The sequence below is a fragment of the Streptosporangium saharense genome (genome assembly GCF_014203715.1).
GTDB lineage: Bacteria > Actinomycetota > Actinomycetes > Streptosporangiales > Streptosporangiaceae > Streptosporangium > Streptosporangium saharense.
The window spans coordinates 344,525-532,091 of the sequence record NZ_JACHJP010000003.1 but is presented as its reverse complement, the minus strand read 5'-3'; the positions used below and the strand labels follow the sequence as shown (position 1 = coordinate 532,091).

172 protein-coding genes, 1 pseudogene, 1 CRISPR repeat array and 1 riboswitch (1 of these 175 only partly in view) are annotated in these 187,567 nt (G+C 72.0%); of the genes and pseudogenes, 78 read left to right on the top strand and 95 right to left on the bottom strand.

All coding sequences use genetic code 11. The features are described from left to right. Positions 1-21: 21 nt before the first annotated feature. The 5 genes from FHS44_RS18405 to FHS44_RS18385 all read left to right on the top strand — a co-directional run bounded on the left by FHS44_RS18405 (position 22) and on the right by FHS44_RS18385 (position 5,844). Entirely contained in the window at positions 22-156 is a 135-nt protein-coding gene (locus FHS44_RS18405; RefSeq protein ID WP_184716188.1) for a SapB/AmfS family lanthipeptide, read from the top strand. A 67-nt stretch (positions 157-223) separates the two neighbouring features. Beyond that, on the top strand, positions 224-358 hold the full coding sequence (locus tag FHS44_RS18400; RefSeq protein WP_184716188.1) for a SapB/AmfS family lanthipeptide: 135 nt from the start codon (positions 224-226) through the stop codon (positions 356-358). Between the two features lie 79 nt (positions 359-437). Beyond that, positions 438-2,135 (top strand): ABC transporter ATP-binding protein, encoded by a 1,698-nt coding sequence (locus tag FHS44_RS18395; RefSeq protein WP_184716186.1) that lies wholly within the window; start codon positions 438-440, stop codon positions 2,133-2,135. Further along, a complete protein-coding gene (locus tag FHS44_RS18390; RefSeq protein ID WP_312863708.1) occupies positions 2,132-3,835 on the top strand; it encodes an ATP-binding cassette domain-containing protein in 1,704 nt (567 codons plus the stop codon). The genes FHS44_RS18395 and FHS44_RS18390 overlap by 4 nt, the downstream gene beginning before the upstream one ends. Next, entirely contained in the window at positions 3,832-5,844 is a 2,013-nt protein-coding gene (locus FHS44_RS18385; RefSeq protein WP_184716184.1) for a prolyl oligopeptidase family serine peptidase, read from the top strand. Before FHS44_RS18390 ends, FHS44_RS18385 begins: the two co-directional genes overlap by 4 nt. Here FHS44_RS18385 and FHS44_RS18380 read toward each other — a convergent pair. Next, positions 5,833-6,489 (bottom strand): response regulator transcription factor, encoded by a 657-nt coding sequence (locus tag FHS44_RS18380; RefSeq protein WP_184716182.1) that lies wholly within the window; start codon positions 6,487-6,489, stop codon positions 5,833-5,835. The two genes, FHS44_RS18385 and FHS44_RS18380, sit on opposite strands and share 12 nt — an antisense overlap. A 518-nt stretch (positions 6,490-7,007) precedes the next feature. Here FHS44_RS18380 and FHS44_RS18375 point away from each other — a divergent pair. From FHS44_RS18375 to FHS44_RS18360, 4 genes are all read left to right on the top strand, one after another. Beyond that, positions 7,008-8,225: a hypothetical protein gene (locus FHS44_RS18375; RefSeq protein WP_184716180.1), complete on the top strand. Its 1,218-nt coding sequence runs from the start codon at positions 7,008-7,010 to the stop codon at positions 8,223-8,225. After that, entirely contained in the window at positions 8,215-9,402 is a 1,188-nt protein-coding gene (locus FHS44_RS40195; RefSeq protein ID WP_221460937.1) for a hypothetical protein, read from the top strand. The genes FHS44_RS18375 and FHS44_RS40195 overlap by 11 nt, the downstream gene beginning before the upstream one ends. Before the next feature lie 23 nt (positions 9,403-9,425). Continuing rightward, the gene (locus FHS44_RS18365) at positions 9,426-12,491 is read left to right on the top strand and encodes a coiled-coil domain-containing protein (RefSeq protein ID WP_312863706.1); all 3,066 of its coding nucleotides are present in this window, start codon (positions 9,426-9,428) and stop codon (positions 12,489-12,491) included. 72 nt (positions 12,492-12,563) lie between these two features. Next, positions 12,564-13,910, top strand: coding sequence for a threonine/serine exporter family protein (locus tag FHS44_RS18360; RefSeq protein WP_184716178.1), 1,347 nt, complete (start codon positions 12,564-12,566; stop codon positions 13,908-13,910). A 5-nt stretch (positions 13,911-13,915) separates the two neighbouring features. On the opposite strand, the gene FHS44_RS18355 is transcribed toward FHS44_RS18360, so the two are convergent. Further along, complete coding sequence (locus FHS44_RS18355) at positions 13,916-14,827, bottom strand: hypothetical protein (RefSeq protein WP_184716176.1); 912 nt, start codon at positions 14,825-14,827, stop codon at positions 13,916-13,918. A gap of 4 nt (positions 14,828-14,831) precedes the next feature. After that, entirely contained in the window at positions 14,832-15,179 is a 348-nt protein-coding gene (locus tag FHS44_RS18350; RefSeq protein WP_184716174.1) for a hypothetical protein, read from the bottom strand. A gap of 164 nt (positions 15,180-15,343) precedes the next feature. Between FHS44_RS18350 and FHS44_RS18345 the strand changes: the two genes are divergently transcribed. Both FHS44_RS18345 and FHS44_RS18340 read left to right on the top strand, forming a co-directional pair. Next, positions 15,344-17,155 carry a WD40 repeat domain-containing protein gene (locus FHS44_RS18345; protein ID WP_221460936.1) on the top strand — a complete coding sequence of 604 codons (1,812 nt, stop codon included), beginning with the start codon at positions 15,344-15,346 and terminating at the stop codon, positions 17,153-17,155. A gap of 31 nt (positions 17,156-17,186) precedes the next feature. Beyond that, positions 17,187-20,630: a CHAT domain-containing protein gene (locus FHS44_RS18340; RefSeq protein ID WP_184716172.1), complete on the top strand. Its 3,444-nt coding sequence runs from the start codon at positions 17,187-17,189 to the stop codon at positions 20,628-20,630. 12 nt (positions 20,631-20,642) lie between these two features. Here the strand turns inward: FHS44_RS18340 and FHS44_RS18335 are convergent, their stop codons facing one another. From FHS44_RS18335 to FHS44_RS18325, 3 genes are all read right to left on the bottom strand, one after another. Beyond that, positions 20,643-21,218 (bottom strand): TetR/AcrR family transcriptional regulator, encoded by a 576-nt coding sequence (locus FHS44_RS18335; protein ID WP_312863705.1) that lies wholly within the window; start codon positions 21,216-21,218, stop codon positions 20,643-20,645. Between the two features lie 81 nt (positions 21,219-21,299). Then, positions 21,300-25,115, bottom strand: a complete 3,816-nt coding sequence (locus tag FHS44_RS18330; protein WP_184716170.1) for an AAA family ATPase — start codon at positions 25,113-25,115, stop codon at positions 21,300-21,302. Then, positions 25,116-26,261: an exonuclease SbcCD subunit D gene (locus FHS44_RS18325; RefSeq protein ID WP_184716168.1), complete on the bottom strand. Its 1,146-nt coding sequence runs from the start codon at positions 26,259-26,261 to the stop codon at positions 25,116-25,118. It abuts the gene before it with no gap. Positions 26,262-26,418: 157 nt separating this feature from the next. On the opposite strand from FHS44_RS18325, the gene FHS44_RS18320 reads away from it, so the two are divergent. Both FHS44_RS18320 and FHS44_RS18315 read left to right on the top strand, forming a co-directional pair. Then, entirely contained in the window at positions 26,419-27,909 is a 1,491-nt protein-coding gene (locus tag FHS44_RS18320) for an alpha/beta hydrolase family protein (RefSeq protein ID WP_184716166.1), read from the top strand. 241 nt (positions 27,910-28,150) lie between these two features. After that, positions 28,151-29,617 (top strand): LCP family protein, encoded by a 1,467-nt coding sequence (locus tag FHS44_RS18315; protein ID WP_312863704.1) that lies wholly within the window; start codon positions 28,151-28,153, stop codon positions 29,615-29,617. 9 nt (positions 29,618-29,626) lie between these two features. Here FHS44_RS18315 and FHS44_RS18310 read toward each other — a convergent pair whose 3' ends face one another. Further along, positions 29,627-30,631 carry an enolase C-terminal domain-like protein gene (locus tag FHS44_RS18310; protein WP_184716162.1) on the bottom strand — a complete coding sequence of 335 codons (1,005 nt, stop codon included), beginning with the start codon at positions 30,629-30,631 and terminating at the stop codon, positions 29,627-29,629. Between the two features lie 166 nt (positions 30,632-30,797). Next, the gene (locus FHS44_RS18305) at positions 30,798-32,153 is read right to left on the bottom strand and encodes an MFS transporter (protein WP_184716160.1); all 1,356 of its coding nucleotides are present in this window, start codon (positions 32,151-32,153) and stop codon (positions 30,798-30,800) included. A 123-nt stretch (positions 32,154-32,276) separates the two neighbouring features. Between FHS44_RS18305 and FHS44_RS18300 the strand changes: the two genes are divergently transcribed. Both FHS44_RS18300 and FHS44_RS18295 read left to right on the top strand, forming a co-directional pair. Then, entirely contained in the window at positions 32,277-32,906 is a 630-nt protein-coding gene (locus FHS44_RS18300) for a TetR family transcriptional regulator C-terminal domain-containing protein (protein WP_184716158.1), read from the top strand. Between the two features lies 1 nt (position 32,907). Beyond that, positions 32,908-33,348, top strand: a complete 441-nt coding sequence (locus tag FHS44_RS18295) for an acyl-CoA thioesterase (RefSeq protein ID WP_184716156.1) — start codon at positions 32,908-32,910, stop codon at positions 33,346-33,348. A 43-nt stretch (positions 33,349-33,391) separates the two neighbouring features. Here FHS44_RS18295 and FHS44_RS18290 read toward each other — a convergent pair whose 3' ends face one another. From FHS44_RS18290 to FHS44_RS18270, 5 genes are all read right to left on the bottom strand, one after another. Further along, positions 33,392-34,552: a VWA domain-containing protein gene (locus FHS44_RS18290; protein WP_184716154.1), complete on the bottom strand. Its 1,161-nt coding sequence runs from the start codon at positions 34,550-34,552 to the stop codon at positions 33,392-33,394. Further along, positions 34,549-36,789 (bottom strand): DUF5682 family protein, encoded by a 2,241-nt coding sequence (locus FHS44_RS18285; RefSeq protein WP_184716152.1) that lies wholly within the window; start codon positions 36,787-36,789, stop codon positions 34,549-34,551. Before FHS44_RS18285 ends, FHS44_RS18290 begins: the two co-directional genes overlap by 4 nt. Before the next feature lie 72 nt (positions 36,790-36,861). Then, positions 36,862-37,929, bottom strand: coding sequence for an ATP-binding protein (locus FHS44_RS18280; protein WP_184716150.1), 1,068 nt, complete (start codon positions 37,927-37,929; stop codon positions 36,862-36,864). After that, entirely contained in the window at positions 37,926-39,323 is a 1,398-nt protein-coding gene (locus FHS44_RS18275) for a DUF5691 domain-containing protein (RefSeq protein WP_184716148.1), read from the bottom strand. The genes FHS44_RS18280 and FHS44_RS18275 overlap by 4 nt, the downstream gene beginning before the upstream one ends. After that, the gene (locus tag FHS44_RS18270; protein ID WP_184716146.1) at positions 39,320-40,657 is read right to left on the bottom strand and encodes an SWIM zinc finger family protein; all 1,338 of its coding nucleotides are present in this window, start codon (positions 40,655-40,657) and stop codon (positions 39,320-39,322) included. Before FHS44_RS18270 ends, FHS44_RS18275 begins: the two co-directional genes overlap by 4 nt. Positions 40,658-40,769: 112 nt before the next feature. Here FHS44_RS18270 and FHS44_RS18265 point away from each other — a divergent pair, with 112 nt between their 5' ends. From FHS44_RS18265 to FHS44_RS18255, 3 genes are all read left to right on the top strand, one after another. Beyond that, positions 40,770-42,008 carry an IS701 family transposase gene (locus FHS44_RS18265; RefSeq protein WP_184716144.1) on the top strand — a complete coding sequence of 413 codons (1,239 nt, stop codon included), beginning with the start codon at positions 40,770-40,772 and terminating at the stop codon, positions 42,006-42,008. A 216-nt stretch (positions 42,009-42,224) separates the two neighbouring features. Then, on the top strand, positions 42,225-42,653 hold the full coding sequence (locus tag FHS44_RS18260) for a cupin domain-containing protein (protein WP_184716142.1): 429 nt from the start codon (positions 42,225-42,227) through the stop codon (positions 42,651-42,653). Between the two features lie 51 nt (positions 42,654-42,704). Continuing rightward, positions 42,705-44,246 (top strand): aldehyde dehydrogenase family protein, encoded by a 1,542-nt coding sequence (locus tag FHS44_RS18255; protein ID WP_184716140.1) that lies wholly within the window; start codon positions 42,705-42,707, stop codon positions 44,244-44,246. A gap of 482 nt (positions 44,247-44,728) precedes the next feature. Here FHS44_RS18255 and FHS44_RS18250 read toward each other — a convergent pair whose 3' ends face one another. Then, positions 44,729-45,166 (bottom strand): hypothetical protein, encoded by a 438-nt coding sequence (locus FHS44_RS18250; protein WP_184716138.1) that lies wholly within the window; start codon positions 45,164-45,166, stop codon positions 44,729-44,731. A gap of 188 nt (positions 45,167-45,354) precedes the next feature. On the opposite strand from FHS44_RS18250, the gene FHS44_RS18245 reads away from it, so the two are divergent. Beyond that, positions 45,355-46,164, top strand: coding sequence for a class I SAM-dependent methyltransferase (locus FHS44_RS18245; protein WP_184716136.1), 810 nt, complete (start codon positions 45,355-45,357; stop codon positions 46,162-46,164). A 24-nt stretch (positions 46,165-46,188) separates the two neighbouring features. Here FHS44_RS18245 and FHS44_RS18240 read toward each other — a convergent pair whose 3' ends face one another. Both FHS44_RS18240 and FHS44_RS18235 read right to left on the bottom strand, forming a co-directional pair. Beyond that, complete coding sequence (locus FHS44_RS18240; protein WP_312863703.1) at positions 46,189-47,475, bottom strand: M14 family metallopeptidase; 1,287 nt, start codon at positions 47,473-47,475, stop codon at positions 46,189-46,191. Positions 47,476-47,572: 97 nt separating this feature from the next. Beyond that, on the bottom strand, positions 47,573-47,980 hold the full coding sequence (locus tag FHS44_RS18235) for an ATP-binding protein (RefSeq protein WP_184716134.1): 408 nt from the start codon (positions 47,978-47,980) through the stop codon (positions 47,573-47,575). 149 nt (positions 47,981-48,129) lie between these two features. On the opposite strand from FHS44_RS18235, the gene FHS44_RS18230 reads away from it, so the two are divergent. The 3 genes from FHS44_RS18230 (at position 48,130) to FHS44_RS18220 (ending at position 50,715) form a co-directional block, all read left to right on the top strand. Beyond that, positions 48,130-48,996 carry a helix-turn-helix domain-containing protein gene (locus FHS44_RS18230; RefSeq protein ID WP_184716132.1) on the top strand — a complete coding sequence of 289 codons (867 nt, stop codon included), beginning with the start codon at positions 48,130-48,132 and terminating at the stop codon, positions 48,994-48,996. Between the two features lie 24 nt (positions 48,997-49,020). Continuing rightward, entirely contained in the window at positions 49,021-49,251 is a 231-nt protein-coding gene (locus FHS44_RS18225; protein ID WP_184716130.1) for a DUF397 domain-containing protein, read from the top strand. A gap of 387 nt (positions 49,252-49,638) precedes the next feature. Continuing rightward, positions 49,639-50,715: a glycosyltransferase family 4 protein gene (locus FHS44_RS18220; protein WP_184716128.1), complete on the top strand. Its 1,077-nt coding sequence runs from the start codon at positions 49,639-49,641 to the stop codon at positions 50,713-50,715. Here FHS44_RS18220 and FHS44_RS18215 read toward each other — a convergent pair. Continuing rightward, positions 50,687-50,983 (bottom strand): hypothetical protein, encoded by a 297-nt coding sequence (locus FHS44_RS18215; RefSeq protein ID WP_184716126.1) that lies wholly within the window; start codon positions 50,981-50,983, stop codon positions 50,687-50,689. The genes FHS44_RS18220 and FHS44_RS18215 overlap by 29 nt on opposite strands. Before the next feature lie 122 nt (positions 50,984-51,105). After that, complete coding sequence (locus tag FHS44_RS18210) at positions 51,106-52,263, bottom strand: PQQ-dependent sugar dehydrogenase (RefSeq protein WP_184716125.1); 1,158 nt, start codon at positions 52,261-52,263, stop codon at positions 51,106-51,108. Positions 52,264-52,323: 60 nt separating this feature from the next. On the opposite strand from FHS44_RS18210, the gene FHS44_RS18205 reads away from it, so the two are divergent. Next, a complete protein-coding gene (locus tag FHS44_RS18205) occupies positions 52,324-53,076 on the top strand; it encodes an SDR family NAD(P)-dependent oxidoreductase (protein ID WP_184716122.1) in 753 nt (250 codons plus the stop codon). Positions 53,077-53,146: 70 nt separating this feature from the next. Here FHS44_RS18205 and FHS44_RS18200 read toward each other — a convergent pair whose 3' ends face one another. Beyond that, entirely contained in the window at positions 53,147-54,367 is a 1,221-nt protein-coding gene (locus tag FHS44_RS18200) for an ABC transporter ATP-binding protein (protein ID WP_184716121.1), read from the bottom strand. A gap of 176 nt (positions 54,368-54,543) precedes the next feature. On the opposite strand from FHS44_RS18200, the gene FHS44_RS18195 reads away from it, so the two are divergent. Beyond that, on the top strand, positions 54,544-55,542 hold the full coding sequence (locus tag FHS44_RS18195; protein ID WP_184716120.1) for a LacI family DNA-binding transcriptional regulator: 999 nt from the start codon (positions 54,544-54,546) through the stop codon (positions 55,540-55,542). Here FHS44_RS18195 and FHS44_RS18190 read toward each other — a convergent pair. Next, a complete protein-coding gene (locus FHS44_RS18190) occupies positions 55,514-55,999 on the bottom strand; it encodes a glutathione peroxidase (RefSeq protein ID WP_184716119.1) in 486 nt (161 codons plus the stop codon). The genes FHS44_RS18195 and FHS44_RS18190 overlap by 29 nt on opposite strands. A gap of 342 nt (positions 56,000-56,341) precedes the next feature. Here FHS44_RS18190 and FHS44_RS18185 point away from each other — a divergent pair. Together FHS44_RS18185 and FHS44_RS18180 are read left to right on the top strand one after the other, a co-directional pair. Further along, positions 56,342-56,632: pseudogene (locus tag FHS44_RS18185) on the top strand (aggregation-promoting factor C-terminal-like domain-containing protein); the annotation flags it as partial. Between the two features lie 323 nt (positions 56,633-56,955). Then, positions 56,956-57,573, top strand: coding sequence for an aggregation-promoting factor C-terminal-like domain-containing protein (locus FHS44_RS18180; protein ID WP_246435613.1), 618 nt, complete (start codon positions 56,956-56,958; stop codon positions 57,571-57,573). 82 nt (positions 57,574-57,655) lie between these two features. Here FHS44_RS18180 and FHS44_RS18175 read toward each other — a convergent pair whose 3' ends face one another. The 5 genes from FHS44_RS18175 to FHS44_RS18155 form a co-directional block, all read right to left on the bottom strand. Further along, positions 57,656-58,414 (bottom strand): rhomboid-like protein, encoded by a 759-nt coding sequence (locus FHS44_RS18175; RefSeq protein WP_184716117.1) that lies wholly within the window; start codon positions 58,412-58,414, stop codon positions 57,656-57,658. Between the two features lie 59 nt (positions 58,415-58,473). Then, complete coding sequence (locus tag FHS44_RS18170; protein ID WP_184716116.1) at positions 58,474-59,196, bottom strand: hypothetical protein; 723 nt, start codon at positions 59,194-59,196, stop codon at positions 58,474-58,476. Between the two features lie 89 nt (positions 59,197-59,285). Then, entirely contained in the window at positions 59,286-59,609 is a 324-nt protein-coding gene (locus tag FHS44_RS18165) for a DUF202 domain-containing protein (RefSeq protein ID WP_184716114.1), read from the bottom strand. Next, positions 59,606-59,947 carry a YidH family protein gene (locus FHS44_RS18160; RefSeq protein ID WP_184716112.1) on the bottom strand — a complete coding sequence of 114 codons (342 nt, stop codon included), beginning with the start codon at positions 59,945-59,947 and terminating at the stop codon, positions 59,606-59,608. The genes FHS44_RS18165 and FHS44_RS18160 overlap by 4 nt, the downstream gene beginning before the upstream one ends. An 89-nt stretch (positions 59,948-60,036) precedes the next feature. Then, complete coding sequence (locus FHS44_RS18155) at positions 60,037-60,438, bottom strand: DUF8711 family protein (protein ID WP_184716110.1); 402 nt, start codon at positions 60,436-60,438, stop codon at positions 60,037-60,039. A gap of 188 nt (positions 60,439-60,626) precedes the next feature. Here FHS44_RS18155 and FHS44_RS18150 point away from each other — a divergent pair, with 188 nt between their 5' ends. After that, positions 60,627-60,884 carry a ubiquitin carboxyl-terminal hydrolase 14 gene (locus FHS44_RS18150; protein WP_184716108.1) on the top strand — a complete coding sequence of 86 codons (258 nt, stop codon included), beginning with the start codon at positions 60,627-60,629 and terminating at the stop codon, positions 60,882-60,884. A 9-nt stretch (positions 60,885-60,893) separates the two neighbouring features. Here FHS44_RS18150 and FHS44_RS18145 read toward each other — a convergent pair whose 3' ends face one another. Together FHS44_RS18145 and FHS44_RS18140 are read right to left on the bottom strand one after the other, a co-directional pair. Then, positions 60,894-62,477, bottom strand: a complete 1,584-nt coding sequence (locus tag FHS44_RS18145) for a Na+/H+ antiporter (RefSeq protein WP_184716106.1) — start codon at positions 62,475-62,477, stop codon at positions 60,894-60,896. 62 nt (positions 62,478-62,539) lie between these two features. Then, the gene (locus FHS44_RS18140) at positions 62,540-63,787 is read right to left on the bottom strand and encodes a hypothetical protein (RefSeq protein WP_184716104.1); all 1,248 of its coding nucleotides are present in this window, start codon (positions 63,785-63,787) and stop codon (positions 62,540-62,542) included. 266 nt (positions 63,788-64,053) lie between these two features. On the opposite strand from FHS44_RS18140, the gene FHS44_RS18135 reads away from it, so the two are divergent. Next, positions 64,054-66,093, top strand: coding sequence for an ATP-dependent DNA helicase (locus FHS44_RS18135; protein WP_376771602.1), 2,040 nt, complete (start codon positions 64,054-64,056; stop codon positions 66,091-66,093). Here FHS44_RS18135 and FHS44_RS18130 read toward each other — a convergent pair. The 12 genes from FHS44_RS18130 to bar all read right to left on the bottom strand — a co-directional run bounded on the left by FHS44_RS18130 (position 66,090) and on the right by bar (position 78,160). Beyond that, on the bottom strand, positions 66,090-66,854 hold the full coding sequence (locus FHS44_RS18130) for an SGNH/GDSL hydrolase family protein (RefSeq protein ID WP_184716102.1): 765 nt from the start codon (positions 66,852-66,854) through the stop codon (positions 66,090-66,092). The two genes, FHS44_RS18135 and FHS44_RS18130, sit on opposite strands and share 4 nt — an antisense overlap. Then, positions 66,854-67,285: a type II 3-dehydroquinate dehydratase gene (gene aroQ, locus FHS44_RS18125; RefSeq protein WP_184716101.1), complete on the bottom strand. Its 432-nt coding sequence runs from the start codon at positions 67,283-67,285 to the stop codon at positions 66,854-66,856. The genes FHS44_RS18130 and aroQ overlap by 1 nt, the downstream gene beginning before the upstream one ends. A gap of 22 nt (positions 67,286-67,307) precedes the next feature. Further along, a complete protein-coding gene (aroB, locus tag FHS44_RS18120; RefSeq protein ID WP_184716100.1) occupies positions 67,308-68,384 on the bottom strand; it encodes a 3-dehydroquinate synthase in 1,077 nt (358 codons plus the stop codon). Continuing rightward, a complete protein-coding gene (locus tag FHS44_RS18115; RefSeq protein ID WP_184716099.1) occupies positions 68,381-68,884 on the bottom strand; it encodes a shikimate kinase in 504 nt (167 codons plus the stop codon). Before FHS44_RS18115 ends, aroB begins: the two co-directional genes overlap by 4 nt. A 22-nt stretch (positions 68,885-68,906) precedes the next feature. After that, positions 68,907-70,085: a chorismate synthase gene (gene aroC, locus FHS44_RS18110; RefSeq protein ID WP_221460933.1), complete on the bottom strand. Its 1,179-nt coding sequence runs from the start codon at positions 70,083-70,085 to the stop codon at positions 68,907-68,909. An 84-nt stretch (positions 70,086-70,169) separates the two neighbouring features. Continuing rightward, positions 70,170-70,898, bottom strand: coding sequence for a prepilin peptidase (locus FHS44_RS18105; protein WP_184716098.1), 729 nt, complete (start codon positions 70,896-70,898; stop codon positions 70,170-70,172). Positions 70,899-70,931: 33 nt separating this feature from the next. Then, positions 70,932-71,486 carry an SseB family protein gene (locus tag FHS44_RS18100; protein ID WP_184716097.1) on the bottom strand — a complete coding sequence of 185 codons (555 nt, stop codon included), beginning with the start codon at positions 71,484-71,486 and terminating at the stop codon, positions 70,932-70,934. A gap of 32 nt (positions 71,487-71,518) precedes the next feature. Beyond that, entirely contained in the window at positions 71,519-72,079 is a 561-nt protein-coding gene (locus tag FHS44_RS18095; protein WP_184716096.1) for an OmpA family protein, read from the bottom strand. Then, positions 72,063-72,668 carry a hypothetical protein gene (locus FHS44_RS18090; protein ID WP_184716094.1) on the bottom strand — a complete coding sequence of 202 codons (606 nt, stop codon included), beginning with the start codon at positions 72,666-72,668 and terminating at the stop codon, positions 72,063-72,065. The genes FHS44_RS18095 and FHS44_RS18090 overlap by 17 nt, the downstream gene beginning before the upstream one ends. Positions 72,669-72,749: 81 nt before the next feature. After that, positions 72,750-75,542, bottom strand: a complete 2,793-nt coding sequence (locus FHS44_RS18085) for an AfsR/SARP family transcriptional regulator (RefSeq protein ID WP_312863702.1) — start codon at positions 75,540-75,542, stop codon at positions 72,750-72,752. Between the two features lie 17 nt (positions 75,543-75,559). Beyond that, positions 75,560-77,029, bottom strand: a complete 1,470-nt coding sequence (locus FHS44_RS18080) for a serine/threonine-protein kinase (protein ID WP_184716090.1) — start codon at positions 77,027-77,029, stop codon at positions 75,560-75,562. A 39-nt stretch (positions 77,030-77,068) separates the two neighbouring features. Continuing rightward, positions 77,069-78,160 (bottom strand): barbiturase, encoded by a 1,092-nt coding sequence (gene bar / locus FHS44_RS18075; RefSeq protein ID WP_184716088.1) that lies wholly within the window; start codon positions 78,158-78,160, stop codon positions 77,069-77,071. Positions 78,161-78,812: 652 nt separating this feature from the next. Between bar and FHS44_RS18070 the strand changes: the two genes are divergently transcribed. The 3 genes from FHS44_RS18070 (at position 78,813) to FHS44_RS18060 (ending at position 83,177) form a co-directional block, all read left to right on the top strand. Then, positions 78,813-80,162, top strand: coding sequence for a glycosyltransferase family 2 protein (locus FHS44_RS18070; protein ID WP_312863701.1), 1,350 nt, complete (start codon positions 78,813-78,815; stop codon positions 80,160-80,162). 100 nt (positions 80,163-80,262) lie between these two features. Beyond that, entirely contained in the window at positions 80,263-82,296 is a 2,034-nt protein-coding gene (locus FHS44_RS18065; protein WP_184716084.1) for an acyltransferase family protein, read from the top strand. After that, positions 82,293-83,177: a glycoside hydrolase family 16 protein gene (locus FHS44_RS18060; RefSeq protein WP_184716082.1), complete on the top strand. Its 885-nt coding sequence runs from the start codon at positions 82,293-82,295 to the stop codon at positions 83,175-83,177. The genes FHS44_RS18065 and FHS44_RS18060 overlap by 4 nt, the downstream gene beginning before the upstream one ends. Here FHS44_RS18060 and FHS44_RS18055 read toward each other — a convergent pair. Then, positions 83,160-83,885, bottom strand: coding sequence for a thioesterase II family protein (locus FHS44_RS18055; protein ID WP_184716080.1), 726 nt, complete (start codon positions 83,883-83,885; stop codon positions 83,160-83,162). The two genes, FHS44_RS18060 and FHS44_RS18055, sit on opposite strands and share 18 nt — an antisense overlap. A 295-nt stretch (positions 83,886-84,180) precedes the next feature. On the opposite strand from FHS44_RS18055, the gene FHS44_RS18050 reads away from it, so the two are divergent. Further along, a complete protein-coding gene (locus FHS44_RS18050; protein ID WP_184716078.1) occupies positions 84,181-85,122 on the top strand; it encodes a cation diffusion facilitator family transporter in 942 nt (313 codons plus the stop codon). 6 nt (positions 85,123-85,128) lie between these two features. Here the strand turns inward: FHS44_RS18050 and FHS44_RS18045 are convergent, their stop codons facing one another. Continuing rightward, a complete protein-coding gene (locus FHS44_RS18045) occupies positions 85,129-85,686 on the bottom strand; it encodes a TetR/AcrR family transcriptional regulator (RefSeq protein ID WP_184716076.1) in 558 nt (185 codons plus the stop codon). A gap of 81 nt (positions 85,687-85,767) precedes the next feature. Here FHS44_RS18045 and FHS44_RS18040 point away from each other — a divergent pair, with 81 nt between their 5' ends. Beyond that, on the top strand, positions 85,768-87,318 hold the full coding sequence (locus FHS44_RS18040) for an MDR family MFS transporter (RefSeq protein WP_184716074.1): 1,551 nt from the start codon (positions 85,768-85,770) through the stop codon (positions 87,316-87,318). A 72-nt stretch (positions 87,319-87,390) separates the two neighbouring features. Here the strand turns inward: FHS44_RS18040 and ahpD are convergent, their stop codons facing one another. After that, positions 87,391-87,927, bottom strand: coding sequence for an alkylhydroperoxidase, AhpD family (gene ahpD / locus FHS44_RS18035; RefSeq protein WP_184716072.1), 537 nt, complete (start codon positions 87,925-87,927; stop codon positions 87,391-87,393). Continuing rightward, positions 87,927-88,481, bottom strand: a complete 555-nt coding sequence (locus FHS44_RS18030; protein ID WP_184716070.1) for a peroxiredoxin — start codon at positions 88,479-88,481, stop codon at positions 87,927-87,929. The genes ahpD and FHS44_RS18030 overlap by 1 nt, the downstream gene beginning before the upstream one ends. 96 nt (positions 88,482-88,577) lie before the next feature. On the opposite strand from FHS44_RS18030, the gene FHS44_RS18025 reads away from it, so the two are divergent. Next, the gene (locus FHS44_RS18025) at positions 88,578-89,522 is read left to right on the top strand and encodes a LysR substrate-binding domain-containing protein (RefSeq protein WP_184716068.1); all 945 of its coding nucleotides are present in this window, start codon (positions 88,578-88,580) and stop codon (positions 89,520-89,522) included. Here FHS44_RS18025 and FHS44_RS18020 read toward each other — a convergent pair. Next, positions 89,506-90,678 carry a pyridoxal phosphate-dependent aminotransferase gene (locus FHS44_RS18020; protein WP_184716066.1) on the bottom strand — a complete coding sequence of 391 codons (1,173 nt, stop codon included), beginning with the start codon at positions 90,676-90,678 and terminating at the stop codon, positions 89,506-89,508. The genes FHS44_RS18025 and FHS44_RS18020 overlap by 17 nt on opposite strands. 129 nt (positions 90,679-90,807) lie before the next feature. On the opposite strand from FHS44_RS18020, the gene FHS44_RS18015 reads away from it, so the two are divergent. Genes FHS44_RS18015 through FHS44_RS18000 form a run of 4 tightly spaced genes read left to right on the top strand, consistent with a single transcriptional unit; the run spans position 90,808 to position 93,475 of the window. Further along, a complete protein-coding gene (locus tag FHS44_RS18015; RefSeq protein WP_312863700.1) occupies positions 90,808-91,770 on the top strand; it encodes a DUF418 domain-containing protein in 963 nt (320 codons plus the stop codon). Further along, positions 91,767-92,570 carry a carbon-nitrogen hydrolase family protein gene (locus FHS44_RS18010; RefSeq protein ID WP_184716062.1) on the top strand — a complete coding sequence of 268 codons (804 nt, stop codon included), beginning with the start codon at positions 91,767-91,769 and terminating at the stop codon, positions 92,568-92,570. Before FHS44_RS18015 ends, FHS44_RS18010 begins: the two co-directional genes overlap by 4 nt. Before the next feature lie 9 nt (positions 92,571-92,579). After that, positions 92,580-93,041, top strand: a complete 462-nt coding sequence (locus FHS44_RS18005; protein ID WP_312863699.1) for a hypothetical protein — start codon at positions 92,580-92,582, stop codon at positions 93,039-93,041. Then, entirely contained in the window at positions 93,038-93,475 is a 438-nt protein-coding gene (locus FHS44_RS18000) for a hypothetical protein (RefSeq protein ID WP_184716061.1), read from the top strand. The genes FHS44_RS18005 and FHS44_RS18000 overlap by 4 nt, the downstream gene beginning before the upstream one ends. A 4-nt stretch (positions 93,476-93,479) precedes the next feature. Here FHS44_RS18000 and FHS44_RS17995 read toward each other — a convergent pair whose 3' ends face one another. Together FHS44_RS17995 and FHS44_RS17990 are read right to left on the bottom strand one after the other, a co-directional pair. Beyond that, on the bottom strand, positions 93,480-94,976 hold the full coding sequence (locus tag FHS44_RS17995) for a carboxyl transferase domain-containing protein (protein WP_184716059.1): 1,497 nt from the start codon (positions 94,974-94,976) through the stop codon (positions 93,480-93,482). Positions 94,977-95,022: 46 nt separating this feature from the next. Continuing rightward, on the bottom strand, positions 95,023-96,180 hold the full coding sequence (locus FHS44_RS17990) for a CaiB/BaiF CoA transferase family protein (RefSeq protein WP_184716057.1): 1,158 nt from the start codon (positions 96,178-96,180) through the stop codon (positions 95,023-95,025). 132 nt (positions 96,181-96,312) lie between these two features. On the opposite strand from FHS44_RS17990, the gene FHS44_RS17985 reads away from it, so the two are divergent. Further along, positions 96,313-96,897: a uridine kinase family protein gene (locus FHS44_RS17985; protein ID WP_184716056.1), complete on the top strand. Its 585-nt coding sequence runs from the start codon at positions 96,313-96,315 to the stop codon at positions 96,895-96,897. Here FHS44_RS17985 and FHS44_RS17980 read toward each other — a convergent pair. Continuing rightward, positions 96,882-98,927, bottom strand: coding sequence for a hypothetical protein (locus FHS44_RS17980; RefSeq protein WP_184716054.1), 2,046 nt, complete (start codon positions 98,925-98,927; stop codon positions 96,882-96,884). The two genes, FHS44_RS17985 and FHS44_RS17980, sit on opposite strands and share 16 nt — an antisense overlap. A 98-nt stretch (positions 98,928-99,025) precedes the next feature. Next, complete coding sequence (locus FHS44_RS17975) at positions 99,026-99,679, bottom strand: histidine phosphatase family protein (RefSeq protein ID WP_184716052.1); 654 nt, start codon at positions 99,677-99,679, stop codon at positions 99,026-99,028. 59 nt (positions 99,680-99,738) lie between these two features. Here FHS44_RS17975 and FHS44_RS17970 point away from each other — a divergent pair, with 59 nt between their 5' ends. After that, complete coding sequence (locus tag FHS44_RS17970; protein WP_184716050.1) at positions 99,739-100,107, top strand: cupin domain-containing protein; 369 nt, start codon at positions 99,739-99,741, stop codon at positions 100,105-100,107. Positions 100,108-100,133: 26 nt separating this feature from the next. Here the strand turns inward: FHS44_RS17970 and FHS44_RS17965 are convergent, their stop codons facing one another. Continuing rightward, a complete protein-coding gene (locus FHS44_RS17965; protein WP_184716047.1) occupies positions 100,134-100,592 on the bottom strand; it encodes a hypothetical protein in 459 nt (152 codons plus the stop codon). Positions 100,593-100,740: 148 nt separating this feature from the next. Between FHS44_RS17965 and FHS44_RS17960 the strand changes: the two genes are divergently transcribed. Beyond that, on the top strand, positions 100,741-101,373 hold the full coding sequence (locus FHS44_RS17960) for a thymidine kinase (RefSeq protein WP_312863698.1): 633 nt from the start codon (positions 100,741-100,743) through the stop codon (positions 101,371-101,373). Here the strand turns inward: FHS44_RS17960 and FHS44_RS17955 are convergent. The 10 genes from FHS44_RS17955 to FHS44_RS17910 all read right to left on the bottom strand — a co-directional run bounded on the left by FHS44_RS17955 (position 101,366) and on the right by FHS44_RS17910 (position 111,034). Continuing rightward, positions 101,366-102,025 carry a DsbA family oxidoreductase gene (locus FHS44_RS17955; RefSeq protein WP_184716046.1) on the bottom strand — a complete coding sequence of 220 codons (660 nt, stop codon included), beginning with the start codon at positions 102,023-102,025 and terminating at the stop codon, positions 101,366-101,368. The two genes, FHS44_RS17960 and FHS44_RS17955, sit on opposite strands and share 8 nt — an antisense overlap. Before the next feature lie 45 nt (positions 102,026-102,070). Continuing rightward, positions 102,071-102,973, bottom strand: a complete 903-nt coding sequence (locus FHS44_RS17950) for a hypothetical protein (protein WP_184716043.1) — start codon at positions 102,971-102,973, stop codon at positions 102,071-102,073. 46 nt (positions 102,974-103,019) lie between these two features. Continuing rightward, the gene (gene mnhG, locus FHS44_RS17945) at positions 103,020-103,349 is read right to left on the bottom strand and encodes a monovalent cation/H(+) antiporter subunit G (protein WP_184716041.1); all 330 of its coding nucleotides are present in this window, start codon (positions 103,347-103,349) and stop codon (positions 103,020-103,022) included. Continuing rightward, entirely contained in the window at positions 103,346-103,606 is a 261-nt protein-coding gene (locus tag FHS44_RS17940; RefSeq protein ID WP_184716039.1) for a monovalent cation/H+ antiporter complex subunit F, read from the bottom strand. The genes mnhG and FHS44_RS17940 overlap by 4 nt, the downstream gene beginning before the upstream one ends. Then, the gene (locus FHS44_RS17935) at positions 103,603-104,157 is read right to left on the bottom strand and encodes a Na+/H+ antiporter subunit E (protein WP_184716037.1); all 555 of its coding nucleotides are present in this window, start codon (positions 104,155-104,157) and stop codon (positions 103,603-103,605) included. Before FHS44_RS17935 ends, FHS44_RS17940 begins: the two co-directional genes overlap by 4 nt. Beyond that, positions 104,154-105,746, bottom strand: a complete 1,593-nt coding sequence (locus tag FHS44_RS17930) for a Na+/H+ antiporter subunit D (RefSeq protein WP_184716036.1) — start codon at positions 105,744-105,746, stop codon at positions 104,154-104,156. The genes FHS44_RS17935 and FHS44_RS17930 overlap by 4 nt, the downstream gene beginning before the upstream one ends. After that, positions 105,746-106,453: a Na(+)/H(+) antiporter subunit C gene (locus FHS44_RS17925; protein ID WP_184716034.1), complete on the bottom strand. Its 708-nt coding sequence runs from the start codon at positions 106,451-106,453 to the stop codon at positions 105,746-105,748. The genes FHS44_RS17930 and FHS44_RS17925 overlap by 1 nt, the downstream gene beginning before the upstream one ends. Beyond that, positions 106,450-109,212, bottom strand: a complete 2,763-nt coding sequence (locus FHS44_RS17920; protein WP_184716629.1) for a Na+/H+ antiporter subunit A — start codon at positions 109,210-109,212, stop codon at positions 106,450-106,452. The genes FHS44_RS17925 and FHS44_RS17920 overlap by 4 nt, the downstream gene beginning before the upstream one ends. A gap of 230 nt (positions 109,213-109,442) precedes the next feature. Next, positions 109,443-110,069 (bottom strand): SRPBCC family protein, encoded by a 627-nt coding sequence (locus tag FHS44_RS17915; protein ID WP_184716032.1) that lies wholly within the window; start codon positions 110,067-110,069, stop codon positions 109,443-109,445. 17 nt (positions 110,070-110,086) lie between these two features. Continuing rightward, on the bottom strand, positions 110,087-111,034 hold the full coding sequence (locus tag FHS44_RS17910) for a fatty acid desaturase family protein (RefSeq protein WP_246435669.1): 948 nt from the start codon (positions 111,032-111,034) through the stop codon (positions 110,087-110,089). A 283-nt stretch (positions 111,035-111,317) separates the two neighbouring features. Here FHS44_RS17910 and FHS44_RS17905 point away from each other — a divergent pair, with 283 nt between their 5' ends. The 3 genes from FHS44_RS17905 to cydB all read left to right on the top strand — a co-directional run bounded on the left by FHS44_RS17905 (position 111,318) and on the right by cydB (position 114,941). Next, a complete protein-coding gene (locus FHS44_RS17905) occupies positions 111,318-112,172 on the top strand; it encodes a polysaccharide deacetylase family protein (RefSeq protein WP_184716030.1) in 855 nt (284 codons plus the stop codon). Positions 112,173-112,561: 389 nt separating this feature from the next. Next, the gene (locus tag FHS44_RS17900) at positions 112,562-113,989 is read left to right on the top strand and encodes a cytochrome ubiquinol oxidase subunit I (protein WP_184716028.1); all 1,428 of its coding nucleotides are present in this window, start codon (positions 112,562-112,564) and stop codon (positions 113,987-113,989) included. A gap of 10 nt (positions 113,990-113,999) precedes the next feature. Continuing rightward, positions 114,000-114,941 (top strand): cytochrome d ubiquinol oxidase subunit II, encoded by a 942-nt coding sequence (gene cydB, locus FHS44_RS17895; RefSeq protein ID WP_184716027.1) that lies wholly within the window; start codon positions 114,000-114,002, stop codon positions 114,939-114,941. Positions 114,942-115,164: 223 nt separating this feature from the next. On the opposite strand, the gene metG is transcribed toward cydB, so the two are convergent. Further along, positions 115,165-116,721 carry a methionine--tRNA ligase gene (metG, locus tag FHS44_RS17890; protein ID WP_184716025.1) on the bottom strand — a complete coding sequence of 519 codons (1,557 nt, stop codon included), beginning with the start codon at positions 116,719-116,721 and terminating at the stop codon, positions 115,165-115,167. Between the two features lie 271 nt (positions 116,722-116,992). Between metG and FHS44_RS17885 the strand changes: the two genes are divergently transcribed. Then, positions 116,993-117,334, top strand: coding sequence for a helix-turn-helix domain-containing protein (locus tag FHS44_RS17885; RefSeq protein WP_221460929.1), 342 nt, complete (start codon positions 116,993-116,995; stop codon positions 117,332-117,334). A 28-nt stretch (positions 117,335-117,362) separates the two neighbouring features. Here FHS44_RS17885 and FHS44_RS17880 read toward each other — a convergent pair whose 3' ends face one another. The 5 genes from FHS44_RS17880 to FHS44_RS17860 form a co-directional block, all read right to left on the bottom strand. Continuing rightward, on the bottom strand, positions 117,363-117,554 hold the full coding sequence (locus FHS44_RS17880) for a BldC family transcriptional regulator (RefSeq protein ID WP_184716023.1): 192 nt from the start codon (positions 117,552-117,554) through the stop codon (positions 117,363-117,365). An 11-nt stretch (positions 117,555-117,565) separates the two neighbouring features. Then, entirely contained in the window at positions 117,566-117,805 is a 240-nt protein-coding gene (locus FHS44_RS17875; protein WP_184716020.1) for a hypothetical protein, read from the bottom strand. A gap of 307 nt (positions 117,806-118,112) precedes the next feature. Then, a complete protein-coding gene (locus tag FHS44_RS17870; RefSeq protein WP_184716018.1) occupies positions 118,113-118,451 on the bottom strand; it encodes a hypothetical protein in 339 nt (112 codons plus the stop codon). Next, complete coding sequence (locus tag FHS44_RS17865; protein ID WP_184716016.1) at positions 118,448-118,786, bottom strand: hypothetical protein; 339 nt, start codon at positions 118,784-118,786, stop codon at positions 118,448-118,450. The genes FHS44_RS17870 and FHS44_RS17865 overlap by 4 nt, the downstream gene beginning before the upstream one ends. Continuing rightward, on the bottom strand, positions 118,783-119,010 hold the full coding sequence (locus tag FHS44_RS17860) for a hypothetical protein (protein ID WP_184716014.1): 228 nt from the start codon (positions 119,008-119,010) through the stop codon (positions 118,783-118,785). Before FHS44_RS17860 ends, FHS44_RS17865 begins: the two co-directional genes overlap by 4 nt. 255 nt (positions 119,011-119,265) lie before the next feature. On the opposite strand from FHS44_RS17860, the gene FHS44_RS17855 reads away from it, so the two are divergent. The 4 genes from FHS44_RS17855 to FHS44_RS17840 all read left to right on the top strand — a co-directional run bounded on the left by FHS44_RS17855 (position 119,266) and on the right by FHS44_RS17840 (position 121,108). Further along, entirely contained in the window at positions 119,266-119,556 is a 291-nt protein-coding gene (locus FHS44_RS17855) for a winged helix-turn-helix domain-containing protein (protein ID WP_184716012.1), read from the top strand. A 165-nt stretch (positions 119,557-119,721) separates the two neighbouring features. After that, complete coding sequence (locus FHS44_RS17850; RefSeq protein ID WP_312863696.1) at positions 119,722-120,573, top strand: helix-turn-helix domain-containing protein; 852 nt, start codon at positions 119,722-119,724, stop codon at positions 120,571-120,573. 9 nt (positions 120,574-120,582) lie between these two features. Continuing rightward, positions 120,583-120,786: a DUF397 domain-containing protein gene (locus FHS44_RS17845; RefSeq protein WP_184716008.1), complete on the top strand. Its 204-nt coding sequence runs from the start codon at positions 120,583-120,585 to the stop codon at positions 120,784-120,786. Positions 120,787-120,898: 112 nt separating this feature from the next. Continuing rightward, positions 120,899-121,108: a DUF397 domain-containing protein gene (locus FHS44_RS17840; protein WP_184716006.1), complete on the top strand. Its 210-nt coding sequence runs from the start codon at positions 120,899-120,901 to the stop codon at positions 121,106-121,108. A gap of 22 nt (positions 121,109-121,130) precedes the next feature. Here the strand turns inward: FHS44_RS17840 and FHS44_RS17835 are convergent, their stop codons facing one another. From FHS44_RS17835 to FHS44_RS17810, 6 genes are all read right to left on the bottom strand, one after another. After that, positions 121,131-121,682 carry a GNAT family N-acetyltransferase gene (locus FHS44_RS17835; protein ID WP_184716004.1) on the bottom strand — a complete coding sequence of 184 codons (552 nt, stop codon included), beginning with the start codon at positions 121,680-121,682 and terminating at the stop codon, positions 121,131-121,133. A gap of 253 nt (positions 121,683-121,935) precedes the next feature. Further along, positions 121,936-122,357: direct repeats of the CRISPR family, unit length 29 nt; unit sequence GTCGCTCATCACCCTGAAGGGTTCGCAAC. Between the two features lie 56 nt (positions 122,358-122,413). Next, a complete protein-coding gene (locus FHS44_RS17830; protein ID WP_184716002.1) occupies positions 122,414-122,623 on the bottom strand; it encodes a hypothetical protein in 210 nt (69 codons plus the stop codon). A 154-nt stretch (positions 122,624-122,777) separates the two neighbouring features. Then, the gene (gene cutA / locus FHS44_RS17825) at positions 122,778-125,171 is read right to left on the bottom strand and encodes an aerobic carbon-monoxide dehydrogenase large subunit (protein ID WP_184716000.1); all 2,394 of its coding nucleotides are present in this window, start codon (positions 125,169-125,171) and stop codon (positions 122,778-122,780) included. Continuing rightward, complete coding sequence (locus FHS44_RS17820) at positions 125,168-125,650, bottom strand: (2Fe-2S)-binding protein (protein ID WP_184715998.1); 483 nt, start codon at positions 125,648-125,650, stop codon at positions 125,168-125,170. Before FHS44_RS17820 ends, cutA begins: the two co-directional genes overlap by 4 nt. After that, a complete protein-coding gene (locus FHS44_RS17815) occupies positions 125,647-126,516 on the bottom strand; it encodes an FAD binding domain-containing protein (RefSeq protein WP_184715996.1) in 870 nt (289 codons plus the stop codon). The genes FHS44_RS17820 and FHS44_RS17815 overlap by 4 nt, the downstream gene beginning before the upstream one ends. After that, positions 126,513-127,913 (bottom strand): uracil-xanthine permease family protein, encoded by a 1,401-nt coding sequence (locus tag FHS44_RS17810; RefSeq protein WP_376771601.1) that lies wholly within the window; start codon positions 127,911-127,913, stop codon positions 126,513-126,515. The genes FHS44_RS17815 and FHS44_RS17810 overlap by 4 nt, the downstream gene beginning before the upstream one ends. A gap of 197 nt (positions 127,914-128,110) precedes the next feature. Here FHS44_RS17810 and FHS44_RS17805 point away from each other — a divergent pair, with 197 nt between their 5' ends. Further along, positions 128,111-130,468 carry a terpene synthase family protein gene (locus FHS44_RS17805; RefSeq protein WP_184715994.1) on the top strand — a complete coding sequence of 786 codons (2,358 nt, stop codon included), beginning with the start codon at positions 128,111-128,113 and terminating at the stop codon, positions 130,466-130,468. A gap of 3 nt (positions 130,469-130,471) precedes the next feature. Here FHS44_RS17805 and FHS44_RS17800 read toward each other — a convergent pair whose 3' ends face one another. Both FHS44_RS17800 and FHS44_RS17795 read right to left on the bottom strand, forming a co-directional pair. Then, a complete protein-coding gene (locus FHS44_RS17800) occupies positions 130,472-130,693 on the bottom strand; it encodes an RNA-binding S4 domain-containing protein (RefSeq protein WP_184715992.1) in 222 nt (73 codons plus the stop codon). Positions 130,694-130,703: 10 nt separating this feature from the next. Beyond that, positions 130,704-132,272 carry a PucR family transcriptional regulator gene (locus tag FHS44_RS17795; protein WP_184715990.1) on the bottom strand — a complete coding sequence of 523 codons (1,569 nt, stop codon included), beginning with the start codon at positions 132,270-132,272 and terminating at the stop codon, positions 130,704-130,706. Between the two features lie 268 nt (positions 132,273-132,540). Here FHS44_RS17795 and FHS44_RS17790 point away from each other — a divergent pair, with 268 nt between their 5' ends. From FHS44_RS17790 to FHS44_RS17770, 5 genes are all read left to right on the top strand, one after another. Then, positions 132,541-133,386 carry an oxamate carbamoyltransferase subunit AllH family protein gene (locus FHS44_RS17790; protein ID WP_312863695.1) on the top strand — a complete coding sequence of 282 codons (846 nt, stop codon included), beginning with the start codon at positions 132,541-132,543 and terminating at the stop codon, positions 133,384-133,386. Beyond that, on the top strand, positions 133,383-134,774 hold the full coding sequence (locus tag FHS44_RS17785; protein ID WP_221460928.1) for an AllF/FdrA family protein: 1,392 nt from the start codon (positions 133,383-133,385) through the stop codon (positions 134,772-134,774). Before FHS44_RS17790 ends, FHS44_RS17785 begins: the two co-directional genes overlap by 4 nt. Beyond that, positions 134,771-136,195, top strand: a complete 1,425-nt coding sequence (locus FHS44_RS17780) for a YlbE family protein (protein WP_312863694.1) — start codon at positions 134,771-134,773, stop codon at positions 136,193-136,195. The genes FHS44_RS17785 and FHS44_RS17780 overlap by 4 nt, the downstream gene beginning before the upstream one ends. Positions 136,196-136,251: 56 nt before the next feature. Continuing rightward, complete coding sequence (locus FHS44_RS41025) at positions 136,252-138,153, top strand: serine/threonine-protein kinase (RefSeq protein ID WP_246435612.1); 1,902 nt, start codon at positions 136,252-136,254, stop codon at positions 138,151-138,153. Between the two features lie 127 nt (positions 138,154-138,280). Beyond that, a complete protein-coding gene (locus FHS44_RS17770; protein ID WP_312863693.1) occupies positions 138,281-139,483 on the top strand; it encodes an MFS transporter in 1,203 nt (400 codons plus the stop codon). Here the strand turns inward: FHS44_RS17770 and FHS44_RS17765 are convergent. The 3 genes from FHS44_RS17765 to FHS44_RS17755 all read right to left on the bottom strand — a co-directional run bounded on the left by FHS44_RS17765 (position 139,465) and on the right by FHS44_RS17755 (position 144,309). Then, positions 139,465-141,063 (bottom strand): bifunctional 3'-5' exonuclease/DNA polymerase, encoded by a 1,599-nt coding sequence (locus FHS44_RS17765; RefSeq protein ID WP_184715984.1) that lies wholly within the window; start codon positions 141,061-141,063, stop codon positions 139,465-139,467. The genes FHS44_RS17770 and FHS44_RS17765 overlap by 19 nt on opposite strands. A gap of 47 nt (positions 141,064-141,110) precedes the next feature. Continuing rightward, a complete protein-coding gene (locus FHS44_RS17760; RefSeq protein WP_184715982.1) occupies positions 141,111-142,628 on the bottom strand; it encodes a metallophosphoesterase family protein in 1,518 nt (505 codons plus the stop codon). 112 nt (positions 142,629-142,740) lie between these two features. Then, positions 142,741-144,309: an FAD-binding oxidoreductase gene (locus FHS44_RS17755; RefSeq protein ID WP_184716619.1), complete on the bottom strand. Its 1,569-nt coding sequence runs from the start codon at positions 144,307-144,309 to the stop codon at positions 142,741-142,743. A gap of 46 nt (positions 144,310-144,355) precedes the next feature. Between FHS44_RS17755 and FHS44_RS17750 the strand changes: the two genes are divergently transcribed. The 4 genes from FHS44_RS17750 (at position 144,356) to FHS44_RS17735 (ending at position 148,127) form a co-directional block, all read left to right on the top strand. Then, positions 144,356-144,916, top strand: a complete 561-nt coding sequence (locus tag FHS44_RS17750) for a TetR/AcrR family transcriptional regulator (protein ID WP_184715980.1) — start codon at positions 144,356-144,358, stop codon at positions 144,914-144,916. Continuing rightward, the gene (locus FHS44_RS17745; RefSeq protein ID WP_184715978.1) at positions 144,913-146,412 is read left to right on the top strand and encodes a glycerol-3-phosphate dehydrogenase/oxidase; all 1,500 of its coding nucleotides are present in this window, start codon (positions 144,913-144,915) and stop codon (positions 146,410-146,412) included. Before FHS44_RS17750 ends, FHS44_RS17745 begins: the two co-directional genes overlap by 4 nt. Positions 146,413-146,794: 382 nt before the next feature. Continuing rightward, positions 146,795-147,709 carry a ferredoxin family protein gene (locus FHS44_RS17740; RefSeq protein WP_184715976.1) on the top strand — a complete coding sequence of 305 codons (915 nt, stop codon included), beginning with the start codon at positions 146,795-146,797 and terminating at the stop codon, positions 147,707-147,709. A gap of 103 nt (positions 147,710-147,812) precedes the next feature. Further along, positions 147,813-148,127, top strand: coding sequence for a WhiB family transcriptional regulator (locus FHS44_RS17735; protein WP_012893126.1), 315 nt, complete (start codon positions 147,813-147,815; stop codon positions 148,125-148,127). A gap of 84 nt (positions 148,128-148,211) precedes the next feature. Here FHS44_RS17735 and FHS44_RS17730 read toward each other — a convergent pair whose 3' ends face one another. The 6 genes from FHS44_RS17730 to FHS44_RS17705 all read right to left on the bottom strand — a co-directional run bounded on the left by FHS44_RS17730 (position 148,212) and on the right by FHS44_RS17705 (position 153,243). Further along, complete coding sequence (locus tag FHS44_RS17730) at positions 148,212-148,457, bottom strand: hypothetical protein (protein WP_184715974.1); 246 nt, start codon at positions 148,455-148,457, stop codon at positions 148,212-148,214. Positions 148,458-148,509: 52 nt separating this feature from the next. After that, positions 148,510-148,866, bottom strand: a complete 357-nt coding sequence (locus FHS44_RS17725) for a hypothetical protein (RefSeq protein ID WP_184715972.1) — start codon at positions 148,864-148,866, stop codon at positions 148,510-148,512. Positions 148,867-149,024: 158 nt separating this feature from the next. Beyond that, complete coding sequence (gene rsgA / locus FHS44_RS17720; protein ID WP_184715970.1) at positions 149,025-150,143, bottom strand: ribosome small subunit-dependent GTPase A; 1,119 nt, start codon at positions 150,141-150,143, stop codon at positions 149,025-149,027. A gap of 271 nt (positions 150,144-150,414) precedes the next feature. After that, a complete protein-coding gene (gene glyA / locus FHS44_RS17715; protein WP_184715968.1) occupies positions 150,415-151,671 on the bottom strand; it encodes a serine hydroxymethyltransferase in 1,257 nt (418 codons plus the stop codon). Between the two features lie 33 nt (positions 151,672-151,704). Beyond that, positions 151,705-151,785, bottom strand: a riboswitch (ZMP/ZTP riboswitch). Between the two features lie 18 nt (positions 151,786-151,803). Further along, positions 151,804-152,769: a YihY/virulence factor BrkB family protein gene (locus FHS44_RS17710; protein WP_184715966.1), complete on the bottom strand. Its 966-nt coding sequence runs from the start codon at positions 152,767-152,769 to the stop codon at positions 151,804-151,806. 75 nt (positions 152,770-152,844) lie between these two features. Beyond that, positions 152,845-153,243 carry a YccF domain-containing protein gene (locus tag FHS44_RS17705; protein ID WP_184715963.1) on the bottom strand — a complete coding sequence of 133 codons (399 nt, stop codon included), beginning with the start codon at positions 153,241-153,243 and terminating at the stop codon, positions 152,845-152,847. A gap of 622 nt (positions 153,244-153,865) precedes the next feature. On the opposite strand from FHS44_RS17705, the gene FHS44_RS17700 reads away from it, so the two are divergent. The 3 genes from FHS44_RS17700 to FHS44_RS17690 all read left to right on the top strand — a co-directional run bounded on the left by FHS44_RS17700 (position 153,866) and on the right by FHS44_RS17690 (position 157,218). After that, positions 153,866-155,548, top strand: coding sequence for a nitrite/sulfite reductase (locus FHS44_RS17700; RefSeq protein ID WP_184715962.1), 1,683 nt, complete (start codon positions 153,866-153,868; stop codon positions 155,546-155,548). Between the two features lie 174 nt (positions 155,549-155,722). Next, positions 155,723-156,451 carry a phosphoadenylyl-sulfate reductase gene (locus FHS44_RS17695; RefSeq protein WP_184715960.1) on the top strand — a complete coding sequence of 243 codons (729 nt, stop codon included), beginning with the start codon at positions 155,723-155,725 and terminating at the stop codon, positions 156,449-156,451. Then, the gene (locus FHS44_RS17690) at positions 156,448-157,218 is read left to right on the top strand and encodes a sirohydrochlorin chelatase (RefSeq protein WP_184715958.1); all 771 of its coding nucleotides are present in this window, start codon (positions 156,448-156,450) and stop codon (positions 157,216-157,218) included. The genes FHS44_RS17695 and FHS44_RS17690 overlap by 4 nt, the downstream gene beginning before the upstream one ends. On the opposite strand, the gene FHS44_RS17685 is transcribed toward FHS44_RS17690, so the two are convergent. Both FHS44_RS17685 and FHS44_RS17680 read right to left on the bottom strand, forming a co-directional pair. Then, on the bottom strand, positions 157,204-157,407 hold the full coding sequence (locus tag FHS44_RS17685; RefSeq protein ID WP_184715956.1) for a hypothetical protein: 204 nt from the start codon (positions 157,405-157,407) through the stop codon (positions 157,204-157,206). The two genes, FHS44_RS17690 and FHS44_RS17685, sit on opposite strands and share 15 nt — an antisense overlap. 75 nt (positions 157,408-157,482) lie before the next feature. Next, entirely contained in the window at positions 157,483-158,202 is a 720-nt protein-coding gene (locus FHS44_RS17680) for a DUF1707 SHOCT-like domain-containing protein (RefSeq protein ID WP_184715954.1), read from the bottom strand. Positions 158,203-158,298: 96 nt separating this feature from the next. Here FHS44_RS17680 and FHS44_RS17675 point away from each other — a divergent pair, with 96 nt between their 5' ends. After that, entirely contained in the window at positions 158,299-159,747 is a 1,449-nt protein-coding gene (locus FHS44_RS17675; protein ID WP_184715952.1) for an ankyrin repeat domain-containing protein, read from the top strand. Positions 159,748-159,760: 13 nt separating this feature from the next. Further along, positions 159,761-161,383 (top strand): isovaleryl-CoA dehydrogenase, encoded by a 1,623-nt coding sequence (locus FHS44_RS17670; protein ID WP_221460927.1) that lies wholly within the window; start codon positions 159,761-159,763, stop codon positions 161,381-161,383. On the opposite strand, the gene FHS44_RS17665 is transcribed toward FHS44_RS17670, so the two are convergent. Continuing rightward, a complete protein-coding gene (locus tag FHS44_RS17665; protein ID WP_184715948.1) occupies positions 161,376-161,975 on the bottom strand; it encodes a hypothetical protein in 600 nt (199 codons plus the stop codon). The two genes, FHS44_RS17670 and FHS44_RS17665, sit on opposite strands and share 8 nt — an antisense overlap. Positions 161,976-162,170: 195 nt before the next feature. Between FHS44_RS17665 and FHS44_RS17660 the strand changes: the two genes are divergently transcribed. Next, positions 162,171-162,722 carry a hypothetical protein gene (locus FHS44_RS17660; protein WP_184715946.1) on the top strand — a complete coding sequence of 184 codons (552 nt, stop codon included), beginning with the start codon at positions 162,171-162,173 and terminating at the stop codon, positions 162,720-162,722. 57 nt (positions 162,723-162,779) lie between these two features. On the opposite strand, the gene FHS44_RS17655 is transcribed toward FHS44_RS17660, so the two are convergent. Together FHS44_RS17655 and FHS44_RS17650 are read right to left on the bottom strand one after the other, a co-directional pair. Beyond that, a complete protein-coding gene (locus FHS44_RS17655; RefSeq protein ID WP_184715944.1) occupies positions 162,780-163,877 on the bottom strand; it encodes a hypothetical protein in 1,098 nt (365 codons plus the stop codon). Beyond that, complete coding sequence (locus tag FHS44_RS17650; RefSeq protein ID WP_184715941.1) at positions 163,874-164,407, bottom strand: RNA polymerase sigma factor; 534 nt, start codon at positions 164,405-164,407, stop codon at positions 163,874-163,876. Before FHS44_RS17650 ends, FHS44_RS17655 begins: the two co-directional genes overlap by 4 nt. 198 nt (positions 164,408-164,605) lie before the next feature. On the opposite strand from FHS44_RS17650, the gene FHS44_RS17645 reads away from it, so the two are divergent. Beyond that, a complete protein-coding gene (locus tag FHS44_RS17645) occupies positions 164,606-165,034 on the top strand; it encodes an OsmC family protein (RefSeq protein ID WP_184715940.1) in 429 nt (142 codons plus the stop codon). 286 nt (positions 165,035-165,320) lie between these two features. Then, positions 165,321-167,423: a glycogen debranching protein GlgX gene (gene glgX, locus FHS44_RS17640; RefSeq protein WP_184715938.1), complete on the top strand. Its 2,103-nt coding sequence runs from the start codon at positions 165,321-165,323 to the stop codon at positions 167,421-167,423. Here glgX and FHS44_RS17635 read toward each other — a convergent pair. Then, positions 167,420-167,839: a hypothetical protein gene (locus FHS44_RS17635; protein ID WP_246435611.1), complete on the bottom strand. Its 420-nt coding sequence runs from the start codon at positions 167,837-167,839 to the stop codon at positions 167,420-167,422. The two genes, glgX and FHS44_RS17635, sit on opposite strands and share 4 nt — an antisense overlap. Before the next feature lie 85 nt (positions 167,840-167,924). Between FHS44_RS17635 and FHS44_RS17630 the strand changes: the two genes are divergently transcribed. Then, positions 167,925-168,647 (top strand): pyrimidine reductase family protein, encoded by a 723-nt coding sequence (locus FHS44_RS17630; protein ID WP_184715935.1) that lies wholly within the window; start codon positions 167,925-167,927, stop codon positions 168,645-168,647. Between the two features lie 41 nt (positions 168,648-168,688). Next, a complete protein-coding gene (locus tag FHS44_RS17625) occupies positions 168,689-169,726 on the top strand; it encodes an ATP-dependent DNA ligase (protein WP_184715933.1) in 1,038 nt (345 codons plus the stop codon). On the opposite strand, the gene ligD is transcribed toward FHS44_RS17625, so the two are convergent. Beyond that, complete coding sequence (gene ligD, locus FHS44_RS17620) at positions 169,723-170,721, bottom strand: non-homologous end-joining DNA ligase (RefSeq protein WP_184715931.1); 999 nt, start codon at positions 170,719-170,721, stop codon at positions 169,723-169,725. The two genes, FHS44_RS17625 and ligD, sit on opposite strands and share 4 nt — an antisense overlap. 371 nt (positions 170,722-171,092) lie before the next feature. Between ligD and msrB the strand changes: the two genes are divergently transcribed. Continuing rightward, on the top strand, positions 171,093-171,494 hold the full coding sequence (gene msrB / locus FHS44_RS17615) for a peptide-methionine (R)-S-oxide reductase MsrB (RefSeq protein WP_184715929.1): 402 nt from the start codon (positions 171,093-171,095) through the stop codon (positions 171,492-171,494). 333 nt (positions 171,495-171,827) lie between these two features. Here msrB and FHS44_RS17610 read toward each other — a convergent pair whose 3' ends face one another. The 3 genes from FHS44_RS17610 to hemG all read right to left on the bottom strand — a co-directional run bounded on the left by FHS44_RS17610 (position 171,828) and on the right by hemG (position 174,587). Next, positions 171,828-172,403 carry a hypothetical protein gene (locus tag FHS44_RS17610; RefSeq protein ID WP_184715927.1) on the bottom strand — a complete coding sequence of 192 codons (576 nt, stop codon included), beginning with the start codon at positions 172,401-172,403 and terminating at the stop codon, positions 171,828-171,830. Between the two features lie 40 nt (positions 172,404-172,443). Beyond that, positions 172,444-173,085, bottom strand: a complete 642-nt coding sequence (gene hemQ, locus FHS44_RS17605) for a hydrogen peroxide-dependent heme synthase (RefSeq protein ID WP_184716615.1) — start codon at positions 173,083-173,085, stop codon at positions 172,444-172,446. 62 nt (positions 173,086-173,147) lie between these two features. Then, positions 173,148-174,587 (bottom strand): protoporphyrinogen oxidase, encoded by a 1,440-nt coding sequence (gene hemG / locus FHS44_RS17600; RefSeq protein ID WP_184715925.1) that lies wholly within the window; start codon positions 174,585-174,587, stop codon positions 173,148-173,150. Positions 174,588-174,717: 130 nt separating this feature from the next. Between hemG and FHS44_RS17595 the strand changes: the two genes are divergently transcribed. Further along, on the top strand, positions 174,718-175,638 hold the full coding sequence (locus FHS44_RS17595) for a DUF4349 domain-containing protein (protein ID WP_184715923.1): 921 nt from the start codon (positions 174,718-174,720) through the stop codon (positions 175,636-175,638). A gap of 4 nt (positions 175,639-175,642) precedes the next feature. Here the strand turns inward: FHS44_RS17595 and hemE are convergent, their stop codons facing one another. Beyond that, the gene (gene hemE, locus FHS44_RS17590; protein ID WP_184715921.1) at positions 175,643-176,680 is read right to left on the bottom strand and encodes a uroporphyrinogen decarboxylase; all 1,038 of its coding nucleotides are present in this window, start codon (positions 176,678-176,680) and stop codon (positions 175,643-175,645) included. A 626-nt stretch (positions 176,681-177,306) separates the two neighbouring features. Between hemE and FHS44_RS17585 the strand changes: the two genes are divergently transcribed. Beyond that, a complete protein-coding gene (locus FHS44_RS17585) occupies positions 177,307-177,903 on the top strand; it encodes a DUF3000 domain-containing protein (RefSeq protein WP_184715919.1) in 597 nt (198 codons plus the stop codon). Beyond that, positions 177,900-179,126, top strand: coding sequence for a ribonuclease D (locus tag FHS44_RS17580; protein WP_184715917.1), 1,227 nt, complete (start codon positions 177,900-177,902; stop codon positions 179,124-179,126). Before FHS44_RS17585 ends, FHS44_RS17580 begins: the two co-directional genes overlap by 4 nt. A gap of 14 nt (positions 179,127-179,140) precedes the next feature. Here the strand turns inward: FHS44_RS17580 and FHS44_RS17575 are convergent, their stop codons facing one another. Together FHS44_RS17575 and FHS44_RS17570 are read right to left on the bottom strand one after the other, a co-directional pair. Continuing rightward, positions 179,141-180,895 carry an ABC transporter ATP-binding protein gene (locus FHS44_RS17575; protein ID WP_184715916.1) on the bottom strand — a complete coding sequence of 585 codons (1,755 nt, stop codon included), beginning with the start codon at positions 180,893-180,895 and terminating at the stop codon, positions 179,141-179,143. Next, the gene (locus tag FHS44_RS17570) at positions 180,892-182,793 is read right to left on the bottom strand and encodes an ABC transporter transmembrane domain-containing protein (protein WP_221460926.1); all 1,902 of its coding nucleotides are present in this window, start codon (positions 182,791-182,793) and stop codon (positions 180,892-180,894) included. The genes FHS44_RS17575 and FHS44_RS17570 overlap by 4 nt, the downstream gene beginning before the upstream one ends. 91 nt (positions 182,794-182,884) lie before the next feature. Between FHS44_RS17570 and FHS44_RS17565 the strand changes: the two genes are divergently transcribed. The 5 genes from FHS44_RS17565 to FHS44_RS17545 all read left to right on the top strand — a co-directional run. Continuing rightward, on the top strand, positions 182,885-183,733 hold the full coding sequence (locus tag FHS44_RS17565) for a helix-turn-helix domain-containing protein (RefSeq protein ID WP_221460925.1): 849 nt from the start codon (positions 182,885-182,887) through the stop codon (positions 183,731-183,733). 110 nt (positions 183,734-183,843) lie between these two features. Continuing rightward, entirely contained in the window at positions 183,844-184,824 is a 981-nt protein-coding gene (locus FHS44_RS17560; RefSeq protein ID WP_184715912.1) for an ABC transporter substrate-binding protein, read from the top strand. A gap of 5 nt (positions 184,825-184,829) precedes the next feature. Beyond that, positions 184,830-185,852 (top strand): ABC transporter substrate-binding protein, encoded by a 1,023-nt coding sequence (locus FHS44_RS17555; RefSeq protein ID WP_184716611.1) that lies wholly within the window; start codon positions 184,830-184,832, stop codon positions 185,850-185,852. 30 nt (positions 185,853-185,882) lie between these two features. Further along, on the top strand, positions 185,883-186,773 hold the full coding sequence (locus FHS44_RS17550) for a siderophore-interacting protein (protein WP_184715910.1): 891 nt from the start codon (positions 185,883-185,885) through the stop codon (positions 186,771-186,773). Continuing rightward, positions 186,770-187,567, top strand: the 5' portion of a protein-coding gene (locus FHS44_RS17545) for an iron chelate uptake ABC transporter family permease subunit (protein ID WP_184715908.1). Its footprint extends 240 nt past the window's final position; only the first 798 of its 1,038 coding nucleotides appear in the window; its start codon is at positions 186,770-186,772; its stop codon lies off the right edge, out of view. Before FHS44_RS17550 ends, FHS44_RS17545 begins: the two co-directional genes overlap by 4 nt.

The window sequence follows — 187,567 nt, the reverse complement described above, 5'->3', positions numbered from 1 at the left end:
CACCAGAAGTGGAGCAACACCATGGTTCTTCTCGACCTGCAGACCCTGGAGACCCCCGGCGGCGGCCACGGCGGTGGCGGCGGCGGCAGCACGCTGACCGTGCTCGGCTGCGAGTCCCACACGCCCAGCAACCTCAGCCTGGTCCTGTGCCACTGAGCCTCTCCTGAGGCCCCCTGTTCTCCCCCAGCTTTTCCAGCACAACTCCCAGAAGTGGAGCAACACCATGGTTCTTCTCGACCTGCAGACCCTGGAGACCCCCGGCGGCGGCCACGGCGGTGGCGGCGGCGGCAGCACGCTGACCGTCCTGGGCTGTGAGTCCCACACGCCGAGCAACCTCAGCCTGGTTCTCTGCCACTAGTAAGCGGATGCCCGGGACGGCCGGCGACGGCAGCCGTCCCGGGCATCGCCCTTTTCCAGGAGTCGCCGAAGGAGGAGCGGTGCGGACGGCGGATCGGCTGGTCGTGCGGACGCTGAGACACAGCGGTCCCTGGCTGTACGTGCTGGTGTTCACCTCCCTCGCGGGCTCCCTCGGCGAGCTCGCGCTCCCCTACGTCCTGGGCAGAACCGTCGACACCCTCGTCGCGGCCGGGCCCGCGAGCCGTACCTGGCTGGTGACCTGCGGGTCCGTCGTGGTCCTGATCGCGCTGTGCGACATCCTCGGCGTCTGGGCGGCCGGGGGCGGCGGCGCGCGGGCCACCCGGTGGCTGCGCCTGCGGATCCTGCGGCACGTGCTCGGGGTAGGCCCCGCGATGACCCGCCGTTTCCCCGAGGGCGACCTGGTCACCCGGATGGGCGTCAACGCCGACGAGACCGGGCGGGGGCCCGAGTCGATCGTCACCGGGGCGGCGCTGCTCGTTCCCACCCTGGGCGGCCTGGTCGCGCTCGTCCTCATCGACGTCTGGCTTGCCCTGACCCTGGTCGCCGGTCTGGTCCTCATCGCGCTCGTCCTGCGGGCCTTCCTCAGCACGACCACCTCGCTCGCCGGTGACTACCAGCGGACGCAGGCCGACATCGCCGCGCGCCTGGTCGACGCCCTCTCCGGGGCGCGCACGATCGCCGCGGCGGGCACCGAGGAGCGGGAACGCGCCCGGGTGCTCGACGCCCTGCCCCGGCTGCGCGCGCACGCCATGGACATGTGGCGGACCAACGCCCAGGCGGGGGTCAGGGCGGGCGCCGTGGTGCCGCTGCTTGAGGTGGCCGTGCTCGGCGTCGGCGGGCTCCGGCTGGCCGCGGGCGACCTCACCGCGGGAGAGCTGTACGCCGCCGCCCGCTACGTCGTGCTCGGCGCCGGGCTCGGCGCGGCGCTCGGCCACGTCGCCCGCCTGGCCAGGGCGCGCGCCGCGGCGGGACGCCTCGCGGAGCTGACCGAGGTGCCCGTGACCGCCCACGGCGGCCTGCCGCTGCCCGAGGGCCCCGGCACCCTGGAGCTGCGCGGCGTCAGCGCGGGTGTGCTCAGCGGGATCGACCTGGTCGTCCCCGGCGGCTCCTCGGTCGCCGTCGTCGGCAGGTCGGGAGCGGGCAAGTCCCGGCTCGCCGCCCTCGCGGGACGGCTTGCCGACCCCGAGGCGGGACGGGTCAGCCTGGACGGGGTGCCGCTGCCCGACCTTTCCGCCGAGGCGCTCGGCGCCGCCGTCGGCTACGCCTTCGAACGCCCGGTCCTGCCCGGGGAGACGATCTCCGACGCCATCGGCCTGGGAGTCGCCGACGCGGACGACCGCGAGAGCACGGTGCGCGCCGCCGCCCGCGCCGCGTGCGCCGACGGCTTCGTGCGCAGACTTCCGCTCGGGTACGGCACGCCGCTGCGCGAGGCCCCGATGTCCGGCGGGGAACGGCAGCGCCTCGGCCTGGCCAGGGCCTTCGCGCACGGCCGCCGCCTGCTCGTCCTCGACGACGCCACATCAAGCCTGGATACCGTCACGGAACGACAGGTCAGCCGGGCGCTGGCGGGCGAGCTGCGGGGCCGTACCCGGCTGATCGTGGCGCACCGGGCCGCGACCGCCGCCGCCGCCGACCTGGTCGTCTGGCTTGAGGAGGGACGGATGCGCGCCTGCGACACGCACGCCAGGCTGTGGCGGGACCCCGCCTACCGGGCGGTCTTCCAGGCCCAGGAGACCGTGCGGGCGGGCACGTCGTGAGGGCCGTGGGGGGCGGTCCCGTCCGCGGGGCGCTGCTGCGTGAGCCCCGCCTGCTGCTGAGGCTCTGCGCCTGGTCTGTGGCCGAGACCGCGCCCGCCCTCCTGGTCGGGCTGGCCGTGGCCAGGGCGATCGACGACGGTTTCGCCGCGGGCCGGGTCTGGACCGGTTTCGCGTGGCTCGCCGTACTCGGCGGGGCATGGCTGGTCGCGGCGGTCGGCGCGCGTCAGGTCGTGCTGACCGTCGGCGCGATCGTCGAGCCGTTCCGTGAGGATCTGCTCGGTCACGTCGTCGGCGGCGCGCTGCGCCGTTCGGCCGCGACGGGCAACGGTCCCGGGACCGCGGCGGTCGCCAGGGCCAACCTCCAGGTCGAGCTGGCCAGGGACGCCCTGGCCTCGGTCATCACGGTCGTCAGGTCCTTCGCCTTCACCGTGGTGAGCGTCATGCTCGGTCTGGGCGCCCTGGCCCCCGAGGTGCTCGTGCTGGTGCTGCCGCCGTTCGTCGCGGGCCTGTGCCTGTTCCTGGTGTCGCTGCCCGCGCTCGCCAGGCGGCAGCGGGAGTTCATCCTCACCGACGAGCGCACCGCGGAGTCGCTGGCCGACATGGCGGGCGCGCTGCGCGACATCACCGCCTGCCGCGCGGAGCGGCGGGTCGCCGACGACCTCGGCCGCCAGGTGCGGCTGCAGGAACGCGCAGGACGCGCCCTCGCCGGGGTGACCGCGCTGCGCACCGCCTCGCTCGCCGTCGGGGGCTGGCTGCCGGTGCTGCTGATCCTGGTGGGCACCCCCTGGCTGGTGCGCGGCGGCGCCGGGGCCGGGGTGATCCTCGGCGCCCTGGTCTACGTCACCCAGTCGCTGGCCCCGGCGCTGGGCAACCTGGTGCAGGGGCTCGGGATGAGCGGCGTCAAGCTGCGGGTCTCGCTTGAACGCGTCCTGCGTCACGGCGCCCCGCCCCTGCCCGCGGTGGAACGGCGCACCCCCGAGGACGCCGGGGTACGGCTGCGCGGCGTGCGTTTCGCCTACGGCCCGCACGCCGAGCCGGTGATCTCCGGCCTCGACCTGTCGATCGGGGACGGCGACCACGTCGCGGTCGTCGGGCCCAGCGGCATCGGCAAGTCGACGCTGGCCGCGCTCGTCACCGGGGTGCTGACGCCGGACGCCGGGGAGGTCCTGGTCGGGGGCGTCCCCGCCGAGCTGCTCGACCCGGCGAGCCGGGTGCTGATCCCCCAGGAGGCCTACGTCTTCCGTGGCACGCTGCTGGAGAACCTGACCTACCTCGCCGAGGCACCGGCGGAGGCCGTCGAGGAGGCGGTGGCCGCGGTCGGGCTGACCGCCCTGGTCACGCGGCTCGGCGGCTGCTCGGCCGAGGTCGACCCGGGGCTGCTCTCACCCGGTGAGCGGCAGCTTGTCGCCCTGGCCCGCGCCTACCTGAGCCCGGCCCGGCTGGTGATCCTCGACGAGGCGACCTGCCACCTGGACCCGGCGGCCGAGGCCGTCGCGGAGGAGGCCTTCGCCCGCAGGGGCGGCACGCTGCTGGTCGTGGCCCACCGGCTGACCTCGGCGAGACGGGCCGGGCGCATCCTCGTCATGGACGGCACCGACGTCCGGCTGGGGACCCATGACGAACTGCTCGCCTCGTGCCCGCCGTACGCGGAACTGGCGGGGCACTGGAACCCCGCGGAGACCCAGGAGCTCGTCCCATGATCTATCCGCCCGCCGAGCGGGAACCGGTCGTCGACGTTCTGTTCGGGCGGGCCGTACCCGATCCGTATCGCTGGCTTGAGGACGGGGACGACCCGAGGACGCGTGACTGGCTCGCCGCGCAGGACGGGCTGTGGCGCGAGCACGCCGCCACGCTTCCCGGGCGCGACGGGTGGCACGCCAGGGTGGCGGCGCTGACCGGGGCGGGGACGGCCGGGACGCCGATGTGGCGTGGCGGGCGGCGTTTCCTCCTGCGTCGCACGGCCGAGCAGGAGCACGCCGTACTGCACGTCGCGGGTCTGGGAGAGGACGAGAGGGCGCTGGTCGATCCCGGGGCGCTCGATCCCGCCGGGCTGGTCACGCTCGACCACTGGCAGCCGGACGCCGAGGGCCGGTCGCTGGCCTTCCAGCTTTCCAGGAGCGGTGACGAGCACTCGCACCTGTACGTCGCGGACGTCACGACCGGTGAGGTCCTGGACGGGCCGATCGACCGCTGCCGCTACTCGCCGGTGGCGTGGCTGCCCGACGGGAAGTCCTTCTTCTACGTGCGCGGGCGCCGGGTCTGCCTGCACCGGCTCGGCACCCCCGCCGACGACGACGTCGTGGTCCGCGCCGAGGAGCGGTCCTACGGCCTGGGGATCAGCGCGGACGGGCGCTGGCTCACGATCTCCGCGGCCCGTCCCGGCGGCAACGACCTGTGGCTGGCCGACCTGGCCGCCTCGCCCCCGGAACGGCCCGCGCTGCGGCCGGTCCAGGAGGGGACGGACGCGGTGACGGTCGCCGGGGTCGGCCCCGACGGCCGCCTGTACCTGCTGACCACCCGGGACGCGCCCCGGGGCCGCCTGTGCGTCGCCGACCCCGCGCGCCCCTCGCCCGAGGACTGGAGCGAACTGGTCGGCCCCGACCCCGAGGCCGTGATCGGGGACTTCACGGTCGCCGAGGGAGCCGGGGGGCCGGTGCTGCTGGTCGGCTGGACCCGCCACGCGACCGGCGAGATCAGCGTCCACGACCCGGCGACCGGTGGGCGGCTCGGCCTGGTCCCGCTGCCCGGTCTCGGCTCCGTCGGACGGATGTCCACCCGCCCCGAGGGGGGACCCGAGGTCTGGTTCACCTACACCGACGGCCTCACCCCGGTCGGCGTGCACCGCTACGACGCCCGGACGGGACGGACCACGCTCTGGGAGGCGGCTCCCGGTGCCGTCGAGGTGCCCTCGGTCGCGTCACACCGGCTGGTCTGCGTCTCCGCCGACGGCACCCCGGTGCGGATGCTCGTGCTCGCCCGCCCCGGCTCGGGTCCCCGGCCCACCGTCCTGTACGGCTACGGCGGATTCGGACGTCCGCTGGCGCCGTCGTACTCCAGCTACGTGCTGCCCTGGGTGGAGGCGGGCGGGGTCTTCGCGTTCGTCCAGGCCCGGGGCGGCGGCGAGGAAGGAGCCGACTGGCACAGGGCGGGCATGCTCGGCGCCAAGCAGAACACCTTCGACGACGTCGTGGCGGCGGCCGAACACCTCGTCGCCGAGGGCTGGACCACCCCGGAGCGACTGGGCGTGTGCGGGGAGTCGAACGGGGGCCTGCTGGCCGGCGCGGTGCTGACGCAGCGTCCCGACCTGTTCGCCGCCGTGGTCTGCTCGGCCCCGCTGCTCGACATGGTCCGCTACGAACGCTGGGGTCTCGGTCCCGCCTGGCGGGGCGAGTACGGCTCGGCCGACGACCCCGAGCAGCTCGGCTGGCTGCTGGGCTACTCCCCCTACCACCGGGTCGTGGCGGGGACGGACTATCCGGCGACGCTGCTGACCACCTTCGGCGGCGACACCCGGGTCGATCCGCTGCACGCCCGCAAGATGTGCGCTGCCCTGCAGTGGGCGACCTCGGGGGACGGACCGGTCGTGCTGCGCCACGAGGACGGCGTCGGTCACGGGGCCAGATCGGCAAGCCGGTCGGTTGACCTGGCCGCCGACATGCTGGCCTTCCTGGCCCGGCACACCGGTCTCACCCGTGGTTCAGGCGCGTGACCGGTAGCGGATCAGGCCGATCCGCCTGACGTCCTCCGGCCACAGCCAGCCCGCCTCCTGGGCGATCGTGACCGCCTCGACCCTGGTCCTGGCCCCCATCTTGGCGAGGATCCGCGACAGGTAGTTTCGGACCGTTCCTCCGGAGAGGAAGAGCCGCTTGGCGATCTCGTTGACCGGCTCCCCCTCCGCCGCGACCTTGAGCACCTCCAGCTCGCGGGCGGTGAGGGGGTTCTCCCTCGCGTGGAGGGCGGCGACTGCCAGTTCGGCGTCGATGACCCGCTCGCCCGCGGCGACCCTGCGCACGCAGTCGGCCAGCTCTCCGGCGGGGGCGTCCTTGACGACGAAGCCGCGTGCCCCGGCGTCGAGCGCGCGCCGCAGCGCGGCGGGGGTGGCCAGGCCCGTCAGCATGACGGCCTTGCACGAGGGCAGCACCCGGGTCAGCTCGCAGGCCGCGGACAGGCCGTCGGTGCCGGGAAGCCCGATGTCGAGGAGGGCGACGTCCGGCCTGGCCCGCAGGCAGCAGGGCACCACGTCGTCACCGTGACCGACCTCCTCGACCACCTTGATGTCATGCTCGGCGGAGAGCAACGCGGCCATCGCTCCACGAACGAGGTGCATGTCCTCGGCGATCAGGACGCTTATCACGGGTCGTGTCCCCTTTTCGGCGGGAAGCTCGTGTCTCAATTGCTCCGGATGTCACCCGCGGAAATCATTGTGCTACCCGCTGGAGCCGTTCGCCACCCGGATAGGCCAGACGAGTACCCACCCCACACGGATTAAGCCTCCCCGAGGACACGAATCCGAAAAATCGGAAAGCCGGAACGGATTTTCTCCCCCGTACCAGGCGAAAACCATCTTCTCCTGAGAGGCGCCCCCGGTCCAGGTCACAGCCGCACGGCGAAGGGTACGCATCCCCGCCCGCGGCCGCAAAATGGACCCGCGCCACAAACACCCCAAGGCCACCATAAATCGTTAAACTGGGAGATATCGGGAAATATCATGCATGAATGGGAATTCGTGTAGATCCATTATCCTCCGAGGGGTGGCCGAAACCATCCCCTTTCCGGTTGATCACCTTCGCGTGCCGTACGGTCCCACCGTGGGCGCCGGGCCGTACGGTGTCGGGGCCGTGATTGTCGGGGGGAAGCCTTACGGTAGGGCGCGTGCCAGAGACGAACCACGAGATCACGCTTGACTCGGCCCTCTCGGAGGAGGCCGTGCTCGCCACCTACCGGCGCATGTTCGCCGCGCTCGCGCGCGACAGCGGCGCCGTGGTCGACGACCCCGCGTTGGTCGACATCGCCGAGACGCTGTTCGCGGCGTTCGCCGAGGCGGGCGAGGAGTGGCTGACCCACGAGCAGATGCGGCACGTCTGCCGGGCCTACCCCCTCGATCAGTTCGAGAACCGCCTGCGGGTGCTCAGGGGCCTGGGCGCGATCCGCGAGGTCTTCCCCAAGCCGAACCAGCTCCGCTACCGGGCGTCGTTCACCAGCGTGGTCGGGCTGATGTTCGTCCGCCGGATGATGGACGACGGCGGCCAGTCGGAGATGCACCGGCTGCTCGCCCTTGAGGACCTCAACGTCGCCGACCCCCGCACGACCATGGAGGAGGCGCGGCTCAGCGCGCAGAACCTGTCGCGCGCCTTCAGGCTGTGGGCGCTGGAGCTGATCACGCTGACCAGCGGCACCATCGAGGAGCTGCGTGAGCAGGCGCCCAAGCTCTGGGGCACCGAGGAGATCGCCCGCAGGGCGCAGAGCCTGCACGCCACGATCCTGACCCGCTGGCCCGACCTGGACCGCACCTGCACCGAGCTGCGCGCCTCGATCTACTCCTACAGCGACGCCTCCCGCCGCGCCGCGGGCCGCCTCGCCGACTCGGCGGGCACGACGAGGAACCTCACCCTGCTGCCCGCGGAGACCTGGCGGACGTTCGCCCAGACCGCCCCGAGAGAGCGACTCGCCTCGGTGCTCGACGGGTTCGTCTTCGACGCCCCCGCGCCGTGGCACGATCCCGCGGCGATCGTCAGGGCCGTGGACGAGAGTCCCCGTCCGGCCCCCGCCCAGCCGACGCCGCCGCGTTCCGTGCTGCCCGACCCGGGCCCCGCCGACTCCCACGAGGCCGGTGGCGGCGGGCTCGACCATCTCACGGCCGTCGCGGAGGCGGCGCTCGCGGGGCGGTCGAGCGCCCGTCTTGAGGAGCTGCTCACCGCGGACGGCGAGTGGGTCTCCGCCCGCCGCCTGCTGGCCGACCTCGTCTCGGCCGACCTGCGTCCCGAGTCGCCCTACCGGCTGCGCTGGTCGGACGACCTCACCGCGGACCCGGAGGCGGAGCCGACGTGGCTCTCGCACGGCCTGCTGGAGAGGTCGGGCCATGACGCCTGAGCTGGCGCACGCGCGGGCCAGGGCGGACGGCCCCCTCACGCTCGACGCCGGTGAGCCCGCGCCCCCGGGGATGACCCGGCTGGACAACCCCGACGGGTCCGGTACGGCGCTGCCCGCCTGGCCCGACGGGGCGACGCCGTCCCTCCTCGATGAGTACCAGGTCGCGCCGGTGAACGTGGAGCGGGCCGGAGAGACGAGGCGGGTGCTGGCCGCGGCGCTGAAGTGCTGCTGGAGCGACCTGTCCGCCGACCCGTGGCCCGGCTCCCCCGCGCCGGTCGAGGACGTGCTGTCCGCCTACCGGGCGTTGATCGGCCGTGGCGACGACCTCATGCGCAACTGGGCGATCGGCGCGCTGCGCCGCCTGCACGACTCGGCCTGGCTCGACGTGGACGCCGGTCTCGTACGGCTCGGCCCCCGCTGCGCCTGCTGGCCTCCGGCCTCGCACGCCCAGCTCAGGGAGCTGCTGCGGCGCCTTCCCTCGGGGGAGGACGGCTCCGCCGGGCTCGACGTCCTGCCCACCCAGGAGCGGGCCGAGCCCCAGGTTGTAGAGGGGGCTGGCGTCTCGGTGCCCGACGGGGTGGACGAGGACCTGCTCACGCCCTTCGACGAGCGGCGCAGGGCCGAGATCGTGGCCGCGTTCATGGCGGTCGAGCACGCGGCCGAGCCCGTCGAGGAGGCGCGTTTCCCCGCGCTGCGCGACCCGGCGCCCCGCCGTACGGTCGCGGAGATGTTGCGGCGGCGGGGCCGTGTCCTGGTGCAGGACCGTGAGCGGTGGACCTCGGGTTACGAGGACGGCACGGCCATGCTGGTCGGCGCGTCCCTCGGGGAGGCCGAGCGCGCGGTGCTGGTGCTGGTGCTGGTCCACTCGGTGGCCATCCCCCGCGCCGACGGGCTGCTGCCCGCCGACAGCTGGCTCTCGCCCTTCCCCGCCCAGGCCGACGAGCTGCGCAGGCACACCAGGCTGCCGGTCGGCGAGCTTGACGCGGCGCTGCGGACGCTACGCCACGCGGGCCTGGTCGCGCAGGTCAAGGCGGGAGAGGAGGCCGGGGGTTACATCCCGGGGCCGCAGTTCCACCGGCTGACCCCGCAGGCCAGGCGCCGCCTGCAGGAGGAGCTGATCCTCGCCGCGGGACCGCACACCCCGCTGGCCGCCGCCGTGAGGGCCAACCGCCGATGAGACAGACGAAGGGAACGACAGGGGTGACCGAGCAGCCGGACAGCGCAGGCAGGGGGCCGGGGCAGGCCAGCCTGGTGCCCGTCGAGGCCAGGGCCGCGGCGCCGGGTGAGAACGTGGTCGGCGACCGGGTGCTGATCGCCGTGCAGGCGGTCAACATCTCCCGGCTGTCCACCCACCCGGTGCCGACGGTGCCGGGGACGCTCATCGTGGTCGCCGGGGCGGGGCCGAAGGACTCCAACGGCGCGGGCAAGTCCTCGTTCATCGCGATGATCACCGCGTTGCTCGGCGACGAGCAGTGGCGCTTCGCCTCGGGCGCCAAGGCGGTCTCCGAGCTGCTGTTCAACGCCGAGCTGGCCGCGGGCGGGGGCGGCAGGACGTGGGCCAGCGCCGACCACGGCTACATCGTGGGCGTCTTCGCGAGCGCCGGAGAGAGCGACGGGCTGGACGACGCGCTGACCGTGTGGCTGCGGGTCAACCAGGAGGCCCCGCACCTGGAGATCCGCTGGACGCCCGGGGTGTGCGTGGCCACGGCCGCCTCCGAGGCCGAGCGGGTGACGCGGGCCGACCACCTGTGGGCGACGCTGCCGCGCTCGGCGGGCCGCAGGGACGTCGTCGCCCGCGACCTGACCAGGTTCCTGTACGGCGACCGCGTCAGGTGCGTGTCGTTCCTGTCCACCTCGGTGCGGAGCAAGATCGCGACGAACCTGCTGTCCCAGCCGCTCAACGAGATCTCCCCCGAGCGGGTCTTCGAGGCCATCGCCGCGCTGACCGGGCTGGACACCGAGCTCGACCAGGAGCGCGACGCCCGGCGCGACGAGCACGCCAGACGGGTGCGGGCGGCACGGGCCGCCGAACTGCTCAGGGAGTTCGAGGACGAGTCACGGTCGCTGCTTGAGACCTTCGACAGGCGCGACCGGGCGAGGGTACGGCTGGCGGAGAGCACGCGCTGCTGGCGTGGGCGGCTGGCGCGCAGGCTGGCCGACGCCGCGCGGCGGGACGAGGCGCTCGCCGCCGACCTGGAGCGGGCGCTCGCCGAGGGTGAACGGGCGGCCGAGACCATCGCCGAGGTGAGGGCGGAGATCGCGACCCTGAAGGACGACACCCTCGACCGCGGCCTGGCCGAGGCCCGCAGGGAGCTGACCGCCCTCCAGGCGCGTACGGCCAAGCTGGACGCCGACCGCGCGGTCGCGGAGAACGCGGTGGACGAGCTGCGCGGGCAGATCCCCGGCCTTGAGGAGCAGCGGCGACTCGCCGACGGCCGTGACGTGCGGACCGCGCAGGGCGAGCTCGAACAGGCCAGGCTCAGGCTCAACGAGGCGCTGAAGGCCCTGGGCGTCGCCGACCGCGAGGCCGAGGGGGCCAAGGCGGCGCTCGACGACGCCGAGGGCGGCCCCGCCGCGGCGCAGCTCAACGCGCTCGCCGCCGCGGGAGTCGAGGCGAGCGGCCTGCTCGACGCGCTCGACGTCGCAGAGCACGCCAGGGACGACACGGGTGACCTGGCCGGACGGGCGGTCGCCGCGGCGCTGGGCGCCCGTGGCTGGCCGAGGGAGCACGCCGTGGTCGTGGACGCCGCCGACCTGGCGTCCGCGGCCCGGGCGCTGGACGCGCTGCCCGGCTCCGTGCTGGTGAGCGCGGCGGGCGTCACGGTCGTCGGGGCGTTCGAGGCGGTCACGACCGGCAGGGAGGCGCGCATCAAGGCCGCCGAACTGCGGCTGCACCGGGCGCGTGACGCGCAGGAGGCGGCCGCGGAGGCGGTGCGCGCCGCCGAGGACGGCGTCGCTGAGGCGGGCCGGAGGCTGGAGGGCGCCAGGGCGGCCGTACGGCTCGCCGACGTCGAACGGCGGCTGGCCGAACGACGCGAGGCGCTCACCGGGCTCACCGAGGCGCTGGCCGAGACCGGGCCGAAGGTCGGCGACGCGGAGCGGCGGGCGGGCGCCCTCGACTTCCGCGCCAGGACCAGGAACATGGAGATCGAGCGCCTTGAGGGCCGCAGGGCCGGGCACGAGGCCGAGCGCGACCGGGCGGCGGAGCGGGCGGCCACGGTCACCGCTGAGCGGCGGGCGCTCGGCATCGAGGCGCTGGCCGCCGAGTGGGGCGGCACCGTGGAGGGCGCCCGCGAGTGGCTGACGGCGCTGGGCGAGCAGGAGTCCCCGCTGACGGCCGAGGAGTGGTGGCGGGCCGCGGAGCGCCGCCTCGACGAGGCGCTGCGCGACACCTTCCCCGGCGAGGACGACGAGATGCCCGAGGAGCTCGCCTTCCTGGTACGGCAGCGCACCGAGCCCGGCGCCGGGCGCACCGCCCGTGAGCAGGCGACCTTCCCCGGCGTCTGCGCCGCCCTGGCGTCCTACCTGCGCGGCCAGGAGGAGTACGAACGCCACCAGCGCCGTCAGATCGAGTCCCAGCTCGCCACCAGGCAGCGCGACCTGGCCGCCGCGGCGAAGGGCGCCGAGGAGGCCGCGCAGTCGACCACCGTGCACCGGGCGGCACTGAGCGCGGCGATCAGGGCGCGGCTGACCCGGGTCGCCGAGGAGTTCGACCGGCTGGACACCTCCTACGGCGGCTACGGCGCGACGCTGGAGTTCCCGGTGCCGCCCGCGCCCGCCGACCCCGAGCAGCGCTGGGCGTGGCGGGTCACCCCCAAGTGGCGCAGGGGCGAGGGCCAGGGCTTCGTGCCGTACAACCGGCGGGCCAACACGGCGCTGATGGACGAGAAGGCGGTCAAGCTGGTCTGCGCGGCGGCGATCGCCTCCTCGGGCGGCGGCCACCTGTGCCTCGTCCTCGACGAGCTCGGCCGCAACCTGGGCAAGGAGCACCGCAGGGAGGCCGTGGCGCTGTTCAGGAAGATCGGCGAGACCTACGGCATCACCGTGATCGGCGCGCTCCAGGACGACATGGAGCCCTACGCGGTCGACGCCTGCGGGCAGTACATCAAGCTGCGCCGCTCCTCGGACGCCATGCCGTACAACGAGCCGCCTGTGATCGTCGGCCATGACAATCACGCGGAGCGGGTGCGGGCGCTGGCCACCGCGGTGGCCAGGCGGACACCGGAGACGGACGGTGCGGAACCGGCCGTGGGGGACGAACGGTGAGAGAGGGGCGGCTGACCGGATAACCTCGCAGGAGGTACGGCCGGTGGCGGCCGGGAGGGTCAGGGAGGATCGGTGTCGGCGTCGCCGCTGGATCGGACACCCCCGAAGCACGACCTCTACCGGGCGATGGCGCTGGCGCTGCGGGTCGGTGAGCTGCTGCTCGGCAGCGGCGAGAGCACCGAGACGGTCTCCGGCGCCATGCGCAGGATCACCAACGCCTACGGCGTGCCGCACTGCGAGGCGGACGTCAACCTGTCGGCCATCACGCTCTCCCACGTCCCCTCCGACGGGAGCGTCCCGGTCACCGCCGAGCGCCGGGTACGGCGCCGCCTGCCCGACTACGACCGGCTGATCGCGGTCCACGAGATGATCAGGGAGACCTCGGGCGGGTCCGTCCCCCTTGAGGAGGCCGAATCCCGGCTACGGAAGATCACCCGCCGGGTCCGGGTCTATCCGGACTGGTTCCTGATCACGGCGCTCGCGCTGATCGCGGCCTCGGCGAGCATCCTGGTCGGCGGTGGCGCGCTGGTCGCCGCGGCGGCGTTCGCGGCGACCGTGCTCGGCGACCGGGCCAGCGCCTGGCTCGCCAGACGCGGCGTCGCGGAGTTCTTCCAGCTCACGGTCGCGGCGATGCTCGGCTCGCTGGTCGCGGTGCTGATGGTCGCGCTCGGCGTTCCGGTGCGGGCGGAGGCCGTGGTGGTCGGCGCCGTCATCGCGCTGCTGCCCGGACGGCCGATGGTCGCGTGCGTGCAGGACGGCATCGCGGGTGAGTACGTCACGGCGACCGGGCGGCTTTTCGAGATCTTCTTCATCCTGACCGCGATCATCTCCGGCATCGGCATCACGCTGTACGCCGCCGTCCGCCTCGGGGTGCCGCTGACCGTCGAGGACGTGCCGTCCGCGCCGCTGCTGATCAGGCCGGAACAGTTGCTCGGGGCCGTCGGGGTGACGCTGTCGTTCGCCGTGGCGCTGCTCGTGCCGCCGCGCCACCTGCTTCCCGCGGCGCTCGGCGGCGTGCTGGTCTGGATGGTCTTCGTGCAGCTGCACGTCTGGCAGGTGCCGATCATCCTGGCCACGGCCGTCGCCGCCGCGGTCGTCGGCCTGTACGGCGGCGCCTACGCCCGGCGCGCCAGGGTCCCCTCGATGGTGATCACGATTCCGGCGATCGGCTCGCTGCTGCCGGGAACCGCGCTCTACCGGGGGATGCTTGAGGTCAACCTCGGTCACGGGGCGGCGGGTCAGGAGAGCCTGCTCCAGGCGCTCTCCACGGCGCTGGCCCTGGGCGCGGGGGTCATCCTCGGCGGGGAGATCGTGCGCGCGGTCACCGGCTCCGACCTGACCAGGAGGGTCAGGCGCCGGGGTGGCCGTCCCCGCGCGTTCATCAGCCGCCCCGCGGCCCGCCGTACCCGGGGCTACTGAGCGGGTCAGCGACCCTTCCGCACGTGAGCGGTGATCTCCTCCCCCTCGGACAGGTCGAGCGGCCCGGTGCTGTCGGGCGGGGCGACGCCGAGGGCGACGGCCAGGGTGCGGCCGTGCAGGTCCAGTGTCGCCTCGCTCAGGTCGGTGAGCTCGGCCATCGCGGTCCTGGCCCGGGTCCATCCGGTCAGGCCGACGGCCAACGCGATCAACAGCGCGGGCCACCACAGCGCTCCCAGGAGGAGGTAGGGCGGCGTCCAGGCGGCGATGACCACGGTGACGGCGAACTGGCCGTTGGCCGCGGCGAGTTCGGCCCGCACGGTGTCGGGCAGCACCAGCCACAGGCGCGGCCAGCCGAAGCCGAGGTCGAGCCCGTAGCGGTTCAGGGCGATCTGCTCGACCGCCGCGACGCGGTCGCCCATCCAGGTGGGTCTCGTGGGCGTGGCCGGGGAGAGCCGGTTGACCCGGTGCGCGATCATGTCGATCTCGGCCTGCCGGGCGGGCGGCCGGTTCGTCTTCGGGTACCGCTTCTGCAGTTTCCTGCGCGCGGTCACCAGCCGGTCCCACCGCCTCGCGCGGGCCGCGGTCCGTCGTCTCTCGGCCCAGCGCAACCCGGGCGGCCACCGGCCGAGCCACCAGGCGCGCACCGGCCCGGTGAGCGCCTGCACCACCAGCCCGGCTCCGCCGGAGGCCAGCAGCAGCCCGGCCGCCGTCAGTGCCTGCACCGGGCCGGGCGACCGGCCCAGGGAGGAGCCGAGTGCCGTGACCTTCGCGGCCAGCAGGTCCGGGTCAACGGCGTGGGCGTGCCCGAGTTGCAGGCCCGCCCACGCGCAGGCGACGAACAACAGCCCGGGCAGGGCGAGCAGCCCGACCCACCGTTCCGCCAGCTTCTTCGCCAGTTCGCCGAAGAAGTCGCCCACGGTGTCAGCGCCGGCGCATGGGCAGGCCGGTGATCTGGCAGCGTGGCACGGGTCCCGCGGGGACGGTGTCCGCGACCCGGTCGCACGCGTGGTCGGGGCAGCCGAAGCTCTCCTCGTCGGCCCGTCCGGCCCCGGCTCCCGGCAGCCCCGCGCCCAGTCCCCGCTCCGTGCCGGTCACGCCGGTGCCCAGAAGCTCGCCGAGCAGTTCGAGGATCGGGCCGCGGGTGCGTGCCTCGGTCTCGATCCTGGACAGCAGCGACCGCTTCTCCTCGGGCTCCACGGCGCACAGCGCCCGCAGCGCGGGCAGTTCGTCGCACAGCATGCTCAGCGCGCGCCGTTCCGAAGTGTCCATCTGTTCCTTTTCCACGAACGGGAACGTTATCCGCAATCCTCGGCGGAGCGTCACCCGATCCTCCTGATTCGCCACCTTCGCCATGTCGCTGATTTCAGCATTCCTGGGATTGCGTCGTGGCTAGGATTCTTTGGGTGGAGATCGACCCATGTGCGGAAGTCGCCTTGGACGCGGAACGATACCGGGCCGTCATGCAGTGGGCGTTGAAGGACCACGGCCCACTGGATGGCTCCGCGCACATCCAGGTCGGCACGCTCGCCGGTGAGGGCTGGTACGTGCGCCACCTGGGGTTCGGCGGCCGGCGGTTCGGCGACAAACAGGCCGCCTGGAACGCCATACGCGAACTAATGGGCCGACATAAGGGACGTTGGGAGCAAATCGCCCTCAACTCCGGGCCATTCTCCACGGTGTTTCGTCCCGACGGTTCGCGGGTCCTCTACGACATGAACGACGACGCGTGCCTTTACTCGTACTGGGGCCGTCGAAAGGACCCGCTCTGGGAGAGATTCTCCACCGCGATCGCCTCGGGCACGACGTCACGGAGAACCGAGACCCACTCGCTTTTCGGCGGATACATCGAGCTGGTCGAGTACGACGATCCGCTGGACGGGAGCAGGCGCCACGCCGTCATCACGGCCCGCGACCCGGGCTCGGACTACCGGGTGGTCGACCACCCCCAGCGGAGGCGGGCCGAGGCGGAGTACGAGAAGGCCGTGTACGACAACCTGGACGAGGACTTCCCCTACCAGGTCTGCGACATCCCCTCCGTGCCGGTCGACCGCAGGTCCAGGCCTCCCGAGGGCCTCACCGTCCTGTCCTCCGGGACCATCCTCGACTCCGACGACCTGGACGCCTACAAGCGCATGTACCTTCCGCCGTCCCGCGTGGAGTGGCCGAAGGCAGCCATCCCCGCCGTCCCACCGGCCCCGGTGAGCGGGATGACGGCCGAACCCAGAGACTGGGGCCCGGCCGAGGTGAAGGTCCGGGACGTGACCCCGGCGGTGTGGGGCGGGACAGATGGCGAACTGCGCCCCAACGCCCTGGCCCTGGCCACGCTCCCCGACGGCAGGCAGCTGCTCGCCTCGGGCCACGACGGCGCGGCCCACATCTGGAGCGTCGGCGACGGCCGGAGCGTCCGGACGTTCTCCGGGCACAGCGAATGGGTCCTGGCGGTCGCGCTGACGGTGCTCGGCGACGGCAGGGTCGCCCTGGCCACCGGCGGCAAGGACGGGCTCGCCCGGCTCTGGTCGGCCCGCGAGGGCGACGCGCTGCAGGAGCTCGAAGCGCACCGCGGCCCCGTCAACTCCGTCGCCTGGGCCTGCCCGCCGGGTGAGGCGCCCTTGCTGGTCACGGGTGGCGACGACGCGACGGTGCGGGTCTGGGACGTGGAGACCGAGCTGGACATACGGACCTTCCAGGTCGGGGTAGCGGGCGTCGAACTTGTGTGGTCGGTCGCCGCGACCGTTCTCTCCGACGGCCACGTGTGCGTGGTGGCGGCGGCCGAGGACATGGAAGCTGCGGCCACCGTACACGTCTGGGACGCCACGACCGGGCAGAAGTCGCACGAGTTCATCATCGAGGGTGACGGCCTCGCGTCGGCACCGCCGAAGGTGGCGGTCGCGTCCCTGGCTGACCGCTCGTTCCGGATCGCGGCCGTCGCCGGATCCGTCGTACGGGTCTGGGACGGTCACACCGGCCAGGTGGTGCGGACCCTGTCCGTGCCGGAGGACGGTGGCGGGGACGTCGCCCTCGCCGTCCTGCCCGACCTGCGGGTGGTCGTCGCCGCGACCGGCGGCCGAGAGACCCTGGCCTGGGACGTCGAGTCGGGCACCGTACTCGCCAGGCTGAGGCACGAGGACAACGGCTTCCGCACATCCGTCAGCCTCGTGGCCCGGCACGACGGCGCGCTCCTGCTGGCCACGGGCAGGGAGAACGACAGCCCGGCCCGTGTCCTGCGGCTGGACATCCGGTGGTAGCCGCCCGCGACGGCCGGAGGGAACGCCCCCGATGCCCATCGACGACCTGACCTGGCGGGTGGAGAAGCTGGTCGACGAGTACCGGTGGACCGGCGACACCGAGACGATCCTCGGCGCGGAGGCGAGCGGGGACGCCGTGGCACTGTGGAGAGCGGTGCGGGTGGTCGATCTCGACACGTCGTCCCCCTCGCTGGACGCGCAGTTCACCGCGGCGAGCACCGCCCTGGGCAGGCTGCACTACTGGCGTTACCGCGAGTCCTCCGGGGAGCGGAGAAACGCCGAGCTCGCCAGGGCGCTGCTGTGCCTGGAAGCGGTCTCCGACGACGTCCACCGCGTCCCGGCGGAGCTGAACCCGCTGGTCGGGCGGTTCACCGACCCCGACGCCCAGGCGGACACGGCCCTGACCCTGCTGCGCGCGTCGGCCTCCGGACCGGATCCCGCCCTGCTCGACGCCGGCATCCTGCTGCTGACGCCCGCGGCCGCGGCGTCGCCGAGGCGCAGCCCCCTCCGGGCCGCCAGGCTGTCGCACCTGTGCCTCGCCCATCGCCTGCGTCATGAACGCGACGGTTCGGCGGCCGACCTCGCCCAGGCCGTCAGCACGGGTGAGGAGGCCGTGGCGATCGCGGCCGAGCACGGCACCGACGCCCCCGCGTCGTGGTCCCGTCTCGCCTTCGCCTACCGGTGCCGGTATCGGCTCCACGCCGACCCCGCAGACCTGCGACGGGTCATCGACCTGTTCGAGCGGGTGCTGGCGCTGTCCGGTCCGCGCGCGGCCCTGCTGTCGGATCTGGGAACGGCCTACCGCCTGCGCCACGAGCACACCGGCGACCCCACACACGTCGAACGGGCGGTGGCCCTGTCCGAGCAGGCGGCGGCGCTGCCCGAGGGACGGGCCGACCCGTCCGTGCTGGCCGGTCTCGGCGCCTGCCTGCTGTGCCGCTACGAGCGCTCCGGGGCACGGGCGGACCTGTGGCGGGCGGCCGAGATCAGCGAACGGGTCGTGGCCGCCCTGCCTGAGGACGACCCGGAGCGCGCCACCCACCTCGTCGCCGCCACGTCGGTCCTGCTCAGAAGGCACGAACGCAGCCGGGCGCTGGAAGACCTGAACCGCGCCGTCGAACTCGGCGAGCAGGCGTTGTCGGCCCTGCCCGAAGAGGACCGGCGCCGGGCCGATGCCCTCGGCGGCCTCGCCGCGGCGCTCCACCGGCGCTATCTGAGCGCCGGGTCCGACACCGACCTGGACCGCGCGGTGACCCTGGGCGGCTGGGCGCTCGCCGCCGTCCCCGCCGGTCACCCCGACCGGGCCCGGGCGTCCATGGACCTCGCGGCCGTCCACCTGACGCGCCACGCGCGCACCGGCGTGCTGGCTGACGTGGCCCGGGCCATAGAACTGGGCGAGGAGGTCCTGGCGAGTACGGCCGCCTGCCCGCCGAAGTGGCTGTCCACGCTGGGCGGCGCCTACCAGCAGCGCTATCCCACCACGGGCGCCGTCTCCGACCTGGACCGGGCGATCGACCTCGGCGAGAGGTCACTGGCCGCGACCGGCGAGGACGACTTCGCGCTCGCCGGTCGCCGGGCCCGGCTCGCGACCGCCTACTGGCGCCGCCACGGACACTCGCCCGGCGGCCCGGCAGACGGCACGACAGACAGGACCGACCTGGACCGGGCGATCGACCTGGGGGAACGGGCCGTGGCCGGTACCCCCGACGACCACGCCGACCTGCCGGGATGGCTGGCCGGTCTCGCCGCGGCGCGGCTGGCCCGCCATCGTCTCGGCGGAGCGCCCGAGGACCTGGACGCCGCCGTCGGCCTCGGCGAGCGGGCGCTGGCGATCGTCCCGGAGGGCCACCCCGGCCGGTCGCGGCTGACGGCCGACCTGTGCGACGCCTATCTCGAACGCGTCACCGGCGGGGGGCCCTCGCCGGATCCGGAACGGCTGCGCGAGCTGGCCGGGACCGTGTCCGGGACACGCACGGCGTCCCCGGTCGACCGGGTCGCGGCCCATCACGCGGTCGGCGCGCTGGCGCAGGCCGCAGGGCAGACCGGGCTCGCGGTGACGATGCTGGACGCCGCCGTCACGCTGCTGCCCTCCGTGGCGCCAAGAGAGGCGGGCTGGGCCGACCAGCAGCACCGGATCGGCGAGCACTTCGGTCTCGTCGGCACGGGAGTGGCCGCGCACTGCGCGGCGGGCGACCCGGCGGGCGCGGTGGAGATCGCCGAACTGGGCCGTGGCGTGCTGCTGGCGAGCCAGGCGAACACCAGGGTCGACCTGGTGGAGCTGAGGAACCGCAGCCCCCGTCTCGCCGACAGGTTCCGCTGGGTGTGCGACCGGCTCAACACCCCGGACTTCCCCGCCGACGAGCGCAGGCGCTGGTGGGCCGACTACGACGCCCTGCTCACCGACATCCGCGCGCTGCCCGGCCTTGAGGACTTCCTGGCGGTGCCGCGACTGGCCGACCTGCGGCCCGCAGCGGCGGGCGGTCACGCGGTGCTGGTCAACGCCGGTGGCGACCGCGGCGACGCCGTCGTCATCCGGGCCGACGGCGCCCCGGTCACGATCGAGCTGCCCGGCCTGCGCCTGGCCGAGGTCGAGGCTAAGGTCACGGCGCTGCTGACGGCCGTCGAGAGCGGCTTCTCGCTGGCGGGTGTGCTGCTCAGGCGCCGGGTGGTGGCCGAGGTGCTGGGCTGGCTGTGGGACACCGTGGTCGCACCGGTCGTGGAGACGCTGCGTTCCCGCGGCGGCGCGCCGTACCGGGTGTGGTGGCTGCCCACCGGGCTGCTCGGGCTGCTGCCGCTGCACGCCGCCGGACGCCCCGGAGAGCCCGGAGCCCTCGACGTCGTGGTCTCCTCCTTCGTGCCGTCCCTGCGCTCACTCAGGCAGGCCCGTAACCGCCCGCCGGGCGGGCGCCGCAGCGACCTCACCGTCGCGTTGCGGCACACCCCTGGACTGCCGGAGCTACCCGGGGCCGCGGCCGAGGCCACCGTTCTGGGCGGCGCGGCGCTCGTCGACGGGCAGGCGACCGCCGATCGCGTCCTCTCCGCCCTCGGGCGGTCGACGTGGGCGCACTTCGCCTGCCACGGGATCGTCGATCCGGCCTCCCCGGCCGAGAGCGGTCTGCGGCTGCACGACAGGACGCTACGGCTGCCCGAGATCGGCGGGTTACGGCTGGCCGAGGCGGAGCTCGCCTACCTGTCGGCCTGTTCCACCGCGAACCACGGCACCCGCTACGCCGACGAGGTGCTGCACCTGGCCTCCGCCTTCCAGCTCGCCGGTTTCCGGCACGTGGTGGCGACCCTCTGGCCGCTGGCCGACGAGGTCGCCGTCAAGGCCGCCCGCTCGTTCTACGGCGAGCTGCCCGGCACCCCGGTCGCCGACGAGGCCGCGGCCGTCCTGAACAGGGTCACCCTCGGTCTGCGCGAGGAGCACCCGGACCGCCCCGACCTGTGGGCCCCGTTGATCCACAGCGGCCCCTGACGCGTCCGGCCCTCACGACCGCCGGTTCCCCGCCCGCAGGCCGTCCATCACCAGGGTGAGGAGGCGTTCGGCGGTGTCGTCGTCGCAGTGCTCCCCGGCCCAGGCGACCGCGTTGACGAGTTTCGTCAGGTCGGCCCCGGTGACGTCGTCGCGTACGGCTCCCGCCCGCTGGGCCGAGGCCAGCAGCGCGTCCCCACCGACCCGGACCCGTTCGCAGGCGCCGTACAGCTCGGAGGCCGGGTCGTCGAAGCTGCTCATCAGCGTCGCGGCCAGCCCCCGGTAGACGGTGACGTGGGCCATCAGGTGACGCGTCCACTCAAGGAGCGCCTCCCCCGGGGAGCCGGAGCCGAGCAGTTCGCGGGCCCGCGTGTCGAGGCCGGCCAGGCTGTCGTGGAGCACCGCCTCAAGCAGCGCCCTGCGGGTGGGAAAGTGCCGGTAGAGGGTGCCGATGCCGACCCCCGCGGTGCGCGCGACCTCCTCAAGGGAGGCCTCCGTGCCCTGCTCGGCGAAGGCCGCGTGCGCGGCGGTCAGCAGCCGCTCGTAGTTGCGCCGCGCGTCGGCGCGCATGGGGCGCTGGACCGTCTCCACCTGGCTCCTCGCTCTCCCGGCGTCCCCACACCTACTCGGAGACCGCCTCCGTATACCCTACCTTCCCATCCACGCGGCACGTCAGGGCACGGAGACCTCGACCGTCGAACCCCTGCGGCCCTTGTTGACGCGGAGCTGCGCCGGGACGCGGGCGCGCAGTTCGGTGACGTGGCTGACGATGCCCACGGCCCTGCCGCCGTCGCGCAGGCCGTCGAGGATGTCCAGGACCCCGTCGAGGGTCTCCTCGTCGAGGGTGCCGAACCCCTCGTCGATGAAGAGCGCCCCCAGCTCGACCCCGCCCGCCTCGGCGCTGACCACGTCGGCCAGGCCGAGGGCGAGCGCCAGCGAGGTGATGAAGCTCTCACCGCCCGACAGGGTCGCCGGGTCACGGTCGTTGCCGGTCCAGCCGTCCACGATCCGCAGGCCGAGCCCGCCTCCCGACCTGCTGCGGTCACCCGCCGTACGGCCGAGACCGTGTTCGAGGAGGTAGCGCCCGCCCGACATGCGGTCGAGCCGCTCGTTGGCCGAGTCGACCACCTGCCGCAGACGCTCGCCGAGCACGTAGGCGGAAAGGCGCATCTTCCAGCGGTTGTCGCCCGAGGTCCCGCCGGTCAGCGCCGCGAGGCTCTCCGCGACCCGGTGGCGCCGCCGCGCGGGACGCCAGAGGTCCAGGCACCCGGCCAGCTCGGCGCGGAGCGTGACGAGCCTGGCGAGCCGGGCCTTCGCCTGGTTCGCCGCGGACAGCAGCCCCGCCTGGGCGGTCTCCGCGGCGTCACGCGCGGCCCGCAGCCCGTCGAGGTCGGGTTCCGGCTCCGCGGAGGCGGCGACCAGCTCGGGGTCGGCCAGCAGGGCGGCGACCGCGGCGCGCTCCCTCTCCAGCCCGCGCAGCCGTTCGGCCTTCTCCTCCTGCTCGGTGGACGGACGGACCGCGGCTTTCGCGTCCTCGACGCCGGAGAAGCCCGCCTCGACGGCTGCCGCCGCGGCGGCGACGCGGGCCGCCGCCAGCTCCGCGGTGGCGGTCCGCTCCAGCCTGGTCGCCTCGACCGCCTCCGTGAGCAGCCCCGCCTCGTCCGCCAGCCGGTCGATTCTGTCGGCCAGCGTCGGATCCTCGCCCCGCGCCCCGTCCAGGAGCGCGGTCAGCCGCTCGACGTCCTCGGCGAGCCTCTCCTCGCGGGTACGGCCAGCGGCCAGGGTGACCGCGAGCTCGCGTGAGAGCTCCTCAAGCCCGGCCTGCTCGGTCGCGGTCCGTTCCGCCTCCTCGGCCAGCGCGGACTCCGCCCGTGCCGACTCGGTGAGCGCGGCCAGCACCTCCCGCGCCCTGGCGAGTTCCCGTACGGCCTGCTCGGTCTCGACGTCCGTCTCCTCGGCCGCCTCCCGGTGCGCGGCCGCCAGCTCGGCGGCGCGACCGGCCGCCTCGGCCGCCGCGGCGAACAGGGCCGCCTCCAGGGTCAGGCGCTCCCTGCGGGCCTGGACTGTGGGGTCGGTGCCGCGTGCCTCGTCGAGGCGGGCGGTCAGCCTGTCCTGTTCCGCCCGCCACTCCTCCTGGCGGGCGCGGCTCCGTGCGAGCAGCCGGGCGGCGTCCTCGGCTCCGGCCCGTGCCTCGTCCAGCTCGGCGGTGACGCGCTCCGCTTCCTCCTGAAGTACGGCCCGCGTCCCGGCGACCTCGGCCAGCAGGGCCAGTGCGCGCCGTACCTCGTCGAGAGCCTCCCGCGCCTCCTCCACGGGCGTCTCCCCCGCGATGGCGAGGGCCTCCTCAAGGCGGGAGGTGAGGGTGGCGACCGTGGTCTCCGCCTTCCCGCGCTGGTCCGCGGCGGCGTCGTAGGCGTCCTGGGCGGCGCGCTCGTCCTCGGCGGTCGGGGCCTGCCCGCTCCTGGCGGCCGGATGGGGGTGCTCAGGGGAGCCGCAGACCGCGCAGGGTTCGCCGGGGACGAGTTTGGCCGCCAGTTCCGCGGCCATGCCGTCGATCCTGGCCTGGCGGAGGTCCTGGTGACGGTCGCGGAGCCGCTGGGCGAGATCGACGGCCTCCGTCAGGCGTGCCCTGGCGGTCTCCAGGTCGGCGCGCAGGCCGTCGCGGCGCCTGGCCGCGTCGAGCGCGACCGAGGCGGCGTCGGCCCGTGCCCGCGCCTCGGGGATCTCCGCGGCCCTGTCCCCGGCCTCGGTGAGCCTGGCGGCGACCTCGGCGAGCCTGGCGGGAAGCTCCGCGCAGCGGGCGGTGAGGGACTTCTCCCGCTCCGCCGCCTCGGTGATCTCGGCGTCGAGTTCGGCCAGCAACCTGGCCAGTTCGGTGAGCCTTGCCTCGTCGCCCCGCAGCCCTTCGAGTCCGGCGAGCAGCCGCCCGTGCTCCCGCTCCCGCGCGACCAGCAGCTCACGCGTGCACGCCTCGTCCCCGTTGTCATGGTCCGGTACGGCCTGCAGCGCGACGGCCAGGTGCCGCCGCGCCTCCTCCAGGGCCGTGGCCAGGCCGTCACGCTCTTTAGCGGCCCGCAGCCGGGCCTGCGCGGCGTCGCGCACCGCCTCGGCGGCCGGGATCCTGGCGGCGTCGAGGCGGGCCGCGGCGAGTTTGACCTCCGCCTCGCGCCTGAGGCCGGGCAGCACCGTGAGACGGGCGTCGGTCTCCTTCTGCCGGTCGCCCAGCTCCGCGATCTGACCGACGAGCGTCTCGCGTTCCTGGACGGCCCTGAGCAGCAGCGGTTCCTGCGCGCGCAGCTCCTCCAGCCTGGTGATCTCCTCCCGCCGCTCAAGCGCCATCGCGGTCAGCCGCTCCGAGGAGACCTCGACGCCGGGCCGTACGGCATCGCCCTCGGTTGTGGCTCGCGGGTCGAGCGCCTCCGCGTTCTCGGCCAGGGGCAGGGTGCGGGCGACGGCATCGGCGGCCATCCTGTGCGCCTTGGTCGCGGTCTCCTCGCGCTGCTCGGCGGCCCGGATCATGGGCAGCACCCGGTCGGCCCTGGCCGCCTCGGCGAGCACGGCCTCCAGGTCGGCGCGTTCCTGCGCGGTCTCCTCAAGGGCGCGTTCGCGCACCAGGGCCTCGGCGTGGCGGCGGCGCCGGTCGGCGAGCGCGGTGCCCCGCTCAAGGGCGGTCCGCGTCAGCCGTACGGTCTCCGTGACGCCGTCGCCGTCACGGCCCGCCCTGTCCTCGGCGTCGGCGGCGAGCGCCTCAAGCGCGGCGGCCCAGCCGAGCGGGTCCTCCGGATCCGGCTCCTCCTCGATGAGGGCGAGCAGTTCTGGGCCCGCCGCCTCCTCGATGCGTTTGACGGCGAAGTCGACCTCGGTGCGCAGCGCCTGCTGCTCGCGGTGGGCCTCGGTGCGCCGGTCGGCGAGCCATGACTCGGCGCCCGCGTAGACCTTCACGGAGAACAGCCGTTCGAGCACCCTGCGGCGGTCCTCGCCGTCGGCGCGCAGGAACCTGGCGAAGTCCCCCTGCGGGAGCATCGCCACCTGGAAGAACTGGTCGGCGTTCATGCCCAGCAGGGTGCCGATCAGGTCACCGGCCTCGTCCACCCGCGTGGTGAGCCCGCTCCACTCCCCCGAGGGGGTCAACTCCTGGACGAGCGCCCTCTCGTTCTCCCTGGTCGTGCCCTCTCCCCTGAGCTTGGGACGCTGCCAGGCCGGGGACCGGGTGATCCTCAGCCGCCGTCCCCTGAGCGTGACCTCCAGGGCGACCGAGGGTCCCCTGCCGGGTGGGGCGTGGTCGCAGCGAAGGCTCTTGGCGTTGTCGCGCCTGCCGGGCACCCTGCCATACAGGGCGTAGCAGAGCGCGTCCAGCACGGTGGTCTTGCCCGCGCCGGTCGGGCCGTGGATCAGGAACAGCCCCGCCTCGGCGAGGGCGTCGAAGTCGATCTCCTCCTCACCCGGGAAGGAGCCGAACGCGGTGATCCACAGACGGTGCGGGCGCATCTACGCCTTCGCCTCCTTGATGCGGCATTCCTCGACGGCCTTGCGGAGCAGCGCGGTCTCCTCGGGGTCGGCCTCCTCGCCCCGGACCTCACGGACGAAGTCGAGCGCCACCTCGATCTCCGGCTTTCCCCTCACGCTGGGCCGTACCGCACCCTGCTGGACACCGCCCTCCGGCTCGAAGATGAGGCTGAGGGTGTGCGGGAAGCGGGTCCTGAGGCGTTCCATGGCCTCCTTCGGCCTGACCGGGTCGGTCAGCGTGACCTGGAGCCAGTGGTCCTCGTAGCCCGCGTGTTCGTCCGAGGTCAGCAGGTCCTCAAGACGTCCCCTGCGCCTGGCGATCGGCCGGGGGACGGGGGCCTCGGCGAACTCCACGCTCACCCGGCCCCGCGCGTCGATGTCCACCAGCCACGAGCCCTTGACCTGGCGTTCCTCGGAGAAGGAGTAGGCGATCGGGGAACCGGAGTATCGCGCGGTCTCGCTCATCCGCTGGCGGCCGTGCAGGTGGCCCAGCGCCACGTAGTCGACGCCGTCGAAGACGGACAGCGGGACGTGCGCGACGCCGCCGACGCTGATGTCGCGTTCGCTCTCGCTGGCCTGCCCGCCGGTGACGAAGGCGTGGGCGAGCACGACGGAGCGGGTCCCCCTGCGGGCCAGGTCCGCGCGGACCAGGGACATGGCGTGCCCGACCGCCGCGGTGTGGGTGCGCTCGGGCAGCTCCCACGGCTCGCGGACCAGCTCGGGCTCCAGGTAGGGGATGCCGTAGAAGGCCACCGGCCCCTCTCCCGAGGCGTCCTCGACGAGGACGGGCTCGCCCGCCCGCGCGGGGTCGGTGCGCAGGTGGACGCCCGCGGCGTCGATCAGGTCCGCGCCGAAGCCGAGCCTGCGCGCCGAGTCGTGGTTGCCACTGATGAGTACGGCGCGCACCCGCTCGGCCACCAGCCTCCGCAGGGCCTGGTTGCACAGGTCCACCGCGTCGACCGAGGGCAGCGCCCTGTCGTAGACGTCGCCGGAGACGACGACCACGTCGATCCGCTCGCTCCTGACCGTCTCGATCAGGTGGTCGACGAAGGCGCCCTGGGCGGCCAGCAGGCTCTCGCGGTGGAACGAACGGCCCAGGTGCCAGTCCGAGGTGTGGAGCACTCGCATGTCACGTGAAGCTAACAGGCCCCGGACGCACGCGCGGCCACTGTGACCACTCTGCTCCCGTTCGTCCTGTCACGCATGACCGGTCGTGGGTACGCTGAAGATCGTACGTTTCTCCCGGAGTCTCCCGGAGGCGAACACGATCGGGGAGCGGATCGGCATGCGGGCTGGCCGAGGCATGGTGAGCGTGGCCGCGGGCGTGGTCCTGCTGGCCCTGGCGACGGTCGGCTACACCCTGCCGCCGCCCTTCGACCCCGCGCCGCTGAACGTGGACCCGATCTTCCAGAACCTCCCGGCCCAACCGGCGGCGGAAACCAGGCCGGTCTCGGCGAACGGGCAGTTCTCGGTGGAGAACATCACCGTCGACGCCGGGGACACGACGCTGGGGGCGACGGTCCGCGCGCCGCTGTCCCCCGGCAGGCATCCGGCGCTGGTCTTCGTCCAGGGGGCGGGTCCCGGGCTGCGCGACGAGTTCACCACCCAGGCCGAGTGGCTGGCCAGGGCGGGAATCGTCACGCTCGTCTACGACAAGCGGACCGTCCGGTACGACTTCCGCAGCCGTGACTTCGAACTGCTGGCCGACGACGCCCTGCGCGTCCTGTCCAGGCTGCGGCTGCGCGCCGACGTCGATCCCGCCAGGACCGGCCTGTGGGGGGTGAGCGAGGGCAGCTGGGTCGCGCCGATCGCGGCGGCCAGGAGCCGGGACGTCGGGTTCACCGTGCTGGTCTCCGCGCCCAACGTCTCACCGTTACGCCAGGTCACCTGGGCCCTCGGCGAGCAGCTCGACCGGCTGCACGCGCCCGCGGGGACCAGGGAGCTGCTCGTCAGGGCGATGAGCGCGGTGCACATGAACTTCCTGCGCTACGACGGCATGCCCGCGCTGCGGCAGACGCGCGCTCCCGTCCTGGCCCTGTACGGCACGGGCGATCCATCGATCCCGTTCGTGGAGAGCAGCAAGGCCCTGACCGGCGCGCTCGCCGAGGCGGGCAATCCCGACTACACGATCCGCTACCTGAAGGGCGCCGACCACGGCATGCGCCTGCACGGCGGCCCCTTCGCGCCGGGCTACCTGGAGACGCTGGCCAACTGGGTCACGGGGCTGCCGGAGACCGCGAGGCCCGCCGTGCACATCGCGGGCGCGACGCCGGTCCAGCGCTACGAGGCCAGTGAGGTCCCCGCGGCGCCGTGGTACGCGGGCGGGGCGGTCCTGGGGATGACGCTGTGCCTGGCCGCGGTCGGCTACGTGGTCGGGCCGGTGGCCGAGATGGTGTTGCGGCTGCGCGGCAGGCAGTCGCCCGGCGAGACCGGCGCCAGGATCTGGCCGCCGGTCAGGCGCAGGTTCCGGCGGATGGCGTGGACCGGGGCCGGGCTGCTGGTCTCGGTCGTCGCCCTCATCACGATGCTGGTGCTGTTCTCGGTCAACCAGGCGGGGGCCTGGCCCGCGGTGCTCGCCGGGTGGCTCGTCATCAGGATGCTGGCCGTACTCATGCTGCTGCAGGAGGTGACGGCCGTCGCGGCGGTCGTCTCCGGGCTGCGGGAAGGCTGGCAGCCGAGCCGTCCGCAGTGGACCGCGGTCATCGGGGTGCTCGGCGGGACGGGCCTGCTGCTGGTCGCCGCGGCCTACTACGACCTGTTCTCCTTCCCCTGGTAGGCCCTGGTAGGGGAGAACCTCCGGGAAGGTGTGGTTTGCCGGGCTGGGAGGTGGGGGGACGTCACTCCCGGACCGGGTTTCGGCCAAGAAAGTGTGAATAGAGCGCGGCCTTAGGAAATATGTCAGGATAAATGCGTATTTCCTTTCCGGGGTGTTCATCCGCGCGTCGCCCGTTGGTCCCGACATCCGACCTACCATCTCCCCTGCGGCGCTCAAGCGCGTGGGGAGATCGGGGAAGCGGGTGCGGGACGGATCGGGGAGACCGGGGTCGCGGGGGCCGCGGGGACTCGGCGCGGTCGTCGGCTGGACGGCGCTGTCCGCCGTGGCGCCCGGGGCCGCCCACCTGAGGGCGGGATGGCGCAGGACCGGGATCGCCCTGCTGTCGGGCTACGCCCTGCTGCTGCTCGGTGTGCTGTGGGTGCTGCTCACCACCGACCTCGGCGACCTGGCCGGGCTGCTGGTCACCTCGTCCTGGCTGTCCGCCATCACCGTCGGCGCCCCGGTGCTCGGTCTCGCCTGGTTCGCGCTGATCGTGCACTCGTTCACGGTGCTCAGGCCCGGCATGCTCCGCGGTCCCTCACAGGCCGTCGCGGGCGCGCTCGCGGGCCTGCTCGCCATCGCGGTCGTGCTGCCGTTCGTCCTGGCCGGGCAGTACGCCATGGTCTCGCAGTCGGCGCTCGACCGGATCTTCAACGCCCCGCCGACCACCCCCGGCCCCCAGGTCAGCTCCTCGGCGCAGAGCGACCCGTGGGAGGGACGCGACCGGGTGAACATCCTGCTGCTCGGCGGTGACGCGGACACCCACCGGATCGGCGTGCGGACCGACAGCATCAACCTGGCCAGCATCGACGTCAGGACCGGCAACACCGTGCTGCTCGGGCTGCCGCGCAACCTGGAGAACATCCGGTTCGTCCCCGGCTCTTCGATGGCCAGGCAGTTCCCCGACGGCTTCCGGCTGCCCGCCAACCCCGACGGCTCACGGGAGGACCTGCTGTTCTCGGTCTGGGAGTACGCCGACTCCCACCCCGAACTCTTCGGCGGGCGGAAGAACCAGGGCGCCAGGACCCTCATGGAGACGGTCGGCTACACGCTCGGCCTGCGGGTCGACTGGTACGCCCTGGTGAACATGTGGGGCCTGGCCCGGTTGATCGACGCCATCGGCGGCCTGCGGCTGACCGTGCCGCACGACGTGGTCTTCGGCAAGTACAACGAGGGCCTGGTCAAGGCGGGAACCCGCAGGCTCGGCGGCGCGGACACGATGTGGTTCGCCCGCTCACGCACCTTCAGCGACGACTACACCAGGATGGGCCGTCAGCGCTGCGTGCTGAACGCCCTGCTCCAGCAGGCCGACCCGGCGACCGTGCTCTCCCGGTTCAACCGGATCGCGCTGGCCACCAAGGAACTCCTCCAGACCGACATCCCCCGCCCGATGCTGGAGCACCTGGTCCCACTGGCCCTGAAGGTGAAGGGCGCCGAGGTGACCAGCGTCCAGTTCGTCCCCCCACTGATCAACACCGGCTACCCCGACTGGTCCAAGATCCGCTCCATCACCGCCAAGGCCGTCCACACCTCGTCCCGGGAACAACTCGCCGCCACCGCCACCACCACGCCGAGTGCCACGCCAAGCGCCACCCGAAGCACCCCAACCAGAGCGACCAAGCCAACCGAACCAGCCCCGGTCAAAGAAATCAGCGAAGGCTGCGCCTGACCGTAAGGCTCAGGCGACGTAGGCCTCTCTGGCCAGGCGGCGGACGCGGTTGACGTCGACCGTGTGGCCGAGGCCCGGTTGGGTGAGGGGGACGGCGATCACGCCTCCTGAGGCGCCTACCGGTGGGGTGACGATCTGGGCGCTGCGTGGGGGTTCGGCCACGTCGCAGGGCAGGCCGCAGCCGGGCAGGCTGGCCGCGGCGACCGTCGCCGCCCTGGCCAGGCCGGTGCCCTGACCTCCCGAGCAGGCGATCTCCCACCCGGCCGCCGCCGCGATGTCGTGCATCCGCCGTACCTCACGCAGGGAGCCGATCGTCGCGGGGCGCAGCAGCAGTGCGCGCCCGGCGCGCGTGGCCACCGCCTCGTCGAGCTCGGCGGTCGAGGACACCTCGACCAGCACCGGGGCGGCGACGCGTTCCTGCAGGTCGGCGTGGCCGGCGAGGCCGGTGAAGGGGCGTTCGATGGAGGAGATCGTGTAGGCGTCCATCGCCTCAAGGGCCTCGGCGTCGGTGTAGCCCCCGTGGGCGTCGACGCCGATGCCGAGGGCGGGGTAGGCCAGGCGCACCGCGCGCAGCGGCTCGACGTCCCAGCCGGGGTGGACGTCCAGCGTGACGTGGGCGTATCCGGCGCAGACGTGCCGGTTCACCCGCGCGACCAGGCTCTCCAGGTTGCGCTCCGCGCCGATCCTGACGGTGGCCATCAGTGAGGTACGGCTGCCGCCGAGCGCGTGGGAGAGCGGCACCCCGCGCATCCTCGCCCACAGGTCCCAGCAGGCCATGTCGGCGGCCGGTCCGCCGGGGATGTCGCCGAGCTCGTCGGGGTGCTCCCAGTCGAGGCCGATCAGCGCGCCGCCCAGCCTCTCCTGAAGGAGCCTCCAGGTCTTGGGGGCCGGGTCGACGATCTCTCCCCACCCGGTCATGCCCCCATAGTCGGTGAGCCGGACGAGGACCGTCTCCGGCCGTCTGCCGTAGGGCAGGACCAGCCGGAACACCTCAAGCTCACGTACGCGCGGCATGGACCCCCTCGATTCCGTACAGGCCGGGAAAACGCCGTGGGAGACGTCTCGGAAACACAATGAGTCCCGCACCGGGGCGGGACTCCTTCTCCCAACACGAAACGCACCTGGCGTCTTCCCCATGGTGCCACGGCCGTGGACCCTCCCGCCCGGCCGCGTCCCACGCTCAGGTCCTGAACCGGTTCCCGACGAGCGCGCCCCCGAGGGCCACGAGCGCCGTCAGCGCGAAGCAGGCGAGGTACACCGGCCCGGTGGCGCCGAAGGCCGCGACGATCGCGCCGACGACCGCGACCACGACCACCGTGAAGACCGACTCCCCGATGCCCATCGAGGCGCTGTTCTCCCCTTCCTCCCCGGGCTTCGACAGCTCCAGGACGAGCACCGACAGCGTGGGGTAGACGCTTCCGATGCCGAGCCCGACGATCGTCTCCCCGACGACGGCCAGCGCGACCGGGACCTCGGGGAAGACCGTCAGGGCCATCAGCGCGATGCCCAGGGCGATCATGGCGGGTCCCGCGCGCAGGATCAGGGCCCTGCCGAACCAGCCGCGCCCGACGAGCCACGAGGCGAACGCCCAGGCCAGCGCGCCCGAGGTGAGCACCATCCCGGCCATGGCCGGTGAGAGGCCCCGCTCCCCGGTGAGCATGAGCGGCAGGAAGACCTCGCCGCCGAGGGCGGTGCCCGCGGCGATGCCGCGCAGCGCGATCACCGAGGGCAGGCCCCGCGCGGCCCGCAGGGTTCCGGGCGGCAGCAGCCTGGGCAGCGACAGCGCCAGTACGGCCAGCCCGGCGGCCAGCAGGACGAACCCGGCGCCGCGGGCCGCTCCGCCGTACTGCATGAGGGCCGCGCCGACCGCCGTCAGGGCGGCCCAGCCGAGACGCCTGGCGATGGGGGTGCGCCCGCCCGTCTCCTGTTCCCGGTCCTGGGTGAGGGTGACGGACAGGCCCCGCCAGAGCAGCAGCGCGGCGGGCAGGACGAACATCGGCACGCCGAAGAAGACCCAGCGCCAGCCGACCTGCTCGACCACGACGCCCGCGACCAGCGGTCCGACCATGGACGGCACCACCCAGCCCGCCGCGAGGACCGAGAACACCCTGGGGTGCAGCCGCGCCGGATAGACCCTGGAGACCAGCACGTACAGCGCCACCTGGAAGATCCCGCCGCCGAACCCCTGGACGAACCGGCCGAGGACGAACACATCCATGGTCGGCGCGCTCCCCGCGATCACCAGTCCGGCGACGAAGGCCGCGACCCCCGTCCAGAGCGGGGCGACCGGTCCGCGCAGGTCCGCCCAGCGCCCGCCAAGGACGGTGGCGACCATTCCGGCCGCCAGCGCCCCGCTGAAGGCCAGGGCGTAGAGCGCGATCCCGTCGAGCTCGCGCCCCACGACCGGCATCGCCGTCGCGACCGCGAGCGCCTCGAAGGCGACCAGGACGATCAACGCGACCATACCGACCGTCAGCGCGCGATAACGTTCGGCGAACAACCCTCCCGAGGGAGCCTCAACCACCGTGGAAGTCATGCACCGGACGGTACGGCTACCGCCCCGCCCTGAACATCGGCCCCGCAGGTCCGCCGATGGTCGTAGGACCACCCCCAAAAATATGTGCGACCGATCGGTCATATTGTTTGCTAGGGTGGGCCCGTGATCGACGGACGGCTGCTGCGCGGCGAACGGACCCGCAGGACGGTGCTCGACACCGCCGTCGGGCTGGCCTCGGTCGAGGGCCTCGACGGCCTCTCGCTCGCCCGGCTCGCTCAAACGCTCGGCGTCAGCAAGTCCGGCCTCTTCGCGCACTGGCCGGACAAGCGGTCCCTGCAGCTCGCGATCGTCGAGCACGCCAGGCGGCAGTGGATCGAGCGGATCGTCGAGCCCGCCCTGCGCGCCCCCCGGGGGCTGCCCAGGCTGCTGGCCCTGCACGAGCTGCGCCTTGACTTCTACGCCTCGGGGCAACTGCCGGGAGGCTGCTTCTTCCAGGCCGTCGGCAGCGAGCTCGACGACCGGCCAGGACCGGTGCGCGACGCCGTCGCCGCCGCGATCGACGGCTGGATGGACCTGCTGGCCGACCTCGCCGAGCGGGCCGTCGCGCTCGGCCAGCTCCGGCCGGAGACCGACCCGCGCCAACTCGCCTTCGAGATCGAGGCGCTCGGCGCGGTCGTGGTCGTCCACACCCGCCTGCTCCAGGACGAACGGAGTCGTGAGCGGGCCCGCAGGGCCGTGCTCGACCGGCTCCGCGCCCTGGCGACCGACCCCAGCATCCTCCCGGAGGCCTGACATGACGACCGCCCTGCGACCCGGGCACGTCCACCCGGTCCAGATCCACTTCGAGGACCTCGACGCCATGGGCGTGGTGCACAACGCCCGCTACGTCCTGCTGCTCGAACGGGCGCTGGCGGGCTACTGGGCCGGACGGGGCTGGTCCTTCGACCCCTCCGAACCGCACTTCGCCGACCTGTTCTTCGTGGTTCGTGAGTTCTCCGTCACCTACCACGCCCCGATCGCCAAGGTGGGCGAGGCGTCCGTGCACTTCTGGGTCGAACACCTCGGCACGAGCAGCCTCGTGTACGGCTTCCGCGTGCTGTCGCCCGACATGTCGGTCGTGCACGCCGAAGGGCGGCGGGTCCAGGTGAAGCTCGACCCGGCCACGCTCCGCCCCTCCCCCATCACCCCCGCCCTGCGCGAGGCCGTCCAGCCGCTGCTCAGCCCCGTCACCTGACCTTTCCAGCACCGTCCTCGGCGGATTTTCCGCCGAGGACGGTTCAGGTGGCCGCGATCCCCAGCTCCCGCTCGGCCCACACGCCGATGTCACGGCGCTCGATGGCCGCGGCCATGAGGCCGGGGAAGGCGTCGGGCGTGCAGGCGAAGGCGGGCACGCCGAGGGCGGCCAGAGCCGCGGCGTTGTCGTGGTCGTAGAAGGGCGCGCCCTCGTCGGACAGCGCCAGCAGCACGATCACCTGGATGCCCGCCGCCGTCATCTGGGCCACCCTGCGGAGCATCTCCTGCCTGACGCCGCCCTCGTAGAGGTCGCTGATCAGGACGAAGATCGAGTCGGTCGGCCGGGTGATGAGCGTCTGGGAGTAGGCGATGGCCCGGTTGATGTCGGTCCCGCCACCGAGCTGGGTGCCGAAGAGCAGCTCGACCGGGTCGTGGAGCTGGTCGGTCAGGTCCACGACCGAGGTGTCGAAGACCACCAGCGAGGTTCTCAGCGAGCGCATCGAGGCCAGCACCGCGCCGAACACGCTTGAGTAGACGACCGAGGCGGCCATGGACCCGCTCTGGTCGATGCAGAGCACGACCTCCCGCTGGACCGCGCGCTGGCGCCTGCCGTACCCGACGAGCCTTGAGGGCACGACGGTGCCGCGCTCCGGCAGGTAGTTGTGGAGGTTGGCCCTGATCGTACGGTTCCAGTCGATGTCGGCGACCCGGCGTGGGCGGTTGGTCCGGGCGGCGCGGTCGAGCGCCCCGGTCACCGCCGCCTTCGTCTTCTGGTTGAGACGGCGTTCCAGGTCAGCCACCACCCGCGCGACCAGCGCCCTGGCGGACTCGCGTGCCTTCTCCGGCATCACCCGGTTGAGGGACAGCAGCGTGCCGACCAGGTGGACGTCGGGTTCGACGGCCTCCAGCATCTCCGGTTCGAGCAGCAGCCGGGTGAGGTTCAGCCGCTCGACCGCGTCCTTCTGCATGACCTGGACGACGGTCGAGGGGAAGTAGGAACGGATGTCCCCCAGCCAGCGCGCCACCCTCGGCGCGGAGGCGCCAAGGCCCCCGCTGCGCTCGCCGCCCCCGTCACCGCCCCCGCCGTAGAGCGCCGCCAGGGCGCCGTCCATCCCCGCGTCGGCCCCGGCGAGCGCGCATCCGGTGCCGTCCGCCTCGCCGCCGCCCAGCACGAGCCGCCAGCGGCGCAGCCTCTCGTCCGTCACGCGATCTCCGTCCTTCCCAGAAGTGCCAGCACGGTGCGCGTGACCCCCGCCGCGCGCTCCTCGTCGATCTCCTCGGCGTCCCCGGTCTCAGCCGTGTCCTGCCGCGTGCCGAACGACCTGACGCGGGAGCCGATCGAGCGCCGCTCGGGCGCGGCGAAGGCCCCGAACGTACGGCGCAGCAGCGGCAGCACGTCGACGAACGTCTCCGGCGCCAGGCCGGTCAGCCAATCGTCGACCAGCGCGAGCAGCCGGGCGTCGTGCACCAGCAGCAGACCGCCCCCGGACAGGAACCCCTCGACCCAGGCCGCGGCACGGGCCGGAGGATGACCGGCGGACATGGCCCTGGCCATGGCGGCGCCCACCTGCCCGGTGTCGAGGTCTCCGGCATCCAGCAGGATCCTGGTGAGGCGCCCCTCGATCACCCCGGGCAGCCCGGAGCGCCCCGAGACGCCACGTAGCGCGCCGAGCCAGCGCCCCGACGGTGACTCCTCGGGCGCGGGAGCGTCCTGGAGCAGGGCGACTGCCGCGTGCACGGCGTCGACGTGCTTCAGCAGGTCACGGGCAGCGTCCTCGTCGAGCCCCGAGGCGGCGCCGCCGAACCCGAGGCAGATCCTGGTGAGCATGGCGTCGGCGACGGCCGCCAGCCCCTCGGCGGGGGTCGCGCGCACGTCGCCGTAGCGCTGGGCGCGGACCATCGCGGGGAAGGCCGCCATCAGGTGCGTGACGTCACCGTCCAGGGCCGCCCGTTCCGACAGCACCCCGATCACGTACGGCAGCGCGTCCGGCAGGTCGGCCAGCAGGCACCGTTCGACCAGGCCGGTGAGGGTGGCCAGCGGGACCTCCCGCCCCTCCTGACCGCCGCGTGCCAGGTCACGGACCCGGGCGACGGCGGCCGTGGAGACGGTCGTGCCCCACACGCCCGCCTCGATCAGCTCGACGTCGAACTCGGGCCGCCAGGTGAGCGTCCACGACTCACGGAAGGTGCCCTTGCCCCTGCTCTCCCTCGGCGTCCCCCAGCCGATGTCGAGCAGGCGCAGGCGGTGCAGCAGCCTGCTGCGCTCAAGGTCGAGGGGTTTGCGCAGGTCCAGGTCGTACTCGCGGTCCAGGGCCTCCGGCTTGAGCCGCACCCGGCGCTGTTCCTGACGCAGGTGACGCTGCAGCGGGACCATCGGGGTCGACTCGGGGACCGCGCCAAGGCGCTCCCCCACGACCATGCGCCGCTGGACCAGCTCGACCGGCAGGTCGTCGCCCTCGCAGAGCACCGCCCTGACCGCCTCGGTCGCCTCGGCGAGCCCGGCCAGCGGCCTGCCCCTGAGCGTGGCCAGGCTGTGGGCGAGCCGTACCGCCTCGATGACGTGGGCGGAGGAGACGGGCAGGTCCTCGGCGCGCAGCGTGGCCGCCCCCTCGGTCAGCCAGCGCTCGACCGGGCGGTCGGGCGCGGAGAACAGGTGGTGGTACCAGCCGGGCGAGGTCACCCCGGCGCCGTAGCCGCTCCAGGCGGCCAGCCGCCCGTACGTCCACGGCACCCACGTCGTCTCGACCTTGACCTTCGGCAGCCCGCGCAGCAGCGCGTCGTCAGCCTTGGCCGTCGGCAGCCCGGCCCCCCAGGCGCCCTCGCGCGAGCCGGCCAGCGCGGGCACGTGCCAGGCGCCGCAGACGACGGCGATCCGTTCGAAGCCCTCCCTGACCGCCGTGCGGATCGCGCGCCGCATGAAGGCCTCGCGCCTGGCCTCCTCCTCGTCGGGCACGTGCCCGTCGCGGACCTCGGCCATCGCCTCGGCGATCACCTGGAACGGCGTGTCGCCCCGGTGCTCGACCGCGTCCTCCCACCAGCGCTCCGGGTCGTCGTATCCGGCGGCGCGGGCGAGCGCGCCGATCGGATCGGTCCGTACGGCGGGCGCCTCGTCCTCACCGGGGGCGGCGGCGAGGCTGTGCGCGGCGGGCATGTCGCAGAACCGGACCGGGACTGCCGTCTCGACCGCGTGGCGGATCGCCTGCCACTCGGGGGAGAACACCGCGAACGGCCAGAACGCGGCCTTGGACGACTCACCGGGGACGTGGGCCAGCAGCGCGACCGGAGGCAGCAGCTCCGGGTCCGCGGCGAGGCCGACCAGGTCGTCGGCCTCGGGCGGCCCCTCGATGAGCACGATGTCGGGCTTGAGGCGCGTCAGCTCCTCCCGCAGGGAACGCGCCGAGCCGGGCCCGTGGTGCCGGACCCCCAGCACGGAGACGCTCACCGCCACCCCCCGAAGACCAGGCCCCGCGTGCCCCGTGGTTCAGCAGCCCGCGTCACAGCAGGCCGTACCGGCTCAGCCCGCGTCACGGCAGGCCCGGTAGAAGTCGCGCCAGTCCTGGCGTTCGCGGACGACGGTCTCCAGGTATTCGCGCCAGACCACCCTGTCGGAGACCGGGTCCTGGACCACGGCACCGACGATCCCGGCGGCCACGTCGGCGGGGCGCAGCACGCCGTCACCGAAGTGGGCCGCCAGCGCGATGCCGTTGGTGAGGACCGAGATGGCCTCGGCGGTGCTGAGCGTGCCGCTGGGGGACTTGACCTTGGTGCGGCCGTCCTCGGTGACCCCGGTGCGCAGCTCACGGAAGACCGTGACGACGCGGCGGATCTCCTCAAGGCCGGTCAGCGCGGGCGGCAGCTCCAGCGAGCGGCCGAGCTGCTCGACGCGGCGGGAGACGATGTCCACCTCCTCCTCCGCGGTCGCCGGGACCGGCAGCACGACGGTGTTGAACCTGCGGCGCAGCGCGCTGGACAGCTCGTTGACGCCCCGGTCGCGGTCGTTGGCGGTGGCGATGACGTTGAACCCCCGGGTGGCCTGCACCTCCTCGTTCAGCTCGGGGATGGGCAGCGTCTTCTCCGACAGCACGGTGATCAGCGCGTCCTGCACGTCGGAGGGCATGCGGGTCAGCTCCTCGACCCTGGCGAGACGGCCCTCGGCCATCGCGCGCATCACCGGGCTCGGGGTGAGCGCCTGCCGGGACGGCCCTTCGGCGAGCAACCTGGCGTAGTTCCAGCCGTAGCGGACGGCCTCCTCAGCGGTGCCCGCCGTACCCTGGACGAGCAGGGTCGAGTCACCGCTGACCGCCGCCGCCAGGTGCTCGGAAAGCCAGGTCTTCGCGGTGCCGGGGACGCCGAGCAGCAGCAGCGCCCGGTCGGTCGCCAGGGTCGCGACGGCCACCTCGACGATGCGCCTCGGCCCGATGTACTTGGGGGTGATCCGGTCGCCGTCTCCCAGGATGTAGGTGGTGACCGCCCAGGGGGACAGCTTCCAGCCGGGAGGGCGGGGCCGGTCGTCGTCCTTGGCCAGGATCGCCAGTTCCTCGGCGTACTGGTCTTCGGCGTGGGCCCGCAGGACCGTCGTCACTGAAGCTCCTTCAACATGTCGTCACGGAAACGCAGGAGGGCTGCGACCTCCTGGACAGGGGGTTCCGGCGAGAGACGCTCGGCCATGCCCGACAGGGCGGGGTCGATGCGCTCGCCCGCGAGCCTGCTCAGCTCGCTGAGGTTCCACGGCTGGGTGCTGGAGACCTGGAGGATCTTCTCCAGCACCGCCAGCGCGAGGTCGGGTCCCCAGGGCGCCGCGGCGCCACCGAGAACCATGATCAATTGTCCGTCGAGGCCGTGCCCGCGGACGAATCCGGCCGCCAGATCCTCCCGCTCCCCCCTCGGCAGTACGGCCAGCAGGTCGGCGAGCGGGTCCCAGGCGAATAAGACGCGGGCCCACTCGGGGTCGCCCTGGAGCACGGTCGCCCTGACCCAGCCCGCCATGACCTCGCGCCCCCAGTCGGGAATCTTCATCCGGACCAGCTCGCGGGGCGGGAGCCCGAGCAGCCCGGACCAGACCTCAAGGGGCGCCCTGGCCACGATCTGCTGGAGCCACCAGCTCCGCTCGCCGGTCCCCCTCGGGGGCTTGGCCCTGACGCCGTCACGCTCCATCGCGGCGTCGCAGGTCAGCGGCGGGACGATCTGGACCTCGCCGTTCTCCGTCCGCACGCAGGCGGCGGCCCGCTCGGCCATGCGCCGCGCAAGGCGGGAGCCAGGCAGCCGGGTCAGCAGGTCGGCGGCCTCGTGACGGACCTCCCTGCGGCGGTCGTCGAGCACGCGTTCCAGGAACGGCTCGTCGTCCGCGGACAGTCCGTCGGCCAGGACCTCCAGGAAGGCGGCCCGGTCCTGCGGGGTCTCCTTCTCCCAGGTCTCATCGAGCAGGAGCCTGGCCCGTGCGGGATCGGCCGCCCGCACCGCGCCGAGATGGGCCCTACGGTCACCCGAGGTGCCGAGCTCCCACGTCTCGTGCGCGGCGCCCGGCGCGGTGACCTCCTCAAGCAGGAAGCCCCAGGCGGGGTTGAGCCCGGCCAGCCAGCGCCCCCTGGCACCCGCGAGGACGCCCAGGTGAGGACGGATCGAGCGGTCCCTGACCGCCTGGTCGAGCAGCTCGGGCAGCAGGTGCGGGCTGAGCCGGTAGCCGCGCTCGGCGGCGGCCTGCAGCCACTCGGCGAGCAGCCTCGACCGCTCTCCGCCCAGGACGCGGGCGAGCCTGGCGCTCGCCGCCCGGGGGACTTCCGGCTGCCGCTCCTCTGGGGCGGCCTCCAGCGGGCTGCCCTCGCGGGGCAGGCGGCCCGCGCGTGCCCTGACGGTCAGCAGCGCGGCGTGGTCGAGCAGCTCGGCCTCCGGGGTGCTCTCCCCCGAGGGAAGCGGACGGCGCTCCGTGCCGACGAGCGCGGCGGAGACGAGGTCCTCCCAGCCGTAGGTGGTGTTCACAGCACGATCACCCGTCCCTGGTCGTCCCATGTCGTCAGGGGCAGCAGCCCCTGCGGGGTCCACTCGGCGGCGACGGTCAGCGGACGCCCGCCGGAGACCGCGACGAGCCGCCACGGCGTGCCCGCCGACGGGTGCAGCGGCAGCGCTCCGTCAGGACGGCCGAGCAGCCACGACCCGGTCCCCGCCCTGGCGGTCATCGGCGTCACCTCCCCGAGCACGACGGGCCAGGAGTCGAGCCACGGATCTCCGGCGAGCGCGCGGGCCACCTCCCCCAGCGCCTCCCGCGGCGCGTGTCCCGCGGGAGGCAGCGCGGGGACGGCGCCGTCGTGCCGGGCCGCGACCAAAGCGCGCAACGGCGTGGCGCCGGGATAGAAGGCCAGCTCGGCGTCGAGGCCGACCCCGGTGACCAGGGAGGCGTCGAGCGCCTGTCCGACGGGGGCGTGGGAGAGCACGACGGCGGCCCGGCCCGTGTTCCTGCCGCGCAGCCAGACCCGGCGGGTGACCAACCTGTCCTGCTCGGCGTCGCGGCGCCCCAGCACGTCCCACACGTCGCGGACCCGCTGCCCGGCGAGCACCTCCTCCTTCGCGACGGGGAAGCCGATCCGGTCACGGACCGTGCGAACCAGCCCGTCGCCGTGCTCACTCTCATGGCCCGCGCCGTACGGCTGCGCGGCGGCCATGCGGCGGTGGGCGACCGCGAGCAGGTGCAGCAGGGAGTATTCGCCGAGGAGACGGGCGGGCCAGTCCTCCCCTGCCAGCACGTCACCGAGGCGGGAGACGGTGCCCGCGACACCGGGAGCCTGGGCGTCGACGAGACGCTTGACGAGGCCGTCCCAGTGGTCGTGCCGCCGCGACCCGGCGATGCCCTGCCTGACCTGGTCGGCCAGCCAGAGCTCCAGCTCGGCCAGGCCCGCGCTCACCCGCTGCTCACGCTGCTCGGCCCTGCGGGGGTCGGGGACCGCCTTGGCCTTACTCCCCTCCGGGGTGGCGGTCTTCTCGGCACGCGCCCTGCGCTGGTCGAGCCACTCGCCGACCCAGTCGGCGGGCTCCTCGGCGGCGGGGACGGCGTCGGCCGACCACAGCAGCAACAGGCCCAGGGCGTGTTTGCAGGGGAACTTCCTGCTCGGGCAGTTGCACCGGTACGCGGGCTCCGAAAGGTCGACGCACGCGCGGTACGGCGTGGCGCCGCTGCCCTTGCACTCACCCCACACCGCCTCGGCCGTGGCGCCCGCGCCCGACCACTTGCCGGGCGAGGAGACCCCCTGGGCCGCCTTTCTCGACGGGGCGTCAGGCGCGAGCGCGAGCACCTGATCCCGATTCCACCGTTCGATCACGCGCCGAACGCTAACGAACGCCGCCGACAAAAAAGGAGGCCGCCTTGTAGTGCTTTGTTAGGTCATCCTGTTGTGACTGGTCGATGCCATCGAGTGATGGTTCGCTCCGGATGTGACCCCCGAACAGCTCACGCATACCCGACAACAGCTGGAAGCGTTCGCCGCGGAGATCTTCACCCCCTTGACCCGCTGCGATCAGCGGGCCAAGGGCCTGACCTACCTGCGCGGCCTGCTTTTGGACGGCCGCCGCAAGTCCATGCAGCCCATGGCCGAACGCCTCGGCGTGGACCACCAGAGCCTGCAACAGTTCCTCACCTCCTCCACCTGGGACTTCCGCCCGGTACGGCACCGCCTGGCCCACCGGGCGACCCAGGCGATCACCCCACTCGCCTGGGTGATCGACGACACCGGCTTCCCCAAGGACGGCACCGCCTCACCGGGGGTGACCCGCCAGTACTCCGGCACCCTGGGCAAGGTCGGCAACTGCCAGATCGGCGTGAGCGTGCACGCGGTCACCGATGTCGCCTCCTGCCCGCTGACCTGGCGGCTGTTCCTGCCCGCCTGCTGGGACGCCGCCCAGGCCGCCGACCCGGAGGCCGCCAGGCACATCACCGCCCGGCGCGCCCGCTGCGCCATCCCGGCAGGCGAAGGCCACCGCCCCAAATGGCAGCTGGCCCTGGAGATGCTCGATGAGCTGACCGGGCAGGGACTGACACCGGCGGTGGTGGTGGCCGATGCCGCCTACGGCGACAACGCGGCCCTGCGCGCCGCACTGAGCGACCGGCACCTGCGCTACGTGGTGCAGGTCAAAGGCTCCGTCACCGCGCACGCAATCGATGCCGTCCCCGCCAAGCTCGCGTATTCGGGGTTGGGGCCGCACCCCAAGGCGCGCTATCGCACCCGGCCGGTCAGCCTGCGCGAGCATGTCCTGGCCGCCGGGCCTGCCGCGGCCCGCTCGCTGGCCTGGCGCAACGGCTCCAAAGGGTGCCTGCGGTCGGAATTTGTGATTGTGCCGGCCCGTATCGCCGGGCACCGGCCTCGGCTGGCCGCCGACGGATCACTGCCGGTCAGCCACGTGATCGCCGAGTGGCCCCGAGAGGCCTCCGAGCCGACCGCGTACTGGTTGTCGAACCTGCCCGCCGAAACTCCACCGGCCGACCTCATCACCCTGGCCAAGATTCGATGGCGTATCGAGCACGACTACCGGGAGCTGAAGACCGGCCTGGGGCTGGACCACTTCGAAGGCCGATCCTGGAGCGGCTGGCACCGGCACGTCACGCTGGTGACCGCTGCGCATCTGTTCTGCACCGAACTGCGCTTGAGCAGCCCAAAAGCGGCTGGGGCGGCCTGACGCTTTATGCGGTCCTCAGGGAACTGCAGACGCTGCTGGCCATCTGGGCAGGCCGATGCCCGACCTGCCACCAGCGGCCGCCCTAACCACCTAACAAAGCACTACTTGGGCATGTCTTGTGGATCTTCGCCGTCGCGGGGGTCGTGGAGCGTTTTGGCCCGCCTGGACGGCCGCGTAGGCGTGAAGGCCCGGGAAGCGCGACCTAGGATCGGTGCAATGACGACAACGCGTCCCGCGCTCGCCGAGGCCCTGGATCTGCTGCCGCATCCCGAGGGGGGCTGGTACAGGGAGACCTGGAGAACCTCCGTCGCCCTCACCCCGGCCGGTTACGACGGCCCCCGGGCCACGGCGACGGGCATCTACTTCCTGCTCGAACCGGGGCAGGAGTCACGTCCGCACGTGGTCCGCTCGGACGAGGTGTGGCTCTGGCACAGGGGCGGCCCGCTGACCCTGATCCTCGGCGGCCACGAGGGCCAGCCGACCGAGACGATCGTGCTCGGCCCGCTGGTCGAGCGGGGCCAGGTCCCGCAGGCGCTGGTTCCCGCGGGCACCTGGCAGGCCGCCCGACCCGTAGGGGACGAGGGCGTGCTGGTGAGCTGCGTGGTCTCCCCCGGCTTCGACTTCGCCGACTTCCGCATGATCTGACGAAGGTCCCCGGGGGAAGAATGCGGTCACAACCATACGAGGAGGTCAACGGTGACCGATGAGATCGTCTCCGTCATCGGGGGGAAGCAGACGTCCGGGGCGTCCGGCGACGTCTACGAGTCGGTCAACCCGGCCCGCCTGGACGAGGTGGTCGCCCGGGTCAGGCTCGCGGACGCGGAGACGTTCTCCTCCGCGTGCCGTACGGCCGCCGCCGCGCAGGCCGAGTGGGCCGCCGTCCCCGCGCCCGTCAGGGGAAGGGTGATCGCCTCCGTCGGACGGCTGGTCGAGGCCAACGCCGAGACACTCGCCCGGCTCGTCACCCGGGAGATCGGCAAGCCGTACGCGGAGGCACTGGGAGAGGTCCGCGAGATCGTCGACACGTGTGACTTCTTCCTCGGCGAGGGGCGGCGCCTCTACGGGCAGACCGTCCCCTCGGAGATGTCCGACAAGAGCCTGTTCACCTTCAGGGTTCCGGTCGGGGTCGCCACGGTGATCACCGCGGGCAACTTCCCGGTCGCGGTGCCGTCGTGGTATCTGGTCCCGGCGCTGCTCGCGGGCAACGCGGTCGTGTGGAAGCCCGCCGAGTACGCCGCCGCCTCGGCGCACGCGCTCTACCGGCTGTTCGCGGCGGCCGGGCTGCCCGACGGCGTGCTGAACCTGGTCCTCACCGACGGCGCGACCGCCTACCGGGGGCTGGAGACCGCGCTCGGCGAGGGCACCGTGCACAAGGTCGGCTTCACCGGCTCGACCGAGGTCGGCCGCAGGATCGGCGAGCTGTGCGGACGGCACCTGCAGTCGCCCTGCCTCGAACTCGGCGGCAAGAACCCCATGGTGGTCATGCCCGACGCCGACCTGGACCTGGCGGTGGAAGGCGCCCTGTTCGCCGGTTTCGGTACGGCAGGGCAGCGCTGCACCTCGCTCGGCACGGTGATCGCGCACGAGAGCGTCCGCGAGGAGTTCCTCACCCGCTACACGCGCGCCGTCGCCGACGCCGTGGTCGGCGACCCCGCGGGCGACGTGCTGTGCGGGCCGCTGCTCGACGAGAAGTTCGCCGCCCGGTTCGAGGAGTATCTCGGCTGGATCGAACCGCACCACACTGTCGTCTCCGGGCCGACCGGCAGGATCACCCCGGACAACCCCCGTGGGAGCTTCACCGGCGAGGGCGGCCTCTACTACCACCCCGTCGTCGTGGACGGTGTGCGCCCCGGCGACCGGCTGTTCCTTGAGGAGACGTTCGGCCCGATCGTCGGCGTGACGGGCTTCACCACCCTTGAGGAGGCGATCGGGCTCGCCAACCGGCCCGGCTACGGGCTCTCCTCCTCCATCTACACGACCGACCCGAAGTCCGCCTTCCGGTTCCGCTCGGGCATCGGCGCGGGCATGGTCAGCGTCAACAACTCGACCTCCGGCGCCGAGGCGCACCTGCCCTTCGGCGGAAACGGCAAGTCGGGCAACGGCAGCCGCCAGTCGGGAGTGTGGGTGCTCGACCAGTTCACCCGCTGGCAGGCGCTGAACTGGGACTACTCCGGAAAACTCCAGAAGGCCCAGATGGACGTCGCCGAAATCATCCCCGATCCGGACTTCAGGCTCTGACTTTGCCCATTCGGGAGGTTCTCCCCATCATGATCGCGGGATGTCTTCCGGTGAGACGGACGGACGCCCCCGGCGGCCTGCGGGCCACGGGAGGCGGGCGACCTCCCCGCGTGGAGCTGCCACACGGGTGACGGCACCGGTCCCGTCCCCCACGCGACGGCGCGCGCCGCCGTACCGGAACGTGTTCTGGTACGGCGGCGCGACCGTCATCCACCTGGAAGGGCCGCAGCCCTCCCGGGGCACACAGGGGACCGCGTGCTGCGGCGCGGTCCCTTGTGTTTGCTTTTGCGTAGTGCCTCTTTGCGCCGCCTTCGGCGGCGCGGGCTTGGGCGCCTGAAGTCGGTGACTTCCCTCGTCGCTCCTCCGCTGCGCTCCGTCGCTCCTCAGTCCAGCTCACCGACGCGCCCAAGCCGAAACTCTTCACGCACGGCACCGGTACCCCAACCCTTCAGGCCGGGGCGGGGCGGAAGGGTTCCCCTGGTTCAGTGGTGGATGGCTACTCGTTCTACCAGTTCGAAGCCGGTGACCAGGAGGAACACTATGCCGAGCAGGGCGTAGAGCAGGGCGGGCTGCCCGGTGAGGGTCGAGACGATCCGTTCGCGGGTTCCCGGTCTCTGTGCGGGTATGTGACGCCGCTCGTCGGCCAGGGCCGGGACGGTTGCGGCGGGTTCCGGTAGCGCGAGCGGAACCATGAGCGGACGGCTTCCCGGGGGGAAGGCCGCCACGCGGCTGTGCCCGCAGCCGGGACAGCTCGTTCCCGACCAGGGCGGCTGGACCGGCGTGCCCCTGCGCAGCCACACCACGACATCGTGGCCGTGCACGTCGGTCAGATGACGGACGACGTACTCCTCCTGCCAGACGTGCCAGCAACGCAGGCACTCCATCGGCCAGGTCTCACTTGTGCTGAACTCCTCGGTCACGAGGACCACCCCCACGGCGACACCGGTACCGGAACGCCGGTACCGGACCCGAGTGTGATCCCACCTCACCGTGACAGCAAGTGTCCGAATGATACGAAATCCGTAACGACCATATTTTGAGACGATTTCTCTTAATATATGAGATGGATGATACGGTTCGACCAGATCAACCGAAGGAGTGATCCGCCATGACGTCCAAGAACGCCGTCTACACCCACGGGCACCACGAGTCGGTGCTGCGCTCCCATCGCTGGCGCACGGTGGAGAACTCCGCGGCCTACCTCCTGCCGCACCTGAGGCCCGGGATGTCCCTGCTGGACGTGGGCTGCGGCCCCGGCACCATCACCGCGGAGCTGGCCGCCCTGGTATCGCCGGGGACGGTCACCGCCGTGGAGGTCACCGAGGAGGCGCTGGCCCTGGCCAGGACCGAGGTCGAACGGCGGGGCCTGTCCAACGTCGAGTTCGCCGTCGCCGACGTGCACGCCCTCGACCTGCCCGACGGCGCCTTCGACGTCGTCCACGCCCACCAGGTGCTGCAGCACGTGGGCGACCCCGTCCAGGCGCTGCGGGAGATGCGCCGGGTCTGCGCGCCCGGCGGGATCGTCGCGGTCCGCGACAGCGACTACGACGCCTTCACCTGGTTCCCCGTGCTGCCGGAGCTGGACGAGTGGCTGGACCTCTACCAGCGGGTGGCCAGGGGCAACGGCGGCGAGCCCGACGCGGGACGGCGGCTGCTCTCGTGGGCGCACGAGGCCGGGTTCGCCGACGTCACCGCCTCCGCCTCCGCCTGGTGCTTCGCGACGCCCGAGGACCGCGACTGGTGGGGCGGCATGTGGGCCGAGCGCATCCTGAAGTCCGACATGGCCCGCCAGGCGCTCGCCTCGGGGGCCGCGACGGAGGAGGACCTGCGCCGCATCTCCGAGGGCTGGCTGGCCTGGGCCGCCGCGCGGGACGGCTGGCTGTCCGTGCTCCACGGTGAGCTGATCTGCCGCCCCTGATCCCGCCCCGCCGTACGGCCCGCGTCAGGGGGTGCGGGTGACGCCGCAGTACGCCGACTGCCTGCCGATGATCCGGTAGACGCAGTCGGCGTACTCCAGCAGGCGGAGCACGGCCTCCCTGTTGCGGGCCGTCTGCGGGCGGATCTGCTCGTCGGGCGGGTAGAAGCCCGGCGAGGCGGTGATCGGATACATCTCGAAGGTGTAGACGAAGATCTTGTAGGTGCCCCACATCCAGTCGTCGATCGCCCCGTCGGCGATGTAGAGGTCGCTGGACTGCCTGGCGGCGTAGCCGTTGGTCGAGGCCATGTTCGCGCCGAGCGCGGCCAGGGCGTCGCGGTCGTCCCGCGTCATGCCGGGGGCGGTGTCGGCGTAGGTGAAACCGTACGGCCACAGGACGTATTCGCCGTAGGAGTGCCAGTCGATGGCCGCCCTGATCTGCTGCACGCCGCCGACGACCCTGCGGCGCACCCAGTTGGCGACCGCCCTGACCTCGGGTGCCGACTCGGGCGCCGGGCCTCGGTAGGACCCGCTCGACGTCAGCCCCGACGAGCCGCCGCAGCAGCCCCACCGGTAGGCCCAGTTGCGGTTCAGGTCGGTCCCCACGTACGCCGAGCCCGCGTTCGGCTGCCGGTTCTTGCGCCAGTACCGATAGGAGCCGCCGGAGATGTCGTACTCACCGCCGTCGGGGTTGAGGTCGGGCATGACCCAGATCTCCCGCGAGTTCACCAGCGAGGTGATCCTTCTGTCGACGCCGTAGCCGTCGGTGAGCAGGTGGAGGATGTACAGCGCCATCTCCACGCTGAGGTGCTCCCTGGCGTGCTGGTGGTGGGTGAACAGCACCTCGGGCTCGTTCTCGTCCGTCCCGACGTTGTCGCTGATCTTCACGACAACCAGGGCGCGTCCCTCCGCGGAGGTGCCGTAGCCGCTCCTGCGCGCGATCGTGGGATGGGCGGCGACGATCCGGTCGATCTCGGCGATCGTCTCGGCGTAGTTGTGGTAGCCGGAGTCCGCGACGGGGAAGTCGAACGGGCTCGCCTCGCGGGAGGGGGGTCCCTGGACCGTCGTGACCGTGTAGCCCAGCCTCCTGATCGCCTCGACCTCGGCCTCCCCCGCGGTGACCACGACCGAGGCCGCCTCCACCTGGTCGATCACCGCCCCGGTGGCCGCGACGGCGCTGCGCTCGCGCGGGTCGCTCGGCCCCTGGACGCGGTAGCGGCCGCTCGGTGGCGGTTCGCCGGACGCGCCCGCGGTGGTGACGCCGAGACACGACAGCGCCAGGACCACGAGCACCATGATCGGACGGCCTCTCACCTGATGTCCTCCCCCGGCGCGACTCGGACGTTCCCACGCGCCACAACCGAGAGTCAGGCATCGGCTCCGCCGAGTAAAGCACCCAGGTCGGAGCGGGTCAGAAGCCGACCTCGAACCAGACCGTACGGCGGCCGCCCCCGCGGTCGTCCCTGACGCCCCACCGGCTCGCGAGCAGGTCCACCAGGAACATCCCCCGGCCGTTCTCGGCCTGCGGGTCGTTGCGCACGTGCGGCGCGGACGCGCCGGATCCGGCGTCGGAGACCTCGACCAGCACGCTCCGCGCGCCGACCTCGACGGTCATCGCGACCTGCCCGCCCGCGCCGGAGGCGGAGTGGACCACCGAGTTCGTCACCACCTCGCTGACCAGGAGGACGACGTCCTCCGAGACGGGGTGTTCCTCGCCGAGGAAGCCCCGGACCCGGTCCCTCGCCTCGGAGACCGCCTCCGGCACACCCCGCAGGAACATCGTTGACCGCAGCGGCAGGACCCGTTGCACGACCGCCATGATTGGCCTCGCTCCCCGACACGCACATTCCCATGCGCGTCGCGCTCTGAGATGGCACACTCACTCACGGTGAACTGTTCTATCAGGGACTTCAATAGCTCATATTGAGATTCCTCAGTTTCGTTGTCATTGGAACGGAGGTATGCACCATGGCTCCCCGTCGTAGCCCCACGGCGAGGCACCGCCGTCTCATGGCTGAGCTGAGCCGTCTGCGAGAGAACAGTGGACTGACGCGGGTGGAGGTGGCTGAACGGATCGGCTCCACCGACACCACCCTCTGGCGATACGAGACGGGTTTGACCCGTCCGAAACCCTCAGACGTGTCCGTCCTCACCGATGTGTACGGCGTGACCGGGGAGGCCCGCGCCTCACTGATCCAGATGGCCAGGGAGGCTCGCCAGCGGGGCTGGTGGCACCGGCACAGACAGGCACTGAAACCTGGTTTCGACTCCTACATCGGGCTTGAGGCGGAGGCGTCGGTGGTGCGCACCTACGAACCGCTCGTCGTCCCCGGCCTGATGCAGACCGAGCCGTACGCACGCGCCGTCATCGAGGCGACCGCCATGACCTTGGCCCCCTCCGAGGTCGACGAGAAGGTCTCCGTGCGCATCTCACGGCAGCAGCTGCTGCACGGCCCCGGTGACCCGATCCAGCTCGTCGCGCTACTCGACGAGGCAGTACTCCGGCGTCAGATCGGCGGCCGCGCGGTGATGCGTGAGCAGCTTGAACACCTCGTCGAGCTCGGCAGGCTGCCGAACGTGGAGATCAGGGTCATCCCCTTCTCCTCTGGGGCGCACGCCGCGATGGACGGCAAGTTCTGCCTGCTCAGCTTCCCCGAGCCCGAGGATCCCGATCTGGTCTACCTAGAGCAGGCCACGAGCGGGCTCATGCCCGAGGACCCGGAGGAGGTGCGCCGCTACACCCTCATGTTCGGCAGCCTTTCGGCACTGGCTCTCGGCGCTGAGGCGTCGGCCACCTTCATCGCCCAGATGGCGAGGCGATGTTCCAGTCCGTAGAAAGAGAGAGTACGAGGACCATCGATGGATCTGTCCAGCGTCGCATGGCGCAAGAGCAGCCGCAGCACCAACGGAGGGGACTGCGTGGAGGTCGCGGTCGTCCCCGGTGACCCGGCCCTGGCCGCGCACAAGGCCGACGCCGACGCGCTCTACCTCCTCCGCGACTCCAAGGACCCCGACGGCCCGGCGCTGGCGTTCACTCAGGGTGAGTGGGACGCCTTCGTCGGCGGCGTGAAGGACGGCGAGTTCGGCTGAGCCGCCCTCCGGGGGAACCGGGCATCCGGTTCCCCCGGGAAACCCCCGGGCCGTACGGCCCCCGCCACGCCTCGATCATGCGTGGGCAGGGAATGAGGAAACATCTCGCCACCACCGTCATGGCGGCAAAGGAACGGTCGAACTCCCGGCTAACTTCTCGGCATGTCCATGATCGGTCGGTGGTCCACCGGCGATCCGTCGGTGAGAGGCACCTGATGCGAGACGACGGGTGGGTGTACGGCCGGACACGTCACCGGCCAGGACCGGCACGAGGACGGCACCCGCGAGGGGGCCGACGGGACGCGCCGACCGTGCGCACGGCCGCCAAGCTAGCGAGAGGTGACTGACCGTGAGGATCGTTGCGACCGACGGCGCCGGGAGCGCCCGATGATCTCCGAGGTCGTCTCCGGGGAGTCGATCGTCGTCATCGCGTCGGCGGGCGCCGTGGCGTTCGTCCTGGTGGCCGTACTCACCGAGTTCGTCCGGCGCTTCGCCCTGCGGCTGAGGATCGTCGACCGCCCCGGCCCGCACCGGCCGCACCGGCGCCCCACACCACGGCTCGGCGGCCTGGCCGTCGTCGCGGGGGCGCTGCTGCCCACCGGGGCGCTGGTCCGCGAGTGGAGCCTCCAGCTCATCATGATCATGATGAGCGCCGTCCTCGTCGCCCTGCTCGGGGTGATCCACGACTGCAGGCGGCTGCGGCTCGTGTGGCGGCTGGCCGTCGAGAGCGTCGCGGCGACCCTGGTCGTGGCCTCGGGGGTGCGCGTCGAGGCCTTCGGCACCCTGGCCGGCATGGCGGGCACGCTGCTGTGGATCGTGCTCGTCACCAACGCGTTCACCATGATCGACAACACCGACGGCGTGCTCGGAACGGTCGGCGCCGTGGGCGCGGGCGTCCTGGCCGTCACCGCGCTCGCCTCGGGCCAGCCCGACTTCGCCCTGCTCCTGCTCTCCCTGGCCTGCGGCTGCGCGGGCTTCGCCGCCCACGGCTGGAGCCCGGCCAGGATCCGCATGGGCAAGTCGGGTCCGCTGTTCGTCGGCTTCACCCTGGCGGCGTGCGCGGTCGCGGTCTCCGGTCAGGCCGAACCGGTCGCGGTCGTCCCGGCACTCCTGCTCTTCGCCTTCGTCCCGGTGCTCGACATCTGCCTGACGGTCGCCGCCCGGCAGCGCGCGGGCCGTCCCTGGCTGCTCGCGGGCCCCGACCACCTGGCGCACCGCTGTGTGGCCGTGGGCCTCACCACGCGTCAGGTCGCCCTGGTCATGAGTGGCGCGGCCACGGTGACGGGGCTGCTCGGCATGCACGTGATGCTCGGCCGGGTGCCGGGGGCCGTGGCGCTCCCCGGCGTCGTCTGCGCCGGTGCCGGACTGCTGGCACTGCTGGTGCGGGCGCCGGGGCGCTATCCCGCCCCACTCCACGCCCGCCGTACGAGAAGGCTCACCGCCTCCGTCGAGGGGAGAGGGTGAACCCGCCGGAGTGGGGGCGGCCGGAGCGCTTCCTCAGGTAGGCGGCGAACTTCCTGGAGAGCTTGCGGTCGGCGAAACGACGGCCGGTGAACTCGCGCTCCGCGGCGTTCTGGCCGTCGTTGCCCGGGCGGGGCGAGGCCGTGGCCGTGGTCGTGGTCGTGGTCGGCGCCGGGGTGGGTTCCGCGCCCGCCCCGGTGGTCGCGACCAGTGGCCCGGCCACCGCCAGGGCGATGCCGACAAGGATGGGCGTCATACGTCGTGTGGCCATTTCGAACTCCCCCGCCTGTGGTGAACTCCATCCGTGGTATCTGCCACGGCCGGGGGCGGCCCGCACGACCCGCGAGGGGCTTGCCGAAGGATCGCGGACTGTTCTCCGGGCGTTGACGCTGGTCAGCGGGTCGCCGACGCCTCGATCCTGTAGATGGGGCCGGACAGGCTCAGGGCGTACAGCTCGCCGTCGTTGTCCTCGCCGAAGGAGGACAGCTGCTCGACCTGGCCCACCTGCTCACCGGTTCCCGGCCGGTCCGCGGGGGTCGCCCTGATCCAGCCCGCGCAGAAGTCGCCGTAGAGGAAGCGTCCCGACAGGGCGGGAACACGCGTTCCCCGGTAGACGTGTCCGGCGATGACCGAGCAGTTCCCGCCCTCGTGCAGGGGGTACTCGATGACCGGTTCCGTCGTCCCCTCGGCCTTGCCGCCCTGGAAGTCGTGTTTGCCCTCCCTGCGGTTCCAGCCGTAGTTCACCCCGCCCTTGCCCTTCGGCGCGAAGTCGACCTCCTCCCAGGAGTTCTGGCCGACGTCGCCGATCCACATGTCACCCGTTTTCCTGTCGAAGGAGAACCGCCATGGGTTCCGCAGGCCGTACGCCCATATTTCGGGTTTTGCTCCTTGGGTGGTTCTGAGGGGGTTGTCCTCGGGCACCCGGTACGGCGTGCCGCGCGGGTCGATCCTGAGGATCTTGCCCAGCCAGGTTCCGGTGTTCTGGCCGTTGCCCTGCGGGTCTCCCCCGCTGCCCCCGTCGCCGAGGGCGATGTAGAGGTAGCCGTCTGGCCCGAAGGCGAGTTGTCCCCCATTGTGGTTGGCGTACGGCTGGCGCTGGACGAGCACGTCCCTGCGGGCGGTGGCCCTGACGCCGTCGAAGGCCCACTCGGTGACGTGGGTGTGCCCCTCGGCGTCGGTCCAGTCGAGGTAGAGGTGGCCGCCCTCGGGGTGGAAGGCGACGCCGAGCAGGCCCTGCTCGTTGCCCCCGCTCACCTCAGCGGAGAGGTCCACGACGGGCTCGGGCGCGACCTTCCCGTCCTTCACCGCACGCAGCCGCCCGGTCTGTTCGGCGACGTAGAGCGTCGGGTCGCCCTTCCGCACGGCCATCGCCACCGGCATGTCGAGCCGCGCCAGTTCGGTGAACCGTACGGGCGAGTCGGCGGTCTGGGCCGGGGCGGGGTCGGCGGTCGAGGTCGCCGGGGCGGAGCAGGCCGAGGCGGAAACCATCAGGGCCGCGCACAGCGCGAGCGCTCCCGGCCCGGTTCCACGGGAGAACGACACATTCCTCATGCCTCAATCATGCGTCCCAGGTTCGCGAGCGTTTCCGATCACAGGAACTAGACTTCGGGCATGCCTTCAGCACTGATCACGGGCGCGACGGCCGGCATCGGTGCCGCCTTCGCGCGACGTCTCGCCGCCGACGGGTTCTCCCTCGTCCTGGTCGCCCGCGACGAGGAGCGTCTGACCTCCGCCGCCGAGTCCCTGCGCCTGCGCTACGGGGTCGAGGTCGAGGTGCTCGCCGCCGACCTGACGTCCGACGAAGGGCTCGGCCGGGTCGAGGCGCGGCTGCGCCAGGGGATCGACCTGCTGGTCAACAACGCGGGCTTCGGCCATCCCGGCGCGGCCCTCGACGTCTCGGTCGCCGACGAGCTGCGGATGCTGAAGCTGCACTGCGAGGCGGTGCTGCGGCTGACGATGGCCGTGCTGCCCGGCATGCGCAAGCGCGACCGGGGCGCGGTGATCAACGTGGCGTCGGTGGCGGCCTTCTTCAACCGCGGCACCTACAGCGCCTCCAAGGCGTGGGTCGTCAACTACAGCGAGTCGACGGCCGCCGAGCTGGCGGGGACGCGCGTGCGGGTGATGGCGCTGTGCCCGGGGTTCGTCAGGACCGAGTTCCACGAGCGCGCCTCGATGGACACCTCGGGCATCCCCGGCTTCCTGTGGCTGTCGGCCGACGACGTGGTGAGGGAGGCCATGCGCGACCTGGCGGTCGGCAGGCGGGTGAGCGTGCCCGACCTGCGCTACAAGGTCATCGTCGGCGCGGGCAAGCTGGTGCCGAGGAGCCTCGCGGCCCTCGTCTCCCAGCGGCTCGGCCGGAGGTAACCGGCGGCTGAAAGGGGAAGGGCCCGTACCGCAGGAGGGGGTTGCGGTGCGGGCCCTTCGTCCGGTCCGGTCAGACGTGCAGGTTGGCCGGGTGGCCGATCGCCAGACCGGAGACCGGGTCGAAGAAGTGCAGGTTGTGGGTGTCGACGACCAGCTCGACGTTCTGGCCGGGACGGACGTGGCTGCGGGAGTTGACGCGGGCGGTCCACAGCGACTTGTCGCCGACCAGCGGCAGCGTCGTCTCCTCGTCCTCACCGGCGTCCGCGGCGGCGACGGTGTCCTGGTGCTGGACCGGCGGGGCGTCGATCAGGAACAGGACGTTGATCTCGGAGCCGAGCTCCTCGGTGACCTCGGCGCGCACCTGGAGGCGGCTCCAGTTGCCGGGGGCGCCGTTGGCGGCGACGGCGTCGTCGAAGTCGGAGGGCCGGACGCCCAGGATGACCTTCCTGCCGATCCACTGGTCGAGGCCGGGCTTGTCGGCGAAGCTCTGGTTGGGCACCGGGAGCCTGAGACCGGCGAACGCGACGTAGGCGCCGCCGTCACCGCGGACCAGCTCGGCGTTGACGAGGTTCATCGACGGTGAGCCCATGAAGCCCGCGACGAACAGGTTGACCGGGCTGTCGAAGAGGTTCTGCGGGGTGTCCACCTGCTGGAGCAGGCCGTCGCGCAGCACGCAGACGCGGTCGCCGAGGGTCATGGCCTCGACCTGGTCGTGGGTGACGTAGACGGTGGTGACGCCGAGGCGGTCGTGCAGCGTGTTGAGGGAGGCGCGCATGGAGACGCGGAGCTTGGCGTCCAGGTTGGACAGCGGCTCGTCCATGAGGAAGGCCTGCGGCTCACGCACGATGGCGCGGCCCATCGCGACACGCTGACGCTGACCACCGGACAGGGCGGCGGGCTTGCGCTTGAGGTACTGCTCAAGGCCGAGCATCTTGGCGGCCTCGTTGACCCGCTTGGAGATCTCCGCCTTGGGCATCTTGCGGAGCTTGAGGCCGAAGGCGAGGTTCTCCTCGACCGTCATGTGCGGGTAGAGCGCGTAGTTCTGGAAGACCATGGCGATGTCGCGGTCCTTCGGGGGCAGGTGGTTGACCACCCGGCCGCCGATGGAGATCTCGCCGCCGCTGATGTCCTCAAGGCCGGCGATCATCCGCAGGGCGGTGGACTTGCCACAGCCGGACGGGCCGACCAGCACCATGAACTCGCCGTCCTTGATCTCGAGGTCAAGGCTGTTCACGGCTTTGACACCGCCCGCGTAGATCTTGTCGACTTTGCTGAGAACGATGGATGCCATGACAGTCCTTAGCGCCTCGGGCCAAACCCGCGTTCACCCGATGTGGATACGTTTTCATGCATCTCACCGGAAACGAAGATCCCTGTCAACCCCTCAGCCGATTCCACCTCGTCAATGACGCTTCCGTTATCCCTCCGCGCTGGATCGAACACGGAAAACATGATGGAATCGTTTCCATGAGCATGCGTCGTACGACCATCAAGGACGTCGCGGAGGCGGCGAGGGTCGGGGTGGCCACGGTGTCGCGGGTCCTGTCCGGGGGGTCGGCGAGTCCCGAGACCCGGGAGCGGGTGCTGACCGTCGCGGCCCAGCTCGACTACCGGCCGAGCGCGCTCGGCCGCAACCTGCGCCAGCAGCGCTCGGGCGGGATCGGGCTGCTGCTGCCCGACATCACCGACACCTTCTACGGGCGGCTTGCCGACGGGGTGCTCGCCTGCGCCCGTTCCGCGGGCGAGCCGGTGATCCTGGGCACCACGGGCGACGACGAGGAGCGCGAGGCCGAGCTGATCGGCATGCTGGTCGAGCAGGGCGTGGACCGGGTGATCGCGGTGCCCTCCGGGGATGGTGAGATCTGGGCGCCGACCCTGCGGGCGGGGCTCACGATGGTGTTCGCGCACCGGAGCTCGGGCGGGCGGGACGAGGTGCCCGCGGTGCTGGCCGACGACCGGGCGGGCGTGCGGACCGCGATCGACTATCTGACGGGCCTCGGCCACCGGCGCATCGCCTATCTCGGCGGCCCAGGGCAGTCACAGCGGCTGACCGCCTTCCGCCAGGCGCTCGGCCCCCTGGTCGACGAGGAGCTGATCGTGCTGGCGCGCGGCACCAGGGACTCCGCCTACGCCGCGGCGGCCGGGCTGTTCCAGCACCGGCCCGACCTGACCGCCGTGCTCGCCGGGGGCAACCTGCTGGGCGAGGCGGCGGTGCTCGCCGCCAGGGAGCTGGACGTGCGGGTGCCGAGGGACATGTCGCTGGTCATGTTCGACGACGTCCCCTGGGCGGAGCTGTGCTCGCCCCCGCTGACGGTGATCGCCCAGCCCGCGCGGGACATCGGCTACCGGGCGGCCGAGCTGGTGCTCCGCGCGGGCGGCAGGCGCCCGCGCGGCGTGCTCCTGCCGACCGAGCTGATCGTCAGGGGAAGCTGCGGGCCTAGAGGGTCTTCTCGATCGCCGCGATGACGGCGGGGTCGCCGGGCTCGACGCCCGGCCGGAACCTGGCGAGCACCTCGCCCTCGCGCGAGACGAGGAACTTCTCGAAGTTCCACTGCACGTCCCCGGCCACCCCTTCGGCGTCCGGGACCTCGGTGAGCGTGGCGTACAGCGGGTGCCGTTCGTCGCCGTTGACGTCCGTCTTGGCCAGCAGCGGGAAGTCCACGCCGTAGGTGGTCGAGCAGAACTCCTGGATCTCCTCGGGGCTGCCGGGCTCCTGCCCCATGAACTGGTTGCAGGGGACGCCGACGACGGTGAACCCCGTCCCGCCGTAGGTCCGCTGGAGTTCGACGAGCCCGGAGTACTGCGGGGTGAGACCGCAGCGGGAGGCGACGTTCACGACGAGGGCGGCGCCGTCCTTCGCGAGCTCGGCGAGGGTCGTCGGCGCGTCGGCGAGAGTGCGCAGAGGAATATCACGAATGCTCATGATCTGCACCCTAAACCCGTTGTCACGTCCAAGAGTTATGACGTCCCGGAAAGGAAATGTGATGGACGCCACAGAGAGGGCTGTGGTCCCCTGAGCAGGCACTTGATCCTTTTCTAACTGATCTTTGACAGGAGGCCTGACAAAACTTGTCGGCTGGCTTCGCCGGAAATCGCTGAGGCATCGTGACGGCGTCCCCCGAAACCGGCGAAAGGTCACTTTCCTATGCCGACGCCACGCCGTACCAGCCTGTCGCTGGGCCTCATGGCGCTCGCCGTCAGCACCACCGCCACGGTCGTCCACGCCTCCCCCGCCGCCGCGTCGTCGTCCGCGCTGCGGGGCAACCAGGCCATCGCGGCACCCATGGTGTCCGCCAAGGGCTGGGGCGGCGCCCACTTCGACTGTCTCCGGCGACTCTGGACAAGGGAGAGCAACTGGAACCACAGGGCACAGAACCGTTCCTCCGGCGCCTACGGAATCCCCCAGGCGCTACCCGGAGGAAAGATGGCGAGCGCGGGCCGAGACTGGCGCACCAACCCCAGGACACAGATCAGATGGGGTCTCGGTTACATCAAGCAGCGCTACGGCTCGCCGTGCGGAGCGTGGGCACACTTCCGCTCACACGGCTGGTACTAGATCCAAACCCCAAGGCCGGGTGATTTCCGCCTCCCGCCGGCCTCCAGGCGAATCACCATCGGTCAGGCGGTCACCGCCGAACCACCCGCTGGCCGCGAAGATCGGGCAAACACCTTCCCACCGCGTGTCGCAGGCGCCCGTCGCCGCTCCCCCGGCGTACTAGAAAGCCGCCTAGGAAACACGTCGCGGTGTCTCACGCCGGAAACGGGCCGGCGAGACCACGTGGGCGTCCCCGCCCGAGCCACGGGCGCGGGATCGTCAAGCGCACGGGGAACCTCGGTTCTCCGTGCCCTCCCGCACGCGGCCAGCGGACAAGGACGCAAATGGACAGAAACCGTGTTCTGCGCAACACCGTTCTGAGCATGATCGCCGCCTCGACCGTGGTCGGGTCGGCGGCCATCGGAAGGGCCGAGGACGTCGGCGCGGCCACGAGCCTCGGTACGGCCGAGGCGACCGCCGCCGAGAACCTCGCGACCCCGGAGAAACCGGCGGAGCCCGAGGAACCTCTGGTGGCCGAGAAACCCGCCCAGGCCGAGGAGGTCGCGGCTCCGGCCATGAGACCTCAGGTCAGGAGGGTCCACCGGGCCGTCTGGTTCACCCGGGCGGTGCCCAGGGCCAGGACGGTGGCCAGGACATCGAAGGGAAGGAACAAGGCGATCGCGTTCCGCCTCGTCGCGCGCCGCTCGTGGTCACACAACCAGTTCCAATGCCTGGACAGTCTCTGGACCAGGGAGAGCAACTGGAACCACCAGGCGCACAATCCCTCCTCGGGTGCCTACGGCATCCCCCAGGCCCTGCCTGGATCGAAGATGAGGGGGGTCGCCGGGGACTGGCGATCGAATCCGGTCACGCAGATCCACTGGGGTCTGCGCTACATCAAGAGCCGCTACGGGTCACCGTGCGGCGCGTGGGGTCATTTCCGGTCGAGCAACTGGTACTGACCAGGGGAGTGTCCAGGGGAAGGGAACACTCTCCGGGCGTCCGGGATCCACGGGTCCCGGGCGCCGCCCCCGCTCACACCCCTCATGTCCCCGTACGGCCCGGCAGACAGGGCTCCAGGCTCGGCGGGACGCGGGGCGGGGCCAGACGCAGCGCGAACAGGGCGGCCGTGAGACCGCAGAGCGTGGCCAGCAGGTGCCCCAGGTCCCAGATCGTGTGGGTGACGAACACCGGCAGCACGATTCCCACCCCGAGTGCCACGGCCCCCGCGACCCGCCACCGGCCGCGCATCAGCACCACGGCGGCGGCACATCCGGCGACCATGACGTAGCTGACACCGACGTCGGTCGCGTAGGCCAGCCTGGCGGGGGCGCGTCCCGCCCTGATCGCGTGCCACTCGACGAACGCGGTCAGCAGCGAGCCGAACACGTGCCCGCACAGCGCGATCACAACGATCCGCGGCGTGCCGTACCGCTGCTCGGCCCAGGCGACGACGGTGGCGAAGACCGCGATGTAGAAGAGCAGCCCCGAACCCTTGTCCGCGACCCAGAGCGCGCTGTCGGCGAGCACGACCAGCGGGCGGGTGCCCAGGTGGGCGAGGTTGGTGCTCTGCGTGGTGGTCAGCAGGCGGACGAGCCCCGGCGGACCCGTCTTCTGCAGCAGCGTCGAGCTGGTGAACACCGCGACGTAGGCGAAGGTCGCCGGAGCCGCCAGCACCCACGCGTGCAGCCTGCGCGTGTACGGCGAGAGCAGCCCGACGAGGTGGGCGGCCCGTTCCCACCCCCGCGCGAGCCCGCGCAGGCCGTACCACCCGAGCACCAGGACCAGCACACCCGTGATCATCGCGCCCCTTTCGCGCCCACTGTATCCAGCCTGTGTCCAGCGGGAACGCGGGAACGTGCCTAGTGGCCGAGCGCGTTCAGGCCGAGCAGGAGTGTCTGCCGCTCCCTGGTCGTCAGCGCCTCGTACGGCACGGCGGCCCTGCGGTTCGTCTCCTCCTCGATGCGGTCGCGGAAGGGGCCCGAGGGCAGGCCGACGATCTGGGCGGCGGTGAGACCGGCCTCGCCCCAGGCGGCGGCGTGGGCGTCGGCCCGGTGGTAGCGCAGCGCGGCCAGCCGGTTGAACAGCAGCACCCCCTCCGGGGTCCCCTCGGGCTCGTGGGGCGGCGCCGCCTGGGTGAAGGCCTCCCCGCCGCTGTCCGCCGAGGCCGCGACGAGCCGCCCGGCGAGGGCGGCCAGCTCGGGCAGCCGCTCGGCGTGCTCGGCCCACAGCTCCCCGGTCACCGCCGCGTGCAGGCCGTACAGCTCCGTGATGAAGGTCAGGGCCCTGGCGGTGGCGCGCAGGCCGCCCTCGTGGTCGACGACGAGGGTTCCCTGGACGAGCTGGGCCCCGATCTCGGCGTCGTCGAACGGGTTGTAGCGGTAGAGCGCGGCCAGTCCGCCGCGGGTGAGTGGCCGGGCGGGGAGCACGTATCGGAGATCGACCAGCAGGTCCGTCTGGAGTCCCGACCGTTCGACGAGCTCCCGGCCGAGCGGCCTGCTCGCGATGAGGACGCCGAGGTGGACGGCGTCGATCAGCGGGGCGATCGACGCCGCGTAGCCAGGCAGATCATCGAACCGTGACATGCTGCGCTATCCTGCCGTATTTTCCTTGAAGCAGGAGTACTTAGGCGGCGGAAACAGCCGACCGGACGAATATTCGCGCCGAAACACGCCTAGCGGAGGACGACGAAGACGGCGGCGCCGAGGGCGGCGGACATCGTGCCGAGCCAGGCGATGACGGCGTCCACGCGGACGTCGAGGGGGCTGCCCTCGTGCAGGGCGCGCTGGACGCGCCGGTAGCGGACGCCGGTACGGGCCAGCAGGAGGGCGCCGGAGGCGGCCGACAGGACGAAGGGGGCGACGGCGACCGGGGGCACCCCGGCGCGCAGCGCGACACCGCCCGCCCCCAGGCCGCCGACCGCCTGCACCGCGGCGGTACGGACCCAGGCCAGCCGGGTCCGCTCGTTCTGCAGGCCCTCGTCCCAGATGGGGATCATCGGCCCAGGAGGATGAGGATCATGGCGAGCACGGCCACCGCCGCGACGCCGTACCCCAGGAGAGGGGCAATGGCGGGCGCGGGCAGCGGCGCCGCCTGGCGCAGGGCGCGCTGCACCCTACGCCAGCGCGGGTAGGCCATCGCGGCGCACAGCGCCGACAGCGAGACCAGGGTGAGCGCCAGCACGGTCCGCATCCACGGCACGAAGACGTCGGCGGAGACGGCGGCCATCGCGACGCCGCCCGCGCTCAGGGCGAGCGACGTACTGAGCCAGGTGAGGAACGTACGTTCGTTCGCGAGGGTGAAACGAGGGTCCGGTTCGTCCCTGGATATGTCCATATCGACGACGCTAGTTCAGCCATATTTCCCATCGAGAACCCGGGAATGCGGGGAGCATTCCCCCTTTTCCCTGACGGGACAATCGTCTCTCAGCTGCAGGCTTCGGTCAGCTGCCTGACCCAGGCGACCGACTCGGTGCCCGCCTTCTGCACGGCGTCCACGGCGCTGTGCGCGTCGTTGACGTCGAAGTTCTTCAGCCGCTCTGAGACGTCGTCCGCGGCCTGCTTGAGCGTGGTGTTGGACGCCTTGTCCGCGAGGTCGCCCAGCTTGGTCGCGCCGTCGTTCAGCGCCTTCTCGACCGCGGCGGGGTCGTCGGCCAGGGTCGTGAGCTTCTTCACCGTGTCGGTGACGATGCCCGCGGCCTGCACGCACTGCTGGGCTTTGTCGACACCGTCCGAGACCTGCTGGAGTTCCGAGCAGCCGGTGAGGAGAAGAGCGGCGGCCAGCCCGGAGGCGGCGATGGCGGGGATTCGTCGCGGAAGGGGTCGCATGTCCCGACACTACCCAAGGGATCGGGCGCGCAGGCCTCAGTGGCCTGTCACCCCGGGGAGACGGTTGCCGCCACGGGGGTAAGTAAAGTGGACTGGCCCGCCACGGTGCCGTCCGGAGATCTCGCAGGGGCGGGCTCGCGGCCCTGACCGCGCCGTACGGCCGGCACGATGATCCACCGAGAGGAACCATGTCCACCTGCGACCACCTCGCCCACGCCCAGGACCCGGCCCCGCGCACTCCCGAGGGGTGTGAGGAGTGCCTCGCGACCGGAGGCCGCTGGGTCCACCTGCGAAAGTGCCTGTCGTGCGGGCACGTCGGCTGCTGCGACTCCTCGCCGAACAAGCACGCGACCGCCCACTTCTCCCAGGAGGGGCACCCGGTCGTCGCCTCCTTCGAGCCCGGCGAGAACTGGCGGTGGTGCTACGTCGACAACCTCCTCGGCTGAGAGGGCGTCTCAGTCCCGCTCCAGGGTCGCCTCCTCGAAGTCGAGCTCGTGCATGACCCTGTTGAGCACCTCGTCGTCGAGACGTCCCTCGTCACGCAGGCGCACGAACACCTCGCGGCCCGCGGCGAGCATCTCTCTGCGAAGACGCCGGTAGACGGCGCTCGGCGTCTCCTCTCCCCTGGGCCCCGTGCCACCGCCGAGGCGCTCCCACGCGGTGAGTGCCCGGCGTTCGGCCCGCGCCCTGAGCTGCTCGACGACCTCCCTGTGCACCTCGTCCATGCCCTCGGCGACCAGTTCGTCGAGCCGGGCCAGCTCGGCCGCGGCGGCCGCCTGCTGGGCCGCGGCCTCGGTGAGGTTGTCGTTGAAGACCTCCTCCCGGTTGGAGATCCGCAGCCGCCTGATGAGCGCGGGGAACGACAGCCCCTGGATGAGCAGGGTGCCGATCACCACGACGAAGGTGAGGAAGAGCAGCGTCGGCCGCCCGGGGAAGTCCGGGGGGACGGCGAAGGCGGCGGCGAGGGAGACGACGCCGCGCATCCCGGCCCAGCTGACGATGACCACGTTGCGCCACGACGGCGCCCGTGGCTCGTTCCTGCGCACTCCCCTGGACAGGATCCGGGGCAGATAGATGCTGGGCACGACCCAGACGGCCCTGGAGAGCACCGCGGCGGCGAAGACCGCGACCGCCATGCCCGCGAGCGCCCAGGGGTCGGCGCCCCGCAGCTCCCTCATGATCGGCCACAGCTGCAGGCCGATCAGGGCGAAGACGATCGTCTCCAGGAAGAAGTCGGCGACCCGCCAGACCGCGCCGGACAGCAGCCGGGTGCCGAAGCCCGCGCGGGGCATGCGGTGGCCGACGTAGAGGCCGACGATCACCACGGCGATCACGCCGGAGACGTGCACGGCCTCCGCGGCGAGGTAGACGCCGAACGGGATGAGCAGCATCACGGTGTTCTCGACCAGGGCGTCCCGCAGCATCAGCAGGATCCTGGCCAGGCACCAGGCGAGCAGCAGCCCGACGACCACGCCGCCCGCCGCCGCGTAGAGGAAGCGGCCCGTGGCGTCCAGCCAGCTGATCCCCTCCCCCATCGCGGCGGCGACGGCGACCCGGTAGGCGGTCAGTGCGGTCGCGTCGTTGAACAGGCTCTCCCCGACCAGGATCGTGACCACCTTGCGGGGCAGGCCGAGCCTGCGGGCTACCGCGACGGCGGCCACCGCGTCCGGCGGCGCCACGATCGCGCCGAGCGCGAAGGCGGCGGCCAGCGGCAGCGACGGCAGGAGCAGGTGGACGACCCAGCCGATGACCAAGGTGGTGAACAGCACCAGCCCGATCGACAGCAGCGCGACCGGCCGCCGGACCGCCTTGAGCCGCATGTAGGAGCTGTCGATGGCCGCGGAGTAGAGCAGGGGCGGCAGGAAGACCAGCAGGACCAGCTCGGGGTCGAGCTGGTAGCCGGGTACGAACGGTGAGAGCACCAGCCCGGCGAGCACCAGCAGCAGCGGCGACGGCCATCCCCTGCGCCTGGCCACGGCCGCCACCGCTATCGCGATGATCGGAACGACCAGAAGCTGCACGGCGGACGCCTGGCTCATCCCACTCCTCACCCGTTTCGGGTGATCAGACTACGGGATGACCTTTTCCATGACCTGTCAGGTCACCAGTCGCGGCGTTCCTCGCGGTCGGGGCGCAGCCGCTCGCCGGTGGAGTGCGCGTCCTGGGAGCGGGAGCGCGAGCGCCTCTCCTGCTGCTGGCCGCCGAAGATGCCCAGCGGGTCGGAGGGATCGACGTCCTGCTGGTAGGCGGGCGGCTCCTGGTAGGCGGGCTGCTGCGGCTGCTGCTCCTGGTAGCCGGGCGCGCCGTACAGGTCGCGCAGGTCGGCGGGATGGCCCGCCTGCCGGGCACCGAAGGCGTAGGGATCGGGCTGCGCCGGGGGCGGATAGCCGCCGTAGGGGTCGGGCTGCGGCGGGCTGCTCGGCGGGGCGTTGTAGGAGGGCGCGGTGAAACCCGAGGGGTCGGTCATGCCCGCCTGCGTGTAGGGGTCGGCGTGCCGCTGCCCCTGGGGCGCGCCGCCGTACGGATCGACAGGCTGCTGCTGGGGCGCGGCGCCGTACGGATCGACAGGCTGCTGAGGAGCGGCGCCGTAGGGGTCGGGGCGGTGCTGCTGGGCGAAGGGGTCCGGCTGCTGGGCGGGAGTGGCGAACGGGTCGGGCTGCCTGGCCGTGCCGTACGGGTCCTGGGGCGGGGTGCCGTAGTCCTGGGCGCCGTAGCCCTGAGGGGCCGCTCCCCCGTAGGCGGGCTGCTGGGGCGGGTAGAGGTCGCCGGGCATCTGGTAGACCGGCTCCGCCTGACCGTGACCGGCCTGCTCGGCGGGCTGACCGTAGGCCAGGCTGTCGTTGACGATCATGTTCTCGCGGGGCACCACGCCGTCGGGACCGTATCCGGCCGGGGGCTGCTGGACCGGGGGAGGCGGAACGGTCCCCCTGGCGACGAGCACGTCGGTCGGGCTGAGCGCGGCGGGCCGTGGCTCCTCCGCCATGGGGACGACCTGGGTGGCGGCGGGGTCGGCGTACTGCGGCGGGCTCGCGTAGTCCTCGGGAACCGGCCTGGCGTACTGCCCGGTGCCGGGGAAGCCGTTGGGGTCCTGGTAGGCGCCGCCCTGGCCCGCGGGCTCGCCGACCTCGTCGGGGTACTGCCCCCCGGCCTCGACGAATCCCTCGTCGAGGGTGTCGACCAGGCGGCCGACGTCGTTCATGGGCATGCGGAAACTGGCGGTGCACATCTCGCCACGCCACAGGCTCAGAACCAGGGTGCCTTCGTGCCAGGTGACCCGGAGCACCCGCTCCTGGCCACGCTCGTCGAAGAACACCTCACCGAACGACGGCAAGGGGACAACTTCCGACATAGAGGACATAGTGCTTTAACCAGCCTTTATTCGTCCACTCAACCCCGGAAAACCCTACCGAACCGGTCTTTCCATCCCCATCTCCCACCGCGGCGACACCGGAATGGACGATCTTCTTTGACCCTGCGGGGACGGTGATCCGGATTGATCCAGCCAAGTCTGCCACGCGTCGCGAGCCCCGCGTCCCGGAATACCGGGATGCGCACGTGAGGTGACTCACCGGAGCCAGCCGCGTCTGTCGGGGGAAGCCGGTACGGTTGGCTGTCGTGCCGACCGACTCGATCACCACCGCCGAAGACGCCCCCGCGACGGTCCCCGCGACCACGCCTGACCTGCCCCGGGTCGAGGAGCTGCTGAGCACCGCCGTCGAGGCGGTCGGCGGCGTCGAGCGCCCCGGCCAGGTCGAGATGGTCAGGGCCGTCCAGCAGGCGATCTCCTCCGGCGACCACCTCGCCGTCCAGGCGGGCACCGGCACCGGCAAGTCCCTGGCCTACCTGATCCCCTCGATCCGGCACGCGATGACCACGAAGGGCGCCGTGATCGTCTCCACGGCGACCATCGCGCTGCAGCGCCAGCTCGTCGACCGCGACCTGCCCCGGCTCTCCGAGGCGCTCGCCCCCAAGCTGCCGCACCAGCCGACCTTCGCCATCCTCAAGGGCCGCCGCAACTACCTGTGCCGCTACAAGGCCGCGGCGGGCTGGCCCGAGGAGGAGCAGGACCAGCTCTTCGACCCGCGCGAGGTCAACGCGACAGGCCGGATGGTCCAGCGCATCCAGGAGTGGGCCGAGGAGACCGAGACCGGCGACCGCGACGAGCTGGTGCCCGGCGTCAACGAGCAGGCCTGGCGGCAGTTCTCCGTCAGCTCGCGCGAGTGCCTCGGCGCGGCGCGCTGCCCGAGCGGCCCGGAGTGCTTCGCCGAGCTGGCCAGGGCCCGCGCCGGAGAGTCCGACGTCGTCGTCACCAACCACGCGCTGCTGGCCATCGACGCCATGGAGGACTTCTCCCTGCTGCCCGAGCACGAGGTGGTCGTGGTGGACGAGGCCCACGAGCTGGTCGACCGGGTCACCTCGGTGGTGAGCGGCGAGCTGTCGGAGACCATGATCTCGGTGACCGTGCGCCGGGTCGGGCGGCTGATCGAGCAGTCGGTCTCCGACCGGCTGATGGAGGCGGGCGAGCAGCTCAAGGACCTGCTGGCCGTCGCCCCCGCCGGGCGTCTCGACGAGCTGCCTCCGGTGCTGGGGCTGACTCTGGCCCTGGTGCGCGACGCGGCCTGGGCCTGCGTCACGGCGCTCGGCCCCAGGTCCGGCGGCGACAAGGACGACCCGGAGGGCGCGGGCCTGCGCAAGGCGGCCTTCACCGCGCTCGACGAGGTCCACGACACCGCGCAGCGGATGCTGGACGCCTTCGGTCACGCCGAGGAGGCCGACCGGGCCGAGGTGGTCTGGCTCGACGCGGCGACCGACCGGCGCCCGCCCGTGCTGCGGATCGCCCCGCTCACCGTGGCCGGGATGCTCCGCGACAAGCTCTTCGGCGACCGTACGGTGGTCCTCACCTCGGCGACGCTGGCGCTCGGCGGCGCCTTCGACGGCCTGGCCCGCCAGTGGGGTCTCGGCTCGGGGGACGGCAAGGGCGAAAAAGACGGCTGGCGAGGGCTTGACGTCGGCTCCCCCTTCGACCACGCGCGCAGCGGCATCCTCTACGTCGCCAAGCACCTGCCCCAGCCCGGCCGGGACGGTCTGCCCGAGGCCTACCTGGAGGAGATCACCGAACTGATCGAGGCGGCGGGGGGCCGCACGCTCGGCCTGTTCTCCTCGATGCGGGCGGCCAAGGCCGCGACGGAGGCGCTACGTGACCGGTTGAGCGTGCCGCTGCTCTGCCAGGGCGACGACTCCACGATGCTGCTGGTCAAGAGGTTCGCCGAGGACGAGCCGACCTGCCTGTTCGGCACCCTGACCCTGTGGCAGGGCGTGGACGTGCCCGGCCCCTCCCTGCGGCTGGTCATCATCGACCGCATCCCGTTCCCGCGTCCCGACGACCCGCTGAGCTCCGCCAGGCAGCGCCACGTGACGGCCAGGGGCGGCAACGGCTTCATGTCGGTCGCCGCGACTCACGCCGCCCTGCTGCTGGCCCAGGGGGCGGGCCGCCTGCTGCGCAGCCAGCACGACAAGGGCGTGGTCGCGGTCCTCGACCCCCGGCTCGCCACCGCCCGCTACGCCGGTTTCCTGCGCGACTCGCTGCCGCCCTTCTGGCCGACCAACGACCCGGGCAAGGTCCGCGACGCGCTCAGGCGCCTCGCGAAAAGCTAGAAACCGAGGAGGTCGGGGCGCTTCGGGTCGAGGCCGTCACCTGAAGAACGGCCGCGCAGGCGGCGGACCACCCAGGGCCCGAGGTGCTCACGGACCCACCTGACGTCCTCGCGGCGCCGCAGCCCCGCGGTGACCCGCCCGCGCGACGGCCACTCCTTGCGCCAGTCGTCGGCGCACTCGACGCCCAGGACGTCGCACACCTTGGCGGCGACCAGCCGGTGCCCCTCGGCGTTCATGTGCAGCCGGTCCTCGCTCCAGGCGCGCCAGTCGCGCAGCCCCTGCATCGACCACTGGTCGACCAGGCGGCAGCCGTACAGGTCGGAGATGGATCTGATGTGCATGTAGAAGATCGCGAACGTGCCGCGGGCGCGGCGCATGATCGGGGTGTCGCGCGGATCGACGCCGGTGAACAGCAGCACCTGCGCGCCGGTGGCCCTCAGGTCGCGTACGGCTCCCGCCAGGCGCCTGGCCAGCGCGTCCGGGTCGCAGCCGGGGCGGAGCAGGTCGTTTCCCCCGGCGCAGAGACTGACCAGGTCGGGCCGCATCTCGACGGCCCTGGGGACCTGCTGCTCGACGACCTGGCCGAGCACCCTGCCCCGCACGGCGAGGTTGGCGTAGCGGAAGTCCGGTTCGAGCTCGGCCAGCCGTTCGGCGACCCGGTCGGCCCAGCCCCTGAAGGGTCCTGCGACGCCGTCGGGGCCGGGGTCGTTCAGGCCCTCGGTGAAGCTGTCGCCGAGGGCGACGAAGGAACGGTAGGCCACTACCCCAGCTCCGCCACGGCCTGCAGCGCCAGCACGTAGGACCTCAGCCCGAAGCCCGCGATCGTGCCGGTCGCCACGCCCGCGACCACCGAGTTGTGCCGGAACTCCTCGCGGGCGGCCGGGTTGGAGATGTGCACCTCGACCAGGGGTGCGGTCCGCTGGGCGATGGCGTCGCGCAGCGCGTAGGAGTAGTGGGTGAACGCCGCGGGGTTCAGCACCACCGGGATCCTGGCGTCGGCCGCCTCGTGCAGCCAGGAGATCATCTCGGCCTCGTCGTCGGTCTGCCTGACGTCCACCGACAGGCCCAGCTCCCTGCCGGTCTCCCGGCACAGCGCCGCGAGGTCGGCCAGGGTCTCCGCGCCGTAGACGTCGGGCTCCCTGGTGCCCAGCCTCGACAGGTTGGGTCCGCTGAGCACGTAGACGGGTCTCATCCGATCACCTCTCGCGCCGCCCTCACCGGGCGATCTCCTCGTAGGCGGCCTCAAGCAGCTCCTCCGGCGGGTCCTCAAGGGGAGAGACCTTCGCCAGGTCGTTCAGGACGACGAAGCGCAGCTTCGCGCCCCGGCTCTTCTTGTCGAGGCGCATGTGCTCGCGCAGCTCGGGCCAGGCGTCGCGCCGGTAGGCCGTGGGCAGCCCCACGGAGGTCAGGATGGAGCGGGTCCGCTCGACGACGGCGGCGCCGATACGCCCGTCCAGGCGGGACAGCTCGGCGGCGTAGACCATGCCGATGGCGACGGCCTCGCCGTGGCGGATCCGGTATCCCTCGGCCCGCTCGATGGCGTGGGCCAGGGTGTGGCCGTAGTTGAGGATCTCCCGCAGGCCGCCCTCGCGCAGGTCGGCGCCGACCACGTCTGCCTTGATCTGCACCTTGCGCTCGATGAGCTCGCGGGTGTGCCGCCCCTCGGGGTGCCTGGCCCCCTGCGGGTCGTCCTCGACGAGGTCGAGGATCACCGGGTCTGCGATGAAGCCGCCCTTGATGACCTCGGCGAGGCCGCCGACGTAGTCGTCGCGGGGCACCGAGACCAGCGTGGCCAGGTCGCACAGCACGCCCGCCGGGGGGTGGAAGGAACCGACGAGGTTCTTGCCCTCGGGGGTGTTGATCCCGGTCTTGCCGCCGACCGCCGCGTCCACCATGCCCAGCAGCGTGGTCGGCACCTGCACGACCTTGACGCCGCGCAGCCAGGTGGCGGCGGCGAAGCCCGCCAGGTCGGTGGTCGCCCCGCCGCCGACACCGACGACCGCGTCGGAGCGCGTGACGCCGTGCGCGCCGAAGGCCGACCAGAGCCCGGCCGCCACCTCGACCGTCTTGGCCTGCTCGCCGTCGGGCACCGGCAGCGCCACGACCTGGTGACCGGCCGCCTCGATCGCCCCGCACACGGGCCTGGCGATCTCCGGCAGGCTCTCCGGGTGGACCACCGCGACCGTGCGGACCGCGGGACCCAGCAGGGCGGGAAGCTCGCCGAGCACCCCGGTGCCGATCACCACGTCGTACGGGGTCTCCCCGGACACCTTGATCCTGGAGGTCGTCACGACCCGACTCCCTTCACGATCTCTTCAACGACCTCTTCGGGGTCGCGTTCGTCGGTGGCCACGGTGAGGACGGCCAGGCCCTCGTAGATCGGGCGGCGGGCCTCCATGAGCTTCTTGAGCTGACTGCGCGGGTTGAGCACCAGCAACGGCCGCGCCGAGGCGAGACCGACCCGCTGCACCGCCTGCGCCAGGCCGACCTCCAGGTAGACCACGGGGTGCCCGGCGAGCAGCTCGCGCGTCGCCTCGGCCAGCACCGCGCCGCCGCCCAGGGACAGCACGCCGTCGTGCTCGGCCAGCGCCAGCCGTACGGCCCGCGCCTCAAGCTCCCTGAAGTGCTCCTCGCCGTCCTCGACGAAGATGTCGCCGACCGGCTTGCCCGCCGTGGCCTCGACGTCGGCGTCGGTGTCGCGGAAGGCGACCCCCAGCCGTTCGGCGAGCAGGTGGCCGACCGTCGACTTGCCGGCGCCGGGGGCGCCGACCAGGACTACGCGGGGACTCACCGTGCCTCCTCGGTTCGCGCGCTCACTTGATCACCATCGAGGAGAGGTAGCCGGACAGGTTCCTGGCGACCTCCTCGACGGAGTCGCCGCCGAACTTCTCCACGGCGGCGTCGGCCAGGACCAGCGCGACCATCGCCTCGGCGACGATCGCGGCGGCGGGTACGGCGCACACGTCGGAGCGCTCGTGGTGGGCCTTGGCGGCCTCGCCGGTCAGCACGTCGATGGTGGCCAGGGCCCTGGGCACCGTGGAGATCGGCTTCATGGCGGCGCTGACCCGCAGCGGCTCGCCGTTGGTCATGCCGCCCTCGACGCCGCCCGCGCGGTTGGTGATGCGGCGGACGCCGTCGGCGGTGTTCTCGATCTCGTCGTGGGCCCGGGAGCCGGGGCGGCGGGCGGTCTCGAAGCCGTCGCCGACGGCGACGCCCTTGATCGCCTGGATGCCCATCAGCGCGGCGGCGAGGCGGGCGTCGAGGCGGCGGTCCCAGTGGGTGTAGCTGCCCAGGCCCGGCGGCAGGCCGTAGGCGACGACCTCGACGACGCCGCCGAGGGTGTCGCCGTCCTTGTGGGCCTTGTCGATCTCGGCGACCATCGCGGCGCTGCCCTCAGGGTCGGCGCAGCGCACCGGGTCGGCGTCCACGGCCGCCATGTCGTCGGGGCCGGGCAGGACGCCCGAGGTCGCCCGCGCCTCCCCGATGGAGACGACGTGGCTGACGATGTCGACGCCGAGGGCCTGCTTGAGGAAGGAGCGGGCGACCTGGCCGAGGGCGACCCTGGCGGCGGTCTCGCGGGCGCTGGCCCGGTCGAGCACGGGGCGGGCGTCGTCGAAGCCGTACTTCTGCATGCCCGCGAGGTCGGCGTGGCCGGGCCTGGGCCGGGAGCGCGGCGCGTTGCGCGCCTGTCCTTCGAGCAGCTCGGGATCGACCGGGTCGGCCGCCATGACGGTCTCCCACTTGGGCCACTCGGTGTTGCCGACGCGGATGGCGACGGGGCTGCCGAGTGTACGGCCGTGCCGTACGCCTCCGACGATGTTCACCACGTCCTGCTCGAACTTCATCCGGGCGCCGCGTCCGTATCCGAGGCGGCGCCTGGCCAGCGCCCCGTCGATGTCGGCCGTGGTCACCTCCACCCCTGCGGGCAGGCCCTCAAGGATCGCGACGAGCTCGGGGCCGTGGGATTCTCCGGCGGTCAACCAGCGCAACATGGTGACAAGTCTTCCATGTGCCGCCCACTGGAATGGCCGAGGCTCACTGGTTGAGACGGGCGTGTCCGTGGACGTCCGAGATCTTCAGGGACCGGTGAGGATGACCGCGAAGGCGCCCGCGGCCATGAAGGGGCCGAAGGGGATCTCACCGCCGCGTCCCGCCCCGCGCGTGACCACCAGCGCTCCGCCGTACAGGCCTCCGGCGAGGAAGCCGAGGAAGGCGCCGGTGAGCAGCGCGTCCCAGCCGAGCCAGCCGAGCGCGGTGCCCAGCGCCGCCGCGAACTTGACGTCGCCGAACCCCATGCCGTCGGGGTTGACCAGGAACAGCAGGAGATAGACGCCCGTCAGGACCAGGCCGCCGAGCAGCGCCCTGGCCAGCCCCGGGGCGCCCTCCCGCGTCAGCGCCGCGACCGCGAGCGGGGTGACGGTGCCCAGGAAGGCGGCGGCGGTGAGCCGGTCGGGCAGCCGGTGGACGGCGACGTCCACGATGATCAGGGCGACCGCGACGGCCGCGAGCCAGCCGTAGGCGGCCAGTTCCGGCCAGGGGCGGCGCAGGGCGAGGACGGCCAGCGCGGCGGCGGTGAGGATCTCGGCCACCAGCGGCGGCGGCCCGATCGGTGCCCGGCAGCCGGGGCAGCGTCCGGCCGCGAGCCGTACGGACGCGGCGAGACCTCCGCCGACCGGTGCCGCGCAGTGCGGGCAGGCGTGCCCGGGGGCGGCGTCCTCGCCGACCGCGTGGCGGATGGCCAGCTCTCTCGCCCAGAACCCGAGCGGCAGCCCGGCCAGGGCGGCGGCGAGGGGCAGCGGGTTCACCGGGTGCTCGTGAAGCCGTTCACGGCCCGCAGCCTAGCGGCCGAAAAGGGGCCAGCCGAGGCGGCGGCGCCGGGGAGCTGCCTGCTCCATCCTGGCCACGGTGACCTCGGGGCTCTCCTGGCCGAGTTGGTCGACGGTCCCCGACCCGACCGCGGCGAACGCCCGCAGGACGGCTCCCTCGATCACGAACGGCACCGGGCCCGCGACGTCCACCACGACGGCCGCGGCGTCCTCGTGCACCGCCGCCTGGCAGACCTGCGGGGTCGTCGCCTGGATCGGGCGGGCGTCGGGGCGCCAGAGCTTCAGCGGGCCGGTCCCGGTGAAGGCGAGCACCGCCTGCCTGCCGTCCTTGCCGACGAGCTTGGGCAGGGCCATCTCGCTCTCCTTCTCCTGCCGCAGCCCGTGCTCGCCGACCTCGGACTCCGTCAGCAGGGCGACGACCGGGACGAGCAGCCGTGCCCCGCCGAGGGCTGCCATCACCGTACCCGCGTCGGCCGTACCCGCGGAGAAGGCGGCGAGCGCGGACGAGACGGCGGCGTCGGCTGAGCCGTCGTCGCCGGGGACCAGGGGTTGGGGAATGCTCGGCACGAATCCGAAGCCTACCCGCGCCGACCGGAGGGTCACCGGGCGGCGGCGAAGACGATCTCGACCCGCCTGTTCTTCGCGCGGTTCGCCTCGACGGGGGCGCCGTCGACCACGTTGGGAACCCTGGGCCTGGACTCGCCGAACCCCTTGGCCAGCAGGGTCGTGCCGGTGCCCGCGAGCGCCGCCTGCAGCGCCTGCCGTACGGCCTGGGCCCGCCTGAGCGAGAGCGCGTCGTTGTAGGCGTCGCTCCCCTGGTCGTCGGTGTGCCCCTCGATCCTGACCTGCCCGCCCGCGGACTCGGCCCTGATCCGTTCGGCGACCCGCCGCAGGCGCTGCTTCGCCCCGGAGGTCAGTACGGCCTTGTCGAGGGCGAACAGCACGTCGCTGGTGAGCGCCACGGTGACCTCCTCGCCGCGCTTCGACTCGCTCTCCGCGCCGTCGAGCGACTCGACCTCGGCGACGATGTCCTCGACCGGGGCGACGATCTCCTCGACCCCGGCCGTGGGCTCCTCGTCGGCCCACGCGGTCACCGGGAGCCCCGCGACCAGGACGAACGTGAGCGCCAGGGCCGTGAGGCGTTCAGGAGATCGGGACATCGGCGAACACACCCAGCACCTTGAGATCCACGTTGATCTTCGTGACGTCCGGGGGCGGGGCGGCGAACGTCGCGTTCAGCGGCAGCACCTCGTCCGGCTCGGTGAACACGTCGTAGTCGGAGCACAGGCAGGTGACCTTGGGGTAGTCGCCGGTGCGCGCGACGACGTAGCGCTTGCCGTTGACCGGATCGACCAGGCCGATCCCCGCGACGGTGAGCCCGAGGCCGCCGGGGGTGTCCCCCAGGCTGCTGGTCATCTGCCATCTGGTGTCGCCCTCGTTGGTGACCGTCCAGGTCAGCATGGCCAGCCTGCCCTGCCGCTTGAGACCGGTGATCCGCACCACCAGTTTGGCGCCGCCCGACCTGACCTCCCTGGCGGCGATCGTCCTCTCGCGCTCGACGGGCGCGTCCGGCTGCTCGGGGGCCTGTTCCGTGGCTCGTTCCTCGGGAGTGGTCGAGGCGGCGGAGAGCGGCTGTCGTTCCTCACCACCGCCGCCCTGCTGCCCGGACTGCCCGGGGAGCATCCCGCACCCGCTCAGCACGGCCGCCAGCGCGGTGGCGGCCAGCGCCGGTGTGATCCCTCTTCTCATCCTGGTTTCCACCCCTGCCCCGTTGTGGTTCACGTTCGGCCTCGACCGTAGGCGGGCCACCTTCAGAACCCGTATAGCGCGCTATACGCCCCGGCGGCGTCGCACCTCGGCGGCGAGCTTCTCGGCCATGGCGCGGCCCCGTCCATCACCAAGAGCGTCAAACTCTCCCATAGCTCGCGTTAATCCATCAAACGCCTCATCAATCTCGTCAAGCCCCAAAGCGGCCTCGGCCAGGGCGAGCGTCGCCCGCGCGGCTCCCCCACGGTCCCCGTGCTCGCGGAACGTCTCCAGGGCCTGCCGGGCGCTCTGTTTCGCGACGTCCGGGCCGCCCTCGGCCAGGGCGATCCCGGCCAGGACCACCAGCGCCGTGGCCTCGGGCAGCCGGTCCCCGAGGCGTCTGGCCAGGCCGAGCGCGTGTTCCGCCCGCCCGCGCGCCTCCCGGAGCCGCCGCGCGTCCAGGAGCAGTCCGGCGAGGTCGAGCGAGACCGCCGCCTCGCCCCTCGGGTCGCCCAGCTCGCGGTAGGCCTCCAGGCTTCTGGACAGCAGGTCCGGCTCCCGGCGCAGCCCACCGAGGGCGCGCAGCGCGTCGGCCCTGCCGCGCCGGTCCCCCGCCGCCGAGAAGGCCGCCAGGCAGGCCACGAAGCACGCCTGCGCCTCGGGCAGCCGGTCTTGCGCGAGGTGGACCAGGCCGAGCCGGTAGCGGGTGCGGGCCACCTCGCCCGTCTCGGCCAGCGTGAGCGCCAGCCGCAACGTCTCGGCCGCGTCCGCGAGACGGCCCTCGACCCGGTGCAGGTCGGCCAGGGACCTCAGCAGCAGTGCCTCACCGTGCCGGTGCCCCGCGCGCCGTACGGCCCGCAGCCCCTCCTCGACGGTCGAGCGCCAGTCCTCGCGGTGCGCGCCCAGCTCGAAGAAGGGCGTCAGGTAGAAGGCGAGCCGCCAGGCGACCTCGTCCAGGCCCGCCCGCCGCGCGTCGGCGACTGTCGCGACCAGGAACCCGCGTTCCGCGGCGAGCCAGCGGGCCGACTCCCTGAACAGCGCGGTCTCCGGAGCCGTGATCTGCTCAGCCGTACGGGCCAGGGTCAGGCCGGAACCCGGTTCGGCGGGCAGGAGCAGCGTCCTGGCGCGCCGGGCGCGCTCCAGGATCTCCGGCGCCACGGCGGCCAGGACCCCGGCGGGCGGCCCCTCCTCCTCGGCCAGGCGTTCGGCCGCGTAGAGCCTGGTCAGGTCGTGCCAGCCGTACCGCTCCTGGCCCGCGGGGTCCAGACCGCGGGCCTGCAGCAGGCCCGCCCCGGCCAGCGCGTCGAGGGTCTCCTCGGCGGGCCCGCCGAGCAGCGCCGAGGCCACCCACGGGGCGACGTCGGGGGCGGACAGCGCGCCGAGACGGCGCAGCAGCAGGCGTTGCCGCTCCGAGAGGGCGCGGTAGCCCAGCGCCAGGCTGCCGCGCACGGCCAGGTCGCCCGCGCTCAGCTCGTCCAGGCGTCCGCGTTCGTCCCCAAGGCGCCCCGCCAGGTGCGCGAGGGTCCAGCCGGGGCGCCGCGCCAGCCTGGACCCGGCGATCCTGAGCGCGAGCGGCAGCCCGCCACACAGTTCGGCGACGCGCGCCGCCGCCTCGGGCTCGGCGCGGACGCGATGCTCCCCGGCCACCCCGGCGAGCATCGCGACGGACTCGTCCCGGTCGAGCACGTCAAGTTCGAGGGCACGGGCCGCCTCAAGGCCGGGCAGCGGCGAGCGGCTGGTCACCAGCGTCACGCAGCCGGGCCCGGTGGGCAGCAGCGGGCGCACCTGGGCCTCGTCCGCCGCGTCGTCGAGCACCACCAGCAGGCGCCGCCCGCCGACCGTGCTGCGGTAGAGGCGGACCCGCCCGTCCAGGTCGGCGGGGATCGCCGCCTCGGGGCAGCCGACCGAGCGCAGCAGATCCTCAAGCACCGCCTCGGGCGTCCTGGTGCCGAGCGAGGCGTACAGCCGTCCGTCGGGGAGGTCGAGCGCGGTGGCCGCGTGGACCGCGACCGCGGACTTGCCCACCCCCGCCGGACCGTGCAGCACCAGGTGGACGGGGGCGCCTCCGGCCTTCGGCACCGATCCTCGGATCCACTCCAGTATGTGCTCGCGTCCGGTGAAGTCGGCGATGTCGGGAGGTGTCTCGTTCGGCACGGTCCGTGGCGCGGGGGAGCCCGTCAGCACGCGTTCGTGCGCCGCGCGCAGGTCCTCCCCCGGTTCGAGGCCCAGTTCCTCGACCAGCAGCCGCCGCGCCTCCCGGTAGGCGCCCAGTGCCTCGGACCTGCGTCCCGCCTGGTCGAGGGCCGCGATGAGCTGCCCCCAGGCCCGTTCCCGCAGCGGGTGCGCCGCGACGAGCGCGCGCAGCTCCCCGACCACCCGCGCGCCCCTGCCGAGCGTCAGGTCCAGCTCGACCCGCTCCTCGACCGCGGTCAGCCGCAGTTCCTCAAGGCGTACGGCGTGCGCGCGCCGCAGCGTGTCGGACTCGACGTCGGCCAGGGCGGGTCCCCGCCAGAGCGTGAGGGCCTCGCGCAGCCCCTCTGCCGCCTCGGCCCTCCTGCCCGCCTCCCCCGCCCGCCTGGCCTCGGCCACCAGGTGTTCGAACCGGTGCGCGTCCACCCGGCCGGGATCGACGTCGAGGAGGTAGCCGCCCGGCACGGTGCGGATCCCCTCGACCACCTTGCGCAGGGCGCTGACGTAGACCCGCAGCACCGGTTCCGCGGAGGCGGGCGGCCGCCCGTCCCACACCTCGTCGATGAGCCGTTCGACGGCCACCGGACGCGCGGGCCGCAGCAGCAGGGCGGCCAGCAGCGCGCGGTGCTTGGCGGGCCCCGGGGTCAGGTCGCGTTCCCCGTCGAGGACCCGCAGCGGTCCCAGCACGCAGAACCGCACCGTCCTCAGCCCTTCCGCCCGCTGAGGTCGAAGGAGGCGAACCTGACCCGGACCGCCTCCGCCGTGTCCGGGGCCGCGTGGACGCCGCTCGCGCCGGGGCCGTACGGATCGCGGGTGTCGACGGCCTCGGCGACCAGGACGTCGTCAACCCACATGCTCAGGGCGGCTCCCGCGCCCCGCTGCCCGCACCGGGCGACGAGCCGGTTGTCGCCTTTTTTCGCCACCTGGGCCGGTCCGGCGAGGACGGTGCCCCGGCCCGCGCTCCGTTTGACGATGGAGGCGGTGCCGGAGCCGGTGACCGTGAACTCGTAGCGGTCGCCGGTGCCCAGGTCACCGCGGCACCACACGCCGAACTCCCCCGACCCCTTCTCCAGCCTGGCCGCCGAGCTGACCACGACGCCGTCCTCGGACTCACCGGAGCGGGGGGCCGACTTCCACAGCCGCCAGCCGGGGTTGGCGGTCAGCACGTAGGCGGTGCCGTCCCGCTCGCTCCGGCCGCCCTCGGTCACGCCCACCGCCCAGGAGTCGCCGAAGTCGGCGTGGTAGGGCAGCAACTCCGGGCGGCCGAGATAGAAAGCCGCTCCTGTGGCCACGGCCGTGGCGAGGGTGGCCGCGCCCAGGATCCACGGCCACCGGCGCCTGGTTTTCTCCGGGGCGGTCCAGGAGCGTTCGACGACCTGGGTGGCGGTCGCCGGGGTCGGGCTGCCGCCGATCAGCTCGCCCAGCAGTTGCGCGGCGCTCGGCCGCCGTCCGGGGTCCTTGGCCATGGCCCGCTCGACGACGGCGCGCATCCGGTCCTCAAGGCCGTCGAGGTTGGGTCCCTCGTTGACGATCCGGTACAGGACCTCGGAGGGAGAGCCCCCGCCGAACGGCAGGCGGCCGGTGCCCGCGAACGCGATCACCCCGCCCCAGGCGTAGACGTCGGCCGCGGGCGTCAGCGGCTCGCCGCGCACCTGCTCGGGCGCCATGAACGCGGGCGTGCCCAGGATCGCCTGGCTGGCCAGGCTGTCGTCGCCGACGATCCGCGCGATGCCGAAGTCGATCACCCGGGGGCCGAGCGGCGACAGCAGCACGTTCGACGGCTTGAGGTCGCGGTGGATCACCCCGGCCTCGTGGATGGCGTGCAGCGCCGTGGCGATCCCGGCCGCGAGCGCCTCCAGGTTCGCGCCGGTCAGCGGCCCCTGTTCCTGTACGGCCTGCGCCAGGTTCGGCCCCTTGACGTACTCCGTGACGAGGTAGGCGGTCTCCCCCTCGATCCCGGCGTCGAGCACGGGGGCCGTGCAGAACCTGGCCACCCTGCGCGCCGCGGCCACCTCGCGCTCGAAGCGCCGCACGAAGTCAGGGTCGTGGGTGAGCCGCGGATGGATCACCTTCACCGCGGCCAGGCCACCGGTCGGGGTGGTGGCGAGGTGCACCACGCCCATGCCACCCCGGCCAAGCTCGCGCCTGAGCACGTATCCGCCGATCGCGTTCACCGGAGTCACCCTACGGTCAAACACCGGCATTCAGGATGTTCACCCCAGGTCGGCGATGGCGGCGACCGGACCGCCCCCGCTGGGCCCCTGGTGGACGGCGGCGACCGAGACGAAGACGGCGGGGTCGCCGGTGACGCTGGCCGCGACGCCGCCGACCGTGGCCTTGATCTGGCGGTGCCAGTGCACGTCGGAGTCGTCGAGCATGATGTTGCGCCTGCCCCTGACCCGGCCGGAGGGGTCCGCCTCGCACTTCATGAACACGTTGACCAGCCTGCCGTCCAGGTCGGAGGGGTGCGGGCGCTCCGGCAGGTCGATCCCGCTGGACCGGATGGCCTCCCAGATGCCGTCGGCGTCCAGCGCGTCCCGCATGACGGAGTGGCCGATCCGGTAGCGCCCGCCGATGCCCCTGACGTTGCCGACGACGACGATCTGCGCCCTGTCCAGCTCGACGCCGGAGGAGCAGGAGGCGACCGAGGAGTACAGCGACAGGTCGCGGTGGATCTGCTCGGCCGTCGGCTTCTCGATCTCGCCGAGCGCGACGGCCACGCCGAGGGCTGTCGTCGAGTTGGAGATGTCCATCGAGGGGCCGGTGTCCTCGGTGACCACGTCCTGTCCCCTGGACCTGGCCTCGGTGATGGTGGCTAGGGTGAGCAGGGGCGTCTTGGTCTGGACGTAGTGGACGTCGGCGGGGTCGTCGATCCCGGCGGCCTCCATGGCCTTCCTGACGCCCGCGGCGACCTTCTCCACCATCGCGGGACGGCCGATGTCCTCGGGCAGGATGACCTCGCTCATCGCGACGCCGACGCTCAGGCGCGGCTCCTGGCTCGGCTCGGCGTCCGCCGTGGTCGCGAAGATCGTCGCGTGCGGGCTGAGCACGCCGTCGGTGCCGCCCGACCAGACCAGCGGGACGTCCTGGGGCGCCGGGTGCCCCCTGTCCGCGAGCACCTCGCGGAAGGCGCGGTCGGCCAGGATGCGGGTGTAGTCGTTGACGCCGCCGTTGCCCTCGGTCTTGCCGATCACCGCGAGGACCCGGTGCGCCTCGATCACCCCGTCGTCGATGAGCCGGGACAGCCCGGAGGCGTCCGTCACGCTCTCGATGGCCACCTTGCGCACTTCGATGGGTTCCGGCATTCCTGCCACCTTTCGATACTTTTGTCGCCTTTTGTCGAGCGACTTCGGCGGTCGGGGTTGCGATACCCACCGGGTGGGGCCGGGCACCGGCCTCCCGGGAGAGCGGTTCCCCGTTCGCGATGCGAGATCAGGCGATGTGCACGTTTGCACTTTCCGCGATCAGCAATCGCTCTCCCGCCTGGCGATCACGTCCTGTTTCCCGGCGCTCACCATGCGGCGCGAACCCACCCTTGAAGATCTTGTGATCTCCAACACATCCGAACATCCGATGAATTGGACATATCACCACTTCTCAGAACATCGGCGGATATTTCACAGCACAGAATGGCGTTCAGTTAACGTCGCGTTTCCCACCGGCTCATCTGCCCGCGCACGCGGCACCAATAACTTTGTTTACAGTTGGGTCCGCGGTGGAAAACGAGCCGCGCCACGCAGCTGAGAAAACGGGGTTCTCCGCATGCTCGCATTACTTGACGCGCCTCCTGACAAGGCCGATCAACACCTTCCACAGCCTCCGTCCGACGACGAGCTGAAACTATATTTTGGTCCGCAGAAGCGCTGGGTACTTCTGTCGGTTCCCCTTTCCCTGACATTCACCACGGGGACGCTTTTCCTATTCTCCATGCGCCATCCCGCATTGTGGCCTTTTTTCGTGGCCCTGCTGCTGAACCTCGCCGGATGGACGATGTCGTTCGTCGACGGGCAGCGTCAGCGGCTGACCACCTGGGAGTCGCACGAGCTGCTCGTACGCTCCTGGCGGCCCGCCCACCTGCCGTCGGTGGACGTCTTCCTGCCGACCAGGGGCGAGCCCATGGAGATTCTGCGCAACACCTTCCGCCACGTGGGCGCACTGCTATGGAACGGTCCAGTCACGGTCTGGGTGCTCGACGACGCCGCCCGCGCCGAAGTCGAGGAGCTGGCCGTACGGCATGGCTTCCGTTACAGCGCGCGGCCCGACCAGGGATATCTGAAAAAGGCCGGAAACCTCAACCACGGCCTGTCGATCAGCTCGGGCGAGGTGGTCGCGGTATTCGACGCCGACTTCTGCCCGAGACCCGATTTCCTCTCCCACCTGGTCCCCTATCTGGAGGACCCGGGGATCGCCGTGGCCCAGTCGCCGCAGTACTTCGACACCACGGCCGACATGCCCTGGCTGCAGCGTACGGCCGGTGCCGCCCAGGAGATGTTCTACCGCTGGCTGCAGCCCTCCAGGGACGCCGACGGCGGCGCCATCTGCGTGGGCACGAACGTGGTCTACCGGCGCTCGACGCTTGAGGAGATCGGCGGCTTCCCCAAGATCGACCACAGCGAGGACATCTACACCAGCGTCGCGCTGATGAAGCACGGCTACCGCACCAAGTACGTCCCGGTGCTGCTGGCCAAGGGCCTGTCCCCCGACAACGTCGCCTCCTACATCGCCCAGCAGTACCGCTGGGCCATGGGCTGCATGAGCCTGCTGTTCGACCGTGACTTCCACCGCACGCCGATGTCGTGGCGGGTCCGGCTCTCCTACTACAGCGGCTTCCTGAGCTACTTCGTCTCGGCCGCCAACATCGCGGCAGTCCCGCTGCCGGGCCTCGTCATGCTCACCTTCTATCCGCAGGAGGTCAGGGCGTGGCACATGATCCCGTTCGTGGGGCCGCTCTGGGTGGCGCTGGTGCTGCTGCCCACGGTCTCGGTGAGCCGCTGGCGCTTCGAGGTGACCCGCGCCCAGACCCTGTACGCCTACTGTCACCTGATCTCCATCGTGCACGCCGTACGCAACCAGGCCGCCGCGTGGGTGCCGAGCGGCGCGGCGGCGGGAAAGAGCACGCTGGTCTCGACAGTCGCCCGCATGGCCTTCGTCTGGCTGACCCTCACCACGGGCGCCACCTGGATCGGCATCGCGCTGCGCGCGCCCGTCTACGGCTGGGGCGAGTACTGGGCGCTGACCCTGTTCGCCGCCGGCACCACCTACGTCGCCCTCCCCCTCATCCGTGATCTGTGGAGGATCCTCCGATGAACCACCGTCTGCGCTGGCCAGAGGCCCTGGCCATCACCGTCCTGTTGACGCTCGGCGTGCTGCTCGCCTCGGGTCTCGCCGTACTGCCGCCGCTGCTGCCATGACCCCGCGCTACCGTCTCGGCTTCAGGCCGGACATCGAAGGGCTGCGAGCGGTCGCCGTCCTGGCCGTGCTCGCCTTCCACGCGACCGTGCCCGGCATGGCCGGGGGGTTCGCCGGGGTTGACGTGTTCTTCGTCATCTCCGGGTTCCTGATCACCGGTCTGCTGCTGCGCGACGTCTCGGCGCGGGGCCGTTTCTCGCTTGCCGAGTTCTACGCCAGGCGGGCCAGGCGCATCCTGCCCGCCGCCGGGGTCGTGCTGCTCGCCACGACGGCGGGGGCCTGGCTGCTGCTGCCCCCGCTGCGCGGCACCGACGTCGCCGGTGACGTGGTCGCCGCCGCCCTGTACCTCGCCAACTGGCGTTTCGTGGCGGGGCAGACCGACTACCTGGCCGCGGCACGGGACCCGAGCCCGCTGCTGCACTACTGGTCGCTGGCCGTCGAGGAGCAGTTCTACCTGCTGTGGGCGCCGCTGCTGCTGGTCCTGGTGCTGGTCGCGCGCCGTCTCGGCCGCAGCCCCCTGCCCGCGGTCGCGGTAGCCGTCGTGGCGCTGACCGGCGTCTCGTTCGCACTCTCCCTGTGGTGGACCGGCACCAGCGCCCCGCTGGCCTACCTGTCCTCCCCCTCCCGCGCCTGGCAGTTCGGCGTGGGTGCCCTGGCCGCGCTGCTCACGCCGTACGGCCAGCTTCCCGGTGCCCGTCCCGGCGGCGGCGAGGGCCGCCGGGACGCTCCGCGTTTCTCCCTGCGGGTCGCCTCGGGGGCACTCGGACTGGCGGGGGCCGCCGCGATCGCCTGGTCGGTCGTGGCGCTCGGTCCGCAGACCCCCTACCCGGGGACGGCCGCCCTGGTTCCCACGCTCGGCACGGCGGCGGTCATCATGTTCCGCTCCCCGGTCTCGGCGGCGCTGTCCTGGGCGCCGGTACGGCTCGCGGGGCGCCTGTCGTTCTCCTGGTACCTGTGGCACTGGCCGGTCCTGGTCCTCACCGAGGCCGTGCTGGGTGAACAGTCATGGCCGGTACGGCTGGCGCTGGTGCTGGCCTGCGCGCTTCCCGCCGCCCTGACGCTGAGGCTGGTCGAACGGCCGCTGCGGATGTCGCGGGTCGTGGCCGCGCTGCCCCGGCACGGCCTGGCCCTGGGCACCAGCGCGATGGCCGTCCCCGTCGCCGCGGCCCTGCTGCTCAACGGCGGGATCGTGCAGGGCGCCACGACCACCACGGCCACCGTGGCGCGGTCGGCGGAGGCTCCCGGCGCACCCGGTACGGCGCTGCGCCCGACGCCCGCGCAGGCCAGGACCGACTTCCCCAAGTCTCAGGGCTGCGAGATCGCGCTGACCGCGACGACGAGCCCGCCGTGCCTGTTCGGGAACCCGGCCTCCAAGGACAGGGTCGTCCTCATCGGCGACTCCCACGCGGGCCAGTGGTTCGCCGCCGCGGAGCGCGTCGCCGTACGGAGAGGATGGGCCCTTGAGGTCCTCACCAAGCCCGGCTGCCCGCTGCCCAGGCTCACGGTCGTCGATCCCCGGCTGGGCAGGGAGTACCGCGAGTGCGACGCCTGGCGGGAGTACGCGCTGAAGCGGCTGGCCGCCGAGTCCCCGCCCCGGCTGGTCCTGGTGGCCTCGCTCAACGCCTACACCACCGACAGGGCCGCGCTGACCCGTGCCTGGGACGCGACTCTCACCCCGCTGTCGCGGCTCGGCGCCTCGCTGGTCTACCTGCGTGACACGCCGCTGCCCGGCAAGGACGTGCCCGCCTGCCTGTCCGGTGCTCCCGTCCCGAGCTGCGCGTTCCCGCGCGCCGCGGGGCTGCGTCCCGACCCGCTGGCCGAGCAGATCGCCGCCGGGGACCGGCCCGGGGTCCGCCTGCTGGACGTGACGCCGCTGCTGTGCCCCCCTGGGCCGGACACCTGCCCCGCGGCGCTCGACGGCATCGTGCTCTACCGCGACGACGCGCACATCACCGACACGCTCGCGGTACGGCTCGCCCCCCGGCTCGAACAGGATCTGGAGGACCTCGACTTGATCCCCACGGTGCTGTGAGGCCCGCCGCCCGGGTGCTCCTCGCCCTGATCGTCCTCCTGGCCGGGTGCTCGGGGCCCGGCCAGGAGGCGCGCTGGACCGAGATCTTCCGTGACGACTTCTCCGGGGCCGCCGGGTCCCCGCTGCCCTCGGGGTGGCTGCACGACCTCGGCACCTGCTACCCCGGCTGCCCCGCCCCCCGGTGGGGCACCGGGGAGATCGAGACCATGACCGACTCGACGGAGAACGTCTCCCTCGACGGCGCGGGGAACCTGGCCATCACCCCCCTGCTGCGCGAGGGCGCCTGGACGTCCGGCCGGGTCGAGACCACCCGCTCCGACTTCAGGCCCCCGCCGGGGGGTGTGCTGCGGGTCGAGGCCAGGATCCAGCTGCCCGCGGTGACCCCCTCGGACGGCGCGGGCTACTGGCCCGCGTTCTGGATGCTCGGCGCCCCGCTGCGCGACGGCTACACCGGCTGGCCCGCCATCGGCGAGATCGACGTGGTCGAGGCGGTCAACGGCCGCCCTGCGGTCATGGCCGCCATGCACTGCGGGGTGATGCCGGGCGGGCCGTGCGGCGAGCCGTCCGGCATCGGCTCCGGCGAGCGGCCCTGCCCGACCTGTCACGGGAGCTTCCACCGCTACGCCGTCGAGATCTCCGAGAAGGAGATCCGCTGGTATCTCGACGACACCCCGGTCCTGACCGTCGCCGCCGCCCGGATGGACCAGCAGACCTGGCGCAGGGCGACGGCCCACGGCTTCTTCCTGATCCTGAACGTCGCCATCGGCGGCGGCCTCCCCGAAGCCCTCGGCGGCGGCCCAACCCCAACCACCCTCCCGGGCCGCCCCATGCTCATCGACTACGTCTCGGTCAAAACCAAACCCCTAACCCATCCTCTTTAGGATCTCGGCGACCACCGCGGCGCGTTGGGGCTGGAGGTAGAAGTGGCCGCCGGGCAGGATCGTCAGGGAGAAGCCCGAGGTCGTGCGGGCCTGCCACTCCTTGGCCTGGAGCGGGGTGACCACCGGGTCGGCGTCGCCGACGATGACGGAGACGGGGGTGCGCAGCGCGGGCCCCGGGGTGTGGCGGTAGTCCTCGATCAGGCGGAAGTCGGCCCTGATGTAGGGGAAGACGATCTCCCGCATCGTCGGGTGGGAGAGGATCTCCAGTTCTGTACCGCCGAGTTTGGTCAGCTCGGCCAGGAAGGTCTCGTCGTCGAAGGAGGAGATCTCCCGCCTGCGTCTCGGCTCGTGCGGCGCGGCGCTTCCCGAGACGAACAGCCGGACGGGGCCGCTTCCCCTGGCTTCGAGCACCCTGGTGACCTCGTAGGCGATCGTCGCGCCCATGCTGTGCCCGAACAGCACGACGTCCCGGTCGAGCAGGGGCTGGATCTCCTCGACCACGTGGCCGACGATCTCGTGGATGTCGGCGGGCATGGGGTCGCCGAACCGGTCCGCCCTGCCCGGGAGCTGCACGCCGTACGGCTCGACGGATCCGGGGAGCAGGTCGGGCCAGTCGCGGTAGGCGGTGACCGAACCGCCCGCGTGCGCGAAGCAGATGAGCCGCGTGGTGGCCCTCGGCCTGGGCTTGAGGGGACGCAGCCAGGTCATGTCGGTTCCTTCCGGTGCTGTGAACCCGATCCTGTGGACTCGGGGGGTCCCTTCAATGATCGCCTCCCGGGTACGGCGCACGCGAGGGGGATGGCCACATGTGCCGTCCTCGGATGGCCGGGACGGGACACCGCGGGTACGCCGGGATTCCGGGGTGACGGGTGGGGAAACAGTGTTGTGCGGGTCGCGCATTTCCTGTCCTGCCGGTGCCTCCGCGCTTCAGATCTTGCTCTGTTAGGCTTACCTTGCTTAACGTCTGAGCAACTGTTCAAGTGTTGATGAGGCGGATCTCGGGATGGGTCACGGACACGGCCATGGGCATGGCCACGGGCACGGGCACGGGCATGGACACGGGGCGAACTCCGACCGCCGCTACCTGGTCGCGGCGCTCGCGCTGCTGACGGCCTTCATGGCGGCCGAGGTCGTGGTCGGCGTCATCGCCAACTCCATCGCGCTGATCTCGGACGCGGGGCACATGCTCACCGACGCGGCCTCCATCGCGCTGGCCCTGGTGGCGATGGGCATGGCGGCCAGGCCCGCGAGCGGCGCCTACACCTTCGGCTGGAAGCGCGCCGAGATCCTCTCCGCCGCGATCAACGGGCTGACGTTCGTGGCGCTCGTCGTCTACTTCGTCTACGAGGGCGTCCGGCGGCTCCTGCACCCGCCGGAGGTGACGGGGACGCTGGTCCTGGGCACGGCGCTGGTCGGCATCGCGGTCAACGCCACGGCGGCCTGGCTCATCGCCAGGGCCGACCGGAGCAGCCTCAACGTCGAGGGCGCCTTCCAGCACATCCTCAACGACATGTACGCCTTCGTCGCGACCGCGGTCGCCGGGGCGATCGTCTGGCTCACCGGCTGGAGCAGGGCGGACGCCATCGCCGCCCTGGTCGTCGCGGCCCTGATGGGCAAGGCGGCGTACGGCCTGCTGCGCGACGCCGGGCGCATCCTGTTCGAGGCGGCGCCCCACGGCGCTCCTCCCGCCGAGGTGAACGCGGCCATCGCCGCCCACGCCGAGGTGACCAGGGTGGACGACCTGCACGTGTGGACCGTGACCAGCGGGCTGTCCGCGCTGTCGGCGCACGTGACCGTCGCCCCCGGCGGCGACTGCCACCGGGTCCGCCGCGAGCTGGCCGACCTGCTGCACGAGCGCTTCCACATCGACCACAGCACGCTGCAGGTCGACCACGTCCCGGGCAACGCCTGCCGGATCGCCGCGGGCCGCCAGAGATCGGCCTGACCGGGGTCACCCGAGGCAGGCCTCGAAGACCTTCGTGAGCCGCGCGACCACGGCCTCCCTGCCCTCCTCGTCGAACACCCCGGGGCCGAAGAGCTGACGCAGCGTCCCCGCGCCCGCGATGAGCGCGGTCGCGGCGGTCGCCCCGAGGGCGGCGTCCTCACCGGGCAGGCGCGCGGCCAGCGGCTCCAGGATCGCCGAACGGACCCGGTCGGCGACGATCCCGTGGATCTCCGGGCAGACCGTCGAGCGGCTGAGCGTCGCCAGCACCGGCCCCTCCTCCCGGGAGCCGAGCAGGTCGGCGACGTACTCGGCCAGGCGCCGCGGCAACTGCCCGCGCGGCACGTCGAGCACCCCGGGGAACCGTCCCCGTACGGCCAGCACCTCGGCGAACAGGTCCCGCTTCGTGCCGAAGTAGCGGTTGATCAGGGCGATGTTGACCCCCGCCTCGGCGGAGATGAGCCGCATCGTCACCTGGTCGTAGCCGAGTTCGGCGAACAGACGACGAGCGGCGTCCAGGATGCGGCACCTTGTGCCTTCCCTGTCACGACGCCGTATCTCGTCCACTTTTCCATTCCTTCCAGATTTGACGGGTAAACAAGCGTCTACTAACTTCATGTGTATCGTACATACATTGGGGGATGGTCCATGCTGACCGAACAACAGGTCCAGGCCGAGGCGGCACCGAGGTTCACCCACAGACAGGTGCTGGAGATCCTGGCTGGCCTGATGCTCGCCATGCTGACGTCGATGATCTCGACCTCCGTGGTGGGCACCGCGCTGCCGACGATCGTCGGCACGCTCGGCGGTCAGGAGCAGCTCGCCTGGGTGGCGAGCGCGACGCTGCTGACCATGACGGCCTCGACCCCCCTGTGGGGCAAGCTGTCGGACCTGTACGGCCGCAAGCTCATGTTCCAGGCCGCCCTGCTCGTCTTCGTGCTCTCCTCGGTGGCCGCTGGCTTCTCCCAGGACATGGGCCAGCTCATCGCGGCCAGGGCCGTGCAGGGCATCGGCGCCGGTGGCCTGGCGGCGCTGCCGCAGATCATCCTCGGTGACGTGGTCGAGCCCAGGGAGCGGGGGCGCTACTCCGGCTACATCGGCGCGGTCTTCGGCGTCTCGACAGTCGCCGGGCCGCTCATCGGTGGATTCGTCGTGGACAACATGTCCTGGCGCTGGACATTCTGGATCTGCGTGCCGCTGGCCGTCGTCGCCTTCTTCGTCATCCAGAAGGTGCTCAAGCTGCCGCCGTCCCACCGGCAGGCCAGGGTCGACTGGTGGGGCGCGACCTTCATCACCGGCGGCACGACCGCGCTGATGCTGCTGCTGTCCCTGGGCGGCAAGGAGTTCGCCTGGAGCTCGGGCTGGACCTACGGGCTCGGCGCGCTGAGTCTGGTGCTGTTCGGCCTGGCCGTCGTCGCCGAACGCGCGGCGTCCGACCCGATCCTGCCCCCGCACCTGTTCCGCAACCGCACCTTCGTGCTCACCTGCCTGGCCTCGCTGCTGGTCGGCGCCGCGATGTTCGGCGCACTGATGTTCCTGCCGCAGTACCTGCAGATCGTCAAGGGCATGAGCCCGACCGCCTCCGGCCTGATGACGCTGCCCATGGTGCTCGGCCTGCTGGCCTCCTCCATCGTGACCGGCCGCTTCGTCACCAGGACCGGCCGCTGGAAGGCCTTCCCCGTGGCGGGCATGCTGCTGGTCGGCCTCGGCCTGTTCCTGCTCTCCCGGCTGCACGTGGACAGCTCACTGGCGGTCGTCGGCGTCGACATCACAGTCCTCGGCGTCGGGCTCGGCGCCTCCATGCAGATCCTGATCCTGGCCGCGCAGAACGCCGTCACCCGCGCCGACATGGCCTCGACCACCTCCGGCGTGACGTTCTTCCGCTCCCTCGGCGGCGCGGTCGGCGTGGCCGCGTTCGGCGCGATCCTGTCCAACCGGCTCACCTCGGAGCTGGTCTCCCTGGCCAGGGCCGCGCACCTGCCCCTGACCGGGGGCGCGACGCCGAGCCTGGGCTCCCCCGCCGCCATCCACCACCTGCCCGCCCCGGTGCTCGACGTGATCCTGGAGGCCTTCACCCGGGCCATCAACACCGTCTTCCTGGTCGGGGTGCCGATCGCCGTACTGGCCGCGCTGGCGGCACTGATGCTCAAGGAGCTGCCGCTGCGCTCCGCGCGCAGCGCCCCCACCGACGCGAGCTGACGGAACACGAAGAAGGAGGGGGCGGGACATCCCGCTCCCTCCTCTGTGTGGAGTGCCTCTGTGTGGAGTGCCTCAGACCGTGGCCAGGGCCGCCTCGGACTCCAGCACCGCGGCGACGGCGTTGACGACCGCGGCGATCCTGATGGCCTCCTGGATCTGCTCGCGGGGCAGCCCCGCCTTGCGCAGCACCTGCTCGTGGGACTCCAGGCAGCGGCCGCAGCCGCCGATCGCGGAGACCGCGAGCGACCAGAGCTCGAAGTCGACCTTGTCCACACCGGGGTTGCCGATGATGGTCATGCGGAGCTTGGCGGGCATGGTCGCGTAGGTCTCGTCACCGATCAGGTGCATCGACCGGTAGTAGACGTTGTTCATCGCCATGATGGCCGCGGCGCCCTTGGCCGCCCTGAACGCCTCCGCCGACAGGTTGTCCGCCGCCTCGGCCGCGATCTCGGCGATCACGCGCTGCGACCTCGTCGCCGCCGCGCAGGCGAGCAGCGTCCCCCAGAGCTGCTGCTCGCCGAGCGAGGAGGTCGTGACGAGCGAGCCCAGGTTGAGCTTGACGTCCTTGGCGTAGTCGGGCAGGGCGCCCTTGAGGTTGTCGACGGACATCAGACGCCGGCCAGCAGCTTCTTCGCGTCCAGCCCGGACTCGCCCTTGTTCCAGTTGCAGGGGCACAGCTCGTCCGACTGGAGGGCGTCGAGGACCCGCAGGACCTCCTTGACGTTGCGGCCGACGGAACCGGCGGTCACCATGACGAACTGGATCTCGTTGTTCTGGTCGACGATGAAGGTGGCGCGCTGGGCGACACCGTCGGAGCCGAGGATGCCCAGCGCCGACGACAGCTCGCGCTTGACGTCGGACAGCATCGGGAAGGGCAGGTCGCGCAGGTCGGGGTGGTCCTTGCGCCAGGCGTGGTGGACGAACTCGGAGTCCACGGAGAAGCCCAGGACCTGGGCGTCGCGGTCGGCGAACTCACCCTCCAGACGGCCGAACTCGGCGATCTCGGTCGGGCAGACGAAGGTGAAGTCCTTGGGCCAGGCGAAGTAGACCTTCCACTTGCCCTCGTAGGACTTGTGGTCGATCTGGGCGAACGCGTTGTCCGCGTCCAGGGAGACACAGGCGGTCAGCTCGAACTCAGGGAAGCGGTCACCGATGGTGAGCAAGTCCGGATCTCCTTCACAGGGGACGTCGTTGTCGGAGCCAACATTGCCGCACCTAGCATTGATTCGAGAAATCGAGCAGTCGAACGAATCTGACAGGTGATCCTTATCAGTGAGCCAACCCCCACCATCGCTCAACTGCGGGCATTCCTCGCGGTCGCCGATCATCTGCACTTCAGGGAGGCGGCCTCCGCGCTGCGGATGAGCCAGCCCGCGCTGTCGAGCGCCGTCTCCGCCCTTGAGGAGACCCTGCACACCCGGTTACTGGAACGGACCACCAGGAAGGTCCTGCTGACCCCCTCCGGAGAGCGGGTCGCGGTGCACGCGGCGCGGGTGCTCAGGGCGGTCGAGGACCTCATGGGCGAGGTCGCCCAGAACAGGGAGCCGTTCAACGGCCCCGCGCACCTGGGGGTGATCCCCACGGTCGCCCCCTACGTGCTGCCCGCGCTGCTGCCGATGTTCGCGCGGCGCTTCCCCCGGCTCAAGCTGACCGTGCACGAGGCCAAGACCGAGACCATCCTGGAGGAGGTGCGCGAGGGCCGTCTCGACATGGTGCTGCTGGCGCTGCCGACCGAGGTGGCCGGGCTGGTCGAGGAGCCCCTCTACGAGGAGGACTTCCTGCTCGCCTTCTCCCCCGGCCACCCCCTGGCCGAGACGGACACCCCGCTCGGCCGCGAGGCGCTCAAGGGGCTGGACATCGTGCTGCTCAACCAGGGCCACTGCCTGCGTGAACAGGCCATCGACGTATGCCGCGAGGTCGGCGCGCGGGCGACGGCCGCCACCTACGCCACCAGCCTGCCGACCCTGGTCCAGCTCGTCGCGGGCGGTCTCGGGGTGACCCTGCTGCCCGAGTCCGCGGTCCCGGTCGAGACGGGCAAGAGGGTACGGCTGGCGCTGCGCCGCTTCGCCGACCCGGCCCCCGGCAGGACCATCGGCCTGGCCTACCGGGCCAGCTCGGCCAGGTCCGCCGAGTACGCCATGCTCGCCAGGGCCGTCCGCTCCGCGCTGCGCGCCAAACGCCTGCCGGTCAGGATCGTCGGCTGAGAGCCGAGAGCCGGGCGACGGCCTCGTCGATGACCGCCTCCTTCTTGCAGAAGGCGAAGCGGACGAAGTGGCTGCCGCGTTCGGGGTGGGCGTAGAAGACCTGGGTGGGGATGGCCACCACCCCCGCCAGTTCGGGCAGCTCGCGGGCCAGGGCGAGGCCGTCGGTGAAGCCGAGGGGGCGGATGTCGGTCTGCACGAAGTAGGTGCCCGCGGGGCGGTAGACCTCGAAGCCTGCCGCCGCGAGCCCGGCCGTCAGGCGGTCGCGCTTGGCCTCAAGGTCCGCCCGCTGCCGGGAGACCCACTCCATCTCGTGGCGCAGGCCGTGGGCGACGGCAAGCTGCCAGGGCGCGGAGGCGGTGAAGGTGAGGAACTGCTTGACGGTCTGTACGGCGCGCACGAACGGGGCCGGGCCGCACACCCAGCCGGTCTTCCAGCCGGTGACCGAGAACGTCTTGCCCGCCGAGGAGATCATCACCGTGCGCTCGCGCATGCCGGGCAGGGTGGCCAGCGGGATGTGCTCGACGCCGTCGAAGGTGAGGTGCTCGTAGACCTCGTCGGTGACGGCCACCAGGTCGCGCTCCCGGCACAGCTCGGCGATCTCGTCGAGCTCGGCGCGGGTGAAGACGGTCCCCGTCGGGTTGTGCGGTGAGTTGACCAGGATCGCCCTGGTGCGCGGGCCGACGGCGGCGCGCAGCTCGGCGGGGTCGAAGGTGAAGCGTCCCTCGACCGGCCGCAGGGTGACCGGGCGCAGCACGGCCCCGGCCAGGGCGATGGCCGCGGCGTAGGAGTCGTAGTAGGGCTCGAAGGCGATCACCTCGTCACCCGGCTCGCACAGCGCCAGGACCGAGGCCGCGATCGCCTCGGTGGCGCCGACGGTGACCAGGATCTCGCCGTCGGGGTCGTAGTCGAGGCCGTAGGAGGCCTTGCGGTGCTCGGAGACGGCCTGGCGCAGGTCGGGGACGCCGGGCCCCGGGGGGTACTGGTTGGCCCCCTCCCTGATCGCCGTGGCCGCGCGCTCCAGCATCGCGGCGGGCCCGTCGGTGTCGGGGAAGCCCTGTCCCAGGTTGATCGCACCGGTCCGTGCGGCGAGCGCCGACATCTCGGTGAAGATCGTCGTGCCGAACGCGCGCATCCGCGCCACCAGGGGATCGTTCACACGGCAACAGTAGCCTCGGCCGTCCGGCAGATCGAGTGCCGGGCCGTCACCCAGATTTGTATGGGCTTGCCGTCTTATGACGGAGGTCGTCTAGGCGAGACCGCTTGTGCGGTGATACGTCTGTTTCCTGTGACCCATACGGCTCCCGCCCAAGGAACGTCGGGAAGGCTTCACGAGCTGGACGCGCTGCGCGGGTTCGCGGTGTGCGGGATCATGCTCGTCAACACCTGGCAGCACGTCCGTGAGCGCGTGCCGACCGCCCAGCGCGGCGCGCTCGACTGGGCCGTGGAGAACCTGGCGCAGAGCCGCTTCTACCCGATCTTCTCGGTGCTGTTCGGGGTGAGCCTCGTCCTGTTCCTCGGCTCGGCCGCCGGGCGCGCGGAACACCCCCGGCTGGTGCTGCTGCGCAGGCTGGCCGTGCTGGGGGCCGTCGGCCTGCTCCACCAGACGGTCAACCCCGGCGAGGTGCTCCTGCCGTACGCCATATTCGGGGCGCTGGTGCTGCTGCCCGCCTCGTTCCTGCCGCGCCGGGCCGTGCTGCTGCTCGGGATCGTCGTGACGGTGTGGGGGGTGCGCGAGGGGGGCGGGGTCATCCTCATCCCGGGGCTGTTCCTGCTGGGCATGGCGGCGATGGAGTACGAGCCGCCCGGGTGGCTGGTCGCGCCCGTCTTCGCGGTGAGCACGGCGCTGGCCGTCGTGCTCGGTTACCTGTGGGTCAGCCGCCTGCTGTACTTCCGCGGCCTCTACGCGACGGCCGGGCTGGCCGCCGCCACCGCCTACTGCACGGGGCTGCTGCTCCTCCTGCGGGGCAGGTCGCGCGGGCCGCTGCTGGCGGTCCTGGCGCCGCTGGGCAGGATGGCGCTGACGAACTACCTGACGAGCACGCTGGCCATCCTGGCGGCGCTGCCGCTGCTGACCGCGGACCCGACCAGGATCACGGTGGTCGCGCTGACGCTCGCCGTACTGGCCGCGCAGGTGCTGTTCAGCAGGGCGTGGCTGCGCTGGCACCGCTACGGCCCGCTGGAATGGGCGTGGCGATGCCTGACATGGATGGAACGGGTGCCCAACCGCCGGATAGGGTCGAGGGTGTGACGCGTATCGCACTGTGCCAGATCCCGGTGTCCGAGGACCCCGTCGTCAACCTGTCCCGCGCCCGCGAGGCGCTGCGGGCCGCCGCGGAGGACGGCGCCGAGCTGGCGATCCTCCCCGAGGCCACCCTCACCCGGTACGGCAGGCGGATCACCGATCTGGCCGAGCCGCTGGACGGGCCGTTCGTCACCGGGCTCGCCGAGACCGCGAAGGAGACCGGCCTGGCGGTGGTCGCCGGGGTGTTCGAGACCGGGGAGGAGCCGGGGGGCCGGGTGCACAACACCGCCGTGGCCCTCGACGGGACGGGCACGCTCGTTGCCGTCTACCGGAAGATCCACCTGTTCGACTCCTTCGGCGCCACGGAGTCGGAGCTGGTCGTGCCCGGGGAGGAGCCGGTGGTCGTCGAGCTGGCCGGGCTGCGGGTCGGCCTGGTCACCTGCTACGACATCCGCTTCCCCGAGCTGTTCAGGGAGCTGGTCGACCGGGGGGCCGACGTGTTCGCGGTGATCGCCGCCTGGGGCTCTGGGCCGATGAAGGAGGAGCACTGGGCGACCCTCGTGCGGGCCCGCGCGATCGAGAACACCACCTGGGTCGCGGCCGTCGGGCAGGCGCCGAACCCCGAGGCCGCCGACGGCTTCGGGATCGGCAGGAGCATGCTCATCGATCCGATGGGCGTCGTCCACACCGACCTGGGGCCCGCGCCCTCGGTGCGGACCTGCGTGCTCGACCCACAGATCACGATTGCCACCCGGAATGCCCTGCCCTGCCTGGAACACCGGCGACTTCAGGTCGGCAGATCGTAAAATGCGACCGTGAGTGAGCCACCTGGGCGTAGAACGCAGATGCAGAAGGTCATTCCGCCCCGCCTGCTCGTGCCCTATCTCGCGGGCAGGCGGAGCGTCATCTCGGGATACGTCTACCGCGTGCAGGACTGCGCCCGCCTGACCACGCCCGCCCAGCTCTTCGCGGGCCTCGACCTGGCCTTCGAGGGCTCCGAGCTGACCGCGACCGTGCCCGAGCTCTACTTGATGCGATGGTTCGCCCGCGACGTCGACTCCTACGCGGTGCCGTACGGCCCGCACATGGGGGGTGACTGGAACGACGTTCCCCCGTTCGCGGGCAACGGCTTCACCACCTCGCGCGAGCACGTCGTGCCGCAGTTCCACACCACACCCGTCCCGATCCCCGCGGGAGCAGAGATCATCCACGTGACACCCGGCGAGGAGCGCCTGTTCGGCCGTTACGACGGTCTCGCCTGGCGGCGGGCCTCGTGAGCGGCGCGATCGAGCCGGTCGCCTCCGGCTTCCTGGCCCGCTACGGCGAGCGGACCCACGTGGCGGCGCTCGGCCCCGGCGACTCCGAGGTCGTGCTGTTCGACGAGCAGGCCCGGCCGGGTTTCGAGCGCGGCTCCGGCTACTGGCGGGCCGTGGTGCCCCGCGAGGAGCTCGAATGGCTGGTGCTGGTCCGCACGGTCGGCGCCTTCGGCGGTGAGCCCTGCCTGGTCCTCGACGTCTCCGAGGAGAACGGCGAGGAGAGCCTGCACATCGCCTACACCGGCCACAGCGGCCTGAAGGCGGAGGCGCTCGGCTACTGGATGGTCGACCACGGCGCCTACGAGGTCGTCGTGCCCCGCGAGGAGGTCTTCTCCATCCGCGTGGAGCGCGTCCCGCTGCCCCTCGTCCCGGCCCCCGCGGAGTCGGAGCCGTGATGCCTCACCGTCTCCCGAGCGCCCGGTAGCGCGCCAGGCGGGCGGTGATCCGGTCGACCGGGGCCGTGCGCAGCAGTCCGGCGATCTCGTGTTCCAGGGCGTGCGCGACCCTGCGGGAGAAGGCCTCGGGCTCGTAGGCGGCGTCGGGCAGTTCGGGGACGATCCGGTCGACGATGCCGTCGTGCCGCAGGTCCGTCGACTTCACCCGCTGCGCGGCCGCGGTCTCCGGGGCGAAGTCGACGCTCCGGTACAGCAGCGCGGAGGCCCCCTCCGGCGGCAGCGGCGACAGCCAGGCGTGCTGGGCGCACAGCACCCGGTCGGCGGGCAGCAGCGCCAGGGCGGCGCCGCCCGCGCCCTCGCCGAGCAGCAGGCAGACCGTCGGCGCCTCCAGCGTGACCAGGTCGGCCAGGCAGCGGGCGATCTCCGCGGCCAGGCCGCCCTCCTCCGCCGCCTTGGACAGCGCGGCCCCCGGCGTGTCGACCACCGTGACCAGCGGCAGGCCCAGTTCGGCCGCCAGGCGCATCCCCCGCCTGGCGACCCGCAGCCCGGCCGGGCCGAAGGGGGTCGTGACCCGCCTGCGCCCCCGGTCCTGGCCGAGGACGACGGCCGGGGCATCGCCGAACATGGCCAGGGCCATGAGCAGGCCGGGGTCCGCCTCCCCCTCGCCGCTGCCGTTGAGCGGGGTGACGTCACGGGCGCCGTGCGCGAGCAGTTCGCGCACCCCGGGGCGGTCGTCCCTGCGGGAGCGGGTGACCGCGTCCCACGCCTGGACCGGGGGGACGCGCTCGTCGGGCTCCGGTCCGCCCCGCCGTACCTCACGGGGGGCGCACAGCACGGACAGGACCCGTACGGCGAGCAGCCTGGCCTCGTGAGCGGGGACTACCGCGTCGAGCAGGCCGTGGGCCAGGAGGTTCTCGGCGACCTGGACGCCCTCGGGGAACGGGTAGCCGTGCAGCGACTCGAAGATCCTGGGGCCGAGGAAGCCGATCAGGGCGCCGGGCTCGGCCATGGTGACGTGCCCCAGCGACCCCCACGAGGCGAAGACGCCGCCGGTGGTCGGATGGCGCAGATAGACGACGTACGGCAGGCCCGCGGCGCGGTGCGCGGCGACCGCGGCGGTGATCTTCACCATCTGCGTGAAGGCAAGCGCGCCCTCCTGCATGCGGGTGCCACCCGAGGCGGGGGCGGCCAGCAGCGGGAGCCGTTCGGCGGTGGCCCGCTCGATCGCGGCGGTGAGCCGTTCGGCGGCGGCGACCCCGATCGACCCGGCGAGGAAGGAGAACTCGCAGGCGACGAGGGCGACCCTGCGGCCGTCGAGCAGCCCCTCCCCCGTGACGACCGACTCGTCGTAGCCGGTCCTGGCGCGGGCCTGGGCGAGCTCCTCGGCGTAGCCGGAGCCCGGGGGCGCGGGATCGACGGGCGGCTCGTCCCACGACCGCCACGTCCCCGGGTCGAGGAAGGCGTCGATCAGCGCGCGGGCGTCGGGGCGCACGGGGCTCATGCCCTGGCTCTCTGGCCGGCACGCGACGAGTACGGGTGAGGCGTCGTCATCCTTCACGTTCCTCCAGCCACGCGAGGACCTCGTCGTTGTGCTCGCCGAGGGCGGGCGGGGCGCTGTGCCGTACGGGTGGATCGCCGTCGAAGCGCAGCGGCGGGCCGGGAAGCTCGATGGTGCCCAGCACCGGGTGGTCCACCTCGACGACAAGGCCCTGGGAGCGGGTCTGCTCCCAGGCGTAGACCTCGTCGATCGTCCTGATCGCCCCGGCGGGCACCCCGATCCCGGCGAACGCGGCCAGCCAGTGGGCGCGGTCGTGCCCGGCCAGCGCGTGTTCGAGGTCGGCGATCAGGCGGGGGCGGTGCGCGAAACGCTCCCTGTTCGTCGCGTACTCCGGTGTCTGAGGGTCGAGGCCGAGCAGCTCGGCGACCCTGCGCCACTGCGCGTCGTTGGCCACCGCGATCTGGATCATGCCGTCGGCGCAGCGGAAGGCGCCGTAGGGGGCGATGGAGGCGTGGTGGTTGCCGCCCGCCCCGGGCACCTGGCCGCCGACCGTCCAGGCCGTGCCGTGGTAGGAGTGCACGCCGGTCACCGCGGCCAGCAGCGAGGTCCGCACGACCTTGCCCCGCCCGGTCCGCTCCCGCTCGTAGAGCGCGGCGACCACGCCGTAGGCGCCGTGGATGCCGCCGAGCAGGTCGGCGATGGAGGCTCCCACCCGGTACGGCTCGGCGGGCGAGGGACCGGTCAGGCTCATCAGGCCCGCCTCCCCCTGGGCGATCTGGTCGTAGCCCGGTCTGCCGCCTTCGGGGCCGTCGTGCCCGAAGCCGGTGATGGACAGCACGACCAGGCGGGGGTTGAGCTCGTGCAGCCGCTCGACGCCGAAGCCGAGACGGTCCAGGACGCCGGTGCGGAAGTTCTCGACCAGGACGTCGCTCTGCCGTACCAGACGCTCGATGAGGGCCTTGCCCTCGTCCGTCTTCAGATCGACGGTGATGGAGCGTTTGTTGCGGTTGGCCGCGAGGAAATAGGTGGAGATGTCGTGACCGGGACCGACGAAGGGCGGTCCCCAGCTCCGGGACTCGTCGCCCGACCCCGGCTGCTCCACCTTGATCACCCGGGCGCCGAGGTCTCCCAGCATCTGCGCCGCGTGCGGTCCCGCCAGCGCGCGGGAGAGGTCGAGCACGACGATGTCGCCGAGGGCTCCCTGCAAGATCAACCTCCATTGGTGGTCGCCGAGCCTAGCCGAACCGGACCGGGAAAGGGGCGTCCCCCGCCACCCAGCGAAGATCTTCCCAGCTCTCCGCCCGGCCCCTCCACTCGGCCCGGGGCCATCATGGAGGACATGGACGAGATCGTCTCCTTCGAGGAGCTCGCGGAAACGGTCCTGCGGCTTCCCCCCTCGTGCGGGCCCGTCCGTCTCGTCACGGTGGACGGCCCGGCCGGGTCGGGCAAGACGACCTTCGCCCGGCGGCTCGGCACGGCGCTCGGGGCGCAGGTCGTCTCCAGCGACGACTTCCCGGTGCCGTGGGACGAGGTGCCCAGGGAGTGGTTCCGGCTGGTCGAGGAGCAGGTGCTCGGCCCGCTCGCCGCGGGTGAGCCGGGCGGCTACCGGCGCTACGACTGGGCCGGGGGCGGCTACGCGGAGCGGGTCGAGGTCCCGGTCGCGCCCGCGCTGGTCCTTGAGGGGGTGAGTACGGCCCGCCGTACGGCCCCGGCGGCCCTGGCGGTGTGGGTGTACGCGCCCGCGCCGGTCCGAAAGGCCCGGGTGCTGGCCAGGGACGGCGAGCACCTGGCCGAGCAGTGGCTGAGCTGGCGGCGGGCCGAGGAGACGTGGTTCGTCACCGACGACACCCGCGCCAGGGCCGACCTGCTGGTCGAGGGCTCCCTGGTCCCCGGGGAGTTCGTCAGGGTTCAGGGACGTGCCTGAACCGTCACGGGCGTCGCCGTGCAGGGAGCGCCGTCGCAGACGTCCACGACCACGCCGTCCCGCAGGAAGTGGGCCTTCTGCACCCGGGCCTCGGGGTCGTTGCGCGGGTCGTGGTGGGGGTCCCTGCCGTAGGCGGAGCCGAGCGGCGGCGCGTTGGTCCGCGGCGGGGTGACGGCCCCGCTGTCCCAGACGACGAGCGCGGACCCGGCGAACGGACGCGGGGGCAGCGCCCTGATGCCCCAGTAGGGGGTGACGTCGGGGTCGCGGCCCGCGGCGACGGCGGGCTGGTGGACGCGCGCCCCGATCGTCCGCGCCTCGACCTGGGCGGTCACCGTCGAGACCTGGTGGTCGCCGTAGGCGACGTGCAGCAGCACCCGGTGCCTGGGCGAGCCGGGCAGCGGGTCGTCGGTCAGGTGCTGGGCGTAGCCGTCGGTCTCGCCCCGGTCCCAGAGCACCTGCATCAGCGCGAAGCAGACCTGCTGGGTCAGCCGGTCGGGGTAGGCGTCGTCCAGGATCCGCTGGAACGGCTGGAAGGCGACGCTGCGGTTGAGCAGGGTGCTGTAGTTCATGCCCGTCACCCCGAGCACGGCGTTGCGCACGTCAGGGGAGACCGCGACCAGCGCGCCGCCCGCGATGCCGCCCTGGCTGTTGCCGTCGTAGGCGAGCCCGGCCCGCCGGTCGAGCAGCGGGACGCCCCGGTCGTTCCTGAACGCTTTGTCGCCGGTGAACCCGTCCCTGCCGACCATGGCGCGGCCGAGCAGGACGAAGTTCAGCAGGCTCTGCTGCAGCCGGTCGGGGACCGTGCCGAAGGCCGACAGGTCGCGGAACACGCCCATCACGTGCGGGACGTCCTCCTCGGACATGCCGATCCACGCGGTGGCGCAGAAGACGAAGCCCTGCTGCCCGGCCATCGCCCGCACGTCTCGGGAGCGCACCTCGGCCGCCCTGCCGAGCAGGCCGTGGCCGTACAGGGCGGGGGTGGCGGGGCTGGTGAAGGCCGAGCGCGGGATCACGCACTGGTAGCGCGTGCGCAGCGTGTCGCCGAGCGGGCGCGGCCTGCCGTCCTGGTCCCGGTTGAGCCTGGCCCCGGGGGGCGCGCCCGGTTTGTCGAGGTAGTTCGGGACCTGGATCTCCCCGGTGACCTCGCGGGCGATGTCGGGGTCCTGGGCCTCGGTGAGGTCGGTGACGGTCTCGACGGTGAAGCGCGGCGCGGCCCCCTTCAGGGCGCGCAGCGCCTGGTCGCGCATGCTCAGCACGGAACCCGACAAGCCCCGCTGGCTGGCCACAGTGAAGTCCCAGGCGAGATAGAGGCCCCGCCCCTCGACCCCGGCCGTCGCGAGGTCGGCGAGAGTCCTGCGCAGCGCGCGCTGACGTCCGGCGAGCGGGTCCTTGGGCGGGAGGTCCGCCCCGGTGAGCCTGGTGAAGGTCTCCGGCGCCCGCAGGGTCAGCCCTTCCGCGTCCTTCAGGCCGCGCAGCGCGACGGCGTAGCGGTGGCCCTCGGTGAGGTTCCTCGCCGGTCTGACGATCAGCGCCCGCCGCGCCGGATCGGTCGCGCCCGCGTCGAGCTCCGCCCAGTACGGCCAGCGCTCCCCGGTGACGGTGTCCACGATCACGATGGGGGCGTCGCGCCGCAGGGACCACCCGAGGTCGGTGACGGGCGCGGCCCCGGTCCTGGCGAGGTCGAGTCCCGGCACGTGGGCCAGCAGCATGGACCCCGGCGAGAAACCGTCCGCGGTGTTCCACGCCGCCGGGTCCACGGGGACCCCACCCTTGTTGCGGGGCATGGCGTCGGCGGACAGCGCGACCCGCAGGCCGGTCGGGGTGCGGGCGTTCACGGTGAACCAGTCGTTGGGGAAGGGCAGCAGGCACTCGGGTCCCGCGACCGGGTCGCATCCGGCGGGCTGCGCCGAGGAGGGAGCCGGGATCGAGTCGGACGGCGGAGCGGGAGCCATGACGGGCAGCACGGGTCTGGGCCCCATCGCCGAGACCACGGCCAGCACGAGACTCACCACCATCGCGCGCGGACGCATGCCTGTGCCTCCCTGGGCCTCGCCGGTGCCGGATACCGGTGACTAGCGCAGCAGACCGCAGGAAAGGGCGCCCGTCAATGGGTGATCGCCGAATGGATTCAGAGTGATATGCCCCGTAGATGCCCGTCGTCGTTGAAGACCTCGGACCGTGAACCACGCCAGATCGAGACCGAGGCGTTCGTGACCGGCGCGAACGCGGCCACCGAGACCAGCGGGACCTCCTCGATCACGTGTTTGAGCATCAGCACGATCGCGTCGTGCGCGACGACCAGCACCCGGCGCCCCGCGCACTCGGCGCGCATGTCGCCGACCACCGCGCGCACCCGGTCCGCGACGTCGGAGAAACACTCGCCACCGGGAGGGCGGTAGCCGTACTCGGCGCGCAGCAGCGCCGCCGCCTCCTCGGGGAAGCGCTGCCTGATGGCGGCCAGGTTCATCCCCGCCAGCTCGCCCATCAGCCGGTCGCCGAGCCTGGCGTCCGTCCGCGTCTCGGGGACGCTCTCCAGCTCGGCGGCGGCCAGCTCCCAGGTCTGCACGGCCCGCGTGTACGGCGAGCACCACACGACCTCGGGCTCGGGCTCCCGCGCCAGGCGCCTGCCGAGCGCGCTGGCCTGCCGCCTGCCCAGCGGGGTGAGGAGGACGTCCTCGTCAGCGCCGGTCAGGGCGACGGCCATCCCGGCCGCCGTGGCCCTGGCGTGGGCCTCGTTGGACTCGCTCTGGCCGTGCCGTACGGCGGTGATCGTCGAGGGCATGTCCTCATGCAACCTTGCCGGGAGCGTCCGCGCAAGGGCGGCTGCTAACGTCCGGTCGCATGGACGACGGCGTGTACGTGGGCAACGCGGGTGAGGACGCGGCACTGGACCGGGGGTGGCTCCTCGGGCACTTCAAGGAGGCGGGCGACCCACGGCACAGCGAGGACGTGGAGATCAAGTGGGGGGTTCACCCGCCCGGCGACCGGCGGGAGCACTGGGTGCGGGGCGAGGAGCGCACGGCGCTGCTGGTGCTCGTCAGCGGCCGGTTCCGCGTCGAGCTGCCCGGCCGCAGCGTCCTGCTCGAACGCCAGGGTGACTACGTCGTGTGGGGCAAGGGGGTCGACCACTCCTGGGTCGCGGAGGAGGAGTCGGTGGTGCTGACGGTCAGGTGGCCGTCCGTGCCCGGCTACGCGGTCACGCAGCGCTGACCGGGCACGGCCGTACCCCGGCGACCTCAGCGGCGGCGGGGGCCCATGGTCGAGCCGATCACCGAGTCCGCGTCGTGGGCGTGCACCTTGGCGGCGAGCCGGATGGCCATCTCGCTCGTACGGCGAAGCTCGGCCTCGACCCTGTCCTTGCCCGACTGGCCGACCTGGACGCCGAAGTAGGCGCCGATGATCGCGCCGGAGACGCCGACGAGCCCGGCGAACAGGGCCGTCGAGTCGCCGCCGCGCATGGCGACCACCACGAAGGCGATCAGGATGACGACCAGGCCCGTCACCACGACGTAGAACCCGTAGCGCCAGCGGGCCGCCTCGGCCTTGGCGGCCACGGCCTCGTCCTCGGTCATCATCGCCGCGAGCGCGACGGGAATCTCGACGGTCTCCCCGGTCGGAGCCACCGGGGGCACCGCGGCGGAGGTCACCGCGGGCGCCTTCCCGATGGGTGGGGCGGAGTTCTTGGTGGTCGTCACGGGTTCTCCCACTTCTTGATAGAGCCTCAACGAATCTCCCACGCTTTGCGCAATCAAGCCAATCCAGGGGGTTGGCGCGGGATCCGACTTTCCTACCAGCGCACCGCGCCCCCAAACACCCGTGCGGAAACCACTAAGCTGGCCGCCTGTGACCGAACCGTCCGCGCTCTCCGCCGTCCCCACAGGAAACAGGGACGGGGTGCTCCGCTTCTACTTCGGCCCGATGGACTGCGGCAAGTCCACCCTGGCCCTGCAGATGAACTACAACCATCGCCGTCAGGGCAGGCACGGGCTGGTGCTGACCAAGCACGACCGCTCCGGTGACGCCCGGGTGACGAGCAGGATCGGCCTGGGCAGCGAGGCCGTCGAGGTGGAGGACGACCTCGACCTGGTCGCGCTGGTGCGCGGACACCGGCGCGTCGACTACGTCATCTGCGACGAGGCGTGCTTCTACACGGTCGAGCAGATCGAGCAGTTGGCCGACCTCACCGACGACTTCGGCATCGACGTCTACGCCTTCGGCCTGGCCTCGGACTTCCGGTCACAGATGTTCCCCGCCGCCCAGCGCCTGTTCGAGCTGGCCGACGAGATCAACCGGCTGCAGGTCGAGGTGCTGTGCTGGTGCGGCAGGCCGGGGCGTCTGAACGCCCGCGTGGTCGGCGGCAAGCTGGTGCGCACCGGGGAGCAGGTGGTCATCGGCGACACGGGTGAGGCCGCCATCCGCTACCAGGTGCTCTGCCGCCGCCACTACCGCGCGGGCGATCTCGGCGACGTCAGATAGCGCAGTGGCCGTCGTCGCAGGCCTCTCCCTTTGTGCCGGTCTTCTCCGCGACCTCGTCGAGGGCGGCGAGCAGGGTGTCCTCCGGCTGGGCGCCGGAGACGGCGAACTGGCCCTCGAACAGGAACAGCGGAACCGAGGAGACGCCGAGGGCGCGGGCCCTGGACAGCTCCTGGCGCACCTGCTCCGTCCCGTCGGAACCGCCGAGATCGACCTTGACGTCCAGGTCGGCGGCGATCGTGGCCAGGACCTCGCGGGAGCCGACGTCGAGGCCGTCGGTGAAGTGGGCGGCGAACAGCCGGTACAGCGCCTCCTCGCCCCTGCCCTGCTCACCGGCGACCTGGATGAGCCGGTGCGCGTCGAGGGTGTTGGCGTGGACGGCGCGGTCGAAGCGCATCTGGAGGCCGTCCTGGGCGGCGACCTGGGTCACGTGGCCGAACATCTGCCGCGCGCGCTCCTCGCCGCCGAACTTGGCCGCGGCCCAGGTGAGCAGGGGGGACCCGGTGGACTCCGCGTCCGGCGCGAGCTGGAAGGGCCGTAGCCCGACCTCGACCTCGCCTCCCCTGGCGCGGTAGCGCTCGACGGCGCGGGCGAAACGCGTATGACCGATGTAACACCAGGGACAGACCACGTCCGAGTAGATTTCAACCTTCACAGAAGGCTCCAACCAGGACGAAGCCCCACTGATTCCGGAAGGGAGTCAGGGGGCCGAGGTGATGTCCTCAAGGCGGGCGGCGAGACGTTCCCCGTCCCCCTCGGCCAGCGCGACGGCGGCACGCCACCAGGCGAACCACTCGCCGCTGCGCCACATCCAGTCGACCCGCTCGATGGCGGCGACCACGTCGCCCCTGTCGCGCCAGGCCGTACCGACGTCCTCGGTGTGGACGCCGTGGCGCAGCGCCCAGGCGCGCAGGACCTCGGCGGCGGCGGGATCGACCGGCCGCGCGTAGGGGTCGGGGTCCTCACCGGCGAGCCGGTGCGGGCCGAGGCCCGCGGCCACGCCCCAGCTCCACTGCGCCTCCGCGGGGCGGGAGTAGCGCAGCGAGTGGAAGTCGAGGTTGGAGCCGAGGGTGTCGTCGGGGCGGACGACCACGACCGCGTCGAGCCTGCCGCCGACGTCGAAGGAGACCAGGACCCGTTCGCCGGGCCGTGCTCCCCCGGGCAGTTCGACGCGGTCCTCCGCCTGCCAGGAGTTGAGGTCGGTCGCCGCCAGGGGGCGGCCCCACTGCTCGTCGGCGGCGTCGTCGGCGATCCAGGCGGCGAGCATCTCCAGCACGGTCAGGTCGGTCCACGGGTCGATCGCGGTCGCGGTGCGCAGCACCTCGTCCGGGGAGGGCAGTTTCTCCCCCCTCGACCGTGACCACCATCCCTCGCCGAGGTCGCGGGTGCCGACCAGCAGCGCGGCGAGCGCCGCCAGCTCGGCCGACCTCCGGGTGAGCGGGACCCCTCTGGCGAGGTCCGCGCAGAGCGTGACCCGCTCCGCGCCGAGCACGGCCCGCGCCTCGCCGAGCAGGGTCACGGCGTCGGGTTGTCCGTCTCCGAAAAGGTCACGAATCAGTCGTCTGGCCTCGGTTCGGGCGTCCTCCGCACGTTCCTCGCGCATACGCGTCAGATTACGCCGGGAGCCAACCCCGCGCGAGGGCCGCCGCTCACCCGGCGGGGTCCTCGTCGGGAATGGCCGTGCCGTCGTCCTGTGAGGAGGCGTCCCTGTGGGCCGCGCGGCCGACCATGTAGGCGGCGACGGTCGCGGTGATCACCTGGAACACCCCGGTCAGCAGCAGCGTCCCGGCGATGGCCCAGGTGGGGCGGCGCAGCCACATGGCCAGCAGGATCAGCTGCAGGCCGAGCACCTGGGGCTTGGTCGCCGGGTGCATACGCGACAGGGTGCCGTGGAACCTGAGCATCCCCACCCCGGCGGCGAAGGCGAACGCGGCGCCGAGCAGCACGCACACCGCAGCGGCCACGTCGAGCGGGGTCACCGGGCACGTCCCGCGAAGAACCTGGCCAGCGAGACCGACCCGACGAACCCGACCAGCGACAGCACCAGCAGCACCGGCAGCGCGGAGTAGGCGCCCAGGGCGGTCGCCCCGGCCGCGATCCCGCACATGACCACGGCGGTGAGCACGTCGAGCGCGACCGCCCTGTCCAGCATGGACGGGCCGCGCACCAGCCTGGTGAGCGTCAGCGCCGCCGCGCCGCCGAGCAGGGCGAGCGCCACGAGGTACACCGCCGTCACCGCAGTTCCTCCCTGTCCCTGAGAGTGCCGAAGGCCGCGACGATGGCCCCTTCGATCCGTGTCACGTCGGCCTGGACCGTGGTGGGGACGTCTCCCTCGACCCCGAGCACGTGCAGGACCAGCTGTCTGTCCGCGAAGCGCGCCTCAAGGACGAGGCTGCCGGGAAGCGCGGACAGGGCGATCGTGATCAGCACGGTCATCACCTCCGAGGAGGTGCGCAGCCGTACGGTGACCACCTCGACGGGCGGCTGGACGCCCAGGCGCAGCGCCCAGAAGGCGACCCGGAAGCTGGACAGCATCAGGTCGCCCAGGAAGCGGGTCAGGAAGACGGCCGCCGCGACCGGCTGGATCCTGACCCCGGAGTCCAGCATGGGCAGCGGCAGCGCCCAGACGATGACCGTGGCGGCCAGCAGTCCGCCGAGCACGTTGCCCACGGTCAGGTCGCCCCACAGCAGCAGCCACACCACGGTCAGCCAGGCCACCTCGCCCAGCGGGACCGGCCTGCCCAGCAGGCGCGGCACCCGCCCTCCCCCGCCTCCCGTCCGTGTCACCGCGTGCTCCCCAGGACCGCCGAGATGTACGGCTCGCGGGCGATCAGTTCCTCGGCCGTCCGTCTGGTCAGGGCGGACAGCGGCCCGGCGAGGACCGTGTAGGAGAGCCCGAGCACCACCAGGGCCGTGGTCGCCCCCAGCATCGGCGCGGGCATGGTGGTGCTGGTGACGATCTCTCCCCCGGTGATGCCCTCGGTGCCGGGCGCCCGGGTGAGGGTGGTCTCCTCACTCTCCAGGACGGTTCCCGCCCTGTCGGCCGTGCCGGGGGCCGGGGCCCGCCAGAACGCCTTGCTCCAGGCCGTGGCCATGGCGTACAGGGTGAGCAGGCTCGTCACCAGACCGCCCGCGACCAGGAGGAACGGCAGGGCTCCCCCGACAGCCACCCCGGCCTGGACGAGGTTGAGCTTGCCCAGGAAGCCGGACATCGGCGGGATGCCCGCCAGGTTCATCGCGGGGACGAAGAAGAGCACCGCGATGACCGGCGCCAGCCGCATCAGGCCGCCGAGGTCGTCCAGGGAGGTGGTGCCCGCGCGCCGCTCGATGAGCCCGGTCACCAGGAACAGGCTGGTCTGCACGGTGATGTGGTGGACGACGTAGAAGACGGCGCCCGACATGCCCGCGACGGTCGAGAGGCCGACCCCGAAGACCATGTAGCCGATGTGGCTGACCAGCGTGAAGGAGAGCATCCGTTTGATGTCGGTCTGGGCGACGGCGCCGAAGATCCCGACCAGCATCGTCAGCAGCGCCGCCCACATCAGCAGGACGCTGACCGGCCCGCCGGGGAACAGCAGCGCCTCCAGTCTGATGACGGAGTAGATGCCGACCTTGGTGAGCAGCCCGGCGAACAGGGCCGTGGCGGGGGCGGGCGCGGTCGGGTAGGAGTCGGGCAGCCACGCCGACATCGGGAAGATCGCGGCCTTGACCACGAAGACCAGCAGCAGCGTCAGCTCCACCAGCAGCTTGAGGTAGTCGGGCAGCACCTGGAAGCGCTCGGCGAGCTGGGCCATCGACACGGTGCCCGTCGCGCCGTAGGAGACCGCGATCCCGACCAGGAACAGCAGCGAAGAGGCCAGGCCGATCAGCACGTAGGTGGCGCCCGCGCGGATGCGCGACTCGGTCCCGCCGAAGGTGAGCAGCACGTACGACCCGCTGAGCAGCATCTCGAAGGCGACGAAGAGGTTGAACAGGTCACCGGAGAGGAAGGCGTCGGAGACACCCGCGACCATGATCAGATAGGCCGGATGGAAGATCGCCAGCGGGGCCGCGTACTCCTGGTCGGCGTAGGCCTGCGCCAGCGAGTAGATCATCACGCACAGCGTCACCGCGGAGGAGACCACCAGCATCAGCGAGGAGAGCCGGTCGGCCACCAGGGCGATGCCGACCGGGGGCGCCCAGCCGCCGACGTGGGCGGCCAGCGGCCCACCGGTGTCGGCGGCGGCCAGCAGGAGCAGCGAGACCACGAGCACCGCGCTGAGCGTGACGACGCTGATGAGCGCCTGGAGCCTGCGCGACCTGCCGCCGATGGCCAGTTTGAGCCCGGCCGCGAACAGCGGCAGCAGCACCGGCACCGCGACCAGCTCCCCCACCATCAGTCGTCCCCTTCGAGTTCCGGGTCCTGCGCCCTGGCCTGCCGTTCCCTGTCCTGCCTGATCGCCTCCCGCATCTCGGCGCGCGCCTGGCGGCGGCGCCTGCGCAGCCTCCTGCGGATCTCCCGCTCCCGCGCGGCCTGCTCCCGCTCCCTGCGGGCGAACTCGGCGCGCAGCCGGGCGGCTCTTTCGCTCCCGCCCTCCTTCGACGCCTCCTCTGAGGCCTCCTCGGCGTCCCTGCGCTCCCGCTCGCGCCTGGCCGCGTCGAGCCGGGCCAGCTCGGCCCGCTGCTGCCTGACCAGGTTCCGGTAGGCCTCCCGCCTGGCGAGCACGGACCTGGCCAGCTCTCCCCTGCGGGCGCGCAGCCGTACCCTGCGGTCCTCGGTGTCGTCCTGGACCTCGTCGCCCCCGGTGAGCTGCCAGGACCGGTGGACCATGGCGAGCAGGAACGCGGTGACGCCCAGGGTGATCACCAGGGAGGTGAGGACCATCGCCTGCGGCAGCGGGTCGGCCATCCGCTCCCTGGGCGAGACCCCGAGGATCGGCGGCTCGCCCGCGGGGCCACCCGCCAGGACGATGAGCAGGTTGACCCCGTTGCCGAGCAGGATGACGCCGACGAGCAGCCGCACCAGGCTCCGTTCGAGCAGCAGCGCCACCCCGGCCGCGACCAGCGTGCCCGAGGCGACGAACGGCACCAGCGAGACGGTCACCGGCCCTCCTCCTCGATCTGCCGGTCCAGCTCGGCGCCGAGGCTGCGCAGGAAGTCCTGGACCATGCCGACGACCGCGGCGTAGACGCCGACGTCGAACAGCAGCACGGTCGACAGGTGCAGCGTGCCGACCAGCGGGACCTCCACGTCGGCCGAGAGCATGGTCAGCGGGGTGCCGGAGAACACCAGCCCGCACAGGGCGGTGACCGTCGACAGCAGCAGGCCGAAACCGATCAGCACCCCGGCGTGCGCGGGTACGGCGAGCGCCAGCTCGTAGCGGCCGCCCGCGAGGTAGCGGATCACCAGCGCGAGCCCGGCCACGATGCCGCCCGCGAAGCCGCCCCCGACCGCGCTGTGCCCGGTGAACAGCAGGAAGACCGAGATGAGCAGCACGGTGTGGAAGATCAGTCTGGCCACGATCTCCAGGACGGCGGCCCGTTCGTCCTTCGGCAGGGTCGCGGCCAGCCAGTGCGCCCCCCGCTCGGGGACGCGCTCCCCCGAGGGGCGCTCCAGCGTGTAGGCGCGGCGGCGCAGGAAGACCAGGCTGGTGACGCCGAGGGTGAGGACGACGAGCACGGAGCTCTCCCCCATGGTGTCCCAGGCCCTGATGTCCACCAGGAGGGCGCTGACGGCGTTGGCGGCCCCCGCCTCCCGCGCGGCCTCGGGGATCAGCGCCCCGGCCGGGGGCGCCTGGCGGGCGGAGACGGCCAGCATCCCGGCGAGGGTCACGACGACGCCGCTGACCACGCCGAGGCCGAGCCGTACGACGAGGGGAACCCGTGGCCTGCCCTCCCTGGGGCCGAGCGGGAGCCTGCGCAGCACGAGCACGAAGACCACCAGGCTCAGCGTCTCGGTGAGGAACTGCGTCAGCGCCAGGTCGGGCGAGCCGTGGACGAGAAACAGCAGCGCCGTACCGTAACCGGTCAGGCCCGCGACCAGGGCGAGCACGATGTGCGTGCGGATCCTGGGGGCGAGGACGGCCGTGGCCACGACCAGCGCCCCGACCAGCGGCTGTTCCGGGCGGGTCCAGGAGACCACGTCGAGGTGGAGGTCCGGCATGGGACCGTACAGCGCGGCGAAAACCCCGATGCCCGCGACGGAGACGAACGCGATCATGAGGTAGTCGGTCAGCGAGCCGCGCTGGGTGACCCCGGTCAGCTGCAGGGAGAAGCGTTCCAGCCCCCGCATCAGCGCCCAGTAGACCCGTCCCGAGTCCACGATCCGCAGGACTCGTCCCAGCCGCTCGACGAGGCCACCCGCCGCGAACAGCAGCGCCCCGCCGCACAGGGCCACGGCCGACAGCAGCAGCGGCACGACGGCGCCGGTCCACAGGGCGAGGTGGACGTGCCCGGTGCCGGGGAAGGTCGCGGTGTAGCCCTCCATCGCCCGGCCGTACCCGGCGGCGAAGGGGGCGAGCGCCACGCCCAGTACGGCAAGCAGCGCGGGCGGGGCGAAGGTCGCCGCGACGCTGGGACGCGCCACCGTCCCCGGTGCGCCGCCGAAGCCTCCCCACAGGAACCTGGCGCTGTAGGCGACCGTGAGCACCGACCCGGCGACGACCACCGCGAGGACCACGGGGTCGCCCAGCAGCGACTCGAAGGCCGCCTCCTTGCCGACGAACCCCAGCGTCGGCGGTATCCCGGCCATCGAGACCGTCGCGACGGCGGCCGCCGCGCAGAGCCAGGGTGCCGTGCGCCACAGGCCGCTCAGCTCCCGCAGGTCACGGGTGCCGGTGGCGTGGTCGATGACACCGACGACGAGGAACAGCGACGCCTTGAACAGGCCGTGCGCGAGCAGCATGGCCACCCCCGCGAGCGCGGTGTCCCCGGTCCCGGCGCCGAACAGCGCCGTCATGAAGCCGAGCTGGCTGACCGTGCCGTAGGCGAGCAGCCGTTTGAGGTCGTACTCGCGCAGCGCCCGCCACCCGGCAAGCAGCATGGTGAGCAGTCCGAGGGGTACGGCGACCGCCCGCCAGACGGGCAGCGTGCCGAAGGCGGGTCCGAACCTGGCCAGCAGGTAGACCCCGGCCTTGACCATCGCGGCGGCGTGCAGATAGGCCGAGACCGGGGTCGGGGCGGCCATCGCGGCGGGCAGCCACATGCTGAACGGGAAGATCGCCGACTTCGACAGGGCACCGGCCAGGAGCAGCACGACCGCGGCGGGGATCAGGGCGCCGGAGGGCGGCTCTTCGACGATCAGGGAGATCCGGTAGGTGCCCGCGGCCTCGCCCAGGATGACCATCCCGGCCAGCATGGCCAGCCCCCCGGCCGCGGTGACGGTCAGCGCCTGGGTGGCCGCCCTGCGGGCCTGCCTGCTGCGCGGGTCGTGACCGATCAGCAGGTAGGAGAAGACCGTGGTCAGCTCCCAGAACACGTACAGCAACAGCAGGTTGTCCGCGACGACCAGGCCGAGCATCGCCCCCGCGAAGGCGACGAGCACGCCGCCGAACCGGCCGAGCCCCTCCTCGTCGGCGTCGAAGTAGCGCGAGCAGTAGACCAGCACCAGCGCGCCGACCCCGGTGACCAGCGCCATCATCAGCACGCCCAGCGCGTCGGCGCGGAAGGCCAGGTCGAGTCCAAGGACGGGCGCCCAGGCGTGACTCGACCCGGTGGGAACCCCTCTCAGAGCCGTCCACAGCGTGTAGGCGAACCCGCAGGCGGGCGCGGCGGCGAGCACGAGGAAGGCCGCGCGCCCGAGACGGCGGACCAGCGCCGGGGCGCACACCGCCGCGACGGCGTGCAGGATCAGCAGCGACTCCATGTTCCCCCGGGGCACCGTCGTGGTCGGCACAGCCCAAAGTCCCAGAAGCCGGATGTTTCCTCGCCCGGCGCACCGGCGCCTTGACCCGAAAAGCGCCCCGCCTTCACCCCCGCCTGATCAACCTCCCGGCCCGCCGGGAATCAGCGCCTCTGGCGATACGGCCAGGCGCCCCGCATGGCCAGCCCCCCAGGGGTCGGCGCCCGTCTGACCAGGCTCGCTCTTCGCGGGGATCAGCGCTTTCTGGTGGTACGGCCGAGCAGCCAGCCGATCACGGCGCTGCCGAGTGCGACCCCGGCGCCCATGCCGAACGCCGTCAGCACCGGCCAGACGGGACCGTGTTCGCGGGGCCGTACAGCAGGACGCTCAAAGACCGGACCGGGCACCTCGGAAGCGACCTCGGTCTCAAGATCGGGGGCGGGCGCGCCGGACAGGTGGGTCTCGACGGCGGCGAAGAACTCACCGGCCGTCCGCTTGGCGACCGAGCCGAGCACCCGCTGACCGACTCCGCCGATCATGCCCCCCACCACGGCCTCGGCGTCGTAGTCGATCCTGGTGCCGTCCTCGACCTCGCTGAGCCGTACCTCCACGGTCGCCTCGACGGTGCCCGGCGCGCCCTGGCCCCTGGCCCTGAGCACGAACCGGTGCGGGGCCTGCGGGTCGAGCAGGGCGACCTCCCCCCGGTAGACGCCCTTGACGGAGGCCACCCCCGCGGTGACCGTCATCCGGTAGACGCCCGGCCCCGTCTCCTCAAGGCGCTCGCAGCCGGGGATCGTCCGTACGAGCACGGCCGGGTTCTGCAGCGCGGACCACACGCGCTCTCTGTCGATGCCGAGTACGGCACTGCCTGCGACCTTCACCACAGCACCATAGGCCGTCAGGCGCGCCCGGTCCGCAACGGCTCACCCGCCTCGTGCAGGTGCCGCAGGGCCTGGCCGTACGACTCGAACAGGCCGCACTCCAGGTAGGGGACGCCCAGTTCCGCGCAGTACCTCCTGACGATCGGCTGGGCGCGGCGCAGGTTGGGGGTCGGCATGCCGGGGAACAGGTGGTGCTCGATCTGGTAGTTCAGGCCACCGAGCAGGGTGTCGACCACCCGGCCGCCGCGCACGTTGCGCGAGGTCAGCACCTGCTTCCTGAGGAAGTCGAGCTTGTCCTCGTCGCTCGGCATCGGCATCCCCTTGTGGTTGGGGGCGAAGGTGCAGCCCAGGTAGACACCGAAGACCGCCTGGTGGACGAGCAGGAAGGCCACCGCCAGGCCCGGCGAGAGCACGGTGAACAGCACGCCGAGATAGGCCACGACGTGCACGGTCAGCAGCGCCGCCTCAAGTCCCCTGCGCCGCAGGTGGGGACGGGTCAGCGCCCTGAAGCTCGACACGTGCAGGTTGAAGCCCTCCAGGGTGAGCAGCGGGAAGAACAGGTAGGCCTGCCAGCCGCCGATGAGCCTGGCCAGGCCCCTGCTCTCGGCCGCCTGCTCCCTGGACCAGACCAGGACGTCGGGGGCGACGTCGGGATCGTGGTCGGCGTGGTTGGGATTGGCGTGGTGGCGGGTGTGCTTGTCCATCCACCAGCCGTAGCTCATGCCGATCGCCAGGTTGCCCGCGACCAGACCGGCGGCCTCTGCGGCGCTTCTGGCGCGCAGGACCTGCCGGTGGGCCAGGTCGTGGGCGACCAGCGCGACCTGGGCGAACACCACGGCGAGGAAGACCGCGACGAGCAGTTGGTACCAGGAGTCGCCGACCACGAAGAAGGCGGCCCAGCCCCCGAGGTAGAGGCCGCCCACGATCCCCAGCCGCAGGGCGTAGTAACCGGGCCGCGGGTCCAGCAGCCCCGCCTCGGTGACGCGGCGCGACAGGCGCGCGAAGTCGCTGCCCCTCGCGCTCCTGGTCATGGTCTTTTCGGGCACGTTTCCCCCTTGGTCCGCGGATGCCGGAAATGGCGCCCCCGCCACAGGATCGCGGGCGCGGCGGGGGTGGCGGACCCCCGTGGCCACCCCGCCCGGTGGTAGTGCTGGCCCTACCCCGATGCAGGGGTTATGGGGGGTTTCACAGGGAGTTCAGGGGTTTAACAGCCAGTTGAGGCTTCTGTTACTGGCAGGATGGTGGCCCATGACTTCGGGGACGTCGTGGGCGATCAGGACGGCGGCCGTGTTCACGGCCCTGGTGGCGAGCGCGGCGTGCGCGGCGGGACCAGCCGGATCGGCCAAGGAGGGGAAACCGGCAGCGGAGCCGTCGGCGAAGCCGTCCCCCGCCCGCCCGCAGGGACCGTCCGGCGCGACGCCCAGGCCCGGGGAGGTCGGCCGGATCCCCAAAACCGCCGACGGGCTGCCCCCGGTGGTCAGCTCGATCCCGACCACCAGGAAGGTGGTCTTCCTCACCATCGACGACGGCTGGGAGCAGGACCCCGGCTTCCTCGCCCAGGTCCGCGACCGCAGGGTCCCGATCACGGCCTTCGTCACCCGCGACGCCGTCGAGGCCAGGGGCGCCACCGACCCGACCGCCCAGGGCGGCAGGTTCCTCGGCGCGGGCAAGTGGGGATACATGCGCGACCTGCGGGACGCGGGCTCGCCCATCGAGAACCACACGCTGACCCATCCGAACCTGGTCACGCTGGGGTACGAGGGGCAGCGGGCCGAGATCTGCGGCGCCTCGACGGTGATCCGCAAGCAGACCGGCAGGGCGCCGACGCTGCTGCGCCCGCCGTTCGGCAACCAGAACTCCCTGACCCGCAGGGCCGCCAAGTCCTGCGGGATCGACGCCCTGCTGCTGTGGACCGCGACCGTGCAGCCGGGCGGGAAGATCGCCTACCAGGTGCCGGACAAGAAGCTGCGCCCCGGCGACGTGCTGCTGCTGCACTTCAGGCCCAACCTGTCGAAGGACTTCCGCATCCTCGTGGACAAGATCGAACGCAGGGGCTTCGAGCTGGGCAACCTGGAGGCCTACCTGAAGGCCGCGCTGCGGTAGTCGCCCGTGCGTCTTGGTGAGGAGGCGGGTCCGCCGCCCGACGTACCCCGGAGTCATTCCGGCGGCTGACGACCCGTGGGGGTCGCGTGACCGACGATGGTCATGTGCTCGCGGGACCTGGTGACCCGCGAGCCCTCCCCCGGCGAGGTGGGGCGCGCACCCCGCCCGCCGGGGACGTCCGGGGCGCGGGGCCCCGGTTGCACGGGGAAAGCAGGCGCCGCGAGCCGGAGGGGACGATCTTGGCTCGGAGGAGATGTGCGGTCTCCTACCGGGCCGTGTGACAGAGATCGCATGTGCTCGCGGCGCCAACCCCCCTCAATGCTCTACAACGTGTAGTACTACTAATAGTAGAACTACGAGTTGTAGAGCTCCAGGCCCGCGAGGGGAAGATGGACGCACTAGACCTGGCACGGTGGCAGTTCGGGGTCACCACCGTTTACCACTTTCTTTTCGTACCTCTGACGATCGGCCTCGGCGTCTTCGTGGCCGGGTTGCAGACCGCATGGCACCGTACCGGCAAGGAGCACTACCTGAGACTGACGAAGTTCTTCGGGAAACTGTTCCTGATCAACTTCGCGATGGGCGTGGTCACCGGCATCGTGCAGGAGTTCCAGTTCGGCATGAACTGGAGCGAGTACTCGGTCTTCGTCGGCGACGTCTTCGGCGCCCCGCTCGCCCTTGAGGCCCTGCTCGCCTTCTTCCTGGAGTCGACATTCCTCGGGCTGTGGATCTTCGGCTGGGACCGGCTCCCCAAGCGGGTCCACCTGGCCACCATCTGGGCCGCGGTGATCGGCTCCAACCTGTCGGCCTACTTCATCCTGGCCGCCAACGCGTGGATGAAGCACCCGGTCGGCTACGAGGTCGTGGACGGCAGGGCCCGCATGACGGACCTGTGGGCGGTGCTGACCAACCCGACCGCGACCGCCCAGGTGCCGCACGTGGTGGCGGCCTCCTTCGTGGTCGCGGGCGGGTTCGTGCTGGCGGTGTGCGGCTACCACGTCCTGCGCGAGCGGCGCGACCCCGACCGCACCCGGCCGGTACGGCGCGGCGCCGACATGTGGCGGACCCCGATCCGGGCGGCGCTGGTCATGACGGCCATCGCGGGAGCCGTCGTCGCGGTCAGCGGTGACACCTCCGCCAAGCTGATGTACGAGCAGCAGCCGATGAAGCTCGCCGCCGCCGAAGGGCTCAGGCACGACACCGCGGGGGCGCCGTTCTCCCCGGTGCCCGGCGTCGAGATCCCCATGATGCTCAGCCTCCTGTCCACCAACGACCCGAACGCCGTGGTCCAGGGCACCGAGGACCTCCAGAAACGCTTCACCCAGCAGTTCGGCCCTGCCGACTACCGGCCCAACATGCCGGTGGTCTTCTGGTCCTTCCGCGTGATGATCGTCTTCGGCCTCGCGACGGTCGGCCTGGCCTTCCTCGGCCTGTGGCTGACCAGGGGACGCAGGAAGCGGAACCCGCGTCAGGTGCCCTCGTGGCTGGCCCGCGCGTTCCTGCTCGCCCTGCCGCTGCCGACCCTCGCGGTGGTCGCGGGCTGGCTGCTCAGCGAGATCGGCCGCCAGCCATGGACTGTCCAGGGCGAACTGCTCACCGCGGCCAGTGTCTCCCCCGGCGTCGGACTCGGCGAGGTCGCCGTCTCCCTCGCCCTGTTCACGGCCCTGTACGGCGCGCTCGCGCTGGCCGAGGCCGTACTCATCGTCCGGCACGTCAAGTCGGGCCCCGAGCCCGTCGCCCCCGCGCGCCGTCCCGACGCACCCTCCGGCGTCGGCGGGAACACGGCCGCCGACCTCCAGCCGACCCTGATGTACTGAGGCGGAGACCATGGAACTCACCACCTTCTGGTTCGCGGTCATCGCGTTCCTGTGGACCGGTTACTTCGTCCTTGAGGGCTTCGACTTCGGCGTCGGCCTGCTGGCGCCCGCGCTCTCCAGGAACGAGGCCGAGCGCAGGCAGGTGCTCGGCACGATCGGCCCCGTCTGGGACGGCAACGAGGTCTGGCTGATCACCGCCGTCGGCGCGATGTTCGCCGCCTTCCCCGCGTGGTACGCCGGGATGCTCAGCTCGTTCTACCTGCCGCTCACGCTGGTCCTGGCGGGGCTGATCGTGCGCGGCGTCGGCCTCGAATGGCGGGGCAAGGTCCACCACGCCTCCGACCGCGCCTGGTGCGACCTGGGCATCATGGTCGGCAGCGGGCTGCCCGCCTTCCTGTGGGGCGCCGTCTTCGCCGACCTGCTGCACGGCGACGCCCTCGCGGCGCTGGTCGGCGGGGTGTTCTCGCTGTCGGTCTGCGCGCTGCACGGCGCGGTCTTCGTCGCCCTCAAGACGACGGGCGCCGTCCGGGCCCGTGCCCGCCGTACCGCGATGGCCGTCTCCGCGGTCGCGGTGCCCGCCGCCGTCATCGCGCTGTCGGGCATCCCCTCGGCCCGTACGGCTGTCGCCGACTGGACCGCGGCGCCATGGCTGTGGGTCTGCGCGCTGGCCGCGACGGCCGCCCTGGCCGCCGGGGTCGCGCTGGTCTGGCGGGGCAGGGAGGGCTGGGCGTTCACCGCCACCGCCTCCTGTCTCGCGCTGGGCGGTCTCGCCCTCTTCGGCGCCCTGTGGCCCGCCCCGATGCCCAACCTCACCGTCACCGAGGCGGCCTCGGGCCCGTACACGCTGGGGGTGCTGACCTGGATCGGCCTGGCCGCGCTGCCCTTCGTGCTCGGCTACCAGGCCTGGTCCTACTGGGTGTTCCGCAGGCGACTGGTCGCCGAGCCGGTCTAGTGGCGTGTCACGCAACCTTGGTGGGATAACCGGTCCATGAGCGGATCGGGGAGCTGGGCGTGCCGGTTGTGCCAGCGGATGTAGGCGGCGTTCTGCCTGGGGTGGCCGGTGCCGTTGAGGGCGAAGTAACGCGGTGCGGCGAATTCGGATTCGATCCAGTTCAGCCAGGAGGAGGAGGCCGGCCTGCTGGCGCGATGGCACGCCCGCTGAGCCCGGCCCGGCCTCAGTCGACCGGCAGCTCCAGCCGGGGGAAGATCGCCGGAGCCTTCTCGATTCCGCAGCCCGGCAGCCCGTCCAGCCACGGCTCGGCCACGGACACCGACTTGAGGCTCTCCCCGAGGGATCCGAGGATCGCGTCGGAGGCCGAGGGCAGGAACGGCGAGATAAGCCAGCCCAGCCGCCGCACCGCACCGACCAGGTGGAGCAGCGTCGTGTCGAGCACCTCCTGTGACGCCGCGTCGTCGGCTTTCGCCAGGTGCCAGGGGGCGCGCCCATCGATGTACGCGTTCGTGTGCCGGACCAGATCCCAGATCCGGGCGAGAGCCTCGCGGCCATCGAAGCGGTCCATGGCCGCGGTGGCCTCGGCCGTGCTCGCCGCCACCTGATTCACCAGGGCCGTGTCGGCTTCGGTCACGGCGCCGCCTTCGGGCACGATTCCGTCGCGGTAGCGCGTGACCATGCTTGTCACCCGGCTCACCAGGTTGCCGAGACCGTTGGCGAGGTCGGAGTTGTACCGGCTGACCATCCGCTCCTCGCTGAAGTCACCGTCAAGGAACGGCGAGATGTCGGCGAGGAGGTAGTAGCGGACCGCGTCCGTGCCGACCTGCTGGACCAGCTCGGCCGGGTCGACGACGTTGCCGAGGGACTTGCTGAGCTTCTGGCCGGACAGAGTGATATACCCGTGCACCACGACGTCGGTGGGCAGCGGCACTCTGGCCGACAAGAGCATCGCCGGCCAGTACACCGCGTGGAATCGGATCACGCCCTTGCCGACGGCGTGCACCCGGCGGTCGGCGTTCTCCCAGTACTTGTGGTAGCCCTCAGCGTCGCGGACGAATCCGAGGCCGTTGACGTAGTTGGTCAGGGCGTCGATCCACACGTACATGACCTGACCGGGATCCCCGGGCACCGGGATTCCCCAGCCGCGCGCCCGCTCAATCGAACGCGAGATGCTGATGTCCGCAAGGCCACCCCGGATGAAGCTGGTCACCTCGTTCATCCGCGACGCGGGCCAGACGGCCAGCGCCCCGGACTCGATCACCTCAAGTAGCGCGTCCTGGTAGCGCGACAGGCGGAAGAAGTAGTTCCGCTCCCGAACGAGCTCCGGCACCGTGAGGTGCTCGGGGCACTTTCCCTCGACCAGTTCGGCCTCGCCGTAGAACTGCTCGCAGCCGACGCAGTAGAGGCCCTCGTACTCCTTGGAATAGATGTCGCCGGACTTCTCCATACGTCGCCAGAACTCGGTCGCACCTTTGATGTGGTCGATGTCGACACTGGTGCGCACAAAGTGGTCCACACGCAGATCCAGATGCTCGATCAGGCGCTCGAAATAGACGACATTGGTGTCCACCAGCTCGCGGGTGGAGATGTTCAGCCGTTCCGCGGACAGTACGTTTTTGAGGCTGTTCTCGTCGGAACCGCTCATGAACAGCACGTCATCACCCTGGCGCGCCCGGTGCCGGGCGTACGCGTCCGCCTGCACATACTCAAGCGCGTGGCCGAGGTGTGGCTTCGCGTTGACGTACGGAATTGTCGTGGAGATGAATGTTGCGCCGGACATGAGACCCCAATGGATGGTGTGAGAGTCGTGCGGCCTGCGGCCCGGCACGAGTCTAGTGGCGTGTCACTGAACCTTGCTGGGCTATTTGATCTCGGCGGGTGAGCAGTCCCGGAGTAGTTCTGGGAAGTGGTCATGGCACGTAAATCCGAGATATTCGTCCGTGCGCTGACGATGGAGGAGGGACGGCGCCTGCCAAGGATCCGGTGAAGCTGCGGCGAGCGATCGTGGTGCTGATGTCCGCGAAGGACAGTCGGCTTCGGCGATCACGTCGTTGACGCAGGTCAGTGACGACTACGCGCGCCAGGTGGTGCACGTGTTCAACGAGCGGGGGTTCGAGGCCTTGGACCCGGAATGGAGCGGAGGTCGTCCACGCAGGACCAGTGAGCGGGTGCGCGAGCGCATCTGCCTGATCGCCCGGACGACCCCCGCCGAGTGGGGCCTCACCGGCTTCTCCACCCGGAGCCTGTCCAAGCTCGCCACCCACCTGATCGAGTTGCGGCTGATGACCTCGATCAGCCGCCATCGCGCCTACATCCGCTGGCACAACCGGCACGCCCGGCCCACGGTCAGCTTCGCGGCCAACTCCCCGATCCGCTCATGGACCAGTTCGTGACACGCCACTAGCCGGACCTGGACGGCGTTCAGCCGTTCAGCAGGGCGTTGATGTCGGTCTCGCGGTAGCGGCGCTGTCCGCCGGGGGTTTTCAACGAGGGGATCTTCCCCGTGAGGGACCAGCGGTTGACGGTCTTGGGGTCCACCCCGAAGATATGGGCCACCTCGCCGGGGGTGAGGAGCCGTTCCGCAGGGCCGGTGTCGTTCTTGTTCGCGGACATGGGGGCTTCCTTCAGTAACGCAGTCGGTGGAGGATCTCGTCGTGCCGAGCCAGCGCACTGGACAGCCGCCGCAGGCTGGTACGGCCCAGCACGTCCCTGGCCCCGGCCCTGCGCTGGTCGGGCCGCAGCGGGTAGTACCGGGTGGCCCACCACCGGGGCAGTCCGGGCAGGTCACGCTGCTCGTAGTACCAGCCGGGGTGGGTGCTGATGAGCACGTCGATCACGCGCTGTTCGTACTCGTCTTCGGTCATGGTCGTCTCGCTTCGGGAAACACGCCTCACGCGGGGAGGCCTTGCCGGTTCAGACGGGGGGTGCCCGGCCCCGAGCCGGGGAGCATGAGGCCGGGCACCCGGTAGAGGGACCGGCCTCGCGTGTGGGGACGCGAGACCGGTGCGCGAGACGGCTCCCCCTTCCCCAACACGCCCTGCCATGTCCCGACGTGTGTGGGAGCCGCCTCGCGAAGGTGTGCGGCCCAGACCCCTCCTGACTGGGCCGCACGTTCATGGGGTACGGCGGGCAGCGGGTGGGATGAGGTCCCACCGCCCGCCGTACCGGCTTTTAGGAGCGCAGCAACCTGCGCAGTCCGACAGGCCGCCGACCAGCGCGGATGGCGTGGGCGGCGTGGGTCTGGAGGGCACGGGCGACGGCGACGGCCTGGATGCTCGGCGGCACCGCCGGGGACTTCTGGGCGGCCAGCTTGCGGTCCAACTCCTCCGCCGACTCGGCCCGCACCAGCAGCACGGCGCCGGGTTCCGGCCTGCCGGACAGCGCATGCCGGTAGGCGTTCCACAGACCGGTCTGCGCGTTGTGGAAGACCAGCCAGCCCGGGTGGGCCTGTTGCACGGTGTCGCAGGTTCGATCCGCGTGTGGACGGGTCGTGTTGAGCAGGGGCATCATGCCGCCCTCCCACCCCGACGCCGCTTCCCAGCGGTTCCCTCAGCGGACGGGCTCTCCCCGCCGCCGCGCTGGGGCGGTGCGGCCCGAAGCAGACGGTTCATCTCCGCCTCCCGCATCCGCTCCTCCAGCCCCTCGGTCGTGGCGTCCTCGACCATCACCAAGTGCGGGCTGTCCCAGGAGGCCACGGCGTGGAAACTCCGCTTACTCAGGCTGTAGAACACCGTCCACTCAGGCCACACCTGGCTGAGCCTCTCGGCCTCGGCCCGCGCGGGACCATCCCACACCCGCCGATACACCAGGCTGTACGGCTGGCCCTCCCGGTGCCGCCCCGTCACGAGACCACTCCCTCAACCGCGACGCGAGCCTTCTCCTCCTGCTCAGCCACGGCGGCCTGGACCTCCTCGAAGGTGTCGGCGTCCACGGCCGGTTCCACCCCGGCCCGCAACGCCACACGCGGGAAGGCACGGTTGCGGATGGCCCAGTAGCGGCCGGTGTCACTGACGATCAGCCGCCAGCCCGGGATGGCCGGGGTGGTGGGAACGGGAGTGTCGTCGTACATGGAACGCACCTCCATGATCCGGTTGAGGGCTCCCGCCCCATTCCCCCTGTTCGGGGGACCTGTCGGGAGAGGAACGAAGCGTTGAGCCGTACAGGACCGTGAACCCCAGGACCGAATTCGCTGAGGCTCGGCAGGCCGTACGGCGGGCGGCTTTTCAAGATCTAGAGTGTGATGCACCGGGGGGCACCCGTGGGCTCCCCGAGGCTCCGGGGGACGCCCGAAGGGGCATGGGAACGCCCCTCTACCGTCTGCACCATGATCAAAAGGGATCAGGGGCAGCCGGTCTGGGATGAGGATCGGGCCATCTGGAAGCAGGTCGCCGCCGAGCTGCAGGAACGGATCACGTCCGGTCGTTATCGACAGCGGAGCGCCATCCCCAGCATCACGCAGTTGGAGGAGGAGTTCTGGGTCTCCCGGGACACCATCCGAAGGGCGTTGCGGCACCTGACCGGCCTGAACATGATCCGCGCCGAGACGGGCGTGGGCACTTTCGTCACAACGCAGGACCAGTGGCGCGCCGAGGCCGATCTCGCCGACGGCGGGTGACACCACCCGCTGAGAAGAAAAGTCACTGCGATGTGTGCCATTCGGCACTCGTGCTCCGACTGACGCTGTCATTATTCCCTCACCCTGCGTTGTGGGTTGGAGACCCACAGTGTGTACCTACCAGCAGGTGATCCGCAAGGGCTAACTTAGGAAACCTAAGTTTTAATGCCGAACGGGCATGGGAGGGAGCGAAACACGATGCGCAGTCCAACACTGAGCAAGCGACGACTCTCCGCGCAGCTGAGACGCCTCCGCGAGGACACCGGGCTCACCGCCCTCGAAGTGGCGCAGGCGCTCGGCTGGTCGAAGAGCAAGGTCACCTACGTCGAACGCAACGACTGGGAGCGCCCCAACCACCGAGACGTGGAAGACCTGCTCAAGGTCTACCGGGTCACCGATCCCGATCTTAGGGAAGAGATGATCAGCCTCGCCCGAGGTTCCCGCCAGCGCGGCTGGCTGTACGAGTACCGCGACATTCTCGGCATGCTTGCCGAAGCCGAGGCTGACGCGTCGTCGATCCGGAGTTATGGGGCGATGGTCATTCAGGGACTGCTGCAGACTCCCGCCTACACCGCCGCGCTCTTCGAGGGAACCGACCAGCGCAGGGTCGCCGCCCGGATGGCCCGCCAGGCCATCTTCGACCGCGCCCGGCCGCCCGCCTTCTCTGCGGTGATCGACGAGGCCGCGCTGTCCCGCATGATCGGCGGTCCCGCCGTCATGCGCGAGCAGGCGGAGCACCTGATCGCCATGAGCCATCGGCCCGGGGTGGAGATCCAGATTCTCCCCTTTGAGATTGGTGCGCACGGTTCGGTGAGTGGACCGTTCACGATCTTCACCTACGAGGAGACCGGCGACGAGCCCATCGTGTACGTGGAGACCGCAGCCGGAGACCTGTACTTGGAGGCGGAGAAGGATCTCTCGCGTTTTACACTCAAGTACGACCACGTCCGTGAGAAGGCTCTGAACGCCGACGCGACGCGGGACTACCTGTCCTCAATGGTCACCCGACTCACATAGGTGAAGCTCATGGACTCCACGCAACCGTACTCCTGGCGCAAGTCCTCTCTCAGCACCAATGAGGGCGCGGACTGTGTGGAAGTCGCCGATCTCCCAGAGGGCACTCGGGCTGTCCGTGACAGCAAGGACCCCTCCGGCCCGACGCTGGCGTTCACCGCCGGCCAGTGGCGTTCGTTCCTCCTTCGGACGAAGACCGGCGACTTCGACGCCTGATCACCTTCGCTCCCAAGGACCCCGGCACCCCCCACGGCGCCGGGGTCTTGCTTGTAGTGGGAGCCGCTCGCACAGTGGGACCAGGAACCCCCGAGCGAAGGCGAGGAAAGCCATGTCCCCCGACCTGACAGGCGCCGAGTTCCACAAGTCCAGCCTCAGCACCAATGAGGGCGCGAACTGCGTCGAGGTCGCCACCAACCTCCCCGGCCTGGTCGCCGTCCGCGACAGCAAGGACCCCTCCGGCCCGGCCCTGACCTTCACCCCCGCCCAGTGGCGTTCGTTCATCGGCCGCGTGAACACCGGCGCCTTCGACACTCCTTGAGGCGGTGTCACGCAGTGGCCAACTATCGGGAGCTGCTCGCCACCTCAGGGCGTAGGGCGGTCACGTAAAGGTCGAACGCGTCTGCGGTCTCGCCCTCGACCCCCGGGGTCTGGCCTGTCGGCTTCCATCCCCACCGTTCGTACATGCGCTGCGCTTCCTGATTGTCCGGAACGGTGGCCAGCGTCGCCCGCTCCTCAGGACGCGAGCTGAGCAACTCGTCCATCAGACGCCTGCCGAGCCCCCGGCCTCGATGGGACGGCAGCACCGCCAGACCAATCACCGCGAACGTCCGCCGCCCGGTCTCAACGGCAAAACCATCAGGCGGGGACGGCCGAAGCCCGTCCCACCAGGTCGAGCGTGCCGAGAGCGGCAGACCATAGGCGAAGCCGACCAGCACACCGTTCTCCCGCACTGTGACCGCCTCGAATCCGGCCGACTCGGTCTGCCGGAGAGTCCGCCGCCGGTGATCCTCCAGGTCATAACCCGGAAACACGACAGCGTAGACCCGCTGAATCTCATCGAAATGCTCCCGAGTGCCCCCGGGGCCGAGACGGCTCATCTCCACCTGGCTCATGGACACATCCACCCGCCCGAGAAAGCAGAGAACCCGGCGCCTTCAGACGGAACACCTTCGTGGAGGACACGAAACTCGGAACATTCGACTTCTGCCCCACGAGCCCGTCATCATGGACAGAGCTTCATACGCCGAGCCGTACCAAAAAATGATCAACGCCCTGACCTGCACCTCTGCACTACCGCCGGACTGCTGCAAAAACAGTCCGCCCCACCCGCATTTCGCCCTACCTGACCAGGGGCTTTACCCTCGGGTCGCTCATCACCCTGAAGGGTTCGCAACGGAACCGGCAGGTAGCGGCCGCCCCGCGATACTTCGACGTCGCTCATCACCCTGAAGGGTTCGCAACCGCGGGATCGACACCGTCCGCTTGGATTTCTTCGATGTCGCTCATCACCCTGAAGGGTTCGCAACGGATCAAGACGGCCAACGGCGCCTACCAGGTGTTGGGTCGCTCATCACCCTGAAGGGTTCGCAACGCAGTACCAGCGTCAGTATCGCCATCAAGCGCCGGAGTCGCTCATCACCCTGAAGGGTTCGCAACACGAGCTTCGGCCACGGGTCAGCGACCGTGTCGTGGGTCGCTCATCACCCTGAAGGGTTCGCAACCCGGACGCCATGTGCGTCACGCCGGGAGGGAACACGAGTCGCTCATCACCCTGAAGGGTTCGCAACACCCAAGGGAGGCTGCCTCCCTCACGTCGAGAGGGAGGCATCCTCCCCCTCGGGATTCAGGCTGCGGGAACCAGTTTGATCTTCCGGGCGAGAGTGCGTGCCTCGTCTCGTACGGTGGCGCCGCCCGTGGTCATCAGCTCGTCGGTGGTCCTGCGGGTGAACAGGTTGTAGGAGACCGTGTCCGGGCTGATCTCGTAGGCCCGGTTCAACAGGTGGATCGTGGCCAGCGGTTCCTTCTTGGGATGGAAGCCCCGGGCGATCTCCACGGTGTGGAAGTCACGGCGGGTCTTCGGCCGTCAGGCCCGGCTCGGCCCGGAGATCCGGCACGCCGCAAACCCACTCTGAACCGACGATCCCCGGCACGATCGCCGTCCACGGCGGCAAGGACCTCTGCCTTCGCCCCCGCCCGATGGCGTTCGTTCATCCGGAGGAGGCCGCGCGGCGCAGGTCGAACAGTTCTGACGGGGAGATCGGCATCCTGTCGATCCTGATGCCCTCTGCGTCCTCGACGGCGGAGGCGATCACCGCGGAGACCGGGATGACCCCCGCCTCCCCCGCCCCCTTGACGCCGAGTGGGTTGAGCGGCGACGGCGTCTGCAGGTGGGCGGTCTCCACCCGGGGGATCTCGGTGGCGTAGGGCATCAGGAAGTCCATGAACGAGGCGTTCAGCAGCTGGCCGTGCTCGTCGTAGACCATCCGCTCGTACAGCGCGCCGCCGACGCCCTGGGCGACCCCGCCGTGGATCTGCCCCTCAACGATCATGGGATTGATCAGGTTGCCGCAGTCGTGGACGACGGCGTAGCGCAGGATGCGGATCTCCGCGGTCAGCGGGTCGGTCTCCACGATCGCCGCGTGCATGCCGGAGGCGAAGGTCGAGCGGATCGGCGAGTAGTAGTCGCGGCCTTCGAGGCCCGGTTCGTCCCCCTCCGCGACCGGTGGCCTGTCCGGGGAGGAGGTGCCCGCGAACTGGGTGGCCCGGCCCGCCTCCTCGTCGAAGGCGTAGCGCAGCGGGTTGGACAGCACCGCGACCGTGGCCAGCGGCAGGGCCGTACCCGGCGAGCCAACGACCCGCACCTCACCTTCGACGATCTCCAGGTCGCCGGGGTCGGCCTCCAGGGCGTCGGCGGCGATCCGCAGCGCCTTCTCCCTGACCTTCCCGCAGGCCAGGGCGATGGCGTTGCCGCTCATCACCGCGGCCCGCGAGGCGAACGTGCCGACCGCGTAGCCGAACCTGCGCGTGTCTCCGGTGACCACGCTGACCCGTTCGATGGGCACCCCGAGTTCGGAGGCGGCGATCTGGGCGAAGACCGTCTCGTGGCCCTGTCCCTGCGAGGTGAGGCCGGTCGAGACGTGCACCCGGCCGTCGGAGGTGACCTGGACGTGGCCGCCCTCGTACGGCCCGACCCCGGTGCCCTCCACGTAGCAGCCCAGGCCGATGCCGATCCTGCGTCCCTGTTTTGCGGCCTGTTCCTTGAGCGCGGGGAAGTCGTCCCAGCCGACGAGGTCCTTGAGCCTGCGCAGCGACTCCGGGTAGTCGCCGCTGTCGTAGATCAGCGGACGGCCGTCCTGGAAGATCAGGCCCTGGTCGTAGGGGAACTCCTCGGGCTGGATGAAGTTGGCCTCGCGCACCGCCGTACGGTCCAGGCCGAGGTGCTCGGCGACGCGGTCCATCGTCCGCTCCATGCAGAAGACCGCCTGCGGGCGCCCCGCCCCCCGGTACGGCGTGACCTGCACGGTGTTGGTGTAGACCGAGGAGAACTCCACCCGGTAGGCGCCCAGTTTGTAGGGGCCGGGAAGCTGGGTCGAGGTGATGATCGGCACGATGATCCCGTAGGGCGTGTAGGCGCCGTGGTCGTGCACGATCGTCACGTCGAGACCGAGCACCCGCCCCCGCTCGTCGAAGCCGACCCGGACGTGGTGCGTCTGGGCCCGTTCGTGCGCCGAGGAGACGAAGTGCTCACGCCTGTCCTCGGTCCACCTGACCTCGTGGCCGAGCAGCATGGCGGCCCACGGGACGAGCACCTCCTCGGGCCAGGGATGCACGATCTTGACGCCGAACCCGCCGCCCACGTCCGGGGCGACCACCTCGACCTGGGGCAGCGGCAGGTCGAGCTTGGCGGCGATGGCCATCCTGACGCTGGTCGAGGTCTGGGTGCTCGAATGCACCCGCAGCGACCTGTCCCCCGCGTCCCACCTGGCGTGCACGCCGCGCCCCTCAAGCGGCATCGACGCGCTGCGCTCGATGTCCAGTCCGAACTCCAGCCGGTACGGCGCCGCCTCGATCGCCTCCCGCGCGCCCAGACCGGTCGCCGAGCGCACCTCCTGGACCAGGTGGGCGCCGACGTTGCCCGGCACGTCCTCGTGGACGAGAGCCTCGGCGCGCGTCGCCTCCTCGATGCCGACGACCGGCGCCAGCGGCTCGTAGTCCACCTCGATCAGCCCGCAGACGTCCTCGGCGAGGTAGCGGTCGCGGGCGACGACCATCACGACGGGCTCGCCGACGTGCCTGACCACGTCCCGCGCCAGCGGGTAGGCGGTGCGGCCGTGGGTCAGCGCCGGGTGCGGGATCAGCAGCGGCAGCGGCTCGGCCAGCCGGGCGGGCAGGTCCTCCCAGGTGTGGATCGCCACCAGCCCCTCGACGTCGATCGCCGCCGAGACGTCGATGTCGCGGATCCTGGCGTGCGCGTGCGGGGACCTGACGAAGGCCACCTCGTAGGCGCCCTCGCCGATGTCGTCCAGGTAGCGGCCCCTGCCGGTCAGCAGCCTGGGGTCCTCCCTGCGCCGGACCGGCTCCCCGAACAGCCGCGTCGTCACCGCTCCTCCGCCAGGATCTCCGCGGCTCGGTGTACCGCCCTGACGATGTTCTGGTAGCCGGTGCACCGGCACAGGTTGCCGGAGATCCCCTCGACCACCTCCTCCTCGCCGGGCGCCGGGTTGTCGCGCAGCAGGGCGGTGACCGTGCACAGGAACCCCGGCGTGCAGAACCCGCACTGCAGGCCGTGGCACTCGGCGAAGGCCCGCTGCACGGGTGAGAGCGTGCCGTCCGGCTCGGCGAGCCCCTCGACCGTCGTCACCTCGTGCCCGTCCGCGGTCGCCGCGAACATCAGGCACGAGCGCACCGGCTGCCCGTCGAGCAGCACCGTGCAGCAGCCGCAGACGCCGTGCTCGCACCCGACGTGTGTGCCGGTCAGCCCGAGGTCGTGCCGCAGGCAGTCCGACAGCAGCCGCCGCCCCGGCACCGTGGCCCGCCGTACGATCCCGTTGACGGTCAGGGTGATCGCGATGTCCCTCACCGGTTTCCCGCCTCCTGGGCCGCCTCTGTCAGCGCCCGTTCCGCCAGCACCCCGAGCAGGTGCCGCCGGTAGTCCGCGCTCGCGTGGATGTCGCCCTCCGGTTCCGTCTCATCCCATACGGCAGCCGCCGCGCCCCGCCAGTCGGCCGCCTCCCACCGGTCGCCGCCGCAGACGCCGGTGACGTCCACGACCACCGGGACCGGACCCGCGCTCACGCACGCCACCCTGGCCGTGACGACCCGCAGGTCCTCGTCCAGGACGACCAGCGCGGCGGCCCCGGAGATCGCATAGTCGCCGTGCCGCCTGGCCACCTCGTGGAAGGCCGTGCCCGAACGCGGCCCCAGGGCGGGGAACAGCGCCGAGACGGCCAGCTCCCCCGGCCGCAGCGCCGACTCAAGGGGGCCGGTGAAGAAGACGTCGGCGGCGACGTCCCTGGTCGAGCCGGGGCGTGCCAGCCGTACAGAACCGCCGAGCAGGGCCAGCACGGCGGGAAGCTCGGCGGCGGGGTCGGCGTGCACCAGGCTGCCGACCACGGTGCCCCGGTTGCGGATCACCGGGTGGGCGACCAGCCCGAGGGCCCGGCGCAGCAGGGGCTGGACGGCGGCGACCGGCTCGGAACGCTCCACCTGGGCGTGCCTGGCCAGCGCGCCGACCAGCACGCCGCCCGGACCCGCCTCGACGGTGGCCAGTTCGGTGAGCCCGTTGACGTCCACGACGTGCCGGGGATGCGTCAGGCGCATGTTCAGCATCGGGATCAGGCTCTGCCCCCCGGCCAGGACCTTGCCCTCGTCCCCCGCCTCGGTGAGGATCTCCAGCGCCTCGCCGACGGAGCGGGGGGCGTGGTAGTCGAACGGCGGCGGCTTCATTCCCGCCGCCCGCTCTCTGGGGTCTCGCGTCGCCGCAGCACCCGCAGCAGGTGATAGCCGCCGACGACCACGATGGTGCCGAGCGCGATGCCCTCAAGGGCGAAGGCCGAGCCGAAGGTGTGCTTGACCGGCCCGATCGCGAGAATGATCCCCGCCCCGATCGGCACCATGTTGAGGGGGTCGGAGAAGTCGACCCGGTTCTCGACCCAGATCTTCGCGCCGAGCAGGCCTATCATGCCGTAGAGGATCACCGTGATGCCGCCGAGCACCCCGCCCGGGGTGGCCGCGATCAGCGCGCCGAACTTGGGGCACAGGCCGAACAGGATCGCGATGACGGCCGCGATGTAGTAGGCAGCCGTCGAGTAGACCCTGGTCGCGGCCATGACGCCGATGTTCTCCGCGTAGGTCGTCGTCGGGGAGCCGCCGAAGGAGCTGGCGACGGCGGTGGCCAGGCCGTCCGCCGCGATGGCCCTGCCCAGGTAGGGGTCCACGTCGGTGCCGGTCATCTCTCCGACCGCCTTGACGTGGCCGACGTTCTCCGCGACCAGCGCGATCACCGCGGGCAGCACCAGCAGCACCGCGGAGAACCTGATGTCCGGCAGGTGCGTGTCGGGCCACCCGATCCAGGCGGCGTCGGCGACCCCGGACAGATCCACCCTGGGGTGGGTGTCGACCTTCTGCGTCACCGCGTTGTAGGCCGTGACGTCCCCCAGCAGCCGGTCGGCCACCCAGGACAGCGCGAAGCCCGCGACCAGGCCGAGCAGGATCGCGATCCGGCCCGCGAACCCCCGCAGGACCACCAGGAACAGGAAGGTGAGGGTCATCGTGACCAGCGCGACCCACTGGTCCTGCGGCCAGTAGACGTCGGCCACCACGTAGGCCAGCCCGAAGCCGATCAGCATGACGACGGCCCCGGTGACGACCGGCGGGAAGACCCGGTTGATGATCCGCACCCCGAGCCGCTGTACGGCGAGGCCGACCAGGGCGAGCACCAGCCCGACGACGAGGATGGCGCCGGTGACGACCGCGTCGGCGGCGGGCGTGTCCCCGCCGTACAGCGACCTGATGGCCAGCACGCCCCCGACGAAGGAGGCGCTGGTGCCGAGGTAGCTGGGAATCTTACCCTGCACGATCAGCAGGAACATGATCGTCGCGACGCCGGAGAACATGATGGCGACGTTGGGATCCAGGCCCATGACCAGCGGGAAGACGAACGTGGCGCCGAACATCGCGACGACGTGCTGGGCGCCGAAGCCGACCATGCGCGGCCAGGACATCCGCTCGTCAGGCCTGACGACCTCCCCGGGCGCCAGGGTCCTGCCGTCGCCGTGCCTGGTCCACCGCGCGACCAATTGAGCCCACCCCTCACCGGGCCGTTCCCGCGCCGTACGGGGCACGGGTCTACGGAGGGTTTCCCGGAGGCGGTGCGACCGAAACCCGGCTGTGTGATCATGGGGGCGGCGAGTGGGGAGAGTTACGGAGATTGATCAGAGACCTCCCGGTACGGGCAGGCCATGCAGTACGGTGAGTGGCGCTGTCGCGACTTTGAGTGAACCGTCCCGGTCGGCCCCCAGAGAAGAGTAGGCACGCCCCCATGCAGGCATTCACGTTGCCCGACTTCTACATCCCGTATCCCGCCAGGCTCAACCCCCATCTGGAACGTGCCCGCGAGCACAGCAACGCCTGGGCCCGCGAGATGGGCATGCTCGACTCCCCCAAGCCGGGCGGCGGCCTCGTCTGGGACGAACGGGCGCTGGCGAAGATGGACTACGCGCTGATGTGCGCCTACACCCATCCCGACTGCGACGGCCCCGCCCTGGACCTGATCACCGACTGGTACGTCTGGGTGTTCTTCTTCGACGACCACTTCCTTGAGCACTTCAAGCACTCGCGCGACCTGCGCGGCGCCAAGGCGCACCTCGACCGGCTCGAACTGTTCATGACCGTGGACGGCCAGGAGCCGCCGGAGCCGCACAACCCCGCGGAGGCCGGGCTCAAGGACCTGTGGGAGCGGACGATCCCCTCGATGTCACCGGCGTGGCGGCGCCGGTTCATCACCAGCACCCACAACCTGATGATCGAGTCGATGTGGGAGCTGAACAACATCGACCAGGGCCGGATCGCCAACCCCATCGAGTACATCCAGATGCGGCGCCGGGTCGGCGGGGCCCCCTGGTCGGCCAACCTCGTCGAGTACGCCGTCGGCGCCGAGATCCCCGACGTCCTGGCCGACACCAGGCCGCTGCACGTGCTGTGCGACACCTTCGCCGACGCCGTGCACCTGCGCAACGACCTGTTCTCCTACCAGCGCGAGGTCCGCGAGGAGGGCGAGAACTCCAACGCGGTCCTCGTCTTCGAGCGCTTCCTCGACTGCCCGACCCAGGAGGCCGCCGAGCTGGTCAACGAGCTGCTGACCTCGCGGCTGCTGCAGTTCGAGGACACCGCGCTCGCCGAGATCCCGGCGCTGCTGGCCGAGCACGCCCTGCCCCCGGACGAGCAGGCCGCGGTGGGCCTGTACGTCAAGGGCCTGCAGGACTGGCAGTCGGGCGGCCACGAGTGGCACGCCAGGTCCAGCCGCTACATGAACGAGGGCGCGACCACCACCCCCGTCCTCTCCAGGGCGCCGCTCGGCCTGGGCACCTCGGCGGCGCGGCTGCCGACCGCGACGCTGACGCCCGGCCTGGCCCGCAGGACGCGCCAGCAGTCCCACCGGCCCTTCGAACCGGTCGGGCACCTGCCGCTGCCCGCCTTCCACATGCCCTATCCCGTCCGGGTCAGCCCCCACCTGGACGCCGTCCGCCGCGACGCGGTCGGCTGGGCGCGCGGGGTCGGCTTCTTCGACTCGCTCCCCGGCGTCGAGGCGGGCGGGGTCTGGGACGAACGGCGCTTCCTGCTCTTCGACTTCGCGCACTGCGCCGCGATGATCCACGCCGACGCGAGCCGCGAGCAGCTCAACCTGTCTGCCGACTGGCTGGCCTGGGGTACCTACGGCGACGACTACTACCCGCTGGTCTTCGGCGCCTCGCGTGACCTGGCGGCGGCCAAGCTCTGCGACGACCGGCTCCGCCTGTTCATGCCGATCGACCTGGGCGCGACCCCCGAGCCGCTGAACCCGATCGAACGCGGCCTGGCCGACCTGTGGCACCGTACGGCCACGCCGATGGGTGAGGCCGCAAGGCGTGACTTCCGCGCGGCGGTCGAGGCGATGACCGGGAGCTGGCTGTGGGAGCTGGGCAACCAGACGGGCAACCGCGTCCCCGACCCGGTCGACTACGTGGAGATGCGCCGCAGGACGTTCGGCTCCGACCTGACGATGAGCCTGGCCAAGCTCGCGCACTACGACCTGGTTCCCGCTGACCTGTACCACACCAGGGTGATGCGTGAGCTGGACACCGCCGCCCAGGACTACGCGACCTTCACCAACGACCTGTTCTCCTACCAGAAGGAGATCGAGTTCGAGGGGGAGGTCCACAACATGGTGCTGGTCGTGGAGAACTTCCTCCGGGTGGACCGGCTGACCGCGCGGGACGTCGTGGCCGACCTGATGACGGCGCGGATGCGGCAGTTCGAGCACATCGTCACCGAGGACCTGCCCGCGATGTTCGAGGAGTTCGAGCTGGGCGAGGAGGTCCGCGGCATCCTCACCCGGCACGCCGACGGCCTCAAGGAGTGGATGTCGGGGATCCTGGAGTGGCACCGCAGGTGCGCCCGCTACACCGAGGCCGAGCTGCGCCGCCACCACCACGGCGCCGCGCCGACGGCGGCGGTCTCGCGGCTGCTGCCCTCAGGCCCGGGCACCTCGGCCCTGCGTCCCCGCCCCGCCGTCGCCCCCTCGGTGTCTCCGATCACGGCCCCGGAGCCGACGGGGGTCGCGGCGTTCAGGACTCCCTCGGGACTCGGCACCTCGGCGGCCAGGCTTGCCGTCCCCGCCGCGCGGTCCCAGCCTGTGTGACGCTCAGCCGCCGGGGGCGACGACGTGGATCTCGAAGCCGTCCCCGGCGACTACCTGTCCCGCGCGGATCTTGCAGGTCTTGCGGAGCTCGACCTCCCCGTCCACCATGACGTTGCCCTCGGCGATGAAGTGCTTGGCCTGGCCGCCCGTGTCGGTCACGGCGCAGTACTTCAGCAGGTCGCACAGCGGGATGTAGTCGGTCTCCAGCTCAAAGGTCTCGTCCACGCCCGTGAGTCTAGATGCCGCGCATGCGCAGAACGTGCAGTGCCAGGGTCAGGTTCAGCCGCAGGTGGGCGTCCTCGGTGAAGTCGCCGAGCATCCGTTCCAGCTTGGCGATCCGGTAGCGCAGGGTGTTGTAGTGGAAGTGCAGCCTCCTGGCCGTCTCGGCCACGTTGAGGTTGGTCTCCAGCAGCACCTGCAGGGTCCTGCGCAGGTCGCCGTTGTCGGCGTCGGTGTCCGAGGCGAGCGGGCCGAGGGTCTCGCGGACGAAGGCGTGCAGTTCCTCGGTGTCGTTGACCAGCGACAGCAGCCGGTAGACCCCGAGCTGGTCGAAGTGGGCGACCGCCCCGGGGCCGTGGAGCTGACGGCCCACCCTGGCTGCCTTCACGGCCTGGCCGTACGCCTCGGGCAGGACCTCGATTCCGGCGGCCGTACGGCTCGCGCCGGTCGAGAAGGTCGCGGGCAGGCACTCGGCGAACGCCGCGACGGCGTCCCTGGCCAGGCGGGTCGTGTCCACGGCGGCGTCCACGACCGCGACGACCTCGTGGGAGAAGCCCGCGACGGCGCCGTGCCCGTCGTGGCGGCGCATGGCGCTGGTCCAGCAGGTGACCAGCCGGTCCTGGGCGACGCGCTCGTCGCCGTCCGGGTCTAATTCGGCGACCAGGACGGTGACGGGACGCCGCAGGTCCCAGCCGAAGGCCCTGGCCCGCGCGGCGACCCGTTCCGCGCTGCCCGCCCTGCCGGTGAGCACGTCGCGCAGGAAGTCGGCGCGGTACTTGCTCTCGACGGCGTTCACCGCCTCCTGCCTGGTGATCACGAGCGCGGCCACGGTCGCCGCGCGCTCCAGGATGCCGACGTCGCTCTCCCCTGCCCCGGCCGGAGCGTGGGCGACGATCCGCCCGTGGTGGTGGCCGCCCGCGACGACGGGGACCGACAGGTGCTCCTCGCGATCCCGCGTGCCGGGGACGCGTAATCCTGCCACCTGCTCGGCGGGCCCCGCGGCGGCGAGCACCTGGCCCGTCCCGTCCAGTACGGCGACGGCCGCACCGAGCAGCCCGGCGACCTCCTCGGTCACCTCGCGCAGCCCGCCGCCCGCGAGCACGACCTGGACCAGCGCCCGGTGCGCCTCCTCGGCCCTGGCCAGCGCGGCGGCCTGCCGATTGAGGATGTCGGTGAGAACCTGGTTGAGGATGTCGTCGAACCCGACGTCGTCGGGGAGCTGGATGAGCGGGAAACCGAGCCGGTCGGCCTGTTCGACCATCTCCTGGGGCAGCCGGTCCAGATAGCGGCCGAGCTTGATGGCCAGCGCGGCGAGTCCGCGTTCGTCCAGGTCGCTGACCAGCCGGTCGAGCGACTGGGGGGTGTTGCGCAGTGGGTAGCCCGTGGTGAGCAGCAACTCGTTCGGCTTCACCCAGGCGAGGATGTCGGGGACCTCCATGACGTTGAGCCGCTGCACGATCCTGCCGAGACCGCGGCCCCCGGCCAGCAGCCTGGCCCCGGCGAGGGTCGAGGCGCCGAGGACCTCGCCGACGGCGACGCCGTGGGTGATGGTTCCGGTGCTCGCCAGCCGTACAGGAGGTTCCATGACGTGATTGTCACCGATAAGGCCGTCTGTCAGGAAGAACCAACCTTTGGGGTTTCTGTTGGCACCTTTCTCCGTACGGCGGGGATCACCGGGCGTTCTACCGTCGGCTCAGTGGAACGGGGGCGTCCACGGTCATGCGGCGCACGGCGACGCGGCATGTCGCAGCACGGCACAGCACGGCACAGCACGTGAAAGGCAGGCGAAGGGTCTCATGACCGTCGGAGCGCGTCCGAGGGCCCGGCGGGGTCAGGATGCCCAGCGTGGGCACGTGCGGGCGCACGCGACGGGGGCCGCCAGTACGGCCCTGCGCGCGCTGCTCGAATCGCCCCGCCGTCCCGCGCGGGTGCTCGCGGCCTTCCCCGCGGGGGTCTATCTGGAGGTCCGCACGGAGCTCCAGCCCCGCGTGATCGCGGTGCTCCGCGGGGACGCGGTCCGGCTGCCCAACGCGATGGTGATCAACGGCCCGATGCCCGGGGTCGCGGTCGGCGACGAGGCGTGGGTGGGTGACGGCTGCGTCGAGATCGGCGGCCTCGGTCTTCGGGCGCACCGCTGGTGGGACCCGGCGCCGCCGCTCGGGCCCGCCGAACCCGCGCTGCTCGCCTCCTGGCTTCCCCTGCTGTCCGGACTGTGCGAGCGCTCGCCGCGGCGTTCCGGCCTTGAGGGCAACGAGGCGGCCGTACGGCTGGCGCTGGGGTGCGCGGAGGGGTCGCTGCTGCGGGGCGTCACGGCCGCCGAGCAGCTCGTCGGCCTCGGTCCCGGCCTCACCCCGAGCGGTGACGACATGATCGCCGGGCTGCTGGTCGCGCTGCGCCACCTCGGTACCGCCGCCAACGTGGCCAGGGCCGTGTGGCTGGCGGACTGGCTGGCCGCGGCGGTCACCTTCGACGCCGGTGGCAGGACGACGCCCATCTCGGCCGCGCTGCTGCACTGCGCCGCCAGGGGTGAGGCGAGCGGGGAGGTGCTGGCCGTACTGCGTGGCCTGGCCGGGCGGCAGGCGCTCGAACCCGCGCTGCACCGGCTGCTCCAGCTCGGCCACACCTCGGGAGCCGACCTGGCGTGGGGGGTGCGCGCCGGTCTCGCCGCGGTGGTCGCCCTGGCGGGGGCGGACCGTTGAGCGCCGACCTGGTCGAGGCGCGTCCCGGGGTCTACCACGACTCGGTGAGCCTGATGCGGGTCAGCGCGGCCCTGGCCGGGCTGCCCGGGATCGAGGTCGCGGTCGTGGCGATGGCCACCGAGCTGAACCTCGGTCTCGCCGCCGGACTCGGCTTCGCGCTGCCCGAGGCGGGCCAGGGTGACCTGCTGGTCGCGCTGCGCGGCGCCGGTCCCGCCGAGCTGGAGGCGGCACGGGCCGAGCTGGACCGGCTGCTCGCGGGCCTCGCCGTACGGACCGCGCAGGGCCGTGACGAGGAACGGTCGGCGCGCACGGTGCGTTCTGCGGCGCTGCGCGGGGTCGGCGACGGTCCCGCCACGCTGGCGCTGGTCTCGGTGCCGGGGCCCTACGCCTTCGCCGAGGCGATGGACGCGATCGAGGCCGGTCTCTCGGTGATGATCTTCAGCGACAACGTCCCCGTCGAGCAGGAGGTGCTGCTCAAGCGGCGCGCGGCCGAGCTGGGGACGCTGGTCATGGGGCCGGACTGCGGAACCGCGGTGATCGGCGGCGCGGGCCTCGGGTTCGCGAACGTGCTGCGGCCGGGTCCCGTCGGCGTCGTCGCGGCCTCGGGAACGGGCGCGCAGCAGGTGACCTGCCTGCTGGACCTGGCCGGGGTCGGGGTCAGCCACGTGCTCGGCGTCGGCGGCAGGGACCTGTCCGCCGAGGTCGCGGGGCTGTCCACGCTGCGCGCCCTGGCGGCGCTCGACGCCGACCCCGCTACCGAGCTGATCGTGCTGGTCTCCAAGCCGCCCGTCCCCGAGACCGCCCGGGCCGTACGGCAGGCGGCGCGGGAGCTGGCCACCCCGGTGGTGACCGCGCTGCTCGGCCAGGGAGACGACCTGACCCGCGCGGCCGAGGCCGTACTGCGCGCCCTGGGGATCTCCGTCCCCGAGTGGCCCTCGTGGCCCGCGCCCGCGAGCCCGCCGGGGACCGGGACGCTGCGCGGCGTCTACTCGGGCGGCACGCTGTGCGCGGAGGCGGAGCTGGTCGCCGGGAGCGGGGAGTTCACCGACTTCGGCGACGACGCCTACACCCGGGGCAGGGCCCACCCGATGATCGACCCCTCCCTGCGGCTCGACGCCCTGGCCCGGGTGCCCCGCGGGGACGTGGCGCTGCTGGACGTGGTCCTCGGGCACGCCGCCGACCCCGACCCGGCCGCCGGGCTCGCGCCGGGGATCGCCGCCGCGGTCGCCAGGGGGGTGCCGGTCGTGGTGGCGCTGGTCGGCTCGCGTGACGACCCGCAGGGGCTGACGGCCCAGGCGGAGGCGCTGCGGGCGGCGGGCGCCTCGGTCTTCACCTCGAACGCCCACGCCGCCGGGCACGCGGCCTCCCTCCTGGCGGGTGCCCGGTGATCCCGGCGTCGCTGGCCGCGTTGACCGGGGAGCCCAGGGTCGTCACGGCCGGGGCGGAGGTGTTCGGCGAGGCCCTGGACGCGCAGGCCGTACCGAGGAGGGCCGTGGACTGGCGCCCGCCGCTGCCCGGCACCGGGGAGGACGTCGCGCGGGTGCTGGCCGACCCCCGCCGACACCGCGCCAACGAGACGGCGCTCGGCCGCATGACGTCCGCCAGACCCCACCTCGTCGGGGTACGGCGGGCGGGCGAGGCCCTCGACCTGCCCCCGGGGACGTTCCTGCACGCGGGGCCGCCGATCGGCTGGGAACGCGCCTCGGGACCGCTGCGCGGCGCGCTCGTCGGGGCGGCGCTGCTCGAAGGGCTGGCCGAGAACGCGGAGGAGGCGTCGCGGCTGCTCGAAACGGGACGGATCCGCCTCGAACCCTGTCACGGACGGGGTGCCGTCGGGCCGATGGCGGGCGTGGTCAGCCCGTCCATGTGGATGTTCGAGGTGCGCGACGCCGAGCACGGCGGCACCGCCCACTGCTCGCTCAACGAGGGCCTGGGCAGGGTGCTGCGCTACGGCGCCTACGACGCCGAGGTGCTGCGGCGGCTGCGCTGGATGGACGAGGTGCTCGGCCCCGCGCTGCGCGCGACCCTCGCGGCGACCGGGCCGCTCGACCTCGGGGCGCTGATGGCGCAGGCCCTGCAGATGGGCGACGAGCTGCACAACCGCAACCGCGCCGCCACCTCGCTGCTGGTGCGGGAGCTGGCCTGCGGCCTGGTCGAGACCGCTCCCCTGCACGCGGCCGAGGTGCTGCGCTTCGTCGGCGGCAACGACCACTTCTTCCTCAACGCGGCCATGGCGGCGTGCAAGGTGAGCGCGGACGCCGCCAGGGACGTCCCCGGCTCCAGCCTGGTCGTGGCGATGGCCCGCAACGGCACCGACTTCGGCGTGCAGGTCTCCGGGCTCGGCGGACGCTGGTTCACCGGCCCCGCCGCCGTGCCCGACGGCCTCTATCTCGGCGCGTACGGCCCGCGGGACGCCAACCCCGACATCGGCGACTCCACGATCACCGAGACGGCAGGCCTCGGCGGCTTCGCGATGGCGGCGGCCCCGGCGATCGTCCGCTTCGTCGGCGGGGAGGTGGCCGCCGCGACGGCCGCGACCCTGGCCATGTACGAGATCACCCTCGCCGAGCACCCCGTCTACCGGATCCCCGGGCTCGGCTTCCGCGGCACCCCGGTCGGCGTGGACGTGACGCTGGTCGCCAGGACCGGGGTGCTGCCGGTCGTCAACACCGGCATCGCGGGCAGGGTCGCGGGCACCGGGCAGGTCGGCGCCGGTCTGGTGACCCCGCCCGCCTCCGCCTTCACCTCTGCCCTGGCGGCGCTCGCCAAGGTCGCGGACGCCGGTGGGCCGCCGACTTCCGTTGCCTGACGCGATGCCGATATCGTGTCCAACCTTGCGCATAGGGTTGGTTGTGGGGACAAGGCATGATGACCGATCGTCTGCCGGGAGTGCCCCCCATGGGTTCGGAGGGCGACACCATCGGCACGACCGAGGCGGAGGCGCAGGGCAGACTGGTCGGCAGGCGTTACCGCCTGATCTCACCGGTCGGCCGGGGCGGTATGGGTGTGGTGTGGCACGCGCACGACGTGCTGCTCGACCGTGACGTGGCGGTCAAGGAGCTGATCCTTCCCCCCGGTCTCGACGAGGAGGGGATGCGGTCCGCGCACCGGCGCATGCTGCGCGAGGCACGCTCGGCCGCCCGCCTCAGTCATCCGGGCATCATCACGGTGCACGACGTGGTCGAGGAGGACGGCCGCCCCTGGATCGTGATGGAGCTGGTCCGCGCCTGGTCCCTTGAGCAGGCCGTACGGCGCAACGGGCCGCTTCCCGTGGTGCAGGCCGCGGAGATCGCCGTCCGGGTGCTCGACGCGCTGCGGCACGCCCACGCCGCCGGGGTGCTGCACCGCGACATCAAGCCGGGCAACGTGCTGCTCACCTCGGACCGGGTGGTGCTCACCGACTTCGGCATCGCCGCGATCGAGGGCGACGTCTCGGTCACCCAGACGGGCCTGCTGATGGGCTCGCCCGCCTACATCCCGCCGGAGCGACTGTCCGGCAAACCGATCACCCAGGCCGCCGATCTGTGGTCCTTCGGCGCGACGCTGTACACGACGGTCGAGGGACGGCCGCCGTACGAGGGGCCGGACGCGGTGGCCGTGCTCGGCGCGATCCTCACCCAGGAACCCAACCGGCCGCAGCGGGCCGGGGCGCTGATCGCCGTCATCGAGGGCCTGCTCCGCAAGGACCCGGCGGACAGGATGACCGCGGCACAGGTCTCCGAGCTGCTCGGCCGGGTGCTGCGCAGCCACGGTTCCGCGACCGGCGACCAGGTGCCCGCCGTACCGCCCGTGCCCGAGATCCTCACCCCGGTACGGCCCGCGCCCCCGCAGCTCTCGTCGGCGCCGTCGCTCACGCAGCCGTCGGGGCCGCTGCCCTCCCGGATCATCGAGACGCCCTCGGGTCCCGTGCGGGTGCCCCACGACGTTCCTCCCGGTTCCCAGGAGCCGGGGCACGGCCGTGGTTACGACGCGCTGCGCAGTCCGGCGTCGGGTCTCGGGCGCGGTTCCTTCGTCGATCTTCCCGAGGCTCCCCCTGCCTCCCTTCGGCGTCCGGCGCACGGGCGTGACGAGGAGGACACGCTGGCCGGGACCCGGCCTCCCGCGACGGGTGGCCGCAGGGGCGCGCGCCGCAGGGCGGCGGACGACGGACCCTGGATGCGCGAGGGCCGCCCGACCCCCCTGCTGATCGCCGTCTGCGCGGTCGCGGCGCTGGCCGCGGTCGCCGCCGTGCTGTTCCTGCTGCTCGCCCCCGGCTCCTCGGCCCCGCAGGCGGCCCCCGCCCCCGCCCCCGCCGCCAGCTCCCCGGCCTCCCCCTCGGCCGCGCCGACGCGCTTCGAGGTCCCCGGCGGCTACCGGACGCTGGGCGCGGGGGGCGTCACGGCGGCGCTGCCGGAGAGCTGGACGGTCCGCGAGGACGACGGGGTGGTGACCTTCCAGGGGCCGAGGAACAGCGGGCAGAGCGTCGTCGTCTCCCAGGCCGCCGTCACCGACCCGGTGACGGCGCTCGACGGGATCGGCAAGGACGACCTGGACGAGTACACCGAGGTCGGGGTCGAGACGGTGCCGTACGGCGCGTGGCGGGCGGCCGACTGGGAGTACACCTACGTCCGGTCCCCGGGGGCCGTCCCCATGCACGGGCTGACCCGCTATGTCGCGGTGGACGGGCAGAACGCCTATTTGATCGCGTTCACCGCCCAGGACCTCGACTGGGCGAAGGGCGCCGAGGCGCGGCGGGTCTTCTTCGCGACGTTCCGGCCGACCGCCTGAACGGCCCCGCCCGATAAAGAATTGCATGTGGTGACAAAATCCATTTGTGACCGCAATCCCCACAAATAGCGCCATTTCCCATAAAGAAACACGGGAAATAGCCGCGCTGCAGCGGCGAACGCTGATCGTGCTGTCCACCGCGCAGATCGTCAGCGGGATCGGCACCGCCGTCGGTTTCTCCCTCAGCTCCCTCGTCGTCGCGCAACTGTCGGGCTCGGTGACGATCAGCGGGCTCGCCGGGACCGCGACCGTGCTCGGCGCCGCGCTGCTCGCGCTGCCGACCGCTAGGACCTCGGGCAAGGGTGGACGGCGGGCCGGGCTGGCGCTCGCCTACGGCTGCGCCCTGCTGGGCTGTGTGATCACCGTGGTCGCCATCACCGTGCGGTCGTGGCCGCTGCTGCTCGGCGGGCTCGTGCTGTTCGGCAGCGCCAGCGCGGGCAGCCTGGCCTCCCGCTACTCGGCGACCGACCTGTCCCCGCCCGGGCACACCGCCCGGCACCTGTCATGGGTGGTCTGGGCCGCGACGATCGGCTCCGTCGCGGGCCCCAACCTGGCCGAGCCCGCAGAACGCCTCGGCCGCACCCTGGGCCTGGCGCCGGACACCGGCCCCTTCGCGCTCTCCCTGGTCGCCTTCGCCGTCGCCCTGGTCGTCATCCTGGCCGGTCTGCGCCCCGACCCCCTGCTGGTCGCCCGTTCCCTGAGACCGGAGACTCCCACGGAGGACAAGGGAGGGAACGGCACGCTGCGCACCGCCTGGCAGGCCCTGAGCCAGGAACCGACCGCCACCCGGGCACTGGCCGCCATCGCGGTCAGCCACACCGCGATGGTGTCGATCATGTCCATGACACCGGTCCACCTGGGCCACGGCGGCGCGAGCTACTCGGTCATCGGCATCGTGCTCAGCCTGCACATCGCGGGCATGTACATCCTGTCCCCGGTGGTCGGCTGGCTGGCCGACCGGATCGGCCGGGTCAGGGTCCTCGTCCTCGGCATGGCGCTGCTGCTGGCCGCCGCCGTCCTGGCGGGCGGGGCCGGTCCCCACGACGTCGCCCGGGTGACGACCGGGCTCACGCTGCTCGGCCTCGGCTGGTCCTGCGGGCTGATCTCCGGCTCCGCGATGCTCAGCGAGGCCGTACGGCTTGAGCACCGCCCCGCCGTACAGGGCATGTCCGACCTGCTGATGAACGTCTGCGGCGCGGTCGGCGCGGTGCTCGCCGGGGTTGTCGTCGGCACCCTGTCCTACGGCGTGCTCGGCGCGATCGTCGCGGTCATGGTGACCGTCACCGGCGCCTGGCTGGCCCTGCGACCGGCTCACTTGGCGTCGGCGTAACACCGCACGGCCACCGCGTGCATGGGGAAGCGCACCGGCGTGCGGCCGAACAGCAGCGCGGCGGCCTCCTCCGCGGCCCTGCCGACCGCCGCGACCACCTCCTGGCCGAGCTCGGCGGGGCAGTGCACCATCACCTCGTCGTGCTGGAAGAACACCAGCGCGGCCGGGTCGGGCAGCAGGCCGCGCAGCACGGCCATGAACGTCAGCGCCCACTCCGCCGCGGTCGCCTGGACCACGAAGTTGCGGGTGAAACGCCCCCGGTCACGCGCCGCCCTGGCCCCCTCGGGACCCGAGACCAGCTCCCGCCAGCGCGCGGAGGGCGGCGGCGCGGTGCGCCCGAGCCAGGAGCGGACCGTCCTGCCCTCCTCCCCCGCCCGCGCGGCGTCCTCGACGAACCGGTAGGCCTCGGGGAAGCGCTGACGCATCACCGCCAGCAACTTGGGCGCGTCCCCGCTGGTCCCGCCGTACATCGCCGACAGCAGGGCGATCTTGGCGTGGTCGCGCTCGCCGCCGAACGCCTTGGCCAGCGCCTGGTAGAGGTCGATCTGCCCAGCCGCCGCCGCCAGGCCACGGTCACCCGCCATCGCGGCCAGCACCCGGGGTTCGAGCTGGGCGGCGTCGGCGACGACCAGCGTCCAGCCCTCGTCGGCCACCACGACCCTGCGCAGCGTCTTGGGAATCTGCAGCGCGCCCCCGCCGCTGGTCGCCCAGCGCCCCGAGACCACCCCCGCCACGACGTACTCGGGCCGAAGGCGGTCCTCGCGCACCCACTGGTCGGCCCAGACCCAGCCGTGGAAGCTGTAGACCCTGGCCAGCTCCTTGTAGGCGAGCAGCGGCGCGACCCCGGGGTGGTCGACCTCCCTGAGCTCGTGCGCCCTGGTCGAGGTGACGGACAGGCCCGCCGACTTGAACGCCCTGACGATCTGCTGCGGGGAGTCGGGGTTGACCGGCCCGCCGAAGGCCGCGGCGACCTCGTCGGCCAAGGCCTGGAGCTTGGCCGGGCGCATGCCGTGCACGGGCCTTGGCCCCAGCAGGCCGGTCAGCAGCTCCTCGTGCACGTCCCGCCGCCACGGCATGCCCTCGTGGGCCATCTCGGCGGCGATCAGCGCCCCCGCCGACTCGGCGGCGGCCAGCAGCCGGAACCGCCCCGGCTCGGGCAGGGCCTCGATCCGCCTCAGCTGGTCGGCGTGGACCTCGGCGACCAGGTCGGCGTCCGGCGGGGGCGTCTCCTCCTCGAACAGCGTCGCCTGCCGCGCCTGCGGCCCGTGCCGGTCCTCGGGCACCGGCAGGCCATGCAGCCGGGCGTGGGCGGCCCGTGCGGAGCGGGGCTCGTCGTGGCGCCCCTCGTGGCCGAGCAGCAGCCCCTCGACGAGGGCCAGGTCGTGGCAGCGCGCCAGCCGTACGCCCCGGTCCAGGAGCGCGGGGTAGATCTCGCGGGTGTCGGCCCAGACCCAGCGGGGCGCGGACCCCGCCTCACACTCTCGTACGGCGGCCGCCAGGTCGGCGGCCGTCTCCGCCTGCCGCCCGTCGGGGCGCAGGACCCCCGAGGTGCCGGGTCCGACGGCGACTGCCACGTTCATCCGGCCAGCCTGCCACGCCGGACCGACACTTCCGCCCAGGTGGGGACTCAGACGAGCGGGATCTCGACCTCGTCCTCAAGCGGGGGCTCGATCTCCTGCGGCAGGCAGCCGGTCGCCGCGAAGCAGCGGATCCGCAGGCTGGCCGGGGTCACGGACACGTGCAGGAAGCTCTTGAAGAACGGCGGGGTGTCCCAGTCGGACAGTTCGGACAGATAGCGGTGGAAGGTCTTGCCGACGGGCAGCCGCAGCGGCATGGGCCAGCCACCCAGGATCCGCGCCGCCCACCGCATCCTGCGCGTGATGGGGACCGGGCCGATGTCCCTCGGCGGGGTGTTGCCGATGTGCCGTGACATCAGCGCCACCCCCTCCTCCGGGGTGAGGTAGAGCCAGCGCATGCGCAGCCGTTCGCTGTAGAGCTTGCTGTAGAACGACAGCGAGTCCCCGCGCAGCGGGTAGCACCGGTAGTCGTCCTCGTGCACGCCGCCCACGGTGATCCTGGGAGTCGTGTGCGTGGCGTGCATGAAGGCGCCGGAGCCGCCCGCCACGATGTACTGGATCGTCCGGTCGCCGACCCTGACCGGGAAGCGCTGGTAGTTGTGCACGTCACCGCCGATCGCCGCGACGTAGTTGTTGGCCGGGTCGGTGACGACGTCGTCGATCGTGCCGCCGCCCTCGATCCTGGACGGCTTGTAGTTATTGCGGACGTAGATCGGCTTGCCGGTGATCAGCATCTTGGGCCGGGGGTCCCTGGAGACCTCGCGCAGCCAGCGTCCCTGCTCCCGGTCCAGCACCCCGTCGATTCCGGTGTCCACGCCGACGACCAGCAGGCTCGGGGTGTCCATCACCCAGTACGGCCCGGGCTGTCCCGGCTGGGTGGTCCGCTGCTCTGGCCGTGCCCTGCGCTCCCGCGCCCCGGTGAGGCGGGCCTCGTCGATCGTCTCCGGCTCCCGCCACAGCGTGCCGCGCAGGCCGGAGGGCGACAGTTTGAACCCGCGTTTCTCCGGTTCGAGCGCGGGCGCGTCGCAGAAGACCCGCATGAAGCCGCCGAGCCCGTCATACCAGTCGTGGTTGCCGGGGACCGCGTAGATCGGCGCCGGATAGTCCTGGTAGGGCCGGAAGAACTTGTCCTCGTACTCGTCGCCAGCCCCCGCCGGATAGATCACGTCACTGGCGATGACCGCGAAGGCCGTGTCCGCCCCGATCCTGAGCATGCCGGGGACCACGGCGTACTGCGACAGGTCGCCCTCCCCGGTGTCCCCGAGGAGCAGGAAGGAGAACTCGGGCCCCACGTCCATCGGGACGCGGAAGGCGGGATCGACGCCGCGTTCGAGCTGCGTGGCGACCCAGCGGGCCCTGACCTCCCCGGAGGGGTCGCCGAACATGCTCGCGAGGACCTGGTTCCTCGACTTCCACAGCACGCGCGGACTGAGCCAGCTGAAGGTCTTCCTGTCGGGCACGAGGGACCTGAAGGTGCCCATCTGGGCGCAGGACCAGCCCGCTCCCTCCTCCGAGACCCGCGAGGAGACCTCACGCCCGCGCCTGGCGGCCCGCCCGACATCGACCATGGTCATATCTTGGCGTTGATCTTACCGAGCCGCACCCGTTTCGCGGCTAATGCGCCCGTCCGCGAACCCGGTCATGGACGGTCCGGAACCTCCCACGCCTTTACGTTGTAGATCACGGGATCAGCGCCCCGGGGTTGAGGATCCCCTCCGGGTCGAGCCGCTCCTTGATCCCGCGCAGGATCTCCGCGCCCAGCTCCCCGATCTCCACGGCGTAGGCCTCCCGGTGGTCGCGGCCCACCCCGTGGTGGTGCGAGATCGTGCCCCCGGCCGCCAGGATCGCCGCGCTCGCCGCCCGCTTGGCCCGCTCCCACTGCGCCACCGGGTCCTCCTCCTGCGCCGTGACGACCGTGAAGTAGAGCGAGGCGCCCGTGCCGTACACGTGGGAGATGTGGCACATCACCAGCGGCGAGCCGAGCGAGGCCGTCAGCGCCCCGCGCACCGCGTCGTAGAGGCCGGGCAGCCCGGACCAGAAGCCCGCCGTCTCCAGCGTCTCCACGGTCGCCCCCTCGGCCAGCAGCGCGTCCCGCAGGTACGGCGCCGCGTAGCGGCCACGGGCCCACGCCTGTCCCGGCTCGACGCCCAGGCAGGTCCCGCCCAGTCCGGACAGCACGGCGGCGGCCCGCTCCCGCGTCTCGGCGACCTCCAGGGGGTCACCCTCGTAGCCCGCCACGACCAGGCAGCCCGCCCCCGCGGCCAACTCGCCGATCTCCCCCGGTTTGGCCAGCCCGATCATCGTCTCGGTCTCGTCGGAGAGCCTGAGCACGGTCGGCAGCGGCCCGTCCTGGGCCAGCCGCCGCAGCGCCGCCGCGCCCTCGGGGAAGGAGGCGAAGCGCCAGCCCTCGTAGTGACGCTCGGCGGGCGAGCGCCGTACGCGAAGTCTGAGTGAGGTGATCACGCCGAAGGCGCCCTCCGAGCCGAGCATCACCTGGCGCAGGTCGGGCCCGGCCGCCGACCTGGGCGCGCGGCCGAGGTCGAGGGTGCCGCGCGGGGTCGCGACCGTCATGCCGACCACCATGTCGTCGAACCTGCCGTAGCCCGCCGAGGCCTGCCCGCTCGACCTGGCCGCCGCGAAGCCGCCGAGCGTGGCGTACTCGAACGACTGCGGGAAGTGCCCCAGGGTGAGGCCGTGCTCCGCCAGGAGCCGTTCGGCCACCGGCGCCCGCAGCCCCGGCCCGAACTCGGCGACCATCGACTCGGCGTCGAGGGAGACGAGCCGGTCGAGCCTGCCCACGTCCAACGCGACGACCCCGGCGAAACCGTCCCTCTCGGCGCTCAGACCGCCGACGACCGAGGTGCCCCCGCCGAACGGGACGACCGCCACCCGGTGCTCCGCGCACACCCGCAGCACCCCCAGCACCTCCTCGTGGGAGCCGGGCAGCACCACGGCGTCCGGCGCCAGGGAGGCGTCACCGGCGCGCAGCCGGATCAGGTCGGGGGTCGACTTGCCCCGGGTGTGCCGGACGCGGCTCTCGTCGTCGGAGCGGACGTGCCCGGCCCCGACGACCGCGCGCAGCGCGTCGAGGACGGACGGCGCGAGCGCGACGGCGGGCGGCCTGACCTCTTCGAGCCCGACCGCGGGCGTCCGCGGCGCGCGCACACCCAGCAGGTCACGCAGCAGCGACCGTACGGCCTCGGGCAGCTCGACAGCCTCGGCGGGATCGCCCCACCCGGACCACAGCATGGGCTCGGCGCCTTCCTTGGAAGTTTCCACCTCTACACTGTGACATATGACGTCCATTCGTCACAACGAGTCCCCGTCCGACCCGGTCCTCGATGCCGCCAGGGAGGTGGTGCTCGCGGTCGGCGTCAGGCGGACCACGCTCACCGACGTGGCCCGCAGGGCAGGGCTGTCCCGCATGACGATCTACCGGCGCTGGCCCGACGTGCACGCCCTCGTCGCCGACCTGATGACCCGCGAGTGGCTGCGGGTCGCGGGCCGCTTCGCCACCGAGGACCCGGTCACCGCCGCGGTCGCGACCGTCGGCGCGCTGCGCGGCCACCCGCTCTGGCGCAAGATCGTCGAGGTGGACCCCGAGCTGCTCCTGCCGTACCTCCTGTGGCGCAGGGGCGCCAGCCACGAGGTCATGCTCTCGCTGGTCGCCTCGGCGATCACCAGGGGCCAGGAGCGGGGCACCGTACGGCCCGGCGACCCGGCACGGCTGGCGGGGACGGTCGTGCTGACCGCGCAGTCGTTCCTGCTGTCCGGCGCCGTGCTGCTGGCCCCGCTCACCGGGGACGCCCTCGACGCCGAGCTGACCGAACTCCTGGAAAGGTACCTCCGGCCGTGAACTCCTCCCTCAACGCGGCCCGCAGAGCCCGCGAGCTGGCCGAACTCCCCGATCTCGTGGTCGACGTGCTGGTGGTCGGGCTCGGGGTCACCGGGACGGGCACCGCGCTCGACGCGGCCTCGCGGGGCCTGTCCGTCGCGGCGATCGACGCGGGCGACCTGGCCTCCGGCACCTCGCGGTGGAGCTCAAAGATGGTCCACGGCGGGCTGCGCTACCTGGCCAGGGGGCAGGTGGGCGTGGCCCGGGAGAGCGCCGTCGAACGCGGCGTTCTGCTCACCAGGACCGCCCCCCATCTGGTACGGGCGCAGCCGTACCTGCTGCCGCTCACCCCGGCCGTCTCCCGGGGCAGGGCGGCGACGGTGATGACGGGTTACCGGCTCGGCGACGGGCTGCGGATCGCCGCGCGCACGCCCCGGCGCCTGCTGCCCGGCCCCTCGCGGATCCCCGCGCGTACGGCGCTGCGCCTGGTCCCCGCCCTTGAGCCGCGGGGCCTGCGCGGCGCCCTGCTCTCCTGGGACGGGCGGCTGACCGACGACGCCAGGCTCGTGGTCGCGCTGGCCAGGACGGCCGCCGCGCACGGCGCCAGGATCCTGACCCGCTGCCGCGCGCTCGAACTGACCGGGGACGGCGCGCTGGTCCGCGACGAGCTGACCGGGCAGACCCTGACGGTCCGGGCCAGGGCGGTGGTCAACGCCACCGGCGTCTGGGCGGGAACGCTGGTCCCCGAGATCAGGATGCGGCCCTCACGCGGCAGCCACCTGGTGCTGCGCCCCGAGACCCTGCCGGGCCTGACGGCCGGGCTGCACGTGCCGGTCCCCGGGGAGACCAACCGGTTCGTCCTGGTGCTGCCCCAGGCGGACGGCAGGATCCACGTGGGCCTCACCGACGAGCCGGTCGAGGGCCCGCTGCCGGACGTGCCCACGGTCCCGGAGGAGGACGTGACGTTCCTGCTCGGCGTGCTCAACTCGGTGCTCGGCACGGCGATCGGCAGGCGGGAGGTGGCCGGGGCCTACGCCGGGCTGCGCCCGCTGCTCGACGCCGACGGGCGCACCGCCGACCTGTCGAGGAGGCACGCCCTGTCGGTCTCCCGCGACGGGGTCGTGACGGTCGCCGGGGGCAAGCTGACGACCTACCGGCGGATGGCCCAGGACGCGGTCGATCTGACGGTATGGCTGCGCGCCCTGCCCGCGGGCGCCTGCCGTACGGCCCGCCTGCCCCTGGTGGGCGCGGACGGGAGAGGTGGTGAGGGGACGCCCGGACGGCTGGCCGGGCGTTACGGGAGTGAGGCGGCGGCGGTCAAGGCACTGGCGCGGGAGGATCCGGCACTGGCCGAGGCGCTGCCGACCGGGGTGACCGTGGCCGAGCTGGTCTGGGCCGTCAGGCACGAGGGTGCCCTCGACGTTGACGACCTGCTCGACCGCCGCACCCGTATCGGACTGGTCGCCGAGGACCGGGCCGTGGCCCTGCCCGCGGCGCGGGCGGCGCTCGACCGCTGAGCGGCGGCACCGTACGACGGTTCCCGTGAGCCCTCGCGGGCATCAGCGGGCATGAAAAGGGAAGGGTCAGGAACTTCAGAAGGAGCTTGGCCTGGAGCGACGGCCCACCCGCCGCCCCCTGACCGCCGGCTCGGGACGGCAGGCGAGCGCCTGCCGGTACGAGCCCGTTGACACCGGTCCATTGAAGCAGGGGGGCGGGCGCCCGCACGGGGGAACGGGGTTATTCGACGGTTCCGTTGACAGCGGATCATCGAAGGGCGTAAGGAATATCCGATTCGCCCAAGGATCGCCCTTTTCTCCTCTGACACACTCGTAACACTCTTAGGTTAGTCTTACCTAAGTAAGCATTAACGAAGACGTTGACGGGGGGAGCGTTCCGGATATGACACTCAAGGGCTGCGCACATCCCGAGGGCTGCCATACCGGTGACCTGCCCGTTCTGGCGAGCGCCACCGTCGGCGCCCGCTTCTGGCTGCTCGTCGAGCACCCGGGCCCCTGGGCCTCCCACCTGGAGGACTGCCGCCTTCCCAGCGGTGTGCGCACTCTCGTCGACAGGGCCCTGGCCATCGGCGTCCGGCCCCAACTGATCCGCCGTCCGGGGCGCAGAACCCCCGTGGAGGGCGGGATCCACGTCATGGTCGCCGACTCGACCGCCGCCGAGCCGTGGCTCGCCGAGGGCGTCATCGCAGGTCCGGACGATCTTGACCTGGACGCTTTGGTGGCCGGAGTGGTCCCGGAGTCCTGCATACTTGTGAGTGAGCCGGTTTTTCTGGTCTGCACGCATGCCAAACGCAACGCGTGCTGCGCCCGCATTGGACTTCCCCTAGCTCGTTCCCTGGCGAAGGTTTTGCCGGACAGAGTATGGGAAACATCACATGTTGGCGGCGATCGCTACGCCGCCAACCTTGTGTGCTTGCCACACGGCCTCTACTACGGCAGCATGTCTCAGGCTGCTGCGATCGCGGCAGCCGATGCGTACCGGTCCGGCGAGGTCACCCTCGACCGTTTCCGGGGACGTTCAGGCATCCCTGAGCCACTGCAGGCCGCCGAGCATTTCGTCCGCGCCCACACGGGCGAGCTCTCGGTTGGCGGAGTGGCCGTGGAGTCCTCCAGGTCGGACGGCGCCACCACCGAGGCATTTGTGCGCGGTAGTGGCGTTCGTTTTCGGGTAGTGGTTGAACCCATGACGTTGAAAGCGCCATGTGGTACGGCTTGCGCCGAAGAAATCACTACCTATCGGCTGGTCGTACTGGACAGGCTCACCCCTGTGCGGTACGCCACGCCTGTCCTGACCTGACCGAGGGAACATCACGGCCTATCCAGGCGTTGGACCCAAGGACGCCGGAAACGTCCAATGCGGCATCAACCCGAAATACCTCTCACTAAAAGGTGGTTTTCTCATGTCTCAGGTACGTCGGCAGACCGCCCGGCCACGGCCCAGCTGGGGCTGGCAGGATGACGCCGCGTGCCGGGGTGAGGACCTCGTGCTCTTCTTCGGTCCTGACGGGGAGCGTCAGCCTGAGCGTGACATCCGCGAGCGGAAGGCCAAGGCCATCTGCGCCCAGTGCCCGGTCCGCGCGGAGTGCCTGGACTACGCGCTGTCCCGTCCGGAGAAGTACGGCACCTGGGGCGGTCTGAACGAGGACGAGCGCGCCTCCGAGCGTCGCCGTCGTATGCGCCGCGCCGCCAGCGCCGGCATCAGCGCCGTCGCCTGAGCAAGTACCTCCACCCGGCTTCCCCCTGACGTGTGATCTCGCTGATTCCCCTGCGAGATCACACGTTGTCGTTTGGGGACGCTCTCAGTTCTGCCGGGGGATCTTCGGGGTGTCCCGGTATCCCCGGGAGGGCAGTGGCTTGACGTGGGACGCCGAGCACTCCGGGCAGCTCAGGTCCACCCACGGCGGGGTGGTGACGATTCCCCTCCTTCGCCACACCACGGGACGCCCGTCGTCGGCGTGGCAGGTCTCGTAGAGGTCTCCCCAGACGTGCTCGCAGCGCAGGCACTGGAAGTCCCAGGCCTCGGCGACAGCGTTGATCTCTCGCATGTGCTCTCTTCTCGCATGGGTTCCGTACTGGCCTGTGGGCAGGACGGTCGGCCTATATGCGAGACACACCGATCATGATCAGCCTGCTGACTCCGGCGGCCGGGGCGGCGAGGACCCTCTCCCGGTGCCACCTCCGGACCGGCCTCTCCCCCTCGGACGCCAGCGCGTCCTCCAGGGACTGCGGCGCGGGCGGGCGCGGCTCACGTCCGCGTCCCGCGTCGTGCGCCAGGGGTGAGGCGGGCGTCTCGTCGACCGGACGCGGCCCCTCCTCAACCCGTTCGACGCACTGACGCTCGACCATCAGGCCGACCAGGCCACCGGACTGCCAGCTCAGACAGAGCCCGAGACAGACGGCGAGCAGGACCCACGGCACCGTCCGACGGCGCCGGGAGAGCGTTCCTGCGATCACACCTACAAGGTTTGCCTACTCTCGGTGAACAAAACGCGACCCATGGTCACCGGTATGGCTCCGGGGGAAACGCGATCGTCGCCGGAGCGCTGAAACACACGGCGCCGTGCCGGACCCCGCTCCCCGGGCTCAACACCCGGGGAGCGCGATCCAAGCGGTCAGGGACGGTTCCGTCCTGACTTGCGCACTTCCTTGTGGATGATCTTCCACCTGTTCTGGAGCTCCTTGCGCAGGCGCGCGTCGGTCCGCGAGGCCATCCACAGGGCCTCACGCTGGAGCTTGTTCCAGCTCTCCAGCCGCCGCTCGGGGAGCGTGCCGTCCTCGACGGCGGCGATCACCGCGCAGCCGGGCTCGCTGTCGTGCCCGCAGTCGGCGAAACGGCACCGCTCGGCCAGCTCCTCGATGTCGGAGAAGACCAGGTCGACGCCCTCCCCCATGTCGTACAGGCCGATACGGCGGATGCCGGGGGTGTCGATGATGAGACCGCCCCCACCGAGCGGGATGAGCTCGCGGTGGACCGTGGTGTGACGGCCCCTGCCGTCGGCGGCCCTGACCTGCTGGGTCTCCATCACCTCGGTCCCGGCCAGCGCGTTGACCAGGGTGGACTTGCCCGCGCCGGAGGCCCCGAGCACGACGGCGGTGCGCGTCCCGGCCAGGTGCCCGTGCACGACGTCGACCCCCTCGCCGGTCAGGGAGGAGATCGCGTGCACGTCGACCCCGGGCGCCGCCGCGGCGACCTCCCCCATCAGGAAGGGCAGGCTCTCCCCGGCCAGGTCGGACTTGGTGACGAGCACGACGGGCTGGGCGCCGCTCTCCCAGGCCAGCGCGAGCAACCGCTCGATCCGGCCGAGGTCGGCGGTGTCGGTGGCGTGCAGCGCGGGTTCGGCGACGAAGACGACGTCGACGTTGGCCGCGAGCACCTGCCCCTTCGAGTCGCCGGAGAGGCCACCGCGCGAGAGCCTGGCGACCCCGCCACGCACGAACGCCGTACGGCGGGGCAGCAGCGCCTCAAGCTCGAAGCGGCCCTCGGCGAGTTTCCTGAGCCCGGCCCAGTCTCCGACGCAGGGCAGGGCGACGGGGTCGGCCGCGGCGGCCCGCCGTACGGTGGCGCCGTAGTGGGCCTGGAAGTGGCCCGCCGCGCACAGGACCTCGGCGGCGCCCCGGTCGACCCGCGCCACCCGGGCGGGGATCAGACCGTCGGGCAGCGCGGCGGCGTGGGAGTCGTCCCAGCCGAGCGAGGACAGGTCGTGCGAGACGGGAAAACGTGAAGCAGACAACGTGGGTACACCCTTTTCGAGAAGGTCGGGTGCCCGTGAAGGAAGTCGGCTAGAGGGGCACCCGGAGGACGGCTGAAGGCATGCCAAGGAAGAAGACCCGCATGTCCTCACCTCCCGATCTCAGACCGCCCCGCACGGGGACGGCGTCGCCCACGGGCGCGACAGCGCCCACTCGCAGAACATTAGCGCGATCTCCCCGGGATCGCGCAAACCCTTTTTCCCGTAATCGTGAAAAAGCCCCGGGACGGCGGTCCCGGGGCTCGTCGCCGTCCTACAGGCCGGGGGCCGGGAAGTGGCTCGTCAGCTCGCGGACCTCGCCGTGGACGCGGGTGATGACGTGCTTGGCCTCGTCCTCGTCCTTGGCCAGGGCGCTGACGACCTGGTCGATCCAGGCGCCGATCTGCCGCATCTCGGTCACGCCCATGCCGCGGCTGGTCACGCCCGCGGTGCCGATGCGGATGCCGGAGGGGTCGAAGGGCTTGCGCGTGTCGAAGGGCACGGCGTTGTAGTTGGTCTCAAGCCCGGCCTTGTCCAGGGCCTGCGCGGCGGGCTTGCCACCGATGCCCTTGGGGGTCAGGTCGACCAGGATGAGGTGGTTGTCCGTGCCACCGGAGACCAGGTCGAAGCCGCGGCCCTTGAGCTCCTCGGCCAGCGCCTGGGCGTTCAGGACGACCTGACGCGCGTAGTCCTTGAAGTCGTCGGTCGCCGCCTCCTTCAGGGCGACGGCGATGGCCGCGGTGGTGTGGTTGTGCGGGCCGCCCTGCAGGCCGGGGAAGACTGCCTTGTTGAGGGCGGTGGCGTGCTCGTCGGAGCTGGCCATGAGCATCGCGCCACGGGGACCGCGCAGGGTCTTGTGGGTCGTGGTCGAGATCACGTCGGCGTGACCGACCGGCGACGGGTGGGCGCCACCGGCGACCAGGCCCGCGATGTGGGCGATGTCGGCGGCGAGCACGGCGCCGACCTCACGGGCGATCTCCGCGAAGGCGGGGAAGTCGATGGTGCGCGGGATGGCGGTGCCGCCGCAGAAGATCAGCTTGGGGCGCTCGCGGAGGGCGATCTCGCGGACCTCGTCCATGTCCACGCGGCCGGTGTCCTTGCGCACGCCGTACCGGACCGGGTTGAACCACTTGCCGGTGGCCGAGACGGACCAGCCGTGGGTCAGGTGGCCGCCGAACGGCAGGCCCATGCCCATGACGGTCTCGCCGGGCTGCAGGAAGGCCAGGTAGATGGCGAGGTTGGCGGGCGAGCCCGAGTAGGGCTGGACGTTGGCGTGCTCGACGCCGAACAGGGACTTGGCGCGCTCGACGGCGACGGTCTCGATCTGGTCGATGACCTGCTGGCCCTCGTAGTAGCGCTTGCCCGCGTACCCCTCGGAGTACTTGTTGGTGAGGACGGTGCCGGTGGCCTCAAGGACCGCCTTGGAGACGTAGTTCTCCGAGGCGATCAGCTTCACCGTGTCAGCCTGGCGACGCTCCTCGGCCTTGATGAGCTCGGCGATCTGCGGATCGACGTTGGATAGAGAACCCATGGCGCCTTCACTCCCCTGTCATCGTTGACAACGTGCGAAGACCCAGGCGTACGGCCTCCGCTTTTCGCTCCCCGGTGGTCGCTCCCACCCAATGCGCCAGTCGCGCTTTAGACGATAGCGGACCCTTCGTACTCACCCCACACGCGCTGCGCGGCCTCCGCCGTCCACCGGCCAGAGCCTGTCCACCTCGGCGTTGAGGGTGGCGCCGATGAGCACGGCCAGGGCCGTGATGTACAGCCACAGCAGGACCGCGATGGGGGCGGCGAGCGAGCCGTAGATGGAGACCGGGGAGAACCAGGCGGCCAGCACCGCGCGCAGCACGGCGGCGCAGGCGATCCAGATGATCAGCGCGAGCACCGCCCCGGGGGTCTCCCGCCACCAGCGGGTACGCACCGGGACGCTCACGTGGTACAGGACGGTGAGGAAGAGCACCGAGCCCGCGACGACGACCGGCCAGTAGAGGCCGGTGACCAGGCCCGCGTAGTCGGGTGGCAGGGCGCCGCGCAGCGCGACCGGGCCGAGCACCAGGACCGGCATGACCACGAGGCCGATCAGCAGGCCCGCCAGATAGAGGCCGAAGGACATCAGGCGGGTGCGGATGATCCCGCGCTCCTCCCCGAGGCCGTACGCCAGGGAGATCAGGTCCACGTAGACGAACAGCGCCCGCGAGCCCGACCACAGGGCCAGCAGGAAGCCAACGGAGATCAGGGAGACCTGGTTCTCCGGTTTCAGCACGTCGTCGATGAGCGGGGAGACGACCTTGTCCACGGCGTTGTCGGTGAACAGCAGGTGCGCCTGGGTCTCGATCCAGACGCTGACGTCCTTGACCGTCTCCGGCCCGAAGACGCGGGTGAAGCGGCCGAGCACGCCGATCAGGCCGAGCATGAACGGCGGCAGCGACAGCAGGGCGAAGAAGGCGGCCTCCCCCGCCAGCCCGGTGACCCGGTAGGCGACGCCCGCGCCGGTGGTCGCCCGCGCCAGGGCCCAGGCGTCCGTCCCCCCCACCCAGGACAGCCCGGCACGCAGCCGTGCCCTGGCCACGCCCGGCTCGCGCCTGCGTGGCCCTCGCCTGCGCGCCGGGGCGTCGGTGGAGGTCATGGCACACCACGGTATGCGCAGTGCCCCTTGATCACGAGCTAGGGCGGCAACGATCGAGTCTCGGGTCGGTCGTCATCACCTGCGGTAAAAGGCCTCCGGGTCGTCCACGTCGACGATCCTGGCGCCCAGCGGCAGCAGGGAGACCGGGATCAGTTTGATGTTCGCGATGCCCAGCGGAATGCCGATGATCGACAGGAACAGCGGGATCGACGTCAGCACGTGGCCGATAGCCAGCCAGATCCCGGCGACGACGCACCAGATCACGTTTCCGACGGTCGAGAGGCAGCCCGCCTCGGGGTCGCGCACCACGGTCCGGCCGAAGGGCCACAGCGCGTAGGCGGCGATCCTGAAGGACGCGATGCCGAACGGGATAGTGATGATCAGGACACAGCAGACGATGCCCGCGACGACGTAGCCGAGAGCCAGCCAGACCCCCGCGAACACCAACCAGATGACGTTCAACAACGTGCGCATACTTCGAGCATGTCAGTAAGGGGGCAGACGACTCCATCGGGCATACCCCTGGCGGAACCCTGGAAAGCCCCCGATCCGGACGGAGTGCCGCTCCACGGTGTACGGCCCACACGGCCGCACAATGGAGGGGTGATCTGCGACAAATGTAAGCAGCGCAGGCACGACGAGTGCAGGGGCGGCTCGTGGTGCGACTGCCAGCACCACAGGCCCCGCCAGGACCACGACTCCGACGAGGAACCGGAGCCTCCCACGAACTGGTTGAGACAGGGGTGACCACCGGTGTCGGCCTGACCGCGCCAGGGCTGCGCGGGCGACGCCAGGCGAAGATGCGGAAAGTCCAGATTCCGGACCCCGCATTGGACATCTCGGGCCGCCAAGGTATCGTCATGGACATGCCTGCGGACCCATTGCTCGTCGTGCGACGCCACGTCGACCTGCTCCGTGTCCGCAGCGCCATCTGTCGTGACGTCCGTTGACCGTCGCCCTCCGCTGATTTCACCCAGCTCGGGCGCGTGACAGACGTCATCGCTCCGTAAGCGACAACCCCCGCACTCAATGAAGAGGCGGCAGGCAACGTCTGCGCGTGTCCGGAAATCACTCCACCGATTTAAAGGACGCGCACATGACGACCCCGGCCAGGCCGGCTAACCGCCACCACAGACGCCCACGAGGCGAAGGTCAGTGGGCTCTCGGTTACCGCGAACCGCTCAACAAGAACGAAGAGAGCAAGAAGAACGACGACGGGCTCAACGTCCGCCAGCGCATCATCGACATCTACTCCAAGGGCGGGTTCGACTCCATCGACCCGGCCGACCTGCGGGGCCGGATGCGGTGGTACGGGCTCTACACCCAGCGCAGGCCCGGCATCGACGGCGGCAAGACCGCGGTCCTGGAGCCGGAGGAGCTCGACGACCGCTACTTCATGATGCGGGTCAGGATCGACGGCGGCAGGCTCAACCTGGCGCAGCTGCGCGCCATCGCCGAGATCTCCAACCTGTACGGCAGGGGCACCGCGGACGTCACCGACCGGCAGAACATCCAGCTCCACTGGATCGAGATCGAGTCCGTCCCCGACATCTGGGAGCGGCTGGAGGCCGTCGGCCTGTCCACGACCGAGGCGTGTGGCGACACCCCGCGCGTCATCCTGGGCTGCCCGCTGGCCGGGATCGACACCGACGAGGTCCTCGACGGCACCCCGCTGATCCAGGAGATCTACGACAAGTACATCGGCGACCCGGCCTACTCGAACCTGCCCCGCAAGTTCAAGACCGCGGTGAGCGGCTGCCCGGCGCACTGCACGGTGCACGAGATCAACGACGTGGCCTTCGTCGGCGTGGTCAACGAGCAGGGTGAGCGGGGCTACGACCTGTGGGTCGGCGGCGGCCTGTCCACCAACCCGATGCTGGCCAAGCGCCTGGGCGTCTTCGTCACCCCCGAGCAGGTCAGCGCGGTCTGGGCCGGGGTGATCGGCATCTTCCGCGACTACGGCTACCGCCGCCTGCGGCACAGGGCGCGGCTGAAGTTCCTGGTCAGCGACTGGGGCGTCGAGAAGTTCCGGCAGATCCTGGAGACCGAGTACCTCGGCCACGCGCTGGCCGACGGCCCCGGCCCCGAGCTGCCCAGGAACGGGCGCAGGGACCACGTGGGCGTCTTCCCGCAGAAGGACGGCAACTTCTACGTCGGCTTCGCCCCCAGGGTCGGCCGTCTCAGCGGCGACGCGCTGCACCTGATCGCCGACATCGCCGAGCGGCACGGCTCGGACCGCGTGCACACCACCGTCGAGCAGAAGCTGGTCATCCTCGACGTCGCCCCCGACCAGGTGGACAGCATCGTGGCCGAGCTTGAGGCCAACGACCTGCGGGTCAACCCCTCGACCTTCCGCCGCCAGACCATGGCCTGCACCGGCATCGAGTTCTGCAAGCTGGCGATCGTCGAGACCAAGGCCACCGGCGCCAGCCTGATCGACGAGCTCGAACGGCGCCTTCCCGACTTCAAGCAGCCGCTGACGATCAACCTCAACGGCTGCCCCAACTCCTGCGCGCGCGTCCAGGTGGCCGACATCGGCCTCAAGGGCCAGCGCGTCGTCAACGACGCGGGCGAGCAGGTCGAGGGCTTCCAGGTCCACCTGGGCGGCTCGCTGGGCGTCAACGCGGGCTTCGGCCGTAAGGTCCGTGGCCTGAAGACGACGGCCGAGGAGCTTCCCGACTACGTCGAGCGCGTGGTGCGCAACTTCGACAAGCAGCGAAACGAGGGCGAGACCTTCTCCGAGTGGGTCCAGCGTGCCGACGAGGCGGACCTCAAGTGACCGGTACGGCAGGCCGTACGGGTAAGGGGCGGAGATGAGTGAGCGGGCTGTCCCCTTTCACTGCCCCTACTGCGGCGAAGAGGACCTCGAACCCTACGAGGGCGACGGCGGCTGGTACTGCCGCTCGTGCGCCCGCGCCTTCAAGCTGAAGTTTCTTGGAATCGGAGTGCGGTCATGAGCCTGGTGGACATCGAAGTCGGATTACGGCAGCAGAGCGGCACGCTGGACCTCCAGGACATCGTGGAGTCGGCGGCCCGCTTCCTTGAGGACGCCTCCGCGCTGGAGATCATCCGGTGGGCGGCGGCCACGTTCGGCGACCGGCTGTGCCTCACCTCCTCCATGAGTGACGCGCTGCTGATCGACCTGGTGAGCCGGGTCAAGCCCGGGATCGACGTGCTGTTCATCGACACCGGCTACCACTTCGCCGAGACGATCGGCACCCGTGACGCGGTGCGGCAGGTCTACGACGTGAACGTGATCGACGTCAAGCCGTCGCGGACGGTGGCCGAGCAGGAGCGCGACCTCGGGCCGCGGCTGTTCGGGCGCAACCCCGACCTGTGCTGCTACCTGCGCAAGGTCGAGCCGCTCAACCGCGCGCTTGAGCCGTACCTCGCCTGGATCTCCGGCATCCGCCGCGACGAGGCGAGCACCCGCGCCGGGGTCAAGGCCGTCGAGTGGGACGCCAAGCGCCAGATGGTGAAGATCAACCCGATCGCCCGCTGGACGCAGGAGGACGTCGACAACTACATGGCCGACAACGGCGTGCTGATCAACCCGCTGCACTACGACAACTACCCCTCGATCGGCTGCGCGCCCTGCACCCGTCAGGTGGCGCCCGGCGAGGACCCGCGCAGCGGCCGCTGGGCGGGGATGGGAAAGACGGAATGCGGGCTGCATCTATGACAACCACGACGTGGCGCCCGCGTGGCGTGACGTCGGTGCCACCGCTGATCGCGGTGGCGCACGGGTCCCGCGACCCGCGCGCCGCCGCGACGGTCGAGGACCTTCTCGACGTCGTACGGCGTGCCCGCCCCGAGATCCCGGTGCGCACCGCCTACCTCGACCACGCCCCGCCGACGCTCGCCATGGCGCTGTCGGGACTGAGCGAGGCCGCGGTGCTGCCGCTGCTGCTCACCGAGGCATACCACAGCCGGGTGGACATTCCCGGCGCGCTGGCCGAGGCCACGGCCCGCAACCCCAGGCTGCGGGTACACAGGGGCGCGACGCTCGGCCCGCACCCGCTGCTGGTCACCGCCCTTGAGCGCCGTCTGACCGAGGCGGGGGTCGAGGCCGGAGACCCCGCAACCGCGGTCGTGCTGGTCTCGGCCGGGTCGAGTGACCGCAGGGCCAACGCGACGGTCGCCGGGGTGGCCGCCCAGTGGGGACGGCGCCGTGGCTGGTGGTCGGTGACCGCCGCCTACGCCTCGGCCGCCGAACCGACGCCGCGGCAGGAGGTGGAGAGGCTGCTCACGGCGGGGGCCCCGCGCGTGGTCGTGGCCCCCTACCTGCTGGCTCCCGGCTACTTCGCCGACAAGATCCGCCGTGACACGCTGGCCGTGGGCGCCGAGATCGTCGCGGACGTCCTCGGCGCCGCCCCCGAGCTGGCCACCGTGTTAATCGAACGTTACGAGCAGGCCCTGAGCGGGCTGGAGCGCTCAGCCACCGCCTGACGGCGCCCCGGCGGTGGGATAGACAGGGGTGATGGTGACGCCCGGCGAAGGCCGGGGGGCGTTCTCGGGGGCGGGGGCGCAGTCAGGGCCTCCGCCTGCCCCCCAGTCACGGCAGAGCAGGTAGGCGGTGCGCAGCAGACGGTCTGAGCGCTGCGCGACATAGCCTTCGAAGTCGGCCCGGTCTCGCATCCGAGGTCCTCACTGGTCGGTGATGTCACCGACCACTACCGTCAGGACCCCCCGGGACGTTGCACGGCCGTACGGCTAGCGCCGGTCGTCGCGGTGCGGTGAGCCGTACTGCCAGGGCTGGGGGCCGCGCGGTTCCCCGGGGAGTTCCCCGCGCATCTCCCGCCACTGCTCCCGCCAGGCGGCCCACTGCTTCTTCAGGGGTTTGGTCCTGGAGTCGCCGATCACCTTGACCTCGCCCATGAGCACGTACGCCTTGATCCGGATCAGCGGCGCGTTCGGGCTGGGCGGTGCCTCGCCGACCTTGACCTTCTTCTCCCCCATGATCGCGATGCCGTCCAGCTCGACGTCCACGCCGTCCGGCACGATGATCTTCACCTCGCCCATGACCACGGTGGCGACGATGTCCACCACGTTGGTGCGGACCTCGGCCTCGCGCAGGTCGAGCACGACCCCGCCCATCACGGCGACCGCGCTGAGCCCCTGGTCGATGCGCCACTTGCCCCGGCGCTTCGACTCGCTCATCACCGCGACGAACCACTTCCGCACCCCGCCAGGACTCGGCGCCTGCGACCCGTAGGAGGGAGCGGGGACGGGGGCCGGGGCGGCCTGTCCAACCCCGGGCAGGTCCGAGGTGATGACGGCAAGCTCGGCCTGGGTGACGGCGGTGTAGGCCGCCTCGGTGCGCTCGGTCAGCTCCCCGAGCGTCAGACGCCCCTCGACGGAGGCGACACGCAGCCGCTCGACGGTTGCCTCCCGCTCGGCGTCCGAGATTCGCATCGCACCGGGATCGTTCATAACTCACAACATATCGCGAGTTTTCCGGAAAATGGCTCCTCCCTGAGGAGGACATGGCCACCCCGGGAGCCGACGGGAACAGGCTAGGGTCCCCTCATGTACCAAGAACTTCTTGATGCGGCCACCCGCGGCGACGCCGAGCTCGTCGAGCGCCTGCTCCGGGACGGTACCGGCCCCGACCCCGAGACGGCCGGGCACAGCACGGCGCTGTACGCCGCCGCGGCGGGCGGCAGGACGGCGGTCGTCGAGGCGTTGCTGGCACACGGGGCCGACCCGGGCAGGATCAGCGGCGGCGAGGAGGAGGGGCTGCCCCTGGGCGCGGCCGCCGCCCTGGGCCACGTGGAGACCGTACGCGCCCTGCTCGGCGCCGGAGCCGACCCCACGGCCAAGGAGGAGGGCGGCTGGACCGCGCTGCTCTGGGCCGCCTCGAACGGCCGGGACGAGGCCCTCACGGTGCTGCTCGACGCCGGGGCCGACCCCGAGGAGGCCAACGACAGCGGCGAGACCGCGCTCACCCTGGCCGCCAGGCGCGGGGCGCTCGGCGCGGTCCGGGTGCTCCTCGATCGCGGGGCCCAGGCCGACAGGCCGGACGGCGAGGGCGACACCCCGCTGGCCATCGCCTACGACTGGCTGGGCACCCAGCTGGAGAGCGCGCTGCTCGAACAGCTCACCGAGCAGGTCCCCGAGGACTCCCAGTTCGTCGTGGGCCGCAGCCGCGCCTCCGACGGCACCGACCTGGTGACCGTCGCCGCCGTGAACCAGGACGGGGAACGGCTGGCCGAGCTGCGCTGCCAGCGCGGTCACGCGGCCGTGGCGACCCTCCTTGAGGAGGCGACCGACCAGCTGCCCGGCGTCGAGACGCTCGTCGAGCGGGCGCTGCCGTACCGGGACGTCGACGAGGAGGCGGAGACCTGGTGGGCGATCGCGAGCGCGCTGAGCAGGCGGGGGGACGAGGAGACGTTCGAGGCGGTGGCGCGGCTGTGCGTCAGTGAGGACCCGCGCAGGCGGGAGTTCGGCGTCGACGTGCTCGCCGAGTTCGGCTTCACCGAAGAGGAGCGGCCCTTCCTCGACAGGACGCTGCCGATCCTGCGGCGGATGGCCGCGACCGAGGGCGACGAGCGGGTGCTGCGCTCGGTGCTCGGCGCGCTCGGCCACCACGCCGACTCCCGCGCCCTGCCCGAGGTGCTGGAGATCGTCACCTCCCCCGGCTGGACCCGCACCCAGGCCGATCCGGCCGCGCTGGCCGCGGTGCTGCCGCCCGGCCACGTCGAGGGGCTCGCGCTGCTGATCTCGATGAGCGAGGACCCCGACGCGGAGGTGCGCGAGTGGGCGACCATGGGCCTGGCCGGGCTCGCCGAGGACGCTGAGCCGATCCGCGACGCGCTGGCCGCGCGGCTCGACGACGAGGACCTGAGCACGGTGGCCGAGGCGACGCACGGCCTGCTGCTGCGCGGCGACCCCAGGGCTGCGCGGGGGACGGAGCGGGTCCTCGCCGAGAGCGACGAGGACGACGACTACCTGCGCGACCTGGTCAAGGGAGCCTGACCCGCCACGGAGGATGCGGATGACCCACGACGTCTTCAACCAGGTTCCGCCGCTCACCGGGCACGACGTGTCCGCCGACGCCGCCCTGACGGCCGGGGTCGAGCGCGAGGGGGCGGGCTGGGCGATCGGTGAGCTGCGCGCGCTGGGCACGCTCGCGGGCTCGGAGCGGGCCATCGAGTGGGGACGGCTGGCCAACGAGCATCCGCCGGTCCTGCGTACCCACGACGCCGGGGGTCACCGGATCGACGAGGTCGAGTTCCATCCCTCCTGGCACGAGCTGATGGCCGCGGCGGTGGGTGAGGGCCTGCACGCCGCCCCCTGGGCGAGCGCGGCGCCCGGCGCGCACGTGGCCCGCGCCGCCAAGTTCTACCTCTGGAGCCAGGTCGAGGCGGGGCACGGCTGCCCGGTCTCGATGACCTACGCCTCGGTCGCGGCGCTGCGCCACGCCCCCGCGCTCGCCGCCGCGTGGGAGCCGCTGCTGACCTCACGGAGCTACGACTTCGGGCTGCGCCCGCCGCTGGGCAAGCGCGGGGTGCTCGCCGGGATGGCGATGACCGAGAAGCAGGGCGGCTCCGACGTCCGGGCGGGCACCACGAGGGCCGAGCCCCTGGCCGACGGCGGTTACGCGCTGACCGGCCACAAGTGGTTCAACTCGGCGCCGATGTGCGACGTGTTCCTGGTGCTCGCCCAGGCGCCGGGGGGCCTGACCTGCTTCCTGCTGCCCCGCGTCCTGCCCGACGGGACCCGCAACGCCATGCGCCTGATGCGGCTGAAGGACAAGCTGGGCAACCGGTCGAACGCCAGCGCCGAGGTGGAGTACGACGGGGCGCTCGCCTGGCCGGTCGGCGAGGAGGGGCGGGGCGTGCGGACCATCCTGGAGATGGTGAACATGACCCGCCTCGACTGCGTGATCGGTTCGGCCGCCGGGATGAGACACGGGGCGGTCAGGGCCGTCCACCACGCCGGGCACCGCAGCGCCTTCGGCAGGAGGCTGGCCGACCAGCCGCTGATGCGCAACGTCCTGGCCGACCTCGTCCTGGAGTCCGAGGCCGCGACCACCCTGATGACCCGGCTCGCCGGGGCCACCGACCGGGCCGTCGCCGGGAACCCGGCCGAGGCCGCGCTGCGCCGTACCGCACTGGCCGTCGCGAAGTACTGGGTGTGCAAACGCGCCCCCGCCCACGCGGCCGAGGCGATGGAGTGCCTGGGCGGCAACGGCTACGTCGAGGACTCCCAGATGCCCAGACTGCTGCGCGAGTCACCCCTCAACGGCATCTGGGAGGGCTCGGGAAACGTCGCGGCGCTGGACGTGCTGAGAGTGACGCTGAAGGAACCCGGTGCGATCGAGGCCTACTTCGCCGAGGTCGAACTCGCCTCCGGCGCCGACGGGCACCTGGACGCGGCGATCGTACGGCTGCGCGCCCTGCTCGGCTCGCGACCGGACGAGACGAGTGCCCGCAGGGTCGCCGAGGACATGGCGCTGGTCCTGCAGGGCTCCCTTCTCGTACGGCACGCGCCCCCGGCCGTCGCCGACGCCTTCTGCGCCTCCCGGCTGGCCGGTGAGGGGGGTCGCGCCTTCGGCACGCTGCCCTCCAGGCTCGATCTGGAGGGGATCGTCGGCAGGGCGGTCATCTGACCCAGCCCTGGCGGCGCTGGTGGTAGGCCGCGACGGCCGCCGCGCTCTGGACGTCGTCGGCGAGCAGCCTGGTCAGCCGGTCGAGCCGGTTGGCGGCGCACAGGGCGTAGCTCTCCGCCCACCACTCGGCCGGGCAGTCGCGGTAGCGGTCGAGGACCAGCAGGGGGCGGCAGAACCGCATGATCCGCCGCCACTCGGGGGTCTCGTCCGTCTCGTCCAGCTGGCACAGGACGTGGCCGATCATGTGGTGGACCAGCGAGCCCGACGAGTGCGCCCCGCCCGTGACGATGATCGTGCGCCCCATGTGGATGCCCGCCGACTCCGCCGCGACCCGCGCGTCGCAGGAGTCGTCGGGCTCCGGCGGCTCGGGCAGCAGGTCGGCACCGAGCCAGATGCCGTCGAGGTCCTCGGCCAGCCTGGTCGCCAGGTGGACCGGCATGCTCGCCAGCTCGTCGACCGCGGCCACCAGCTCCCTGCGCGGTGTCCCCGTCCAACGCCGGTGGATCACCCGTTCCAGCACCCCGCAGTCACGGCTGCCGTCCCGTGGCAGCGGATCGCGGTGGCCGGTGCGGGTCGATGCGGGGGTCCTCATCCGAAGCGCTCCGTCCTGACAAAGAAATGCTCTCCGGTGGTAAACGTCCGTCGCGGCGGGGTTCATTACGGGCGGCGGGCGGATATTCATTGATCCGCGAGGGCGAGAAGCGGCCCCTCCCCGGTGGGCGCGCCTTTTCGGCCCGTCCTCCGCCCTCGGAAGACGGCCGGTTCAACCCCCACCGAAGGATCGAACATGACGACCAGCCAGATAGCCCTGGGGACGGTGTGCGGTGCGCTGTCCTGCCTGCTCACGGGCCCGCCGACCGCACCGGTTCCGCCCGCGGTGGAACGTCTCACGCCGTGTCAGGCCGACGTCGCGCGGGCGGTCGCCGAGCAGCTCGCCAGGGCGCCAAGGGGGCGTTTCACGCCGCCGGACACGCTCTCCTACGACGGCGGCGCCGAGGTGATCACCTTCAGGCCGCCCTCGTGCGGTCCGGCGCGGCGCGGCGCCGAGGACGACTGCGACGAGGACGGCGTCCCGGGAAACGCGGTCTGCCTCTACGACCGCAGGGCGTTCGAGGGGTCACGGCAGGCGATCAAGGTGCCGGGGCCGCGAAGGCTCAGCGGGACCGGCCTGTTCATGTCGCTCAGGAACGACCGCCCCTTCGTCTTCCTCGTCAAACGGAGCAGGGACGACGGGGGGACCTGTTTCCCCGGTGGGGCGAGGTCCGGCAACCTGCGGGGCGTGGCCGACCAGCGCTGGGTGAACGCCCACCCCAGTCTGCGCGCGTGCCCCTCGCTGTGAAGGGGCGGCGGCGCCGTACGGCTTGGGCGGGAGTCCACCGTACGGCGCCGCCGCCGGTCATGAGGTCCGGCCGGGTTCCGTGACCCACCGGGCGGTGAGGTAGGTCCGGTACTCCTCGACGGCCGGGTGGGGCTCCCCCGCGTCCCCGAGCCTGATCAGCTCGGTCGCGAGGAGGCGCCCGGTCACCGTGCTGACGACGAACACCCCGAGCAGCGGCCCGTCCTCGAACCCGAAGGCCTGTCCCGGCCTGCCGTTGCGGTCCCTGATCCGCCCGATGGCCCGCAGGTCGTCCTGGGCGGCGAGGGTCCGCCACAGCGCGGCGCGCAGGCCCGGCCCGACCACGTCGTGGGAGTGCAGGTCCTCCACAGCCCTGACCAGGCGGTGGGTGCGCGTCATGCCCGCCTGCGGCTCACCGTCGAGCAACTGGTCGCGCAGCTCCTCCCGGGAGCGCGACAGCGTGGCCGCCCTCGGGCCGAGGTCGGCCACGTCGCCGGTCTCACTGCTGGTCTCGCCACCCCCGGTGGGTGTCACCTGACCGGCCGTGGGGGCGATGCCCGCCCAGCCGGCGTCCCCGAACGGCCTGCCCGGCCTGCGGGTCCTGAGGTAGGTGCCCTGCCCGTTCTCCGGCGTCCAGCGGCTGACGACCCACGGGACCATCCGCGAGGTCGTGCCGTCCCGGGTGACGCTGGTCGCCAGCAGCCACTCCTCGGTCTCGACGTAGCTCCAGGCCCCCTCGTCCCGGTCGGGAAGGGAGCCGGAGAGCCGCGCCAGGCCGAGCAGCCCGGCCGCGGCGCCGGGGAAGGACGACATCGGGCGGGGCGGGTCACGCAGCGGCTCGCTCGCGGACAGGTGAACGATCCGCGCGAGGTCCTCGGTGATGGGCGGCCCGGTGCGCGGCGCGGCCGGGGCGCTCTGGTCTCCCGTCTGCCCCTTCGGGGCGATCCTCGGCAGGACCGCCACCGCGACGGCCGCCGCGAGCAGGGCGACCGCCAGGGCCGAGCCCCTGCCCCGTGACCGCCGGGGGGCGCCCTCGCTCATGATCCGCCGCAGGACCTCCTCCTGCCCGTCGCCCATCAGCCGCCGCGCCTCGTGCGGGGGCACCGGGTTGCGGCGGACCATGAACTCGCGGAACCTGTCGCGTCCCCGCGCCCTCACCGGCCCGCCTCCTCGCACCACAGGCACATGCCGCGCAGCATGTCGGCCAGCCGCGTGCGGGCCCGGCACAGCCGTACCCTGACCGCGTTCGGCGTCAGGCCGAGGACCCCGCCGATCTCCTCGATCGCGAGGTCCTCCCAGTAGTGCAGGCGGAGTATCTCCCCGTCCTTGGGGCGCAGGCGCGCCATGGCCGTCTCCATCGCGGTCCTGACCTCTTCCTCGTCGTGTGTCCCGTCACCGGAAAGCTCCGGTGGCAGTTGTCTCAGCAGTGCCATGAGGCGCTGCCTGCGTCCCTCGCCGCGGGTGGCGTTGCGCACGTGCCCCCAGGCGACGCGGTACAGCCAGGCGACGACGGCGCGGTCGTCGTCCCTGGGGATCCTGTTCCTCGTGCGCCAGGCGGTCTGGAAGGTGCACGAGGCGACGTCGTCGGCCCCGGTGAGGCCGACCCGGCGGGCGGCGTAGGCCCAGACGGGCTCGTAGAAGGCGCGGAACATCTCCTCGAACCACTTCTCCTCGTCCTCCTCCGGCACCCTCGCCCCTCCCCAACCCGGTGTCATGTCTCTTACGTCCACCACCAAGGGTTCGATTACAGATTCCACAGAGAAGGTAACGCCAGGTGACCGGAACGCCCCGGGACGGGGGCGACGGGCGGCTCCGGGGACGAGCCTCGTGATCTCGGCGAGTAGGGTCGTTCCTGGTTAACGCATCGTGATCGAAAGGACATCGCCATGGCGACGACACGTACCGCGACGACCCAGTGGCAGGGCTCGCTCCTCGAAGGATCGGGCACCGTCTCGCTGGACTCGTCCAAGGTGGGCACGTTCGACGTGTCCTGGCCCTCAAGGGCCGAGCAGGCCAACGGCAAGACCTCGCCCGAGGAGCTCATCGCGGCGGCGCACTCCTCCTGCTTCTCGATGGCCCTGTCCCACGGCCTGGCCCAGGCGGGCACCCCGCCGCAGTCCCTGGAGACCAGGGCCGAGGTGACCTTCCAGCCGGGCGAGGGCATCACGGGGATCGTCATCTCCGTCCGCGGTCAGGTCCCCGGCCTGTCGGCGGAGGACTTCCAGAAGGCCGCCGAGACCGCCAAGGCCAACTGCCCGGTGAGCAAGGCCCTTTCCGGCACCACGATCAGCCTGAACGCCGAACTGGTCAGCTGATCGGCCTGTGTCTTCCGGCCGTGCCCGTCGTGACGGCGCGGCCGGGAGACCCGCGTGATGCGGCAAAAGCGCAGGTTAAAGCCTTGTGTCCAGGCGTTCCACCCGGTGACTTCCGGCACGTACACTCAGGCGACCCCCACTCATCCGGGCGGGCCGTCCTCCGTCAGCGGCCTCCGTCCGGCCGAGACCGTTACTCGTGAGCTCCCCGCCGCCTCCCCTCCGTGTTTCCCGGAACCAGGGCGAGGAGAGCGACACGAGGGCCTAGCTGAGGAAGATTGAGGGCCGCATGCGCGAGATCTGGCCGGGAGAGCCGTACCCCCTGGGCGGCACGTGGGACGGCGCGGGAACCGGCTTCTCGCTGTTCTCCGAGATCGCCGAGCGCGTCGAGCTGTGCCTCTTCGACGACCACGGCCGTGAGGAGCGCGTCGATCTGCCCGAGGTCGAGGGTTTCGTCTGGCACGGCTACTTCCCCGGTGTCACCCCCGGCCAGCGGTACGGCTACCGCGTGCACGGCCCCTACGACCCCTCGCGCGGCCATCGCTGCAACCCCGCGAAGCTGCTGCTCGACCCCTACGCCAAGGCGGTCGAGGGCGAGCTGAGGTGGAACGAGTCGCTGTTCTCCTATCCGTTCACCGACCCGGCCAGCAGGAACGACGACGACAGCGCCCCCTTCATGCCGAAGAACGTGGTGGTCAACCCGTTCTTCGACTGGGGAAACGACCGTCCGCCCCGCACGCCGTACCACCAGACCGTGATCTATGAGGCGCACGTGCGGGGGCTCACCATGCGCCACCCCGCGGTGCCGCCGGAGCAGCGCGGCACCTACGCGGGGCTGGCGCACCCGGCGGTCATCGACCACCTGCTGACCCTGGGCGTCACGGCGGTCGAGCTGATGCCGGTGCACCAGTTCGTGCCCGAGCACGCGATGGTCGCCAGGGGACTGACGAACTACTGGGGTTACAACACGATCGCCTACCTGGCCCCGCACGCCGACTACTCAAGCTCGGGGCAGCGCGGGCAGCAGGTGCAGGAGTTCAAGGCGATGGTGCGGGCGCTGCACGACGCCGGGATCGAGGTCATCCTCGACGTGGTCTACAACCACACGGCCGAGGGCGACCACATGGGGCCGACGCTGGGTTTCCGCGGCATCGACAACGCGGCCTACTACCGGCTGCACGACGGGGACCGGCGCTACTACCTCGACTACACCGGCTGCGGCAACTCCCTCAACGTCCGCTCCCCGCACGCGCTGCAGCTCATCATGGACTCGCTGCGCTACTGGGTCCTGGAGATGCACGTGGACGGCTTCCGGTTCGACCTGGCCTCGGCCCTGGCCCGTGAGCTGCACGACGTGGACCGGCTGAGCGCCTTCTTCGACCTGATCCAGCAGGACCCGGTCATCTCCCAGGCGAAGCTGATCGCCGAACCGTGGGACGTGGGCCCCGGCGGCTACCAGGTCGGCAACTTCCCGCCGCTGTGGACCGAGTGGAACGGCAAGTACCGCGACAGCGTCCGTGACTTCTGGCGCGGCAACGGCTCGGCGCTGCCCGAGCTGGCCTCGCGGCTGACCGGCTCGGCCGACCTGTACGCCACCTCGGGGCGCCGTCCCGTCGCCTCCATCAACTTCGTCACCTGTCACGACGGTTTCCCCCTCACCGACCTGGTCTCCTACGACCGCAAGCACAACGAGGCCAACGGCGAGGAGAACCGCGACGGCACCGACGACAACCGCTCGTGGAACTGCGGCGCGGAGGGGCCGACCGACGACCCGGAGATCACCGCCCTGCGCCACCGCCAGCGCCGCAACCTCCTGACCACGCTGTTCGTCTCCCAGGGCGTGCCGATGCTGCTGGCCGGTGACGAGTTCGGCAGGACCCAGGGCGGCAACAACAACGCCTACTGCCAGGACAACGAGATCTCCTGGATCGACTGGTCCCCGGCCGGGACCGACAAGGAGCTGCTCGACTTCGTCAGGAGCCTGTCGGAGCTGCGGCGCGAGCACCCCGTCTTCCGGCGGCGCCGCTTCTTCCACGGCCGCAGAGCCGAGGACGGCACCCGCGACATCGTGTGGTTCACCCCCTCGGGCGAGGAGATGTCGGCCGCCGACTGGCACACCGGCTACGCCAAGTCGCTGACCGTCTTCCTGAACGGCTCGGCCATCACCGAACCGGGCCCACGCGGCGAGACGATCGTGGACGACTCGTTCCTCCTCTTGATCAACGGCCACCACGAGGACCTGGCCTTCACGATCCCTGACGGGAGGTACGGCGCGCACTGGCAGCCGGTGCTGAACACCGCCGAGGAGAACGACGCCACGACCTGGCCCCCCGACGCCCACGTCCCCGTGACCTCCCGCTCGATCAGAATCCTGCGCTGTCCCCGTCCCTAGACCCTGGTGAGCAGGAGGAGGACGAAGGTGGTCAGGCCGCCTGTCAGGTGGAGGAGGGCGGTGAGGAGGGGTAGGGGCTGGTCGGCGCCTCGGGCGTGGCGACCGCCGCCGAGCCAGCGGGTGGACATGGTGAAGCCGAGCAGGGCCGTCAGCGCCAGGGCCCCGAACGCCAGCCAGGCCAGGATCCGGTGCGAGGTGGTCAGGTAGGCGCCCCAGCAGCCCAGGGCCGTCAGGGCCAGGGCCGGGTGGGCGAAGAGCAGCACGGCGGGGAAGCGGGTGACCTTCGCCGCCTGGCGCCGTGGCCCGCCGTGGGAGAGCCACAACCGCAGCAGGCGGATCCCGAGCATCGCGGTGATCAACCACGTCACGATCGCGGCCAGCCCCACACTGCCTCCCGGTCTCTTTCGCCGCATCATGTAACGTCACTCGCCCCGTTTTCACCGGAAGTGTCGAATCCGTTACCGAACGCGCTTATGGGATGGCCTGTGGAAGGCTGGGGGGATGCGCCTTATCCATCCGGTGGCCTCCGACGAGGTCGATCTCGCCCGGCTCTACGCCTATCCGCGTCAGCGGTGTGTCCGGCTCAACATGGTGGCCAGCGCCGACGGGGCCGCCTGGCTCGACGGGCTGTCCGGGGGGCTGTCGGGGCGCGGCGACAAGCGGATCTTCGGGGTGCTGCGCGGGCAGGCCGACGTCGTCCTGGCCGGGGCGACGACGGTCAGGGCCGAGGGGTACGGCCCCGCCAGGCCCAGGGAGTCGTGGCGCCCCCTGCGTGAGGGCCGTCCCCCGGCGCCCCCGGTCGCCGTGCTCACCCGGCTGCTCGACCTGGACCCGAAGAGCGCGCTGTTCACCGAGGCCGAGCCGTACGCCAGGACGATCGTCGTCACCTGTGAGGCCGCGCCCGCCGAACGGCGGGAGGAGATGGCCGGGGTCGCCGAGGTGATCGTGGCCGGGGGCGACCGGATCGACCTGGCCGCGGCGCTGGCGGAGCTGGCCTCACGCGGGCTGGGACGGGTGCTGTGCGAGGGCGGCCCCAAGGTCAACGCCCAGCTCGCCGAAGCCGACCTGGTCGACGAGCTGTGCCTGACGGTGAGCCCGCTGCTGACCGGGGGCGCCGCGGCGCGCATCCTCAACGGTCCCCCCGCGTCCGTCCGGCTGGACCTGGCCCACGTCCTGGAGGAGGACGGATTCCTGTTCACCAGGTATGTCCGTCCTCTCCGGTAGAAAGGTCAGGCGAGCCCCACGAACGGACGACGAGGAGTGACATGAACCTGCCGCTGCGGCCCCCGGTAGCGCCGATGCTGGCCAAGGCCGTCAAGTCCCTGCCGCCGCAGGACGGCGCCATGCTCTACGAGCCGAAGTGGGACGGCTACCGCTGCATCGTCTTCCGCGACGGCGACGAGGTCTATCTCGGCAGCCGCAACGAGCGGCCGTTCACGCGTTACTTCCCCGAGCTGGTCGAGGCGGTGCGGGCCGAGCTGCCCGAGCGGGTGGTCGTGGACGGGGAGATCGTCATCAGGAGCGGCCAGACGCTTGACTTCGAGGCCCTGCAGCAGCGCATCCACCCGGCCGCCTCCCGGGTGAAGCTGCTGGCCGAGGAGACGCCCGCCTCGTTCATCGCCTTCGACCTGCTCGCTCTGGGCGACGAGTCCCTGGTCGAGGCCCCCTTCGCCGAGCGCAGGGCGCGCCTTGAGTCGATCTTCGGCAACGCTGGCCGGAGCGTACGGCTGACGCCGGTGACCACCTCGCAGGAGCGGGCGGCCGAGTGGTTCGAGACGTTCGAGGGCGCCGGGCTCGACGGCATCGTGGCCAAGCCAGGCGGCCTGCCGTACCAGCCGGACAAGAGGGTGATGTTCAAGGTCAGGCACGAGCGCACGGCCGACGCGGTGATCGCGGGCTACCGCGAGCACAAGTCGGGGCCGGTGGTCGGGTCGCTGCTGCTCGGCCTCTACGACGCCGAGGGCGCCCTCAAGCACGTCGGCGTCGCGGCGTCGTTCCCGATGAAGCGCAGGGCGGAGCTGGTCGATGAGCTGGCGCCGTACGTGAGCCAGGACGGCCACCCGTGGAGCGCCGAGTCCCTGCCGGGGGCGATCTCCAAGTGGAGCGCGACCAAGGACCTGTCGTTCGTGCCGCTGCGGCCCGAGCTGGTGATCGAGGTCGCCTACGACCACATGGAGGGCACGCGCTTCCGGCACACCGCCCACTTCCGCCGCTGGCGACCCGACCGCACCCCGGAGTCGTGCACGTTCGAGCAGCTCGAACAGCCCGTCTCCTACGACCTGGACGACATCCTGGCCCGTTAGTCCTCGCGTGCCTTGCTGGGCTGCACGCGCTTGGGCTCACCGGGCATCTTGGGGTAGTTGGGGGGATAGGGCAGGTCCTGGGCGCCGTCGCGCTCGTACCATTCGAGCAGCGGTTCGATCGAGAACGCCCGGTCGTCGATCGCGGCGTTCACGTCGCCCAGCTTGGCGAAGCGGGCCGGGACCGTACGAATGTCGAAGTCGCGCGGGTCGGCGTCGACGAGCTCCTCCCAGGTGAGCGGGGTCGAGACCGGGGCGTTCTCCTTGGCCCGCACCGAGTAGGCGGCGGCCAGGGTCCGGTCGCGGGCGTTCTGGTTGTAGTCGATGAAGATCCGCTCGCCCCGCTCCTCCTTCCACCAGGCGGTGGTGGCCAGGTGCGGCACCCGGCGTTCGACCTCGCGGGCGAAGGCGATGCCCGCGTGGCGCACCTGGATGAAGTCCCAGCGCGGCTCGATGCGCACGAGCACGTGGATGCCCCGGCCACCCGAGGTCTTGACGAAGCCGGTGACGCCGAGCTCCTGGAGGACCTCGCGGACCGTGAAGGCCACCTGCCGCGCCTCCTCGAAGCCCGTCCCCGGCTGCGGATCGACGTCGATGCGCAGTTCGTCGGGGTGCTCGGGGTCGCCGGAGCGCACGGGCCAGGGGTGGAAGTCGATGGTGCCGAGGTTGGCGCAGTAGGCGAGGGAGGCGATCTCGGTCACGCACAGCGCGTCGGCGGTGCGCCCGCTGGGGAAGCGGACCGTGGCCGTGCGCAGCCAGTCGGGCCGCTTGACGGGCATCCGCTTCTGGTAGATCTCCTCCCCCTCGATCCCGTCCGGGTAGCGCCTGAGGTGGGTCGGGCGGTCGTACAGGGCGCGCAGGGCACCCTCGCCCACGCTCACGTAGTACTCGACGAGCTCTCGCTTGGTCCCCCCGATGGCGGGAAAGTAGACCTTGTCGGGATTGGTGACCTTGATCACCCTGTCTCCGACAGTGAGTTCGATGTACGGCGACGGCATACGTCCGACCGTACCCTCCGGGAACCCTCCGGGGCCCGCTTCCGCCGCGCGAATCGCGTGGGGTGGGTCCGTCCCGGAGCCGCCGCGGCGGCGGGACCGCGTACTCGACGGGACGGACCACGTGACCATCCACCCGCTCTCCGGTCCGAGCGCTGGCGCGTCACCCGGCCGGCGGCGTTCTCGGCCGTCCCGTTGATCCCTGGACGACCGGGCGGACGGTCTCACCCTTCAACAGGAAGGTGAAATACCCCCCACACCCTTAAAGACGCCAAATAGGGCATAAATGGATGCTTCGCCCACAAGATTTTTCCTCCCGGGGTGTGCGGCGGGAACCGCTCGGGAACACCGCCGGGAGCGCATAGGCTTGAGATATGGAAAAGGTGGTCAAGAGCGACGCCGAGTGGCGTGTCCAGCTCTCTCCCGAGGAGTTCCACGTGCTCCGCCAGGCGGGCACGGAACGCCCCTTTACCGGCGAGTACGTCGACACCAAGACCGAGGGCGTCTACAGCTGCCGGGCCTGCGGGGCCGAGCTGTTCCGCTCGGACACCAAGTTCGACAGCCACTGCGGCTGGCCGAGCTTCTACGAGCCGTCGCAGTCCGACGCGGTGACCCTGATCGAGGACCGCTCGCTGGGCATGGCCCGGGTCGAGGTCCGGTGCGCGGCCTGTGACTCCCACCTCGGTCACGTCTTCCACGGCGAGGGCTACGGCACCCCGACCGACGACCGTTACTGCATCAACTCCGTGTCCCTGCGGCTCGAACCGGCCGAGTAACCGGCCGCGTTCCCCCCACCGGGCACCTCGCGTGCCCGGCCCCGGCGCCTCGCGGCGCGATCCCCCTTGGGAGAGCGAGGACGTCCGGTACGGCACAGCCTCATAACTCAAAGTACGTGGTCATCTCCGCAACGTGTTCTTGCCCAGGGAGCAGCCGTGCACCTCCGGCACAGGTGGGAGATCGTCGAGACCATTGGCCGGGTGGTCACCCAGCGCTGCAGGATCTGTGGCAAGACCAGGGTCCGGGTGAGATGACCGGCCACACCGCCCCGCCTCTCCCTCACCCGGGGACGGTCCAGGCACAGGGGCCGCCCCGGTTCGAGGACGGCCTCGTCACCTCGTCTCGGGGTAGGTGAGACGGCAGTCGTGGTCCTTGGGGCCAAGGATGTTCGCCAGGACGGGGTTGCCGTTCTCACCGAACCTCGCCTGGACGAAGACCACGGGGTTGGGGTCCCCGACCTCCCCGACGAGATAGTCACGGCCCGTCTCGCAGAGCTTGAGGGCCTGCTTGGAGTTGGTCGCCGACTCGGGCAGGTCCGTGTAGATGCGCAGGTAACCACCGACGACACGGATGTCCTTCAGCCGCTTGGTCGCCTTGTGCGCGACGAAGTAGGCCAGCGCCTGCTTGTCGGTGTGCTTGGACAGCCCCCCGGCCTTGGACTCCTCCCCCTTCTTCGCCTTGCGAGGTTTGTCCGCCTGCGGCTTGGCCGGTGGGACGGAAGGGAGGACGGTCACGATCGCCTGCGCCATCTCCTGCTGCTGGGTGGGCGTCCCCGGCCGCAGCAGCGAGCCGCCGAGCACCAGCAGTGCCGCGACCAGGGCGGCCGTCCCGATCAGGGGCCCGATGATCCGCGAGAGGCGGGACCGGCTCCTCCTGCGGCGGTTCCCGCCCCGTTCGCCGGTGACCACCGGTCTCCCTCCCGTTTTCTCGGTGTTCTGGTCCTGGGCCTCACGGCAGTGCGGCGATCAGCTCTCCGGGCTGCTTGCGGACGCCCGTGTAGAAGGGGATCTCCTCACGGGTGTGCAGCCTGGCCTTCGCCCCCCGCAGGGTCCGCATGAGATCGACGATGCGGTGCAGCTCGTCGGCCTCGAAGGCGAGCATCCACTCGTAGTCGTTCAGCGCGAAGCAGGCCACGGTGTTGGCCCTGACGTCGGGGTAGTCACGGGCCATCCTGCCGTGCTCGGCCAGCATCGCCCGGCGCTCGGCGTCCTCCAGGAGGTACCACTCCAGGGAGCGGACGAACGGGTAGACGCAGACGTATCCGCGCGGCTCCTCCTCGGCGAGGAAGGCCGGGATGTGCGACTTGTTGAACTCGGCGGGCCGGTGCAGCGCCATGACCGACCAGACAGGCTCGGCCAGCCGTCCCAGCTCGGTGCGGCGGAACCTGGAGTAGGTCTCCTGCAGGTCGTCGGCGGTCGGCGCGTGCCACCAGAACATGAAGTCGGCGTCCGCGCGGAACCCGGCCACGTCGTACAGGCCCCGGGTGACCACGTCCTTCTCCGCCACCTGGGCGAGGAGGTCCTCGACCTCGTCGGCCATGCCCTCGCGGTTGGCCGGGCAGCGATCGCGCAGCCGGAAGACCGACCACATGGTGTAGCGGATCACCTGGTTCAGGTCGCGTGCCTTCGGCCGCGGGTTCCCGTCCGTCGTCCTCACCCCTTCGTCAGTGAATCAGCTTTCCTGTGCCATTGTCCCGCCGGATCCAGGTGGTCCAGAATCCGGGCCGCCGCCGTACGGGCCGTCGCGACACAGGCGGGAACGCCCAGGCCGTCGTAGGCCGCGCCACACACGGCAAGGCCGGGATGCGGGGCGACGGCCGCGCGGACGCGGGCGACGCGGTCGAGGTGGCCGACGTCGTACTGCGGCAGGGAGCCGCCCCAGCGGGTCACCCGTGAGTCACGGGGCAGCCCGCGCGCCCCGGCGACCTCGGCCATCTCCTTCACCGCCAGGGCGACCAGCTCGGCGTCGTCGCGCTGCAGCAGCGCCTCCTCGCCGAGACGGCCGATGGAGCAGCGCAGCACGACCAGGCCGGGGTCGGCCTCGGCCAGGTGCGGCCACTTGACCGAGCTGAACGTGGCGGCCTTGACGGCGCGCCGCTCGACGGGCGGGACCAGGTAGCCACTGCCGGTCGGCGGCTCGGGGAAGGCGTCCCTGGAGTAGGCGAGCGTGACAACGGCCATGCTGGCGTACTCGATCCTGGACAGCTCGGCCGCGGCCCCTGGCACCTCGGCCGCGAGCAGACGGCTCGCCGCGGGGGCGGGCACCGCGACGATCACCGCGTCCGCCTCGATCACCTCCGGCTCGGGCACCGGTCCCGTGACCAGGCGCCAGCCGCCCTCGGTACGGCGCAGCTCCCTGACCGTGACCCCGGTCCTGATCTCCGCGCCGGAGGCCTCGGCGACGGCCGCGGGCAGGCTTCCCATGCCGCCGCGCAGCGTGGTGAAGATCGGCCCCTTCTGCTTGGGAGCGGTGGCGATCTCGCGGGCGGCGGTGAGCAGGGAGCGTTCCGACCTGGCCGCCGCGGCGACCGCGGGCATCGTGGCCTCAAGGGACAGGCGTTCCGCCCGGCCCGCGTAGACGCCGCCGAGCATCGGCTCGACCAGCCGCTCGACCACCTCCTCGCCCATCCTGGCCCGGACGTAGGCGGCGACGGAGACGTCGGTCGTGACGAGGGTGGCGGGCAGAATCCGGTCCATCGGGACGCGGGCGAGCCCCACGGGGCTCAGCACGCCCGACCTGGCCAGCGCCGCGAGGTCGGAGGGGACGCCCATGACCTGCCCGGCGGGCATCGCGCGCAGCGCGCCCCTGCTGAGGATGGACGCCCTGGTCGTCCCGGGGTCGCGCAGCTCTCCGCCGAGACCGACGGCCTCGGCCAGCGCCTTCCCCTCGGGGCGCCGCGCGAGCATGGCCTCCGCCCCGGCGTCCACCTGGACGCCCGCGACCTCCGAGGCGAACAGCTTGCCGCCGATCCGCCGGGCGCCGTCGAGCACGGTCACCCGGACGCCCTCACCGCCCTGCCTGAGGTACCACGCGGCCGCCAGACCCGCGATCCCCCCGCCGACGACCACCACATGGCACCGGTTGCCTTCCATGACTCCTGACCGTACCGCCCTCCATGGCCGCCCGCGTGTCCTGCCCTGCGCACCTGGCCGTACGAGGAACGTGACGCCATCGTGATCCCGCGGGCAAAACCACGCCGCCGTGGGGACCGTCTTCAGGGGCATGAGAAAACTCGCGTACGGCGTGTGCGTCGCGGCCATCGCGTTGTCCCTGTCGTCCTGTGCCGGATCGGGCTCCCAGGGGGTCCCGGACATGGGCGGCTCCGCGGAGCGGGCCGCCGCGCCGCTGGCCGCCGAGTACTCGCAGCGGAAGCCCGAGGCGGCTCCGAAGGACCAGGCAGGCAAGGAGCAGGTGAAGCTGGTCGCGCAGGACCAGGCGATCATCTACACGGCCGAGCTGACCGTCCGCGCCAAGGACGTCGTCACCGCGGCCGACACGGCGCGGCGGATCGTCACCGCGGCGGGCGGCCACCTGGCGACGGAGAAGTCGGACACCAGCTCCGGCGACCGCGCCTCGACCAGCCTGACCTTCAAGGTGCCGCCCACGGCCTATCCGGGGGTTCTGCAGCGCCTCGGCGGGGAGCTGGGCAGGCGCGAGTCGCTGCAGCAGAACACCGAGGACGTCACCGAGCAGGTCGCCGACGTGGAGAGCCGTCTCCGGTCGCAGCGGGCCGCGCTCGACTCGCTGCGCGCGCTGCTGAAGAAGGCCAAGACGATCGGCGAGGTGTTGGACGTCGAGCGGGAGGTCTCCTCCCGCGAGGCCGACCTTGAGTCGCTCCAGGCCCGGCAGAAGACCCTCGCCTCGCAGACGAGCATGGCGACGCTGACGCTGAACCTGATCGGTCCCGAGGTCACCGTCGAGGACCCCGAGGAGGACTCCCCCGGCTTCCTCGGTGGGCTTCGCTCCGGCTGGCGGGCCCTCGTCTCGGCCGTGGAGACCGGCCTCGTCGTCCTGGGCGCGCTGCTGCCCTGGCTGGCCGTGCTGGTCCTGCTCTGGCTGGCCGGGGCCTTCCTGCGGCGCCTGCTCAGGAGAGGGAAGCCCGCGCAGGCCGTACCGGATCAGGAGGAGCCCGAGGAGTCCTGACGGGTCAGCGGGCCGAGGTCTCGTGCACGAAGTCCGTCAGGCGGGCGAGCTGGTCGGGGTCGGTCGAGGGCAGCACGCCGTGGCCGAGGTTGAAGACGTGCCCCTCCGCCTTGGCGCCGCGCCGCAGGACGTCGGCGGCCCTGTGTTCGACGACCTCCCACGGGGCCAGCAGGGTCGCCGGGTCGAGGTTGCCCTGCAGCGCCCTGCCGGGGCCGACGCGCCTGGCGGCCTCGTCGAGCGGGACCCGCCAGTCGACGCCGACCACGTCAGCCCCGGCCTCGCCGAGCAGGCCGAGCAGCTCGCCGGTGCCGACGCCGAAGTGGATGCGCGGGATGCCGAGGTCGGCGAGGCCCTCGAAGATGCGGGTGGTGTACGGCATGACGAACTCGCGGTAGTCGTCGGGCGCGACGGCGCCGACCCACGAGTCGAAGAGCTGCACGGCCGAGGCCCCGGCGTCGGCCTGGACGCGCAGGAAGCCGACGGTGATGCCGGTCAGCCGCTCCATCAGGGCGTGCCACAGGTCGGGCCTGCCGTACATCATGGCCTTGGTGTGGTCGTGGTTCTTCGAGGGGCCGCCCTCGATGAGGTAGGAGGCCAGGGTGAACGGCGCGCCCGCGAAGCCGATGAGGGGGGTCGCGCCCAGCTCGGCGGTCAGGGCGCGGACGGCCTCGGTCACGTAGGAGACGTCGCCGGGCTCGATCGGGCGGAGCCTGGCGATCCCTTCGGCGTCCCTGATCGGCTCGGCGACGACGGGGCCGACGCCGGGCACGATGTCGAGGTCGATCCCGATGGCCCTGAGCGGCACCACGATGTCGCTGAAGAAGATCGCCGCGTCCACGCCGTAGCGGCGCACGGGCTGCATGGTGATCTCCACGATCAGGTCGGGGGTCGCGCACGCGGTGAGCATGGGCACCGTGCCACGCACCGCGCGGTACTCGGGCAGTGAGCGGCCCGCCTGCCGCATGAACCACACGGGGGTGTGCGGGACGGGCTGGCGGCGGCACGCGCGCAGGAACGGAGAGTCGACGAGCTCGGGAGTCACCACACCAGAGTGCCATGCCGGTGACGCGGTCGCTTCTTCACGGCTGCTCAGCGTCGATCTGGGTATGAAATCACCGGTTATTAAATGAGATCAGACCTAACAACGCCTAGACAGCTTCAAGTCATGATGACGATAGGGTTCTACCCGTTTCGAGCGCTTCGTCCGTTGTCTCGGGAGGCGGAATCCGGGACCGGCACGCCCCGGGAGGTGCGGCGCCGCGCGGAGCGATCATGTTTCCGGGTACAGTTCCTCCCATTGACGAATCTGGTCCGGTCCTCGGCTGGGCCAAATGTTCGCCAAGTCACCGCGCGGCATCATTCCGGCACCACTTTCGGGACACGCCGAGCACGTTGCGCGGAAATGTCGGCGCGACGTGCCAACGTCGGACCACGACCCGACGAAAGGCCTGTGCGATGTCCACGATGTGGGGTTCACCCGAGCACCGCGGTGAGCACTGCGCTTCCTGTGCCGACGAGCGGGTGTCCGAGCACTCCCCCCGTGCCCTCCCCCACTACGCGGACGCGCCCGCCCCCCACCGGGCGGCGGCAGTGGCTTGATCGGTCCCGATGGCTCCTACACACACCCCAGTGGTCCCCATGCGTTCAGTTCCGACCTACGCTTCCGGTATGACCGCCGGTGACGCGCCGCCCGCTCCCGCCGCCTTCACGCGGGCCGCGGCCAGCATGCGTCCCGCCGAGGTCAGGCCGGAGATCGAGCTGGAGGACATCCCGGCGCCACAGCGCCTCGCCCCCTACTCGGCCGCCATCGGCGCGTCGGTCTACCGCGACGACGACGAACTCGCGGTCGGCCGTCTCATCATGCTCTTCGACCCGGACGGCCAGCGTGGCTGGGACGGCCAGTTCCGGCTGGTCGCCTACGTCCGGGCCGACATGGAGCCGGAGATCACCGAGGATCCACTGCTCGGCCCCGTCGCGTGGAGCTGGCTCACCGAGTCTCTCGACGCGCACGGCGTCGCCTACGCCGCCGCCGGAGGCACCGTCACCAAGGCGGTTTCCGAGGGCTTCGGCAACAAGGACGGAGACCCGGTGACCACGGAGCTTGAGCTGCGCGCCTCCTGGTCCCCGCTGGAGGAGGACCTCTCCGGCCATGTCGCCGCCTGGTGCGATCTGATGTGCCTCGCGGCCGGTATACCACCCCTGCCACCCGACGTGGCGAGCCTGCCGCCACGCCGTCGCGAAGATCCGGAGTCCTTCCGAACGTGACCGACGAGACAACCATCGTTCCGCTGCTGGAGCCGCGAGAGGGAATCCCACCCGTCATCGAGGACGAGGCCGACCTCGCACGTGTCGTGCGCGCCTTCGCCGAGGGCACCGGGCCGGTCGCCGTCGACGCTGAGCGCGCCTCGGGATACCGCTACAGCGGGCGCGCCTACCTGGTGCAGTTGCGCCGCGCCGGTGCGGGCAGCGCGCTGATCGACCCGACCCACTGCCCCGACCTGTCCGACCTCGACGCGGTGCTCGCCGACGCCGAGATCGTGCTGCACGCCGCCTCCCAGGACCTGCCGTGCCTGGCCGAGCTGAACTTCCACCCCCGTGAGCTGTTCGACACCGAGCTGGCCGGACGGCTGCTCGGCTACGAGCGGGTCGGCCTGGGGATGATGGTGGAGAACGTCCTGGGCCTGAGGCTGGAGAAGGGCCACTCGGCCGCCGACTGGTCCACCAGGCCGCTGCCCGAGGACTGGCTGCGTTACGCGGCACTCGACGTCGAGGTCCTGGTCGAGCTGCGGGACGTCCTGCACCGGGAGCTTGACGCCAGCGGGAAGCTGCCCTGGGCGCAGGAGGAGTTCGCCGCGGTGCTGGCGCACAGGTCCCCCGCGCCGCGCTCCGACCCGTGGCGGCGCACCTCGGGCATCCACAAGGTCCGCTCGCTGCGCGGCCTCGCCGTGGTCAGGGAGCTGTGGACGCTGCGTGACCGCCTGGCCAGGGAGTCCGACCTCGCGCCTGGCCGGGTGCTGCCCGACGCGGCGATCGTCACCGCAGCCCTCGAACAGCCCCGCACGACCAAGGCGCTCACCGAGATCCCCCCGTTCACCGGCCGCAGCGCCCGCAGGCACCTGCGCGACTGGCTGGCCGCGATCGGCAGGGCCCGCGCGCTGCCCGAGTCCCAGCTCCCGCAGCCGAGCGCGCCCGGCGACGGGCCGCCGCCCGCCAACCGGTGGATGGACCGCGACCCGGTCGCCGCGAGGCGCCTCGCCGCCGCGAGGGCCGTGGTGGCCGCGCTCGCCGACGAGCACCACATGCCGACGGAGAACCTCGTCCAGCCGGATGCCGTACGCCGCCTGACCTGGGAGCCTCCGGCCGTCATCGACGACGAGACCGTCGCGGCCCGGCTGCGGGAGCTGGGCGCGCGTGAGTGGCAGATCGGGCTGACCGCCCACCCCATGGCCAAGGCGCTGGTCCGCCTTGAGACCAAGGGCGAGGTCTGACCGTACGGCCTGCGCTACGCCGGTGTCGCGCGCGACCACGCCCGCCACAGCGTCGCGTAGCGGCCCCCGGCGGCCAGCAGGTCCTCGTGCGTGCCCCGCTCGACGACGGCGCCGTCCTCCATGACGACGACGACGTCGGCGGTGGCCGCCTGGGACAGCCGGTGGGCGACGACCACCGAGGTGCGCCCGGCCAGGGCGGCCTCCGAGGCCCGGTCGAGCAGGTCGGCGGCGACGGTCCCGGCCTCCGCGGTGGCCTCGTCGAGCACGGCGACCGGGGGGTCGGCGAGCACGAGCCTGGCCAGGGCCAGGTGCTGCGCCCGCGCCGCGGAGAGGCGGTGCCCCCCGGCGCCGACCTCGGTGTGGATCCCGTCGGGCAGGTCCCCGACCCAGTCCGCGCCGAGCAGGCCGAGGACCCGCAGGATCTCCTCCTCGCTCGCGTCCGGCGCGAACAGGCGCAGGTCGTCGGCGACGGTGCCGGAGAAGACGTGGACCTCCTGGCTCAGCAGCACGACCCGGTCGCGGCGTTCGGCGGGTGAGAGAGCGGCCGGTGCCAGGCCGTCGACCGCGACGCGGCCCTCCTGGGGTGGGTGGACCCCGGCGACGAGCTTGGCGAGCGTGGACTTCCCGGCACCGCTGGCCCCGACCACGGCCATCCGCCGTCCCCGTTCCAGCGACAGGGACACCCCGCGCAGGACCGGGCGGCCGGGGACGTAGGAGTGGCTCACCCCCTCGACCTCGACGGCCGGGCCGTACCTTTCGGGGATCTTCGGATGGTCCTCCCGCCGGAGGGGCAGGGCGGTGACGCCGAACAGCCTGGCCAGGCCCGCGGCGGCTCCCTGCAGTTCGTCCACGTTCGACAGCAGCGCCCCGACCGGGGCGAACAGGTTGTGGAAGTACAGCGCGGCGGCCGTCGCCTCGCCGAGGCTCGCCCTACCGGTCGTGACCAGCCAGTATCCGGTGACGAGGACCGCGGCGAGCCCGGCGAACTCGGCGATGTTCAGGCGCCCGAAGAAGATCGTGCGCAGCCGTACGGCGCGCAGGTCGTAGCCGATCGCGTGCTCGGAGGTCCTGGCGATCTCGGACAGGTGCCGGTCTCCCTGGCGCAGGGAGGTGACGGTCGTGGCGCCGCCGAGCGTCTCGATGAGCCGCTGCCCCCGCTCGGCCTCCGCGGCGCGGCCCTCCCGGTAGACGGGGCCGGAGCGGGACAGGAACCAGCGCAGCGCGCCGTACTGGACGGGGGTCGCGATCAGGGCGGCCAGGACGAACCATCCGTCGAGCAGGCCCATGCCGACGACGGTCAGCGCGATGGTGAACGACGCCGACAGGCAGGAGGGCAGCACCCGCCCGATGGCGACGTTCACCGCCTCGGCGTCGCCGGAGACGCGGGAGACGAGGTCGCCGCTGCCCGCCCGTTCGACAGTCGCGGCGGGCTGCGCGAGCGCGGTGGCGAACACCCGCTCCCGCAGTTCGCTCAACGCGCCCTGGGTGAGCCTGGCCAGCAGGACCGCGCCCCACCGGCCGAGGGCGACGCCGGCGGCGGTCGCGGCCAGCAGCCCGCCCGCGGGCCACAGCAGCGCCGGGAGGGGATCGGCGCGCACGACCGCGTCGACCATGGCGCCCAGCAGCGCGGGGACGAGGAGGCCCGCGGCCGTTCCCGTCAGCAGCACCACGACCGTCCCAGCGAGCAGGAGCCTGTGGCGGGCGAGCAGCCGTACCGCCTGACGGACGGTCTCCCCGGTCGAGGCGACGGGCAGCCTCTCCTGGCTCATCGGCCCTCCCCCGCGAGCGCCGGACGCAGGACCCGGTCGCAGGCGTGCAGCAGGCCGGGACTGCGGGTGATCAGGATGATCGTCCTGTCCGGGAAGCCGCGCAGGGCCTGGCCGACGCGCTGCTCGGTGACGCTGTCCACCGAGGTCGTCGGCTCGTGCAGCACCACGACCGGCTGCGGCTGGTGCAGCGCGCGGGCCAGGAGCAGGCGCTGACGTTGGCCGCCGGACAGCAGATGCCCCTGTTCCCCGACCTCGGAGCGCAGCCCGTGCGGCAGGTGGGTCAGCACCTCGTCGAGACCGGAGGCGGCGAGCGCGGCGGGGTCGGAACCCTCCCGGGCGAGGTTGTCCGCCACGGTGCCGGTGAAGACGCTCGCCTCACGCGGCGGGGCGAAGACCCGCTCACGCACCCGTTCCGGGCCGAGCCGTACGGCGTCGGCACCGCCGAGCAGGTACCGGCCCGGTTCGACCGGGATGCGGTAGGCCAGCACGTCAAGGAGTTCGGCGGCGGCGTCCCCGGCGTCGATCCCGAGCAACTCGCCCCGACGCGCCTCGATCGTCTCCCCGCCGACCCGCACGCTCAGCACCGGCCCCTGCTCCCCTTCCGAGGGGCCGACGTGTCCCACTTCGGAGGTCGCGTACGGCGTGGCCAGCAGTTCGGCGAGTCTGCGGGCCGAGCCGCGTTTGGCCGCCAGCTCGGCGCCGAGGAACCCGAGCTGCTCCATCGGCGAGCGGACGAACTGGGCCAGTCCCACCACGGAGACCAGCCCGCCGACCGTGATCGTCCCGTTCAGCGCCAGCCACGAGGCGGCCAGGGCGATCCCGGTGAGGAAGATCCCGGCGACGCCCGCGTTGACCGCGGACAGCCGCGCCTGGGCGTCCGCGGTCGCCAGCGCGGCCCGCATCGAGGCGCGGCTCGCGTCACGGTAGCGGGCGGCCGCCGCGCCCTCGGCGCCGTAGCCCTTCAGCACCCGCAGCCCCACGGTGAAATCCGTGGCCAGCGTGCCCGCCCGCGCCGCCTGCCTGCGTTCTGCATACACCCGTTCGTCCAGGGGACGGCTCAGCCGGTGGACCAGCGCGAGCTGCGCGGCGGTCGCGGCGAGCACGCCCAGCGCCAGCGGCCAAAAGATCAGCGCGAGGGCCGTGACCGCCGTCACCAGGGCCGCCACGCAGGCGCCCTGCTCGCTCACGACCCAGGAGAAGCCCGAGACGTTCGAGGCGTCCGACGTCGAGATCGTCAGGATCTCGCCGGGCGCCCGCGTCACCGCCATGCCCCGGGGATGCAGGATCCTGCGCGCGGCCAGCAGCCGCAGTTCGTGCTCGCCGTAGACGTACACGCGCGTGTTCAGCCGGGTCGCGACCCGCCAGCAGAGGATCAGCCCGGCGAAGACGGCGGCCAGCGCCCCGAGCCACCCGGCCAGGGCGGCCACGTCGGCGCCGCCCACGGCACGATCGACGATCACCCCGATCAGCACGGGCACCAGCGCCTCGGCGACCTGGTGTCCCGCGAGCCCGGCGCCGGCGACCGCCAGCAGACGGCCACGCCCGTGGGCGAGACAGGCGTACCGGATCAGCCCACCTGGCCCGAGGTCCTTCGGGGGTTCCCGGGTTTCCGGGACTTCTCGGGCGGCGTTCCGGGGAGCGGCGGGCGTGGTGTCCTGTACGGCCTCCACGACGCTCCGCGCGGGGTCATCCTGTACGGCATCGCGCACGATGGCCTTCGCGGTGTCCTGCGCAGGATCGTCCTGTACGGCGGCGCGTGGGGCGGCCTGCGCGGCTTTCTCCACGGTGTCCCGCGCGGAATCGTCCTGCATGGCGTCCCGGGGGGTGTCCCGTACGGCATGCGTGATGGCGTCCTGGGTGGCGTTAGGGATGGGTGGATTTGGGGGAACCACGGGCATTCTTCGACGCTATGGACTCTGGGGTTCAGCCAGCAATGCGGTACTTTGACACTTCATGCCGGTAAACCGCCAAACCGCACCAACCATCCGTTTGTGGGGCGCCCCCACCCTGGAGCCTCCGGTCTGGAGTGAGCCTGTCTCCCCGCCCGGCAGGATGGTCCCCGAGCCGTGGCTCCTCACCTCAAGCCGGTACGACAACGACACGCCCGAGGTGTGGGACACCCACGCCCACCACGAGCACGAGCTGATCTGGTCGGGCGGCGGGGTGATGACCGTCGAGGCCGAGGGGCAGCTCTGGATGGTTCCCCCGGTGCTGGGCATCTGGATCCCGGCGGGTGTCCCGCATCGTGTCCGCGCCGAGTCGGGCAGCGTCTCCTTCGCCACCTGCTTCGCCCCCGAGCGCACGGACATCGGCTGGGACGGCATCGTCGGCATCGCGCTCACCTCGGTGCTGCGGGAGCTGCTGCTGTACAACATGAACGAGGAGATGCCCGCCGACCTGCGGCTACGGCTACAGCGGCTCGCCGTCGACCTGCTGCGTCCCGTCCAGGCCGCCTCGCTGGACATCCGCATGCCCGCCGACGCGCGGCTGCGCGGGATCGCCGAGCGGATCGTCGCCGACCCCGCGGACGACCGCACGACCCAGGAGTGGGCGCTGCGGCTCGGCTTCAGCGCGCGCACCCTGACCCGCGGCTTCCTGCGGGAGACCGGGCTGAGCCTGACCCAGTGGCGCATCCTCGTGCGGATCCGTACCGCGCTGATCGAGATCGCGGCGGGGCGGCCGGTCACCGTCGTCGCCGGGCGGCTCGGCTACGCCAACCCCAGCACCTTCATCGACCTGTTCCGGCAGGTGACCGGGCACACCCCGGCCGTGTACTTCCGCACCTTCTCCACCCTCGACGGCACCGAACTCGGCCTGGAGGGTCAGCGAAGGAGATAGCGGCTGTCCAAAAACCGGGACAACTCGTCCACCTGCCCAGATGACTTTCCGTGATCCACCAGATTAGGTAAGGCATACCTAATCAAATCGGCCATCAAGGAGGACACGCGGTGAAGGCAGGACCACATCCGGCCACCACGCCGACCAGGCGGGGATTCCTGGGGATGACGGCCACACTGGCCGCGACCGGACTGCTGAGCGCGTGCTCCCGCGAGTCCGGCCCCGAGGAGCCGGAGAAGAAGGCCGCCGCGCCGACGACCCGGACGGTGACGACCCCCCTGGGCAGCTACGCCATCCCCACCGACCCCAGACGGGTCGTGGCGGTGGACTCGCGGGTGGACCTCGAACCCGCCCTCGCGCTCGGCCTGCCAGTGATCGGCTACAACCACAGCAAGGCCAGACCCTGGGTGCCCGTGGACCCCGGGGTGCCCTTCCTGAGCGACAAGCCCAACCTCGAACAGATCCTGTCGCTCGGCCCCGACCTGATCGTCTGCTGCCACGCGGGCGGCGAGTGGTGGCCCGACGACAAGCTCAGGAGCATCGCCCCGGTGCTGACCACCGACTTCATGATCCACTGGCGGGAGAACCTGACCAGGCTCGCCACCTGGCTCGGGCGCACCGACCGCCTGGCGAAGCTGACTGCCGACTACGACGCGCGGATGGCCGAGATCAAGAACCGCCACGGCGACCTGATCAAGGCTTCCAAGGTCGCCGCGATCTCCTACCTCCCCGACGAGGGACAGGTCTACGTCAGCAGCACGTGGAGCACCGACAAGGGACTGCTGCCGACCGCGGCCACGCTCCAGGAACTCGGCGGCACCTCCCCCGAGGCCAAGCTGTTCTCCTCCGCGGAGAACGGGCTCAGCATGGAGCAGCTCGACCGCATCGCCGACTGCCGGGGCTTCATGATCAACGGCAGCCAGGCGGACTTCGACGCCCTGATGTCCCACCCGCTGTGGCGCAGGCTTCCCGCCGTGAAGCGCGGGGCGGTGACGTTGCTCGAAGGCGACGTCTACTACGGCTCGATCTACACGGCGCCGAAGGTCGCCGACGGCTGGGACGCGCTCTACACGAAGGTGGCGGCCGCGTGAGGACCATGAGCCCCCGCGTCCACGACGCCGAGTGGCAGCGGATCGTGGACGACCTCACCCGCCGAGGGCTGTTCGGCGCGGGTGCCGTCCTGGCGGCCTCCGCCGTACTCGCCGGATGTGGGTCAGAGGAGCCGCGCGCCCAGGGCACGTCAGGGGGCGGCACCCTGCGCTACGGCTGGGACGGCTTCACCGGGCAGGTGCCGAAGGACCCCCGGCGGGTCGTCGTGCTCGACGGCCGGGTCGATCTGGAGTTCGCGATGCTGATGGGCTATCCGATCGTCGGGGCGGGCAACTTCTGGTTCCCCGGCGAGAGGATCGGCTTCCAGTTCCCCGGGCGGACGATCGAGACCGCCCAGCCGGTCAACACCGCGGGCGACTACAGGGTCAACTTCGAGCGGCTGCTCGGCCTGGACCCCGACCTGATCGTGATGAACGCCTACGGTTACCGGAGCGACTGGTACGGCAACGAGCGCCTGGCCACCATCGCGCCCCTGCTCGTGGTCGGCGACGACGTGCCGCCCTACCGGGACGCCCCGGTCAACTGGCGTGCCGCGCTGGACCGGCAGTCCGCCCAGCTTGGCCGTACCGAACAGAGCCGGGCGGCGACCAGGGACTACGACGCCAGGCTGGCCGCGCTGCGGCCGCTGCTGCGGGAGCGGCTCGGCGGCAGGAAGATCGTGCTGGGCGTCTACGCCGAGTCGGGCTTCCTGGTGCACCGGCGCACCCTGACCACGACCGTGTGCGCCGAGGCGGGCCTCGACCTGCCGTTCAGGGACGACCACGACGCGGAGAACGGGCTGTCGCTGTCCGCCGAGCAGCTCGGCCGCCTCGACGAGGCGGACCTGATCATCGCGCAGGTGAGCGACCCCGCCTGGCGGAAGGCGACCGCCGCCAACCCGGTGTGGGCCAGGCTGCCCGCCGTCGCCGCCGGGAAGGTGATCGACACCGACGCCCGCTACAACCAGGGGTTCGCGCTCACCGCGACGATCTTCCTGGACGTGCTCGAACGCGCCGCGACGCTGTTCTGAGTCCCCACGTTTCCCCTGAGAGAGGCACCGATGAGCATCGAACTGCGCCGTGGCACGGTGGTCGAGACGATCCGGCTCACCCCGGGCATGGTCCGGGTCGTCTTCGGCGGCCGGGAGCTGCGTGGCTTCCCCGGCACCGGCGTGGGGGACGAGTACCTGCGCCTGCACTTCCCGGTCCCCGGGACCGGCGAGTTCGTCCTGCCGGTCGACAACCCCGAGGGACGCGGATGGAGCTATCCCGAGGGCAGCACACCCTCCCCCTGCCAGCCGTACACCGTGCGCCGCCTGGACGCCGCGCGCGGCGAGATGACCATCGACTTCGTGGTCCACGAGGGCGGGGTCGCCAGCGAGTGGGCGCGGGCGGCCAGGCCGGGTGACCAGCTCTTCGTCGGGGGGCCGCGCGGGCTCTACGAACCGCCCGCCGACACCGTCTGGCACCTGTTCGCCGCCGACGCCACCGGCCTGCCCGCGCTCGGCAGGCTCGTCGAGCAGCTTCCCGCGCACGCCAGGGCCCACGCGATCGTCGAGGTGGCCCACGAGTCGCACGCGCAGCGGATCGACGCGGCCGCCGACGTCACGTTCACCTGGCTGTACGGCAGCGGCAACGGGGTGGCCCCCAGCCTGCTGCCGGAGGCGGTGCGCGGTCTCCCGCTGCCCAAGGGACCCGGCTACGTCTGGGCCGCGGGAGAGAGCACGATGCTGCGCGGCATCCGCCGTCACCTGCGCCACGGGCTCGGACTCCCCGGACACCGCTACAAGATCATCGGGTACTGGACGCACCGGGCCGAGGAGTGGCAGGCCCGCTACGACGCGCTCGACGAGGAGGTCCGCGCGCGGCTCGACTCCGTCTGGGAGTCCGGCAGGGACGAGGAGGAGATCCGCGACGAGGTCGAGCGGACCCTGGAGCGCGCGGGACTGTGAGCACCGCTCGTGAGGCCGCGGCGCCCGGCCTGGTGGGGACGAACGCGCGGCGGAGCCTGTGGCTGCTCGTCTGCGTGGGCGCGCTGGTGCTCGTGCTGCTGCTCGGCATCGCGGTCGGGTCGAAGAACATCCCGCTGCGGACTGTCGTCGAGGCGCTGCTGCACCACGACGACTCCGGCGACCACATCATCGTGTGGCAACTGCGACTGCCGCGCACCCTGCTCGGCCTGGTCACCGGCGCCGCGCTCGGGGTCTCCGGCGCGCTCATCCAGGCGCTGACCCGCAACCCGCTGGCCGACCCCGGCATCCTCGGGGTCAACGCGGGGGCGGGCTTCGCGGTGACGCTCGGCGTCGGCTTCCTCGGCCTCAGCGACATCACCGGCTACCTGTGGTTCTCCTTCGCGGGCGCCATCGCCGTGACGGCGCTCGTCTACGCGCTCGGCTCGGTCGGCCGCGCCGGGGCCACGCCGATCAGGCTGACCCTGGTCGGGGTGGCCGTCGGCGCGCTGCTCGGCGGCGTGTCCACCGGGATCACCCTGTTGCGGCCCGAGGTTTTCGACACGATGCGCTCCTGGGGCGCCGGTTCGCTGGCCGGGCGGGACGGGCGCACCGTGCTGGTCGTGCTGCCCTTCGTCCTGGCCGGGCTGGCGCTCGCCCTGGTCGCGGCCAGGCCGCTGAACGCGATCGCCCTCGGCGACGACCTCGCCAGGACGCTCGGCGCCCGCATCACCCGCACCCGGGTGGCCGTGATCACCGCGGTCACGCTGCTGGCCGGGGCGGCGACCGCGGCGGCC

What these genes read in the sequence shown, in the direction of transcription:
- FHS44_RS18405 (WP_184716188.1), top strand. Translation starts at nt 22, where the DNA reads ATGGTTCTTCTCGACCTGCAGACCCTGGAGACCCCCGGCGGCGGCCAC.
- FHS44_RS18400 (WP_184716188.1), top strand. Translation starts at nt 224, where the DNA reads ATGGTTCTTCTCGACCTGCAGACCCTGGAGACCCCCGGCGGCGGCCAC.
- FHS44_RS18385 (WP_184716184.1), top strand. Translation starts at nt 3,832, where the DNA reads ATGATCTATCCGCCCGCCGAGCGGGAACCGGTCGTCGACGTTCTGTTC.
- FHS44_RS40195 (WP_221460937.1), top strand. Translation starts at nt 8,215, where the DNA reads ATGACGCCTGAGCTGGCGCACGCGCGGGCCAGGGCGGACGGCCCCCTC.
- FHS44_RS18350 (WP_184716174.1), bottom strand. Translation starts at nt 15,179, where the DNA reads ATGGACACTTCGGAACGGCGCGCGCTGAGCATGCTGTGCGACGAACTG.
- FHS44_RS18340 (WP_184716172.1), top strand. Translation starts at nt 17,187, where the DNA reads ATGCCCATCGACGACCTGACCTGGCGGGTGGAGAAGCTGGTCGACGAG.
- FHS44_RS18330 (WP_184716170.1), bottom strand. Translation starts at nt 25,115, where the DNA reads ATGCGCCCGCACCGTCTGTGGATCACCGCGTTCGGCTCCTTCCCGGGT.
- FHS44_RS18325 (WP_184716168.1), bottom strand. Translation starts at nt 26,261, where the DNA reads ATGCGAGTGCTCCACACCTCGGACTGGCACCTGGGCCGTTCGTTCCAC.
- FHS44_RS18320 (WP_184716166.1), top strand. Translation starts at nt 26,419, where the DNA reads ATGCGGGCTGGCCGAGGCATGGTGAGCGTGGCCGCGGGCGTGGTCCTG.
- FHS44_RS18310 (WP_184716162.1), bottom strand. Translation starts at nt 30,631, where the DNA reads ATGCCGCGCGTACGTGAGCTTGAGGTGTTCCGGCTGGTCCTGCCCTAC.
- FHS44_RS18305 (WP_184716160.1), bottom strand. Translation starts at nt 32,153, where the DNA reads ATGACTTCCACGGTGGTTGAGGCTCCCTCGGGAGGGTTGTTCGCCGAA.
- FHS44_RS18295 (WP_184716156.1), top strand. Translation starts at nt 32,908, where the DNA reads ATGACGACCGCCCTGCGACCCGGGCACGTCCACCCGGTCCAGATCCAC.
- FHS44_RS18260 (WP_184716142.1), top strand. Translation starts at nt 42,225, where the DNA reads ATGACGACAACGCGTCCCGCGCTCGCCGAGGCCCTGGATCTGCTGCCG.
- FHS44_RS18245 (WP_184716136.1), top strand. Translation starts at nt 45,355, where the DNA reads ATGACGTCCAAGAACGCCGTCTACACCCACGGGCACCACGAGTCGGTG.
- FHS44_RS18235 (WP_184716134.1), bottom strand. Translation starts at nt 47,980, where the DNA reads ATGGCGGTCGTGCAACGGGTCCTGCCGCTGCGGTCAACGATGTTCCTG.
- FHS44_RS18230 (WP_184716132.1), top strand. Translation starts at nt 48,130, where the DNA reads ATGGCTCCCCGTCGTAGCCCCACGGCGAGGCACCGCCGTCTCATGGCT.
- FHS44_RS18225 (WP_184716130.1), top strand. Translation starts at nt 49,021, where the DNA reads ATGGATCTGTCCAGCGTCGCATGGCGCAAGAGCAGCCGCAGCACCAAC.
- FHS44_RS18220 (WP_184716128.1), top strand. Translation starts at nt 49,639, where the DNA reads ATGATCTCCGAGGTCGTCTCCGGGGAGTCGATCGTCGTCATCGCGTCG.
- FHS44_RS18215 (WP_184716126.1), bottom strand. Translation starts at nt 50,983, where the DNA reads ATGGCCACACGACGTATGACGCCCATCCTTGTCGGCATCGCCCTGGCG.
- FHS44_RS18210 (WP_184716125.1), bottom strand. Translation starts at nt 52,263, where the DNA reads ATGAGGAATGTGTCGTTCTCCCGTGGAACCGGGCCGGGAGCGCTCGCG.
- FHS44_RS18205 (WP_184716122.1), top strand. Translation starts at nt 52,324, where the DNA reads ATGCCTTCAGCACTGATCACGGGCGCGACGGCCGGCATCGGTGCCGCC.
- FHS44_RS18200 (WP_184716121.1), bottom strand. Translation starts at nt 54,367, where the DNA reads ATGGCATCCATCGTTCTCAGCAAAGTCGACAAGATCTACGCGGGCGGT.
- FHS44_RS18195 (WP_184716120.1), top strand. Translation starts at nt 54,544, where the DNA reads ATGAGCATGCGTCGTACGACCATCAAGGACGTCGCGGAGGCGGCGAGG.
- FHS44_RS18190 (WP_184716119.1), bottom strand. Translation starts at nt 55,999, where the DNA reads ATGAGCATTCGTGATATTCCTCTGCGCACTCTCGCCGACGCGCCGACG.
- FHS44_RS18180 (WP_246435613.1), top strand. Translation starts at nt 56,956, where the DNA reads ATGGACAGAAACCGTGTTCTGCGCAACACCGTTCTGAGCATGATCGCC.
- FHS44_RS18175 (WP_184716117.1), bottom strand. Translation starts at nt 58,414, where the DNA reads ATGATCACGGGTGTGCTGGTCCTGGTGCTCGGGTGGTACGGCCTGCGC.
- FHS44_RS18170 (WP_184716116.1), bottom strand. Translation starts at nt 59,196, where the DNA reads ATGTCACGGTTCGATGATCTGCCTGGCTACGCGGCGTCGATCGCCCCG.
- FHS44_RS18165 (WP_184716114.1), bottom strand. Translation starts at nt 59,609, where the DNA reads ATGATCCCCATCTGGGACGAGGGCCTGCAGAACGAGCGGACCCGGCTG.
- FHS44_RS18160 (WP_184716112.1), bottom strand. Translation starts at nt 59,947, where the DNA reads ATGGACATATCCAGGGACGAACCGGACCCTCGTTTCACCCTCGCGAAC.
- FHS44_RS18155 (WP_184716110.1), bottom strand. Translation starts at nt 60,438, where the DNA reads ATGCGACCCCTTCCGCGACGAATCCCCGCCATCGCCGCCTCCGGGCTG.
- FHS44_RS18150 (WP_184716108.1), top strand. Translation starts at nt 60,627, where the DNA reads ATGTCCACCTGCGACCACCTCGCCCACGCCCAGGACCCGGCCCCGCGC.
- FHS44_RS18145 (WP_184716106.1), bottom strand. Translation starts at nt 62,477, where the DNA reads ATGAGCCAGGCGTCCGCCGTGCAGCTTCTGGTCGTTCCGATCATCGCG.
- FHS44_RS18140 (WP_184716104.1), bottom strand. Translation starts at nt 63,787, where the DNA reads ATGTCGGAAGTTGTCCCCTTGCCGTCGTTCGGTGAGGTGTTCTTCGAC.
- aroQ (WP_184716101.1), bottom strand. Translation starts at nt 67,285, where the DNA reads ATGAGACCCGTCTACGTGCTCAGCGGACCCAACCTGTCGAGGCTGGGC.
- aroC (WP_221460933.1), bottom strand. Translation starts at nt 70,085, where the DNA reads ATGTTGCGCTGGTTGACCGCCGGAGAATCCCACGGCCCCGAGCTCGTC.
- FHS44_RS18095 (WP_184716096.1), bottom strand. Translation starts at nt 72,079, where the DNA reads ATGTCCCGATCTCCTGAACGCCTCACGGCCCTGGCGCTCACGTTCGTC.
- FHS44_RS18090 (WP_184716094.1), bottom strand. Translation starts at nt 72,668, where the DNA reads ATGAGAAGAGGGATCACACCGGCGCTGGCCGCCACCGCGCTGGCGGCC.
- bar (WP_184716088.1), bottom strand. Translation starts at nt 78,160, where the DNA reads ATGCCGGAACCCATCGAAGTGCGCAAGGTGGCCATCGAGAGCGTGACG.
- FHS44_RS18065 (WP_184716084.1), top strand. Translation starts at nt 80,263, where the DNA reads ATGACCCCGCGCTACCGTCTCGGCTTCAGGCCGGACATCGAAGGGCTG.
- FHS44_RS18055 (WP_184716080.1), bottom strand. Translation starts at nt 83,885, where the DNA reads ATGACCTGGCTGCGTCCCCTCAAGCCCAGGCCGAGGGCCACCACGCGG.
- FHS44_RS18050 (WP_184716078.1), top strand. Translation starts at nt 84,181, where the DNA reads ATGGGTCACGGACACGGCCATGGGCATGGCCACGGGCACGGGCACGGG.
- FHS44_RS18040 (WP_184716074.1), top strand. Translation starts at nt 85,768, where the DNA reads ATGCTGACCGAACAACAGGTCCAGGCCGAGGCGGCACCGAGGTTCACC.
- ahpD (WP_184716072.1), bottom strand. Translation starts at nt 87,927, where the DNA reads ATGTCCGTCGACAACCTCAAGGGCGCCCTGCCCGACTACGCCAAGGAC.
- FHS44_RS17995 (WP_184716059.1), bottom strand. Translation starts at nt 94,976, where the DNA reads ATGAGCCCCGTGCGCCCCGACGCCCGCGCGCTGATCGACGCCTTCCTC.
- FHS44_RS17985 (WP_184716056.1), top strand. Translation starts at nt 96,313, where the DNA reads ATGGACGAGATCGTCTCCTTCGAGGAGCTCGCGGAAACGGTCCTGCGG.
- FHS44_RS17980 (WP_184716054.1), bottom strand. Translation starts at nt 98,927, where the DNA reads ATGCGTCCGCGCGCGATGGTGGTGAGTCTCGTGCTGGCCGTGGTCTCG.
- FHS44_RS17975 (WP_184716052.1), bottom strand. Translation starts at nt 99,679, where the DNA reads ATGCCCTCGACGATCACCGCCGTACGGCACGGCCAGAGCGAGTCCAAC.
- FHS44_RS17970 (WP_184716050.1), top strand. Translation starts at nt 99,739, where the DNA reads ATGGACGACGGCGTGTACGTGGGCAACGCGGGTGAGGACGCGGCACTG.
- FHS44_RS17950 (WP_184716043.1), bottom strand. Translation starts at nt 102,973, where the DNA reads ATGCGCGAGGAACGTGCGGAGGACGCCCGAACCGAGGCCAGACGACTG.
- FHS44_RS17930 (WP_184716036.1), bottom strand. Translation starts at nt 105,746, where the DNA reads ATGGTGGGGGAGCTGGTCGCGGTGCCGGTGCTGCTGCCGCTGTTCGCG.
- FHS44_RS17920 (WP_184716629.1), bottom strand. Translation starts at nt 109,212, where the DNA reads ATGGAGTCGCTGCTGATCCTGCACGCCGTCGCGGCGGTGTGCGCCCCG.
- FHS44_RS17905 (WP_184716030.1), top strand. Translation starts at nt 111,318, where the DNA reads ATGACTTCGGGGACGTCGTGGGCGATCAGGACGGCGGCCGTGTTCACG.
- FHS44_RS17900 (WP_184716028.1), top strand. Translation starts at nt 112,562, where the DNA reads ATGGACGCACTAGACCTGGCACGGTGGCAGTTCGGGGTCACCACCGTT.
- cydB (WP_184716027.1), top strand. Translation starts at nt 114,000, where the DNA reads ATGGAACTCACCACCTTCTGGTTCGCGGTCATCGCGTTCCTGTGGACC.
- metG (WP_184716025.1), bottom strand. Translation starts at nt 116,721, where the DNA reads ATGTCCGGCGCAACATTCATCTCCACGACAATTCCGTACGTCAACGCG.
- FHS44_RS17880 (WP_184716023.1), bottom strand. Translation starts at nt 117,554, where the DNA reads ATGTCCGCGAACAAGAACGACACCGGCCCTGCGGAACGGCTCCTCACC.
- FHS44_RS17875 (WP_184716020.1), bottom strand. Translation starts at nt 117,805, where the DNA reads ATGACCGAAGACGAGTACGAACAGCGCGTGATCGACGTGCTCATCAGC.
- FHS44_RS17870 (WP_184716018.1), bottom strand. Translation starts at nt 118,451, where the DNA reads ATGATGCCCCTGCTCAACACGACCCGTCCACACGCGGATCGAACCTGC.
- FHS44_RS17860 (WP_184716014.1), bottom strand. Translation starts at nt 119,010, where the DNA reads ATGTACGACGACACTCCCGTTCCCACCACCCCGGCCATCCCGGGCTGG.
- FHS44_RS17855 (WP_184716012.1), top strand. Translation starts at nt 119,266, where the DNA reads ATGATCAAAAGGGATCAGGGGCAGCCGGTCTGGGATGAGGATCGGGCC.
- FHS44_RS17850 (WP_312863696.1), top strand. Translation starts at nt 119,722, where the DNA reads ATGCCGAACGGGCATGGGAGGGAGCGAAACACGATGCGCAGTCCAACA.
- FHS44_RS17845 (WP_184716008.1), top strand. Translation starts at nt 120,583, where the DNA reads ATGGACTCCACGCAACCGTACTCCTGGCGCAAGTCCTCTCTCAGCACC.
- FHS44_RS17840 (WP_184716006.1), top strand. Translation starts at nt 120,899, where the DNA reads ATGTCCCCCGACCTGACAGGCGCCGAGTTCCACAAGTCCAGCCTCAGC.
- FHS44_RS17835 (WP_184716004.1), bottom strand. Translation starts at nt 121,682, where the DNA reads ATGAGCCAGGTGGAGATGAGCCGTCTCGGCCCCGGGGGCACTCGGGAG.
- FHS44_RS17815 (WP_184715996.1), bottom strand. Translation starts at nt 126,516, where the DNA reads ATGAAGCCGCCGCCGTTCGACTACCACGCCCCCCGCTCCGTCGGCGAG.
- FHS44_RS17805 (WP_184715994.1), top strand. Translation starts at nt 128,111, where the DNA reads ATGCAGGCATTCACGTTGCCCGACTTCTACATCCCGTATCCCGCCAGG.
- FHS44_RS17795 (WP_184715990.1), bottom strand. Translation starts at nt 132,272, where the DNA reads ATGGAACCTCCTGTACGGCTGGCGAGCACCGGAACCATCACCCACGGC.
- FHS44_RS41025 (WP_246435612.1), top strand. Translation starts at nt 136,252, where the DNA reads ATGATGACCGATCGTCTGCCGGGAGTGCCCCCCATGGGTTCGGAGGGC.
- FHS44_RS17765 (WP_184715984.1), bottom strand. Translation starts at nt 141,063, where the DNA reads ATGAACGTGGCAGTCGCCGTCGGACCCGGCACCTCGGGGGTCCTGCGC.
- FHS44_RS17760 (WP_184715982.1), bottom strand. Translation starts at nt 142,628, where the DNA reads ATGGTCGATGTCGGGCGGGCCGCCAGGCGCGGGCGTGAGGTCTCCTCG.
- FHS44_RS17755 (WP_184716619.1), bottom strand. Translation starts at nt 144,309, where the DNA reads ATGCTGTGGTCCGGGTGGGGCGATCCCGCCGAGGCTGTCGAGCTGCCC.
- FHS44_RS17750 (WP_184715980.1), top strand. Translation starts at nt 144,356, where the DNA reads ATGACGTCCATTCGTCACAACGAGTCCCCGTCCGACCCGGTCCTCGAT.
- FHS44_RS17740 (WP_184715976.1), top strand. Translation starts at nt 146,795, where the DNA reads ATGACACTCAAGGGCTGCGCACATCCCGAGGGCTGCCATACCGGTGAC.
- FHS44_RS17735 (WP_012893126.1), top strand. Translation starts at nt 147,813, where the DNA reads ATGTCTCAGGTACGTCGGCAGACCGCCCGGCCACGGCCCAGCTGGGGC.
- FHS44_RS17730 (WP_184715974.1), bottom strand. Translation starts at nt 148,457, where the DNA reads ATGCGAGAGATCAACGCTGTCGCCGAGGCCTGGGACTTCCAGTGCCTG.
- glyA (WP_184715968.1), bottom strand. Translation starts at nt 151,671, where the DNA reads ATGGGTTCTCTATCCAACGTCGATCCGCAGATCGCCGAGCTCATCAAG.
- FHS44_RS17710 (WP_184715966.1), bottom strand. Translation starts at nt 152,769, where the DNA reads ATGACCTCCACCGACGCCCCGGCGCGCAGGCGAGGGCCACGCAGGCGC.
- FHS44_RS17705 (WP_184715963.1), bottom strand. Translation starts at nt 153,243, where the DNA reads ATGCGCACGTTGTTGAACGTCATCTGGTTGGTGTTCGCGGGGGTCTGG.
- FHS44_RS17700 (WP_184715962.1), top strand. Translation starts at nt 153,866, where the DNA reads ATGACGACCCCGGCCAGGCCGGCTAACCGCCACCACAGACGCCCACGA.
- FHS44_RS17695 (WP_184715960.1), top strand. Translation starts at nt 155,723, where the DNA reads ATGAGCCTGGTGGACATCGAAGTCGGATTACGGCAGCAGAGCGGCACG.
- FHS44_RS17690 (WP_184715958.1), top strand. Translation starts at nt 156,448, where the DNA reads ATGACAACCACGACGTGGCGCCCGCGTGGCGTGACGTCGGTGCCACCG.
- FHS44_RS17685 (WP_184715956.1), bottom strand. Translation starts at nt 157,407, where the DNA reads ATGCGAGACCGGGCCGACTTCGAAGGCTATGTCGCGCAGCGCTCAGAC.
- FHS44_RS17680 (WP_184715954.1), bottom strand. Translation starts at nt 158,202, where the DNA reads ATGAACGATCCCGGTGCGATGCGAATCTCGGACGCCGAGCGGGAGGCA.
- FHS44_RS17675 (WP_184715952.1), top strand. Translation starts at nt 158,299, where the DNA reads ATGTACCAAGAACTTCTTGATGCGGCCACCCGCGGCGACGCCGAGCTC.
- FHS44_RS17670 (WP_221460927.1), top strand. Translation starts at nt 159,761, where the DNA reads ATGCGGATGACCCACGACGTCTTCAACCAGGTTCCGCCGCTCACCGGG.
- FHS44_RS17665 (WP_184715948.1), bottom strand. Translation starts at nt 161,975, where the DNA reads ATGAGGACCCCCGCATCGACCCGCACCGGCCACCGCGATCCGCTGCCA.
- FHS44_RS17660 (WP_184715946.1), top strand. Translation starts at nt 162,171, where the DNA reads ATGACGACCAGCCAGATAGCCCTGGGGACGGTGTGCGGTGCGCTGTCC.
- FHS44_RS17645 (WP_184715940.1), top strand. Translation starts at nt 164,606, where the DNA reads ATGGCGACGACACGTACCGCGACGACCCAGTGGCAGGGCTCGCTCCTC.
- glgX (WP_184715938.1), top strand. Translation starts at nt 165,321, where the DNA reads ATGCGCGAGATCTGGCCGGGAGAGCCGTACCCCCTGGGCGGCACGTGG.
- FHS44_RS17635 (WP_246435611.1), bottom strand. Translation starts at nt 167,839, where the DNA reads ATGATGCGGCGAAAGAGACCGGGAGGCAGTGTGGGGCTGGCCGCGATC.
- FHS44_RS17630 (WP_184715935.1), top strand. Translation starts at nt 167,925, where the DNA reads ATGCGCCTTATCCATCCGGTGGCCTCCGACGAGGTCGATCTCGCCCGG.
- FHS44_RS17625 (WP_184715933.1), top strand. Translation starts at nt 168,689, where the DNA reads ATGAACCTGCCGCTGCGGCCCCCGGTAGCGCCGATGCTGGCCAAGGCC.
- ligD (WP_184715931.1), bottom strand. Translation starts at nt 170,721, where the DNA reads ATGCCGTCGCCGTACATCGAACTCACTGTCGGAGACAGGGTGATCAAG.
- msrB (WP_184715929.1), top strand. Translation starts at nt 171,093, where the DNA reads ATGGAAAAGGTGGTCAAGAGCGACGCCGAGTGGCGTGTCCAGCTCTCT.
- hemQ (WP_184716615.1), bottom strand. Translation starts at nt 173,085, where the DNA reads ATGTGGTCGGTCTTCCGGCTGCGCGATCGCTGCCCGGCCAACCGCGAG.
- hemG (WP_184715925.1), bottom strand. Translation starts at nt 174,587, where the DNA reads ATGGAAGGCAACCGGTGCCATGTGGTGGTCGTCGGCGGGGGGATCGCG.
- FHS44_RS17595 (WP_184715923.1), top strand. Translation starts at nt 174,718, where the DNA reads ATGAGAAAACTCGCGTACGGCGTGTGCGTCGCGGCCATCGCGTTGTCC.
- FHS44_RS17585 (WP_184715919.1), top strand. Translation starts at nt 177,307, where the DNA reads ATGACCGCCGGTGACGCGCCGCCCGCTCCCGCCGCCTTCACGCGGGCC.
- FHS44_RS17575 (WP_184715916.1), bottom strand. Translation starts at nt 180,895, where the DNA reads ATGAGCCAGGAGAGGCTGCCCGTCGCCTCGACCGGGGAGACCGTCCGT.
- FHS44_RS17570 (WP_221460926.1), bottom strand. Translation starts at nt 182,793, where the DNA reads ATGCCCGTGGTTCCCCCAAATCCACCCATCCCTAACGCCACCCAGGAC.
- FHS44_RS17555 (WP_184716611.1), top strand. Translation starts at nt 184,830, where the DNA reads ATGAGCCCCCGCGTCCACGACGCCGAGTGGCAGCGGATCGTGGACGAC.
- FHS44_RS17550 (WP_184715910.1), top strand. Translation starts at nt 185,883, where the DNA reads ATGAGCATCGAACTGCGCCGTGGCACGGTGGTCGAGACGATCCGGCTC.